Below are 228,426 nucleotides of genomic sequence, written 5' to 3'. Positions count from 1 at the left end.
TCGAACCGGTCGGCGCCGGGTAAGTGGCCGGCGCGGAGCGGGGCTCGGGTTGCCGGGCCCTGCCGACGGTGCTGTGCTGAGCGGCGTCCGGAGGACCACGCAGCCCCTCCGGACGGGACCGGACACGTACCGCACGCCTGACGGGGAGCCCTGATGACCGCGCCGGACGGACCCGCTTCCTCGGCCCGGGAGAGGGCCACCGAGGACCTCCTGGCGCGAGCGGCCGCCTGCCAGGACGAGCAGGAGCACCAGCGCCTCGTCGACGAGGTGGTCGTGCTCAACCTCCCCGTCGCCCGCGCCCTCGCCTCCCGCTTCCGCGACCGCGGCGAGCAGCTCGACGACCTGGTGCAGGTCGCCTCCCTCGCCCTCGTCAAGGCCGCGCAGGGCTACCAGCCCGGCAAGGGCCGCGGCTTCCTGCCCTACGCCGTGCCCACCATCACGGGCGAGCTGCGCCGCCACTTCCGTGACCGCGGCTGGGGCGTGCGCCCGCCGCGGCGGCTGCAGGAGCTGCGCCTGTCCCTCGGCAGCGCGGCGCAGGAGCTGTCCCAGCGCATCGGCCGCTCACCCACGGTGGCGGAGCTCGCGGAGCACCTGAAGGTCGGCCAGGAGGAGGTCATCGAGGCGCTGGCCGCGGCGCAGGACTACAACCTCGCCTCCCTCGACGCCCCGATGGACGGCGAGGCCGACGGCGTGCCGCTCAGCGCCACCCTGGGCAGCGAGGACGGCGCGATCGAGCGCGTCGTCGACCACGTCAGCGTCGCCCCGCTGCTCGCGTCCTTGCCGGAGCGGGACCGGCACATCCTGTCGCTGCGCTTCTACCGCGGCTGGACCCAGAGCCAGATCGCCGAGGACATCGGCGTCACCCAGATGCAGGTCTCGCGCCTGCTCAGCCGCACGCTCTCGCGCCTGCGCACCCAGCTGGAGGACGAGGCGGCCTGAGCCGCCGCGCCGCGGAGGACCCTCAGACGACGCCGTAGAGGCGGTCGCCGGCGTCCCCGAGGCCGGGGACGATGTAGCCGTTCTCGTCGAGGCGCTCGTCGAGGGCCGCGGTGACCACCGTGACGGGGGCGTCCGCCCCGAAGGAGCTCTCGACGGTCCTGATCCCCTCCGGCGCGACGAGCAGGCAGATCGCCGTGACGTCGTCCGCGCCGAGGTCGAACAGGTACCGGATCGCCGCGGCCAGCGTGCCGCCGGTGGCGAGCATCGGGTCGAGCACGTAGCACTGGCGCCCGGAGAGGTCCTCGGGCAGGCGGTGGGCGTAGGTGGTGGCCTGCAGCGTCTGCTCGTCGCGCACGAGGCCCAGGAAGCCGACCTCCGCGGTGGGCAGGAGCCGCTGCATGCCGTCGAGCATCCCCAGCCCCGCGCGCAGGATCGGCACGACGAGGGGGCGCGGGTGGCGCAGCCGCACGCCGGTGGCCGGGGCGACGGGCGTGACGACGTCCACGGGCTCGGTGCGCACCCCGCGGGTGGCCTCGTACGCCAGGAGCGTCACGAGCTCGTCGGCCAGGCGGCGGAACGTCGGGGAGTCCGTCCGCTCGTCCCGCAGGGCGGTCAGCTTGTGGGCGACGAGCGGGTGGTCGACGACGTGCACGCGCATGCTGGGAAACCTACCGACGGTGGGCCACGATGAGCGCATGGCGTACTTCAGCGCGGTCCTGGCCGGCCGCGGCGGCTCCTGGCGCACCCTCGACGTGGACCTCGACGACGCGGTGGACCTGGACGACACGGCCGAGGAGGTCCGCGCCGCCGCCGAGGACGAGGGCCTGGAGGACGCGGCGCTGCTGGTCGTCCTCGAGCACGAGGACGAGTGGTTCGCCCTGGTGCGCGCCGACGGCGGCGCGGAGCCGCGGGTGTTCGTCTCCGACCTCCTCGCCGTGCAGTCCGGCCGCTACGCGGAGCTGCTGGCCGGTGCGGCCGACGCGCCGGCGCCGCAGCCGCCGGCCCCCGAGGACGACGAGGGCAGCGCCTCCCGGGTCGCGGCGCCGACGTGGGCGGGGGACACCGGCCTGCTGGCGGACGCCGGCGTGCCGGACGAGGAGCTGACCGCCACCGCGGAGGCGGCGGACCCGGCGGGCGCGCTGGCGTCCGTGGGCGAGCGGCTGGGCTTCGCGGACCAGCTGGAGGCCCTGCGCTGACGGCGCCCAGCGCCGCGGACCGGCAGCTCGTGCGCCTCGCCCTCGAGCGGGCCGCGACGGCGCCGCGGACGGCGGACGTGCCCGTGGGCGCGGTCGTCGCCGCCGCGGACGGGCGCGTGCTCGCCGCCGCGGTCAACGCCCGCGAGGCGGCCGGCGACCCCACCGCGCACGCGGAGGTCCTCGCGCTGCGGCGGGCGGCGCAGGCGCTCGGCACCTGGCGGCTGGAGGGCGCCACCCTCGCCGTCACGCTGGAGCCGTGCACCATGTGCGCCGGCGCGCTCGTGCTCGCCCGGGTGACGCGGCTGGTCTTCGGCGCGTGGGACCCGAAGGCAGGTGCCGCCGGGTCGGTGTGGGACGTCGTGCGCGACCGGCGGCTGAACCACCGGCCCGAGGTCGTCGGCGGGGTCCTGGAGGAGGAGTGCGGGCAGCTGCTGCGGACCTTCTTCGCGGGGCACCGGGGCCCGGGGGCCGGGGGCCGGTAGGCTGCGGCGCGGTGGCGTGTCCGAGCGGCCTAAGGAGCACGCCTCGAAAGCGTGTGAGGGTGAGAGCTCTCCGTGGGTTCAAATCCCACCGCCACCGCTCCGCGTCGACGGCAGCGCCCCGAGGTCGGGGCGCTGCCGCCGGCCGCGTCAGGGTCTGACCAGCCCGTCGGTCAGCGGTCGATCGCGGTGGCGGTCGGTCAGTAGGTGAATCGGGCGACGGTGGAGCGCAGGTCGGCGGCCATCCGGGACAGCTCGTCCACGGCGGTGCGGGTCTGGGAGAGCGCCTGGGTGGTCGACTCGGCCGCCGCGGAGACGCCGGTGATGTTCGTGGCGATCTCGGAGGAGCCGGTCGCGGCCTCGGCCACCGAGCGCGACATCTCGCTCGTGGTGGCGGTCTGCTCCTCCACGGCGGAGGCGATGGTGGTCTGGTAGTCGCTGATCCGGGCGATGACCTCGGTGATCTGCTCGATCGCGCTCACCGCGCCGGTGGTGTCGGCCTGGATCGTCTCCACCCGGGCGGCGATGTCCTCCGTGGCCCGCGCGGTCTCCTGGGCCAGCTCCTTGACCTCGTTCGCCACCACGGCGAAGCCCTTGCCCGCCTCCCCCGCTCGCGCCGCCTCGATGGTGGCGTTCAGGGCGAGCAGGTTCGTCTGCTCCGCGATCGAGGTGATCACCTTGACGACGTCGCCGATCTCCTTGGAGGACTCCCCGAGCTTGGAGACGGTGGCGTTGGCGGACTCGGCCGCGGCGACCGCCTGGGCCGCGACCTGGGTCGCCTCGGCCGCGGAGGAGGAGATCTCCCGGATCGCGGCGCCCATCTCGTCCGCGCCGGCGGCGACGGTGGCCACGCTGCCCGAGACCTCCGCCGCCGCGGTGGAGACCACCCCGGACTGCGCGGAGGTCTCCTCGGCGCTCGCCGAGATCTGCGCAGCGGAGGCCGAGAGCTCCTCGGAGGAGGCGGCCACCGCGTCCGCGGAGGCGACGACGCTGCCCATCACCGAGCGCAGGGACTCCTGGGCCTCGCCCAGAGCGGCAGCCATGCGCCCGAGCTCGTCACCGGAGCGGACATCAGCGGTGACGGTCAGGTCACCGGTGGCCATCGCCTGCACCGAGCGCTGCACCGAGGTCACGGTGCGCACGATCCCGCGCACGACCAGCACGGCCAGGACGGCGGCGACGGCGACGCCCACGGCCAGGGTCGCCCACAGCGCCACCACCGCCTCGCGCGCGTCGGCCGCGCCGTGCTCGGCCTCGGCGCTCGCGGACTCCACCCTGCCCTCGCTGGCCGCGGTCAGCTCGTCGAGGACGGCGACGGCGGCCTCGCGGACCCCGCCGAGCGCGAGGTCCTGCACGGCGGCGGTGTCACCGCGGTCGGCGGCCGGGACCAGCTGGGTGTTCACGGTCTCGTAGTAGGCGTCCACCAGGTCGCGGAGCTCGGCGTGGGCCTCCGGGCTGGAGGCGTGCTGCTCGTAGGCGTCCAGCTGCTCCTCGATGGTGGCCCGCCGCTCGGCCAGGTCCTCGCGCAGCAGGGCCCGGCCCTCCTCGTCGGCGAACCCGTAGGTCAGGTACCGGGCCCGGTCGCCCTGGAAGGAGCGCTGGATCTCCCCCAGGGCCACCAGCGGGACCACGGACTCCTCGTACAGCGCGGTCTCGCCGTGGGCCAGGGCGGAGATGCGCGAGACGGCCAGCCCGGTCAGACCCACTGCCACCAGGGCCAGCAGCGCCAGCGCGGCGCCGATCTTCACGGCGACCGGCCGGCTGGCGAACCACCCACCCCGGCGGCGCACAGAGGCGGTGATGCTCATGACGTTCCTCCAGTCGGATGCCGGGACGGCGCTCGGCCCGAGGACGTCCTCGGGTCGCACGAGAGCCATCGGCAGGACGGAGGACGGTCCTGAGCGATCCCGGGGCGGAACCTGCGCGGCGCGGCCGTGCCGGCGTGCTCGGAGGATCACGCAGAGCGAGCACTCCGGCCGGGGATCGGGCACGGTGGCACCGTGACCACGACCCCCGGGACCGCCGGCACGCCCATCGCCCACCCCACCGGCATCCACCACGTGCGGCTGTCGGTGACCGACGTCGTGCGCTCCAAGGACTTCTACCGCACGGTGTTCGGCGCCGAGCCCGTCGTGGACGAGACCGGCGCGCTCAGCGACCCCGCGGCCGTGGACGACCCCGAGCGCCTGTACGGCGGGTGCGTGTTCGCCTGCGGCCAGCAGCGGCTGGGGCTGCGCCCGGTCGCCGCGGCACCGGGCGAGACCTTCCAGGCCACTCGCGTCGGCCTGGACCACGTCAGCTTCGCCGTCGGCTCCCGCGAGGAGCTGGTGACCGCCGCCGCGCGACTGGCGGAGGCCGGCATCCCGCACGGGGAGGTCACGGAGCTGCCCGCGCACGCCATCGTGATCCTGTCGCTGCAGGACCCCGACGACATCAACCTCGAGCTCACCGCCCCGCTGGAGCCCTGACGCCCGACGAGCGCCGCGCGGGCTGCGCGCCCGGACGCCGCGCCGCCACCGGAGGGGTCACAGGCGCGCCGGCAGCAGGCCCACCTCGCCGCCGCGGGGCGCGCCGCGCAGGTCGACCAGCTGGTCCAGCGGCGCGGGCAGCGGCCCGCCCGTCTGGGTCACCTCGAGCAGGGCGTCCGGGCGCGGCTCGGTGCGGGTCTGCCCGGGGATGCGGGCCGCGGCGCCGCCGAGCGCGGCGGCTGGGCGGGGCAGCTCCGCGTCGACCCCGCGCCGCGAGCGCTCGCCGGCGGCGAGCAGGCCGCGCCGGCGCGCCTCCTTCACCCACCCGTGCACCTGGGTGATCGGCACGCCGTTGGCCTCGGCGACGACGTTGGCCGGGCGCGTCGTCGTGGTGGCCAGGTGGGCGAACAGCGCCGCCACGTCGCGGTAGAACGCGTCCGGCTTCGGGCGCCCGGGCGGCACGGCGAGGACGAGGTCGGGCGCGGGAACGGGCTCCGGGTGCGCGAACCACCAGCGCGGGGGCGAGCCGTTCGGCCACGGGAAGGGCGTCGTCGGCGCGCCGAGGGCCGCCGAGCGCGCCCGCGCCTCCTCGTAGTGCAGCGGCTGGTTCACGCACGCCTCGACGCGGGCCAGGGGCAGGTCGCGCAGCGCCCGCGCGCTCAGGCCCTGCGGGTCCGAGGACCAGACCTCCCGGACGACGACGGGCGGGGAGGACGTCGCGGTGCCGAGCCCGAACCGCAGGAAGAGCGTCGGGCGCAGGATGCTCACGCCGAAGCGCAGCGAGTGGCAGATGCCCCACCCCCGCGCCTCCGCGAGCGGTCCGAGGGTGACCCACTCCATGCCGCTGGCGTCGAGCGGGACGACCAGGGGCGCGCTCTCAGAGGACATGGCCGTGACGCTACGCGCGATCGTGTGACTGTGAGTGCTGTTTCAGCATCTGAGTGCGACCGGACCGTGTCTGAGGACCGGCCTCCCAGACCCTGAGCGGTCCTGCCCAGACGCCGAGAGCTCCCGCTCGGGGTCTCCGTGCGCGCTCAGTCCTGCAGCACGAGCACGCGCGCGTGCAGCACGCTGCGCTGCTGCAGGGCCGCGCGCAGCGCCCGGTGCAGGCCGTCCTCGAGGTAGAGCGCGCCCCGCCACTGCACCACGTGGGCGAACAGGTCGCCGTAGAAGGTGGAGTCCTCCGACAGCAGCGTCGCGAGGTCGAGCTGGCGCTTCGTCGTGACCAGCTCGTCGAGGCGCACCTGGCGCGGAGGGATGGCGGCCCACTCGCGGGACGCCGTCACGCCGTGGTCGGGGTACGGCCGGCCCTCCCCGACCCGAGCGAAGATCATGACGGGGAGTCTAGGTGCCGCGCCGGGCGGAGCCGGCCGACGGCGGCGCGCAGACGGCGAGCGGCCCCGGACGGGTGGGTCGTCCGGGGCCGCTGCGGCGGAGGATGCGGGATTTGAACCCGCGAGGGCGTTAACCCAACCCGCGTTCCAGGCGAGCGCCATAGGCCACTAGGCGAATCCTCCGCGGGCGAGTCTAGCGGAGGCGCGCACCCGCGGGGCAGGAGGCGCGAGGGCGCCCGCCCCGCCGCGGCGAGGCGGGATGGCCCGCGGGCCCGGGAGGTCTAGACTGGCCGCCGACCCCTCGTGCGGCGTCATCTCGCTGAACCCCCCCAGGGCCGGAAGGCAGCAAGGGCAGGTGGGCTCTGGCGGGTGCGCGAGGGGTCCTCCTCTTCCCCCGTGGACCCACCACGCCTGTCAGCCCCCGTCGTCAGGATCGTCCCGTGGCCACTGCTCTCTACCGCCGGTACCGCCCGGAGACCTTCGCCGAGGTCATCGGCCAGGAGCACGTGACCGACCCGCTGCGCCAGGCGCTGCGGGTCGGCCGGGTCAACCACGCCTACCTGTTCTCCGGCCCGCGCGGGTGCGGCAAGACGACGTCCGCGCGCATCCTCGCGCGCTGCCTGAACTGCGCCCAGGGCCCCACCGACACGCCCTGCGGCGCGTGCGACAGCTGCGTCGAGCTGGCCCGCGGCGGCCCGGGCAGCCTCGACGTCGTCGAGATCGACGCCGCCAGCCACGGCGGCGTGGACGACGCCCGGGAGCTGCGCGAGCGCGCCACCTTCGCGCCCGCGCGCGACCGGTTCAAGGTCTTCATCATCGACGAGGCGCACATGGTCACGCCGCAGGGGTTCAACGCCCTGCTGAAGATCGTGGAGGAGCCGCCCGAGCACGTGAAGTTCGTGTTCGCCACGACCGAGCCCGACAAGGTGCTCGGCACGATCCGCTCGCGCACCCACCACTACCCCTTCCGCCTCGTGCCGCCGGAGCGGCTGCAGGCGTACCTGCAGCAGCTGTGCGAGGCCGAGGGCGTGCCGGTCGGGCGGGGCGTGCTGCCGCTGGTGGTGCGGGCCGGCGCCGGCTCGGTCCGCGACTCCCTGTCGGTGCTCGACCAGCTGGCCGCCGGCTCCGGCGAGCGGGGCCTGGAGTACGAGAGCGCCATCGCCCTGCTCGGCTACACGCACGCGGCGCTGCTGGACGACGTCGTCTCCGCCTTCGCGGCCGGGGACGGCGCCACGGTCTTCCGCGTCGTGGACCGCGTGGTGCAGTCCGGGCAGGACCCGCGCCGCTTCGTCGAGGACCTCCTGCAGCGCCTGCGCGACCTCGTGGTGGTGCAGGCGGTGGGGGAGCGCGCCCGCGAGGTCTTCCCCGGCTGCCCCGAGGACCAGCTGGAGCGCATGCACGTCCAGGCCGCGGCCTTCGGGACCGCGTCGCTGAGCCGGGCGGCCGACCTCGCCAACGCCGCCGCCACCGAGATGACCGGCGCGACCTCCCCGCGGCTGCACCTGGAGCTGCTCTGCGCCCGGATGCTGCTGCCGGGGGCCGAGGACGGCGAGCGCGGCCTCGCCGCCCGCCTCGACCGCGTCGAGCGCCGCCTGGGGGTGCCGTCCGCCGGGCCGGTCAGCGGCGCCCCCGCGCCCACCCCCGCGAGCCCCGCTCCAGCGAGCCCTGCTCCTGCGCCTGCTCCTGCTCCCGCGCCCGCTGCGGCAGCCGCGGACCCCGCTCCTCGGGCGCCCGATCCCGCGCCCGATCCCGCGCCCGATCCCGCGCCCGCTGCACCGGCTCCTGCGGCGCCCGCGGCCCCTGCCGCGCCCGCGGCGGCCGCGGGCCCCGGTGCGGCCCCCGGTGCGGCCCCGGCGGAGTCGGCGACCACCTGCGCGTCGCTGACCGGCACCGGCACGGCCGACGTCGCGCCCGGCGGGCTCGAGGGCACGGGCACCGGCGACAGCACCGAGGCGGTGCGGCGCATGTGGCCCGACGTGCTCGCCCACCTGGCGACGGTCAAGCGCCGCACCTGGACCAGGGTCAGCCACGACGCCCAGGTGCTCTCCGTCGACGACCAGCGGCTCGTGCTGCAGTTCCGCCAGGCCGGCACGCTCGCGGCCTTCACGGCCGGCCCCCACGCCGACTTCGTGCGCGAGTCCCTCGTCGCCGTGCTCGGCCTCGACCGCTCGGTGGTCGCCGTCGCCGAGGGCGCCGCGCCCGCGGCGGGCAGCCACCCCCTGGCCGGCGCCCGTCCCGCGCAGCGCCCCGCGGCGCCGTCCCGCCCCGCTGCCGGGCGCCGGCCCTCGCCCGAGCCGCCGGACGACGGTGCGGGCCTGCCGCCCGAGCCCCCCGACGAGCACGAGCCTCCGGAGGACGACGAGGCGGGCTGGGCCCCGCCGGCGCAGTCGCGCCCGAGCCGCCCGGACGCCGAGCCCCGTCCGGCCGGGAGCGCGCGCCCGGCCGGCGGGGCCGGCGCGGGCGCTCCGGGCCCGCCGTCCCGGGGAGCCGCGATGATGGCCGCCCGCGAGCGCACCGTGACCGCCCCGCCGGTGCCCGCGGACGACGACGCGCCGAGCTACGACGACGCCGACGCGGAGGACTCGGGCCTCGTCGGGGCCGCCGTCGTCGAGCAGCTGCTCGGCGGCCGGGTCATCGCCGTCGACGAGCGCTCCTGAGGCACGCGCTGTCGGTGCCGCGGCGTAGGCTCGCGGGGTGTACGAGGGAGCGGTCCAGGACCTCATCGACGAGCTGGGTCGGCTCCCCGGTGTGGGTCCCAAGAGCGCGCAGCGGCTCGCGTTCCACCTGCTGCAGGCCGACGAGGACGACGTCCGGCGCCTGGTGGGGGCGCTGACCGAGGTCAAGCGCCGGGTGCGGTTCTGCGTGGTGTGCGGCAACGTCGCGCAGGAGGAGATGTGCCGCATCTGCCGCGACCCGCGCCGCGACGCCACCGTGCTGTGCGTGGTGGAGGAGCCCAAGGACGTCATCGCGATCGAGAGGACGCGGGAGTTCCGGGGGCGCTACCACGTGCTCGGCGGCGCGATCAGCCCCATCGAGGGCGTCGGCCCCGACGACCTGCGCGTGCGCGAGCTGCTCGCCCGTCTCTCCTCCGGGGAGGTCACGGAGACCATCATCGCGACCGACCCGAACCTCGAGGGAGAGGCGACCGCCACGTACCTGGCGCGCCTGCTCAAGCCCATGGGCCTGCGGGTCACGCGCCTGGCCTCCGGCCTGCCGGTCGGCGGCGACCTGGAGTACGCCGACGAGATCACCCTCGGCCGGGCGTTCGAGGGCAGGAGGCTCCTGGATGTCTGAGGCGACGGGGGCTCCGGGAGCCGAGCCGGTCGACGAGCTGCGCGTGCTCGCCGACGCGACGGCGCTGAGCGCCACCGGCTACCTGGAGGGCCTCGGCTCCGTGGCGGCCGGCTCCTCGCCGCAGACCGCCCTGCCCGTGCTGCTGCTGGCCGTCTCCGAGGTCCTCGTCGCCGGCGCGCGCCTCGGCGCGCTCGCGGACGTCGTCCCCAGCGCGCGCTTCGAGCCCGACGCGGGGCCCGACCCGGACGTCGACCCCCTGCGCGAGGGCCTGGCCGCTGCGCTGGACGGGCTCGACGAGTACGCGGACCTCGTGGACCCGCTGACCTCGACGGAGGTCGTGCGAGGCTGCCTGTCCGACGACCTGGTCGAGGTCGCCGCGGCGCTGCTGCACGGCCTGCGCCACCACGCCGACGGGCGCGTCGACGAGGCGCTGTGGTGGTGGCAGTTCTCCTACCTGTCCGAGTGGGGCGACCGCGCCGCCAGCGCGCTGCGGGTGCTGCAGTCGATCCTCGCCCACGTGCGCCTCGACGCCGACGCCCAGACGGTCGCGGACGCCGAGTCCGCGGCCCTGGGCTGACGCCACCGGTGCCAGCGGCCGCCCCGCGACCCCGGTAGAGTCTCCAGCCGCGCCGGGACCCTGAACGAGCCGGTCCGGCCCACGCCCGGCGCGCGGCGGACCGGACCCCGGGGGGTGGCCAGCAGGTGGGTCTGGTCGTGCAGAAGTACGGCGGCTCGTCCGTCGCCGACGCCGAGGGCGTCAAGCGCGTCGCCAAGCGCATCACCGAGACCCGCCGAGCCGGCCACGACGTGTGCGTGGTCGTCTCCGCCATGGGCGACACCACCGACGACCTGCTCGACCTCGCCCAGCAGGTCAGCCCGATGCCCCCGGCGCGCGAGCTGGACATGCTGCTGACCAGCGGCGAGCGGATCTCGATGGCGCTGGTCGCGATGGCGATCGAGACCCTCGGGCACCAGGCCCGCTCCTTCACCGGCAGCCAGGCGGGGGTGATCACCGACTCCGCGCACGGGCGGGCGCGGATCATCGACGTCACCCCCGGGCGCATCCGCGACGCCCTCGACGAGGGCGCCGTCGCGATCGTCGCCGGGTTCCAGGGCGTCAGCGTGGACACCAAGGACATCACCACCCTGGGCCGCGGCGGCTCGGACACCACCGCGGTGGCGCTCGCCGCGGCCCTGGGCGCGGACGTGTGCGAGATCTACACCGACGTGGACGGCGTCTACACCGCCGACCCGCGGATCGTGCCGACCGCCCGCAAGATCGACCGGGTCAGCAGCGAGGAGATGCTCGAGCTGGCCGCCAGCGGCGCCAAGGTGCTGCACCTGCGCTGCGTGGAGTACGCGCGCCGGTACGGGGTCCCCGTGCACGTGCGCTCGTCCTTCACGCCGCGCGAGGGCACCTGGGTCGTGGACAGCGCGTCCGCACGCGCAGAGGGAGGACCCGTGGAGCAGCCGATCATCTCCGGCGTCGCGCACGACCGCGGCGAGGCGAAGATCACCGTGGTGGGGGTGCCGGACAAGCCGGGCACGGCCGCGCAGATCTTCGAGGCCGTCGCCGACGCCGGGGTGAACCTGGACATGATCGTCCAGAACGTCTCCGCGGCGGCCACGGGGCGCACCGACGTCTCGTTCACGCTGCCCAAGACCGAGGGCCAGACGGCGGTGCAGGCGCTGAGCAGGGTCCAGCCCGTGGTCGCGTTCGAGTCGCTGCAGTACGACGACCAGATCGGCAAGGTCTCCCTCGTCGGCGCCGGCATGCGCAGCCACCCCGGCGTGTCGGCGACCTTCTTCAAGGCGCTCTCGGACGCCGGCATCAACATCGAGATGATCACCACGTCCGAGATCCGGATCTCGGTGGTCACGCGCGCCGACCACCTGGACGACGCGGTGCGGGCGGTGCACACCGCCTTCGACCTGGACGCGGAGGAGCAGGCCGTGGTGCACGCGGGGACCGGCCGGTGAGCGGCATCGGAGCGGGCTCGGTGGGCCCGCGCACCCCGACCGGACGCCGGCCCACCCTGGCGGTGGTCGGCGCCACCGGCGCCGTGGGCACGGTGATGCTGCAGATCCTCTCCACCCGCCAGGACGTGTGGGGGGAGATCCGCGTCGTCGCCTCCGCGCGCTCGGCCGGCAAGCGCCTGCGCGTGCGCGGCGAGGAGGTCGAGGTGCTCGCCCTGGCCCCGGAGGTCTTCGACGGCGTGGACGTCGCGATGTTCGACGTCCCGGACGAGGTCTCGGCGCGGTGGGCCCCCGTCGCCGCCTCCCGCGGCGCGGTCGTCGTCGACAACTCCGGCGCGTTCCGGATGGACCCCGACGTCCCCCTCGTCGTGCCGGAGGTCAACCCCTCCCAGGTGCGCAACCGCCCGCGCGGCATCATCGCCAACCCCAACTGCACGACGCTGACGATGATGGACGCCCTCGGCGCCCTGCACCGCGGCTGGGGCCTGACCGAGCTCGTCGTCGCCTCCTACCAGGCGGCCTCCGGCGCCGGGCAGCCCGGCGTGGACCGCCTCTACGACGAGCTGGAGGTCGTCGCCGGCCAGCGCGGCCTGGGCCAGCGCGCCGGGGACGTGCGCGCCGCGATCGAGGACAAGCTCGGCACGGACCCCTCCCCGTTCCCCGCTCCGCTCGCGCTCAACGTCATCCCGTGGGCCGGCTCCCCCAAGGACGGCGGCTGGTCCAGCGAGGAGCTGAAGGTGCGCAACGAGTCGCGCAAGATCCTCGGCATCCCCGACCTGAGGGTCTCCGCCACGTGCGTGCGCGTGCCCGTGGTCACCACGCACTCCCTGGCCGTCCACGCGACCTTCCAGCGCCCCGTGGACGTGGACGCCGCCCGCCAGGCGCTCGTCGAGGCGCCCAGCGTCGTCGTCCTCGACGACCCGGCCGAGGGGGAGTTCCCGACGCCCGCGGACGTCGTGGGCTCGGACCCGACGTGGGTGGGCCGGATCCGCCAGGCGCTGGACTTCCCGCACACGCTCGACCTGTTCGTGTGCGGGGACAACCTGCGCAAGGGAGCCGCGCTGAACACCGCGCAGATCGCGGAGCTGGTGGCCGCGGAGCTGTCCGCGGACGGCTGAGCGGCGCACCCTCCCCGGGACCACCGGGACCACCGGGACGCCGGGCGTCCCGGTGGTCCCGGGGGTGACCCCGCCCCCGGCGCGCGGTAGCGTCCTGGACGACGGGCAGCGCCGCCCCGGCGCCGTCCGTGTCGCTCAGACCTGCGCGCACCCGGTGGAGGACGCAACGTGGCGGACACCTTGGACCCCGACGGCTCGACGACCTTCGAGGCGGAGATCGACGCCCTGCTCGAGGTGGAGCGCTTCGAGCCGAGCGAGGAGTTCCGTCGCGCGGCGTCCACCACCGACGAGTCCGTGTACGAGGAGGCCGAGCGCGACTGGCAGGGGTACTGGGCCCGCCGGGCCCGGGAGCTGCACTGGCACGAGCCGTTCCAGACCGTCCTCGACGACGCGAACCCCCCGTTCTACAGGTGGTTCACGGACGGGCGCATCAACGTCTCCTACAACTGCGTCGACCGCCACGTCGAGGCCGGCGACGGCGAGCGCGTGGCCTACCACTGGGTCGGCGAGGAGGGGGAGTCCCGCACCATCACGTACGCGGACCTGCACCGCGACGTGCAGCGCTTCGCGAACGTGCTCAAGGGCCTGGGCGTGGGCACGGGCGACGTGGTGGGGATCTTCCTGCCGATGATCCCCGAGGTCGTCGTCGCGATGCTGGCGTGCGCGCGCATCGGCGCCACCCACAACGTCGTCTTCGGCGGCTTCGCGCCCAGCTCGGTGGCCGAGCGCATGGAGGTCTCCGACGCGAAGGTGCTCGTCACCGTCGACGGCGCGCGGCGCAAGGGCAGGACGGCGCCCGTGAAGGCCGCAGTCGACGAGGTGATCGACCGCGCTCCGTCCGTGCAGCACGTGCTCGTGGTGCGCAACGCCGGCGTCGACTGCCCCATGGCGCAGGGGCGCGACCTGTTCTACGACGAGGTCGCGGGCACCGTGGAGGCCGAGTGCCCCGCGGAGCCGCTGGACCCGGAGACGCCGCTGTTCATCCTGTACTCCTCGGGCTCGACGGCGAAGCCCAAGGGGATCCTGCACACCTCCGGCGGCTACCTGACCGGCGTCGCGGCGACGACGAAGGACGTCTTCGACCTCAAGCCCGAGACCGACGTCTACTGGTGCACCGCCGACGTCGGCTGGGTCACCGGCCACTCCTACATCGTCTACGGGCCGCTGGCCAACGGGGCCACGAGCGTGATGTTCGAGGGCGCCCCCGACTACCCGCACAAGGGCATCTGGTGGGAGCTCGTCGAGCGCTTCGGCGTGACGATCTTCTACACCGCCCCGACCGCCATCCGCGCCTGCATCAAGTGGGGCCCGGAGCACCCGGCGAAGCACGACCTGTCCTCGCTGCGCCTGCTCGGCAGCGTCGGCGAGCCGATCAACCCCAAGGCGTGGGTCTGGTACTACAAGGTCATCGGCGGCGAGCGGTGCCCGGTCGTCGACACCTGGTGGCAGACCGAGACCGGCGCCGTCATGATCAGCCCGCTGCCGGGCGTCACCGCCGCCAAGCCCGGCTCGGCCACGCGCCCGATCCCGGGCATCTCCGCGAAGCTGGTGGACCCGGACACCGGCCAGGAGGTCCTCGAGGGCGAGGGCCTGCTGGCGATCGACCGCCCCTGGCCGTCGATGCTGCGCACCCTGTACCAGGACGACGAGCGCTACGTCTCCACGTACTGGTCGCGCTTCGGCCCGCGCACGTACGTCGCCGGCGACGGCGCCCGGCGCGACGCGGACGGCTACTTCACGATCATCGGCCGCATCGACGACGTCATCAACGTCTCGGGCCACCGGCTGTCCACGGCCGAGGTCGAGTCGGCGATCGTGGCCCACGACGAGGTCGCGGAGGCCGCCGTCGTGCCCGAGCCGCACGACCTGACCGGCCAGGCGATCGTCGCGTTCGTGACCCTGACCGGGCAGCGGCAGGGCGACGACGCGCTGGCGGTGGAGCTGCGCGAGTTCGTCGGCGCCCGGATCGGCAAGCTCGCCCGGCCCGGCCGCGTGGTCTTCACCGACGACCTGCCGAAGACCCGCTCCGGGAAGATCATGCGCCGCCTGCTGCGCGACCTCGCCGAGGGCCGCGAGCTGGGCGACGTCACCACCCTGCGCGATCCCTCCGTCGTCGACGACCTGCGCGCGCGGGTCGCGGCCCAGAAGGCGAGCTCCTGACCGACCCACCTCGACCGACACAGGAGAAGGCCATGCCGAAGTCCGTCATCGTCAGCGGCGCCCGCACGCCCATCGGGAAGATGCTCGGCGCCCTCAAGAGCTTCTCCGCCACGGACCTGGGCGGTTTCGCCATCAAGGCCGCCCTCGAGAGAGCCGGCATCAGCGGCGACCAGGCGCAGTACGTCGTGATGGGCCACGTGCTGCAGGCCGGCGCCGGGCAGATCACCTCCCGCAAGGCGGCGCTCAACGGCGGGATCCCGATGGGGGTGCCGGCGGAGACCGTCAACAAGGTGTGCCTGTCGGGCATGAACGCCATCGCCCACGCCGACCAGCTGATCCGCCTCGGCGAGTTCGACGTGGTGGTCGCCGGCGGCATGGAGTCGATGACGAACGCGCCGTTCCTGCTGCCCGGCGCCCGGGCGGGGTACCGCTACGGCAACCAGACGGTGCTGGACGCCACGCTGCACGACGGCCTGTTCTGCACCATCGACCAGCGGGGCATGGGCGAGTCGACGGAGGAGTACAACCGCAAGCTCGGCATCACCCGCCAGGAGATGGACGAGTACGCCGCGCGCTCGCACGAGCGGGCCACCCGGGCGATGAAGGACGGCATCTTCGACGACGAGGTCGTCCCGGTCGCCGTCCCGCAGCGCAGGGGCGACCCGATCGTGGTCACGGACGACGAGGGCGTGCGCGCGGACACCACCGCCGAGATGCTCGCCAAGCTCAAGCCCGCCTTCGGCGCCGACGGCTCGATCACCGCGGCCTCCTCGTCGCAGATCTCCGACGGCGCGTGCGCGGTGGTGGTGATGAGCGAGGAGAAGGCGGCGGAGCTGGGCGTGCCGGTGCTCGCGGAGATCGTCTCCTACGGCACGGTGGCCGGCCCCGACCCCTCCCTGCAGTCCCAGCCGTCCAACGCGATCCACAACGCGCTGCAGAAGGCGGGCATGAGCGCGCAGGACGTGGACCTGTTCGAGGTCAACGAGGCCTTCGCCTCGGTCGCGATCCAGTCGATCCGCGAGCTGGGCGTCTCCGACGACATCGTCAACACCAACGGGGGCGCCATCTCCATGGGCCACCCGATCGGGATGAGCGGCGCCCGCATCACGCTGCACCTGGCGACCGCGCTGCGCCAGCGCGGCGGCGGCCTCGGCGCAGCCGGCCTGTGCGGCGGCGGCGGCCAGGGCGACGCCCTGGTGCTGCGGGTGCCCGCGGCGGCGTGAACCGGCTGTGAACTCGACGAAGGGGGAGTGAGGGACGTGGCGGACATGGAGGGCCAGGTGGCCCTGGTCACGGGCGGCGTGCGCGGCATCGGGCTGGCGATCAGCGACCGGCTGGCCGCGCGAGGGGTGAAGGTCGCCGCCGGGTACTCGCGGGACGCCGAGTCCGCGAAGCGGTTCTGCGACGCCCATCCCGGCTCGACGATCCACCAGGGCAACATCGGCTCGAACGAGGACTGCGAGCGCGTCGTCGACGAGGTGCTCGAGCAGCACGGGCGCCTCGACATCCTCGTCAACAACGCCGGCATCACCGCCGACAAGACGGTGCGCAAGATGACGGTCGACGACTGGGACCGCGTGGTGCAGGTGAACCTGTCCGGCGCGTTCTACCTCTCCCGGGCGATCCTGCAGCACATGCTCGACCGCGGCAGCGGCCGCATCATCAACATCAGCTCGATCATCGGCGAGTCCGGCAACATCGGGCAGGCCAACTACTCGGCGGCGAAGGCGGGCCTGTTCGGCCTGACGATGAGCCTGGCGCAGGAGACCGCCCGCAAGGGCATCACCGTGAACTCCGTCGCGCCCGGCTACATCAGCACCGAGATGGTCGCCGCGGTGCCCAAGGAGGCGCTGGAGAAGGTGGTCGCCAAGATCCCGGTGGGCCGCCTCGGCGAGCCCACCGAGGTCGCGCGCGTCGTCGAGTTCCTCGCGGACCCGGACTCCGCGTTCATCACGGGCCAGGTCTACTCGGTCAACGGAGGGCAGTACATGTGAGCGAGCGGACCCGGTCCTCGGACGGGCGGCCCGGGGCCGCCCAGCGCGAGCGCGCCGAGGAGGCCGTCGACGCGGCGACCAGGGTGGTGCCCGGCGCCGACCTGGTCGGCCAGTTCGACCCCGGCTCCTTCGGCCCGGCCGTGGTGGGCATGGGGCAGCGGCTCGCCGCCTCCCCGTGGGAGACGAGCGCCGCCCTGTGGCGCTACGCGACCGGGGTGACGCAGGCCACCACCGCGGCGCTGCTGCGCGCCGCCGGCCAGGACGTCGAGGGGCCGGCCGGCACCCCGCCGAAGGACAAGCGCTTCGCCGACCCCACGTGGGAGAGCAACCCCTGGTACTGGTCGCTGCGCCAGCAGCACCTGCTCCTCGAGCGGCTCGTCGGCGACCTGGTCGGGGTCGCCGACCTCGAGCGCGGACGGCGGGAGAAGGCCGAGTTCCTCCTGCGCCAGCTCGTCGACGCGGCCGCGCCGACGAACACGCTGTGGGGCAACCCGGCCGCCCTGAAGCGGGCCTACGAGACCGGCGGGCAGAGCCTGGTCAAGGGCGCGCGCACCTTCGTCGAGGACCTCGCCACGCACGGCGGCCAGCCCCGCCAGACGGTCCCCGGCCAGTTCACCGTGGGCGAGGACCTCGCCGCGACGCCGGGCAAGGTCGTCTTCCGCAACGAGCTCATGGAGCTGATCCAGTACTCGCCGCAGACGGACCAGGTGCGGGAGATCCCGCTGCTGTTCAGCCCGCCGTGGATCAACAAGTACTACATGATGGACCTCGCCCCGGGGCGCAGCCTCGTGGAGTGGGCGGTGCAGCACGAGCTGACGGTCTTCGCGATCAGCTACCGCAACCCCGACGAGTCGATGCGGGGCGTCAGCTTCGACGACTACCTGATCTCCGGCCCGCGGCAGGCGATCGACGTCATCCAGGACATCACGGGCGCGGAGGCGGTCAACGTCATCGGCCTGTGCCTGGGCGGCACCCTGACCATGGCCACGCTGGCGTACCTGGCCTCCACCGGTGACCGCCGGGTGCGCACGGGCACGCTGCTGAACACCCTGGTCGACTTCTCCGAGCCGGGGGCGCTGGGCGTCTTCACGGACCGCTCCACCGTCGAGCGCCTCGAGCGGCGGATGGAGCGGACGGGGTTCCTGGCGGGCAACGACATGCGCGCGACGTTCGACCTGCTGCGCAGCAACGACCTGATCTGGAACTACGTCGTCAACAACTGGCTCATGGGCCAGGACCCGCCGCCGTTCGACCTGCTGGCGTGGAACGACGACTCCACCCGCATGCCCGCGGGCATGCACTCGTTCTACCTGCGCTCGTGCTACCTCGACAACGAGCTCGTGCGCGGGCAGATGGAGCTCGCCGGCCAGCGGATCGACCTCGGCGCGGTGACGGAGGACCTGTACTTCGTCGCGGCGGAGCAGGACCACATCGCCCCGTGGCGCTCGGTCTACAGGGGCGCGCTGGCGCCCAAGGGCGACGTGCGGTTCGTGCTGTCGAACTCCGGGCACATCGCCGGCGTCGTCAACCCGCCCAACCCCAAGTCGAAGCACTGGGTGCTGGAGTCCGGGGAGGTGCCGCCCGACCCGGACGAGTGGCGCGCGCGGGCCACCGAGCACCGGGCCAGCTGGTGGGAGGACTGGACGCCCTGGATCTCCGAGCGGTCGGGCGAGCTGCGCGAGCCCCCGCCGACGGGCAGCGCGCGCTACCCCGCGCAGGAGGACGCCCCCGGCAAGTACGTGCACGACCGCTGAGGGGTCGGGAGGGCCGCCAGGGGCCGGGACGGGTGCCCTGAGCACCCGTCCCGGCCCCTGCCGCTAGGAGCGGGCCACGAAGCTGCGGTAGACGCCGAGCAGGGCCTGCTGCTGCTCGGGGGTCAGGGCCGGGTCCGCGAGGATCGCCGCCTCGGTCGACGGCGGGCGGGTCGTGCCCTGGGTCGTGCCCCGGTCCGTGCGCTCGTCCGTGCGCGCGCCGCCCGCGCCGTCGGTGCCGTCCGCGCCGGGCCCGGGGGCGCCGGCGCGCGGGCGCCCTCCGAAGCCGGCCTCGGCCAGCAGCTCGTGCGCCGGGACGTCGAGCGCCGCGGCGATGGCGCCGAGCACCCGCACCGAGGGCTGGTGCAGCCCCCGCTCGACCTGGCTCAGGTAGGCGTTCGAGACCTGCGTCATCGTCGCGAGCTCGCGCAGGGAGAGGTCGGCCAGCCGCCGCTGCGCGCGGATGAACGACCCCAGCGCGGATGCCTGGGTCCGCCACGGCTCCTCGACGTCCACGCGCCCAGGATATCCCACCGGTTGACGCACCACGCAGCGGTGCGTAGTATTTCAAGCACCGGAGCCCGACGACCAGGAGGAACAGCCGTGTCCACTCCCCAGGAGCAGTACCTGCAGGTCATGCAGCAGAGCCAGGAGGCGATCCTCACCGCGGTCAACTCCTGGACCAAGACCGTCCAGGACGTCGCCAGCGGCCAGCTGGCCACCCCGGGCCAGGTCGACCCGAACCGGGTGGTGGACCAGGTCTTCGACTTCGCCGAGAAGATGCTGGAGATGCAGCGCGAGTTCGCCAAGAGCCTCATGCAGGGCGCTGCCAGCCTCACCGAGACCATGCAGCAGCGCGCCACCGAGGTGACCAGCGCCGGCGCTCGAGCCGCCGCCGAGGCCACCAGCGCGGGCACCCGCGCCGCCACCGGCGCCTGAGCGCCCCCCACCGGCGCCCGAGCGCGCCGTCCGAGCACCGCGACCGTCGCAGCGGCCCGCACCCTCGGGTGCGGGCCGGCGAGGAGGCCCTACCGTGACCGCGATCCAGAACCCCTGGTGGAGCGCGACCAGCGCCGCCAGCACGATGACCGCCCTGCAGGCGGCCTGGACCAGGACGGCGGCCGTGCCCGCCCTGCTGCTCTTCCGGTGGTCGGACGCCGCGACCGCGGTGGGTGCCGCGGTGCTCCGCTCGGCCCTGGCGACCGCTCCCGCGTGGAGCCCGCGCCAGGGTCCGGGCAGCACCGCGGCCCCCGCCGTCCGGCCCGCGCCGCAGGCCCCGCCGCGGGCGCCGGAGCCGGCGCCCGTCGTCCAGCAGGCCCTGGCCCCCATCGCGGCGCCGGCCGGGGAGCAGGCGCTCGAGCCCGCCCCTGCGACGCCCGCGCTGGAGCCCGCACCGGAGCCCGCGGCGGAGCTCACGACCGGGTCTGCGGCCGAGGCCGCCGCGCCGGCCGAGCAGCCGGCGTCCTCCGAGTCCGAGTCGGACCACTCGGACGCCGAGTCGCCGCCTCCGCCCGTCCCGCGCTGGGACGAGCTGAGCCTGGCGAGCATCCGGGCGCGCCTGCGCCGCTTCTCCCTGGAGGAGCTGCAGGACCTGCAGGCCTACGAGCGGGCCCACCCGGCCCGCCCGGCCGTGCTGTCGATGCTCCACAACCGCATCGCGGTCCTGGAGGCGGCTCAGCCGGCGGCCGAGGAGCCCGTGCCCTCCGCCTGACCGGCGGACGACGACCCGCCGCCCGGCGCGTGCCGAGTGCCGCGCCGGGCGGCGTCCCCTCGTGTGAGGATGGAACGCACGAGCGGCCCACCGGCGCCGGTGCCCTCTGCTGCGCCCCGGTGCAGGAGCGGTCGCTCGTCGGCGCAGTGCAGCAGCCGCTGCGAGCAGGGACCGCGCACCGCCGCGCGCGCCGCAGCGCGCTCACGCGAGAGGAACAGGTGAATGGTGCACTACAGCGTGTCGAAGGCCGTCGTCACGGGCGGTGCCCGAGGGCTCGGGGCCGCGATCGCCGAGCGGCTCGCCCGCGAGGGCCTGAGCGTGGCGCTGCTCGACGTCAACGAGGTGGGCGCCAAGGAGACCGCCGCGGCGATCTCCGAGGCCACCGGGTCCGAGGTCGTGGGGTTCGGGTGCGACGTCACCGACCGCGAGGACCTGCGCGACGTCTTCCGCCAGGCCGCCGACGCGCTCGGCGGGATCGACACGCTCATCGGCAACGCCGGCATCACCCGCGACCGCATGTTCCACAAGCTCACGGACGACGACTGGGACCGCGTCATCGCCGTCAACCTCACCGGCGTCTTCGACAGCCTGCGCGCCGCCGCGCCGTGGCTGCGCGCCGAGGGGCCGGGTCGCGTCGTCCTCATCTCCTCCGTCGTCGCCAAGACCGGCAACCTCGGTCAGATGAACTACATCGCCGCGAAGGCCGGTGTCATCGGGCTGGTGCGCAGCGCCGCCGTCGAGCTCGCCCGCTTCGGCACCACGGTCAACGGCATCCGGCCCGGCTTCGTCGAGTCCCCCATGACCGCGGCCATGCCGCAGGACGCCCGCGAAGCCCTGATGACGGACAACCTCCTCGGCCGCGCGGGCCAGCCGGAGGACATCGCGGGCGGCGTCGCCTACCTGTGCAGCGACGACGCCGCCTTCGTGACCGGGCAGGTGCTCGACATCAACGGCGGGTCCGTCTTCTAGTGCTGGCGCCCGGAGAGCGCCGCACGGGCTCCGTCGACGTCGACGGCCACCGCGTCGCCGTCGAGGTGCGCGGGGCAGAGGGTGCAGGGGAGCGGGCGGGCGCCCCCGGCGGGCAGCCGCCGCTGCTCCTCGTCAACGGCGTCGGCGGAGGCCGGTCGCTGTGGGAGCCGCTGCGCGCCCACCTGCCGCCCGGCACCGCGACCATCGCCTACGACGCCCCCGGGTGCGGCGCCAGCGAGCCCGCCCGGGGCCTGCTGTCCGTGCGCGGCCACGCCCGCGTCGCCGCCGCCGCCCTGGCCTGGGCCGGGGCGCGGCGGGCCGACGTGCTCGGCTTCTCCTTCGGGGGCATGGTCGCGCAGCAGCTCGCCCTCGACGCGCCCGGCAGCGTCCGCCGGCTCGTCCTCGTCGCCACGGGCCTCGGCGTCGGGTCGGTGCCCGGCAGCCCGCTGGCCTACGCGCTGCTCGCCGCGCCGCGCATGGCCGACCCCCAGTGGCTGCGCTCCGCGGCGCCCTGGGTCTTCGGGGGCCGCATCGCGCGCGCCGGGCGCGACGCGGCCCGCCACGCCGCCCACTTCGCCGAGCCCGTGCACCCGCCCTCGTACGTGGGGCAGCTGCAGGCGGCGCTGGGGTGGTCGAGCCTGCCCTGGCTCGGTCGGCTGCGGCAGCCGACCCTCGTGGTCGCCGGCGACGAGGACCCGCTGGTGCCGGCGTGCAACGCCCGCCTGCTGGCGGCGCTGATCCCCTCGGCCCGGGCGCACGTCGTGCGCGGCGGGGGCCACCTGGCCCTGGTCGACAGCCCCGAGGAGGTCGCGCCGGTGCTCACCCGCTTCCTCACCGCCGCCGCCCCCGAGCGGGTGGGCGCCGGCCGCGCGTGAAGGGGCGCCGTCCGGGCAAGGAGCGCTCGTGACCACCCGCTCAGAGCCGCTCCCGCAGCTGCCGCCCCTGCACGTGCACCGCGAGGGCACCGGCCCGGCGCTCGTGGCGCTGCCGGGCATCGGGAGCACGTGGGAGGAGTTCCGCTCCCTGCTCCCGCTGCTCGCCCGGCGCTACGACGTCCTCGCTCTCGACCTGCCCGGACAGGGCGACTCACCGCCCCTGCCTCCTGGCCGCACGTCGGACGTCGCGGGGCTGACCGACGCGGTGGAGGCGGAGCTGGACCAGCGCGGCGTGGCGCTGCCGCACGTGCTCGGCGTGTCGCTGGGGGGTCGCGTGGCCCTCGAGCTCGCCCGGCGCGGCCGCGCCCGCTCCGTGGTGGCCATCGGGCCGACGGGGCCCGTCACGCCGCCCGAGCGCGGCTTCCAGGCGGCGCTGCTCGGCCTCTCCCGCCTCGTCTACGGCGCGGCCAGCCCGGTGGCGGACCGGCTGGCGCAGCCGGCGGCGGTGCGGACCCTCGCCCTGTTCCCGCTGCGGGCGCGCGGGTGGCGGGCCTCCCCGGAGGAGGCCGCCGCGCTCGTGCGGGCGATGGGCCGGGGGGACGACTTCTGGCGCCAGCTGCGCTGGGCGATCCTCCCCGAGGGCCAGCTGGACTACCGCGCGGTGCGCTGCCCCGTGCGGATCGCCCAGGGATCCGCCGACGTGCTCTCCCTGGGCCAGGCGCTGCGGCTCGCGGCGCTCGTGCCGGGCGCCCGCTTCTCGTGGCTGCCCTTCGCCGGCCACAGCAGCGTCGGGGACGTGCCCGAGCAGGTGGCGGCGCTCGTCGACGACGCGGCCGCGGCCGCCGACGAGCCGCCCGTGCAGCAGGCGCAGCAGGCGCCGGGCGAGCCGGACGCCGCCGGGGTCAGCGGCGAGCGGCCCTGAGCGCCAGCCCCGCGGCCCCCGCGACCGCCGCCACCGGCAGGGCGCGCCCGAGCGGGCTCAGCCGCGCCCTGGTGTAGAGGCTGCGGCGCAGGGCGGAGTCGCCGAAGCCGTCCTGCGCGGTGGCGAACCCGTCGAGGGGGGCGAAGAGGTTGTCCGGTGCGTCCGCCGGCTTCGGCTGCCCGGTGTCGTGCGCCTCGAAGCCGAAGCGGACCAGGAGCGCGTCGAGCAGGCGGGGGGCCACCTTCTCGCCGACGACCATCGCCTTGGCCGCCGCGCCGACGACGATGTCGCGGGTCGGGTGCTCCACGGCGTGCAGGATCGCCTCCACGACGACGTCCGGCTGGTAGACCGGCGGCGGCGCCACGGGCTTGACGCCCAGCTTGGTGCGGGCCTGGTCGAACAGCGGGGTGTTGATCGTCGCGGGCATGATCTGCGTGACGCTGATCGGGACCCCGGAGCGCTGCACCTCCATGCGCAGCACCTCCAGGAACCCGTCGACGGCGTGCTTGGAGGCGATGTAGGCGCTCTGCAGCGGCACGCCGCGCTTGGCGCCCATCGACGTGACGTGCACCAGGGCGCCGCGGCCCTCCCGGCGCAGGTGCGGCAGCGCGGCGGCGGCGCCGTGCACCTGCCCCATCAGGTTGACGTCGACGACGCGGGCGAACTCCTCCGGCGTCGTGTCCTCGAAGGCCGCGAACAGGGCGACGCCCGCCAGGTGCACCCAGCTGTCGAGGCGGCCGTGCTCGGCGGCCGCGCGGTCCGCGACCGCGCGCACCTGGGCGGGGTCGGTCACGTCGGCGACGACGGCGGTCGCGGTGCCGCCGCCCGCGGTGATCTCCTCGACGAGGGAGCGCAGGGCGCCCTCCCGGCGGGCGGAGACGACGACCGTCGCGCCGCGGCGGGCCAGGGCGAGCGCCGCGGCGCGGCCGATGCCGCTGGAGGCGCCCATGACGACGACGACCTGGTCGGAGACGGGCTTGAGCTCGATGCGCACCGGCGTCCCGTACCCGGCTGGGGCGGCTGGACACCGCACGGGCCGGGTGACCGCCAGGAGGCGCTGCTGACCGGCGCCGTGGTCGGGTGACCGGTGCGAGGCTGCGTCAGCAGCCGACCAACGGGAGTGTCGGGGTGACAGGATTTGAACCTGCGGCCTCTTCGTCCCGAACGAAGCGCGCTACCAAGCTGCGCCACACCCCGTGGAGCGCGACCACTCTAGCCGAGCGGGTCAGGTGCGGGCGACGAGGGTGAGCAGGGTGGCCTCCGGCGGGCACGCGAAGCGCACGCGCGCGTACGGGGAGGTGCCGAGGCCGGCGCTGACGTGCAGCCACGTGCTCGCGCGGCCGCGCTGCCAGCGGTGCAGGCCCTTCGCGTGCGAGCGGGGCAGGTCGCAGTTGGTCACGAGCGCGCCGAAGCCCGGCACGCACAGCTGCCCGCCGTGGGTGTGCCCGGCCAGCAGCAGGTCGCACCCGTCGGCGGTCATCGCGTCCAGCACCCGCCGGTAGGGGGCGTGGGCGACGCCCACGGTGAGGTCGGCGTCCGGGTCGGCGGGGCCGGCGACGTCCAGGTACCGGTCGAGGCCGAGGTGGGGGTCGTCCACGCCGACGAGGTCCACGCGCCGTCCGGCGACCGACAGGCGCGCCCGGGCGTTGGTCAGGTCCGCCCAGCCTGCGGCGCTCAGAGCGGCGACGAGGTCACCGGTGGGCAGCGGCTCGCGCCGGCGGTCCTGGCGCGAGGGGCCGAGCAGGTACTGCGCCGGGTTCGCGGGCCGGGGCCCGAAGTAGTCGTTGGAGCCGAGGACGAACGCGCCGGGGCGCGCCAGCAGCGGCTCCAGGGCCTCCAGGGCCACCGGGACGGCGGCCGCGGAGGCGAGGTTGTCCCCGGTGTCGACGACGAGGTCCGGCTCGAGGTCGGCGAGGGCCCGCACCCAGGCGACCTCGCGACGGCGCGCGGGGGTCAGGTGCAGGTCCGACAGGTGCAGCACCGTCATCGGCGCCTGCCCCGGGCGCAGGACGGGCGCGCTGGCTCGCCGCAGTCGGTAGGAGCCCACCTCCACGCCGGCGCCCCAGGCCAGGCACCCGGCGGCGGCGGCGCCCAGCGCGGCCAGGGACGTCGTGGTGCGGCTGCTCACGCCCCTCATCCTGGCGGGCGCTCCGAGGTCGCGCTCAGAGGCTGCGGGCGGAAGCTGCGTCGGCGGGCCGCGCTGAGAGACTGCGCGGCATGGCGGACGACCGGCTCCAGGACAGGCTGCGCGAGGACCTGACCACCGCGATGCGCGAGAAGGACGACCTGCGCAGGGCGACGCTGCGCATGGCGCTGACGGCCGTCAAGGCCGCCGAGGTGGCGGGGGACTCCCCGCGCGAGCTGTCGCAGGAGGAGGTGCTCGCGGTGCTGCGCACCGAGGCCAAGAAGCGCCGCGAGGCCGCCGACGCGTTCGCCGGCGCCGGGCGCGCGGACCAGGCCGAGCGCGAGCGCGCGGAGGAGGCGGTGCTGACCTCCTACCTGCCCGCGCAGCTGTCCGACGAGCAGCTGCGCGCGCTGGTGGCCGAGGAGGTCGCCGCGGCGGCCTCGGCCGGGAGGACCGGGAGAGCGGCCATGGGCGCCGTCATGGGCGCCGTCCGCCCTCGCGCCGGTGCGCAGGTGGACGGCGCGCGGCTGGCCGCCGAGGTGCGCCGCCAGCTGCAGGGCTGAGGGCGCCGGTCCCGCTGTCGGCCCCGCTGCCGGCTCCGCCGTCAGCCCTGCGCGTCCTCGGCGGGAGGCTCGGCGGGGGGCTCGGCCGGCTGCTCGGGCGCGGGCTCCGGCGCCGGGGCCTGCTCCTCGACCGGAGCGGGCTCGGGCTCGGGCGCGACCGCCTCCTGCACGGGGACCTCCTGCGCCGGCGCCGGCGCCGCCGCCGGGCGGCCACCACCACCGCCGTCGCCGCCGCCGCCGGTGCTGTGGCGCGTCGGGCGCGAGGGCGTCTCGGACCCCGACTCGGGGTCCGACCCGGACGCGGCCTGCCGCTCGGGCGCCGCGGTCGACCGGCCGATCATCGCCGGCGGCGGGTCCGTGAAGGGAAGCGCCGGAGCGCCCGCCAGCGCGCGGTCGGAGTACGCCTTCCACATGGGCGCGGCGATGGTGCCCCCGTACATGGGGCTGCGGCGCTGGCCCGCGATGACCGCGCCGTCGAGGGACGCGCTCTCCCCGGGGTAGCCGATCCACACCGACGTGGCCAGCTGCGGGGTGTAGCCGGTGAACCACGTCGCGACGCTCTGGTTCGTCGTCCCGGTCTTGCCGGCCGCCACCCGGCCCTCCAGGCCGTGGCCGCGGGCCGTGCCGCGCACGAGCGTCTCCTTGAGCGCGTACGTGACGCCGTTGGCGACCTCGGGGCTGATCGCCTGCCGGCACTGCGGGGCCGGGACGGGCAGCTCCGCGCCGTCCGGGTCGCTCACGCGCACGACGGCCGTGGGCGTGCAGTGCGTGCCCTGCGCGGCGAAGGTGGCGTACATGCTCGCCATGGTCAGCGGGGCGACCTCGTAGCCGCCGAGCACGAGGCTGGGGTACGGCGCGAGGGGCTCCCCGCTCTGGGCCTGGTGCACCCCGAGGCTGCTGGCCATCGCCTGCACGTCGCACATCTGGAGCCGGTTCTCCATCGCCGCGTAGGCGGTGTTGATGGAGCGGTACGTCGCCTCGACCACCGGCAGGCGCCCTCCGACGACCCCGCTGTCGCCGGCGTTGCGCACCGTCCAGGTGTCGAGGTAGGGCCCCTGCGCGCAGGCGCCGAGCGTCCAAGAGCTGGGGGGCCAGACCTTCGTGCGCGGCGCCTCGACGCTCTCCATCAGGGTGTTGCCGGCGGCCAGCCACTGCGCGAGGACGATCGGCTTGGCGTTCGAGCCCGGCTGGAAGCCGTGCGAGCCGCCCATGGCGTAGTCGACGTTGTAGTTGATGGAGGTGCCGCCCGTGGTGCTCTCCGAGCGGGGGTCGAAGGCGCGGTTCTGCGCCATCGCGAGGATCTTGCCGGTGCCGGGCTCGACCGAGACGATCGAGGCGCCGACGCCCGCGCCGTCGTCCGGCACGAAGCCGTTGACCTCCTGGACGGCGGCGTCCTGCTTGGCGCGGTCGAGCGTCGTGGTGACCTCGAGCCCGCCGCGGTAGAGCACGCGGGTGCGCTCGGCGCGGTCCTCCCCGAAGGCGGGGTCCTCCAGCAGGGTCTCGACGACGTAGTCGCAGAAGAACCCCGCGCCCCCGGCCTGCACGCAGCCGTTGGGCGTCTCCTGCACGTCCAGCTGCGCCTCCAGCGGCACCGCGACGGCCTCGTCGTGCTGGGCCTGGTCGATGGCGCCCGTCGCCAGCATCCGGCCGAGGACGACGTCGCGACGGGCCCGGGAGTCCTGGGGGTTGTTCACCGGGTCGTAGCCGGTGGGGTTCTGCACGATGCCGGCCAGCAGCGCGGCGTCCGGCAGCGAGAGGTCCTTGGCGGACTTGTTGAACCAGTGCCGGCTGGCGGCCTCGACGCCGTACTGGCCGCCGGCGAAGTTCGCGATGTTGAGGTAGCGCTCGAGGATCTCCTCCTTGCTCAGGCGCTGCTCCGCCGCGATCGCGAGCTTGACCTCGCGCAGCTTGCGCGTGTAGCCCTCGATGCCGCTGCGCTGGGTCGCGTCCGCGAAGGCCGCCTGGCGCTCCTCCAGCGACGCGCCCGGGGGCAGCTGCGAGAGGGCCTGCTCCACCTGCACGTTCTTGATCCACTGCTGGGTGAGGGTCGAGGCGCCCTGGACGTCGTCGCTGTTGAGGTTCTGCACGAACGCCCGGGTCATGCCCTGCGGGTCGACGCCGCCGTGCTGGAAGAAGCGGGAGTCCTCGACGGCGACGACCGCGGACTGCACGAGCGGGGACATCTCGGACAGGGGCACCACGACGCGGTTCTCGTAGTAGAAGGTCGCCATCAGCGAGCCGTCCGCGTAGAGGATGCGCGACTGCTGGGACAGCGGCTGCTCCTCGAGCTCGGCGGGCAGGCTGTCGAACAGCTCGACCGTGCCCTTGGTCGCCGTGCCCGCCACCGCCACCGCCGGCAGGACCAGCCCGGCCGCCATCACGCCCGCGCCCACGCTCGCCGCCAGGAAGCCGGCCAGCAGCTTGGCCGTGCGGTGCGTCGTGCGGTGCGTCGTGCGGCGCCCGGACGCGCCGGGGGCCGTGCGGGGAGCCGGACGGGACCCCGGGGAGCCGCCCGCCGCCGCGGGGCCGGAGGGGTCGGGGGGCGTGCTGGACGTGGGGGCGGGAGGCCGCTGCGCCATGTCACGAGGGTACGGCCGCACGGCCGTGCCGGCTGACATCACGCACCGTAATCGCTTGGTGACTAGTTACAGGTAGTCACAGGATAGTCACAGAATGGTCCGGTCGAGCCGTGGGCGCGGCGAGAGGACCGACCTAGCGTCATCCGCGTCACTTGGTCCGGTTTCCCCCGGATCAGCCGATCCGGGGCCGCGAGCCGGCGCCGGGCCGGGTGACCGGCGGCCCTTCCCCCCGCCGGAGACCGACGAGAGGTACGACATGCTGCTCGAGCCGCCGCAGTGGACGACCCAGGCCGCCTGCCGCCAGAGCGACCCCGACGCCCTGTTCGTCCAGGGTGCGGAGCAGAACAAGGCCAAGATCGTCTGCAAGGCCTGCCCGGTGCGCACCGAGTGCCTGGCCGACGCGCTCGACAACCGCATCGAGTTCGGCGTCTGGGGCGGCATGACCGAGCGCGAGCGCCGCGCGGTGCTCAAGCGCCGTCCCAACGTGACGTCCTGGCGCCGGCTGCTGGAGACCGCCCGCGCCGAGCACGAGCGCGCCGCCGCCGAGGCCGACCGCGCCGCCGCCGAGGCCGACCGCGCCGGCGCGGCCAGCACCGTCCGCACCGCCTGAGCAGCGCCTGAGCAGCACTCGGCCGTGAGGGGCCGGGGACCCCCGCCGCCGGCCGCCGCGCGCTCCCGCCCGCCACTAGGCTCGCGCGCATGGCCAAGTGGGAGTACCTGACGGCGCCGCTGATCGTGCACAGCACCAAGGCGATCCTCGACAACTTCGGCGACGAGGGCTGGGAGCTCGTGCAGGTCGTGCCGGGCCCGAACGGGCAGGGGCTGGTGGCCTACCTCAAGCGCGAGAAGGCGTGAGCACCCCGGCGCATCGCCTCGCCGGGCTCGGGCTGGCGCTGCCGAGCCCGCCGGCGCCCGTCGCGGCGTACGTGCGGGCGGTGCGCACGGGGTCCCTCCTCTTCACCTCCGGGCAGCTGCCCTTCGTGGACGGCGCCCTGGAGGTCACCGGCCAGGTCGCCGAGGGCTCGGACCAGGTGCCTCCCGAGCGCGCCCGCGAGCTCGCCGCCACGGCGGCCCTCAACGCCCTCGCCGTCGTCGCCGCCGAGGTCGGCGGGCTGGAGCGGGTGCGCGCGGTCAAGCTCGTCGGCTACGTCGCCAGCGCGCCCGGGTTCACGGGCCAGCCCGGCGTCGTCGACGGCGCGAGCCGGCTGCTCCTCGACGTCCTCGGCGAGGCCGGGCGCCACGCGCGCAGCGCCGTCGGCGTCGCGTCGCTGCCGCTGGGCGCCCCGGTGGAGGTCGAGCTCGTCGTCGAGGTCGCCGACGGCTCGTGAGCCGCCGGTGACGCAGGCCCGCGCCACCCGCGTCCTCGCCCCGAACCCGGGGCCGATGACGCTGGAGGGCACGAACACCTGGGTGCTGCACGCCCCCGGCGCGCCCGGCGCCGTGGTGGTCGACCCCGGTCCGGACGACGCGGCGCACCGGCGCGCCGTCCTCGACGCCGTCGCGGCCCGCGGCGCGGTGCTCGCGCGGGTGCTGCTGACCCACGGCCACCCCGACCACGCCGACGGCGTCCCGGGCCTGCTCGCGGCCGCGCGCCTGCCCCCGCACCCGCGGGCCCCCGCGCCGGGGGAGGGGGAGGTCCTCACCGGCGGGGCGCTCGGCGGCCTGGACCTGCGGGTGCTCGCCACGCCGGGCCACACGAGCGACTCGCGCTGCTACCTCCTGCTGGGGGCGGGCGGGGAGCCTGACCGGCTGCTCACGGGCGACACCGTGCTGGGCCGCGGCAGCAGCGTCGTCGCCGCCCCCGACGGCCGGCTCGGGCCGCACCTGGCGTCCCTGCGCCGCCTGCTGGACCTCGCGCGCGAGCGCCCGGACCTGGTGCTCCTGCCCGGGCACGGGCCCGTGCGCACCGGCGCCGCCGCCGTGCTCGAGGAGCTGCTGGAGCACCGCGCGCGGCGGCTGGAGCAGGTACGCCGGGCCCTCGCGGCCGGCGCGCGCACGCCGGCCGCCCTCGTCGCGGCGGTCTACCCCGAGCTCGCGGACCAGCCCGTCCTGCGCGCCGCGGCCGAGCGGACGGCGGCCGCGGCGCTGGAGCACCTGGCGGAGCAGGAGCGCTCCGCGCGGCGGGGCGGCGCGGCGCCGCCCGACCCGTGATCGCCGGGAACCGCTCCGGGGAGGTCCGCGGGCGCTCCCTGCGGCACACTGCCGGGGTGGACGAGCGGGTGGTGCGACGCGCGCCCCTGTTCCAGGGGCTCGACGAGGACTCGGCGTCCGCGTTGCTCGGGATGGTCACCGAGGTCTCGCTGCGCCGCGGCGACGTGCTCTTCGGGGTGGGCGACCCGGCCCACGCGCTGTACGTGGTCGACACCGGCAAGATCAAGCTCGGTCGCGCCGCCCCGGACGGCCGCGAGCAGCTGCTCGCCGTCCTGGGGCCGGGGGAGATGTTCGGCGAGCTGTCCTGGTTCGACCCGGGCCCGCGCACGTCGTCCGCGACGGCCGTCTCGGCGACGCGCCTGGCCGCCCTCGACTTCGACGACCTGCGCCGCTGGGTCGCCGGCCGCCCGGAGGTCGCCTCGCACCTGCTGCGCGCGCTCGCGCGGCGGCTGCGCCGCACCAACGAGGTGCTCGCCGACCTGGTCTTCACCGACGTGCCCGGCCGCGTGGCCAAGACGCTGCTCGACCTGGCCCAGCGCTTCGGGCGCCCCACCGAGGCGGGGCTGCGGGTGCAGCACGACCTGACGCAGGAGGAGCTGGCCCAGCTCGTCGGGGCCTCGCGCGAGACGGTCAACAAGGCGCTCGCGGACTTCGCCGCCCGCGGCTGGCTGCGGCTGGAGGCCCGCTCGGTCGTGCTCGTGGAGGTCGAGCGGCTGCGCCGCCGCGCCCACTGACCGCCCGCTGACCCCCGTACCCTGGGGCCCGTGGAGCAGGTGCGGACGCGGCCCGGGACCGCGCCCCCCTCCGCGCCCTGGTCCGCGCCCCCCTCCGCGCCCGAGTCCCCGCTCGCCCTCACCCGCAGGGCCCGGCGCGTGCACCGCGCGCTCGCGCAGCGCTACCCCGACGCCGGCTGCGAGCTGGCGTTCACCTCCCCGTTCGAGCTGCTCGTGGCCACGGTGCTGTCCGCGCAGACCACCGACGTGCGCGTCAACTCCGTCACGCCCGCGCTCTTCGCCCGGTACCCGACCCTGGTGGCGCTCGCGGCGGCCGACCGCGCGGAGCTGGAGGAGCTCCTGCGCCCGGTCGGCTTCTTCCGCGCGAAGGCGGCCTCGGTGCAGGCGCTGGCCGCCCAGCTCGTCGACCGCTGCGGCGGCGAGGTGCCGGCCCGCCTGGAGGACCTCGTCGCCCTGCCCGGCGTGGGGCGCAAGACGGCCAACGTCGTCCTCGGCGACGCGTTCGGGCAGCCGGGCATCACCGTCGACACCCACGTCGGCCGCCTCGCGCGCCGCTTCGGGTGGACGCAGGAGGACGACCCCGTCGCCGTGGAGGCGGACCTGGCCGCGCTCTTCCCCCGCCGGGACTGGACCCCGCTGTCCCACCGGATGATCTTCCACGGCCGCCTGACGTGCCACGCGCGGCGCCCGGCCTGCGGCGCGTGCCCCGTGGCCCGCGACTGCCCCAGCTCCGGCACCGGGGAGAGCGACCCGGCGCGGGCCGCGGCCCTCGTCAAGGACGCGACGGCGGTGCAGGTGGTCCGGCGCGCCGAGGAGGCCGCGCTCGCGGGCGGTGGCTCCGGCGGCGGCCCGGACGGCGGCCCGGACGGCGCCGCGGACGGCGACCCGGGTCGGCTCCCGCGAGCGCGGCGGTGACCGCGGCCGCGGACCGCCCGGCGTTCCTGCGCGTCCTGGCCGCCGCGCTGCCCGACGCCCTCCCCGACGACCTCGCGCAGTTCGCGCCCCCCGCGGGGGCCGCGACGCGCGCGGCGGCCGTCCTGGTGCTCCTCGGGCCCGGCGCGGACGGGCGCGGGGACGTCGTCCTGCTCGAGCGGGCCGCGGGCCTGCGCGCCCACCCCGGCCAGGTCGCCTTCCCCGGCGGGGCGGTGGACGCGGCCGACGGCGGCGACCCGGTGGTGGCGGCGCTGCGCGAGGCGCGCGAGGAGACCGGGCTGTCGCCCGCGGGGGTCGATGTGCTCGGGGTGCTGCCGGCCCTGCACGTGGCGCGCTCGGGCTTCCTCGTCACCCCGGTGCTCGCCTGGCAGGTGCGGCCGCAGCCGCTGGCCGCGGCGGACCCGCGCGAGGTCGCCCGGGTGCTGCGCGTGCCCCTGCCGGCGCTCGTGGACCCGCGGGCCCGCGTGACCGTGCGCCACCCGAGCGGCTGGCGCGGGCCCGCCTTCGACGTGGACGACGTGCTGGTGTGGGGCTTCACGGCGGGCCTGCTCGGGGCCGTGCTGCGCCTGGCGGGCCTGGAGCGGCCCTGGGACGCCGCGCGGGAGCTGGCGCTGCCCGAGCGGTGGGCCGGCGTGCCGGGCACGCCCCCCAGCGGGCCGGTGGTGCCGCGGTGACGGTGCTCGACGGCGTCCTGCTCGTGGTGCTCGTGGCCTACGCGCTGTCCGGGCTGCGCCAGGGCCTGGTCGTGGCGGTGCTGTCCGTCGCGGGCTTCGTCGGCGGCGCGCTGGCCGGCATGGCGCTGCTGCCGGAGCTGGTGGCGCAGTGGTCACCGGGGTGGCGGCGCACGCTCGTGACGGTCGTCGGCGTCCTGCTGCTCGCGTGGGCCGGTCAGGTCCTCGGGTCGCTGCTCGGGCGCCGGGTGCGCTCGGTGGTCACGTGGCGCCCGGCCCGGGCGCTGGACTCCGCCCTGGGCGCCGTGGCCGCCGTGGTGGCGGTCAGCCTCGTCGTGTGGTTCGTGGCCGGGGCGGTGCGCGCCGGCCCGCTGCCGTCCCTGGCGCGGGCGGTGGCCTCCTCGCGGGTGGTGGAGGCCATCGACCGGGTCGTGCCGCCGCAGGCGGCGGACCTGTCGGCCGGGTTCCGCTCCGTGGTCGAGGCCCAGGACTTCCCGCGCGTGTTCAGGGGCACCGGGCGCGAGACGATCCAGCCGGTCGCCCCGCCCGACGCGGCCGTCGTCGCGCCCGCGGCCGCCGCGGCCGCCGGCGGCACCGTGAAGGTCACGGGCCTGGCGCTGGAGTGCTCGGCCGGTCGGGAGGGCAGCGGCTTCGTCGTGGCGCCCCGGCGCGTGGTCACCAACGCCCACGTCGTCGCGGGCGTGCACGCGCCGTCCGTGCAGGTGACGGGGCAGGGGCCGCTGCTGCCGGCGACCGTGGTGGTCTTCGACCCCGCGCGCGACCTGGCGGTGCTCGCGGTGCCGGGGCTGCGCGCGGAGCCCCTCGGCCTGGGGCAGGACCTGGAGCCGAGCGCGGACGCCGTCGTCGTCGGCTTCCCGCAGGACGGCCCGTTCACCTCCGTGCCGGCCCGCGTGCGCGACGTCGTGCGCGCCCGGGGCCACGACATCCACGGGCAGGGGGAGGTCGAGCGCGAGGTGTACTCCCTCGCCGCGAGGGTGGAGCCCGGCAACTCCGGCGGCCCGCTGCTGGACGCCGGCGGCAGCGTCGTCGGCGTCGTCTTCGCCCGCTCCCTCGACGACCCGCAGACCGGGTACGCGCTGACCCTGGCCGAGGCGGCGCCCGTGCTGCAGGGCGCCCAGGAGGCCGCCGCGCCCGTCGACACCGGCACCTGCGCCGCCGCCTGAGCGAGCGCGCTCGGCACCGCCAGTGCCGGTCAGCGCGGGTCAGCGCGGGTCAGCGCGGGTCAGCGCCGGTCAGCGCCGGTCAGCGCCGGTCAGCGCCGGTCAGCGCCGGTCAGCGCCGGTCAGCGCGGCAGGCCGGCGAGCCAGTCCAGGAGCAGCGCCGAGGTCTCCTCCGGCGCCTCCTCGGGGAGGAAGTGCCCCGCACCGGGCACGAGGGCGAAGCGGTAGGCGTCGCCCGCCCAGGAGGCGCTGCCGCGCGCGAGCGCCGCCGGCACCGCGCCGTCCCGCCCGCCGTGCACCTGCAGCACGGGCACCGGCACCGGGCGGGCGACGGCCGCGGCGAAGGCCCGCCCGTCGCGGCGGCCCACCGAGCGCACCGCCCACCGGTAGTACTCCAGGGCGGCGTGGGCGGTGAAGGGCACGCGCATCGCCTCCTGGGAGCGGCGCAGCACCTCCGGCGGCGGCCAGCCCGGAGCGCCCCACTCGGTGAGCACGCGCTCGACGAGGGAGCCGTCGCGCACCGCCCGCTCCGGCAGCACGGGCACCTGGAACGACGCGACCAGCCGCGCCGCCGGGCTCGTCACCACGTCGCGGGCGCCGCGGCGGCGCAGGCCCAGCGGGTGCGGCGCGGACAGCGCCGCGACGGCCGCGGTGCTCGCCGGCTCCAGCGCCGGCATGGACCACGCGATCCACGCGCCCCACCCGCTGCCCGCGACGACCGCGCGGGAGGCGCCCAGGGAGCGGATGGTCCCCGCGACGTCCGCCGCCAGGGTCGGGGTGTCGTAGCCGCGGGGCGGCTTGTCCGAGGCGCCGTAGCCGCGCAGGTCCATCGCCACGGCCCGGTAGCCGGCCACCGCCAGCGCCGGCAGCTGGTGCTCCCAGGCCTGCCAGCACTGCGGGAACCCGTGGAGCAGGACGACGAGGGGGGCGCTGCCGTCGTCCGGGCCGGACTCGGCGACGTGGAACCGGTTGCCGTTGGCGGCCACGAAGCGGTGGCGCCACGGGCCGGGCACGAGCAGCTCGGCCGCGTCGACGGGACCGCCGTCGGCGGCCTCGGTGCGCCCGAGCGGGCTCAGTGGCGGCCCTTGAGGGCCTCGACCGACCGCTTGGAGGTCTCGATCGTGCGCACGGGGGGCCCGACCTGCTTGACCCGCCCGCGCCCGATCAGCGCGAGCACGCCCGCGACAACGAGGAGGAGGACGGCGACGATCAGGAAGGCCAGCCACGTCGGCATCACGAGGGCGAGGGCCCAGGCGATGGTGAGCAGCACGAAGATCAGGCCCAGGAAGCCGAAGACGGCCGCGGCGATGAACAGGCTCGCGCCGATGGCGCCCTGCTTGGCCTCCTTGGCGATCTCGGCCTTGGCCAGCGCGACCTCGGCCCGCAGGAGCTGGGAGAGGTCCCGCGTCGCGTCGACGACCAGCTGGCCGATCGTGCGCTCCTGGCCGCCGCCGTGCCCTGCCGCCCCCTGCGTCGTGCCCAGCGGGTGGCTGGTCGTGCGTCCTGTCGTCCCCTGCGGGTGGCTCACGGTGCCTCCTGTCCACGGCGCGGCCGATCACGCCCCTCGACTCCGTCAGAGGGTAGGGGGCGCGGGTCCGCGGCGCTCGCGGGCGCTGCGCCGTCCGGGGAGGGCCGCTGCCAGGCGTCCGGGACGCCGTCCTGGTCCTCGTCCCGCTCCTCCTGCGCGCTGATCCTGCGGTAGGCCCGGTTGCGGGCGCTGAGCAGCGCGGCCGCCAGCAGGGCGGAGGCGAGGGAGCCGACCAGGACGCCGAGGCGGGCGTGCTCGTCCTCCGGCGTGCCCGCGCCGAACGCCAGCTCCCCGATGAGCAGGGAGACCGTGAACCCGATGCCGCCGAGCAGGCCCAGGCCCACGAGGTCGGCCCAGCGCAGGTCGGGGTCCAGCTCCGCGCGCGTGAACCGGGAGACCAGCCAGGTCGTGCCGACGATGCCGACCGCCTTGCCGGCGACCAGGCCGGCGACGACCCCGAGGGTCACCGGGTCCCGCAGCGCCGCGGAGAGCCCCTCGCCGCCGGAGACGGACACCCCGGCGGCGAGGAGCGCGAAGACGGGGACGGCGACGCCCGCGGAGAACGGGCGCACCGCGTGCTCGACGTCGTGGGCCACCTGCGGGCCCTCGCGCCCGGACAGGTGCACCGGCACGAGCAGGCCCAGGGCGACACCGGCGATCGTCGCGTGCACCCCCGACTCGTGCACCAGGACCCACGCGGCCGCGGCCAGGGGCAGCAGCAGGTACCAGCGCGTGACCCCGCGGGTCATGAGGAGGCGGAAGGCCGTCAGCGGCGCCAGCGCCGCCAGCAGCGGCAGCCAGGCCAGCTCCGCGGTGTAGAAGACGGCGATCACGACGATGGCCAGGAGGTCGTCGACCACGGCCAGGGTCAGCAGGAAGGCCCGCAGGGACCCCGGCAGCGCGGACCCGATCACGGCCAGCACCCCGAGCGCGAACGCGATGTCGGTGGCCGTGGGCACCGCCCAGCCGCGCAGCGGGCCGCCCGCGGCGAGGTTGACGGCGACGTAGAGCAGCGCCGGAACCACCATGCCGCCGACCGCGGCCAGCACGGGCAGCGCCGCCCGCGCGGGCGAGCGCAGGTCGCCCACGACGAACTCGCGCTTGAGCTCGAGGCCGGCGACGAAGAAGAACACCGCCAGCAGCCCGTCGGCCGCCCAGGCGCGCAGCGAGAGGTCCAGGTGCAGCGCCGCGGGGCCGACCCTCAGCTCGCGCAGCGCCTCGTAGGCCCCCGACCAGGGGGAGTTGGCCCACGCCATCGCCACGACGGCGGCGCCCAGCAGCAGCAGGCCGCCGGCCGTCTCGGTGCGCAGCAGCTCGGCGACGTACCACGGCTCGGCCGGGCGGGGCAGCAGGCGTCGGGACGGCGTGCTCGGCATCAGGGCTCCTCGGTCGGGGGCAGGCGGCACCACCCGCCGACCAGGCTTCCCGGCACACCCGCGGCCACGGTAACGACGCCCGGGGGAGCGGGCCACCGGGCCGGGGCTGCGCGCGGGCGCGGACGCTCGGCCGCGACCGCAGGTGCGCGGCCGCGGGCGCTCAGCCGCAGGCCAGGGCGACCTGCCGCGCGACCCAGGGGGCGATCGTCAGCTGGTCCGAGAGCACCTCCGCGCTCGGCGCGCCGTCCTCGGCCGGGACGTCGCGCGGCAGCGCCACGAGGTCCACCTCCTGGGACTGCCCCTCCGCGATCCGCCCGCAGTCCGGCGCCAGGGAGAGCACGACCTCCACCTGCTCCCCGGAGGGCAGGTCGAGCGGCAGCGCGGGGTCGCTGCGCACGCCGAGGCTGAGGGAGCCCTGCACGTCCACGGTGGCCGCCGCGCGCCCGACGTTGGTGACCGCGAAGCGCACCCGCCCGTCGTCCAGGACCCGCCCGGAGGCCAGCACCGCGCTGCTGCCGCCCCAGGGCCGGCACTGCCACGACAGCTGCGCGAGGGCGCCGTCGTAGCCATCGCCGGTGTAGGGCACCTCGAGCTCGCGCACCTGCCCGGCGGCCTCCAGCGACAGGCGGACGAGCTCGTGCCCGCCGTCGTCCGGCGCCTCGTCCGGTGCGTCGTCCGGCGCCTCGCCCGGCACCCCGTCCAGCTCGTCCGGGCCCGGCACGCCCTCGCACCCGCCCTCCAGCAGCAGCAGCGCCACCGCGCTCCGACCCGGCCCGACGGCCGTGGGCTCCGACGCCCGCAGCACGCGGTCCTCCAGGGAGGAGATGCCCAGCACCGAGACCCGCACGGGCTGCGCGCCCCGGTTGGACAGCGGCACGAGCACGCGGACGGCGGAGCCGGGGTCGCCGCCCGCGGCGTCCTCCCCGCTGACGTGCGGCGTGCCGACCTGCAGGGACGCCGCCGCCGCGGTGGCCGCCGCCTCCTGCGCGATCCCGGCGCGCGCGTGCCGCACGCCGAGCGCCCACGTCAGGGACGCCGCGGTGGCGGCGGCCACGAGCACCACCGCGGGCCCGCGCAGCCACGCGGGCGAGCGCTCGGGCCACTCCAGCAGCGAGCGCCGGGCCCGGGACCCGGCGCCCGCGGGCGGGTGGGGAGCGCGTGCCGGCTCCGGGGCGCGGGGAGCGACGGCGTCCGGGCCGGCCGGCGCGTCGGCCGGCGCGTCGGCCGGCGCGTCGAGGTCGGCGTCCAGGTCCGCGTCCGAGTCGCCGTGCCCTGTGCGGTGGTGCTGCGCCACGCCCCGACCCTAGGCGCGGCGCCGGGAGGCCGGTGACCGGGACGACGGCCGGCACGTCGCTCGGCCGCGGGTCAGCGCCACCTCGGGAGCTGCGCGAGGGCGCCCCCGTCGCGGTCGCCGAGGACCGCGACGGGGGCGCCGCCGGGAGGGGAGGTCAGTGGGCGACGGCCTTCTCCGCTCCCGCGCCGGTCAGGGCGCGCACCTCCATCTCCGCGTGCTTGGCGTCGTGCTCCCGCTCCGGCTTGCTCGTCACGGTGCCGAGCCAGCCGAGGAAGAACGCCAGCGGGATCGAGACGATCCCCGGGTTCTCGAGGGGGAACAGCGAGAAGTCCACCGCGGTGTCCTTGATCATCGACAGGCTCGCCCCGGTGGCCGGGTCGACCTTGCCGCTGACCACGGGAGAGAAGGCGATCAGCGTGATGCAGCTGATCAGGCCCCCGTAGATGGCCCACAGCGCGCCGCGGGTGTTGAACCGCTTCCAGAACAGCGAGTAGACGATCGTCGGCAGGTTCGCGCTCGCCGCCACGGCGAAGGCGAGGGCCACGAGGAAGGCGATGTTCTGGCCGATGGCGGCCATGCCGCCCACGATGGCGACGATGCCGATGACGACGACCGTGCGCCGGGCGACCTTCACCTCGGCGTTGGGGTCCACCTGCCCGCGCTTGATGACGCTGGCGTAGATGTCGTGGGCGAAGGACGTCGCGGCCGTGATCGCCAGGCCCGCCACCACGGCGAGGATCGTGGCGAACGCGACGGCGGCGATGAACCCGAGCAGCAGCGTGCCGCCGAGCTCGTACGCGAGCAGGAGCGCGGCGCTGTTCGGGCCGCCCGGAGCGGCCCGGATGGCCTCCGGCCCGACGAGGGCGCCGGCGCCGAAGCCGAGGACGAGGGTGAACAGGTAGAACAGGCCGATCAGCCAGATCGCCCACACCACGCTGCGCCGGGCCTCCTTGGCGTCGGGCACCGTGTAGAAGCGCATCAGCACGTGCGGCAGGCCGGCGGTGCCGAGCACCAGGGCCAGCGCCAGCGAGATGAAGTTGATCTTTGTGAGGGTCGTGGCGCCGTACTGGCGGCCCGGGTCGAGCAGGCCCTGCGCGTTCTCCACGCCCTGCGCCGTCGCCGTCGCCACCGCGTCGCCGAGCAGGCCGGAGATGTTGAACCCGTACAGGGCGAGCACCCACACCGTCATCACGGCGGCGCCGCCGATGAGCAGGACGGCCTTGACGATCTGCACCCACGTGGTGCCCTTCATGCCGCCGACGAGGACGTAGAAGAGCATCAGGGCGCCGACGATGGCCACGACGACGTACTGGCCGGCCGTGCCGCTGATGCCCAGCAGCAGGGCGACGAGGCCGCCGGCGCCGGCCATCTGGGCCAGCAGGTAGAAGAAGCAGACCGCCAGGGTCGCCAGCGCCGCGGCCATGCGCACCGGCCGCTGGCGCAGCCGGAAGCTCAGGACGTCGGCCATCGTGAAGCGGCCCGTGTTGCGCAGCATCTCCGCCACCAGCAGCAGCGCGACCAGCCACGCCACGAGGAAGCCGATGGAGTACAGGAAGCCGTCGTAGCCGTTGAGGGCGATCGCGCCGGCGATGCCGAGGAAGCTCGCCGCGGACAGGTAGTCGCCGGCGATCGCGGTGCCGTTCTGCGGGCCGGTGAAGGAGCGGCCGCCGGCGTAGTAGTCCGCCGCGGTCTGGTTGTTCCGCGACGCCCGCAGGACGATCACCATCGTCACCACGACGAACGCGGCGAAGATGGCGATGTTGACCAGGGGGTTGCCCGGCGCCACGGGCGCGGCGGCCGCCGCGAGCACGGGGCTCACCGGTGGCCCCCGGCGGCGGTGCCGCCCTCGATGCGCTCGCGCAGCGCCGTCGCCGCCGGGTCGTACGTGCGGTCGGCCCAGCGCCGGTACGCCATGGTGATCGCGAACGTGCTGACGAACTGCAGGAGCCCGAAGACCAGGCCCACGTTGATGTTGCCGATCAGGCGCGTGGCCATGAAGTCCTGGGCGAAGGCGGCGAGGAGGACGTAGAGGAAGTACCAGGCCAGGAACACGGCCGTGGCGGGGAAGATCACCCGGCGGAAGCTGCGCTTGAGGGCCTCGAACTCGCAGCTCCCGTGCACCTCCTCGAACGCCGTGGCGCGACCCGGCGGCTCACCCGCCGGCACAGCGCCCACGCGGTTCTCGACGGACATGCGACCTCCTCGTCACGGACCGGCGCCGTCGCCGGTGGCCGGGTCATGACACCCTGCGCCCGGCGCTTCGTCAAGCAGCCGTCTCACCAGGTGAGCAGGCACGGCGCGGCGCCCGCGTCGTCTCCTCGGACACCGGTGCGTCGACCGCGATCGAACGCTCCGTCCCGTCCTGGGTACGGACCGTGACCCGCGAGTTCCGGCGCCGGGTTTCCCCTGCCGGGTGCGGAGCACCGGCCGCGCGCCCACGTCCCGCCCACCTCCTGCCCACAGGCGGCCCCGACGTCCCGCCGTCCACAGGCGCCCCGCGGACGGGCCCGGTCGGGCCCTCGCGCCGCCAGCCTGGCCGCCACGGGTGCCGACTCGGGCGCCGGGGTGTGTCGGGCGGGTCCGCGGGGACCGCGGTGCGGAGGAGGGTCCGGGTGGCGGGGGTGCTGCTGGTGACGCGGCGGTCGGTGCTGGTGGAGGAGGTCGGGCGCCTGGCGGCGGCCGCCTCGGTGCCCGTGGACGTCGTCGTGGACGCCGGGGCGGCGCGCCGGGCGTGGCTGGACGCCGAGCTCGTCCTGCTCGGCGACGACGCCGCGGCGCTCGGGGTGCCGGTGCGGCGCGGCGGGACGGTGCTCCTCGCGCTCCCGGGCGCGGGCGAGCGGGTGTGGCGCTCGGCGGTCGAGGTCGGCGCCCAGGAGGTGCTGGTGCTCCCGGACGGCGAGCAGGCCCTCCTGCACCACCTGGCGCGCGCCGGGGAGCCGCCCGGGGCCGGGGGCCGCGTCGTGGGCGTCGTCGGGGGGCGCGGCGGCGCCGGCGCGTCCGTGCTGGCGGCCGCGCTGGCCGTGACCGCCGCGCGCCGGCGCCGGGCGCTCCTCGTCGACGGCGACCCCCTGGGCGGCGGTCTGGACCTGCTGCTCGGCGCGGAGGACGCCGCCGGCCTGCGGTGGGCGGACCTCGCGGCCGCCCGGGGCACGGTGCGGGCGTCCCTGCTGCGCGAGGCGCTGCCGGTCGCCGAGGGCGTCCCGGTGCTGGCGTGGGGGCGCGAGCCCGGCGGGGGCGCCCCGCTGCCGGCGCCGGCGCCGGCGGTCGAGGCGGTGCTGGACGCCGGTGCGCGCGGCAGCGACCTCGTCGTCGTCGACCTCCCGCGCCGCGACGACCCCGCCACCGTCGCGGCGCTGTGGCGCCTCGACCTCCTGCTGCTCGTGGTCCCCGCCGAGGTGCGGGCCGTGGCCTCCGCGCGCCGGGTGCGCGACCTGGTCGCCCCGCACACCGGCGACCTGCGCGTGGTCGCCGTCGTCCCGCCCCGCGCGGGCGTGGGCGCCGCCGCGCTCGCGGACGCGCTGGAGCTGCCGCTCCTGGCCCGCACCGCGCCCGAGGCCGGGCTGCGCGCGGCGCTCGACCGCGGCGAGCCGCCCGGCAGCCGCCGGCGCGGCGCCCTCGCCGCCTGCTGCCAGGCGGTGCTGGCGGCGGTGGAGGACGAGGCGCCCGCCGTCGGTGCCGCGTGAGCCGCCGCGGCGCGTCCAGCGGTGCTCCCGGCGCGCCGCCGGGAGCCCTCGTCGACCGCGTGCGCACCGGCCTGCCCGGTCCCGCACCGGGCGGCGCGGAGCTGGTCAGCGCCGTGGCGGCCACCTCGGTCCTGGGCGCGGACGGCGTCCTGGACGCCTCCCGGCGGGTGGGCGCGCAGATCCTCGGGGCCGGCCCGCTGCAGCCGCTGCTGGACGCGCCCGGCGTCACCGACGTGCTCGTCAACGGCGCGGGCTCGGTGTGGGTGGACCGCGGCGAGGGACCGCGCCGCGTGGACCTCGACCTCGGCGGCGAGGCGGCGCTGCGGGCCCTGGCGGTGCGCCTGGCCGCGGTCGGAGGGCGCCGCCTGGACGAGTCCAGCCCGTGGGTCGACGCGCGGCTGCCGGACGGCGTGCGGCTGCACGCGGTGCTGCCGCCCCTCTCGCCCGACGGCACCCTGCTGTCGCTGCGCGTGCCGCGGCGGCGCGCCTTCTCCCTCGAGGACCTCGTGGCCGCGGGCGCGGTGCCGCCGTCGTGGGCGCCGGTGCTGCGCGCGCTCGTGCGCCGCCGGCTGTCCTTCCTCGTCAGCGGCGGCACCGGCAGCGGCAAGACCACGGTCCTGTCGTCCCTGCTGGGGCTGGCCGACCCGTTCGAGCGCCTCCTGCTCGTCGAGGACGCCGGGGAGCTGGCGCCGGTGCACCCGCACGTGGTGCGCCTGCAGGCGCGGCACGGCAACGTCGAGGGCGCCGGCGCCGTCGGCCTGGACGACCTCGTGCGCCAGGCCCTGCGCATGCGCCCGGACCGCATCGTCGTCGGGGAGTGCCGCGGCGCGGAGGTCCGTGACCTGCTCGCGGCGCTGAACACCGGGCACGAGGGCGGGTGCGGCACCGTGCACGCGAACGCGGCCGCCGACGTCCCGGCGCGGCTGGAGGCTCTCGGCGCCCTCGCCGGCCTGGACCGCGCGGCCCTCGCCGCTCAGGCCGCGAGCGCGCTGCACGTGGTGCTGCACCTGCGCCGCGACGCGGGCCTGCGCCGCGTCGCGGAGGTCGGCATCGTCGCCCGCGACCGGCACGGGGCCCTGGCCGTGGTCCCCGCGCTGAGCGCCGACCCCGACGACCCGGCCGCGCCGGGTGCGGTGGAACGGGCCTGGCCCGAGCTGGCCCAGCGCCTCGGCCTGGCCGGGGAAGGCCGTGGTGAGGCCCGTGGTGAGCCCGTGGTGAGGCCCGTGGTGAGCCCGTGGTGAGCGCAGGGGCCGTGCTGGCCGCCCTGCTGGTCGGCGCCGCCGTCCTGGCCGGGCCGGTGCGCGGGCCGGTGCGCGGGCCGGTGCGCGTCGCGCCGCCGGTGCGCGCCGGGGCGACCGCGTCCCGGGGCCGGCGGGCGCGGGCGGCGGTCCTCGCCGGGTGGGCCCGCCGCCGGGCCCCGGCCGCGGCGGCGGTCGAGGACGTCGCGCAGGCGGTGGCGGAGGTCGCCGCGCTGCTGCGCGCGGGCGTGGCGCCGGCCAGCGCCTGGGCGCACCCGGCGGCGCAGGCCGCGAGCGGGCCCGTCGGCGCCGTCCTGGCCGCGGCTGCCGCGGCGTCGGCCGCCGGGAGTGACGTGGCCGCCGCCCTCGCGGGCCCGCAGCCCGCCGGCGAGGGCGCGCTGCCCCCGCCGGCGCGGGCGGCGCTGCGGTCGGTGGCGGCGGCCTGGCGGGTGGCGGAGCGCACCGGCGCGGCGCCGGCGGACGTGCTGGACCGGCTCGTGCTCGGGCTGCGCGCCGACGCCGACGCGCAGGGCGCCCGGGACGCCGCGCTGGCCGCGCCGCGCGCCACCGCGGCGCTGCTCGTGGCCCTGCCCGGGCTCGGCCTCGCGCTCGGCGCCGCGGTGGGCGCCGACCCGCTGGGAGTGCTGCTGGGCACCGCCGCCGGGCGGGTGGCCGCCGCGGTGGGGGTGTGCTGCACCGCGGCCGGCTGGTGGTGGACCAGGGCCCTGGTCCGGGCCGCCGAGCGCGCCGGGTGAGCGGCGCGCTCGCGGCCGCGGTCGCCGCCCTGTGCCTGCTGGCGGCGGTGCTGGTCGGATCGCACCCGGGAGCCGAGCACCGGCTGCGGCGCGTCGCCGGGCCGCACCCGAGCGCCGGGGCAGCACCGGGGTCCGGCGGACCCGGGCGTCGCCGTGCTCGTGCGCTCCTCCGGGACCGCCGCGCGGGCAGGCGCGCCGCGGCCCGGTACGAGCCGGTCGACGCCGCCCTCGTGCTGGACCTGCTGGCGGCGGCGGTGCAGGCCGGCGCCCCGCCGGTGCCGGCCCTCGCCGTCGTCGGTCGCGCCGTGGGCGGCTCCGGCGGGGCGGCCCTGGTGCGGGTCGCCGACCTGCTGCGCCTGGGCGCCGCCGAGGAGCTGGCGTGGGCCGGCGCTCCCGGCGGCTGCGCGGCCGTGCGCCGCTGCCTGCACCTGGCGGAGTCCACCGGAGCACCCGTGGCGGCCCTGCTGACCGCGGCCGCGGGCGAGGTGAGGCGGCGGCGGGCGCGCGCGGGCCAGCTCGCCGCCGCCCGCCTGGGCGTGCGCGTCGTCCTGCCGCTGGGCCTGTGCGCGCTGCCCGGCTTCGCCGCCCTCGGGGTGGTGCCCGTCGTGCTGGGCCTGGCCGGGGCGGTGCTGCGCCCGTGAACATCGTCCACAGGGCGCCGCGGGCCGCCCACAGGACGGCGCGGCGTCCCGCCGTCCACCGCCGGTGCGCGGTCGCGCCCACCGCGGCCGGCCACCCCGCAGGCTCGGGCGGGGGCCGCGACCGGTGGCCCCGGGTCGGACCACTCGGAGGAGGAGACGTGGCAGGACGCGCGGCGCAGGACGCGGAGCAGGTGGAGGAGCGGGTCGAGGAGCGCGGGCGCGGGGCGGTGCAGCCGCCGGAGGCGGCGGTGGCCCGGCGCAGCGGGCGCACGGCCCTGGGGGACGCGGGCATGGCCACGGCGGAGTACGCCGTCGCCACCCTGGCGGCGTGCGGCTTCGCCGGCCTGCTCGTGGCGGTCCTGGGCAGCGGCGAGGTGCGCGGCATGCTCCTCTCGATCGTCCGGCGTGCGCTCACGCTGGGCTGAGCGGCCGGCGGCGGCGGTGGCGGGGCCCGGTCAGCGCGGCTCCGTCACCGCCGAGCTCGCCGTCGGCCTGGTCGGCGCGGTCGTCGCCGTGGCCCTGGTGCTCTCGGTCGGCCTGGTCGCCGTGGCGCAGGTGCGCGCCGTCGCGGGAGCCGCGGCCGCGGCGCGGGCGGCCGCGCGCGGTGAGGGGGCCGACGGCGTCGCGGCGGCGGCCCGGGCGGTGGCCGGCCCGGACGCCGCGGTGCGGACGTCGACGGGCAGCGGCGGTGCGGGAGGCGGGCTCGTGCGCGTCGTCGTCCGCCGGGACGTCGCGCTCCTGCTGCCCGGCGCGCCGCGCCTGGCGGTCGCCGGCACGGCGACCGCGCTCGTCGAGACCGGCCCGGCGCCGGGCGCGGCGGCGTGACGGGCGCGGGCGCCGGTGCGGGCGGCGCCGGGCGCGGTCGTCGCAGCGACGGGAGCGATAGGGGCGACGGGGGCCACGGCGACCGGGGCGCCGGGAGCGTGCTGGTGCTGGGGCTGCTGGCCGTGGCGGTGCTGCTCGCCGCGGCGACGGCGGTGCTGGCGCAGGCCGCCGCCGCGGCGGCCACCGCCCGCAGCGCGGCCGACCTCGCCGCGCTCGCCGGCGCGGACGCGCTGCTCGGGCGCGCCGGGGGGACGCCGTGCGGGCGCGCCGAGGCCGCGGCGGCGGCCAACGGCGCCCGGCTGACCGCCTGCGCGGTGGCCGACGGCGCGGTCACCGTGCACGTGGAGGTCCTGCCCGACGGGGCGGCAGCGGCCGCCGGCCCGGCGCTGGGGCGGGCGCGGGCCGGCGCCGCGCCGTCAGGCCGGCGGGCGCGCGGACGCACCCGCGGGCGAACGCTCCTGGTCCGCGCCCGCCAGCCCCTGCCGGGCACCGGTCCCCGCCGGCCCGGCGTCGCCGTCCGCGGCGGCGAGCGTGGCGGCGAGCAGCCGCAGCGCCCCCGCCTTGTCCAGCGGCTCGTTGCCGTTGCCGCACTTGGGCGACTGCACGCAGGACGGGCAGCCGCTCGCGCACTCGCAGGCGGCGACGAGCTCGGCGGTGGCGCGCAGCCAGGTGGCCGCGGCCGTGAAGCCCCGCTCGGCGAAGCCCGCCCCGCCGGCCGCCGCGTCGTGCACGAACACGGTGGGCGCGCCGGTGTCCGGGTGCAGGTCGGTGGAGACCCCGCCGACGTCCCACCGGTCGCACGTGGCCACGAGCGGCAGCAGGCCGATGGCGGCGTGCTCGGCGGCGTGGGCGGCGCCCGGCACGTCGTCCGCCCCGACCCCGTGGGCCTCGAGCAGCTCCGGCGGCAGCGTCCACCACACCGCCGTCGTGCGCAGCGTGCGCGAGGGCAGGTCCAGCGGCTCCTCCCCGAGCACCTCGCCCGTGACGACGCGGCGGCGCAGGTAGGAGGTCACGCGGCTGGTCACCTCCACGGTGCCCGTGCTCAGGCGCACCGGCCCCCAGTCGCGCCACCGCTCCTCGGCCAGCACGCGCACGTCGGTGACCTCGCGCGCCGACGTGGTCCAGTCCACCTCGCCCGGCTGCAGCAGGGCCACGTGCTGCTCCGCGTCGAGCTCCTCGACCAGGTACCCCTCGCCCTGGTGCAGGTAGACGGCGCCGGGGTGCACCGCGTGGTGCGCGGCGCCGGCGTCGACGCTGCCCAGCACCCGCCCGGTGCCGCGCTCGACGAGCCGCACCGGCTCCCCGCCGGTGCCGCGCAGGTCCGCGAGGTCGCTCGCGCGCTCCCGGCGGGTCCAGAACCACCCGCCGGGACGGCGGCGCAGCAGGCCGCCGGCGACCAGGTGGCGCAGCACCGGCTCGGCGGAGGGCCCGAACAGCTCCAGGTCGGACGTCGTCAGCGGCAGCTCGGCCGCCGCGGCGCACAGGTGCGGCCCGAGGACGTAGGGGTTGTCGGGGTCGAGCACCGTGCTCTCGACCGGGGCGCCGAAGACGGCCTCGGGGTGGTGGACGACGAAGGTGTCCAGGGGGTCGTCCTCGGCGACGAAGACGGCCAGCGCGTCCTCGCCCGCGCGCCCGGCCCGCCCCGCCTGCTGCCACAGCGACGCGCGCGTGCCCGGCCAGCCCGCGACCACCACGGCGTCCAGGCCCGAGACGTCCACCCCCAGCTCCAGCGCGTTCGTCGACGCCACCCCCAGCAGGTCCCCGCTGCGCAGGCGGCCCTCCAGGGCGCGCCGCTCCTCGGGCAGGTAGCCCGAGCGGTAGGCGGCCACCCGCCGCGACAGCTCCGGCGAGACCTCCTCCAGCGCGCGGCGGGCGGAGACGGCCACCGCCTCGGCGCCGCGGCGCGAGCGCACGAAGGCGACCGTGCGCACGCCGTCCACCACCAGGTCGGTGAGCAGGTCGGCGGCCTCGGCCGTCGCCGAGCGGCGGGTGGGGGCGCCGTGCTCGCCCGTGCCGGGCTGCAGCGGCGGCTCCCACAGCCAGAACCGCGTGGCGCCGCGGCGGGCGGCGTCCTCGGTGACGGCCGCCACGGGCGCCCCGACCAGGCGGGTCGCCGTCTCGGCGGGGTCGGCGGCGGTCGCGGAGGCGAGGACGAAGACCGGGTCCGCGCCGTAGCGGGCGGCGACCCGGCGCAGGCGGCGCAGCACCGCGGCGACGTGGGAGCCGAACAGGCCCCGGTAGCGGTGGCACTCGTCCACCACCACGTAGCGCAGGGCGCGGAAGAAGGAGGACCACCGGGCGTGCCCGGGCAGCAGCGACCGGTGCAGCATGTCGGGGTTGGTCAGCACGTACCCCGCGTGGTCGCGCACCCAGCGGCGCTCGTCGGCCGGCGTGTCCCCGTCGTAGGTGGCCGCCCGCACCCCCGGGACCGCGAGCGCCCGCACCCCGCTCAGCTGGTCGGCCGCCAGCGCCTTGGTGGGGGCTAGGTACAGCGCCGTCGCGCCGCGCCCGTCGCGCGCGGACGCGCCCCGCGCCACGTCGGTCAGCGCGGGCAGCAGGTAGGCCAGCGACTTGCCGGACGCCGTGCCGGTCGCCACGACGACCGAGCGCCCGCCGTGCGCCAGCTCGGCGGCGCGCGCCTGGTGCTCCCACAGGTCCACGACGCCCGCGCCGGCCAGCGCCGAGCGCAGGGCCGGCTCGGTCCACCCCGGCCACGGCGCGGTGCGTCCCTCGCGGGCGGGGGAGCGGTGCTCGTGCAGCACGCGCTCGCGGCGCCCCGGCGCCGCCAGGAGCCGCTCGACCGCGACGTCCAGGCCGCTCATCGCCCCCATCGTCGCACCGCGGGGCGACCACGGGCCGACCGCGGGGCGACGACGGGCCGAGCGCGGGCCGAGCGCGGGCCGCTGCGGCGCGGCGGCGGCGGCGTGGCCGCCCTGCACGGCGGGTGGTTGAATGCCCCGGTCGCTCGAGCCCCCGCCCCGCGGGACGCCGTCCTGCGACCCCCAGCCGTCCCGAGACCGTCGAGGAGTCCGCGTGGACCTGTCCGTCACCAGTCGCGAGCAGGGCGGCCGCACCGTCGTCGAGGTCGGCGGCGAGATCGACGTCTACACGGCCCCGGTGCTGCGCGAGCGCCTCAACGACCTGGTCGGCGAGGGCCGCCACCACCTCGTGGTGGACATGGAGGGCGTGGACTTCCTCGACTCCACGGGCCTCGGCGTCCTGGTCGGCGGCCTCAAGCGCGTGCGCTCGCACGACGGCTCCCTGCACCTGGTGTGCACGCAGGAGAAGATCCTCAAGGTCTTCCGCATCACCGGCCTGACGAAGGTCTTCCCGATCCACTCCAGCGTCGACGAGGCGGTCGCGGCCTCCGGCGGGGAGGCCGGCGCCTGAGCGTCAGCCCCGACCGGCCCGCCGTCCCCGCGCTCCCGCCCCGCCCGTGACCGCGCCCTCGCCGCCCGGCGCCGGACCGGTCCAGCTGCGCTTCACCGCCCTGCCCGAGCACGTGCGCACGGCGCGGCTGGTCACCACCGCCGTGGCCCGGCGCACGGGGCTCGACGACACCGCCCTGGAGGGCGTGCGCCTGGCCGTCGGCGAGGCGTGCAGCCGGGCCGTGCAGCGCACCGAGGCCTCCACCGCCTCCGGGGGCGGCGCCGACCTCGTCGCGCTCGACCTGCGCCTGGAGGGCGGGGCGCTGGTGGTCGAGGTCCGCGACGGGGCCGGCGCCGAGGACGTCGCGGGCGACGACGTCGGGCTGCTGCTCATGGAGGGGCTGGCCGACGCGGTGGCCGTCACCGACGGCGCGGGCGGCCCCGGCGGGTGCGTCCGGCTCACCTGGCGGCTGCCGCCCTCGAGCTCCTGAGCCGCCGTCGGGGGCCTGGACGCCCGGGGGAGCCTGCGTAGACTCCGCGCGACCACCGCGCTCCCCGCCCGGTGCCACGAGGCCACCCGGGGAGCGTCCCGCCTGACCTCGTCGAGGAGGACGGATGCTCGGGCAGACCAGTGCCGCAGGAGCCCCCCTGGTGCAGGCCGCGTCGACCGCTGACGTCGCGTCCGTGCAGGGCGGCGACCGCGCGCTCGTCCTGGTGATCGCCGCCATCGCCCTCGCCGGCCTGGTGATGGCGTTCGTCTTCCGCCGCCAGGTGCTCGCCGCCGGCGAGGGCACCGAGCGCATGCAGGAGATCGGGCGCGCCGTCCAGGAGGGCGCCAGCGCCTACCTGCGGCGCCAGTTCCGCACCCTCGGCGTCTTCGTCCTGCCGGTCGTGGCCCTGCTGTACCTGCTGCCGGGCGAGGGCGGCGTCAAGCTGGGGCGCAGCATCGCCTTCCTCTTCGGGGCGCTGTTCTCCGCGCTGATCGGCTACCTCGGCATGTCGCTGGCCGTGCGCGCCAACGTGCGCGTCGCCGCCGCCGCCCGCGAGGCCGGCGGCCGGGCCACCGGGATGCGCCTGGCGATCCGCACCGGCGGCACCGTGGGCATGGCCACGGTGGGCCTGGGCCTGCTCGGCGCCGCGCTCGTCGTGCTGGTCTACCGCGACGACGCCCCGGCGGTGCTGGAGGGCTTCGGCTTCGGCGCCGCGCTGCTGGCGATGTTCATGCGCGTCGGCGGCGGCATCTTCACCAAGGCCGCCGACGTCGGCGCCGACCTGGTCGGCAAGGTCGAGCAGGGCATCCCCGAGGACGACCCCCGCAACGCCGCGACCATCGCCGACAACGTCGGCGACAACGTCGGCGACTGCGCGGGCATGGCGGCGGACCTGTTCGAGTCCTACGCCGTCACCCTCGTGGCCGCGCTCATCCTCGGCCGCTCCGTCTTCGGCGCCGAGGGCCTGGTCTTCCCGCTCATCGTGCCCGCGGTCGGCGCCCTGACCGCGGTGCTGGGCGTCTTCCTCATCCGCGCCCGCTCCGGGGAGGGCGGCCTGGCCGCCATCCAGCGCGGCTTCTACGTCTCCGCGGCCGTCGCGGCCCTGGGCTGCGCCGTCGCCGCCTTCGCCTACCTCCCCGACAGCTTCGCCGGCCTGACCGGCGTCGGCCAGGAGTCCGCGGCGCTGACCCAGGACCCGCGGGTCCTGGCCACGGCCGCGGTGTGGGTCGGCATCCTGCTGGCCGTCGTCATCCTGTGGATCACCGGCTACTTCACCGGCACCGACTCGCGGCCCACCCGCGAGGTGGCCCGCACGTCCCTGACCGGCCCGGCCACCGTCGTGCTCTCGGGCATCGGCGTCGGCTTCACCTCGGCCGTCTACACCACGCTGATCATCGCGGGCGCGGTGCTGCTGGCCTTCCTGCTCGCCGACGGCGCCGTCACGCTCGCGCTCTTCCTCGTCGCGCTCGCCGGCTGCGGCCTGCTGACCACCGTCGGCGTGATCGTCGCGATGGACACCTTCGGCCCGGTCAGCGACAACGCCCAGGGCATCGCGGAGATGTCGGGGGACGTCGACGAGGACGGTGCGCGAACGCTGACGGAGCTGGACGCCGTGGGCAACACCACGAAGGCCATCACCAAGGGCATCGCGATCGCGACGGCCGTGCTGGCCGCCACGGCGCTGTTCGGCTCCTTCACCAACACGGTCAACGAGGCCGTGCAGGCGGCGATCCCGACCCTGACCGAGCAGCCCTCCGAGCGCCTCGCGAACTCGCTGCTCAACTACTTCGTCACGTCGCCGTCGGTGCTGGTGGGCCTCCTGCTCGGCGCCGCGGTGGTCTTCCTCTTCTCCGGCCTCGCCATCGACGCCGTCACCCGCGCGGCCGGCGCGATCGTCTTCGAGGTGCGCCGCCAGTTCCGCACCAAGCCGGGGATCATGGACCGCACGGAGCGGCCCGACTACGGCCGCGTCGTCGACATCTGCACCCGCGACTCCCTGCGCGAGCTGGCCACCCCCGGCCTGCTGGCGATCCTCGCGCCCGTGGCCGTCGGCTTCGGCCTCGGCGTCAGCGCCCTCGCCGGCTTCCTCGCCGGCGCGATCGGCACCGGGTGCCTGATGGCCGTCTTCCTCGCCAACTCCGGCGGCGCCTGGGACAACGCGAAGAAGATCGTGGAGGACGGCCACTTCGGCGGGAAGGGCTCCGAGGCGCACGCGGCCACGGTGATCGGCGACACCGTCGGCGACCCGTTCAAGGACACCGCGGGCCCGGCCATCAACCCGCTGCTGAAGGTCATGAACCTCGTGGCGATCCTCATCCTGCCTGCGGTCGTCTACTTCAGCCTCGGCGCCGGCGACAGCCGCGTCGTGCGGCTCGGCATCGCCGCCGCGGCCGTGCTCGTCATCGTCGCCGCGGTCTTCGTCTCCAAGCAGCGCTCGACCGCCATCGGCGACGACGAGGACCCGGACGCCCTCGCGGTCGACGGCGCCGGCCCGGACGGCGCGGACGACCTCGACGCCGGGGACGCGCGCGACGGCGCGGGTCGGGACGGCGCGGGCCGGGACGGCGCTGGTGCACCCGGCGCGGGCCGGGAGCGCACGGGCGCCGTCCCCGCCGGGGCCGCCGAGCCCCGGGCGAGGGCCGGCGAGCGCGCGGTCGACTGAGGGGGCCGGCTGACCCCGCCCCCGCCGCCGCGCGCGGAGCCGGGCCCGCTCGCGGCGCTGCGCGCGGACCTGCACGCCGCCGGGTGGACGGTCGACGCCGTCACCGGGCTGCTCGGCCCGGTGGCGGCCGGCGCCCTGCTGCGCGACCAGCCCGTTCCGGCGCGCCGGGCGCTCGCCCGCGCCCGCGGCGGCCCGGCGGGCGACGTCGCGGCGCTGACCTCGCTGTTCGTGCTGGGGGATCCGGTGCCCCGCGCGGTGCTCGACCGCGCCCTGCCCACCGCGGGCGCGGCGGGCGCGCAGCGCCTGGGCCTGGTCGAGGCCGCCGGCGCCGGCGAGGGGGACGAGGTGCGCGCCCTGGTCGACCTGCGCCCGTACGCGGCCGTCGACGCGGCGGGGCAGGCGCACTGGTGGCTCGCCTCCGACCTCGGCGAGCTCGCCACCGGCGGCCCGCTGGGCACGGACCACGTGCTGGGCGTGGGCGGCGCCTCGACGTCCCTCGCCCGCCTGGCGGTGCGCACCCCCGTCGCCCGCGTCCTCGACGTCGGCACGGGCAGCGGCGTGCAGGCGCTGCACGCCGCGCGCCACGCGGCGTCCGTGACGGCGACCGACACCTCCTCGCGCGCGCTCGCCTTCGCCGCCTTCAACGCCGCGCTGGCCGGCGCGGAGCTCGACCTGCGCCGCGGGGACCTGCTCGACCCGGTCGCGGGCGAGGAGTTCGACCTCGTCGTCTCCAACCCCCCGTTCGTGGTCACCCCTCGCGACGCCGCGGTGCCGCAGTGGTCGTACCGGGACGCCGGGCGGCGCGGCGACGACGTCGTGCGGGCCCTGGTCACCGGCGCCGGCGCCGTGCTCGCTCCCGGCGGCAGCGCGCAGCTGCTCGGCAACTGGGAGCACCGCGACGGCGAGGGCTGGCGCGAGCGCGTCGGCGGCTGGCTGGAGGAGTCCGGCCTCGACGGCTGGGTGGTCCAGCGCGAGGTGCAGGACCCGGCCGAGTACGCCGAGACGTGGATCCGCGACGGCGGCCAGCTCCCGGGCCCCGCCTTCAACGCGCTGATCGAGGCGTGGCTGGACGACTTCGCCGCGCGGGGGGTGGAGGCCGTCGGCCTCGGCGTCGTCGTGCTGCACCGCCCGCGCGACCAGCGCCCCCGCTGGCGGCGCGTGGAGGAGCTGACCGGGCCCTCGCCGGGGCCGCTCGGCGCGCACGTCGCCGCCGTCCTCGCCGCCCGGGACGCGCTGGCGGCGACGTCGGACGCCGACCTGCTGCGCGAGCGGCTGCGCGTCGCGGAGGACGTCACGGAGGAGCGCCACCTGCGCCCGGGCGCCGAGCACCCGCAGGTGCTCCTGCTGCGCCAGGGCGGCGGGTTCGGGCGGGTCGTGGCGGCGTCCACGGCGCTCGCGGGCCTGGTGGGCGCCTGCGACGGCGAGCTGGCCGTGGGGCAGGTCGTCGCGGCCCTGGCCGCCCTCCTCGACGTCGACGCCGCCGCGCTGGGCGCGCAGCTGCTGCCGCAGGTGCGCGAGCTCCTCGCCGACGGCCTCCTGCTGCGCGGGGTCGCGCCGTGAGCACGCCCGCAGGGCCCGCGCCCGCTGCCGGACCGGCTCCGGGAGGGCGCGCTGGCGCGACGGGCCGGCCCGGCGCGGGGGAGCCGCGCTGGGGGCTGGTGGCCTCGGCGCTGCTGGTGGCCGCGGCCTGCGCGGCGGGCGTGCTCGGCCTGCACCGCGTCTTCGTGCTCTCCGCGCGAGGGCAGCTGGTCGACGAGGCCACCCGCGCGGGGGCCCGCGCCGGCGAGGACCGCCTGGCCGCCTCCGTGCAGGCGGTGCTGGACGCCGCGCTCGGGGTCGTCTCCGCGCTCGCGCTGCTGCTCGTGCTCGTCGTGGTCGCCGGCGTGGGGCTGGTGCGGCGCCGCGCCGGGGTGGCCGCCGCCGCCGTCGTGCTCGTCCTGGGCGCGACGGCGACCACTCAGGCGCTCAAGCGGTGGGTCCTGCCGCGCCCCGAGCTCGTCGACGTCGGGTCCACCGCGAACACCCTGCCCAGCGGCCACACCGCGTTCGCGGCCGCGGCGGCCGCGGCGCTGCTGCTCGTCCTCCCGCCGCGCTCGAGGCCGACCGCGGCCGTGGCGGGGGCGGTCTACACCGCCGTCACCGGCGGAGCGACGCTCGTGGCCGCCTGGCACCGGGCCAGCGACGTCGTCGCGGCCGTGCTCGTGGTCGGGGCCTGGGCCGGTCTCGTCTGCGCGGCCCTGGCCGCCGCCCCGCGCGAGGACGGCGGCACCGGCGGGACCGGGAGGAGCGGCGGCACCGGCGGGACCGGGAGGAGCGGCGGCACCGGCGGCACCAGGAGGAGCGGCGCCGGCGGTGGGCACGGGGCCGCGACCGGGCTGCTCGCCCTCGGGGCCGCGGGGGGCGCGCTGGGCGCCGCGCTGCTGCTGGGGCGGGCCTGGGCGGTGCTCGCGCCGGGCTCCGGCCGCTGGGAGCTGGCGCTGGCGGCGCTCGGGGGCGCGCTGGCCGTCGGGGCGGCCAGCTGCGCGGTGCAGGCGGCCGTGCTGGCGCTGCGGCGCCGGCGCCCTCCGAGCGCCGCCCGCCCTCCGAGCGCCGCCGGGCCTCCGAGCGCCGTCCGCCCCGGCGCAGCCGCCCGCCGCGCCGGGCCCGGCCCCACAGGCCCGGCCCGGCCTGTGCGGTGACGGGCGCGTTTCGGGTTACCGTTCGTCGCTGCTGCGCTGCGCAGCCGTCCCGCCCCCGTCCCGGAAGGCGCTCCCCGTGGCCCGTTCGTCCTCGCCCGCCGGCGGTCGCCGCCTGGTGATCGTCGAGTCGCCCGCCAAGGCGCGCACGATCGCCGGCTACCTCGGCGACGGCTACGACGTCGAGGCCAGCGTCGGGCACATCCGCGACCTGCCCCAGCCCTCCGAGCTGCCGGCGGAGATGAAGAAGGGCCCCTTCGGCAGGTTCGCGGTCGACGTCGAGCACGGCTTCGAGCCGTACTACGTCGTCGACGCCGACAAGAGGAAGAAGGTCACCGAGCTCAAGCGGGCGCTGAAGGACGCGGACGAGCTGTACCTCGCCACGGACGAGGACCGCGAGGGCGAGGCCATCGCCTGGCACCTGCTGCAGACGCTGCAGCCGAAGGTGCCGGTCAGGCGCATGGTCTTCCACGAGATCACGCCCGAGGCGATCCGGCGGGCCCTGGAGGCCACGCGCGACATCGACGCGCGCCTGGTCGACGCGCAGGAGACCCGCCGCATCCTCGACCGCCTCTACGGCTACGAGGTCTCCCCGGTGCTGTGGCGCAAGGTGCGGGCCGGGCTGTCCGCCGGGCGCGTGCAGTCGGTGGCCACGCGCCTGGTGGTCGAGCGCGAGCGCGAGCGGATGGCGTTCCGCGCGGCGTCCTACTGGGACGTGCGCGCCCAGGTCGCGCCGCAGGAGCAGGGCGGCGCGTTCGGCACCCGGCTGGCGGCCGTGGACGGCCGGCGCGTGGCGACCGGGCGCGACTTCGACGACACCGGGCAGCTGCGGGCGCGCGCCGCGGCGGAGGTCGTGCGCCTGGACGAGGCGCTGGCCACCGAGGTGGCGCAGGGGCTGCGCACCAGCACCGCGACGGTGCTCGGCGTCGAGGAGAAGCCCTACACGCGCCGTCCGGCCGCGCCGTTCACCACGTCCACGCTGCAGCAGGAGGCCTCGCGCAAGCTGCGCTGGTTGGCGCGGCAGACGATGCGCACGGCGCAGACGCTGTACGAGAACGGCTTCATCACGTACATGCGCACCGACTCCACCGTGCTCTCCGAGCAGGCGCTGCGCGCGGCGCGCGCCCAGGCGACGCAGCTGTACGGGCCCGAGCACGTGCCGGCGCGCCCGCGCGCGTACGCCTCGAAGTCGAAGAACGCGCAGGAGGCGCACGAGGCGATCCGGCCCGCCGGCGACGCCTTCCGCACCCCCGCCCAGGTGGCCGGCCAGCTGCGCGGGGACGAGTTCCGCCTCTACGAGCTGGTCTGGCAGCGCACCGTGGCCAGCCAGATGGAGGACGCCCGCGGCTCGACCGCCAGCGTGCGCCTGGGGGCGCGGGTGCCGGCGCCCTCCGCCGAGGCCGGCGCGCGGGACGTCGAGCTCGCGGCGTCCGGCACGGTGATCACCTTCCGGGGCTTCCTCGCCGCCTACGAGGAGGGCCGCGACGAGGACCGCCACGCGCGCGCCGGGGAGGACGACGAGCGGCGCCTGCCGGAGCTGGTGCGCGGGCAGGTGCTCGACGTCCTGGAGGCCGACGCCGAGGGGCACGAGACGTCCCCGCCGCCGCGCTACACCGAGGCCAGCCTCGTCAAGGCCCTCGAGGAGCGCGGCATCGGCCGCCCCTCCACGTACGCGGCGACCATCGCCACCATCACCGAGCGCGGGTACGTGTGGCGGCGCGGGAACCAGCTGGTGCCGAGCTGGCTGGCGTTCGCGGTGGTGCGCCTGCTGGAGGAGCACTTCGGCTACCTCGTCGACTACGACTTCACCGCCGCCATGGAGGACGACCTCGACCGCATCGCCGGCGGCTCCGAGGACCGCTCGGCGTGGCTGGGCCGCTTCTACTTCGGCCCTGGCGACGAGTCGCCGGGGCGGGGCCTCAAGCCGCTGGTGGACGACCTCGGCGAGATCGACGCGCGGGGCATCAACTCCCTCGACGTCGGCGAGGGCATCACGCTGCGGGTGGGCCGCTACGGCCCGTACCTCGAGGCGCCGCCGGAGGTCCCGGGCGGGGAGCCCCAGCGGGCCTCCGTGCCCGACGACGTCGCCCCCGACGAGCTGACGGTCGAGCGGGCCCGCGAGCTGCTGGCCACCTCCGGGGACGGCGACCGCGAGCTGGGCGCGGACCCGGCGACCGGGCGCACCGTGGTCGCCCGCGCGGGCCGCTACGGCCCGTACGTGACCGAGGTGCTGCCCGAGGACGCGCCGAAGTCGGCGAAGCCGCGCACCGGCTCGCTGTTCAAGGGCATGCAGCTGCAGACGGTCACCCTCGACGACGCCCTGCGCCTGCTGTCGCTGCCGCGGCTCGTGGGCACCGACCCGGCCACGGGCGAGGAGATCACCGCCCAGAACGGCCGCTACGGGCCCTACCTGAAGCGGGGCACCGACTCGCGCTCGCTGGAGTCGGAGGACCAGATCTTCGACATCACCCTCGAGCAGGCGCTGGCGGTCTACGCCCAGCCCAAGCGCGGCCGGGGGGCGCGCGCGGCGACCGCGCCCCTGCGCGAGCTGGGCGCGGACCCGGTCAGCGGCGCCCCGGTGGTGGTCAAGGAGGGCCGCTTCGGCCCCTACGTGACCGACGGCACCGTCAACGCGACCCTGCGCAAGGAGGACGCGGTGGAGTCCGTGACCCTGGAGCGGGCCGCGGAGCTGCTGGCGGAGAAGCGCGCCAAGGGGCCCGCCGCGAAGCCGGCGCGCCGCGCCCCGGCGAAGGCCCCGGCCAAGGGCGGCAAGGCAGCGGCGAAGGGCGGCGCGAAGGGCGCGGCCCGCGGCGGCGGGACGGGAGCCGGCGCGGGCGGCGGCCGCCGGGCCGCGACCCGCTGACCGCCGCCCCGTCCGGGCGCCGGCGCCCGCGCGGCACCCGTCCGCAGGAGGGCCGGTGACGAACCACGTCGACGGGGGCGGCGGACCGGCCGCGCCCGCGGGCGGGAGGAGGGGACCGATCCGTGGTGCCGGCAGAGCGGGCGACCCCCTCGCGGGCGCCGTGGCCCGCGTGGCCGCGGGCGACCGCGACGCCTTCGCGGACGTCTACGACGCCCTCGCGCCGAAGGTCCTCGGCCTCGCCCGCGCCGTGGTGCGCAACCCCGCCCTGGCCGAGGAGGTCGCGCAGGAGGTCCTGCTCGAGGTGTGGCGCCAGGCCCCCCGCTACGACCCCGCGGCGGGCAGCGTGACCACGTGGGCGATGACCATCGCCCACCGCCGGGCGGTGGACCGGGTGCGCTCGGTGCGCGCGGCGGAGGACCGCGAGGACCGGGTGGCCTCCTCCCACGTGCAGCGCGAGTACGACGACGTCGCCGAGCGGGCCGAGCAGCGCGAGGACGAGGACAGGGTGCGCGCGGCCCTGGCGTGTCTGACCGACCTGCAGCGGGAGGCCGTCGTCCTCGCCTACTGGGGCGGCTGCACGTCGGCGGAGATCAGCGACCGCCTGGGCGTGCCGGTGCCCACGGTGAAGACGCGCCTGAGGGACGGGCTGATCCGCCTGCGCGGAGGGCTGGAGGGCAGGACGTGAACCCCGTCGACGACGCGCGCGACCGCCCGCCCGTGCCGGAGGACGGGCACGGGCTGGTCGCCGCCCACGCCGTGGGCGCCCTGGACGCCGCCGAGGCGCGGGCGGCGGAGGAGCACCTGGCCCGCTGCGCGCCCTGCCGCGCCGAGCTCGCCGACCTGCGAGCGGCCCTGGCGGACCTGGGCTCGGTGGACGCCGTGGCGCCGCCGCCGTCCCTGAAGGAGGCGGTGATGGCCCGGCTCGACGACGTCGAGCAGCTGCCGCCGCTGCCGGCGCGCGACGCGGTGCCGCCGGCCCGCGACGAGCTCGCCGCCCGCCGCGAGCGGGGCCGGCCTGGCCGCGAGGGACGGTGGTGGGCGCCGGCGCTGGCGGCGGCCGCGGTCGCCGTGCTCGTCGTCGGCGGGCTCGGCCTCGGGTGGACAGCGCTGGAGCTGCGCGAGGACCGCGACCGGGCGCGCTCGCTGGCCGCGGCCCTGGGCGAGGTCGCCGCGGCGCCCGACGCGGTCGTCGTCGAGGCGGCCGCCGGCAGCGGGCGGGGCTGGCGCGGCACCCGGCTGGTGCTCTCCGCCGAGCAGGGCCGGGCGGTGCTGCTCGACGGCGGCACCGCGCCCGCGCCGGAGGACCGCACGTACCAGCTGTGGTACGTCGCGAGCGGCGGCGCCGTCCCCGCCGGCACGTTCGAGGGCGGCGGCGATCCGGGGGCGGTGCTGACCGGCTCGCCGCAGGACGCCGCCGCCGTGGCGGTCACGCTCGAGCCCGAGGGCGGCAGCGACCAGCCGACCACCGAGCCGGTGGCCACCTACCCCCTGGCGACGGCGGCCTGAGCCGCGCGGGCGCGGAGCCTGAGCCGCGCGGCGCGGAGCCTGGGACTGGTCGGGGCGCGCGGCTACCCTGGCGGCGTGAGCGCGGGAGGCAGCACCCCGGTGGCTGCGGCCCCCGACCACAGCGTGCGGGCGGTCCTGGCCGTCAGGCCGTTCCGCGCGCTGTGGCTGAGCCTGGTGCTGTCCAGCCTGGGCGACTGGCTCGGGCTGCTGGCCGTCACCGCGATGGCGCGCGACCTGGGGGCGCAGTCCTCCTACGAGGCCGCCAACCTCGCCGTCGCGGGGGTGCTGGTGCTGCGCCTGGCGCCCGCGGTGCTCGTCGGGCCGCTGGCCGGCGCCGTCGCCGACCGGTGGGACCGCAAGACCACCATGGTCGTCGGCGACGTGGTCCGCTGCGCCTTGTTCGTCTCCATCCCGCTCGTCGGCACGCTGTGGTGGCTGCTCGTCGCCACGCTGCTCATCGAGGTCGTCGGCCTGTTCTGGATCCCGGCCAAGGACGCCACGGTCCCCAACCTCGTGCCCCGATCCCGGCTGGAGGCCGCGAACCAGCTGAGCCTGGTCGCCGCCTACGGCACCGCGCCCGTCGCGGCCGTGCTCTTCACCGGGCTGACCCTCGTCTCCGGCGCGCTCGACGCCGGCTCGAGCGGCAGCGTCGGCATCGCCCTGTACGCCAACGCCCTGACCTACCTCGTCGCCGCGCTCGTCATCGCCCGCCTGGCGGTGCCGCGGCGCTCCCCGGCGCCCGAGGGCTCCGAGCAGCCGGGCCTGGCCCGCAGCATCCTCGACGGCTGGCGCTTCGTCGCGTCCACGCCGCTGGTGCGCGGCCTGGTGATCGGCATGCTCGGCGCCTTCGCCGCCGGCGGCTTCGTCATCGGCGTGGCGCCGACCTTCGTGGCCGACCTCGGCGCGGGCGACCCGGGCTACGGCCTGCTGTTCGGGTGCGTGTTCACGGGCCTGGCGCTGGGCATGTGGACCGGCCCGCGGGTGCTGGCGGCGCTGGCGCGCTGGCGGCTGTTCGCCCTGTCCATCACGGCCGCCGGCGTGCTGCTGCTGCCGCTGGCGCTGATCCCCAACATCGTCATCGTCGCGGCGCTGTCCCTGCTCGTCGGCGCCTGCGGGGGCGTGGCGTGGGTGACCGGCTACACCCTGCTCGGCCTGGAGGTCAGCGACGACCTGCGCGGGCGCACGTTCGCGTTCGTGCAGTCCGCCGCCCGGGTCGTGCTCGTCGCGGTCATGGCGCTGGCCCCGGCGCTGGCGGCCGCGTTCGGCCAGCACCGGATCCAGCCCACCGAGAGCACCGTCCTGAACTACAACGGCGCGGCCCTGACCCTGCTGGTCGCCGCCGTGATCGCCGTCGGCATCGGCGTGCTGGCGCACCGCCAGATGGACGACGGCAGCGGCGTGCGCCTGCACACCGCCGTCGCCGAGGCGTGGCGCCGGCGCCACCTGGCGCACCCGGACCCGGGACCGCGCCGCCCGGCGAGCGGGTTCCTCATCGCCCTCGAGGGCGGGGACGGCGTGGGCAAGACCACGCAGGGGCGCCGGCTGCGCGAGTGGCTGACGGGGCTCGGGCACGAGGTGGTGCTCACCCGCGAGCCGGGCGCCACCGCCGTCGGGCAGCAGGTGCGCGAGCTGCTCCTGCACGGCGGTGACCTCGCGCCGCGCGCCGAGGCCCTGCTCTACGCGGCCGACCGCGCCCAGCACGTGGCGGAGGTGGTGCGCCCCGCGCTCGACCGCGGCGCCGTTGTGGTCACCGACCGCTACCTCGACTCGTCGATCGCCTACCAGGGCGCCGGGCGCGCGCTGGACGGCGACGAGGTCGCCGCGCTGTCCCGCTGGGGCACCGAGGGGCTGGTGCCCGACCTGACGGTGCTGCTCGACGCGCCGCCGGAGCTCTCCCGCACCCGCCTCGGCGAGCAGCTGGACCGCCTCGAGCGCGAGCCGGTGGCGTTCCACACCGCGGTGCGCGAGCGGTTCCTGGCCCTGGCCCGCCGCAACCCGCGCCGCTACCTCGTCGTGGACGCCGCGGGCACTCCGGAGGAGGTGGCGAGCCGGGTGCGCGAGCGCCTCGAGCCGCTGCTGCCCCTCTCGCCGCGCCAGCTCGCCGAGGCCGAGGCGGCCCGCCTGGAGGCGGAGCGCGCCCGCCAGGAGGCCGAGCGCGCGCTCGCGGAGGCGGAGGCCGCCCGCCAGGCCGCCGAGGCCGCGGCGGTGCAGGCGCGCCGGGCCGAGGAGGAGGCCGAGCGCGAGGCCGAGCGCGAGCGGCGGGCCGTCCTGGCCGAGGAGCGCCGCCGCGAGCGCGACGCCGCCGCCACCCAGGTGCTGCCGCTGGGGGAGCTGCGGCCGACCGAGCAGGCCAGCGAGCGCGCCGTCGAGCGCACCCGCCGCCTGCGCCCCGTGGAGCACGGGGACGACGTGCCGCTCGTCGTGCGCGAGCGGCGCCTCGGGGAGCCGGTGCACGTGGAGCGGGTCGTGGACGACGCCTGGCTGCCGGACGGCTGGTCCGGGCCCTCTGCCGACGTCGACCACGACGGCCAGCCGGGCGACCGCGGTGACGGCCGCCCCGGGCCGGACGGCGAGGAGGAGCGCTGAGCGTCTGGAACGAGGTCGTCGGCCAGCCGGAGGCCGTCGCGGCGCTGCAGGGCGCCGTCCGCGACCCGGCGGAGATGACCCACGCGTGGCTGTTCACCGGGCCGCCCGGCTCGGGGCGCTCGGTGGCGGCGGGCGCCTTCGCCGCGGCCCTGCAGTGCGAGCGGGGCGGGTGCGGGCGCTGCCACGCCTGCACCACCGCGCTGGCCGGCACGCACGCCGACGTGCAGGTGGTCACCACCGAGAAGCTCGGCATCGACATCGACGTCGTGCGCGGCCTGGTGCAGTCCGCGCAGCGGCGCCCCGCGTCGGGCCGCTGGCGCGTGCTGCTCGTCGAGGACGCCGACCGGATGAGCGAGCGCGGCGCGAACGTGCTGCTCAAGGCCGTCGAGGAGCCCCCGGCGCGCACCGTGTGGCTGCTGTGCGCGCCCAGCCCCGAGGACCTCGTGGCGACCATCCGCTCGCGCTGCCGGGCCGTGCGGCTGCGGGTGCCGGCGGTCGAGGCGGTGGCGCAGCTGCTGGTGCGCCGCGACGGGGTGGACCCGGCGATGGCCGCGCACGCCGCGCGCGCGGCGCAGAGCCACATCGGCCTGGCGCGCCGGCTCGCGCGCGACGAGGGCGCGCGCATCCGGCGGCGCGAGGTGCTGAGGATCGCGCTGGAGGTGCGCGGCGTCGGCGACGCCGTCCTGCGCGCCGCCGACCTCGTCGACGTGGCCGCCGAGGAGGCCACCGCGGCCACCGCCGAGCGCGACGCCGCCGAGCGGGCGGCGCTGCTGCGCTCCCTCGGCGCCGAGGGGGCCGCGACGCTGCCGCCGGCGGTGCGCGCCCAGGTCGGCCAGCTGGAGAAGGACCAGAAGGCCCGCGCCACGCGCTCGCGCCGCGACGTCCTCGACCGCGCGCTGGTCGACCTGGCCTCCCTCTACCGCGACGTCCTCGTCGTCCAGCTGGGCGCCGACGTGGAGCTGGTCAACGCCGAGGCGCGCCGCGACGTCGAGCGGCTGGCCGCGGACACCACCCCCGAGCGCACCCTGCGCCGCCTGGACGCCGTCCGGCAGGCCCGCGAGCGCATCGGTGCCAACGTCAACCCCCTGCTGGCCGTGGAGGCGATGGCGCTGGAGCTGCGCCCGTGACGGCCGGCCGGCGGGGAGCCGGCCGGAGCGGGGCGGCGGCGCTGCTGGCCGCCGCTGCCCTGGCGCTGGGCGGCTGCTCGTCGGGGCCGCCGCAGCCGAGCGGGGGCCCGCCGACCACGCTGGCCGCGCCCTCCGGCCCCGTGGACGCCGGCGCGGAGCAGAGCGGCGACCCCGCCGCGGCGCGCTACTACGCGCAGGCGCCGCAGTGGGTGCCGTGCGAGCAGGGCCTGGAGTGCGCCACGGTGCGCGTGCCCGTGGACTGGGCGGACCCGGCGGGGCAGGACCTGGGCCTGGCCGTGGCGCGCTGGCCGGCCACCGAGCCCGAGGAGCGCGCCGGCGCGCTGCTCGTCAACCCCGGCGGGCCCGGCGCCTCCGGGGTGGCGTGGGTGCGCCGCGCAGGGCGCGGCGTCGTCTCCCCGGCCGTGGCGGCCCGCTACGACGTCGTCGGGTTCGACCCCCGCGGCGTCGGCTCCTCCTCGCCGGTGGACTGCGTCTCCGACGCCGAGCTCGACGCGCAGCTGGCCGGGGGCGCGGCCGCCGGGTCCGGGGGCGCGCCGAGCCCGGACCTGCAGGAGCTGCGCCGCGACGCCGAGGCCTTCGCGGCCGGGTGCGCCGAGCGCACGGGCCCCCTGCTGGCGCACGTCGACACCGCCAGCGCGGCCCGCGACCTCGACGTGCTGCGCGCCGTCCTCGGCTCGCAGCGCCTGCACTACCTGGGCAAGTCCTACGGCGCCCAGCTCGGCGCGACCTACGCCGACCTGTTCCCGCAGCGGGTGGGCCGCCTCGTCCTCGACGGCGCGCTGGACCCCGCGGCGTCCTACGTCGACGTCGCCGTGGAGCAGGCCGAGGGCCTGGAGGGGGCGCTGCGCGCGTACGCCGAGGACTGCCCGCAGCGCAGCGGCTGCCCGCTGGCGCAGGACCCCGAGGCCGCGGTGGAGCAGGTGCGCGACGTGCTCGAGGCCGCCCGCACCGCCCCGCTGCCGACCGGCACCGACCGGCCGCTGACGGCCGCGCTGGCGACCACGGGCGTCGTCGCCGCGCTGTACGACGACGCCTCGTGGCCCGCGCTCGACGAGGGCCTGGCGCGCGCGCAGCGAGACGACGGGTCGGTGCTGCTGCGGATGGCGGACGCCTACGCCGACCGGCGCCCGGACGGCACGTACGCCTCCAACATCATGGAGGCCTTCCACGCGGTCACCTGCCTGGACCACCCGGTGGACGCCTCCGCCGGGGCCGTCGAGGCCGCCGCGCGGCGCGTGGAGGCGGCCTCGCCCACGTTCGGCGCGTCCCTGGCGCGCGGGGAGGTGCTGTGCGGGGTGTGGCCCGCGGCGCCCGTCGGCGCGCCGGGGCCGGTCACCGCCGAGGGCGCTGCGCCCGTCCTCGTCGTCGGCACCACGGGCGACCCGGCCACGCCGTACGCGTGGTCGCAGGCCCTCGCCGACCAGCTGTCCTCGGGGCGGCTGCTGACGTGGGACGGCGAGGGGCACACCGCCTACCGCCGGGGGTCGGCGTGCGTGGACGCCGCCGTCGACGGCTACCTGCTGGACGGCGTGCTGCCGGGCGAGGGCGCCACCTGCGGCTAATGGGTGAGCCAGGTAATGCGCTCAGCGTCTACCGCGAGGCTGCATGCTGCCAAGACATGAAACCGAGCGCGTCGTCGAGCAGCACGGCGGACGGCGCGCCGGCCTAGCCGTCGCTGCCTAGGAGTTGTCCTTGATGCGGTTGCCACTCACAGGTGATGCCGAGGCGTGAGGGCCCGTCGTGGAACGGTTCTCCGTCTAGGCTGGTTGCGACAGGAGGGATGGGGTGTCATGACAAAGGTCGGAGCTCGCGTCGAGCTTGATGCAGCGGTCCTGCGTTCGGTCGATGAAGTGGCTGAGCAGTTGGGCACGAGCAGGGATCAGGTCATCGAAGACTCGATCCGCCGCAGCCTCGCTACACGACTCCTGACTGATGTGCTGGCCGCGGTGCGCGCGAACAGTGATCTCAGTGAGGAGCAAGCCAGCGAGTTGGCACGGGACGAGGTGAAGGCTGTCCGCGCTGCTCGCAAGGCTCGCGGTCGTGCAGTGCTGAGGGACGACGGCCTGGCTCCATGAGGGGAGAGCACCCGGAGCGCCCTGGTATCCCACGCTTGGTGGTGGACCCCGGTGTGTACGTCTCCGCGGCCATCACCGGTAAGGGAGCACCGGCCGAGGTGCTCGACCTGGCGGTCGAGGGCCAGGCCGTGCTCCTGGTCTCCCCATTGCTGCTCTCGGAGCTCCAGGGGGTCCTTGAGCGGAAAAAGTTCTACCGGTACCTCGCTTTGAGGGTGGTCAACAGTTCATACGAGCGCTGACGCTGCTGGCTGACCATGTCGAGGACCCGCCAGAGGAGACCTGGACGCGGGTGTGTCGCGATCCGGATGACGACTACCTCCTTGCTCTCGCTGAGTCGACGCAGGCGAGTCTCCTCGTCAGCGGAGATCGAGACCTCCTTGCCCTCGAACGGCCAGGCCTCGACGTCCGTGCACCGCGAGCTGCCGTTGATGCCGTGCGTTACCGACACCCATGGGGCCCGGCTTTGCTACCGACTGACGAGGCCGCAGCCTGGCGACAGGCAGAAGCTGAAGGCCACCTGCACGTGCTTCGGACGGCCCGTCGGTTCTGCAACATCTTGGAAGGGCCGCGCGCACGTCATGAGTTGCGCTCCATCGTCACCCCGCAGTCGTTGACCTCGTGGCGGCGGACTCTCCGCCAGGCGCGCAAAGTCGTCCGCAATCGTGGTATGGCGACCCGCCCTGAGTATCCCTCGCCAGACATCGCCTACGTAAAGCTTACGCCCGATCCGGGAGCCACCGTCAGGGCGACAGGTGAGTTTTTGGTAGATGACCTCGTGATTCTTACGCTTCAGCGGCGGCTCGACCTCGATGATGTTCTCAAGTCGCACAGCTGGCGTGTACACAGTTTGGGAGACTACTGTCCTGTTGAAGACCTGCCAAAGATTAGTACTGTATGAAGTAGTCGCCGGACTTTCATTAGTGACTGTCGCACTTGCAAAATGCGCGGCAAGGCGTGCTGCTGCGCGGCAAGGTGCGCCCCCTGGTGGCCGAGCACAACCACCTGCGACGCACGGGCACGGCGCCGGCCGCGCCGCCCGCGCGCTCGTCCCGGTAGCCGTGTTGATGCTCCTCGTGCTCCTGCCGTGGGTCATCCTCGAGGTGCCGGGGCTGCTGCCCGGGGGCGCGAACAGCCCCGGCTCCATGCAGCTGCTGGCCCTGTGCTTCGTCTTCGGGGGCCTCGCGCTGTCCTACGACGTGCTGTTCGGGCGCACCGGGCTGCTCTCCTTCGGCCACGCCCTCTTCGTCGCCTCCGGCTCGTACGTGACGGCGCTCGCGCTCGCCGAGCTCGACCTCGCCCTGGCTGCCCGCCGTCGGGCTCGTGCTGGCTGCCGGCGTTGCGCTGCCGCTGGTCGTGGGTGTGGTGGCCCTGCGGGTGAGCGGCATCGCCTTCGCCATGGTGACGCTCGCCGTCGCGCAGGCGGGCTCCATCCTCGTGCTGCGCAACCCCAGCGGGCTCACCGGCGGCGAGGAGGGCCTGCCACTGGTGCGCCACGCCGTCCCGGCGCTGCTGACCGGCGTGCTCAATGCGCCCTGCTGGTACTGGCTGGCGCTGGCGTACCTGCTGCTGTGCTGGCCGGCCGTTGAGTGGCTCATGCGCTCGCGCGCCGGCCGCGCATGGGCCGCGGTGCGCGAGAACGAGGAGCGCCTGGCGGTGCTGGGCGTCTCCACGTTCCGCGCCAAGCTGCTGGCCTTCGTCATCGTCGGGGGGCTCGGCACGCTCGGCGGGCTCGTGCACCTGCTCGTCGTCGGCGGCGCGATGCCGCACCTGACCACGAGCGAGCTGACGCTGCCGCTGCTGGTCATGGTCGTCCTCGGCGGGCCGGGCACGCGCTACGGCGCGGTGCTCGGCGGGGTGGTGTACGCCTACCTCGACAACCGGCTCCTGCAGCTGGCAGGGTCCGACGTCGTGGAGGGGCTGTCCGCAGTGCTGCGCGTGCCGGCGTCCGAGCCGCTGTTCGTCCTGGGCGTACTCTTCATCGTTGTGGCCTTCTTCGCCCCCGGCGGTTTGGTCGGGCTCGTGCGCGGTCGGCCCGAGCCGGAGGCGCCGGTCGCCGGCGAGGCGCAGCACACCACCGCCGCGCCCGCTGGCGCGGGGAGCTGAGCCGGCCGTGACCGAGCCGCGGGACGCCGCCGGCGTGCTGCTGCGCGTGCCGGTGCGCGGTGGCGGGCTGGCGGTGCACCGGCTCGGGGCGGGGCCGGCGGGCGCGCAGCCCGTGCTCGCCGTGCACGGCATCACCTCCAACGGGCTGGCGTGGGGCCCCGTGGCGCGCCAGCTGGCCGGGCGGGCCGCGCTGCTGGCGCCGGACCTGCGCGGGCGCGCGGAGAGCCGGCACCTGCCCGGCCCGCACGGGCTCGCCGCGCACGCCGACGACGTCGTCGCGGTGCTCGACGCCGCCGGGGTCGAGGCCGGCGTGCTGGTCGGGCACTCGATGGGCGCGTTCGTGGCGGCCCTGGCCGCCGCCCGGCACCCGGGGCGCGTGCGCCGCCTGGTCCTCGTCGACGGCGGCCTCGGCTTCCCCGCCCCTGCGGGCGCGGACCCCGACGCCGTGCTCGAGGCCGTCCTCGGCCCGGCCCTGCGCCGCCTCGGCGCCCGCTTCCCCGGCCCGGAGGAGTACCTGGGGTTCTGGCGCGAGCACCCGGCCGTGGGGCCCGTCCTCGCCGACGACGCCACCGGCGCGGTCGCCGGGCACCTGCTGCACGACCTCGTCGAGGACGGCGAGGGCGGGCACCGCTCCTCGTGCTCCTCCGAGGCGGTGCGCACCGACGGCCGCGACGTCCTCGCCGACGCCGCCGCGCTCTCGGCGGCGGCCCGCGCCGGGGTGCCGGCGCAGCTGCTGTGGGCGGCCCGCGGCCTGCTCGACGAGCCCCAGGGCCTCTACGACGAGGAGCGCCTGGCGGCCCTGCGCCTGCCGGCGCACGTGGCCGCGCGGCAGGTGCCCGGCACCAACCACTACTCGGTGCTGCTGGGCTCCGACGGCGCGCGAGCGGTGGCGGACGCGGTCGCCGCGGCCGCGAGCAGCTCCTGAGGGCGTGACCAGCGGCGCTGCCGTCGCGCGGTAGCGTCCGGGCACGACGAGCCGGTCCCAGGAGGCCCCGTGAGAGCGAACAGCGTCCTCGACACCATCGGGAACACCCCGCACATCCACCTGGCGCGCCTGTTCCCCGACGCCGAGGTGTGGCTGAAGTCCGAGCGGGCCAACCCCGGCGGGAGCATCAAGGACCGCATCGCCCTGGCGATGGTCGAGGACGCCGAGCAGCGCGGGGTCCTGCAGCCGGACAGCACCATCGTGGAGCCGACGTCGGGGAACACCGGCGTGGGCCTGGCGATGGTCGCCGCCGTCAAGGGCTACCGGATCGTGCTCGTCATGCCCGAGTCGATGTCGGTCGAGCGCCGGCGCCTCATGGCCGCCTACGGCGCGCGCCTGGAGCTGACTCCGCGCGAGAAGGGCGTGCGCGGGGCGATCGAGCGCGCGCAGGAGGTCGTCGCCGCCACCCCGGGGGCGTGGATGCCGCAGCAGTTCGAGAACCCGGCCAACGTCGAGGTGCACCGGCGCACCTCCGCGCAGGAGGTGCTGCGCGACTTCCCCGACGGCCTCGACGCGCTCATCACCGGCGTGGGCACCGGCGGTCACCTGACCGGCGTCAGCGAGGTGCTCAAGGAGCGCTTCCCGCAGCTGCGCACGTACGCCGTCGAGCCGGCGAACTCGCCCGTCATCAGCGGCGGGCAGCACAGCCCCCACCGGCTGCAGGGCATCGGCGCCGGGTTCCTCCCCGCGAACCTGCACACCGGCACCCTCGACGGCACCGTCCAGGTCACCGAGGAGGACGCCTTCGCGTACGCCGTGCGCGCGGCGCGCGAGGAGGGGCTGTTCGTCGGCGCGTCCTCGGGCGCGGCTCTGGCCGCGGTGGCCCAGACGCTGCCGCAGCTGCCGGACGGCGCCCGCGTGCTGACGTACTGCTACGACACGGGGGAGCGGTACCTCTCCGTCGAGGGCCTCTTCGAGAGCCCGGACGGCGCCCCCTGAGCCCGCCGTCCCAGGAGCACGGCGCCCGCTGACCCCGGGCAGCACGACGGTCGGCGGGTGGCAGCCAGCAGCGGCCTGGAGGGCGCCGCCCCGGGTGAGGCCGACCTCCCCTCCTCGCGGTGGGCGTGCACCCCCCGTCCGCTCCACCCGCGCGGCAGCGCCGCTCAAGTCTCCCGCCGCCGTGCCGAAGCACCCCTGAGCGACGGCAGGCGTCGCGTCCCGACGTCGCTGGAGCCAGTCGTGTCCTTCCTGAAGATCGGCCGGCGCATGGCGCTCTGCCTGGCCCTGATCGCCGGCATCCTCGTCGTGGTCGTCGTCAACGGCGTGACCAGCCTCGCGGAGAGCCGGCGCGCCACGGCGGCCCTGGCCGGCCAGGTCGACCTGACCGGGGACGCGCTGGAGGCGAAGTTCCGCACCGCGGACTTCGCCGGCTGGCAGACCGGGTACGCGTTCGACACCGTGCGGGGCGTGCCCGGCGCCACCCAGGACGACGTCGGGCAGCGCGCGCAGTTCCTGGCCTCCACGGCCGCCTTCGCCGAGGACCTCGCCCGCGTCGCCGCCTACGACCTCACCGCCGAGCAGCGGGCGAGCCTGACGGCGGCCCAGGAGGCCTTCGACAGCTTCCTCGCCACCGACGAGCGCATCGTCGCCGCCTACCGGGCCGGGGACCCGCGCAGCGTCGCGGCGGCCAACGACCTGGCGTCCGGGGAGTCGCTGGAGCACTTCGCCACGATCGCCGCCAGCGTCGAGGGAGTCGTCGAGGCGGCCCGGAGCGGCAGCGACGAGGCGGCCGCCCGCGCCGTGGTGGCCGCCGAGCGCGCCGAGCGGGTGATGCTCGTCGCGGGCGTCGCCGGCCTGGTGCTCGTGGTGGTCATCGGCGTGGCCCTGACCCGATCGCTGACGCGACCGCTCGCCGCCCTGACCGCCCGCCTCGCCGAGATCGCCGACGGGGACGGCGACCTGACCCAGCGCGCCGACGAGGACCGCCGGGACGAGCTGGGCGCGCTCGCCGCGGCCTTCAACCGCTTCGCCTCCCAGGTCGCCGACACCGTGCGGGAGATCGCGCGCAGCACCGCCAGCCTGGACAGCACCAGCGAGCAGCTGGGCGCCACCTCGCACGTGATCGCGGCCAGCGCGGAGGAGGCCGCCGCGCAGGCCGGCGTCGTCGCCGCTGCCGCCTCGCAGGTGTCCTCCAACGTCGGGACCGTGGCCGCCGGGAGCGAGGAGATGGGCGCCTCCATCCGCGAGATCGCCACCAACGCCTCCGAGGCGGCCCGGGTGGCCAGCGACGCCGTGGCCGCGGCGGGGCAGGCGACCAGCACCGTGACCAAGCTGGGGAGCTCCTCCAGGGAGATCGGCGACGTCGTGAAGGTGATCACCTCGATCGCGGAGCAGACGAACCTGCTCGCCCTGAACGCCACCATCGAGGCGGCGCGGGCCGGTGAGGCGGGCAAGGGCTTCGCCGTGGTCGCCAACGAGGTCAAGGAGCTGGCGCAGGAGACGGCCAAGGCCACCGAGGACATCGCCGCCCGGGTGGAGACGATCCAGGCCGACACCACCGGGGCGGTGGAGGCGATCGAGGAGATCTCCTCGATCATCACCTCCATCAGCGACTTCCAGACCACCATCGCCTCGGCGGTGGAGGAGCAGACCGCCACCACCGGGGAGATGTCCCGCTCGGTGGCCGAGGCCGCCGAGAGCTCCGTGCAGATCGCGCAGAACATCTCCGGGGTGGCGGAGGCCGCGGCCTCCACCACCCGGGGCGTCGCCGAGTCCCAGGAGGCCGCGGTCGAGCTGCGGCGCGTCAGCGCGCAGCTGCAGGCCCTGGTCGGCCGCTTCACCGTCTGAGCCGGCGCTGAGCCGGCGCTGAGCCCGCGTCCGGACTCGCGTCGGGGCCCGCGCTGGGCCTCCGCCCGGGGCCTCAGCGCGGGTCGAGGGCGACGCGCACCGGCGGCTCGGACCTGTCCTGGACCTCCTGCGCGGTGACGCCGGGCGCCAGCTCGCGCAGCACGAGCCCGCCGTCGGTGACGTCGAGCACGCACAGGTCGGTGATGATCCGCTGCACCACCCCCCGCCCGGTCAGGGGCAGGGAGCACTCCTGGACCACCTTCGCCGACCCGTCCCTGGCCACGTGTTCCATGAGCGCGACGACCCGGCGGGCGCCGTGGACGAGGTCCATCGCCCCGCCCATGCCCTTGACGAGCTTGCCGGGCACCATCCAGTTCGCGATGTCCCCGCGCGCGGAGACCTGCATCGCCCCGAGGATCGCGGCGTCGACCTTGCCGCCGCGGATCATGCCGAAGCTGGTCGCGGAGTCGAAGTACGACGCGCCCCGGCGCACGGTGACGGTCTCCTTGCCGGCGTTGACGAGGTCGGCGTCGGCCTCGTCCTCGCTCGGGTAGGGGCCGACGCCGAGGATCCCGTTCTCCGACTGCAGGACGATCTCGACGTCGTCCGGGACGTGGTCGGGCACCAGGGTGGGAAGCCCGATGCCGAGGTTGACGTAGGAGCCGTCGCTCAGCTCCGCGGCGGCGCGCGCCGCCATCTGCTCGCGCGTCCAGGCCATCAGGACCCCGCCTCCTCTCCGCCGCCGGCTGCCGCGCCCGCCGGGGCGGTGCGGGGCCGGGTGGTCAGCCGCTCGATCCGCTTGTCCGCCGCCTGCTCGGGCGTCAGCGGCACCACCCGGTGCACGTACACGCCCGGCAGGTGGACGGCGTCCGGATCGATCTCGCCCGGCTCGACGAGCTGCTCGACCTCCGCGACCGCCACCCGCCCGGCCATCGCGCACAGCGGGTTGAAGTTGCGCGCCGAGGAGCGGAAGACGAGGTTCCCGTGCCGGTCGCCCTTCCACGCCCGCACCAGCGCCACGTCGGCGACGATGGCGCGCTCGAGGACGAACTCGCGCTCCTCCCCGTCGACGGGGAAGGTGCGGGTCTCCTTGGGCGGGGAGGCCACCGCGACCGACCCGTCGGGCGCGTAGCGCCACGGCAGCCCGCCCTCGGCCACCTGCGTGCCCACCCCGGTGGCGGTGTAGAACCCGGGGATGCCGCACCCGCCGGCGCGCAGCCGCTCGGCCAGGGTGCCCTGCGGGGTCAGCTCCACCTCCAGCTCCCCGGACAGGTACTGGCGGGCGAACTCCTTGTTCTCGCCGACGTAGGAGCCGACCACCCGGCGGATGCGCCCGGCGCGCAGCAGCAGCCCCAGGCCCCAGTCGTCGACCCCGCAGTTGTTCGAGACCACCTCCAGGCCGGAGGCGCCCTGCTCCAGCAGCGCGCCGATCAGCGCGCTGGGGATCCCGCACAGGCCGAAGCCCCCGACGGCCAGCGTCGCGCCGTCGGGCACGTCCGCGACAGCCTCCGCCACCGAGCCCACCACCTTGTCCACCGCTGCCTCCGTTCCTCGTCGTGCCGCAGGGCGCGCTCAGCGCGCCGTCCACCCGCCGTCCAGCACCAGCGAGGTGCCGGTCACGGACGCCGAGGCCGGCCCGCACAGGAACAGCGCCGCCGCGGCGACCTCCTCCGGCTCCACGAGGCGCTTGACGGGGGAGCGCTCCAGCATCACCCTCGCCACGACCTCGGACTCGGCGATGCCGTGCACCCGCGCCTGGTCCGCGACCTGCCCCTCGACGAGCGGGGTGCGCACGTAGCCGGGGCTGATGCAGTTGCTCGTCACCCCGTGCGGCGCGCCCTCCAGGGCGATCACCTTCGACAGGCCCTCCAGGCCGTGCTTGGCGGCGACGTAGGCGGCCTTGTACTCGCTCGCCCGGTGCCCGTGCACGCTGCTGATGCTGACCACGCGGCCCCAGCCCTGGGCGTACATGCCGGGCAGCGCGGCGCGCACCGTGCGGAACGGCGCCTCGAGCATCAGGGTGAGGATCGTCGAGAACCGCTCGGGCGGGAACTCGTGCAGCGGGGCGACGTGCTGGACCCCCGCGTTGTTGACGACGACGTCGGCGCCCTCGCCGATCTGCCCGGCGGCGTCGAGGTCGAGCAGGTCCACCACCGCGGTGCGGGCACCCGTCTGCGCCGCGAGCGCCGACAGGCCCTCGCCGTCGCGGTCGACGGCCAGGACGTCGGCGCCCGCGGCGGCGAGGGCGCGGGCGCAGGCGAGCCCGATGCCGCTGGCGGCGCCGGTGACGACGGCGCGGCGGCCGGCCAGGTCCGCGTGCGGGCCGGTGCGCGGGCCGGTGCGCGGGTCTGGGGGCGGGTCCGTGTCCACGAGCGGCACGGTAGGTCCCGCCGGGGCCGCGTGTCGCGGGGCGGAGCGCGAGCGCCCGGCCGGAGGGCATGACGGGGACCACCGGCGCGGACCCGGGTGACCGCCCGTCCGCGAGGGTTCCGGTCCTGGCCGCTCCCGCTGCCGGGTACGCTTCTGACCGGCGCCGGTCCTCCGGCCGGCGTCTCGCCGCCTTAGCTCAGTCGGCCAGAGCGACGCACTCGTAATGCGTAGGTCGTGGGTTCGATTCCCACAGGCGGCTCCCCGCAGCCCTGCAGGCCGTGCGGTGCGCGGCGCTCCTGCGCCCTCGGGCTGGCCGCCCGTCCTGAGTGGCATGAACCTGCCCCCTGGGGTGACAGGCGCGCACCCCGAAAGAGAGGCTCCGGGAGCGGCAGCGCAGCCGGACGCGGGGGCGCCCGGGCGCGGGCCGCGGCTGGGGGAGCTCATGCCCGGGAACATCATGGTCGTCGTCGAGCGCCAGTTCGACCACCCTCGCCCCGAGGTCTTCCGGGCCTGGACGGCGCCGGAGGAGATGGCGCGCTGGCGCGGCAGCCCCGGCTGGCACGTCGAACCCGACACCGTCGCCTCCGACCTGCGCCCGGGCGGGCGCCACCACCACGTGAAGGTCCGGGACGACGACCCGACGGTGCGCGTGACGACCGACGCGGTCTTCACCGAGCTCTTCGAGCCGGACGTCTTCGTGGCGCGCCAGCGGATCGCGGGGGACCCCGGCATCGACCCGGACTCGCTCCTGGAGCTGCGCGTGGAGTTCACGAGGACGGGGCGCGACGGGACGCTGGTGCGCATCGTGCAGGGCCCGTTCGAGCAGGACGTCGCCGGCTACCACAGCCGCGGCTGGGAGCAGGAGCTCGAGCGCCTCCAGGCGCACCTGAGCAGCCGCAGCGCGCCGGGGGTGGCGCGGTGACCGCCACGGCCGCACCCGCCGCGCACACCACGGTGGTGCGCGAGAAGCCGCTGATGACCATGCGGCAGATCCTGCTCATGAACTTCGGGTTCTTCGGGATCCAGTACAGCTTCGGCATGCAGCAGAACGCGGTGAACCCCATCTACAACTACCTGGGGGCCGACCCGCACGACCTGCCGATCCTCAACCTCGCCGGCCCGATCACCGGCCTGTTCATCCAGCCCCTGATCGGGGCCCTGTCGGACCGCACCTGGAGCCCGCGGTGGGGGCGGCGCAAGCCGTTCTTCCTCATCGGCGCGATCGGCTGCAGCATCTGCCTGTTCCTCTTCCCGTTCGTCACGGCGATCTGGATGGCGGTGCTGCTGCTCTGGCTGCTCGACGCCAGCAACAACACGGCGATGGAGCCGTACCGGGCGTTCATCTCCGACCGGCTGCCGCCGTCGCAGCTCGGCAACGGGTTCCTCGCGCAGAGCTTCTTCACCGGCTTCGGCATCACCCTGGCGACCATCTCCCTGTTCGTCTTCCAGCAGTTCATCACCGGCGCCACCGACGCCGGCATCCCCTACTGGGTCGTCGGCTCCTTCCTGCTCGGCGCGGTCTGCTCCATCGCCACCGTCCTGATCTCGGTGCTGAGCACCCCCGAGCTCCCGCCGAGCCCGGAGGAGCTGGCGGCCCTGCGGGCGAAGAAGGGGGGCCTGGGCGTCGCGCTCGTCGAGATCAAGGACGCGATCGTCGAGATGCCCGTCGAGCTGCGCAAGCTGGCCCTGGTGTACCTGTTCCAGTGGTACGCCATGGCCACCTACTGGCAGTTCATCTCCCTGTCCATCGCGCAGTCGGTCTACGGCGCGACGGCGGCGGACCCCGAGTACGACCAGGCGCTGGCGACGACCTCGCTGGTGAACGGCTGGTACAGCGTCGTCACCTTCCTCGTCGCCTTCCCGCTCGTCGGGTTCGCGCGCCGGCGGGGCGCGAAGTGGGTGCACATCGTCTGCCTGCTGTGCGCCGCGGTCGGGCTGGCGATCGTCCCCTCCATCGGCAACCGGTACCTGCTGCTCGTCCCGATCACCGGGCTGGGCATCGCGTGGGCCTCGATCATGGGCGTGCCCTACATCATGGCCACGCGGATGATCCCCTCCACCCGCTTCGGGGTGTACATGGGCATCATCAACATGATGATCGTCATCCCGATGCTCATCCAGTCGCTGACCTTCGGGTTCGTCTTCGAGGCCGTCCTGGGCGGCGAGCCGACCAGCGCGATCCTGTTCGCCGGGATCCTGCTGGCGTGCGCGGCGGCCGCCATGACGTGGATCAAGGAGCCGCCCATCGTCCGGCACGTCGACGACGTCCTGCAGGTCCCTGCGGGCGCCCACTGAGGGCGGCGGCGATGACGTCCCTGTACGACTACCGCACCATCGTCGTCGGCACCGACGGCTCCACGCTGGCGGCGCCCACGGTCGCGCGGGCCGCGTGGCTGGCGACCCACGACGACGCCGACCTGGTCATCGTCTGCGCCTTCGGCGGGGTCTCCTCCCGCCAGGACGCGCGCAGCGTCGCGGCGCTGGGCGCCGACCCGCGCCTGGGGCAGCTGCCCGGCCGGGCGGCGGCCAGCGCCGCCATCGCCGCGGCCGTGGCCGTGGCGCAGGAGCAGTCCGCGACGATCTCGGCGGCGCTGCTCGTGGAGGCCGAGCCGGCGGCCGCGCTGCTGACCACGGCGGAGGAGCGCGGCGCGGACCTCGTCGTCGTCGGCGCGGTGCGCGATACCAGCATCGCCGACCGCCTCCTCGGCACGGTCGCCAGCGACGTGGTGCGCCGCGCGCCGTGCGAGGTGCTGGTCGTGAGGCCCCGGCCGCCCGAGCAGCTGCCGGCGCCGCCGAGCCCCACCTGAACCGGCTCAGGAGCGCGGGTCCACCAACCCGGTGCGGTGGGCGTGGACGACGGCCTGGACGCGGTCGCGCAGCCCTAGTTCGGTGAGGATGCGCGAGACGTGGGTCTTGACCGCCTCGGTCCTCACGACGGGGTCGGCGGCGATCTCCGCGTTCGAGCGGCCCTCGGCGACCAGGCGCAGCACCTCGACCTCGCGCGGGGTCAGCGCGCCGACCGGGCCGGCGCTACCCGGGGGGTCGTGCAGGCGGTCGGCGTGGCGGCCGATGAGGGCGCGGGTGACCGCGGGGGAGATCAGGGCGTCACCGTGGGCGACGGTGCGCATCGCGGCGGGGCCCTGCTCGCGGCGGCCTGCGCCGCCACCCGCACCCTGTGACTGCCCATCGGCGTCCACCTGGGGTGGAACTGGTCCCAGAGCGCCCTGTACGGCACCGCTCCCGCCTGCGGGTCCGACGGCGTCCTGCGCTCGGTCGTGGACGGCCCCGCGCTCCTCACCGGCGGCGGCTCCGGGCTCGAGGCGGGCCTGCCCGCGATCCTCGTCTGCCTCGTGGTCACGGGGCTCCTGCTGCGTCTCGCCGTGCGGCGCGGGCACGTCGTCCCGCGCCGGGGCCAGGCCCGTCGAGCGCTGCGGAGGCCGGCCGGGCTCACGGCTGGGCGGTGATCCGGTCCAGCCACTCCAGGAGCAGGGCGTGCTCGGCCGCGGTGAGGCCGCCGGGCGCTCGACCCAGGGCGGCCCGCAGGGCGACGGCGCGGGTGCTGGTGCGCTCGCGCTCCTCCTCGGGGCCCTCCGGCGCGCCGGCCCCGGGGGCGGTCGTGACGGCGGCCAGGACCGCCTCGCGGGTGGCGCGGGAGAGCGCGAGGTCGCGGTGCCGCTCCGGGGCGGCCAGCAGGGTGAGCACGACCCCGACGCCGGCGGCGCCGATCATGCGGGCGGCGGGCTCGACGCCGACGCGCAGCCGCCCGGCCTCGGCCGCCCGCTGGACCAGCTGGTGCAGGACGGCTCGGGCCTCCTCGGCCGCCTGCCCGCCCCCGCCGGGGCGCGGGTCGCCGTACATCAGCGCGTACAGCGCGGGGTTGGCCAGCCCGAAGTCCACGTGCAGGTCCCAGCCGGCGCGCAGGTCCTCCACGGGGTCGGCCAGCCGCTCGCGGTCGGCCTTGGAGCGCAGGTAGGCGGCGAAGCCCCGGCTCGCCACGGCGTCCAGCAGGCCCCGCATGTCGCCGAACTGCCGGTAGATGGTGGGGGCCTGCACGTCGGCGGCGGCGCTGACCGCCCGCGTGGTGACCGCCTCGCGCCCGCCCGCGGCGAGCAGGTGCGCCGCAGCGGCGAGGATCCGCTCCCGCGGACTCGCCGCGGCCGCTGCGGGGCCGCCGGCCGCGGCCGAGGCGAGTGCCATGCGAAGACGGTAACACCCAAGTGTTAGCGGCAATTGTGTTACCGGTGATCATGTGCTTTTATTATCAATGCTAACGCGCCGAGGGTCGGCGCGGGCACTGGAGGGAACCACCGTGAAGCTCCTCGTCACCGGCGCCACGGGCACCGTCGGCGGCCACGTCGTGCGCCAGCTGGTCAGCACGCGTCCCGAGCACGGCCACGACGTCGTGGTGCTGGTCCGCGGCGCCGCCCGCGCCCGCGCCACCGGGGCCGTTCCGGAGGGCGTGCAGGTCGTTCAGGGCGACCTGACCGACCCCGAGGACCTGCGCCGCGCCCTGGAGGGCGTGGACCGCGCCCACCTGACCATGGCCGACGACGACGGCGCGGCCTTCGCCGGCGCGGCGGCCGAGGCGGACCTGCAGCACGTGGTGCTGCTGTCCTCCTTCACCGCCGCCACCGACCTGCCCAGCGGGGAGGCGAACGCCATCACCGCCCGGCACCGGGCCGGTGAGGCGGCGCTGACCGGCGCGGGCGTCCCGGCGACGTTCCTGCGGGCGGCCGGGTTCGACTCCAACGTCCTCCTCTGGGCCGCGGGGGCGCGTCCCGGCGGGAACGGCGCCGTGCGCACCCCCCACCCCGACGTCGCCCTGCCCGTGGTCGACCCGGCCGACGTCGCCGCTGCCGCGGTCGCCGTCCTGCTCGCGCAGACCCCGCCCACCGGGGCGTTCTCCATCACCGGCCCGGAGAGGATCTCCGTGCGCCAGCAGGCCCGGGTCCTGGCCGAGGTGCTGAGCCGGCCGCTGGAGGTGGAGGCGATCAGCGAGGCCGAGGCGGCCCGGGACGTCTTCCCTCCCGGCACCCCGCACTCCGTGACCACCTCGGTGCTGGAGACCGTGGGCCCGGCCGCTGCCGTCCTGGAGCCGTCCGGGGACGTGCGGGCCCTCACCGGCCGCGCTCCGCGCACCTTCGCCCAGTGGGCCCGCGACAGCGCCGGGGCCCTGTCCTGAGCGGCGCCGGGAGCGCGGACGACGGACCGCGCGGCACGGCTACCGCCTGGTCGCGCCCGGCGGGAGCCCGACGGGAGACCCGGTCGCGCCAGCGGCGCACCACCCGCCCGAACTCCGCCGCCACGCCCGCCAGTGTCCACCGCCACCGCCGGGTCTTCCTGGTACCCGTGGTCCCAGGAAGACCGGACGCCTGGCTGAGCGCACCGCCCCCGCCGAACCTGGCGCCATGACGACGATCCTGATCACCGGCGCCACCAAGGGCCTCGGCTTCGAGACCGCCCGCCGGCTCGTCGCCGCGGGTCACACCGTCTGCGCGGGCAGCCGGGACGCCGAGCGCGGGCGGCGGGCCGCCGAGCAGCTGGGCGCCCGGCTGGTCCTCCTGGACGTCACCGACGAGGCGTCCGTCGCCGCGGCGGCGAGGGCCGTCGAGGCGGACGGCGGACTGGACGTGCTGGTCAACAACGCCGGCGTCGAGGGGCGCAGGCCGGACGGGAGCGTGGTCGGCGCCGCGGAGGCGACCGCCGAGCAGGCGCGGCCGCTGTTCGAGACCAACGTCCTCGGCGTGGTGCGGGTCACGCCCGCGTTCCTGCCGCTGCTGCAGCGCTCGAGCGCCCCGGTCGTGGTCAACGTCAGCAGCGGCCTGGCGTCGCTGACCCGGGTCACCGTGAGGGCGGCCGCGGCGCGCTACCCCCTCCGGGTCCCGCCGGCCCCCGTGAGTGCGCACGCCGCCTGCCAGGCCCCCGTGTCGACGGGGCGCTGCGGCGCGGCCGCGGCGGCCGTCCAGGAGCGGCAGGCGTCGACCGCCTCCGCGAGCACCTCGCGCATGAGCGCGTCCGGGTCCGGCACGCAGGCCAGCGCCAGCGCGTGCACGGAGTAGCCCACGACGTGGGGGGCCGTCCTGCGCCGGAACGCCTTGGTAGTCGGCGGGGTCTCGGCCGCGAAGCGGTCCGCCCACCGGGCCGCCAGCGGCACCCGCGCCAGGACCGCCCGCGTGGCCTCCTCGAGCTGACCGGCGGGCCGCCCGTCGAGGTCGGCGAGGAACCGGTCGCACGTGAGCGCGGCGACGGCGAGGACCCGCTGGCGCTCCTCGGCCGCGACCGGCAGCGCCCGGCTCGCGCACAGCAGCGCCAGGCGGGCGTCGACGTGCGGGTCGTCGCTCGTCAGCCCGATCACCGAGGGGATCAGCGCCGCCAGGCGCGGTCGGCCCGCGTCGGAGGTGTGGTCGTTGACGTACCGGGCGGTGTGCGCCAGCAGCGGGTGGGTGCACGCGGGGTGGTCGCTCCACCGCTCGCCGGCGAGGTAGGAGGCGAGCTCCATGAAGCAGGCGCCCTGCCTCGGGTTGCGGTGCTTGCCGCGCGACAGCACGGGCAGCACGTCGGGCGGCGGCGCGACCAGGGCGTCTCGCAGGTCCTCTGCACGACCGGACACGGACCCTCCTGCGGCGGTGGGGGTGGGTCCGGCCATTCTCGTCGCCCGCGACGCTCCTGCCAACAGGGAGGCACGGGCAGGCACGGGCAGGCGCAGGCAGGCACGGGCAGATGCGGCCGGCGGGGCCGTCCCGCCCGCCGCGCGGGTGCGGGCTCGGACCGCGCGGGCGCGGGCTCAGACCGCGTGGGCGCGGCCCGCCCGCCAGTAGCCCATGAACGCCACGGACGAGCGCGGCACCCCGACGTCGCGCACCAGGTGCCGGCGCAGCTCCTTGACCACGCCCGCCTCCCCGGCCAGCCAGGCGTAGAGCCCGCCGGCGGCCGCCGCCGGCGCCGAGGGCACCTCCCACAGCAGCGCGCCGTCGACGTCGACGTCCTCGGGCTCGGCGAGGGCCCGCGCCAGGCCGGCCGGGCGGGCGCCCACCGGCGCCGTCGCGCCGCGCACGGCCTCGCGGACGGCGGCGGTCAGCAGCTGCCCGTGCGGGCGCGTGCCGGAGGCCGTGCGGCGCGGCAGCCACCGCACCTCGGCCCCCGCCGGGGCCGGGACGTCGAGGACGTCGCCCTGCTCCGGCACCTCCAGGAGCACGACGGTGCGCGGCCCGGAGGGCAGCTGCTCCAGCACGGCGCACACGGCGGGGACGGCGGTCTCGTCGCCGGCCAGCAGCAGCGTGCCGGCGTCGGCCGGCGGCGCCCACTCGCACCCCCAGGCGCGGCCGGCGCCGCTGCTGTCCGGGCCGACGAGCAGCACGCGGTCCCCGGCGCGCGCGGCCGCGGCCCACCGCGACGCGGGCCCCGCGGCGTCCGCGGCGCCGGGCCCGACGCCGTGCAGGACGAAGTCGACGTCCACCTCCGCCAGCCGCGGGCGGGCCGAGCGCACGGTGTAGGTGCGCAGCACGGGGCGGGCGGCCTCGGGCAGGGCGCGCCACCGCTCGTACCAGTCGGCGCCGGCGGGGCGCACCGGGTCGAGCGTGCCGCCGTCCGGGGCCAGCAGCAGCTTGATGCGCTGGTCGGCGCCGCCGAGGCCGAAGGAGTGCAGCTCCTCCCCGGTGAACGTGACGCGCAGGAAGCTCGGGCAGAGCCGCTCGGTGCGGCTGACGCGGGCCTCGAAGCTGCGGTAGGTCGGCAGGGCGCGCGGGCTGCTGGCGCCCGGGGCGCTCGTCTCCGCTACCGTCACGAAGGGCAGCCTACCCTTGCTCCGCGCGATCCGGGCGAGGGCGCGCGGGTAGCGTCGACGGGTGGACGCAGGAGCGCACGAACAGCGCCGGCAGCGCGAGCGCGCGGCGATGGCCCGGGCGGTGCAGCTGTCCGCGCTCGGGCTGGGGACCACCTCGCCAAACCCCGTGGTCGGCTGCGTGGTGCTGGACGCCGCGGGCGCGGTGGCGGGGGAGGGCTGGCACCGGCGCGCCGGCGGCCCGCACGCGGAGGTCGAGGCCCTGGCCGCCGCGGGCGGGCGCGCCCGCGGCGGCACGGCCGTCGTCACCCTCGAGCCGTGCCGGCACACCGGCCGCACCGGGCCGTGCACGCAGGCCCTGTTGCGCGCCGGGGTCGCGCGGGTCGTGCACGCCGTCGCCGACCCCGACCCGGTCGCCGGCGGCGGCGCGGCGGTGCTGGCGGCCGCCGGCGTGGACGTCGAGGGCGGCCTGCTCGCGGAGGAGGCCGCAGAGGTCAACGCCGCGTGGCTGCACGCGGTGCGCACCGGCAGGCCGCTCGTGACGTGGAAGGTCGCCGCGACGCTGGACGGCCGCAGCGCCGCCGCCGACGGCACGAGCCGCTGGATCACCTCGCAGGAGGCGCGCGCCGACGTCCACGCGCTGCGCTCGCGCGCGGACGCCGTCGTGGTGGGGGTCGGCACGGTCCTCGCCGACGACCCCGCGCTGACGGCGCGCACCGACCCGCCGCCGGCCCGCCAGCCGCTGCGCGTCGTCCTCGACGCCCGCGGCCGCACGCCGGCCGGCGCCCGCGTGCGCGACGGCGCCGCGCCGACCCTGGTGCTGACGGCCGCGGACGTCGGTGCCGGCCCGGGCGGGCGCGGCGTCGACCTCGCGGCCGCGCTGGGGGTGCTGCACGCGCGCGGGGTGCGCTCGGTGCTGCTGGAGGGCGGCCCCACCCTGGCGGGCGCCTTCGTCGACGCCGACCTGGTCGACCGCGTCGTCGCCTACCTGGCGCCCGCGCTGCTGGGGCAGGGGCCCGCGGCGCTGGCGACCACCGCGACCGGCTCGACCATCGCCGCCGCCCGCCGCCTGCGGGTGCGGGAGGTGGTCGCCGTGGGCCCCGACGTGCGGATCACCGCGGCACCGCTGCGGGCCTGACATGATCTGCCCGTGGTCAGCGACGCCCCGGTCGACCGGCTCGAGCGCGAGCTCGCCGTGCTGCTGCGCCGCGCCCGCGCGATCTCCGGGCAGCTGGCGCGCGACCTGCACCCCGACCTGGAGCCGGGGGCGTACGGGCTGCTGCTGAGGCTGTCCGCCGGGGACGGCGCGCGCGCCACCGACCTGGCGGCCTACCTCGGCATCGGCAAGCCCACCATCTCGCGCCAGCTCGCGACGCTCGAGCGCCTCGGCCTCGTCGGCCGCTCCCCGGACCCGGAGGACGCCCGCGCCCAGGTGGTCGTGCTCACCCCCCTGGGCCAGGAGCGGCTGGACCGCGTGCGCCGCGCCCGGCGCGAGCACATGCAGGAGCGCCTGGAGTCCTGGAGCGACGAGGACCTGGACCAGCTGGCCGCCCTGCTGCGCCGCTTCAACGAGCTCGACGACGAGCGCTCCGTGCGCTGAGCGCGGCGCCTGCGCGCGCTGAGCGGGGGCTGGCCGTCCGGGCGGAGGGTCAAGGCGGCCGCGGCCGGTGCCGATGCACGGGCCGTGGAACGAGCCCGGCCGACCGCACCGCGCCCCGGCGGCGCCGCGCGCCGCCCGCTGCCGCGCGCCCCGTGGACCGCCCCGTGGACCGTCGCGGCGGCCGCCGCGCTGGTGCTGGCCTCCGGGCTGCCCGCGAGCGCCGCTCCCGAGGCGCCCAGCCAGCAGCAGGTGGACGACGCCCGCCGCGACGCCGACGCGGCCGCCACGTCCGTGGCCTCCGCGGAGGCCCAGCTCGCCCTGGCCTCGGCCCGGCTGGAGGACGCCCAGGTGCGCGCCGCGACCGCGACGGAGGAGTACGGCGCCGCCCAGGCGGAGCTGGAGCAGCGCACGGGCGCGGCCGACGCCGCGCGCACCGCCGCCGGCGACGCCCGCGCCGGCGTCGCGGACGCCCGCCGCGCGATCGGCCGGCTGGCGGCGGGCTCCTACCGCTCGGGCGGTGACCTGGCCGGGGTCTCGGCCTTCCTCGACGGGGGCGGCCCGCAGGACCTGCTCGACCGCGCGGCGCTGCTCGACGCCGTGGGGGAGGTGCGCGAGCGCGCCCACCAGCGCATGCGGGCCGCCGAGGTCGTCGCCGGCCTGATGGACGAGCAGGCCCAGCGGGCGCTGGCGGACCAGCGCGCGGCGGCCGGCGCGGCCGACGCCGCTCGCCGGGCCGCCGCGGCCTCCGCCGCCGACGCGCAGGCCCTCGTCGGCAGAACCGAGGCCACCCGCGCCCGGCTGGTGGCCCGCCTCGCCGAGCTGCGGGGCACCAGCGTGGCCCTGGAGCAGCGGCGGCAGGCGGCGCTGGAGCGCCAGCGGCGCGAGCGCGAGGAGGCCGCGGCCGCCGAGGACAGGCTCCGGCGCCAGGAGGCCGACCGCCAGCGGCGCTCGGCCTCCGGCCCCGTCGCCCCGACCGCGGCCCCGTCGGCGGCCCCGTCGGCGGCCCCGTCGGCGGCCCCGTCGGCGGCCCCGTCGGCGGCCACCGGCGCGTCGTCGTCCGGCCGCTCGTCCTCGAGCGGCGCGTCGTCGGGCAGCACGCCCTCGAGCAGCGCCTCGCCGGGCACCGCGCGGAGGACCCGCTCGACGGCGTCCCCGAGCCCCGCGGCCGACGGCTCCGCGACCTCCACGGCGACGTCCTCGGGAACGGCCTCGGACGCCGGCGCGCCGAGCGCCCCCGACACCCCCGTCGTCCCGACCGGCAGCTCCAGCGGGTCGGCCGCCGGCGGGCGGGCCGCCGTGGAGTGGGCCCGGGGGGAGATCGGCACGCCGTACCTGTGGGGCGCCTCCGGACCGGACGCCTACGACTGCTCCGGGCTGACCTCGCAGGCGTGGAAGCGCGGCGGGGTCGGCCTGCCGCGCACCTCGCGCGACCAGTACCGCCGCGCGGAGAAGATCCCGTACTCGCAGCTGCGGCCCGGGGACCTCGTCTTCTACGGCACGGACCCGGACGACCCGGCCACGGTCTACCACGTGGCGGTGTACGCCGGCTCCGGTCGCGTCGTCGAGGCCCCGCGCGCCGGGGTGCCGGTGCGCGAGGCGCCGCTGCGGATGGCCCGGTCGATGACCTGGGCCGGCCGCCCCTAGGCCGCTGCCGAACGGGGCCCGTTCGAGGCTCAGGCCTCGGTCAGGGGCTCGGGGTGGTGGTCGTCGGGCAGGTGGCCGCCGTGGTCGGCGAGCCGCTTGACGGAGTTCCTGATCTCCTCCTCCGCCTCGTCGCGGCCGACCCAGTGCGCGCCCTCGACGGACTTGCCGGGCTCGAGGTCCTTGTAGGTCTCGAAGAAGTGCTGGATCTCCAGGCGGTGGAACTCGCCGAGGTCCGGGAGGTCCTGCAGGTGCTCCATGCGCGGGTCGATCGGGATGCACATCACCTTGTCGTCGCCACCGGCCTCGTCGCGCATGTGGAACATGCCGATCGCCCGGCAGCGGATGACGCAGCCGGGGAACGTCGGCTCCTCCAGCAGCACCAGCGCGTCCAGCGGGTCGCCGTCCTCACCGAGGGTGCCGTCGATGAAGCCGTAGTCGGCGGGGTAGCGGGTGGCGGTGAACAGCATCCGGTCCAGCCGGATGCGTCCCGTGGCGTGGTCCACCTCGTACTTGTTGCGCGAGCCGCGCGGGATCTCGATGGTGACGTCGAACTCCACAGCCTCTCCTCCATCCGCCTCCGGCAGCGCCGCCGTCGGGGCCGCACGGTCTCGCGCGGGCTCCCGGGAGCCCCGCGTGCGCGGGTAGTCTCGCGCACGGGTCCGCGCGACGACGACCCGCACCGTCCCGGTCGAGGCGAGGAGTGCCGTGGCAGGACGCCGTGCAGCGCGCCGGCCGGGAGCCCGCCGGGTCGGCGCGGTGACCGCCGCCGCGGGCCTGCTCCTGGCCGCCGGCGCCGGCTACGCGGTGGCGGACGCCGCCGACGTCGTCCCCGGCGTGCTGACCACCGACCCCGTGCCGGTCGCGCCGCAGCTGCCGCCCGCACCGGGCGCCCTGCTGGCCCCGCGGGCCCCGGACGCGTTGCCCGACCTCGCGGCGGCGGCCCCCGAGCCGGACCCCGCGGTGCTGGCCACCTCGCTGGGGCCCCTGCTCCGCGCCCCCGCCCTCGGCGGCGCCGTGGGCGGGTCCGTGGTGGACGCCACCACCGGCCGGGTGCTGCTCGACGACGGCGCGGCGACCGCCCGCGAGCCCGCGTCCGTCGCCAAGCTGCTGACCGCCGCGGCGGTCCTGGAGCGCCTGGGCCCCGACGCCACCCTGCCGACGCGGGTCGTCGCGGGCGCCGCTCCCGGCCAGGTCGTCCTCGTCGGCGGCGGCGACGTGCTGCTGGCGGCCGGCGCGGGGGACCCGGCGGCCGCCGCCGGGCGCGCCGGGCTGGCGGACCTCGCCGACGCGACCGCGCAGGCGCTGCGCGAGCGCGGGACGGGCGCCGTCGTCCTCGCCGTCGACGACTCCCTCACCGGCGGCGCGCCCGCGGTGCCCCCCGGCTGGCACCCCGGTGACCTCAGCTCCGGGTACGCCGCTCCCGTGACCTCCCTCGGGGTGGACGCCGGCCGCCTCTCCCCCGGACGCCCTCCCGGGCGCTACGGCCCCCGCTCCGCCGACCCCGCCCTGTCCGCCGCCTCCGCCTTCGCCGCCCTGCTCGCCGAGCGCGGCGTCGCCGTGCAGGGCGCCCCCGCGCGCACGTCCGGCCCCGTGGCGGCCGACGCCGAGGAGCTGGCCGAGGTGCGCTCGGCGCCGCTGCGCGAGGTCGTCGAGCACGTGCTCGCGGAGAGCGACAACACCGCCGCCGAGGCCCTCGCCTCCGTGGTGGCCGCCGACGCCGGGCGGCCCTCGGGCCCGGGGGAGTCCGCCGCCGCCGTCCTGGCCGAGGTCGCCGCCCTCGGCGTCGACACCTCCGCGACCGCGCTCGCCGACGGCAGCGGCCTCGGGGACGGCTCGCGCGTGCCGCCCGCCGTCCTCTCCGGCGTCCTCGCCGCCGCCGCGGGCCCGGACCACCCGCGGGTGCGGCCGCTGCTGGCGGCCCTGCCGGTGGCGGGGCTGACCGGCACGCTCGCGGAGCGCTTCACCGGCGCGGACGGCGCGCCGCCGCCGGTCGGGGCGGGCGCCGTGCGGGCGAAGACGGGGTCCCTGACGGGCGTGACGAGCCTGGCCGGGACCGTGGTGGACGCCGACGGGCGGCTGCTGGCCTTCGCCGTCCTCGCCGACGCGACGGGCCCGACGGGGCCCGCGCGCGCCGCCGTCGACGCGGTCGCCGACGCCCTCGCCCGCTGCGGCTGCCGCTGAGGGGCCGGACGGGCGACGTCCCCGCCGCCCGTCGCCCGCGGCCCGTCCGGGAGGCGCGCGGGCGGGGTCGACGACCCGCACGCGTCCAGCAGGCGGCGCGGGGGTCGCCGCCGGCGCCGCCACCTCGCAGCACCCGCCCGGTGCGGGGCCTACGGTGGGTCGGTGGACCTCTCGGCGCCGCCGCCGCCCTCCCCGCGCCGCGGGCCGCGCACCGGCCCGCGCACCGGCCCGCGCACCGGGCCGGTCGACTGGGACCTCGCCGCCCGCACCGCCGTCCGGCTCAGCCGGCCCGGTCCCCGCGTCAGCCCCGAGCGGGCCGCCGACGTCGTGCAGCTGCTGCGCGCCGCGGCCGCCGAGGCCCCGGCGCACGTCGCGCGGGTGACGGGCCTCGACGTCCCGGCCGGCCCCGGCGCCGTGGTCGTCGAGCGCGGCGCGTGGGCGCGCGCGAACGTGACGGCCTTCCGGGCGCTGCTCGAGCCCCTCCTGGAGGACGTGCTCGCGCGGCGCGAGCGCGAGCGGCGCTCCTCGCGCCGCCGCTCCCGGGGCGGCCTCGGCGACGGGCGCGCCGCGACGGCCGTGACCCGCAGCGTCACCGGCGCCGAGCTGGGCTCCCTGCTGGCGCTGCTCTCCCCGCGCGTGCTCGGCCAGTACGACGCCTTCGGCCCGGACGGCGGGCGGCTGATGCTCGTGGCGCCGAACGTCCTGGAGGTCGCGCAGCAGCTCGACGTCGACCTCGACGACTTCGCCCTGTGGGTGGCCCTGCACGAGGAGACCCACCGGGTGCAGTTCGCCGCGGCGCCGTGGCTGGCCGACCACCTGCGCGAGCGCGTGCGCGCCCTCGCGGACGACCTCGTCGGCGACCCCGGCGCCGGCCTGGAGCGGGCCGCCGCCGCCGTCCGGTCGCTGCCGGAGCTCGTGCGCCGCGGCGGCGGGGCGTCCGGCGGGGCGGCAGGGGCGCCCGTCGGCCTGCTCGACCTGCTGCAGACGCCCGCGCAGCGCCGCGCCCTGGCCGAGGCGACGGCGGTGATGTCCCTGCTGGAGGGGCACGCCGACGTGGTGATGGACGAGGTGGGGCCGCAGGTGGTGCCGAGCGTGGCGCTGATCCGCGCCCGCTTCGCCGCCCGCCGCGCCCGCTCGCGCGGCCTGGTCGACCAGGTGCTGCGCTCGGTGCTGGGCCTGGAGGCCAAGCTGCGCCAGTACGCCGACGGCGCCCGGTTCGTGCGCGGCGTCACCCGCCGCGTGGGCACGGCCGGCCTGAACGCCGTCTGGAGCGGGCCGGCCGCGCTGCCCGCGCCCGAGGAGGTCGCCGACCCGGCCGCCTGGGTGCGCCGGGTGCACGGCTGAGGCGGGCGGCGCGAGCCGGTGGCGCACGGCCCGCACGGCGCGCGCGGGCGGCGCGGCCGGCCGGACCCGGCCGTGGCCTCCCTGCGCTCGGCGGTGCGCGGCGCCTGCGCCGACCTCCCCGGCGGCGCGCTCGTGCTGGTCGCGTGCAGCGGCGGCCCGGACTCCCTGGCGCTGGCCGCCACCGCGGCGTGGCTCGCGCCGCGGTGCGGCTGGCGCGCGGGAGCCGTCGTGGTCGACCACGCCCTGCAGGCGGGCTCCGCGCACGCCGCCGAGCGCGCCGGCGCGGCGTGCTCCCGGCTCGGCCTGGACCCGGTCGAGGTGGTGCGCGCCCCCGCGGCGCCCGACCCCGCTGCGCCCGCCCGCGCGGGCGGGCCGGAGGCGGCGGCGCGCGCCGTGCGGTACGCCGCCCTGGAGGAGGCTGCGCAGCGCCTGGGCGCCGCCGCGGTGCTGCTGGGGCACACGCGCGACGACCAGGCGGAGCAGGTGCTGCTGGGCCTGGCCCGCGGCTCCGGCGCCCGCTCGCTGGCCGGCATGCCCGCGCGGCGCGGCCCCCACCGCCGCCCCCTCCTGGGGCTGCCGCGCGCGGTGGTCGCCCGCGCGGGCGACGCCCTGGGCCTGCAGCCGTGGTCCGACCCCGCCAACGCGGACCCGCACCCGCTGCGCAACCGCGTGCGCGCGCGGGTGCTGCCGGTGCTCGAGGCCGAGCTCGGCCCGGGCGTCGCGGCCGCCCTGGCGCGCACGGCCGAGCAGCTGCGCGAGGACGCCGACGTCCTCGACGCCCTGGCGGCGGACCTGCTCGCGCGGGCCCGGGTGCCGGGCCACGAGCGGCCGGACGACGTCGTGGTGCTGGACGTCGCGGTGCTGGCCGCCGCCGCGCCCGCGCTGCGCCGCCGCGCGCTGCGCGCCGCGCTGCTCGCCGCGGGGAGCCCCGCGAGCGACCTGCACCGCGACCACGTGCTGCCGCTGGACGCCCTCGTGACCGCCTGGCGCGGGCAGGGGCCGCTGCACCTGCCCGGCCGGGTCAGCGCCTCCCGGGCCTGTGGCAGGCTGGCGCTGCGCCGCCCGGGGGCCCAGGGGCGGGCTCCCGAGCACGACACCTCCTGAGGAGGCCCCGCGTGGACGCCGAGGACATGGGTGAGGACCTGGCGGAGGTGCTCCTCAGCGCCGAGCAGATCCGCGCGCGGCTGCAGGAGATGGCCGCCGAGGTCGACCGCGACTTCGCCGGGCGCGACCTGCTGCTCGTGGGCGTGCTCAAGGGCGCCGTGATGGTCATGGCGGACTTCGCGCGCGCCCTGCACGGGAACGCGGAGATGGACTGGATGGCCGTCTCCAGCTACGGCTCGGGCACGAAGTCCTCCGGCGTCGTGCGCATCCTCAAGGACCTCGACCGCGACGTGCTCGGGCGCGACGTGCTCATCGTCGAGGACATCATCGACTCCGGCCTGACCCTGTCGTGGCTGGTGGCGAACCTGCGCTCGCGCGGCGCCGGGTCCGTCTCGGTGCTCACCCTGCTGCGCAAGCCGGACGCCGCCAAGGTGGCCGTCGACGTCCGCTACGTCGGCTTCGAGATCCCGGACGCGTTCGTCGTCGGCTACGGGCTCGACCACGCCGAGCGCTACCGCGGCCTGCCGTTCGTCGGCACGCTGGCGCCGCACGTCTACGCCGGCGCCTCGGGCTGACCCGCCGGCCTGATCGCCCTGAGCGAACGGGGCCCCGCGGGGGAACGCTCCTCGCGCCCGCGCCCGTTGGAGGAGAGGAGCACCGCTGGCACGCGGTGACGCCCGGCCTGCGGTGTACGGTCGGCGGCGACTCGGCGAGCAGGAGGGACCGGGCTCCGAGCCCACCACCCCATGAACCCCAGAAGGATCTTCCGCGGCCCGACGGTCTGGATCGTCGTGGCCCTGCTCGCGCTGCTCATCGGCAGCCAGGCGCTCGGCGGCAGCCGGGCCGAGACCGTCGACACCCAGGACGGCCTGCGCTACCTCGCCGAGGGCCAGGTGCAGCAGGCGCGCCTCGTCGACGGCGACCAGCGGGTCGACCTGACGCTCACCGAGGGCTCCGAGGCGTTCGAGGAGCACGGCGCCGACGTCCAGTTCTACTACGTCGCGCCGCGCGGGGACGAGGTCGTCCAGGCCGTCAACGCCGCCGACCTGCCGCAGGGCTACACCGACGAGGTCCCGCAGAGCTCGTTCCTCGGCACGCTGCTCATCACGCTGCTCCCGCTGGTCATCATCCTGGCGCTGTTCTGGTTCTTCTTCTCGAACATGCAGGGCGGCGGCTCGCGCGTCATGCAGTTCGGCAAGTCCCGGGCCAAGCTCGTCTCCAAGGAGGCCCCCAAGGTCACCTTCGCCGACGTCGCCGGCGCGCAGGAGGCCGTCGAGGAGCTGCACGAGATCAAGGAGTTCCTCGCCGAGCCCGCCAAGTTCCAGGCCGTCGGCGCCAAGATCCCCAAGGGCGTGCTGCTCTACGGCCAGCCCGGCACCGGCAAGACGCTGCTGGCCCGCGCGGTGGCCGGCGAGGCCGGCGTCCCGTTCTACTCCATCTCCGGCTCGGACTTCGTGGAGATGTTCGTCGGCGTCGGCGCCTCCCGCGTGCGCGACCTGTTCGAGCAGGCCAAGAACAACGCCCCGGCGATCATCTTCGTCGACGAGATCGACGCCGTCGGCCGCCACCGCGGCGCCGGCATGGGCGGCGGCCACGACGAGCGCGAGCAGACGCTGAACCAGCTGCTCGTCGAGATGGACGGCTTCGACGTCAAGACCAACGTCATCCTCATCGCCGCGACGAACCGCCCCGACATCCTCGACCCGGCGCTGCTGCGCCCCGGCCGCTTCGACCGCCAGATCGCCGTAGACGCCCCCGACATGCAGGGCCGCCACCAGATCCTGCAGGTGCACGCCAAGGGCAAGCCCATGGCGCCGGACGTCGACCTGCTCGCCGTGGCCCGGCGCACCCCGGGCTTCAGCGGCGCGGACCTGGCCAACGTGCTCAACGAGGCCGCGCTGCTGACCGCCCGCACGAACGGCCAGGTGATCGGCAACCGCGAGCTGGACGAGGCGATCGACCGCGTCATCGCCGGCCCGCAGAAGCGCACCCGGCTGATGGGCGACAAGGAGAAGAAGATCACGGCCTACCACGAGGGCGGCCACGCCCTGGTGGCGGCGGCGCTGCGGCACACCGACCCGGTGACCAAGGTGACGATCCTCCCGCGCGGGCGGGCCCTCGGCTACACGATGGTGATGCCCACGGACGACAAGTACTCGACCACGCGCAACGAGATCCTCGACCAGCTGGCGTACGCCCTGGGCGGGCGCGTGGCCGAGGAGCTCGTCTTCCACGACCCGACGACGGGCGCGGCCAACGACATCGAGAAGGCCACCGGCCTGGCCCGCAAGATGGTCACCCAGTACGGCATGAGCGAGCGCGTGGGCGCGATCAAGCTCGGCTCCGGCAGCGGCGAGGTCTTCCTCGGCCGCGACATGGGCCACGAGCGCGACTACTCCGAGGGCATCGCCGAGGTCGTCGACGAGGAGGTGCGCCGCCTCATCGAGTCCGCGCACGACGAGGCGTGGGAGATCCTCGTCGAGCACCGCAAGGTCCTCGACGACCTCGTCCTCGAGCTGCTCGAGAAGGAGACGCTCGACCAGGCCCAGCTGGCGCGCGTGTTCGCGCCCGTGCAGAAGCGGCCGCTGCGCCCGGTGTGGCTCTCCAGCGACCGGCGCTACGTCTCCGACAAGCCGCCGGTGCTCACGCCCGCGGAGCGGGCCGCGATGCGGGGCGGCAGCGGCAGCCACGCGCTCGGCAACGGCAACGGCAACGGGCGCCCCGCGCCGCAGGACGAGGCCGCGGCGGCCGGCGAGGTGCACCCGCCGCACCTGATCGCCGAGGTCCCCAACGACGGCCGCGATCCCGGCGCCCAGGCCTGACCGGATGGCGGGGACGCCGCCGCCCGGGTACGACGCGGAGCGGGTGCGCCGCGCGGTGCGGGAGATCCTCCTGGCGATCGGGGAGGACCCGGACCGGGAGGGGCTGGTCGGCACCCCCGAGCGCGTCGCCCGCGCCTACGAGGAGATCTTCGCGGGCCTGCACCAGGACCCGGCGCAGGTGCTCGCCACGACCTTCGACCTGGGGCACGACGAGATGGTGCTCGTGCGCGACATCACGGTCTCGTCCGTGTGCGAGCACCACCTGCTGCCCTTCACGGGCGTCGCGCACGTGGCGTACATCCCCTCCGCGGACGGGCGGATCACGGGCCTGTCGAAGCTGGCCCGCCTCGTCGACGTCTACGCGCGCCGCCCCCAGGTGCAGGAGCGCCTGACGGCGCAGGTCGCGGACGCGCTCGTGCAGCACCTGTCCCCGCGCGGGGTGATGGTCGTGCTCGACTGCGAGCACCTGTGCATGTCGATGCGCGGCGTGCAGCGCGGGGGCGCACGCACCACGACGTCCGCGGTGCGCGGCGGCATGCGCGAGCCGGCCACGCGCGCCGAGGCGCTCAGCCTCGTGCTGGGCCGGTGAGGGCGCCGGTGAGCGGGCCGGTGGGGGAGCGGTGAGCCGCACCCTGGTCCTGGGGGTCGTCAACACCACCCCGGACAGCTTCAGCGACGGCGGCCGGTACCTGGCCGCCGAGGACGCCGTCGCGCGCGGGCGGGCCCTGCTCGCCGAGGGCGCCGACGCCGTGGACGTCGGCGGCGAGTCCACCCGCCCCGGCGCCGTGCGCGTGGACGTGGAGGAGGAGCTGGCCCGGGTCGTGCCCGTCGTCGCCGCGCTCGCCCGCGACGGCGCGCTCGTCAGCGTCGACACGATGCGCGCGGAGGTCGCCGACGCCGCGGTCGGGGCCGGGGCCCGCGTCGTCAACGACGTCAGCGGGGGCCTGGCGGACCCGGCCCTGCTGGACGTCGTCGCCCGCACCGGCGCCCGCTGCGTGCTGTCCCACTGGCGGGGGCACTCGGCGGGCATGGACGCCCTGGCCGACTACGACGACGTGGTCGCCGACGTGCGCGCCGCCCTGCGCGGGCGCCGCGCCGCCGCCGAGGCGGCCGGCGTGGCCCCCGACCGCGTCGTCGTCGACCCGGGCCTGGGGTTCGCCAAGACCGCCGAGCACAACTGGGCGCTGCTCGCCGCGCTGCCGCTGCTCGTCGCCGACGGCGCGCCCGTGCTCGTGGGCGCCTCCCGCAAGCGCTTCCTCGGCGCCCTCCTGCCCGAGCGGGGCGGCGACCCGAGCGCCCGCGACGACGCCACCGCCGCGGTCTCCGCCCTGGCCGCGGCGGCCGGGGCGTGGGGGGTGCGGGTGCACGAGGTGCGGGCCAGCGCGGACGCCGTCCGGGTCGCCCACCGCTGGGCGCAGGGGTGAGGCGGCGGTGGTCGGGCGGTGGTCGGGCGGTGAGCGGGACGTGAGCGGCACGGGGGACGCGGTCGAGCTGCGCGGGCTGCGGGCGCGCGGGCGGCACGGGGTGCTGCCCGCCGAGCGGGAGCTGGGCCAGGAGTTCGCCGCCGACGTCGTGCTGCACCTGCACGAGCGCCGCGGCGTGCGGGCCGCGGCCGCCTCGGACGACCTCGCCGACGCCGTGGACTACTCGCGCGTCGCGGCCGACGTGCACGCCGTGCTGGCCGGGGAGCCCGTCGACCTGCTCGAGACCCTCGCCTCCCGCGTGGCGGAGGCGTGCCTGCGCCACGACGGCGTGGCGCGCGTGGAGGTGGCCGTGCACAAGCCGCAGGCCCCCGTCGGCGTGCCGTTCGACGACGTCGTCGTGCGCACCGCGCGCACCGCGGCCACCGAGCGGCCCGCGGGACCGGCGGCCGCGGCCGGCGGCGCTCTGGGCACCGCCCTCGGCGCCGCCCTCGACGCCGTGCCGGCGGAGCCCGTGCCGGTCGTCCTCGCGCTCGGGGCCAACGCCGGCGACCCGGCGGCGGCGCTGCGCTCGGCGGTGGCGGCGCTGGCCGCCCAGCCCGGCGTCACCGGCGTGCGGGCCTCGTCCGTGCTCGAGACCGACCCCGTCGGCGGGCCGGTGCAGCCGCGCTACCTCAACGCCGTCGTGCGGGCGAGCACGACGCTGTCGGCGCGGGCGGTGCTGGCCGCGTGCCGGCGGGTCGAGGCCGCGCACGGGCGCGACCGCTCCCGCGAGCAGCGCTGGGGCCCGCGCACCCTCGACGTCGACCTGGTCGCGCACGGCGACCTCGCCGCCGCCGACGAGGAGCTGGCCGTGCCGCACCCGCGCGCCGCGCAGCGCGCGTTCGTGCTGGTGCCGTGGGCCGAGCTGGCCCCGGACGACGTCCTGCCGGGCGCCGGGCGCGTGGGAGACCTGGCCGCCGCCGCGAGCGCCTCGCCGGGGCAGCGGGCGGCGCTGCGCCCCCGCCCCGACGTCGTGCTGGCGTGGCCCGGGGCGGCCGGGCCCGTCGAGGGAGCCCGGTGACGCCGCTGCGGGTGCGCCCCCTGCTGCTCGTGGCGCTGTCCGCGGGCGTGGTCGCGTGGGTGGTGCTGGGGCTGGTCGAGCAGGACGGGCGCCCCTCCCTGCCCCTGCCGTGGACGGCGCCCGCGGGCCTGCTCGTGCTCGCCGGTGCGCTGCTCGGCTTCGGCTGGCCGGTGCGGGCGTGGAACCGCGGGCGCCGCGACCGGCCGCTGGACCCGCTGCGCGCGGCGCGCACGGTGGTCCTGGCCCGCGCCTGCGCGGTCGCCGGGGCTGTGCTCACCGGCGGCTACGCGGGCCTGGTCGTGCTCGTGGCGCCCGCGGCCGGCGTCGAGCCGCAGCGCGAGCGCCTCCTCGTGGCCGTGGCCGCCGTCCTGGCCGCGCTCGGGCTCGCCGTCGCGGGCCTCGTCGTGGAGCGGTGGTGCCGCCTGCCCCCGGACGACGACGAGGACGACCGGCGTCCCGGGCTCGCCGCCTGACCCCCGCGACCCGCGCGAGCCGGCTCAGGCCGGTGCGGAGACCCGGTGCGGCGCCGGGGCGGTGCGGCGCAGGGCCGCGTGCACCGCGTCGGGGGTCAGGACGCCGACGTAGCGGTCGCCGTCCAGCACCGGCAGCCAGCCGGCGTCGTGTTGGACGATCTCTGCGAGGCCCCGGCGCAGCGACTCGCCGACCTCGACGGTCCGCTCGAAGCGGCGCGCGCGGTCCCCGACCACCGCGCCGCCGTCCCCGTGCGCGTCCCCGTGCAGGTGCCGCTCGGCCACCCAGCCGCGCAGCGCGCCCGAGCGGTCGAGGACGACGGCGTAGGGCTCGGCGGCGCCCGCCAGCGCCGCGCGCGCGGCCTCGACGGGGTCGGTGACGAGCACGGTGGGCGGGTGCGCGAGGTCCTGCGCCTCGATCGGGGTGACCGCGAGGCGCCGCAGGCCGCGGTCGGCCCCGACGAAGTCGGCGACGAACTCGCTGGCGGGGGCGCCGAGCACGGTGGCGGGGTCGGCCAGCTGCTCCAGGCGCCCGCCCTGGCTGAAGACGGCGATCCGGTCCGCCAGGCGCACGGCCTCGTCGATGTCGTGGGTGACGAACAGCACCGTGGTGCCGAGCTCGCGCTGGAGGCGGCGGAACTCGGTCTGCAGCCGGTCGCGCGCCACCGGGTCGACCGCGCCGAACGGCTCGTCCATGAGCAGCACGGGCGGGTCGGCCGCCAGGGCGCGCGCCACGCCGACGCGCTGCTGCTGGCCGCCGGACAGCTCGTGCGGGTACCGGCCGCCGTGGACGGCCGGGTCCAGGCCCACCAGCGCCAGCACCTCCTCGGTGCGGGCGGCGGTGCGGGCGCGGTCCCACCCGAGCAGCCCCGGCACGGTGGCGACGTTCTGCGCGACCGTGCGGTGCGGGAAGAGGCCTACCTGCTGGATCACGTACCCGATCCGGCGGCGCAGCCGGACGGGGTCCGCGGCGGTCACGTCCTCCCCGTCCAGCCAGATGCGCCCCGACGTCGGCTCCACGAGCCGGTTGACCATCCGCAGCGTCGTGGACTTCCCGCACCCGGAGGGGCCGACGAGCGCCACCAGGTCCCCGCGCCCGACCTCCAGGTCGAGGTCGCCGACCGCCACGGTGCCGTCGGGGTAGCGCTTGGCCACGCCCTGCAGACGGATGGCCGGGGCGCCGGTAGCGTCCCCGCCGTGGCCGGAGCCGGGTTCCTCGCGCACGCCGCCGCTCACGCCGCCACTCACGCCGCCACTGTCGCCGACGACTGCCTCGTGAGCAACGACTGGGTGTGCCCGCGCTACGTCGCCACCCGGTGGCAGCAGCTGCTGGACGCCGCGCTCGACCACGTCGGCATCGCCGCCGCCGCCGTCGCCCTCGGCGTGCTGCTCGCGGTGCCCCTGGCGCTGCTGGCCCGGGCGCTCCCGCACGGGCGCGGCGCGGTCCTCGGGCTCGCGACGCTCGTCTACACCGTGCCCTCCCTGGCTCTGTTCTCCCTGCTGCTGCCCTTCTTCGGCATCACCCGGGCCGTGGTGGTCGTCGTCGTGGGCCTGGCGCTGTACTCCCTCGTCGTCCTCGTGCGGGCCGTCGTCGTGGGGCTGGACGGCGTCGACCCGCGGGTCGTCGAGGCCGCCCGCGGCATGGGGTACGGGCCCGCGCGGCTGCTGTGGTCGGTGCAGGCGCCCCTGGCGCTGCCGGCGGTGCTCGCCGGCCTGCGGGTCGCGGTCGTCTCCACCGTCGCGCTGACCACCGTGGGGGCGCTGCTGGGGGAGGGCGGCCTCGGGCAGCTGGTCCTGGAGGGCCTGCGCTCGAACTTCCGCGCCCAGGTGCTCACCGCCAGCGCCCTCACCGTCGTCCTGGCGCTCGTCGCGGACGCGCTGGTGCTGCTCCTGCAGCGGGCGGCGCTGCCCTGGCGGCGGGCGGCGCGCTGATGCCGGTGCTGGTGGGCGGCGCGCCGACGGGCCGGTGCTGATGGGCTGGGTGGGCGCCACGGCCGCGTGGCTGGCGGACGGCGCGAACTGGGCCGGCCCGGACGGCGTCTGGGCGCGCCTCGGCGAGCACGTGGCCGTCTCGGCGGCCGCGGTGGGCCTCGCCTGCCTGCTCGGGCTGCCGCTCGCGCTGTGGCTCGGGCACGCGCACCGCGGCCGGGTCCTCGCGCTCGGCCTGACCAACCTCGGCCGGGCCGTGCCCGTGCTCGCCGTCCTCGTCGTGCTGTTCCTGCTGCCGCCGCCCTTCGGGTACTCCACCACGACCGTGCTGACCGCCCTGGTCCTGTTCGCGCTGCCCGCCGTCGTCACCAGCGCCTACACCGGCGTCGCGGAGGCGGACCCGGGCGCCGTGGCGGCCGCGCGCGGCGCCGGCATGAGCGAGCGGCAGGTGCTGACGCAGGTGGAGCTGCCGCTCGCGGTGCCGCTGCTCATGAGCGGCGTGCGCCTGGCGGCGGTCGAGGTCGTCGCCACCGCGACGGTCGCCGCCTTCATCGCCGGGCCGGGCCTGGGCCGGATCATCAACGCGGGCCTGGGCCGCCGGGACATCGGGCAGCTGATCGCCGGAGCCCTGCTCGTGACCGTGCTGGCGCTGCTCGTCGAGGGCGCCCTGGCGCTGCTCACCCGCCGCCTGGACCCGGCGGTGCGCGCGCGGCGCGCCGCCCGGCGCCGGGCCGCGGGGCCGCGCGGCCCGGCCGCCGAGGGGTCCGTCGCGCGCGGGTGATCCGTTGCCGGATCGTGATCCGCTCCCGGTGGTCACCGACCGTGGCCGGTGTGTTCACTGGCCGGGCGGGCCGCGCGGTGCTGCTCGCCGGACACGCGCGGTCGCTCCTGGCCGCGGGACACAGAAGGCGGTGCAGCCATGCCCTCGACCCGTGCGCGCCTGCGGGCGCTCCCCCTGATCGCCGCCGGGACGCTGCTCCTGGCCGGCTGCGGCGGCGGCGGTGACCCCCTCGACCCCTCGGCGGGCGGCTCGGCGTCCAGCTCCAGCGCGGCCGGCGGGGGCGGGGGGACCGTCGTCGTCGGCGGCGCCGGCTTCACGGAGAGCCAGGTGCTGCAGGAGATGTACACGGCGCTGCTGGAGGACGCCGGCTACACCGTCGAGACCGTCACGGCCGACAACCGCGAGTTGTACTACCCGGCGCTGCAGTCCGGGGAGATCGACGTCATCCCCGAGTACGCCGCCACCCTCGCCGAGTTCGTCAACCGCTCCCTGAACGGGCCCGACGCCCCGCAGGTGGCGTCCGCGGACGTCACCGCGACCGTCGAGGCGCTGCAGGCGCAGCTGGAGGCGGCCGGCGGGCGGGTCAGCGTGCTCGAGCCCGCCGAGGCCGCCTCCCAGAACGCCTTCGCCGTGGCCCGCGCGACCGCCGAGGCGGACGGCCTCGCCACGCTCTCGGACCTCGCGGCCCTCGGCCGGCCGATCCGCCTGGCCGCGACGGAGGAGTGCCCGACCCGGCCGCTGTGCGAGCCGGGGCTCGAGCAGACCTACGGCCTGGACATCACCCAGGTGCTGCCGCTGGGGTACTCCAGCATCCCGGCCAAGCAGGCCGTGCAGCAGGGCCAGGCCGACCTCGCGCTCGTCGGCAGCACCGACGCCACCGTCGAGCAGTTCGACCTCGTCGTGCTCGAGGACGACCGCGGTGTGCAGCTGGCGGACAACGTCATCCCGGCCGTCTCCAGCGAGCTCGCGGACGACGAGCAGCTGGCCGGGGCGCTGGACAGCCTCTCGGCCGTGCTCACCACCGACGACCTCGCGCAGCTGAACGCACAGGTGGACGCCGAGCGCCAGCTGCCCGCGGACGTCGCCCGCGCCTACCTGGAGGAGCAGGGCCTGGTCGGCGGCTGACGCGCGCAGCCGTCCCGGCGGTCCCGGCGCTGGGACGGCTGTGACTCGTGTGACTGGAGTGGTGGAAGACGCACACGGCGTGTTGTGGTGCTGCTGGTGCCCTCGGGGCCCTAGTGTCCTCCGCATGACCTCCTCCTGCGCCCGTCACCGCGCCGAGACCCCCTCCCCCCGGGCGTTCGTCACCGCCGCCGCCGCCCGCGCCCTCGTCTCCGTCGCCGCCGTCCCGGTCGGCGCCCTGGCCGGCTGCGCCACCGCCGCCCTGTCCTCCTCCGCTGACCGGCCCGAGCTCGGCCTGCTCGGGCTCGCCGTCGCGGGCCTGCCGCTCGCGGTGCGCACGTGGCGGGCGCGGCTGGCGGCCCCGGGGCACGGGCGCCGCTCCGCCCGCGGGGGCGCCGCGCCCCTGGAGCCGGCGCCGGTGCTCCTGGTGCCCGCGCCGCCCGCGGCTGCGGCTCCGGCTCCGGCTCCGGCTCCGGCTCCGGTGACCGTGGTGGCGAGCGCCGCGGCGACCGCGGTGGTCGTGGCGTCGCCGGCCGCCCCGCGCCAGGCCGACGCGCGCCAGGCCTCCCGCCGCGAGGCCGAGATCGCCGAGCTCACCCGGATCTGGAACTCCGGGGCCGGCCCCGACACCGGCCCCATGGCCGCCCTGCGCGGGCTGTCCGCGCTGCCCGCGGCGCGGGTGCCGCTGGACGACGCGCCAGCGCCGGTCATCCGCGCGGTCGCCGCCGAGGCCGCGAGCGAGGCCGCGAGCGAGGCCGTGACCGAGGCCGTGACCGAGGCCGTGACCGAGGCGCCTCCCGCCTGAGCCGCGTGGGCGCAGCCGCTGGCGCGCCGGGCCGAGCAGCGGCAGGCTGGAGCGACATGAGATCCGATCCGAGGTCCGGCCCCGAGCCGTTCGACCTCCCGGACGTGGAGTGGACGCCGGTGTCCCCACGGCTGGTGACCGCGCGGCGGATCGGGCTCGTGCTGCCGGGCCTGGTGCCGCTCGCCGCGCTCGTCGTCGGCACCCTCCTGGCGCCCTCGCCGCTGTGGGTGGTCGGCTACGCCGCGTGGGCGGCGATCGGCGCCTGGCTGTGGGTGCTGCAGGGCCGCCAGGTGCGGGCGCTGGGCTACGCCGAGCGGGAGGAGGACCTGCTGCTGCGGCGCGGCCTGCTCTTCCGCAGCCTCGTGGTGGTGCCGTACGGGCGGATGCAGTACGTGGACGTCTCCGCCGGGCCCGTCGACCGGTGGCTCGGGATCGCCACGGTGCAGCTGCACACGGCGTCCGCCAGCAGCGACGCGTCGATCCCGGGGCTGGTGCCGGAGGAGGCCGCGCGGCTGCGGGACCGGCTGGCGCGCCGCGGTGAGGCGCGGCTGGCCGGGCTGTGAGCGAGCCCGTCCCGGCTCCCGCGCCGCCGGAGCAGGCGCCCGTCCCGGCTCCCGCGCCGCCGCGGGAGCCCGGCTGGCGCCGGCTGCACCCCGTCACGCCGGTGCTGCGCAGCTGGCGGGTGCTCGTCGTCCTGCTCGTGCTGTACGCCCAGCAGCGGGGCCAGGGCGCCGTCGGCGGCGTCGAGCGGCTGCCGGGCGGCCTGGAGGTGCTCGTCGCGCTCGGGGTCCTGGCGCTGGCGGCGCTCGTCGCGGTGGCGGTCTCGGCGGTCTCGTGGCGCACGACGCGCTACGCGGTGGACGCGGAGGCGGTGCGCCTGCACAGCGGGGTGCTCGTGCGCCAGCAGCGCTCCGCGCGCCTGGACCGCCTGCAGGCCGTGGACGTCGTCCAGCCGCTGCTGGCGCGCCTGCTCGGCTTCGCCGAGCTGCGCCTGGAGGTGGCGGGCGGGTCCGGCTCGGACATCCGGCTCGCGTACCTGCGCGAGCCGGAGGCGCAGCGCCTGCGCAACCTGCTGCTGGCGCGCTCGGCCGGCCTGGCGACCGCGGGGGAGGAGGCGCCCGAGGCCGTCGACCGGCAGGTCCTGGTCGTGCCGGTGCCGCGGCTGGCGGCCTCCCTCGCGCTCAGCAGCACCACCGCCGTGCTCGTCGTCGGCGCCGTCCTCATGGCGGTGGTCGGCGTGGCGACGCGCTCGCCGGAGGTGCTCCTGGCGGCGGCCCCGGCCGTGCTCGGCCTGGGGGCGACGCTGTGGACGTCGTTCACGCGCACCGCGTCCTGGCGCGTGGCGATCGCCGCGGACGGGTTGCGGCTGCGCTCCGGGCTGCTGGAGAGCCGCTCCCAGACGCTGCCGCCGGGCCGCGTGCAGGCGGTGCGCCTGGCGCAGCCGCTGCTGTGGCGGCGGCCGGACTGGTGGCGCCTGCAGGTCAACGTCGCCGGCTACGGCACCACCGCCGGCGCGGACGCCGGCCAGACCAACCTGCTCGTGCCCGTGGCCACGCGCGCCGAGGCCGAGGAGGTCCTGGGCCTGCTGGTGCCCGACCTGCCCGTCGACGCGCTCGAGCGCGGCCTGGACGGCGCGAGCGAGGACGGCGGCTGGACCAGCGCGCCCCGCCGGGCCCGGCGCGTGGACCCGGTGGCCTGGCGGCGCTCCGGCGTGCGCGTGGTCGCCCCGGCGCTCCTCGTGCGGCGGGGGCGGCTGCGTCGCGAGCTGGACGTCGTCCCGCACGCCAAGCCGCAGTCCCTCGGGCTGCAGCAGGGCCCGCTGCAGCGCCGGCTGGGGCTGGCCACCGTCGCCGTGCACTCCACCCCGGGGCCGGTGCGCCCCACCGCCGCCCACCTGGACACCGCCGTCGCCGTGCGCCTGATCGGCGAGCAGGCCGAGCGCTCGCGCCGCGCCCGCGCGGGGGCGGGCCCGGAGCGCTGGATGGAGCGGCCCCCGGACGCCGCTACGCGCGGCGCAGCACCACTGCCACGTCCGTGACGGTGAAGAGGAACTGGCCGGCGGCCGCGAGCGCCCGCAGCTCCTCGAGCCAGCCGGCCGCGCGCGCGGCCAGGCGCGGGTCGTCCTGCGCCGTCGAGAGCACCCCGGTGGCGACCTTCCAGGCCAGCGACCCGTCGTCGAAGCGCCGGTGCGGATCGGCCCACGAGGTCGCGTCGACGACCTCGTAGGAGGCGCCGCGGGCGCCGCTGGCGGCGGCCAGCGCGAGGAGCTTGCGGCCCATGAACCCGTCCCCGCGCCCCGGCACGGCGGGCGCCGCGGCCGTGAAGCGGTCGACGAGCGCGCGCGTGAGGGCGTCGTCGGCGCTCGTGAACAGCGCGGTGTCCCAGTCCGAGTGGGCCAGCACCAGCAGCCCGCCCGGCGCCAGCGCCCGGTGGACCTCGACGAGGTGGGCGACCGGGTCGGCCAGGTGCTCGGCGCAGTTCAGCGACACGGCGCGGTCCAGCGCGGCGTCCGGCAGCGGCAGCGGGGCGTCGAGGTCGATGATGCGGCTGCGCACGCGGGCGTCGGCCAGCAGGTCGTCCTCGAGGGCGGAGACCTGGTCGAGCGCGTGCACCACCCGCGGCGGCCGCCCGGCGGCCAGGAGCGCGCGCACGGTGCGCCCCGTGCCGCAGCCGAGGTCGGCCACGACCAGGTCGTCGGCGTCGAGGCGGGCGAGCTCGGCGACCCGCTCGTGGCGTCCCACCCCGCGACCCTACCGGCGCGCCCGCCCGTCACGACGTAGCCTCGCGGGGTGCTGGAGCACCCCGCGCGCCGTCCCGGCCGCCTCGGGGTCGGCGTGGTCGGGGCCGGCCGCGTCGGCGCCGTGCTGGGCAGCGCCCTGCGCGCCGCCGGCCACGCCGTGGTGGGTGCGTCCGCCGTCTCGCAGGCCAGCCGCGACCGCGTCGAGGCCCTGCTGCCCGGCGTGCCCGTCCTCGACGTCCCGGACGTCGTCGAGCGCGCCGAGCTGGTGCTGCTCGCCGTTCCGGACGACGCGCTCGGCGACCTCGTGGCCGGCCTGGCCGCCACGGGCTCGTGGCAGGCGGGCCAGCTCGTCGTGCACACCAGCGGCCGCCACGGCGTCGGCGTCCTGGTGCCGGCGCGCGCGGCGGGGGCGATCCCGCTGGCGCTGCACCCGGTGATGACGTTCACCGGCACCAGCATCGACCTCGGCCGCCTCGCCGACTGCTGCGTCGGGGTGACGGCGCCGGCGCCGGTGCTGCCCGTCGCGCAGGCCCTCGTGGTCGAGATGGGCGCCGAGCCCGTGGTCGTGCCGGAGCAGGCCCGCCCGCTGTACCACGCGGCGCTCGCGCACGGCGCGAACCACCTCGTCACGCTCGTCGCGCAGGCCGCGGAGCTGCTGCGCGCCGCGGGCGTCGAGCGCACCGACCGCCTGCTCGGGCCGCTGCTGCACGCGGCGCTCGACGGGGCGCTGGCCTCCGGCGACGACGCGCTGACCGGCCCGGTCGCGCGCGGGGACGCCGGCACGGTGGCCGCGCACCGCGAGCAGGTGGCGGCCGCGGTCGCCGACGGGCGCGCCGGCGCCGACGTCCTCGCCGCCTACGGCGCGCTGGCGCGCGCCACCGCGCAGCGGGCGCTGGCGTCCGGGCGGCTGCGGCCCGAGCGCGCGGGCGCCGTCCTCGACGCGCTGGACGGCGAGGACCCGGCGGGCCCGCGGGGTCCGGACGGCGACGGCGCTGACGGCACCGACGGCACCGGCGGCACCGCCGGCGGCGCGTACGGTGCTGCGCCGTGATCCGACCCCCCGCGCACCCCGCCGACGCCGCTGCCGACGCCGCTGCTGCCGGCGCGCGGCCGGTGCTGGCCCGCACCCGGGCGGAGCTGGCCGCCGCGCGCGCGGCGCTGCCCGGCCCGGTGGCCGTCGTCCTGACCATGGGCGCCCTGCACGCCGGCCACGCCGCGCTGGTCCGCGAGGCGCGGCGCCGGGCCGCGAGCGTGGTGGTCACCGTCTTCGTCAACCCGCTGCAGTTCGGCTCCGCGAGCGACCTGCAGCGCTACCCGCGCACGCTCCAGGCCGACCTCGACACCCTCGCCGCCGAGGGCGCCGACCTGGTGTTCGCGCCGTCCGCCGAGGTGGTCTACCCGGACGGCGACCCGCTGGTGCGCGTCAGCGCCGGCCCGCTCGCCGAGGTGCTCGAGGGCGCCGCGAGGCCGGGCCACTTCGACGGCGTCCTGACCGTCGTCACCAAGCTGCTGCACCTCGTCGACCCCGACGTGGCCCTGTTCGGGCAGAAGGACGCCCAGCAGCTGCTGCTCGTGCGCCGGATGGTGCGCGACCTCGACCTGCCCGTCGAGGTCGTGGGGGTGCCCACGGTGCGCGACCCCGACGGACTGGCCCTCTCCAGCCGCAACGCCCACCTGAGCGCCGACGACCGGCGAGCGGCCCTGGCCCTCTCCCGCGCGCTGCGGGCGGGGGAGGCCGCGGCGCCGCGGGGCGCGGACGCCGTCCGCCGGGCCGCGCGGGAGGTGCTGGACGCCGAACCGGCCCTGCGCGTGGACTACCTCGCCCTCGTCGACCCCGGCTCCCTCGCCGACCTGCCCGAGGGCGCCACCGGCCCGGCGCTGCTCGCCGTGGCCGCGGGCGCGGGCGGCACCCGCCTCATCGACAACACCCCCCTGGCGGTGGGCGAGGCCTCCTGAGCCCGCCCTGCCCCTCTGGCGGCGCACGTCGAGCGCATCCGTGCGCCTCGGAACGCATTCGTGCGCCCAGTTGCGCTCCAGCGGCCCCTCGGAACGCATTCGTGCGCCCAGTTGCGCTCCAGCGGCCCCTCGGAGCGCATCTGTGCGCCCGATCGCGGTCCGCTCCGGTCCGGTGGCCGGTGGGGGCCGCCCGTGCAGGGGCGTGCGCCCGCGCAGCGCCGTGGCGGGCGCGGACCTCAGGGGCGGCGGTAGCGGGAGCAGCGGCACACGAGGGGCAGGACGACGGACCCGTCGGGCTCCGCCGCCGCGGCCGCCAGCGAGCGCACGAGCGCCAGGACGGCGTCGCGGTCCTCCCGGATCGCGATGCCGGCGTAGGTGGAGGCGACGTCCGCGACGGCGTCCGGGGAGGGCAGCCGCAGCGGCGCCGGCAGCACTGCGCGCTCGCACCCGCCCAGGGGCTCCGGCACGCGGGGCCACCACTCCTCGTCCGACCGCGCGCCGCCACCACCGGCACCGTCGTCGGCGACGTCGCCGTAGCCGCTGGGAACCAGGCGCTCGAACGCCGCCCCGAGCGGGACGGCGGGGTCGCCGCTGTTCCACGCCAGGCCCAGGACGCCGCCCGGGCGCAGCACGCGGGTGAGCGTGCCCGTGCCCGCGGCGAGGTCGAGCACGGTCAGGGGGCGCGCCGGCCCGCCGAGGAGCCAGTCGACAGCCTCCGCCCGGTAGCCGGGCCGCAGGCCGTCGTAGCGCAGCGGGTCCACCGCCGTGCCGAACGCGGTGCGCCGCCGCTCGTCGTCCACCAGTGCCGCGGGGAGGAGGACGCCCCGCCCCCGCCCCTCGTTCCCGCCCTCCCCGACCGGACGGCGGGCCGATCGGCGGGCCGGACGGTGGGCGGGACGGCGCGGGGGCGGGGCGCCGCCCGGCCGTTAGCCTCCCGGGCGTGAGCGAGCAGAGCACCGCGACGCCGTCCGACCTGCCCGAGCAGATGCGGGTGCGGCGGGAGAAGCGGGCCCGCCTGCTCACCGAGGGCCGCGACCCCTACCCGGTCTCCGTGCCGCGCACCACCACGCTGCGCGCCGTCCACGAGGCCCACCCGGACCTGGCGGCGGGACAGGAGACCGACGAGGTCGTCTCCGTCGCCGGGCGGGTGGTGTTCGTGCGCACCACCGGCAAGCTGGCGTTCGCGACGCTGCAGGAGGGCGACGGCACGCGCCTGCAGGTCATGCTCAGCCTCGCCGAGGTGGGCGAGGAGGCCCTCGAGCGCTGGAAGTCGGACGTCGACCTCGGCGACCACGTCAGCGCGACCGGCCGCGTGGTGGCCAGCCGCCGCGGGGAGCTGTCGGTGATGGCGCGCGAGTGGCAGCTGGCGGCGAAGGCGCTGCGGCCGCTGCCCGTGCTGCACAGGGAGACCAGCGAGGAGACGCGGGTGCGCCAGCGCTACGCCGACCTCATCGTGCGCCCGGAGGCCCGCCGCGTGCTGCGCACCCGGGCCGCCGTCGTGCGCTCCCTGCGCGAGACGTTCCACGCCCGCGGCTACCTCGAGCTGGAGACGCCGATCCTGCAGACCCTGCACGGCGGTGCCAGCGCCCGGCCGTTCGTCACTCGCTCGAACGCCCTCGGCACGGACCTGTACCTGCGCATCGCCACCGAGCTGCACCTCAAGCGCGCCGTCGTCGGAGGCGTGGAGAAGGCCTTCGAGATCGGGCGGATCTTCCGCAACGAGGGCGTGGACTCCACCCACTCCCCGGAGTTCTCCACCGTCGAGTTCTACGAGGCCTACGCCGACTACGACACGATGGCCGACCTCACGCGCGAGCTGGTGCAGACGGCCGCGCGCGACGCGCTGGGCTCCACCACCGTCGTCCTGGCCGACGGCAGCGAGTACGACCTGGGCGGGCGGTGGGAGCAGCTGGGCCTGTACGACTCCCTCTCCGGCGCGCTGGGGGAGGAGGTCACCCCGGACACCCCCCTGCCGGTCCTGCGCGCGCACGCGCAGCGGCTGGCGGTGGACCTGCCGCCCTCCGCCGGCCACGGCAAGCACGTGGAGGAGCTGTGGGAGCACCTGGTCAGCCCCGGGCTGCACGCTCCCGCGTTCGTGCGCGGCTTCCCGGTCGAGACCTCCCCGCTGACCAAGTCCGACCCGTCCTCCCCGCGCGTGGTGGAGAAGTGGGACCTGTACGTGCGGGGGCTGGAGCTGGGGACCGGCTACTCCGAGCTGAACGACCCCGTCGTGCAGCGGGAGCGCCTGGAGGCGCAGGCGCGGCTGGCGGGCGCGGGGGACGACGAGGCGATGCCGCTGGACGAGGACTTCCTGCGCGCCCTGGAGTACGGGATGCCGCCCACCGGCGGGGTGGGGTTCGGCATCGACCGGCTGCTCATGGTGCTGACCGGCCTCGGCATCCGCGAGACGATCCTCTTCCCCCTGGTGCGTCCGGAGCGCTGAGGCACCACCGGCGGGCCCGGCGGGCGCGGGTAGCCTCGAGGGGTGGACGTGCTCGCGGCCCTCTTCCCCTCGGTCGCCGTCGCGCTGCTCTTCTGGTTCGTGGTCCGCGCCATGGTGCAGGGAGACCGCCGCGAGCGCGCCGCCATGGCCGAGCTCGACCGCCAGGAGCGGGAGCGGGCCGCGCGCGAGGCCTCGCGGGGGACGCCGCGCGAGGCGCCCGATCTCCCGCCCCAGTAGCGGAAAACGCGCGGCGACATTCCGGAGCGATCCGTGCGGGTGAATGCGGGGTCGCATTCTCGTGCATTCCTGTGCGAGGATCCGCGGTGTTACCGGGAGAGCGCGGGGGCGCTCCCCGGACCCACCGACTCCGAACAGCAGAGGAAGAAGGACCATGGCCCAGAAGATGCAGGTGCTGCTCATCGACGACCTCGATGGCGGTGACGCGGCGGAGACCGTCTCCTTCTCCCTCGACGGCGTCGCCTACGAGGTCGACCTGAACGAGGAGAACGCCGCGAAGCTGCGCGACGCGCTCGCCCCGTGGGTCGGGCACGCGCGCAAGGTCGGCGGCGCCGGCCGCGGCGGCTCGCGGCGCGGCGGCGGCTCGGGGGGCTCCGGCGGCTCGGGCCGCTCGGGCCGGTCGGGGTCCGGCTCCGGCGGCGACACGGCCGAGATCCGCGCCTGGGCGCGGGAGAACGGCCACACCGTCAGCGAGCGCGGGCGCATCCCCACCAGCGTGATCGAGGCCTACCGGGCCGCGAACTCCTGACCGACCGCTCCAGGCGCTCCCGACGGGCGCCCGGGCGGGTGCTGCGGCACCTGCCCGGGCGCCCGTCGCCGTCCGCCCCGTCCGCCGTGGGCGAACGGACGGGGCGGAACAGGGGGCCCGCGGTCCCCGTTGGACTCCTCGACGGGTCACCGACCCGCCGAAGACCCCCGGGTGACCGCGGCCGATGCTTCGCGAGCGGCGTGGCCGACGGCTCCCGGCGCTAGCATCGACGGGTCAGTGAGGACGGCGCGCGGCTCCCGCCGTCGTCGCCCCCACCGCCCACCGCTCGCGAGGAGCGACTGCATGTTCGAGAGGTTCACCGACCGCGCCCGCCGTGTTGTCGTCCTGGCCCAGGAAGAGGCCCGGATGCTCAACCACAACTACATCGGCACCGAGCACATCCTGCTCGGCCTCATCCACGAGGGCGAGGGCGTCGCCGCCAAGGCGCTGGAGTCCCTCGGGATCTCCCTGGACTCCGTCCGCGAGCAGGTGCAGGAGATCATCGGCCAGGGCCAGCAGGCCCCGTCCGGGCACATCCCCTTCACGCCGCGGGCCAAGAAGGTCCTCGAGCTGAGCCTGCGCGAGGCGCTGCAGCTCGGCCACAACTACATCGGCACGGAGCACATCCTGCTCGGCCTCATCCGCGAGGGCGAGGGCGTCGCGGCGCAGGTGCTGGTCAAGCTCGGCGCCGACCTCAACCGCGTGCGCCAGCAGGTGCTGCAGCTGCTGAGCGGCTACCAGGGCAAGGAGCCGGCGACCTCCGGCGGCCCGACCGAGGGCACGCCGTCCGGCTCGCTGGTGCTCGACCAGTTCGGCCGCAACCTGACCCAGGCCGCCCGCGAGGGCAAGCTCGACCCCGTCATCGGTCGCCCCAAGGAGATCGAGCGGGTCATGCAGGTGCTCTCGCGCCGCACCAAGAACAACCCGGTGCTGATCGGTGAGCCCGGCGTCGGCAAGACCGCCGTCGTCGAGGGCCTGGCGCAGGCCGTCGTCAAGGGCGAGGTGCCCGAGACGCTGAAGGACAAGCAGCTGTACACCCTCGACCTGGGCGCCCTGGTGGCCGGCTCGCGCTACCGCGGCGACTTCGAGGAGCGGCTGAAGAAGGTCCTCAAGGAGATCCGCACCCGCGGCGACATCATCCTGTTCATCGACGAGATCCACACCCTCGTCGGGGCCGGTGCCGCCGAGGGCGCGATCGACGCCGCGTCCATCCTCAAGCCGATGCTCGCCCGCGGCGAGCTGCAGACCATCGGCGCGACGACGCTGGACGAGTACCGCAAGCACATCGAGAAGGACCCGGCGCTGGAGCGCCGCTTCCAGCCGATCCTGGTCTCCGAGCCCTCGCTGGCGCACGCCATCGAGATCCTCAAGGGCCTGCGCGACCGGTACGAGGCGCACCACCGCGTCTCCATCACGGACAGCGCCCTGGTGGCGGCGGCGACGCTGGCGGACCGCTACGTCAACGACCGCTACCTGCCGGACAAGGCGATCGACCTGATCGACGAGGCCGGTGCGCGCCTGCGCATCCGTCGCATGACGGCTCCGCCGGACCTGCGCGAGTTCGACGAGAAGATCGCCGACGTGCGCCGGGAGAAGGAGTCCGCGATCGACGCGCAGGACTTCGAGAAGGCCGCCAACCTGCGCGACTCCGAGAAGAAGCTGCTCGGCGCGAAGGCCGAGCGGGAGAAGCAGTGGAAGGCCGGCGACATGGACGTGGTCGCCGAGGTCGACGAGGAGCTGATCGCCGAGGTCCTCGCGACCGCCACGGGCATCCCGCTGGTGCGCCTGACCGAGGAGGAGTCCAGCCGCCTGCTCAACATGGAGGCCGAGCTCCACAAGCGCGTCATCGGCCAGAACGACGCGATCCGGGCCCTGTCCCAGGCCATCCGGCGCACCCGCGCCGGCCTGAAGGACCCGAAGCGCCCCGGCGGCTCCTTCATCTTCGCCGGCCCCACCGGCGTCGGGAAGACCGAGCTGGCCAAGGCCCTCGCGGAGTTCCTCTTCGGCGAGGAGGACGCGCTCATCCAGCTCGACATGAGCGAGTTCTCCGAGAAGCACACCGTCTCGCGGCTGTTCGGCTCCCCGCCCGGCTACGTCGGGTACGAGGAGGGCGGCCAGCTGACGGAGAAGGTGCGCCGCCGCCCGTTCTCGGTGGTCCTGTTCGACGAGGTGGAGAAGGCCCACGCCGACATCTTCAACTCGCTGCTGCAGATCCTCGAGGACGGCCGCCTGACCGACTCGCAGGGCCGCACGGTGGACTTCAAGAACACCGTGATCATCATGACGACGAACCTGGGCACCCGGGACATCGCCAAGGGCCTGCAGCTGGGCTTCCAGGCGGGTGGCGACCTGTCGACGTCCTACGACCGGATGAAGACGAAGGTCAACGAGGAGCTGAAGACGCACTTCCGTCCCGAGTTCCTCAACCGCGTCGACGACGTGGTGGTCTTCCCCCAGCTCACGCAGGAGGAGATCATCCAGATCGTCGACCTGATGATCGCCAAGGTGGACGACCGGCTCAAGGACCGCGACATGGGCCTGGAGCTGACCCCGGCGGCCAAGATGCTGCTGGCCACCCGCGGCTACGACCCCGTCCTGGGCGCGCGCCCGCTGCGGCGCACGATCCAGCGCGAGATCGAGGACGCCCTGAGCGAGAAGATCCTCTACGGCGAGCTGTCGGCCGGCGAGATCGTGCTCGTGGACGTCGAGGGCGAGGGGCCGAGCGCCCGCTTCACCTTCCAGGGCACGCCGAAGGCCGCGCTGCCGGACACCCCGCCGGTGGAGACCGCCGGCACGGAGTGAGCCGCCACCGCCACGAGCGGTGGGCGACGGCGCAGGACGACGGCGCACGATGACGGAGGGCCCCGGACCAGCTGGTCCGGGGCCCTCCGCGCGTCCCGGCCCGGGCGGGGCGGGCAGGATGGGCCCATGACGATCGCGTCCCCGGCGTCGGTGCGGGTGCGGCGGGCCCGCACGAGGGACGTGAGAGCGATCCGCGCGCTGACCGCGCCGCTGGCGGACCAGCGGGTGCTCGTCGCGAAGGAGGCCGTCTCCTACTACGAGGGCGTGCCGGAGTTCCGGGTCGCCGAGGTCGACGACGGGCGCGGCCCCCAGCTGGCCGGCTGCGGCGCCCTGCACGTGATGTGGGAGGACCTCGCCGAGGTGCGCACCCTCGCCGTCGCCGCCGGGCACCGCGGCCGCGGCGTCGGCTCGGCGGTGCTGCGCGCGCTCCTGGACGACGCGCGCGAGCTCGGCGTCCGGCGGGTCTTCTGCCTGACGTTCGAGGTGCCCTTCTTCGCGGCGCACGGCTTCGAGGTCATCGACGGGGCGCCGGTGGAGCCGGACGTCTACGCCGAGCTGCTGCGCTCCCACGACGACGGCGTCGCGGAGTTCCTCGACCTCGCGCGCGTGAAGCCGAACACCCTGGGCAACACCCGGATGCTGATGCGCCTGGACGGCTGACCCGCCGCCCTGGCCCGCCGCCCTCGGCCCGCCGCCCTGGCCCGCCGCGCAGGCCCGTCCCCTCGGCCCGCCGCCCCTACCCGACTGGGCGGCGCTGTGCCCGTTCCTGATGAGCACGGGGGCGCCCAGTGCCCGTAGGACGAGCACGGGGGCGCCCCGTGCCCCACAGGAGTGGCACGGGGGCGCCCCGTGCGCACAGGAGTGGCACGCGGGCGCCCCCGTGCTGGGCCCGGACGGGCGCGGTGCCGCTCGCGGGCGCTCAGGCCGGCAGGCGGTAGCCCTCGGGCACCTCCTCGGCGAGGCCGTCCTCGACCAGCGAGGCCAGGCAGCGCGAGCGCTGCGCGTCGTCGTCCTCCACCGCCTCCAGCGCCGCGGCCGGCACCGCGCCGTCGGCCTCGCGCAGCACCGCGAGCAGCCGCCCGCGCACCTGCCGGTCGGTGCCGGCCCAGGCCTGGCCGCGCCGCGCCGGGCCCTGCTCCGGCGGGGCGCCGGCGCGCTGCCAGGCGCACAGGTCGAGCACGGGGCACGACCCGCAGCGCGGCGCGCGCGCCGTGCACACCAGCGCGCCGAGCTCCATCGCGGCCACCGACCACGGGGCCGCGGTCGCGGCGTCCTCGGGCAGCAGGGCGACGGCGAGCGCGGTCTCGGCCGCCGTCAGCGCCGGAGCGGGCGAGGCCGCGCCGGTGACCGCCCGCGCGTGCACCCGCCGCACGTTGGTGTCGACGACGGCGCACCGGCGCCCGAAGGCGAACGCCGCCACGGCCGCCGCCGTGTAGGCGCCGACGCCCGGCAGGGCGCGCAGCTGCTCGACGTCGTCCGGCACCACCCCGCCGTGCCGCTGCGCGACGGCCACCGCCGCCGCGTGCAGGCGCAGCGCCCGCCGCGGGTAGCCCAGGCGGCCCCAGGCCCGCACGGCGTCCCCCGGTGCGGCGGCGGCGAGCGAGGCCGGTGTCGGCCAGCGCGCCACCCACTCGCGCCAGACGGGCTCCACGCGCGCGACGGGCGTCTGCTGCAGCATCACCTCGCTGACGAGCACCGCCCACGGGTCGGTGCCCGGACGCCGCCACGGCAGGTCCCTCGCGCTGGTCCCGTACCAGTCGAGCACCGCTCGGTGCAGGGCGGCGGCGTCCACCCCTCCAGTGTCCGCGCGCCGCGCCCCGCGCCCGCAGCGCCCCCGCCCGCGCCCCGCCAGCCTCCCGCCCGCCTCCCGCGCGCGCCGCGTCTGCGGCGCCCGGTCCGTCCGGTCCTGGCGCCCGGAGGCGGTGATCCCGCACGATGGGTCCGTGCCGGACGAAGCCGACCCCGCGGACGACCGCGTTCCTGCGGTGGTGACCCTCGGCGCGGCCGCGGGCCGCGGCCGGCTCCCGGCGCCGGCCCCGCGCCCGGACGCGCGCGACGTCGTCCTGGCGGCCCTGAGCCGGCGCGGCGCCGTCTCGCGCGCGGAGCTGGTGCGGGAGACGGGGCTGGCGGCGTCCACGGTCTCGACCGTCGTGGGCGAGCTCCTCGCCGCCGGGCTGGCCGTGGACATGCCCGGGCGCACCGTGCCCGCCACCGGCGCGCGCGGCGGGCGGCCGGCCACGCTGCTGGCCCTGCACCGCTCCGCCGGCGTCGCCGTCGGCGTGGACCTGGGCAAGCGGCACGTGCGCGTGGCGGTGGCGGACCTCGCGCACGTGCTGCTGGCCGAGGGCAGCCGCCCCCTGCCCGCCGACTGGCCCGCCGCCGAGGGCATCGCCGTCGTCGCCGACCTCGTCGAGGTGCTGCTGCGGCGGGCGGGGGTGCCGCGCGACCAGGTGATCGGCGTCGGCATGGGCATCCCCGGGCCGGTGCGCGCCACCGGCGAGCTCGGGGACTCCACGATCCTGCCCGGCTGGGTGGGGGTGCAGGCCGCCGCGGCCGTCGCCGCCGCGCTCGACCTGCCGGTGCACGTGGACAACGACGCCAACCTCGGCGCCCTCGGGGAGTGGACGTGGGGCGCGGCGCGGGGGAGCGGGGAGGTCGCCTACCTGAAGATCGCCACCGGCATCGGGGCGGGCCTGCTCCTGGACGGGCGCCCGTACACCGGCATCGGCGGCACGGCGGGGGAGATCGGGCACATCGTCGTCGACCCGTCCGGGCCGGTGTGCCGCTGCGGCAACCGCGGGTGCCTCGAGGTCGTCGCCGGGGGCGACGCCGTGCTGGCCGCGCTGCGGCTCACGCACGGGGAGCTGGGGCTGCGGGAGGTCGTGGCGCTGGCGCGCCGGGGCGACCACGGCTGCCGCAGGGTCCTGGCCGACTCCGGCCGCAGCATCGGCGAGGCCGTGGCGGTGCTGTGCAACCTGCTCAACCCCGGGCTGGTGGTCGTGGGCGGGGAGCTGGGGGCGGCGGACGACCTGCTCCTGCCGTCCCTGCGCGAGTCCCTGGCGCGCAGCGCCGTCCGCTCGGCGGCGCAGGACGTCGCGGTCGTGCCCGCCGCCCTCGGCGAGCGCGCGGAGGTCCTCGGGGCCCTGGCCCTGGCCGTGCGCTGCGGCGCGCCGCTCACCGCCGACGGCGCCCGGGCGGGTGCCCCGTCGGCCTGAGCCTTGACACCGTTCGAGCGCCGTAAGTACGGTTCCGAAGGAACTGCTGGAGGCTGAACGCCGCCGGCGTGGTCCGCGCGCCCCCGCCGCGGCCGGGCTCCGGTGCAGGTCTCAGTCGTTACAGAGTCGTGACGCTCCTTCGGGTGCACGCGCTTGACGCGGACTGCGTGTGAACGTTCACACTGACTGTCGCCCGCCGCCCAGCGGGCGCGGGTGGGCCGGGTCGAGCCAGTTCCACCAGCGGTCCTCCACCGTCGCGGAGGAGGACCCGACACCTGACCGAGCACCGTGCCGGGAGGGTTCGGAGAGCCGGCGAGCGCCGGTGCTCCGCGGACGTTCTCGAGGAGGAGAGCATGGTGAGCAAGAAGCTCGGCGTGGTGGCCCTGGGGTCCGCCCTGGCCTTCAGCCTGACCGCCTGCGGCGGCGAGGGTGCCGGCGGCAGCACGCAGGACACCGCGAACGCCGACCCCAGCGAGCTGACGATCGGCGTCGCGATGCCGACCCAGACGTCGGAGCGGTGGATCGCCGACGGCGCGTCCGTCGAGGAGGGCCTGGAGGCCGCCGGCTACGAGGTCAACCTCCAGTACGCCAACGACGACATCCCCACGCAGCAGCAGCAGATCGACCAGATGATCACGCAGGGCGCCGACGCCCTCGTCGTCGCCGCCATCGACGGCACGGCGCTGAGCGGGCAGCTGCAGGCCGCCGCCGACGCGGGCATCCCCGTCATCTCCTACGACCGCCTGATCCGCGACAGCGAGAACGTCGACTTCTACGTGACCTTCGACAACGAGGAGGTCGGGCGCCAGCAGGCCACCGCCCTGCTCGCCGGCCTCGGGGTCCTCAACCGCGACGGCACGCCGGGGCAGGCCACCGGCCCGTTCAACGTCGAGCTGTTCGCCGGGTCCCTCGACGACAACAACGCCCACTTCTTCTGGGGCGGCGCGATGGAGGTCCTCCAGCCCTTCATCGACAACGGCACCGTGGTCGTGAAGTCGGGCCAGACGTCCATCGAGCAGGCCGCGACGCTGCGCTGGCAGCAGGAGACGGCGCAGCGCCGCATGGAGGACCTGCTGACCTCCACGTACAGCGACGGCAGCCGCGTGGACGGCGTCCTCTCGCCCTACGACGGCCTCTCCCGCGGCATCATCACCGCGCTGCAGAACGCCGGCTACGGCAGCGGCAGCAACCCCATCCCGGTCGTCACGGGCCAGGACGCGGAGATCGCCTCGGTCAAGCTCATCGCCGACGGCGTGCAGAGCTCCACGATCTTCAAGGACACGCGGAACCTGGCCGAGCAGGCCATCACCTCCACGCAGGCGTTCCTGGAGGGCGGGGAGCCGGAGGCCAACGACACCGAGACGTACGACAACGGCGTCAAGGTCGTCCCCGCCTACCTGCTGCCCATCGAGACCGTCTACCAGGACACGATCCAGCAGCAGCTGATCGACACCGGCTACTACACCGCCGAGGAGGTGGCGTCCGGCCAGTCCGCCGGCTGAGCCACCGCGGCACCACGGCGAGCAGGGCCCGCCCCGGCAGCGGTTCTCCAGCCGCTGCCGGGGCGGGCCCCTGCTAGCACCCGGCGACCCGAGCGCGCATCATCTGTGCACCACTGGACGAGGACGGCAGAGGCGGCATGAGCGACCACATCCTGGAGATGCGCTCCATCACCAAGACCTTCCCGGGCGTCAAGGCGCTGCAGGACGTCTCCCTGGCGGTGCGCCGCGGGGAGATCCACGCCATCTGCGGCGAGAACGGCGCGGGGAAGTCGACCCTCATGAAGGTGCTCTCCGGGGTCTACCCCGCGGGCTCCTACGAGGGCGAGATCTGGTTCGACGGCGAGCGCGTGGAGTTCTCGGGCATCAACGACAGCGAGCACAAGGGCATCGTCATCATCCACCAGGAGCTCGCCCTGGTGCCCCACCTGTCGGTGGCCGAGAACATCTTCCTCGGCAACGAGCAGCGCGGCCGGGGCGGCCTGATCGACTGGCACCGCACCAACGCCGAGGCGGCCAAGCTGCTCGCCCGCGTGGGGCTGGACGAGAACCCCACCACGCCGATCGGCCAGCTCGGCGTCGGCAAGCAGCAGCTCGTGGAGATCGCGAAGGCGCTGTCGAAGAACGTGCGCCTGCTGATCCTCGACGAGCCCACCGCCGCGCTCAACGACACCGACTCCGAGCACCTGCTGGGGCTGCTGCGTCACCTGCAGGGCCAGGGCATCACCTCGATCATGATCTCGCACAAGCTCAACGAGATCGAGGCGGTCTCCGACTCGGTGACGATCATCCGCGACGGCCGGACCATCGAGACCCTGGACATGAAGGCCGACGGGGTCACCCAGGACCGCATCATCCGCGGCATGGTCGGGCGCGACCTGGAGCACCGCTACCCCGAGCGCGAGTCGCACCCGGGCGAGGAGGTCCTGCGGATCGAGGACTGGACGGTGTGGCACCCCACCCAGGACCGCAAGGTCGTCGACGGCGCGAACCTGTCCGTGCGCGCCGGCGAGGTCGTCGGCATCGCGGGCCTCATGGGCGCCGGGCGCACCGAGCTCGCGATGAGCGTCTTCGGGCACTCCTACGGGCGCAACACCACCGGGCGCCTGTACAAGCGCGGCCGGGAGATCAAGGCGCGCACGGTGCAGGAGGCGATCCGCCATGGCATCGCCTACGCCACCGAGGATCGCAAGAAGTACGGCCTGAACCTCATCGAGGACATCAAGCGCAACGTCTCCGCGGCGGCGCTCGGCAAGCTGTCCCGCGGCGGCTGGGTCAACGGCAACGAGGAGATCAAGGTCGCCGAGGACAGCCGGCGGAGCATGAACATCAAGGCCCCGACCGTGATGTCCGTCGTGGGCAAGCTCTCCGGGGGCAACCAGCAGAAGGTCGTGCTGTCGAAGTGGATCTACGCCGACCCCGACGTGCTGATCCTCGACGAGCCCACCCGCGGCATCGACGTCGGCGCCAAGTACGAGATCTACACGATTATCAACCGCCTCGTCGCCGAGGGCAAGGCCGTCGTCGTCATCTCGTCCGAGCTGCCGGAGCTGCTCGGGATCTGCGACCGCATCTACACGCTGTCGGCCGGGAGGATCACCGGCGAGGTGCCCATCGAGCGGGCCACGCAGGAGAGCCTCATGGAGCTCATGACCAAGGAGAAGGACGCCGTCCGATGACCAGCACCGCCACCCGGCCCTCGGGCTCGACGCCCAGCGGCCCCGAGGGGAGCGCGTCGGCCGCCCTGCACAGCGGCACGAGCGACCTCAAGGGCCTGTTCACGCGCAACCTGCGCACGAGCGGCATCTACATCGCCTTCGTGGCGATCGTGGCGCTGTTCACCGTCCTCACGGACGGCGTGCTGCTGAGCCCCATCAACATCACCAACATCGTCCTGCAGTACTCCTACATCCTCGTGCTGGCGATCGGCATGGTGATCGTCATCATCGCCGGCCACATCGACCTGTCGGTCGGGTCGGTGGCCGGCCTCGCGGGAGCCGCCTCCGCCGTCCTGGTGATCCAGCAGGGCGTGCCGTGGTGGCTCGGCGTCGTCGCCGCGATCGTCGTCGGCCTGGTCGTCGGCGCGTGGCAGGGCTTCTGGGTGGCCTACGTCGGCATCCCGGCGTTCATCGTCACCCTCGCCGGCATGCTGCTCTTCCGCGGCATGACGCAGCAGGTGCTCGGCAACGTCTCCCTCTCGCCGTTCCCGGCCGAGTACCAGCAGGTCGCGAGCGGCTTCCTCAACGGCCTGCTCGGCGGCAGCGGCTACGACGCCTTCACGCTGCTCGTCGCTGCCCTCGCGGTGGCGGCGTACGCGGTCATGAGCTTCCGCACCCGGCAGGCGAAGGTGCGCTACCAGCAGGTGGTGGAGTCCTTCCCGCTGTTCGCCCTGAAGATCGTGCTCGTCGGCGCGGTCGTCATGGCCTTCGCGTGGCAGCTGGCGCACAGCCGCGGCCTGCCGATCGTGCTGATCATCCTCGCGGTCCTGATCATCGCCTACTCCCTCGTCACCCGCGGCACGGTCTTCGGGCGCCAGGTGTACGCGATCGGCGGCAACCTGTCGGCGGCGCAGCTGTCCGGCGTCAACGTCCGGAAGGTCAACTTCTGGATCTTCGTCAACATGGGCTTCCTCGCCGCCGTGGCCGGCGTGATCTTCTCCTCGCGCTCCAACGGGGCCCAGCCGAACGCCGGCAACATGTTCGAGCTCGACGCCATCGCGGCCGCCTTCATCGGCGGTGCGGCGGTCACGGGCGGCGTCGGCACGGTCGTCGGCGCGATGGTCGGCGGCCTGATCATGGCCGTGATGAGCAACGGCATGCAGCTGCTGAACGTGGAGCAGCCCACGCAGTCGATCATCCGCGGCCTCGTCCTGCTGCTGGCCGTCGCCTTCGACGTCTACACCAAGCGCCGGGCGGGCAGCTCGCGCTGACCCCTCCCCTCGCGGCGACCGCGCGGGCCCGCCACCTCCTCGGAGGTGGCGGGCCCGCGCGCGTCGGGCGCGGAGCCCGCGCCCTCAGACGTACCGCTCGAGGATGCTGGACTCCGCCAGCCGCGACAGGCCCTCGCGGATCGCCCGAGCCCGCTGCTCGCCCACGCCGCCGACCGTCATCAGGTCCTCCGTGCTGGCGGCGAGGAGCTTCTGCAGGCCGTCGTAGTGGTCCACCAGGCGGTCCACGACGACCGGGGGCAGCCGCGGCACCTTCGACAGCAGCCGGTAGCCGCGCGGGCTCGCCGCGCCGTCGAGGGACTCCCCGTCGACGACGAGGCCCATCACCGCGGCCAGGGCCTCGAGGTCGACGAGCTGGCTGGACCCGAGCGCGGCCAGGTCGGCCAGGACGTCGGCGACCGTGCGGTCCGAGCGCCCGGGGGGCAGGTAGTCGCGGATGACGAGCTCGCGGTCCGGGCCGATCCCGCCGACGAGCTCCTCGAGCTGCAGGGACAGCAGCCTGCCGTCGATGCCGAGCTCGACGACGTAGCCGGCGATCTCCTCGGAGATGCGCCGCACCATCTCCAGGCGCTGCACGACGCTCGCGACGTCGCGCAGGGTCACGAGATCCTCGATCTCCAGGGCCGAGAGGGTGCCGGTGACCTCGTCGAGGCGCGCGCGGTAGCGCTCCAGGGTCGCCAGGGCCTGGTTGGCGCGGGCGAGGATCGCCTCGGAGCCCTCCAGCACGTGCCGCCGTCCGCCCACGTAGAGGGCGACGATGTTCATCGAGGCGCTGACGGAGACCACCGGCAGGCCCGTCTGCTTGGCCACGCGCTCGGCCGTGCGGTGCCGCGTGCCGGACTCGCTCGTCTCGATGCTCGGGTCGGGCACCAGCTGGACCGCCGCGCGCACGATCTTGGTGACGGCGCCGTCGCAGACGATGGCGCCGTCCATCTTCGCGAGCTCGCGCAGGCGGGTGGCGGCGAAGTCGACGTCGAGGGCGAAGCCGCCGGTGCACAGCGACTCCACCGTCGGGTCGTGGCCGAGGACGATCAGCGCGCCGGTGCGCCCGCGCAGGATGCGCTCCAGGCCGTCGCGCAGCGGGGTGCCCGGGGCCACCGCCGCCAGCGTGGTGCGCAGCAGGCCCTCTTCGGTGCGGTCCTCGGGCACCCGTCCAGTCTAGGGGCGCGCGGAGGCGCCGGCGGAGTCCGCGAGCACCGTGGTGACCGCCTGCGACACGGCCGTGACCGGCACCACCGTGATGCCGTCGGGGGCCTCCTGGACGGCGCCCGCGGGCACCACCGCCGTCGTGAAGCCCAGGCGCGCGGCCTCCGACAGCCGGCGCTGCAGGCCCGGCACCGGCCGCACCTCGCCCGCCAGGCCGATCTCGCCGAACGCCACGGTGCCCGCGGGCACGGCGACGTCGGTGGTCGCGCTGACCAGCGCCAGGGCGGTGGCGAGGTCGGCCGCCGGCTCGCCCAGGCGCACGCCCCCGACGGTGGCGACGTAGACGTCCTGGCCGGCGAGGGGCAGGCGGCAGCGGCGGGTGAGGACGGCGACGACCATCGCGACGCGGCTGGAGTCCAGGCCGCTGACGGTGCGCCGCGGGTTGGCCGCGCTCGTGGCGGCGACGAGGGCCTGCACCTCCGTCACCAGCGGGCGGCGCCCCTCGACGGTGACGGTGACGCAGGTGCCCGGCACGGGCGCGGCCGCGCCGTCCTCGCCGGGGAAGCGGGAGAGGAACAGGCCGCTGGGGTCGGTCAGCCCGGTGATGCCGGTGTCGGACAGGTCGAAGCAGCCGACCTCGTCGGTGGGGCCGAACCGGTTCTTCACCGCCCGCACGACGCGCAGCCGCGAGTGGCGGTCGCCCTCGAAGGAGCAGACGACGTCCACCAGGTGCTCGAGCACCCGCGGGCCGGCCAGCGAGCCGTCCTTGGTGACGTGGCCGACGAGCAGCGTGGCCATCGCGCGCTCCTTGGCCGCGCGCACGAGCGCGGCCGCGACCTCGCGCACCTGCGCGACCCCGCCGGCGGCGCCCTCGACGTCCGCGGAGGCGACCGTCTGCACGGAGTCGACGACCAGCAGGTCGGGGCGCACCGCCTCCACCTGCCCGAGGACGCTGCCGAGGTCGCCCTCGGCGGCGAGGAAGAGGCGGGGGCGCAGCGCGCCGATGCGCTCCGCGCGCAGGCGCACCTGGCCCGCGGACTCCTCGCCCGTGACGTACAGCACCGTGCGCCCGGAGGCCGCCGCGCGGGAGGCGACGTCGAGCAGCAGGGTGGACTTGCCCACGCCCGGCTCGCCCGACAGCAGCACCACCGCCCCCGGCACCAGCCCGCCGCCGAGCACGCGGTCGAGCTCCTCCATCCCCGTCGGGCGCGCGCGCACCGGCTCGACGTCGATCTCGGCGATGGGCCGCGCCGGGGTGCTCACGGCCACCGGCGCGGTGCGCCCGGGCGCCGCCGCGGCCTCCTCCACCGTGCCCCACGCCTGGCACTCGCCGCAGCGGCCCACCCACTTCGCCGACGTCCAGCCGCACTCGGCGCAGCGGTAGGTGGGGCGGGCGCGGCCTGCTCGGGAGCTCACGGGACGACGCTAGGCGGCGGCACCGACAGTCCGGCGCCGCCGCGCCCGCCCCCTCGACGCCGCCCGCCGTCAGACCGGCGTGACGGGGAAGAGCTTGCTGCCGACCATCGCCAGGCCGCCGATGAGCAGGGCGATCGACGGGGTGACGGCGGCGACGAGCACCCCGGCGTGGCCCTCGCGCCGGGCCCCGGCGACGCCCGCCACGCACATGAGCACCACGCCGAGGGCGGTGAAGCCGAAGGCCGCCGCCAGCGCGCCGCCGGGCGCGCTCAGCGCCTGCGGCGGCACGATGAGCGAGGGCACGAGGACCCCGACGACGCCGCCGAGGACCCAGAGCAGGACCAGCGCGACGGCCGCCGCCGACGGGCGGGGCCAGCGGATCGGGGCGACGGAGCGCTGGCCCGTCGGGTGCGCCTGCGCGGCGTCCGGGATGGTCATGGGGTCACTGTGCTCCGCGGCGCGGCGCGACGCCACACCGGCGCGCCGCCGCACCCGGGGCCGCACCCGAGGTCGCACCCGGGGCCGCCCCGAGCACGTCCCGGGCGCCTGCCGAGGACGCGCCCGGGACGTGCTCGGGCGCCCGCTCAGGAGCGGCGCCACCGCAGCACGAGCGCGTGGTCCAGCTCGGTGCCCGGGTGCTCGGCGAGCGCGGCGTCGGCCGCGGCGGGGGGCGGCTCGATGCGGACGACGGCCTCGAAGGCGGCGCGGTCCGGCGCCGCCCACCGCACGAGCAGCTGCTCGCGCCGCCAGCCCTGGCGGCGCCAGAAGCGCTCGACCGCCACGGGGTCGTGCCGGGGGACGGCGCGCCGGAACCAGGCGCCGAACGTGGAGCGGGTGGCGTCGGTGTCGACGACCACGGACAGCCCGCCGGGGCGCACCACCCGGGCGAGCTCGGCCAGGCCCGGCTCGCAGCCCGGGCCGAAGAAGTACGCCCAGCGCGCGTGGGCGAGGTCGACCGAGGCGTCCGGCAGGGGCAGCCGCTGGGCGGTGCCGGCCACCGCGCCGGCCCCGGGCAGGCCGGCCGCGCGGCGCCGCGCGGCCTCCAGCAGCGGCGGGTGCGGCTCGACGCCGACCACCCGGGCCGCCGCGCCCGGCCCGGTCGCGAACCGCGCCAGGCCGGCGCCCGCGCCGCACCCGACGTCGAGGACCCGCAGGCCCTCCCAGCCGCGCGGCCCGAGCAGGGACCGCACGGCGGCGCCGACCGCGCCGTCCGGGTCGACGACGCGGTCCTCCAGCTCGTAGACCTCGGGGTGGTACCAGGCGTTGGGGCTGGGCAGCACGCCCCCGAGCTCCTGCGGCACGCGGCGAGGGTAGGCCGGGCGGGGGTCGAGGGCGGCGGGCGACCAGCCGGGGCGGGTCGCGGCGGCGGTCGCGTGAGCGCTCACATCCGGCCGCGCGGCCAGTACCCTCCGTGCAGGAGGCCGCTGCGGAGGAGGGGACGGTGCTGCCCGACGCTGGCCCGCGCACCCCCTCGCCGGCTCGCACGCCCGTGATGGCCGACGTGGCGGCCCGGGCGGGGGTGTCCCACCAGACGGTCTCCCGCGTGATCAACGGGCACCCCAGCGTGCGGCCGGCCACGCGCGACCGGGTGGAGCGCGCCATCGCCGACCTCGGGTACCGCCCCAACACCGCGGCGCGCGCCCTGGTCACGCGCCAGTCGCACGCCATCGGCGTCGTCAGCGCCGCCACCGCCCACTACGGCCCCACCAGCACCCTGCTGGGGCTGGAGGAGGCCGCCCGCGCGGCCGGGTACGTCGTCAGCGTCACCGTGCTGGCGGACGTCGGCGCGGCGGCGATGCGGGCCGCCGTGGAGCACCTGATGGTCCAGTCGGTCGACGCCCTGGTGGTCATCGCGCCCCAGGACGCCGCGGTCGACGCCGCGCGCGCCGTGGAGGCCGCCGTCCCGCTCGTGACGGTCGAGGTCTCGGCCGCAGGGGGCGTCCACGGCGTCTCGGTCGACCAGGAGACCGGGGCGCGCCTGGCCGTGCGGCACCTGCTCGCCCTGGGCCACGCCACCGTCCACCACGTCACGGGCCCGCTCGACTGGCTGGAGGCCCGCGCCCGCGCCTCCGGCTGGCGCGCCGCGCTCGCCGAGGCCGGCGCCGCCGTCCCGCAGCCGCTGGGAGGGGACTGGTCGCCGCTGTCCGGCTACCGCGCCGGGCAGCGGCTGGCGGCCGCGGCGGAGCCGGTGACGGCGGTCTTCGCCGGCAACGACCAGATGGCCGTGGGCCTCGTGCGGGCCCTGGCCGAGGCCGGGCTCGACGTGCCCCGGGACGTGAGCGTGGTGGGCTTCGACGACGTCCCGGAGGCCGCGTTCTTCGCGCCCCCGCTGACCACCGTGCGCCAGGACTTCGCCGAGCTCGGGCGCCGCTGCCTGCAGGCCGTCCTCGCCCGCCTGGCCGGCGCGGCGCCGGCCGCGCGCCCCGTCGCGCCCACCCTCGTGGTGCGCGACAGCACGGCGCCGCCGCGCCGCGCGCCCGGCGCCCGCTGAGCCGCGGCAGCAGCCGCGCAAGAGCGCCGGACGAGCGCCGCAGGGCCGGCGCCCGAGCGCCGCAGGGCCGGCGGGCCGCTCGGCGGAGCCTTGACCCGAGACGATGTGAACGCTCACAATCGCTGTCGGCCGCCGGTGTCCCCGCGGGCGGCACGCCCGGCGGAGGAGACCACGCGATGACGGCCAGCGCCCCCACGACCCGCCCCGACCCCGCCCGCGCGGTGGTGGTCGGCGTCGACTACGGCACGCTGTCCGGGCGCGCCGTGGTCGTCCGGGTGACCGACGGCGCGGAGCTGGGCAGCGCCGTCCACCCCTACCGGCACGCGGTGCTCGAGCGGTCCCTGGACGTCGACGGGCGCCCGGGCCCGGCGCTGCCGCCGGACTGGGCGCTGCAGGTGCCGCGGGACTACGTCGAGGTGCTCCAGCAGGCGGTGCCCGCGGCGCTCGCCGCCAGCGGCGTCGACGCCGCCGACGTCGTCGGCGTCGGCACCGACTTCACCGCCTGCACCATGGTCCCGACCCTGGCCGACGGCACCCCGCTGTGCGAGCTGGAGCGGTTCGCGGACAGGCCCCACGCCTACGTGAAGCTGTGGAAGCACCACGCCGCCCAGTCCCACGCCGACCGGATCAACGCCCTGGCCGCCGAGCGCGGGGAGCCGTGGCTGGCCCGCTACGGCGGCCGCATCTCCAGCGAGTGGGAGTTCGCCAAGGGCCTGCAGCTGCTCGAGGAGGACCCGGAGGTCTACGCCGCCACCGAGCGGTGGGTGGAGGCCGCCGACTGGATCGTGTGGCAGCTGTGCGGCGCGTACGTGCGCAACGCGTGCACCACCGGCTACAAGGCCATCCACCAGGACGGGCAGTACCCCTCGCGCGAGTTCCTCGCGGCGCTCGACCCCGGCTTCGCCGGCTTCGTGGCCGACAAGGTCGAGCAGCCCATCGCCGACCTCGGCGCGCGGGCCGGCGGGCTCACGGCGCAGGCGGCGGCGTGGACCGGCCTGCCGGAGGGCATCGCCGTCGCGGTCGGCAACATCGACGCGCACGTGACCGCGCCGGCCGCCCAGGCCACCGGGGCCGGCCAGATGCTCGCGGTGATGGGCACCTCCACCTGCCACGTGATGAGCTCGGACCGGCTCGGCGAGGTCCCCGGCATGTGCGGCGTCGTCGACGGAGGCATCGTGCCGGGCCTGTGGGGCTACGAGGCCGGCCAGAGCGGCGTGGGCGACGTCTTCGGCTGGTTCGTGGACACCTCCGTCCCGGCCCCGTACGCCGAGGAGGCCGCCCGGCGCGGGCTCGACCTGCACGCGCACCTGACGGAGCTGGCCGCGGCCCAGGAGGTCGGCGAGCACGGGCTCGTGGCCCTGGACTGGCACAGCGGCAACCGGTCGGTGCTGGTGGACCACGAGCTGTCCGGCGTCGTCGTCGGCCAGACCCTCGCCACGCGCCCGGAGGACACCTACCGGGCGCTGCTGGAGGCCACCGCGTTCGGCACCCGCGTGATCGTCGAGGCGTTCGAGGAGGCCGGCGTGCCGGTCACCGAGCTCGTCGTCGCCGGCGGGCTGCTGAAGAACCAGCTGCTGATGCAGATCTACGCCGACGTCACCCGCCGCCCGCTCAGCACGATCGTCTCGCAGCAGGGCCCGGCGCTCGGCGCGGCGATCCACGCCGCCGTCGCCGCGGGCGCCCACCCCGACGTCCACGCGGCGGCGGCCGCCATGGGGCGGGTGCGCCGCGCCGTCCACACGCCCGACGAGGAGCGCGCGCGGGCCTACGACGCCCTGTACGCCGAGTACCGCCGGCTGCACGACCTGTTCGGCCGCGCCGAGCGCGGCAGCGAGCTGGACGTCCTGCACCGGCTGCGCGACGTGCGCCGCACGGCGGTGCGGCGCGCCGGGCGGGGCCCGGGCGCGGCGAGCGACCACGAGGAGTACGAGACGTCCGGTGCCGCCGAGGGCACCCGCGAGGAGGCCACCGCATGACCAGCACGAGCACGGCGACCGAGCGGGGCACCCACCGCGACCTGCGGCAGGCCGTGGCCGACCTGCACGAGGAGCTGACCCGCTACCAGCTCGTGACGTGGACGTCGGGCAACGTCTCCGCCCGCGTGCCGGGCGAGGACCTGTTCGTCATCAAGGCCAGCGGCGTGTCGTACGCGGAGCTGACGTGGGAGGGCGTCGTGGTCTGCGACCTCGACGGCGCCCTCGTCGACGGCCTCCTCGCGCCCTCCAGCGACACGGCCGCGCACGCGTTCGTCTACCGGGCCAGGCCCGAGGTCGGCGGGGTGGTGCACACCCACAGCCCCTACGCCACGGCGTGGGCCGCGCGCGGGGAGGAGGTCCCGTGCGTGCTCACCGCGATGGCGGACGAGTTCGGCGGCCCGATCCCGGTCGGCCCGTTCGCGCTCATCGGCGACGACTCGATCGGCCGCGGCATCGTCGAGACCCTCGCCGGGTCGCGCTCGCCGGCCGTGTTGATGCGCAACCACGGCGTGTTCGCCATCGGCCCGAGCGCGCGCGCCGCCGTCAAGGCCGCCGTGATGACCGAGGACGTCGCCCGCACCGTGCACCTCTCCCGCCAGCTCGGCGAGCCCCTGCCCATCGACCCGGCGGACGTCGACCGCCTCTACGAGCGCTACCAGAACGCCTACGGCCAGCCCCTGGCGACGGACTGAGCCCGCACCGGGGCGAGCAGCACCGAGCAAGCACCGAGCAGCACCGAGCCAGCACCGAGCCAGCACCCGAGGACGAGGAGCGAGATGAAGGACCCGTACGCACCACTGGAGATCTGGTTCCTCACGGGCAGCCAGGGGCTGTACGGCGACGACGTGCTGGAGCAGGTGGCGGAGCAGTCGCGCCGCATCCACGAGCAGCTCGACGCCCGGCCCGAGGTGCCGGTGCGCGTGGTGTGGAAGCCGGTCCTGACGGACTCCGACGCCATCCGCCGCCTGGTGCTCGAGGCCGGCGCCTCCGACGCGTGCATCGGCGTCGTCGCCTGGATGCACACGTTCTCCCCGGCGCGGATGTGGATCGCCGGCCTGTCGGTGCTGACCGTGCCGCTGCTGCACCTGCACACGCAGCTGAACACCGAGCTGCCGTGGGCGAGCATCGACATGGACTTCATGAACCTGAACCAGGCCGCCCACGGCGACCGGGAGTTCGGGTACGTGCTCACCCGCCTCGGCGCCGCCCGCACCACGGTCGCCGGCCACGTCAGCGACCCGGGGGTCGGCGAGCGCGTCGGCGCCTGGGCCCGCGCCGCGGCCGGTCGGGCGCAGGCCCGCTCGCTGCGCCTGGCCCGCTTCGGGGACACGATGCGCCAGGTCGCCGTGACCGAGGGCGACAAGGTCGACGCCCAGATCCGGTTCGGGGTCGACGTGGAGGCCTACGGCGTCAACGCGCTCGTCGCCGCCGTCGCCGCCGTCGCCGACGCCGAGGCCGACGAGGTCGTCGCCGAGTACGAGGACCGCTACGACGTCGCGCCCGAGCTGCGCCGCGGCGGCGAGCGGCACGAGTCCCTGCGCTACGGCGCGAGGCAGGAGGTGGCGCTGCGCCGGCTCATGGCGGAGACCGGCGCCACCGCGTTCACGACGAACTTCGAGGACCTCGGCGGCCTGCGCCAGCTGCCCGGCCTCGCCGTGCAGCGCCTCATGGCCGACGGGTACGGCTTCGCCGGCGAGGGGGACTGGAAGACCTCCGCGCTGCTGCGGATCCTCAAGGTCGCCGGGCACGGCCTCCCCGGCGGCACCTCCTTCATGGAGGACTACACCTACCACCTGGTGCCGGGGCGCGAGCTCATCCTCGGCGCGCACATGCTCGAGGTGTGCCCGACCATCACCAGCGAGCGCCCCCGCATCGAGATCCACCCGCTCGGCATCGGGAACCGCGAGGACCCGGTGCGGATGGTGTTCACGGCCGACGCCGCGCGCGCCGTCGTCGTCGGCTGGTCCGACCTCGGCGACCGCTTCCGCCTCGTGGCCAACGAGGTGGACGTCGTCGCCCCCGAGCAGGACCTGCCGCGGCTGCCCGTGGCCCGCGCGGTGTGGCGGCCGCTGCCCGACTGGCGCACCTCCACCGAGTGCTGGCTGGAGGCCGGCGGCCCGCACCACACCGTGCTGAGCACCCAGGTCGGCGCCGAGGCGCTGCTCGACCTCGCCGACATGGTCGGCACGGAGCTGGCGCTGGTCGACGCCGGCACGAGCACCCGGCGCTTCCGCCAGGAGCTGCGCTGGAACGCCGCCTACCACCGGCTCGGCCAGGGGTTCTGAGCCCCGGCCCGACCGTGGGCGCCGCACCATCCTGAGACCATCCCGCGGGATGGTGGTACGCTGGTCCCAGCACCACGGACGGGAGGACGCGGCGTGGCGGAGGTCGACAAGACCGAGAAGATCACGGTCAACCTCGGCCTGGTCGACCTCGGGCAGATCGACCTGCTGGTCGACGAGGGCTTCTACGCCAACCGCACGGACTTCATCCGGACGGCGGTCCGCCGCCAGCTCGAGACCCGGGCCGGCGCGGTGGACCAGAGCGTCGCCCGGCGCACCCTCGCGCTCGGCACGCGCCACGTCACCCGCCGCGAGCTCGAGGAGCTGCGGGACGCCGGTCGCACGGTCGACCTGCGCGTCCTGGGGCTCGCGAGCATCGCCGACGACGTCCCGCCCGAGCTCGCGCTCGCGACGATCGCGTCGGTCGAGGTGCTGGGGGCCCTGCGGGCCCCGCGGGCGGTCAAGGCCGCCCTGGCGGCCCGGACGCGATGACCGGGGCCGCACGAGCAGGGCGGCGCCGAGGGCGCCGCTCCCGACGGAGGGACCCGAGCGTGGAGGACCAGCGGAGCACCCTGGTGGAGGCGCTGCACCTGACCCGCAGCGGGCGGGTGGCCGAGGCCACCGCCCTGCTGCAGCGGGGCCTCGGCGGTGCGGGAGCGCGCCCCGCGGCGCACGCCCCGACGGCGCACCCGACGGCGCACCCGACGGCGCACGCCGCGGCGCAGGCCCCAGGAGGCGCGGCGCGCGGCTCCCGCGGCGTGCGCGGGCTGCTCGAGGACCTGTCGTCGCGCCTGCCGACGCGGCTGCCTCCGGTCCGCCGCGGGACGGCGCCCGGGCGCGACGGGCGCGGTGGCGCCTCCGCCCGCGCCGACCTGCCCGGCGAGGTCCTCCACCGCACGCACACCGGGCCGGCGGGGTCGCGCACCTACGACCTGTACGTCCCGAGCGGCTACGACGGGCGGCCCGTGCCCCTCGTGGTGATGCTCCACGGCGGCACCCAGGACGCCGCCGACTTCGTGGCCGGCACGCGCATGGACCACCTCGCCGAGCAGCGCACCTTCCTCGTCGCCTACCCGGAGCAGTCCCGCGCGGCCAACCACGGCCGCTACTGGAACTGGTTCCGCCCGGGCGACCAGGGGCGCGACGCCGGCGAGCCCGCGCTGCTCGCCGCGATCGTCCGCGAGGTGGCGGGCAGCCACGCCGTCGACCCCGAGCGGGTCTTCGTCGCGGGCCTGTCCGCCGGAGGGGCCATGGCCGCCGTGCTGGGCACCACGCACCCGGACCTCTTCGCCGCCGTCGGGGTCCACAGCGGCCTGGCGGCCGGCAGCGCCACCGACGCGCCGTCCGCGTTCGCCGCCATGCGCGGCGGCGGCGCGCCCGGCCCCGCGCTGGCGGTGCCCCTGGTGGTCTTCCACGGCGACCAGGACCCCACCGTCGCCCCCGTCAACGCCGAGCGCCTGGTGGCCTCCCGCCTCGCGGCGCCCGGCCCGGACGGCGCGCCGCTCGGCGAGCGGGGCTCGGCCGTGGTCGAGGACGGCGAGAGCGGCGGGCGCCGCTACCGGCGCACCGTGCACCGCGACGCCCGCGACCGCGTCGTCGCCGAGCAGTGGGCCGTGCGCGGCGCCGGGCACGCGTGGTCCGGGGGCAGCGCGGCCGGCTCCTACGCGGACCCGTCGGGCCCCGACGCCTCGGCGCAGATGGTGCGGTTCTTCCTCGAGCACGGCGCGAGGAGCCCGCGGACCGGGGCCTAGGCTGGCGGCATGGTGGTGCCGGTCGCCCTCTCCACGGCCTCGGCCTACCCGCAGGGCTGCGCCGACGCCTTCGAGATGGCGGCGCGGCTCGGCTACGACGGCGTCGAGGTCATGGTCTGGTCCGACCCGGTCAGCCAGGACGTCGACGCGGTCGCGGAGCTGGTGCAGCACTACGGCGTGCCCGTCCTGTCGGTGCACGCGCCGACGCTGCTGCTCACCCAGCGCGTGTGGGGGCGCGAGCCGTGGCCGAAGGTCACCCGCGCGGCTCAGATGGCGCACCGCCTCGGGGCGGACACCGTGGTCGTGCACCCGCCCTTCCGCTGGCAGCGCGAGTACGCCGCGGGGTTCGTGCCCGGCGTGCGCGAGCTCGCCGACCGCGAGGGCGTCGTCATCGCCGTGGAGAACATGTACCCCTGGCGGGCGCGCTCGCGGGAGTTCGCCGCGTACGCGCCGGGCTGGGACCCGTGCCTGCTCGACTACGACGCGATGACGCTCGACGTCTCGCACGCCTCCACCGCCGGCGTCGACAGCCTGGAGCTGGCGCGCCGGATGGGCGACCGGCTCGCCCACCTGCACCTGACGGACGGCACGGGCTCGCCCAAGGACGAGCACCTGCTGCCCGGTCGCGGCGACCAGCCGGTGGAGGCGCTGCTGGACCACCTGGTGGACAGCGCGTGGGAGGGCACGGTCGTGGTGGAGGTGAGCACGCGCACCAGCCGCAGCCCCGGTGAGCGCGAGGCCGACCTGGCCGAGGCGCTCGCCTTCACCCGCCGCTCCCTCGCGGCGCCCGGGCTGGCGCGGCGCGCACCCGCGAGGGCTCCCGCCGGGGTGCCGGACGGCGCGCAGGACGTGATGGGGTGACGACGGGGTGAGCCTGACCCGCGTGGTCTGGGACGACGTCCTGACCGCCCACGACTTCGGTCCCGGCCACCCCATGGACCCGGTGCGCCTGGACCTGACCGCCCGCCTGGCCCGCGAGCTCGGCCTGCTCGACGCGCCGGGCGTCGTGGTCGCCGGCGCCGGCGTCGCCCCCGACGCGCTGCTCGAGACCGTGCACGACCGCGAGTACGTCACCGCGGTGCGGCGCGTGTCCGCCGACCCGCGCCTCGTGGACCTGCAGCGCGGCCTCGGCACGGAGGACGACCCCGTCTTCGCCGGCATGCACGAGACCGCCGCGCGCGTGGTGGCCGCCACGGTCGACTCCGCCGACGCCGTCTGGAGCGGCGAGTGCACCCACGCCGTCAACGTCGCCGGCGGCCTGCACCACGCGATGCGCGACCGGGCGAGCGGGTTCTGCGTCTACAACGACGTGTCCGCGGCGATCCAGCGCCTCCTGGACGCCGGCGCCCGCCGGGTGGCCTACGTCGACGTCGACGTCCACCACGGGGACGGCGTGGAGGCGGCCTTCTGGAACGACCCGCGCGTGCTCACCGTCTCCGTGCACGAGTCCGGGCGCACGCTCTTCCCCGGCACGGGGTGGCCGGCGGACGTCGGCGGGCCCGACGCCCAGGGCGGCGCGGCGAACGTGGCGCTGCCGGCCGGCACGGGGGACGCCGGGTGGCTGCGCGCCGTCCACGCCGTCGCCGTGCCGCTGGTGCGGGCCTTCGAGCCGCAGGTGCTGGTGACCCAGCACGGCTGCGACAGCCACTTCCTCGACCCGCTGGCGCACCTGGCGGTCAGCGTCGACGCCCAGCGGGCGGTCGCCGCCACCCTGCACGACCTGGCGCACGAGGTGTGCGACGGGCGGTGGGTGGCCACCGGCGGCGGCGGGTACGAGCTGGTGGACGTCGTCCCGCGCTCCTGGGCGCACCTGCTCGGCGTGGCCGCGCACGCGCCCGTGGCGCCGGTCGTGCCCGTGCCGCCCGACTGGACGGCGCACGTGGCGGCGCTGCTGGGGCGGCCCGGGCCGGCGCGGATGACCGACGGCGCGGACGCCCGGTGGCAGCCGTGGGAGGCCGGGTGCGACCCGGCGTCCGTCGTGGACCAGGCGGTGCTGGCCACGCGCAGGGCGGTCTTCCCCCTCCACGGCCTCGACCCCTGGTTCGACTGACGCGGTCCACCGGCGTGCTCCGGCGCGCTCCGATGCGGTCCGGTGCGGCCCGGCGGGTGGGCGAGATGAGCGGTGAGTCCTGGTCTGAGCACTCTCCGTGCACATGGGATGACGCAACGCCTTCCCCAAGAGTCACAACAGCCCCTACAGTGGTCGTGCGACCGCAGAGCTCCGGACCCCCGGGGCCAGCAGCCTGACCAGGAGGGCAGATGGCGACGGACCGCGACCTCAGCGGTGTCCGCTTCCTGACGGTGGCCGAGGTGGCCACGATGATGCGGGTCTCGAAGATGACGGTGTACCGCCTGGTGCACTCGGGGGAGATGCCGGCCGTGCGCGTCGGCCGCTCCTTCCGGGTGCCCGAGACCGCGGTGGACCAGTACCTCCAGCACTCCTACATCCAGACCGAGACCGCCTGACGCGGCGGCTCCCGCACCGGAGGGCCCCGGGTGCTCCCAGGAGCGCTCGGGGCCTCGCGCTGCCCGGCGAGGGAGCGGGGCCGGGCGCGGCTGCGGCTACCCTGTGCGCCGGGGTGGGCCGCTGCCAGGACCGCCTGGCAGCACCGACCACCAGCACCGACCGACTGCGAGGGACCCGTGGGCTCCGTCATCAAGAAGCGCCGCAAGCGCATGGCCAAGAAGAAGCACCGCAAGCTGCTGCGCAGGACGCGCCACCAGCGCCGCAACAAGAAGTAGCCGCGGCCGCTCCGCGGCACCGCGCGCAGGCCCACCCGGCACCGCCGGTGCGGGCCTGCGGCGCGCCGGGGGCCGGCGCGGACCCGTCGGCGGCGCCGGTGCGGCGCCGTCCTACGGTGGGCCCGTGAGCGCGCCGTCCGAGACCGCCCCGCGGGTGGTGCTGTACGGGCGCGCCGGCTGCCACCTGTGCGACGTCGCCCGCGAGACCGTGCGGCGGGTGTGCGCCCAGACGGGCGCCGGGTGGTCCGAGGTCGACGTCGACACCGACCCGGAGCTGCGCGCGCGCTACACCGACCTCGTCCCGGTGGTCGTGGTCGACGGGCACCACCACGACCACTGGCGCATCGAGGAGCAGCGCCTGCGGGCGGCCCTCGGCGGCTGAGCCGACCCGGCGGACCCCGCCCGGCGGCCCCGCCGGAGGGCGTCCGGGGAACGTCCGGGTGACGTCCGTCACCGCCGGGCCCGCAGGGCCCCGGCGCACTTTGTGCCGCCGTTCACAAGTGCCTACCCTTGTCGGGCCGCACCACCCGAATCCTGTCCCAGGAGCCCGGCCACCCCGTGAGCACCCCGCCTCCGCCCCTGTCCGCGCGTCCGCTGCGCGAGGCCGACCGGGGCATCCCCGACGCCACCGTGGCGCGGCTGCCGGTGTACCTGCGCGGGCTGACGGTGCTGCTCGAGCGGGGCGTGACGACGACGTCCAGCGAGGACCTGGCCCTGGAGACGGGCGTGAACTCCGCGACCCTGCGCAAGGACCTCTCGCACCTGGGCTCCTACGGCACGCGCGGCGTCGGCTACGAGGTCGAGCACCTCGTGCACCAGATCGGCCGGCGCCTCGGGCTGAGCCAGCAGTGGCGGGTGGCGATCGTCGGGATCGGCAGCCTGGGCCACGCCCTGGCCGGCTACAGCGGCTTCGCCGCGCGCGGCACGAGCGTCGTGGCGCTGCTGGACGCCGACCCGGCCGTGGTCGGCTCCCGCGTCGGCGGCCTCGTGGTGCGCCCCGTCGACGAGCTGGAGCGGGTCGTGGGCGAGCTCGGCGTGCGCATCGGCGTCCTGGCCGTGCCCGCCGGCCCGGCGCAGGGCCTGTGCGAGCGCATGGTCTCCGCCGGCGTCACGAGCGTGCTCAGCTTCGCGCCCACCGAGCTGCACGTGCCGGACGGCGTGGACGTGCGCCGCGTGGACCTGTCCACCGAGCTGCAGATCCTGGCCTTCCGCGAGCAGCGCCGCGCCGCAGCGGCCGCCGTGGCCGAGCGCGAGTCCGAGCGCGAGTCCCAGCGCGCGGCCCGCTTCGTGATCGGGGGCGCCCGGTGAGCCTGCTGGTCGTGGGCATGTCCCACCGCACCTCCCCGATCTCCGTGCTCGAGCGCGCCGCGCTCGACGGCACGGGCGCGCGGCAGCTGGCCGCCGCCGCGTGCTCGAGCGGCTCGGCCGCCGAGGCCGTCGTGCTCGCCACGTGCAACCGGCTCGAGGTCTACGCCGAGGTCGACGCCTTCCACGCCGGCGTGCGCGACCTGGCGGCGGCGATCTCGGGGAGCACCGGCCTGCCGGTCGAGGAGCTGGGCGAGCACCTGTACTTCCACCACGGCGAGCGCGCCGTGGACCACCTGTTCACCGTCGCCGGCGGCCTGGACTCCATGGCCGTCGGCGAGTCGCAGGTCCTCGGCCAGGTGCGCGCCGCCCTGCGCCGCGGGCAGGAGGACGGCACGGTCGGGCGCACCCTGGACCACCTGCTGCAGCAGGCGCTGCGCGTGGGCAAGCGCGTGCAGACCGAGACGGGCCTGGACCGCGCCGGCCACTCCCTCGTCGAGGCCGCCCTGGACGGCGCCGAGGCCGTCGTCGGCGACCTCGCCGCGGCCCGCGCGCTCGTCGTCGGCGCCGGCTCGATGAGCGCGCTCGCCGCGACCACCCTGCACCGGCGCGGCGTCGCGCGCGTGACGGTCGCCAACCGCACGCCCGCCCGCGCCCGGCGCCTGGCCGAGGCCGTCGGCGGCGACGCGGTGCCCCTGACGGACGAGGCGGCCCTGCGCGCCGCGCTGGCCGCAGCCGACGTCGTCGTCTCGTGCACCGGCGCCGTCGGGCACGTGCTCGACGCCCGCGCGGTGGCCGCGGCCCGCGCCGAGCGCCCCGGGCGCGGCGGGGCAGGCCCGGCGCCGCAGCTGGTGGTCGACCTCGCGCTGCCGCGCGACGTCGACCCGGCCGTCGCCGCCCTCGAGGGCGTCGTCGTGGTCGGCCTCGCCGAGCTGCGCGAGCGGCTCGCGCGCACCCCCTCCGCCCCCGGCGCCGGCCTCGGCGCCGGCCTCGCCCTGGCGCGGGCGATCGTGGAGGAGGAGGTGCTCGCCCACCAGGCCGAGCAGCGCGCCGCCGCGGTCGCCCCCACGGTCACGGCGCTGCGCTCCCTGGCCCGCGACGTCGTCGACGCCGAGGTCGGGCGCCTGCGCTCGCGCCTGGGCGCGGACGCCGACCCGCGCACCGTCGCCGAGGCCGAGCGCGCGGTGCACCGGGTCGTCGACAAGCTCCTGCACACCCCCACCGTGCGCGTGAAGGCCCTGGCCGCGGACGGCGAGCACGGCGCCTCCTACGCGGCGGCCCTGCGCGAGCTGTTCGGCCTCGAGGGCGAGAGCTCCCTGGACAGCCGGGCCGGCGCCGTGGGCGCGCTGGCCTCCGCCGACGTCAGCTCCTCCGCGAGCGTGGCGCAGGTGCTGGCGGCCGTGCCGGCGCCGGTGCCCACCGCGCCGCCCGCCCCGCCCGCCGATGGCGGTGCCGCGTGAGCGCCGTCCAGACGCCGGCGCAGACGCCCGGGCAGGCGCCGGCGCAGCTGCCCGCGCTGCGCCTGGGCACCCGCCGCAGCGCCCTGGCCCGCACCCAGTCCGAGCACGTGGCCCGCGCGCTGCGCGAGCGCACCGGCCGCGCGGTGGAGCTGGTGGAGGTCACCACGCCCGGGGACGTCTCGCGCGCCTCGCTGTTGGTCATCGGCGGCACGGGCGTGTTCGTCTCGGCCCTGCGCGACGCGCTGCTGGAGGGCCGCGTGGACCTCGCCGTCCACTCGCTCAAGGACCTGCCCACCGGCCCCGCCGACGGCCTGGCGGTGGCCGCCGTGCCCGAGCGGGAGGACCCCCGCGACGTCCTCGTCGCCCGCGGCGGCGCCGGCCTGGCCGACCTGCCGCGCGGGGCCCGCGTCGGCACCGGCTCCCCGCGGCGGGCGGCGCAGCTGCGCGCGCACCGCCCGGACCTGCGCGTGGTGGACGTGCGCGGCAACGTCGACACGCGCCTGCGCATGGTCTCGGGCGGCGGGCTCGACGCCGTCGTCCTCGCCCGCGCCGGTCTGCTGCGCCTCGGGCGCGCCGACGAGGCGAGCGAGGTCCTCGAGCCCGACGTGCTGCTGCCGGCTCCCGGCCAGGGCGCGCTGGCCGTGGAGTGCCGCGCCGACGACGAGCAGGTCCTGGCCGCGTGCGCCCAGCTGGAGCACCCCGCCAGCCGCGCGGAGGTGACCGCCGAGCGCGCCCTGCTCGCCGCCCTGGAGGCCGGCTGCACCGCGCCGGTGGGGGCGCTGGCGCGCACCGGGCCCGACGGGTCGCTGCAGCTGCGCGCCCTCGTGGCCTCGCCCGACGGCGCCGCGCGGCTGGAGCGCTCCGGCCGCGCGAGCAGCCCCGCGCCGGCGGACGCCCGGCACCTCGGCCAGCGGCTGGCCGGCGACCTCCTCGCCGCGGGGGCGGCCGACCTGGCCGCCCTGCCGGCACCGACCCCCACCCACCAGGACGACGCGGTGGCCGCAGGGCCGCCGGAGAGGGTGCACCCGTGACCCCCCCGAGCTCCACCTCTTCCCCCTCGACCGCGGCCCCCGCCCGCACCGCCGGCGGCGCCGCCTTCGTCGGGGTGGGCCCCGGCGACCCCGGGCTGCTGACCCTGCGGGCCGCCGAGCTGATCGCCGCCGCCGACGTCGTCGTCCTCGACGGCGCCCGCCCCGGCGCCGCGCGCGCGGCCGCGCAGCGGCACGCCGGCCCCGACGCCGAGGTCGTCGAGACCACCGCCGCGGACGGCGGCGCGCCGCTGCCGCTGGCCGGGCGCGCCAAGCTCGTCACCGCTCCCGCGAAGGCGGGCCGGCGCGTGGTGCGCCTGTTCGAGGGCGACGCCGCGAGCACGCCGGCGCTGGCCGAGGAGCTGGCCGCCTGCCGCAGGGCCGGCGTCCGCTTCGAGGTCGTGCCCGGCGTGTCGGTGGCCACCGCCGTCCCGCTGTACGCCGGGGTGCCGACGACGACCTCGCGGGCCGCCGACGTCCACGCCGTGGACGCCGCGCTCGGCGAGGGACCCGTCGACGCCGTCTCCGGGGTGCCCGGCACCGTCGTGCTGACCGGCACCGCCGACGAGCTCGTCGGCGCGGCCAAGGCGCTCGTGGTGTCCGGGCGCTCCGGGGACCAGGACGTCGCCGTCACCTCCCGCGGCACCACGACCGCCCAGCGCACCGCGGTCGCCACGCTGGCGAGCCTGGCCGACGTCCTGGCCGCCGAGGGCGACGCCCTGCCCGAGCCCCTCGTCGCCGTCGTCGGCCCCGGCACCGCCAAGCGCGAGAAGCTGGCGTGGTTCGAGAACCGCCCGCTGTTCGGCTGGCGGGTGCTCGTGCCGCGCACGCAGCAGCAGTCCGGCACCGCCGTGGAGCTGCTCGCCGCGGCCGGCGCGGTCAGCGAGGTCGTGCCCACCATCGCCGTGGAGCCGCCGCGCACGCCGCACCAGATGGAGAAGGCCGTGCGCGGCCTCGTCACCGGCCGCTACGAGTGGGTCGGCTTCACGTCCGCCAACGCCGTCACCGCGGTGCGGGAGAAGTTCCGCGAGTACGGGCTCGACGCGCGGGCGTTCTCCGGGTTGAAGGTCGCCGCCGTGGGCGGGGTGACCGCCCAGGCCCTGCGCGACTGGGGCATCGAGCCCGACCTCGTGCCCTCCGGGGAGCAGTCGGCCTCCGGCCTGCTCGCCGAGTGGCCGCCGTACGACGAGGTGCTCGACCCGATCGACCGGGTCTTCCTGCCGCGCGCGGACATCGCCACGGAGAGCCTCGTGGAGGGCCTGCAGGCGATCGGCTGGGAGGTCGATGACGTCACGGCCTACCGCACCGTGCGCGCGGCCCCGCCGCCCGCGCCGGTGCGCGACGCGATCAAGGCCGGCGCCTTCGACGCGGTGCTGTTCACCTCCTCCTCGACGGTGCGCAACCTCGTCGGCATCGCCGGCAAGCCGCACCCGGCGACCGTGGTCGCCTGCATCGGCCCGGCCACGTGCGCGACCGCGGAGGAGCTGGGGCTGCGCGTCGACGTGCGGGCGGAGGAGCCGAGCATCGCCGCGCTCGTCGACGCCCTCGCCGCGCACGGCGCGCAGCTGCGCGCCGCCGCGGAGGAGGCGGGGGAGCCGGTGCTGCGGCCCAGCGAGCGCCGCACGGGCGCGCGCCGGCGCTCGCGCTGAGCGGGGCGCCGTGGGCTTCCCGCTCGAGCGGCCGCGGCGCCTGCGGGCCACGCCGGCGCTGCGGTCGCTGACCGCCCAGACGCGCCTGGACCCGGCGCGCCTGGTGCTGCCGCTGTTCGTCAAGGAGGGGTTGCGCTCGCCCGCGCCGGTCGCCTCCATGCCGGGCGTCGTCCAGCACACCGTGCCCTCGCTCGTGGAGGCGGCCGAGGAGGCCGTCGCCGCCGGCGTCGGGGGGCTGATGCTCTTCGGCGTGCCCGCCGTGCGCGACGCGCGCGGCTCGGGCGCGGACGACCCCGAGGGCGTCCTCAACACCGGGCTGCGCGCGGTGGCGCAGGCGGTCGGGGACGCCGCGGTGGTCATGGCCGACCTGTGCCTGGACGAGTTCACCGACCACGGGCACTGCGGCGTCCTCGACGCCGCCGGGCGGGTCGACAACGACGCCACGCTGGAGCGGTACCGCTCCACGGCGCTCGCCCAGGCGGCGGCGGGCGCGTCGCTGCTGGGCCTGTCCGGGATGATGGACGGGCAGGTCGGCGCGGTGCGCGCGGTGCTGGACGCCGAGGGCCGCTCCGACGTCGTCCTCCTCGCCTACGCCGCCAAGTACGCCTCGGCGTTCTACGGGCCGTTCCGCGACGCGGTCGACTCGGCGCTGACGGGGGACCGGCGCTCGTACCAGATGGAGCCCGGCAACCGCCGCGAGGGCCTGCGCGAGGTGCGCCTGGACGTCGCGGAGGGCGCGGACGTCGTGATGGTCAAGCCCGCCCTGCCGTACCTGGACGTGCTCTCGGACGTCGCGGCGGCCGTCGACGTGCCCGTGTGGGCGTACCAGGTGTCGGGGGAGTACGCGATGGTCGAGGCCGCGGCGGCCAACGGGTGGATCGACCGGGAGCGGGCGGTGCTGGAGTCGCTGCTGTCGATCCAGCGAGCGGGCGCGAGCGCGACCCTGACGTACTGGGCGGCGGAGGTGGCCACCCTCCTGCGCCGCGGCTGAGGCCGCCCTCCGTCCGCTCGCCGCGCCGCTGTTGTGCGCACAACAGCGCGTCCCTGGGCCCCTTGACCGCAATTGGGCGCACAACAGCGCGTCCTGGGTCTCCTCGACCGCAACAGGGCGCACAACAGCGCGTCAGCGGACGGCGCGGGCGCGGGCGATGGCGGCGCGCACGGCTTCGACCACGGCCCGCGGGTCCTTGAGCATCGCTGCGGTGACGTGGACGACGGTCCACCCTGCGGCCTGCAGAGCGTTCGACCGCCTCCGGTCGCGCTCGAGCTGCTCGCGCAGGGCGTGCCAGGCGCCGTCGTACTCGACGGCGACCTGTAGCTCTGGAACGGCCAGGTCCACGCGCGCGACGAACCTGCCGCCGTGGACGACGTCGTGCTGGACCGCGACCCGGATCCCCGCCTGGGCGAGGATCACCCTCACCCGTGACTCGGGCACGGAGGCGGCCCTCGGGTCGACGAGCGAGCAGGCGAGGCGCACTCCTCGCACGTCCGCCTCGTACCGCTCCGCGAGCCACGCGGACAGAGGCGCGACGTCCACGAGACCGGCCCTGACGACCGCGTCCAGGTAGGCCGTCGCCGTCGGGGTGTCACGACGGGCCGCGAGGTCGAAGGCCATCCGGAGGGGGTGCGCTACGGCCACCCCTCGCCAGCTGCCGTCACCCAGGGGACCGGCGACGGCCCGGCGGACCGCGATGCCGCCGGAGCGGAACACCTCGGCGTGGGGCAGGACCATCTCCACGGGGTCCGTCGGGCGGGCGAGCTCGACGCCGAGCACCGTGGCGAGGGAGCGTCCGGTCAGCCGAGCCGTCCCTGGAGCCACGAGCCCCGCGGCGCGGCACGCGAGCGGGTGCGTCAGCTCCACCCACGCCGGTCGGTACACGCCGCGCAGCACCCGTCGCACGTGCGGCCCTCGCAGCTGCGACGCCGTCAGCAGGCCGGCCGCGACGGCGTCCGCGCCTCTGAAGACCTCGGGGAGCGCCTCCGGCGTCCGTCGTCTCGCCATGGTCTGCAGCGTCGCGCCCGGACGCGCGTCCGTGGGCGACCGTGCCTCGGCCTGTGGACAGCAGGGGTGGCGCCGGAGCGGGCGGGCAGGTCCTCAGCGCCGCGGGGCACCGCTGTCGTGCACCCTCCTGCGGTCGAGCACCGCGTAGGAGCGCAGGAGGGCGCACAACAGCGGTCCGGGGGCAGGGGCGAAGGGGGCGTCCGCCGAGTCGACGGTGCGGGCCAGCTGCCCGAACAGCTCGCAGGAGACCAGGCCGTGCAGCGCCGTCCACACCCGCACCGCCCGCACCAGCACCTCGGGGCCGACCGCCTCTCCCAGGTGCTCCGCCACCTGCGCCACCTGCGCGGCCTGCTCGGCCAGGGCCGGCGCGAGGGGCCGGGACGGCGCGGCCTCCGGTCCTCGGCCGCCGCCGGGCGAGCCGTGCAGCAGCGCGTACTGGTGCGGGTGCTCGTGCGCCCACGCGCGCAGCGCCCGGCACGCGGCGACGAAGCGCGCGCGCACCGTGCGCCCCCGGGCCGGTGCTGCGCCCTCCTCGACCGCGGCGCCCACGCCGTCGTAGGCCTCGACGACGAGGGCGGTGAGCAGCTCGTCGCGCGTGCTCGCCGCGGTGCGCACCGCCCGGAACGCGCGAGGGCGCGGTGCCGCCGCCGCGGCACCGCGCCCTCGCGACGCGGGAGGTCTCAGGCCTGCTTGATGGCCGAGATGTCCAGGGAGACCTTGACCTTCTCGCTGACCAGCACGCCGCCGGTCTCCAGCGCGGCGTTCCACACCAGGCCGAAGTCCTTGCGGTTGATCTCCGTCTCGGCGGAGAAGCCGGCGCGGGCGTTGCCGAACGGGTCGGTCGCGACGCCGGTCGCCTCGACGTCCAGCTGCACCTGCTGCGTGACGCCGTGCAGGGTCAGGTCGCCGGTGACGACGAACCCGTCGCCGCCGAGCTCGACGCGCGTGGAGCGGAACTCCAGGGTCGGGAACTGCTCGGCGTCGAAGAAGTCGGCGCCGCGCAGGTGGGCGTCGCGGTCGGCGTTGCGGGTGTCGATGGAGGCGATCTGCACGGTCGCGCGCACCGAGATGAGGTTGGCGTCCTCGTCCAGGACGACGGTGCCCTCGACGTCCGAGAAGCTGCCGCGCACCTTGGTCACCATGGCGTGGCGGGCGGTGAAGCCGACCTCGCTGTGCGAGGGGTCGACGGCGTAGGTGCCGGCGGTCAGGCCCGCGGGCAGGGTCGTGGTGCTCATGCGTCCTCCAGGGTGGGGCGGGGTGATCGCCGACCATGGTGCCCCACAGCGATTCAAGTTTCAACTACCTTCCGGGTAGACTGGCGGCGTGTCGCAGACCCGGTGGCTGAGCGAGGCCGAGCAGCGCGTCTGGCGCGACTACCTCGAGGCGACGCAGCTGCTGTGGGAGCGGCTGGGCCGCGAGCTCGACGAGTCCGACCACGGCCTGGCCCTGACCGAGTACGAGGTGCTCGTGCGCCTCTCCGAGGCCTCGGACTGGGCGCTGCGCATGTCCGAGCTCGCGGAGCACCTCGTGCACTCGCGCAGCCGGCTCACGCACAGCATCAGCCGCATGGAGGCCCGCGGCCTGGTGCGCCGCCAGGCGTGCCCGGACGACCGCCGCGGTGTGCTGGCCGTGATGACGGACGCCGGGTACGCGGCGCTGGAGGCCGCGGCGCCCCTGCACGTGCGCGGCGTGCGCGAGCACCTGTTCGACCCCCTGGAGCCCGCGGAGGTCGCCGCCCTCGGCCGCGCCCTGGCCAAGGTGGCCCACCACCTGCGCGAGGGCTGAGCGGCGCAGCGGAGGATGGGGGGGTGACCCACCCGTACGAGGCCCCCGCCTCCCAGGCCCTGTTCGAGCGCGCCCAGGCGGTGCTCCCCGGCGGCGTCAACTCACCCGTGCGGGCCTTCCGCGCCGTCGGCGGCACGCCCCGCTTCACCGCCCGCGCGCAGGGCCCCTACCTGCAGGACGCCGACGGGCGCCGCTACGTCGACCTCATCTGCTCGTGGGGCCCGATGATCCTCGGGCACACCCACCCCGACGTCCTCGCCGCCGTCACGGACGCCGCCTCGCGCGGCTTCTCCTACGGCACCCCCAGCGAGGGCGAGGTCGCCCTCGCCGAGGAGATCGTCGCTCGCGTGGAGCCGGTGCAGGAGGTGCGCCTGGTCAACTCCGGCACCGAGGCGACCATGAGCGCGATCCGGCTGGCGCGCGGCTCCACCCGCCGCTCCGTCGTCGTGAAGTTCGCCGGCTGCTACCACGGGCACGTCGACGCCCTGCTCGCCTCGGCCGGCTCCGGCCTGGCCACCTTCGCGCTGCCCGACACCCCCGGGGTGACGGGCGCGAGCGCCGCGGACACCCTCGTGCTGCCCTACAACGACCCGCAGGCGCTGCGCGCGGCCTTCGCCGAGCACGGCGAGCGCATCGCGTGCGTGATCACCGAGGCGGCCGCGGGCAACATGGGCGTCGTCCCGCCGGCGCCCGGCTTCACGCAGGAGCTGCTGCGCACCACCCGCGAGCACGGCGCGCTGCTGATCTCCGACGAGGTGATGACCGGCTTCCGCCTCTCGCGCAGCGGCTGGTACGGCCTCGAGGGCCCGTACGAGGTGGACGGCGAGCCCGCCGCCCCGGACCTGTTCACCTTCGGCAAGGTCATGGGCGGCGGCTTCCCCGCCGCGGCGTTCGGCGGCCGCGCCGACGTCATGGCCTCCCTCGCACCGGCGGGCCCCGTCTACCAGGCCGGCACGCTGTCCGGGAACCCCGTCGCCACCGCCGCCGGCCTGGCCACGCTGCGCGGCTGCACCCCCGAGGTCTACGAGCGGGTGGACGCCGTCGCCGCCACGGTCCGGGACGCCGCCTCCGCGGCCCTCGCCGAGGCGGGCGTGCCGCACACCGTCGGCCGCGCGGGCAGCATGTTCAGCATCTTCTTCACGGACGGCCCGGTCACGGACTTCGACTCCGCGCGCCGCCAGGACACGGGCGCCTTCGCCGCGTTCTTCCACGAGATGCTCTCGCGCGGCGTGCACCTGCCGCCGAGCGCGTTCGAGTCCTGGTTCGTCTCCGCCGCGCACGACGACGAGGCCGTGGGAACCGTGCTCGACGCCCTGCCGCACGCCGCGCGCGCCGCCGCGGCCGCGCAGACCCCGCCCTCCTCGTGATCACGCACGTCCGGTCGGGTGGACCGACCGGGCGCGCACGATCACGAGGAGGGCGGGGGAGTGGGGGGCACGTCACACCCCCGCGGCCCCGCGGGCGGGCGGGGCGGTCGGTCGCGCGCGCGATACTGGGGGCATGCCGCTGACCGCCGTCCACCTGCTGCGCCACGGCGAGGTGCGCAACCCGGCCGGCGTCCTCTACGGCCGCCTGGCCGGCTACGGCCTGTCCGACCTCGGGGTGCAGATGGCGCAGCGGGTCGCGGACGTCCTGGTCGAGCGGGGCTGCGACGTCGCGGAGGTCATCGCCTCGCCGCTGCAGCGGGCGCAGGAGACCGCGCGCCCCGTCGCGGCGGCGTTCGGCCTGCCCGTCGGCTGCGACGAGCGGCTGATCGAGGCGGCCAACCACTTCGAGGGCCTCACCTTCGGCGTCGGGGACGGCGCCCTGCACCACCCGCGGCACTGGTGGGTGCTGCGCAACCCCTTCCGGCCCTCCTGGGGCGAGCCGTACGCCGTCCAGGCCGAGCGGGTGCTGGCCGCGGCCCGCGAGTCCGCGGCCCGCGCGGCCGGCCGCGAGTCGGTGCTCGTCGCCCACCAGCTGCCGATCTGGGTGGCGCGCCGGCGCGCCGAGGGCAGGCGGCTGTGGCACGACCCGCGCCGCCGCGAGTGCACCCTCGCCAGCCTCACCACCCTGCGCTTCGACGGCACCGCCCTCGTCGGGGTCGAGTACAGCGAGCCGGCGCGCGCCCTGCTGCCGGGCGCCGACCAGGTCGCGGGCGCCTGATGCCGCGCCCCGCCGCGTCCCGGACGCCGCGCCCCGCCCGCGCCGCGAGCCTCGCGCTCGCCGCTGCGCTGGTGCTGGCGGGGTGCTCCGGCGGCGGCCTCGGCCAGGAGGCGGGGGAGCAGGCGCGCGAGGGCGACTCGCGGTCCTACGTCGCCGGCGACGGGTCCGTGGCCACGGTGGCGGTCGAGGAGCGCGGGGAGCCCGTGGAGCTGGCGGGGGAGACCACCGACGGCAGCACGGTCGACGTGGCCGACTGGCGCGGCGACGTCGTCGTCCTCAACGTCTGGTACGCCGCGTGCCCGCCGTGCCGCAAGGAGGCGCCCGACCTCGCGGCGATCGCGCAGGAGACCGCCACCGACGGCGTGCGCTTCCTCGGCATCAACACCGAGGATGACGCGGCGACCGCCCAGGCCTTCGAGCGCACCTTCGCCACCCCCTACCCCAGCCTGCTCGACGCCGGGGACGGCTCGGCGCTGCTGGCGCTGCGCGGCACGGTGCCGCCGCAGGCGGTGCCCTCCACCGTCGTCCTCGACGCCCAGGGGCGCCCCGCCGCGCGGGTGCTCGGCATCGCGGACCCCTCGGTGCTGAGCGCCCTGGTCCAGGACGTGCGGGCGGAGAGCGGCCCGGCCGAGGACGACCAGGCCGCCGAGGGCGCCGCGGTGCCGGCGGAGGCCGGCTGAGCGTGGGCGGCTTCGCCGAGACGGCCCTGTCCGGCCCCGTGGTCCTCGCGGTCGCGGTGGCCGCGCTCGCGGGGCTCGTCAGCTTCGCCTCCCCGTGCGTGCTGCCGCTCGTGCCCGGCTACCTCGGTTACGTCACCGGCCTGACCGGCGTGGACCTGCAGCGCCAGCGCCGCAGCCGGGTCGTCGCCGGCGCCGTGCTGTTCGTCCTCGGCTTCTCGGCCGTCTTCGTCGCCGTCGGCGCGGCGTTCGGCGGCCTCGGGGGGCTGCTGCAGCGCCACGACGCGGAGCTGGCGCGCTGGCTCGGCGTGCTCGTCGTCGCGATGGGCCTGGTCTTCCTCGGCGTCGCCCCCGGCGGGCGCACCGAGCGGCGCGTGCGCTGGCGCCCCGCGGCGGGCCTGGCCGGCGCGCCCCTGCTCGGCGCGGTCTTCGGCCTGGGCTGGACGCCGTGCATGGGCCCGACGCTCTCGGCCGTGCTGGCGCTGGCCACGGACGCCGGCTCCGCCTGGCGCGGCGCGCTGCTGAGCCTGGCGTACTGCCTCGGCCTGGGCGCCCCGTTCGTCCTCGTCGCCCTCGGTCTGCGGCGCAGCGCCCGCGTGCTGGACGTCGTCCGGCGCCACCGGGTGGGCATCACCCGCGCCGGCGGGCTCGCCCTGGTGGCGCTGGGGCTCCTGCTGGTCACCGGCCTGTGGTCGGCGTGGACGAGCGACCTCGGCGTCCTCGTCAGCGGCTTCTGGGTGGCGGTGTGAGCCTCGACGAGCGCTCGGGCCGGCCCGGTGGCGCGGGCGGGTCCGCGCGGCTGCCGGAGGGCCACCGCGACGCGCCGGGCGACGGCGCCGAGGGCGCGCCCGTCGGCCTGGGCCCGCTCGGGTGGGCGCGGTGGACGTGGCGGCAGCTGACGAGCATGCGCACGGCGCTGTTCCTGCTGCTGCTGCTCGCGGTGGCCGCCGTGCCGGGCTCGCTGGTGCCGCAGCGCGACGCCGACCCGGTCGCCGCCGCCGAGCACCGGCGCGAGCACCCGGCCCTCGGCCCGTGGCTGGAGCGCCTCGGCGTCTACGACGTCTACTCCTCGCCCTGGTTCTCCGCGATCTACCTGCTGCTGTTCATCAGCCTCGTCGGGTGCGTGCTGCCGCGCACCCGACACCACGCGCGCGCCCTGCGCGCCGCGCCCCCGCGCACCCCCGCGCGCTTCGAGCGCCTGCCCGAGCACCGCCGCGCCGAGGTCGCCGCCGAGCCGGAGGCCGTGCTCGCCGCTGCCCGGTCGGTGCTGCGCGCGCGCCGCTACCGCCTCGCGGACCACCCCGGCTCGCTCGCCGCCCAGCGCGGGGAGCTGCGCGAGAGCGGCAACCTGCTCTTCCACCTCTCCCTCGTCGGCGTGCTCGTGGCCGTGGCCGCGGGGGGCCTGTACGGCTACCGCGGGCAGGCGGTCGTGCCCGAGGGCCGGGCGTTCGCCAACTCCCTGGCCGCCTACGACAGCTTCGACCCCGGCACCTGGTACGACCCGGACGACCTGCCGCCGTTCCGCTTCGTCCTCGACGGCCTGCGGGTGCGCTTCGAGGAGTCCGCCGGCGGCAACCAGTTCGGGGCGCCGCGCGACTTCAGCGCCACCGTGCGGATCACCGACGAGCCGGGTGCCGCGCCGCGCACCGAGCAGCTGCGCGTCAACGAGCCGCTGCGCGTCGGCGGGGCCTCGGTCTACCTCGCGGGCAACGGCTACGCGCCGCGGATCACCGTGCGCGACGCCACGGGCGAGGTCGCCTTCTCCGGGCAGGTGCCCTTCCTGCCGCAGGACGCGAACTACAGCTCCACGGGCGTGGTCAAGGTCGCCGACGCCGTTCCGGAGCAGATCGGCGTGCAGGCGCAGCTGCTGCCCACGGCCGTCTTCGACCCTGAGCGGGGGCCGGTCTCCACCTTCCCCGACGCCCGCAACCCCGTCCTCGTCCTCACCGCCTACGCCGGCGACCTCGGCGTGGACGCCGGGGTGGCGCAGAACGTCTACACGCTCGACACCTCCCGGATGACGCAGCTGAGCACCGCGGACGGCGCGCCGTTCAGCGCGGCGCTGGCGCCGGGGGAGGGCGTGCAGCTGCCCGACGGGCGCGGCAGCATCACCTTCGACGCCCTGGACCGCTACGCGGGCGTGACGATCCGCTCCGACCCGGCGCGCGGGGCGGCGCTGGTCTTCTCCCTCCTGGCGATCGCCGGGCTGACGGCCTCCCTGTTCGTCCCGCGCCGGCGGGTGTGGGTGCGCGCCGGCGCACCCGCACCCGGCGCGCAGGGCACGCTCCTGGAGGTGGGGGCGCTGGCGCGCAGCGAGGACCCGGGCCTGGCCGCCGAGGCGGACGCCGTCCTCGAGGCCGTCCTCGAGGGCGTCCGGCGGGCGGTCGACCAGCAGCAGGTGCACGACGACGCAGGCAGGAGCCGCACGTGACCGTCGACGAGACGCTGGCCCAGGTCAGCAACAACCTCGTGTACTCCGCGATGGCGGTCTACACCATCGCGCTCGGCGCGTACGCGATCGACCTCGCCGGCCTCGGCGAGGCCGTGCGCGCCCGCAACACCGCCCGGCGGGCGCCGTCCGCCGCCGTCCGCGAGGGGCGCGGCGCCGTCGCGGTGGCCGCCGCGCCGCCGTCCGCGGGTGAGCCGGTCCCGGCGCGGCGCAAGGCGGCGAACATCGCCGTGTCCCTGACCTGGCTGGCCCTGCTGCTGCACACCGGCGCCGTCGCGGCCCGCGGCGTCTCCGCCTCGCGGGCGCCGTGGGGCAACATGTACGAGTTCGCGCTCACCGGCTCCGCCGTCGTCACGGCCGTCTTCGCGGCGGTGCTGCTGCGCCGCGACCTGCGCTTCCTCGGCGCCTTCGTCGTCGGTCCGGTGCTGCTGACCCTCGGGCTCGCGGTCGCCGTCCTCTACACCGAGTCCGCCGAGCTGGTGCCGGCGCTGCAGAGCTACTGGCTCGTCATCCACGTCTCGGTGGCGTTCGTCTCCTCCGCGCTGTTCACCATCGCGTTCTCCTCCACGGTGCTGCAGCTGGTGCAGGAGCGCCGCGAGCGCCGCCGCGCCGCGGGCCGGCGCGTGGAGGGCGCGCGCTTCCTGGACGCGCTGCCCCCGGCGGAGCAGCTGGAGCGCACGAGCTACCGGCTGATCGCCGTCTCGTTCCCGCTGTGGACCTTCACGCTCGTCGCCGGCGCGATCTGGGCCGAGGTCGCCTGGGGCCGGTACTGGGGCTGGGACCCCAAGGAGGTGTGGACGTTCGTGATCTGGACCGTCTACGCCGCCTACCTGCACGCCCGCGCCACCGGCGGCTGGGGCGGCACCCGCGCGGCGTGGATCGCCCTCGCCGGCTACGCCTGCATCCTGGTCAACTTCGGGGTGGTCAACGTCCTCTTCCCCGGCAACCACTCCTACGCCGGCATCGGCTGAGCCCGCCGCCCGAGGGGCCACCCCGCAGGGGCCCGCGCGGGCCTCAGCCCTCCTGGCCCTCGCGGTCCTCGCGCCCCTGGCGGCGGCGCTCCTGCTCCAGGCGCCAGAGGAACTCCGGGTCGTCGTCCGGGGCGACGGGGCGCTGCGGTGGGCGGGAGCCGCCGGGGCCGCGACCGCGCCCGCGCCCGGCCAGCAGCCACGCGACCGCGCCGACCACCGGGAGCAGCACGATGACCGCCAGCCACAGCGCCTTGGGCAGCCCGCGCACCTGGTCGCCGGGACGGCGCAGGCAGTCGAGCAGGGCGTAGACCACCAGCACCAGGGCGAGCAGGGCCAGCAGTGGTCGCACGCCGTCATGCTAGGCGCCGCCCGCGGGCGCTCCACAGGCCCCGGCGAGCCGTCCTACCCTGGGGGCGTGGGTCCGTTCGTCCGCTACACCATGCTGCGCCTGCTGCTCCTGGCGGGCGTGATCGGCGTCCTCCTGCTGGCCGGGGTGCAGGGCCCCCTGCTGCTCCTGCTGGCCGTCCTGATCTCGGCCGGCCTGTCGTACGTGCTGCTGGCCGGGCCCCGCCAGGCCGTCGTCGCCCGCCTCGAGCAGCGCGCCGCGACCCGCCGCACCGCGGAGGACCCGGACGCCGCCGCGGAGGACGCCGAGGACGAGGCGCTGCGCCAGGGCCGCCCGCACCAGCGCTGACGCCGCGCGAGCGGGGTCAGCGCGGTGGGGCCAGCGCGGTGGGGCCAGGACGGCGGGGTCAGGACGGCGCGCCGGCGGCCAGGCCGGCGCCGAGCAGGAGCGCGTACGCCAGCTGCAGCGCCCCGGTGCGCCCGAGCACCGGCACGAGCGCGCGCCCACCGGCGCCCCCCAGCACCGCGCGCACCGGCCGCACCGCCAGCGGCGCGGCCAGCAGGGCCGCGAGCGCACCGGGCGCGAACGACGCCGTCGCGAGCGCCAGCAGGAAGGGCAGCCCCACGAGCATCGCGTACAGCCACCGCGTCGCCGGCGCCCCGAGGCGCACGGCGAGGGTGTGCTTGCCGGCCGCGGCGTCGGTCGGCACGTCGCGCAGGTTGTTCGCCACGAGGATCGCGCAGGCCAGCGCCCCGACCGCCACGGCGCCGACCACCGCCGGCCACGGCACCGCGCCCGCCTGCGTGTACGCCGTCCCCAGCGTGGCGACCAGGCCGAAGAAGACGAAGACGGAGACCTCGCCGAGCCCGGCGTACCCGTAGGGGCGCGGACCGCCGGTGTAGGTCCAGGCCGCGACCACGGCCAGGGCGCCGACGAGCAGCAGCCACCACGCCCCGGACGCCGCCACGAGCACGAGGCCGGCGACGGCCGCGACGGCGAGGGCGACCAGGGCGGCGCGGCGCACCTCCTCCGGGCGCGCCAGCCCGGAACCGGTCAGGCGCAGCGGCCCGACCCGCTCGGCGTCGGTGCCGCGCACGCCGTCGGAGTAGTCGTTGGCGTAGTTGACGCCCACCTGCAGCGCGAGCGCGACGACGCCCGCCAGCAGCGCCCGCGGCAGGGAGCCGGCACCGGCGCCGAACGCGGCGCCGGTGCCCACGAGCACGGGTGAGACGGCCGCGGGCAGGGTGCGCGGGCGCGCTCCCTCGACCCACTCCTCCGCCGACGCCACGGACTCGACGCTAACCGCCCGCCTCCAGCAGCCGGACGGCGAGGGCGGCGGCGGCCGCGCGGTCCGGCTTGCCGACGCCCCGCTCGGGCAGCGCGTCGACGACGAGCAGCTCCCGCGGCGCGGACGGCGCGCCGAGCCGCGCGGTGACGGCGGCGCGCACCGCGGCCAGGTCCGGCGGCCCTGGGGCGCCGCGCGCGGGCACGAGCAGGGCCACCACGCGCTGCCCCCACTCCGGGTCGGGCACGGCGACGGCGAGCGCCTGCGCGACGCCCGGCAGGCCGCCCAGCACCGCCTCGACCGCGGCCGGGGCGACCTTGGCGCCGCCGGTGACGAGGACGTCGTCCAGCCGCCCGAGCACCCGCAGGGCGCCGTCGGGGCCCACCCGCCCGAGGTCGCTCGTGGCGAACCACCGGCGGCCCTCGCGCCGCACGAACGCGCGGGCCGTTCCCGCCGGGTCCCCGCGGTACCCGCGGGCCAGCACCGGCCCGCCGAGCAGGACCCGCCCGTCCGGCTCCACCGCGACCGCGACGCCGTCCAGCGGGATGCCGTCGTAGACGCAGCCGCCGCTGGTCTCGGTGCCGCCGTAGGTCGTCACCACCCGCACCCCGGCGGCGCGGGCCCGCTCGAGCAGCGCCGGCGCGCTCGCCGCGCCGCCGAGGAGCACCGCGTCGAGCCCGGCCAGCGCCGCGGCGGCGCCGGGGTGCTCGAGCAGGCGCACCAGCTGCGTGGGCACCAGGGCGGTGCAGCGGCGCTCGCCGCTCATGCGGGCGATCGCCGCCGCGACGGCCCGCGGGTCGGAGCGCTCGCGCTCGCCGACCGCCACGGGCTCGGTGCCGGCCGCGGCGCTGCGCACGAGCACCTGCCAGCCGGCCACGTGCAGCAGCGGCAGCGCGAGCAGCCACTGGGCGTGCCCGCCCAGCCGCTGCGCCGACGCCCGGGCCGAGGCGAGCAGCGCCGCCGCGCCCAGCTCGACGAGCTTGGGAGCGCCCGTCGAGCCCGAGGTGGCCAGCAGCAGCGCGACCCCGCCATCGCCGTCCGCATCGCCGTCCGCGCCCGCGCCGGGGGGCGCCGCGCCGAGGGAGGCCGCGTCCAGGAGCGCGCGCCCGGGCGCGCCGTCCGGCACCGGCAGCAGCGCCGGCCCGGTGCCCGCCAGCGCGCGGCCCAGCGCCTCGAGGAGGAGGGGCGCGTCGTCCGGCGCGGGGGAGGGGAGGACCCGCACGCCGCGCACCGCCCGACGCTAGTGCACGCGGCGGCGGGGCCGGTCGGCGCGCTCAGGCGCCGGAGGTCAGGTCCCACAGCAGCCGGTAGTAGCGGGTGCGATCGGGGTCGGGCTCGACGCCGTACGCCTCGAGGAGGCGCTCCTCCCACCCGGGCCCGTGGGTCCACCGGCTGCTCCACGTGGCCACCGCCAGGTCGGCCCAGCGGTCCGCCGTCCCGAGCAGCCCGAGGTCGACGTGCCCGGTCCACCGGCCGTGCTCGTCCAGGAGCGTGTTCGGCACGGCCGCGTCGCCGTGGCAGACGACGAGGCGGTCGACGTCCGGGACGTCCGCGGCGAGCGCGAGCGCCGCCGGCACCGTCAGCGACCGGTGCTCGGCCTGCCACTGAGCGGGGTCGACGAGGCGGAGGCTGGAGCGCCGGCGCGCGTCGGCCATCCGGTCGGCCACGGACCACGAGAACGGGCACCCGGGCACCGGCAGCGCGTCGTGCAGGGCGCGCAGCGCCGCCCCGACGGCGGGCACGGCCACGGCGGGGTCGCCCGCCCAGCGCGGGTCGGCGGCGCTGCGGCCGGGCAGGCCGGCGGTCAGCAGCCAGGACCCGTGCGCGTCGGCGCCGGAGCCGAGCACCCGCGGCACCGGGGTCCACGCCACGGCCCACGCCAGGCGCACGGCCTCGCGGGCGAGGTCCACGGGACCGCCGGCCGGCGCCCACTTGGCGAAGCGGCGCCGCGGGCCGGTGCCGACCTGCCAGGTGCGGCCCCCCGCGTGGTGCAGCCACACCAGCCGCAGCGGCTGCCCGCCGGCCAGGGCGCGGACGGCGCCCGGCACCGGCGCGTCCTCGCCGTCCCGGGGGTGCACCCGCCCACCGTGCCACGACCGGACCGGGGAACCGGCGCGAGCGACCCCGCGCCCGCACGGCGCGCGGCGGCCCGGGCACCGGGGCCCTGGACCAGGCGAGCACGACGCGGACGCGAGGAGGAGGGACCGTGAGCGACGGCCCAGGGCGCGGACCCGGACGCCAGCATCGAGCCGAACGACCATGGGCTCGTCTGAGCCCGGCCTGACCGGCCGGGCTCAGACGAGCCAGCCCCTGGGGCCGAGACCGCGACCTCGAGACCGCGCTCTCGGGGTCGCGGTCTTGTGCTGAGCCGTGTGGTTACCTACGGTGAGCGCAAGTCGCTCACCGTCGAGGAGACTTCATGCGCAGAGCCGCGCCGCCCCCCGCCCGCCCGGCGGCCCGCCGCACGCTCGCGGGCCTGGCCACCACCGCCGTCGCCCTGGGGCTGGTGCAGACCGCCCCCGCCGCAGCCGACCACACCGGCGTCCCGTCGCGGGTGACCCTGATGGGCAGCCTGCAGTCCGAGCTCGGCTGCGCCGCCGACTGGGACGAGGCGTGCACCGCCACCGACCTGACCGCGCTCGCCGGGTCGCCGGGCGTCTTCGAGACGGTCGAGGACGTGCCGGCCGGCGCCTACGAGTACAAGGTGCGCCTGGACGGCTCGTGGGAGGAGAGCTACGGGCGCGGCCAGGAGAACGCCCCGCTCGTCCTCGAGGCCCCCGCCCGCCTGCGCTTCACGTACGACCACGCCGCCCACGCGGTCTCCGTCGCGCCCGCGCAGGGCCAGCCCGGCCTGCAGCCGGGCGACGCGGCGCTCGCCGGGGACTCGCTGCGCGAGGACCTCACGCGCGAGCGCTTCTACTTCGTCATGGCCGACCGGTTCGAGAACGGGGACCCCGCCAACGACACCGGCGGCTACGGGGACGACCGGCTGACCAGCGGGTACGACCCGACCCACAAGGGCTTCTACCACGGCGGTGACCTGAAGGGGATCATCGACCGCCTCGACTACATCGAGGGCCTGGGGACGACGGCGATCTGGCTGACGCCGTCCTTCAAGAACAAGCCGGTGCAGGGCGAGGGCGCGAACACCTCCGCGGGCTACCACGGCTACTGGATCACCGACTTCACCCAGATCGACCCGCACCTGGGCACGAACGAGGAGCTCGAGCAGCTCGTCGACCAGGCCCACGCCCGCGGCATCAAGGTCTTCTTCGACATCATCACCAACCACACCGCGGACGTGATCTCGTACGCGGAGGGCAGCTCGGACTACATCACCAGGCAGGCCGAGCCCTACCGCGACGCGGACGGGAACCCCTTCGACGACCGCGACTTCGCCGGCACCGAGGTCTTCCCCGCGCTGGACCCGCTGGTCTCCTTCCCGTACACGCCGGTCGTGGCGCCCGCGGAGGCGCAGGTGAAGGTCCCGGCCTGGCTGAACGACCCGACGCTGTACCACAACCGCGGGAACGCGCTGTTCAACGGCGGGGAGTCGGACCAGTACGGCGACTTCGTCGGCCTGGACGACCTGTTCACCGAGCACCCGCAGGTCGTCGACGGGATGACGGACGTCTACCGGGCCTGGGTCGACTTCGGCATCGACGGCTTCCGCATCGACACCGTCAAGCACGTGAACACCGAGTTCTGGCAGGAGTTCGCGCCCGCGATCCAGGAGCAGGCGGAGGCCGCCGGCAACGAGGACTTCTTCGCCTTCGGCGAGGTCTACGACGCCGACCCGGAGTTCCTCTCCCAGTACACCACCGAGGCGCAGCTGCAGGCGACGCTGGACTTCGGCTTCCAGGCGCGGGCGCAGGCCTTCGGCAACGGCGCGGCCACGCGGCAGCTGCAGGACTTCTACGCGCTCGACGACCACTACACCGACGCCGACTCCAACGCGTACTCGCTGCCGACCTTCCTCGGCAACCACGACATGGGCCGCATCGGCATGTTCCTGCGCGAGGGCGGCGCCGAGGGCGAGGAGCTGCTGCAGCGCGACCGGCTGGCGCACGCCCTGATGTACCTCACCCGCGGCCAGCCGGTCGTCTACTACGGCGACGAGCAGGGCTTCACCGGGGACGGCGGCGACCAGGACGCGCGCCAGGACGTGTTCCCCTCCCAGGTCGCGACCTACAACGACGACGACCTGATCGGCACCGACGCCACGACCGCGCAGTCGAACTTCGACCCCGAGCACCCGATGTACCGGTGGCTGGCGGAGCTGTCGGCCCTGCGCGAGGCGCACCCGACCCTCGCCGACGGCGCCCAGGTGCACCGGTACGCCAGCGACGGCGCCGGCGTGTACGCCTTCAGCCGCATCGACGACGCGGACGACCGCGAGTACCTCGTCGCCGTCAACAACGCGGAGCAGGCGCAGACGGTCACCTTCGACACGTTCAACGAGCGCCGGGTGTTCAAGGGGCTGTGGCCCGCGGGCACGGCTCGGGTGCGCTCGACCGCGACCGGCGAGGTCACCGTGACCGTGCCGCCGCTGTCCGCGGTGGTCTGGCGCGCGGCGGCCCCGCTGGCGAAGACCGAGGCGGCCCCCCAGCCGGTGTTCACCAGCGGCGGGACCGCGGGCGGGCGCGCCGAGGTCGGCGTGGACGTGCCCGGCGGCGGGTTCGACGAGGTCACCTTCGCCTACCGCCCCGCCGGCACCGAGGACTGGACGGTGCTCGGCACGGACGACAACGCCCCCTACCGGGTCTTCCACGACGTGCGCGACCTGCCGCAGGGCAGCGTGCTGGAGTACCGGGCCGTGCTGCAGACCCACTCCGGGGACCTCGCCGCGGCCGGCACCTCGGCCGTCGTCGGCCCCGAGCCCGCCGCGGCGCCCGAGCCCGCCGTCCAGCCCGGCGCCGTCTCGGTGCCCGGGAGCCTCGGCACCGAGATGGGCTGCGCCGCCGACTGGGACCCGCAGTGCCCGCAGGCGCAGATGACCCTCGACCCCGCCTCGGGGCTGTGGACCCTGACCACGGACCTGCCGGCGGGCTCCTACGAGTACAAGGTGGCGATCGACGGGGCGTGGGAGGAGAACTACGGCGCCGGCGGGGCGCGGAACGGGGCGAACATCGCGCTGCAGCACGGCGGCGGCCCGATCACCTTCGCCTACGACCACGCCACGCACCTGGTCACCACGAGCCCGTAGGACCCGTTCCCGCGCGCTCGCGCACCGGCCCGCTGGCGGCCGACCTCTCGGGGTCGGTCGCCAGCGGGCCGTTGTCACGTCTGGCCACCGCGATGGCATCACTTTGCGATGATGAAGACGCACAGCCAGTGAGGGAGGGTGCGTGGACGAGCTCGGTGGGGCGCGGAGCGACGCGGGCGGCGGGGCGGGCGCCGCGGAGCTCCTGGAGCTGGCGGCCATGGCGGCGCGGCTGGGCCGCCAGGACCTGCACGAGGCGCTGCGCAGCGTCACCGACGCCGGCGTGCGCCTGACCGGCGCCCAGTACGGCGCGTTCTTCCACAGCGGCGAGGACGAGCTGGGCGACCGCCTCGACGTCTTCATGCTCTCCGGGGAGCCCTCCACCGCCTTCCCGGACGAGGTGCCGGTGCGGCACACCGCCCTGTTCGCGCAGACCTTCTCCGGGCGGGGGGCCGTGCGGGTCGCCGACGTCCTGACCGACCCGCGCTACGGCGGCAACGCCTCCGGCGGCGTCCCCGACGGGCACGTGCCGGTGCGCAGCTACCTCGCCGTCCCCGTCGTCACCCCCGAGGGCAGGGTCATCGGGGCGCTGCTGTTCGGGCACCGCGAGCCGGGCCGCTTCGACGAGCGCTCGGAGGTGGCGGCCCTCGCGGTCGCCTCCCACGCCGCCACGGCCGCGGAGAACGCCCGCCTGCTCGGCTCCGCCCACCGCGCCCTCGAGGAGGCCGAGGCCAGCGCCCGCCGCCTGGAGCTGCTGCAGCGGATCACGGCGCTGCTGTCCACGGCCGTGTCCACCGCCCAGATCACCCGGCGGGTGCCGGCGGCGCTCACGCGCGCCCTCGGGTGCACCCGCGCCCACGTGCTCCTGCTCGACCCGCTGCCGGACGGCGCGCGCACCCCCGCGCTCGTCGAGGCCGCGGCCCGCTCCTTCGCCGCGGCCCCGGCGGCCGTGCGCGATCCCGCCACCCGCGCCGCGGCGACGGGGGTCCCGGTGCTGGAGGGCCCGGTGCTCGCCGTGCCGCTGACGGACCGCCTGCGCCGCCCCCTCGGCGTCCTCAGCACCACCTGGGCCGGCGCCGCGGGCGCGGCCGGCGCCGGCGGCGACGTCTCCGACCTCCTCCTCGCCGTGGCCGGGCAGGTCGCCCAGGCCCTCGAGCGCACGCGCCTGTTCGACGCCGAGCGGCGCGCCCGCGACGAGCTCGCGGCGTCCGTCACGGCCCTGACCGACCTCTCGCGCACGCTGCAGCGCAGCCTGCTGCCGCGCCGGCTGCCCCGCCTCGAGCGGGTGCAGGTCGCGGTGCGCTACCAGCCCGCGGTCTCCGGCGCCGAGGTCGGCGGCGACTGGTACGACGTCATCGAGGCCGAGGACGGGCTGGCCACCTTCGTCATCGGGGACGTGCAGGGCCACAGCACCACCGCCGCCGCCCTCATGGGCCAGCTGCGCACCGCCGTGCGCGCCTACGTCACCGAGGGCCACGACCCGGCGACGGCGCTGGCGCGCACCAGCGCCGTGCTCCTGGCCATGGACGCCGAGCTGTTCGCCACGTGCTGCCTGGCGCAGCTGGACCAGGTGACGGGGGAGCTGCACCTGGCCACCGCCGGCCACCCGGTGCCGCTGGCGCTGGTCGCGGACGGCCGCGTGGCGGAGGTGCAGGTGCCGGCCGGGCCGCCGCTCGGCATCGTCGAGGGCGCCGCGTACTCCACGCGGCGCCTGCGGCTGGACGAGCGCACGCGGCTGCTGCTCTACACCGACGGGGTCGTCGAGTCACCGGCGCACCCCCTCGAGGAGGGCGTCGCCGCCGTCCGCGAGGCCGCCCTCGCCCACCGGGACGGCACGTGCGACGAGCTCGCCGACAGCATGATGGCGGGCATCCCGCACCGGCTGGCGGACGACGCGGCCCTGCTCGTGCTCGACTACGCCGGGCCGCGGGCGCGCCGCGAGGAGCTCGTCACCGCCCTGCCGCCGCACCTGGGCGCGGTCGGGGACGCCCGCCGGTTCCTGCGCCGGGCCCTCGCCGACTGGGGCGTCGACGGGCGCACGCGGGACGACGCCGAGCTGATCACCAGCGAGCTGGTCACCAACGCCGTCACCCACACGGGCGACCCGGCCCAGCTGTCGCTGGTGCGCGAGCCGGACGCCGGGTGGCTGCGCATCTGCGTGGTCGACGGCTCCACGCGCCACCCTCGGCGCCGGGAGGCCGGGCCGGAGGCGCTGGGCGGGCGGGGGCTGGCGATCGTCGACGTCCTCGCTGAGTCGTGGGGGGTGGCGCCGCAGGGCGAGGGCAAGGCGGTCTGGGCCCAGCTGACCCTGTCCTGACCCGGTCAGCCGCGGTGGCTGCCGGCGCGGGCCTGCTTGTCGGCGTACATCGCGTCGTCGGCGACCCGCCAGGCGGCGCGCACCGTCCCGGCGCCCTCGCGGGCGGCGGCGCCGATGGAGGCGGCCACGCCCGCCGCGTGCAGGGTGCGCTGCAGGCGCGCCGTCCACGCGGCGGTGTCGTCCGCCGCCGCCTCGGTGGCGATGAGCGCGAACTCGTCCCCGCCGATGCGCGCCACGTGGTCCGGGGGCCGGCTGGCGGTCTCGAGCAGCTTCGCCGTCAGCAGGAGCAGCTCGTCGCCGGCCTCGTGGCCGCGGGCGTCGTTGACGGCCTTGAGGTCGTCCAGGTCGAGGACGGCGACCGCGCAGGAGGTGCCGTGGCGCGCGCAGCGCTGCTCCTCCGCCTCCACGGCGCGGTCCCAGCCGCGGCGGTTGAGCAGGCCGGTGAGCCCGTCGCGCTCGGCCAGGGCGTACGCCGCCGCGGCCGCGGCCGACCGCTCGGCGGCCAGCCGCTCCTTGGACAGCAGCGTGCTCAGCTGGCGGGCCAGCAGCTCCACCAGCGGCAGCTCCGCCGCCAGGGTCGCGGGCTGCTCGTGCGAGGACAGCGCGCACAGGGTGCCGAACAGCCGGCCGTCCTCGTCCAGGAGCGGCACGCCCACGTACGCCCCGACCTTGAAGCGGGCGTTGAACTCCGCCGCCGCGTACGCCGGCTCGCGCCGGGCCCGCGGAGCGACCCTCGGGCCCGCGCCGGCGACCATGCGGGCGCAGTACGACTCCGCCCAGGGCAGCACCGCCCCGGCGGGGATGGGGAAGCCCGTCGAGCGCGCGACGAGCACCTCCTGGTGGTCCTCGCGCACGCGCGTGACCGCCCACAGCTCCATGCCGAGGCGGGCCTGCAGCAGGGCGAGGACGCCGTCCGCCGCCTCGGCGAAGCCGTTCCACGGGCCCACCGGCGCGAGGTCCGCGCCGCGGACGCCCGCGTCGTCGGCGACGGCGAGCACCGGGGGCTGCTCGGGGGACTGGGAAGTGGGCTCCATCGACCTGCTCCGTCCTGTGCTCCGTCCTGCTCGCGTCGAGCGGCTGGAGGCCTCGACCGCGACGGGCGACCGGCGCAGCCAGTGAGCAGCACCGGGCGCGGCGGTGTCAAGGACCATCCGGCCCCCGATCGCCCTCACCCTCCGGTCAGGCGCACACCCGCGCAGGCGGTGGCCGCCACGAGCGCCCACGAGCCCAGGCCGAGCGCCAGCGCCCGGCCGCCCGTGCGGCGCAGCACCGCCCAGCGCACGCCCGTGCCGAGCCCCACGAGCGCCGCGACCAGCAGCACCTGCTGCACCCGCTCGGCCGCGGCCAGCGGGGCGGCGGGCAGCGCACCGGTGCTGGCCACCGCGACCGCGAGGAGGAAGCCCGCCACGAACAGCGGGACGACGGGCGGGCGCCGGACGCCGCCCGCGCCGGTGGCCGCCGCGACGCGGCGGCGGGCCGAGAGCGCGACCAGCGCGACCAGCGGCGCGAGCAGCACCACGCGCGCCAGCTTGACCACCACGGCCGCCTCCAGGGCGCCGTCCACGCGGCTCGCGGTGGCCACCACCTGCCCGACGTCGTGCACGCTGGCGCCCACCCAGGCGCCGAAGGCCGCCGGGTCCAGGCCGAGCGGCGCGCGCAGCGCGGGCAGCAGGAGGATCGCCAGGCTGCCGCACAGGACGACGAGCGCCACGGCCACCGCGGCGTCCTCGTCGTCGGCGTCGGTCACCGGCCGCACCGCCGCCACGGCCGACGCCCCGCAGATCGCGAAGCCCGCGGCCACCAGCACCGACCGCCCGCGCGGCACCCCGAGCGCCCGCCCGAGCAGCTGCGTGCCCGTGAAGGTGACCGCGACCGTGACCAGCACGACGGCGAGGCCCGCCGCCCCCAGGTCCGCCAGCTGGGGCAGCGCCACCTGCAGCCCGAGCAGCACCACGGCGGTGCGCAGCAGCCGGGAGGCGGCGAAGCGGGTGCCCGCGCGCAGCACCGGCCGGTGCAGCCCGGTGTTCGCCACCACGGCCCCCAGCAGCACCGCGGCGGTCGGGGCGCCCAGGCCCGGCACGGAGCCCGCGACGGCGAGCGCGAGCGCCGTCGCGACCGCGACGAGCACGAGCCCGGGCAGCACCGCCATCCGCCCTCCCGCCTCCCGGGCGCGCTGCGTCCGGCGACCGTACGGTAGACGCGTCAACCGCCGGACGAGCTGACGAGGGGGCCCGCACGTGGCGAGCATGGACGACGCAGGGGTGCGCAGGCTGTTCGAGCAGAGGAACCACGCGGTCATCTCGACGCTCGAGGAGGACGGGGCGGTCCACAGCACCGTGGTGTGGGTGGACCTGCGGGACGGCCGCCCCGCCGTCAACAGCGCGGTGGGGCGGCGGTGGCCGGACAACCTCGAGCGCGACCCCCGCGCCACGCTCGTCGTCTACGACGAGTCCAACCCCTACGAGTACGTCGAGGTCAGGGGCCGGGCGCGGGGCACCACCGAGGGCGCCGACGCCCACATCGACCGGCTGGCGAAGAAGTACCTCGACGCCGACGCCTACCCCTTCCGCCAGGAGGGGGAGCAGCGCATCACCTACCTGATCGAGCCGTCGAAGGTGCGGCACCAGAAGCAGTGACCGCCCCGGCCGGGGCGGGCTCCCCGCCCCGGCCGGCGCCCGGCCCGGTGGTCGCGCCGTCCTCGGGGGTCGCGCCGTCCTCGGGGGTCGCCGACGGCTCGACGTCGATCGTCGTGCGCAGCGGCACCTCGCGGATGAGGAGCACCGAGGCCAGCGTGACGAGCGCGACGGCGGCGGCGATGGCGAACACGGTGCCAGTCGCGTCGCCGTACGCCGTCCGCACGACCTCCTGCACCGGCGCCGGCAGGGCGGAGAGGTCCAGCGTGGCGCCGTCCCCGGAGCCCGTCACCACGCCGAGGTCCGCGAGGCCCTGCGAGGACAGGTCGGCCACCCGGTTCGCCAGCACCGCGCCGAGGACGGCGACGCCGACCGCGCCGCCGAAGGTGCGGAAGAACGCGATCGACGCGCTGGCGGCCCCGACGTCCTGCGCGCGCACGGTGTTCTGGACGGCGAGGACGAGGTTCTGCATGAGCATGCCGGTGCCCAGGCCGACGAGGGCGATCTCCAGGCCCACCACCCACATCGGGGTCAGGTGGTCGAGGGAGCCGAGCAGGCCCAGGCCCGCGACCAGCAGCACCGAGCCGAGCACGAGGAACCGCTTCCACCGCCCGTAGCGGGTGATCAGCCGCCCGGAGACCACGGTGGCCACGAGGGAGCCGAGCACCTGCGGCAGGGAGAGCAGGCCCGCCGCGGTGGGGCTGTACCCGCGGGCGGTCTGGAAGTACTGGCCCAGGAAGACGCTCGAGCCGAACAGGGCGACGCCGACCGCGACGGAGCCGACGATGGCCAGGGCCGTGGTGCGCTCGGTGACGATCGCGGGCGGGATCACCGGCTCCCTCGCCGCGCGCTCGACGGCCGCGGTGGCGAGCAGGAGCACGACGCCGCCGCCGGCGAGGGCGGCGCTGCGCCACGACAGCCAGGGGAACCCGCCGTCCTGCCCGGCGAAGGAGACCCACAGCAGCAGGGCGCTGACGCCGGCGGTCAGGAGCAGGGCGCCGAGCCAGTCGATCGAGACGTCCTCGCGCCGCGCGGTGGTCACCTGCAGGCGCGCCTGCAGCACGCCCAGCGCGACGACGGCAAGGGGGACGCAGACGTAGAAGGTCCACCGCCACCCCAGCCACGGCGTGTCGACGATGACGCCGCCGAGCAGCGGGCCGCCGGACATCGCCACGGCCATCACGGCGCCCGTGTAGCCGGCGTACCGGCCGCGCTGGCGCGGCGGGATGACCGTGCCGATGATCGCCACGACCAGCGCCATCAGCCCCCCCATCCCGATGCCCTGGACGACGCGCGCGCCGATGAGGAACGGCACGTCCTGGGAGAGGCCGGCCGCGGCGGACCCGACGACGAAGACGACGAGGGAGAGCTGGACCAGCAGCTTCTTGTCGTACAGGTCCGCGAGCTTGCCCCACAGCGGCGTGGACGCCGCGTTGGCCAGCAGGGCCGCGGTGATCACCCACGCGTACTGGGTCTGCGTGCCCTGCAGGTCCGCGATGATCTGCGGAAGGGCGTTGGCGACGATCGTGGTGCTGAGCAGGGCGGTGAACAGCGCGGCGAGCAGGCCGGTGAGCGCCGCCAGGATCTCGCGGTGGCTCGTCTCGCCGTCGGGGACGGCCGTGGCGGGGTCGGTGGTCGCAGCGGTGGTCGCAGCGGTGGTCGCAGCGGTGGTCGCAGCGGTGGTCGCAGCGGTGGTCGTCTCGCGCGCGGGCACGGCACTCACCTCCTCTTGGTTCGTGAAAGCAACCTACCTGCCAACGCGCCGGTGCGCGCGCCTGTTCCGGCGCGGCGCCGGCGCGTCCTACGCTCGGCCGGTGCCCGAGCCCACGCCCGAGCCCTCGCCCGAGCCCGTCGACGGTACGGCCGCTCCTGCCGCCCCGGGGCTGCAGGTGGCGGTGCTGGGCACCGGCGTCATGGGCGAGGCCGTCCTCGCGGGCGTCCTGCGCGCCGGCACGCCGCCGTCCCGGGTGGCGGCCACGGCGCGGCGCGAGCAGCGCGCCCGCGAGCTCGCCGACCGCTACGGCGTGCCGGTGCTGCCCGTGGCGCAGGCGGCGTCCGCGCCGGTGCTCGTGGTCGGCGTCAAGCCCCAGCAGCTCGACGCGCTGCTGGCCGAGGCGTCCCCCCGCGTGCGGCCCGGGGCCCTCGTCGTCTCCCTCGTCGCCGGCGCGCCGACCGCGCGCCTCGAGGCGGCCCTGCCGCCCGGCACCGCCGTCGTGCGGACCATGCCGAACACCCCCGCCCTCGTCGGCGCCGGCACCACGCTGGTCGCGCCCGGCGCGAGCGCCGGCCAGGAGCACCTGGCCGCCGTCGAGCAGCTGCTCGCCGGCACCGGCCGCGTCATCCGCCTCCCCGAGGAGCAGCTGGACGCCGCCACGGGCGTCTCCGGCTCCGGCCCCGCCTACGCCTTCGCCTTCGTCGACGCCCTGGCCGAGGGCGGCGTGCACGCCGGGCTTCCGCGCGCGCTCGCGCTGCAGCTCGCCGTCTCCACCCTGGCCGGCGCCGCCCGCCTGCTGGAGGAGACGGGCGAGCACCCGGCGCTGCTGCGCGAGCGGGTGACCTCGCCGGCCGGCACGACCGCGGCGGCCCTGCGCGTGCTCGACGAGCGGGGGCTGCGCGCCGCGGTCGTCGACGCCGTCCTCGCCGCCGCGGCGCGCTCGCGGGAGCTGTCCGGGCCGCCGGCGCCCTGAGCCCGGGTCGCGCGCCGCGCGCGCAGCGGCCAGGCTCGCAGGGGCGCGCTCGCGACCGCGCGCCCCGACCGTGACGCCACACCGAGGAGCAGACGACGGTGACCGCAGTCCCGAGCATCCCCCTCAACAACGGCAGGACCATCCCGCAGCTCGGTTTCGGGACCTACCAGGTCGACCCGAGCGAGACGGTCGAGGCCGTCACCCGCGCCCTGGAGATCGGCTACCGGCACATCGACACCGCGCAGATGTACGGCAACGAGAAGGAGGTCGGCGAGGCCGTGCGGGCCTCCGGCCTGCCCCGCGACGACGTCTACCTCACCAGCAAGCTCAACAACGGGTTCCACCGCCCGGACGACGCGCGGCGGGCCTTCGACGGCACGCTCGCGGCGCTCGGCGTGGACCAGATCGACCTCTTCCTCATCCACTGGCCGCTGCCGACCCTCTACGACGGCGACTACGTCTCCACGTGGAAGGTGCTGGAGGAGTTCGCCGCCGACGGCCGGGCCCGCTCGGTCGGCGTGTCCAACTTCCAGGTCGCCCACCTCGAGCGGCTCGCCGCCGAGTGCGACGTCGTGCCCGCGGTCAACCAGATCGAGGTGCACCCGTACTTCACCAACGAGACCGTGCGGGCGTACGACCGGGAGCACGGCATCGCCACCGAGGCGTGGTCGCCGATCGCGCAGGGCGCCGTGCTCGACGACCCCGCCGTCACGCGCATCGCCGAGCGGGTCGGGCGCACCCCGGCCCAGGTGGTGCTGCGCTGGCACGTGCAGCGCGGCGACATCGTCTTCCCCAAGTCGGTGACGCCCTCGCGCATGCAGGAGAACTTCGCGATCTTCGACGTCGAGCTCTCCGACGACGACGTTCGCGCGCTCGCGGCGCTGGACAAGGGCGAGGAGGGCCGCACGGGCCCGAACCCGGACGTCTTCGACCACGTGCCGCGCTGACGACCTCCGGGTGCTGGGTCCGCGCGCGACCCGCCGGGCGGGTCGCGCGCGGACCCAGCACCCGACGCACGGGGTGCTCGCCGTGGCGGCGCGGGGCGGGGCGCAGTAGCGCTAGCACCACCGCGCACCGGCCAGCCAGCAGGATCGTCGCGCGCACCCCGCGGTGAGCACGATCGACGGGTCAGCAGGTCCCGTCGTCCGAGGAGCGATCCCCGTGTCCGTCCGCGCAGAGCAGTCGTCCCGTCCCCGCTACCCGTCGCCCTCCTCGCGCCGCAGGAGGGGCGCCCTGACCACCGGCGCGGCGGCGCTGTGCGGCAGCCTCGCGGTGGGCCTGCTGGCCCCCGCGGCCGCCAGCGCCGAGGCCCCTCCCCGCGCGAGGGGAGGCGTCGTCCAGCAGGAGCTCGACGCCCTGGTGCGCGCAGACGGCTTCCCCGGTGCCCTGGCCGCGGTGCGCACCCAGAACGGGAGGGTGCGCCACTACACCGCCGGGGTCGGGGACCTGGAGACCGGCAGGAAGGTCCCCGTGGACGGTCGGGTGCGCATCGCCAGCAACACCAAGACCTTCACCGCCACCGTGCTCCTGCAGCTGGTGCAGGAGGGGAGGGTCGACCTCGACGCCCCGGTCGAGGCCCACCTGCCGGGCCTGGTGCGCGGTGAGGGCATCGACGGCCACCGGATCACGGTGCGCCAGGTGCTGCAGCACACCAGCGGCCTGCCCGACTACGCCCGCGTCATCTACACCGACCCCACGGACCCGACCGAGGACCTGCACACCTACTTCGAGCCGCGCGCGCTGCTCGACATGGGGCTGAGCCAGCCGGCCCTGTTCGCCCCGGGCACCTCCTGGGCGTACAGCAACACCAACTACGCCGTCGCCGGCCTGATCGTCCAGGCGGTCACCGGCCGCCCGGTGGGGGAGGAGATCACCCGCCGGATCATCGAGCCCCTGCACCTGGAGGACACCTACTGGCCCGGGGAGGGCGAGCAGACCATCCGCGGCGAGCACCCCCGCGGGTACGCCTTCCCCCGCGCCGCGGACGGGACGGTGGTGCAGGGCCCGCTGGTCGACGTCACCGACCAGGACCCCTCCGCTCCCTGGGCCGCCGGGGCCCTGGTGTCCACCCCCGGCGACCTGCTCGCGTTCTTCACCGCCCTGGTCGAGGGCGAGCTGCTCTCGCCCGAGATGCTCGAGCAGATGCAGACCACCGTCCCGGTGCCGGCCGACCAGAGCCTGCGCGCCACCGGCGAGGAGTACGGGCTGGGCCTGCAGACCTTCCCCCTCAGCTGCGGCGGGATCGGGTGGACCCACGGCGGCGACATCAGCGGGACCGAGACCCGCGGTGCGGTCACCGAGGACGGGCGAGGGGTGATGATCGCCGTCACCGCCACGCCTCCCACCGTGGAGGCCTACGTCCACGTCGAGGAGGCGGTCGACGCCGCGATCTGCCGGTAGCACGGGAGCGGCGGTCGCGGTGGAGTCCACCGCGACCGCCGCTCGTGCGCCCCGAGCGGCCCGGAGCGGCCCGGAGCCGGCGCCGGTCAGCCCTCGAGCAGCCAGCCCGCGGCCTCGCGGGTGACCGGCCCGACCACGCCGTCCGCGGGGACGTTCGCCGCCCGCTGCAGGGCGGTCGTGGCGCTGCGGGTCCTCGGTCCGAAGGAGCCGTCCTGCGCGATGCGCGGGTGGTCGACCCGGCCGAGGTCGATCCCGGTGTTGACGATCCGCTGCCACTCGCGCACGTCGTCGCCGCGCGCACCCTGCTGCAGGCGCCGGCCCTCGCTCGCCTCGCCGCCGCTCGCCCCGATCCCGCCGATCCCGCTGGCGGCCGCCACCTCGGAGACGGCGGTGCGGGTCCTCGGGCCGACGACGCCGTCCTGCACGAGGTTCACCCGCGCCTGGGCCCGCTTCGTGGCCGACTGCGTGCCCGGCCCGAAGACGCCGTCCTCGGCCAGGGCGGGACCCTGGAGCTGGCCGGCGGCGACGAGGCGGTTGAGCAGGGCCTGCCACTCGCGCACCTGCGGGCCGCGGCTCCCGGCCTCCAGCAGCGGGGCCTGCGACGCGGCGGCCGCGGCGGCGGCCGTGACGGTCGCCGTGGCGGTCCCGCTGCGGGCGGCCGGTCCCGCGGCGACGGCGGCGGGGGAGGAGATGAGGACCAGGCCCGCGCAGGCGGCGAGGGCGGTGGTGGTCTTCCACGAGGTGGTGCGCACGATGGCCTCCGTCGGTCGATGTGCTCTGACGCGCTCCAGACGCGCCTGCGCACCCGTCCTGCTGCATCCAGGACGCGGTTCCTGGGACCGAGGTTCGCCCGGGCAGGGCGCGGGCGCGTCAGTAGTACCAGGGGAACGGCGACCAGTCGGGGGAGCGCCTGGCCAGGAAGGCGTCGCGCCCCTCCACCGCCTCGTCCGTCATGTACGCCAGGCGCGTGGCCTCCCCGGCGAAGACCTGCTGGCCCATCAGGCCGTCGTCCACGAGGTTGAAGGCGAACTTCAGCATCCGCTGCGCCGTGGGGCTCTTGCCGTTGACCTCCGCGGCCACCCCCAGCGCCACCCGCTCCAGGTCGGCGTGGTCGGCGACGAGGTTGACGGCGCCCATGTCGGCCATCTCCTGCGCCGAGTACGCCCGCCCGAGGAAGAAGACCTCCCGCGCCCGCTTCTGCCCGACCATGCGGGCCAGGTAGGCCGACCCGTACCCGGCGTCGAAGCTGCCGACGTCGGCGTCGGTCTGCTTGAAGCGGGCGTGCTCGCGGCTGGCGATGGTCAGGTCGCACACCACGTGCAGGCTGTGCCCGCCGCCGGCCGCCCAGCCGGGCACGACGGCGACGACGACCTTCGGCATGGTGCGGATCAGCCGCTGCACCTCCAGCACGTGCAGCCGCCCGCCCTCGGCGGCCGCCCGCGCGGCGTCCACGCTCTCGGCGGTCTCCCCGGTGGCGTACTGGTAGCCCGAGCGGCCGCGGACGCGCTGGTCGCCGCCGGAGCAGAACGCCCAGCCGCCGTCCTTCGCGCTCGGCCCGTTGCCCGTGAGCAGCACGCAGCCGACGTCGGGCGTGCGGCGGGCGTGGTCCAGGGCGCGGAACAGCTCGTCGACGGTGTGCGGCCGGAACGCGTTGCGCACCTGCGGCCGGTCGAAGGCGATGCGCACGGTGCCGCGGGCGCGGCCCTCGACCGTGCTGCGGTGGTAGGTGAGGTCGCTGAGGTCCTCGAAGCCGGGCACCACCGCCCACGCGGAGGGGTCGAACAGCTCGGAGACGTCGGGGCGCGCGCTCACCGGGGCACTCTAGGACCGGCGCCGTCGGAGCCGGCTCACGGCAGGTCGAGGAGGAGGCCCAGCACCGACGTCACGCGCAGGAGCAGCGGGGGATCGAGGGCGCCGAGCCGTTGCGCGCCTCGAGCGGTGGCGATGGCGCGCAGGTGGTCGGTCTGCACGCGCGAGGTGCTCGACAGCCCGTCGTCGGGCGTCGGCTCGACCTCGGTGCGCCACGGGTGGGCGCGGCGCGTGCTCGTCAGGGGCGGACGAGGCGCAGGGGGCCGGTGGACCGGGGCGCCGGTCCCGGGTGCTGCGGCGGACCCTGACCGTCGTGGTGTCGCTCACCCGTGCGGTGTGCGCTCCGGTAGACGCGATGGTCCGCGTCCGCCGTCACGGTGCTCCGACGTCGACCTGGTCCAGGTGCGCCACCACCTGCGTCGCGCCCGCGTCGCGCAGCAGGTCGGCGCTGGTCGTGGTCTCCACCCCGACCACGCGCCCGACGCCGGCGGCCACCGCCGAGCGGACGCCGGACGCGGAGTCCTCCACGGCCACCGCCTCGGCCGGGGGCACGCCCAGCAGCGAGCACGCGAGGGCGAACGGCGCGGGGTGCGGCTTGCCCTGCGCCACGGACTCGGCCGTGACCTCGGCGTCGAAGGCGCCGGCGTCCACGCCGAGCACCTGGCGCAGCGCGGGATCGACCCACGCGCGCGTCGCGGAGGTGACCAGCGCCAGCGCCACCCCGGCGGCGCGGGCGCGGCGCAGCAGCTCGCCCGCGCCGGGGGCGGCGCGCGCCAGCCGCGCGGTCTCGCGCAGGTGCGAGAGCACCTCCTCCACCAGCGCCCGCGGGTCCTCACCCGCCCACGGGCCCGGCTCGGTGGCCAGGACGTCGGCGCCCCGGCGCCCGACGAAGGTGCGCCGGTAGGTGTCCTCGTCGACGTGCCAGCCGCGGCTGGCGAAGAACGCCCGCCACGCCGCCCGGTGCGCCGGCTCGCTGTCGACGAGGGTGCCGTCGAGGTCGAGCAGGAGCGCCCTCACCGCTGCCAGGCCAGCAGCGCGTCACCCGGCTGCACGTCCCCGGACGCGAGGACGGTGACGGCGTCCGCGGGCGCGTCCAGGACCACCACGGGGCACACCGGCGAGCGCCCGCCCGCCTCGAGGGCCGCGGCGTCGAAGCTGACGACGGGCTGCCCGGCCGCCAGCTGCTCTCCCTCGGCCGCGTGCAGGGCGAAGCCGTCCCCGCGCAGCTGTACGGTGTCGATGCCGCAGTGCACGAGCACGCCCGCGCCGTCGTCGGTGAGGACGACGAAGGCGTGCGGGTGCGCCTTGACGAGCCTGCCCGCGACCGGGGAGACCGCCGTGACCGGCCCGCGCGGCGGGTCGAGCGCCGCGCCCGGCCCGACGATCGCCTGCGCGAATACCGGGTCGGGCACCTGCGCCAGCGCCAGCACGCGCCCCGGCAGCGGCGCGAGCACGCGCAGGCCCGCCGCCGCGGCGGCGCCCGTCACAGCAGGTCGTCGATGTCGCTGGCGACGACGTCCGCGGTGGGGCCGAGCACCACCTGGACGACGTCGCCGGAGGTGAGCACGCCGTGGGCGCCGGCGGCGCGCAGCGCCCTCTCGTCGACGAGGGAGGGGTCGCGCACCTCGGTGCGCAGCCGGGTGATGCACGGCTCGATCTCGACGACGTTCTGCGCGCCGCCGAGGGCGGCGAGGATGTCGGCTGCCTGGCTCACGGGACCTCCAGCGGGACGGGACGGGACGGGACGGGGTCGGGACTCGGTGCGGTGGCCGGCTCAGGCGCCCGGGTCGGTCTGGGTGACCTTGGACAGGCCGCGGGGCGCGTCGGGGTCGAGGCCCAGGCGCCGGGCGAGCGCCTCGACCGCGAGCTGGGCGGGGACGACGAGGGCGAGCGGCGCCACGGCCTCGGGCAGGTCGGGGCCGGGCAGGTGCAGCGAGCAGGCGGCGGCGAGGGCGTCGCCCCCGCCGAGGCCGACCGTGCGGGCGCCGCGCGCGGCGAGGTCGCGGGCCACCTGCGCCATGCCCTCGACGAGCGGGCCGTCCTGGGCGGCGACGAGCACCGCGACGAGACCCTCCCCGACGACCGCGATGGGGCCGTGGCGCAGGTCGGCGTACGACAGGCCCCGCACCGAGCGCAGGCACGTCTCCTCGATCTTCAGCGCCACCTCCAGGGCGGTGCCCATGACGAGCCCGCGCCCGCTGACCAGCACGTCGCGCGCGCCGGCCAGCTCCTCCACGGCCGCCTCGACGCCCTCGCGCCGCTCCAGCAGGCGGGCGACCTCGCCCGGCGCGCGCTCCAGGTGCGCGTCCAGGGCGGTGGGCTCCGGGGCCAGTGCGGTGCCGAGCACGGCCATCGCCGCCAGCTGCGTCGTGTACGTCTTCGTCGCGGGCACGGCGCGCTCGGGCCCGGCGCGCGTGACCAGCGCCAGGTCGGCGCCCGCGGCCAGCGGCGAGCCCTCCGCGTTGGTGACGGCCACCGTGCGCGCCCCGCAGGCGCGCGCCCACTCCTGGGTGGCGACGATCTCCCCGGTGCTGCCGGACTGGCTCACCGAGACCACCAGGGTCCGCGTGAGGTCCAGCGGTGCCCGGTAGTGGGTGGCGACGCTGGGCGCGGCCAGCGCCGCGCGGCGCCCGGCGTGCACCTCGAGCAGGTAGCGGGCGTAGACGGCGGCGTCGTCGGAGGACCCGCGCGCCACGAGCAGGACGTCGCGGGCGCCGTCGGCGAGGTCGCGCAGCCGCTCGCGCAGCGGCAGCAGCGCCTCCAGGGTGGCGGCGAGGGCCTGCGGCTGCTCGGCGACCTCGCGCGCCATGAGGGACGGCGGCGAGCTGCTCACGGCGCTCACCGCGCGCTCACCGCCGTTCCGACAGCTCGGGCGCGGCGGACCACGCCAGGCGCCCGCGCACCCAGGTCGCCCGCGCGCGCAGGGAGGACTCCCCGTCCGGGCCCAGGTGCACCAGGTCGGCGGCCGAGCCGGGCTCCAGGCGGCCGAGGTCGGTGCGCCCGAGGGCGTCGGCGGGCACGCGCGTCGCCGCCGCCAGGGCGGTGCCGAGGTCGACGCCGCACGCGACGGCGCCGGCCACCGCGTCGTCCATGCGCAGCGAGGAGCCGGCCATCGTGCCGTCGGCGCGCACCGGCGGCCCGTCGGCCGGGACCTCCACCTCCACCCCGCCCAGGGAGTAGCGGCCCGGGCGCATGCCGAGGGCGGCGGTGGCGTCGGTGACGAGCATGACCCGCCCCGGCGCGGCGGCGAAGGCGATCGCGACCGCGGACGGCGCCACGTGGTGGCCGTCGGCGATCAGGCCCACGGTGAAGCGCGGGTCGGCCAGCGCCGCGCCCACGACGCCGGGGTCGCGGTGGTGCAGCGGGCGCTGCGCGTTGAACAGGTGCGTGACCAGCGTCGCGCCGGCGTCGGCCGCGGCGCGCGCCTGCGCCTCGCTGGCGTCGGAGTGGCCCACCGCCACCCGCACGCCCGCGGCCGCGAGCCGGCGGACGGCGTCGAGGGCGCCGGAGCGCTCGGGCGCCAGCGTCAGGTACACCAGGTGCCCGCCGGCGGCGTCGACCAGCGCGTCGACGGCCTCGGGCGCGGGGTCGACCAGCAGGTGCTCGCGGTGGGCCCCGCGCCGGCGCGAGGAGAGGAAGGGCCCTTCCAGGTGCACCCCGACCGCGCGCGCGGCGCCGGGCAGCTCCTCCAGCCCCGGGTGCAGCGCGGCCCGGCGCCGCAGGGCGCCGGCCAGCTCCTCCACCGGCGCGGTGATGAAGGTGGGCACGGCGGCGGTGGTGCCGGTGGAGGGCAGCAGGCTGAGCACCTCGGACCAGCCGGCCGCGTCGGCGTCCACGAGGTCGTGGCCGAAGGCGCCGTTCAGCTGCGCGTCGACCAGCCCGGGGGCCAGGACGCCGTCCGCGAGCTCCGCGCTCGGGCGCGACGGCGGCTGCCCGGACCCGACGTCGACGACGCGCTCGCCCTCCCAGCGCACCCAGCCCGGCTCCAGCCAGGCGCTGCCGGTGTGCACGCGGGGGGCGGCGACGACCTCGACCACGGCACCTCCTCGTGCGGCGAGCCCTCGCGGGATCGGACGGGTCGAGCGGGGACCGAGCGGGGATTGACACGCCCCGGCGGGGCCTCCATGATCACGCGTCACTGGACCGTACCAGTCCGTACCAGCCCGGGGAAGCCTCCACCGGTGGCGGGAGAGGAGCATCGGCGTGCTGCTCGACGGCCCCGTTCCCAAGCACCAGCAGCTGCGCGACATCCTCACCGAGGCCGCGCGCACGACGCTGGGACCGGACGCGCCCATCCCCTCCGAGCGGGAGCTGACCGCGCGCTACGGCGTCAGCCGCGCCACGGTGCGCGAGGCGATCGGGCAGCTGGTCGGGGACGGCGTGCTGTACCGCATCCACGGCAAGGGCACCTTCGTCGCCCGCCCGCGCGTGCAGACCCACCTGCACCTGGCGTCCTTCACGCAGGACATGCGCCGGCGCGGGCACGAGCCGTCCACGCGGGTGCGCTCGGTGCGGCGCGAGGAGCCCCCGCGCGTCGCGGCGCACGCCCTGCGCCTGCCGCCGGGCGCCCCGGCCTGGCGCCTGGAGCGCCTGCGGCTCGCCGACGGCGAGCCCATGGCCCTCGAGCGCGGCTGGTACCCCGCGCAGCGGCTGCCGGACCTCGACGGGCAGGACCTCACGGGATCCCTCTACGAGCTGCTGGCCACCCGCTACGGGGCGGCCGTCGACAGCGGCGAGCAGGTGGTGTGGTCGGAGGTCGCCGACCCGGCCACGGCCCGGGCGCTCGCGGGCCCGAGCGGCCTGCCGGTGCTCGTCTTCCGCCGCACCTCCGCGGCCGGCGGCGCACCGGTCGAGCACGTCACCTCCTGGTACCGCGGCGACCGCTACCAGGTGCAGATGTCCCTCGGGCGCACCCCCGCGCCCTGAGGACCCACCCGCAAGCACCGCAGGAGGAACCATGGCCAGCGTCAGCGCCGACGCCACTGCGGGCGCGGGGCCCGGCGGCCGCCGGATCCCGGGCCTCGCCCAGCTGCAGCGCGTCGGCCGCAGCCTCATGCTGCCGATCGCCGTCCTGCCCGCCGCCGCCCTGCTGCTGCGCCTGGGGCAGGACGACCTGCTCGGCAGGGTCGGCGCGCTCGAGGAGGTCGCCGCCGTCATCGGCGCCGCCGGCGAGGCCCTGTTCGCCGACCTGCCGATGCTCTTCGCCGTCGGCGTCGCCATCGGCTTCGCGCGCAAGGCCGACGGGTCCACGGCCCTCGCGGCCGTGGTCGGGTACCTCGTCTTCACGGGCGTCACCGACGCGATGTCGCCGTTCGTGCTCGGCGCCGCGGCCGAGGGCGAGGAGCAGGAGCTCGTGGACTACGGCGTCCTCGGCGGCTTCGTGATCGGGCTCACCGCCGCGCTGCTGTGGCAGCGCTTCTACCGCACCGCGCTGCCGGACTACCTGGCCTTCTTCGGCGGCCGGCGCCTGGTGCCGATCGTCACCGCCGGGGTCGCGGTCGTCCTCGGCGTGCTCGCGAGCTTCCTCTACCCCGCCTTCGACGCCGTCCTGACGGTCTTCAGCGACGTCGTGACGTCGTCCACGGTCCTGGGCGGCTTCCTCTACGGCACCGTCAACCGGCTGCTCATCCCGCTCGGCCTGCACCACATCGTCAACTCCGTCGTGTGGTTCCAGGTCGGGGAGCACGAGGGCGCCCAGGGCGACATCGCCCGGTTCTTCGCCGGGGACCCCACCGCGGGCACCTTCATGACCGGCTTCTTCCCGATCATGATGTTCGCGCTGCCGGCCGCCGCCATCGCCATCTGGCACGAGGCCAGGCCCGCCCAGAGGAAGGTCGTCGGCGGCCTCATGCTCTCCGCGGCGCTCGTCAGCTTCGTCACCGGCGTCACCGAGCCGCTCGAGTTCTCCTTCATGTTCGTCGCGTTCCCGCTCTACGTCGTGCACGCGGTGCTCACCGGCACGTCGCTGGCGCTCGTCAACGCCCTCGGCATCCGCGACGGCTTCGGCTTCAGCGCCGGCGCCATCGACTACGTGCTGAACCTCGGCATCGCCGAGAGACCGCTGTGGATCATCCCCATCGGCCTGGGCTACGCCGTCGTCTACTACGTGCTGTTCCGCGTCATCATCCGCAGGTGGCGCCTGCGCACGCCGGGCCGCGAGGACGACGTCGTGGAGGACGCGACGTCCGACCGCGCCGGCCGCACGGCAGGGGCGGCGGAGCCGGGCGCGGCGTCCTGAGCGGGGCGCTGGTGCTCAGCCGCCGGCGCCCCCGGAGCGGGGGTGCCAGCGGCTGAGCACCAGCGCCAGCACCGGCGCGAGCAGCAGCATGACCACCAGGCGCAGCACCTGGACGGCGAGCACGAGCGTGGTGTCGGCGCCGACGTCGGCCGCGGTCGCCACCACGGCGTACAGCCCGCCCGGCGTCGTGGCCAGGTAGGCGTCGAGGGTGCTGGCGCCCGCCTGGCGCAGCAGCGGGACGCCGACAGCGGCCGTGGCGGCGGTGATCGCGACGACCAGGCCGAGGGCGGTCGGCAGGAGGCGGCCGACGAGCCGCAGGCTGCGGCGCGTGAAGCTCAGGCCCACCTCCAGGCCGATGACGGCGTAGGCCACCTGCACCACCGGGTCGGGGACGCCGGCCCCGGCCGTCCAGCCCGCCGCCGAGACGGCGAGGGCCAGCAGCATCGGCCCCAGCAGCGACCCGGCCGGCAGGCGCAGCCACCGGGCCAGCGCCGTGCCCGCCACCGCGCAGCCGACCGTGAGCGCGAGGTCGGCGGCCAGCGGGGCGTCGCGGACGAGCAGCCCCGCGCTGCCGGGAGCACCACCCGCGCCGCCGTCCTCGCCCGCGGCGACGAGCAGAGTCGTCACGCCCGGCATCAGCGCGACGACGAAGAGCACCCGCAGGTGCTGCACGACGGCGACGACGCGCTGGTCGGCGCCGAGCTGCTCGCTCATCGCCGTCAGGCCCGAGGCTCCGCCGGCCACCAGGGCGAAGGAGGCCGTCACCCGATCCACGCCCGGGTGCAGCCCGAACGCCAGGCCCGCCAGGAGGCTGAGCGCCAGGGTGGCCAGCACCGCCGCCAGGACGGCGGGCCAGTCGCCCGCCAGCCCGGACAGCGTCTGCGGCTGCACCAGGGCGCCGGACAGGACGCCGACGACGGCCTGGCCCGCCGTGCGCACGACGCCGGGCAGCCGCAGCCGGACCTCGCGCCGCCGCAGCCCCGGCACGCGCACCACCGCGGCCGCCAGGCCCATGAGCAGCCCGGCGAACAGGGGCGCCGCGGGCAGCCCGAGGACCGCCAGCCCCGCGGCCAGGGCCGCCGTCGCGGCGACGAGGACGACCCAGGGCACCGTCAGGGGCCGGCGGCGCGCGCCGCCGGCCTCACCGGCCGGGGAACTCCAGCTTCACGTCGTCCCCGGGAGGGGTCTGGGCGCCGCTGGCCAGGGTGCGGGCGAAGGCGACGGCCCGTCCGACCGCCGAGGAGGGCCCGTCCCAGACCTCGCCCTTGGTCGGGGTCACCCGCAGCAGGGCGACCTCGGGGTCCTCGGGGCCGTCGGGGAAGAAGGCCTTCAGCGGCGCGCTCCACAGCTCCTGCACCTTCGCGCGGTCGCGCACGAGCTCGGCGGTGCCCGTCACGCTCACCCACAGGTTGTCGCCCGGGTCGGCGTAGCCCAGGCCGACGTTCGGGTTCGCCGCGACGTCGCGGGCCTTCTGGCTGTCCGTGGAGGTGAAGAACCACAGCACGCCGTCCGGGCCGACGTCCGTGGTCGCCATGGGCCTGCAGTGCGGCTCCCCGTCCGCGCCGATCGTCGTCATCATCGCGAACCGCACGTCCTTGGTCTTCTCGGTCAGCAGGCCCACCGACTCCGACGGGTCGTCCACGGTGCTCGCCTCGGGCATGGGGTCTCCTCCTCGGTCGTGCTCGGACCCTCCCCGTACCCGGCGCCGTCGCCTCGACACGCGATGCTGGGGCACGGCCCCCACCGGCCCCTCGCCCGCCCCGCCCGTCCCCGACCGGAAGGCCCGCCCGTGCGCACCCCTGCCGACCCCAGCACCGACGCCCTGCCCCGCCTCAGCGGCCGCACCGCGGTCGTCACCGGCGCCAGCGCCGGCATCGGCGCCGCCGCGGCCCGGCGGCTGGCGGCGGCCGGCGCGGACGTCGTCCCCGTCGGCCGCTCGCCGGAGCGGACGGCGGCGATCGCGCGGGAGCTGGGCGTGGAGCCGCTCGTGGCGGACTTCGCGCGCCTGGACGACGTGCGGCGCCTGGCCGACCGGCTGCTGCAGCGCTGCGCGCGCATCGACGTCCTGGCCAACAACGCCGGCGGCCTCTTCCCGCGCCGGGAGGCGACCGCGGACGGCCACGAGAAGACGCTGCAGGTCAACCACCTGGCCCCGTTCCTGCTCACGGCCCTGCTGCGCGAGCGCCTGGAGGCGACGCCGGGCGCGCGGGTGATCACGACGAGCAGCGCCGGCAACCTGGCGGGGCGCATCGACGTGGACGACCTCGACGGCGCCCGCCGCCGGTACTCCTCCTTCCGCGCCTACGGCACCTCCAAGCTGCTCAACATCGTCTTCACGCGCGAGCTGTCGCGGCGCCTGGCGGGCACGGGGGTGAGCGCCACGGCCTTCCACCCCGGGCCCGTGGCCACCGACTTCGGCCGCGACTCGCGGGCCGCGGGGCTGGTCTACCGCACGCCGCTGCGCCGGCTGCTGCTCGTCCCCGCCGAGGCCGGCGCCGCGCCGCTGCTGTCGCTGGCGACGCGGCCGGACCCGCAGGAGGTCGACGGCGCCTACCTCGAGCGGTTCCGCCCCGGGCGGGCGCACCGGCAGGCGGACGACGCCGACCTGGCCCGGGCGGTGTGGGAGCGCTCGGCGCGGATGGTGGGCCTGCCGGCCTGAGCGCCCGCCGCGCCGGTCGGGGTCAGGAGTCGGTCGGGGTGAGGAGTCGGTCGGGGTGAGGAGTCGGTCGGGGTCAGGAGTCGGTCGGGGTCAGGAGTCGCGGGGGATGCCCACGAACAGGGCGCCGACGACCTCGCCGTCCGGGCCGGTGAGCGGGGCGTACGCCGTGGTGCACTCGCGGCCGACCACGACGGCCTCCCCGACGTAGGTCTCGCCGCGCAGCACGTGCTCGACGACGGCGCTGCGCTGCCCGTCCGCCGTGGTGCGGGGGATGTACGTGCCGACGGCGCGGCGCCCGTCGGCGGCGGGCACGGTGGTCGCCACCCGCAGCAGGTGGCCCTCGGGGCCCATGCGCTGGAAGACGGTGCACAGGCCGCCGACCTCGCGGACGACGTCGTCGACGACGGGCGCCGGCTGGGCCGGGTCGAGCACGCGGCCGAGCCAGGTGCCGCCGACGAGGAGCTGGGGGAGGACGGCCTCGTGGGGCTCGCCGGTGCTCTGGTCCACCGCCCGCCACGTGACCGTCTCGGCGCCCAGGGCGGCCCCGCCCAGGTCGTCGAGGTGGGCCTGGGCGGTGCTCAGCGCGGCGGCGACGAACGCGCGCCGCTGGACGTCGGCCAGCCGGACGACCGACGCCGAGATCGCCCCGGACCCGCGGGAGGCCTGCGTGCAGCTGTCGACGATCGCCGCGGCCTGGGCGCCCTGCTGCTCCACCGCCGCCGCCATGGACTGCCCGATCTCGTGCACCCGGGTGATGCTGACGCGCACCTCCTCCAGCGCGGCCGCGGCCTGCCCGGTCTCGCCCTGCACCGCGGCGATGCGCGCGGCGATCTGCCGCGCCGCCGTGGCGGTCTGCTCCGCCAGGCTGCGCACCTCGTCGGCGACGACGGCGAAGCCGCGGCCGGCCTCCCCGGCGCGCGCGGCCTCGATCGTGGCGTTCAGCGCCAGCGTCCGGCTCTGCTGGGTGATCGCGGTGATGAGGCGCACCGTGTCGCCGATCTGGGCCGCTGCCTCGCGCAGCCCGCCCACGCGCTCACCGGCGGCGTCGGCGTGCTGCACGGCGGAGGCGGCGACCTCAGCGGCGCTGCTCGTGCCGCGGGTGAGGTCGTCGATGGAGCTGCGCACGTCCTCCACCGCGCGCACGACGTCCTCGAAGCTGCGGCTGACCTGCTCGCTGGCCTGGGCCAGCGCCACCGTCTCGACCACCGCCTGCTCCCCGGCGTGCTCCTGCGCCGGCGAGGGACGGCGCCGGGCGGGAGGGCGGACGGGGCCGGTGACCGCCTGCGCCACCCGCGCGGTGACGGCCTCGGCGGTCTCCGGGGAGCCGCTCAGCTCCACCCGGCGCCGCACCAGCGCGGCGATCCGGGCGTCGACGGCGGCGAGGTCGAGCAGCTGCTCGTCCCCCGACCTCGACCAGGACCTCGACCTCGACCTCGTGCGCAGCAGTGCCATGCAGTCCTCCTCGGCACCGGCGGCGCCCGGCTTGACGCCCGCGGCGCCCTCCGGCGTCGGTCGTCCGGCGCCGGCCCCGGCAGCGGGGAGCGGACCGCCAGGATGGGGCCGTGCACACCGCCGCGAGCGCGCCGCCCCCGCCGCCGCCGCTGGACGACGTCCTGGCCTCCGCCGCCGTCGTGGCGCTGCCGCTGCGGGTGCCCTTCCGCGGCCTGGACGTGCGCGAGGCGGTGCTGGTGCGCGGCCCCGCCGGGTGGGGGGAGTTCGCGCCCTTCGCGGAGTACGACGACGCGGAGTCGGCGCCGTGGCTGGCCGCGGCGCTCGAGGCGGCCTGGAGCGGGTGGCCCGCCCCGCGCCGTCCGCGCGTGCCCGTCAACGCCACCGTGCCCGCGGTCGCGCCGCAGCAGGTGGCGGGCGTCCTCGCCGCCTTCCCCGGCTGCACGACGGCGAAGGTGAAGGTGGCGCAGCGGGGGCAGGACCTGGCCGACGACCTCGCCCGCGTCGCCCGGGTGCGCGAGCTGCTCGGGGACGGCGGGCGCGTGCGCGTCGACGCCAACGGCGCCTGGTCGGTCGAGCGGGCCGTGCGGGCGTTGACGGCCCTGGCCGCCGGCGGGCCGGTGGAGTACGCCGAGCAGCCGTGCGCGAGCGTGCCGGAGCTCGCCGAGCTGCGCGCCCGCCTGGCCGCGGCGGGCGTCGCCGTGCCGGTCGCCGCCGACGAGAGCGTCCGCCGGGCCGCCGACCCCCTCGCCGTCGCGCGCGCGGGCGCCGCCGACGTCGCCGTCCTCAAGGTCGCCCCGCTCGGCGGGGTGCGCCCGCTGCTGGCCCTCGCCGAGCGGCTGCGCGGAGAGCACGGGATGCCGGTGGTCGTCTCCAGCGCCCTGGACACGGCGGTCGGCGTCGCCGCCGGCCTGGCCGCGGCCGCCGCGCTGCCCGAGCCGCCGCCGGCGTGCGGGCTGGGCACGGGCGGGCTGCTCGCCGCTGACGTCGCCGCTCCCGCGCCGCTCGCGGCCGGGACGCTGCCCGCCGGACCCGTCGCCGCCGACCCGGCGCTGCTCGCCGCGCGCGCCGCGGCCCCCGCCCGCCGCGCCTGGTGGCTGCAGCGGCTGCGCCGCTGCCACGCCCTGCTCGCGCCCTCCCCGCCGTGATCATGCAGTTCCCGCCCGTTCCCCCCGCCGTGGTCGTGCAGTTCCCGCCCGATCCTCCCGCCGTGATCTTGCGATTCCCGCCCGCACCCCCCGCCGTGATCTTGCGATTCCCGACCGGGGGGAGGATGGCCCGGTGAACCCCTCCACCCTGCTGGCGCGCGCGGTGGTCGACGTGCTGGTCGCGGCGGGGGTGCGCGAGGTCGTCCTGTCGCCCGGCTCCCGCTCGGCGCCGCTGGCCTACGCCCTGCACGCCGCGGACGCCGCCGGCCGCCTGCGGCTGCACGTGCGCCACGACGAGCGGGCCGCCGCCTTCACGGCGCTCGGCGCCGGGCGCGCGGGGGTGCCGGCGGCGGTCGTGACGACGTCCGGCACCGCCGTGGCGAACCTGCACCCGGCGGTGCTCGAGGCGTCGGAGGCGGGCGTGCCGCTCCTCGTCCTGTCCGCCGACCGCCCCCACGCGGCGCGCGGCACCTGGGCGAACCAGACCACGGCGCTGCAGGCGGGCCTGTTCGGGGCCGCGGTGCGCACCGCCGCCGACCTGCCGGTGCCCGCGCCGGGCAGCGACCTCGCCGCCGCGGTGCGCGCCTGGCAGGAGGCGGTCGCCGGCGCCGTCCGGGCCGCCGCCGGCAGCGCGGACGGCACCCGCCCGGGCCCGGCGCACCTCGATCTCGCCTTCGACGACCCCCTCGTGCCGGACGACGACCCTCCCCGGTCCGGGGCCTCCGCGGCGACCTCCCCCGAGCGTTCGCGCGAGGGCGCGCCCGGGGCCGCCGACGTGCTGACAGGGCTCGGCAGCGACCCCGGGCGCACGGTGGTCGTCGCCGGCGACGGCGCCGGTCCGCTCGCGCGCGACCTCGCCGAGGCGGCGGGCTGGCCGCTGCTGGCCGAGCCGACGTCCGGGGCCCGCAGCGGGGCGAACGCCGTCCCCGCCTACCGCCTGCTCCTGGCCCGGCCGGACCTCGGGGGCGCCGTGGAGCGGGCGGTCGTGCTGGGCCGGCCCACGCTCTCCCGGCCGGTGGCGCGCCTGCTCGCGCGCGACGACGTCGAGGTGGTGCAGCTCGTGCGGCACCGCCACGACCCGGCTCCGCCGCGCACCGTGCGCCGCGTCGTCCTCCCCCAGCTGGCCGCGGGTCGAGGACCGCACGACCACGACGGGAGTGGTGGTCGGGAAGGGCATGATCGCGGGGGGAGTGCGGGGTGGCTCGCGCGGTGGCGGGCGGCCGGGGCCGCCGCGGGCGCCGCCGTGGACGCCGTCCTCGACGCGGAGGCCGCCGCCGGGCGCCTGAGCGGCCCGTGCGTCGCCCGCGAGCTCGCCGCCGCGCTCGCCCCCGGCGACCAGCTCGTCGCCGCGGCCTCCAACCCCGCGCGCGACCTCGACCTGGCCGCCCGCCCCTGGGCCGGTGCCGCGCCGCGGGCGGTGGCCAACCGCGGCCTGTCGGGCATCGACGGCACGCTCTCCACGGCGTCCGGGCTGGCCCTGGCCACCGGCGCGCCGGTGCGGGTGCTCGTGGGGGACCTCGCGCTCCTGCACGACGCCAACGGCCTGCTGCTGCCGCCCGGCGAGCCGGAGCCGGACCTGCAGGTCGTCGTCGTCAACGACGACGGCGGCGGCATCTTCACGGGCCTCGAGCACGGCGAGCCGGCGCGCTCCGCCACGTTCGAGCGGCTCTTCGGCACACCGCACGGCGCCGACCTCGCAGCGCTCGCCGCCGCCCTCGGCGTCCCGCACGAGCGCGCCGAGGACCTGGCCGGGCTGCGGGAGGCGCTGGCCGCGCCCGTGCGCGGCCGCTCGGTGGTCGAGGTCCGCGTCGACCGGTCGCGGCTGCGCGACCTGCACGCCCGGTTCGCGGACGCCGTCCGGGCGGCGCTCGCGATCCGGCAGCCGCCTCAGGACTCCGCCTCCAGCCGGGCCAGCAGCGTCCCGGCGTCCCAGGTCGGCAGCGGCATGATCCGGCGGATCGTCAGCAGCGGGGAGGTCGGGTCCGAGGGCTCGTCGAGCTGGAAGGCCGCGCGGTAGCCGGCGCTGGTCACGTGCGGCAGGGTCTCCGGCGACCAGGCGCCGAAGGGGTAGGCCAGCAGGTCGACGGGACGGCCGAGGACCTCCGCCAGCTCGGCGGCGGGCTCGTCGAGCTGGCGCTGCCACTCCTCGCCGGAGAGCCGGTCCATGCGCTGGTGGTCCCAGCTGTGGGCCCCGACCGCCATGCCGGCGCGGTCCAGGTCGCGCACCTGGTCGGGGCCGAGCCAGTCCGGCTCGCCCAGCACGACGGTCATCGGGAAGAACGCCCCGGGGAAGCCCAGCCGCTCCAGCACCGGCAGGGCCACCGAGTGGTGGGTGGCGGACCCGTCGTCGAACGTCAGCAGCACGGGCCGCTCCGGGAGGGGAGCGCCCAGCTCGAGGTGGTCCACCACGGCGGCGGCGTCCACCGGCGTGCGCCCGCCGTCGCGCAGGGCCTCCATCTGCGCGGTGAACGCCCTCGGCGGGGTGGTGAGGCTGCGGGTGGCGTCGCTGTCGCCGTCCCGCCACTCACGCAGCTGGTGGTAGCAGAGCACCGGGACGGTGGAGTGGGCCAGCACCTCCTGCGGCGTCCCGGGGGTCGGCGGTGGCGCGGAGGGCGTCGAGCTGGCGCCAGGGCTCTCGACAGGGGTCGAGCCGGCGGGGGTCGAGCCGGCGGGGGTCGAGCCGGCGGGGGTCGAGCCGGGCGCGCCGGCGGGCGCCGAGGGTTCGCCGGCTCCGGCGTCCGGCCCGTCGGTGCACCCGGCCAGCAGGAGGGCGCCGGCGGCGGCCAGGAGGTCGCGCCTGCGCGCCGCAGGGCGCTCCCCGCGTCCGGGCCTGTCGCACGAGCTCACGGTCGGTCCGTCCGGGCTCAGCCGCCGGAGAGCGCGTCGCGCACGGGCACGAGCTTGGCGTCGGACTCGGCCAGCTCCGCCATCGGGTCGGACCCGGCGACCACTCCGCACCCGGCGAACAGCCGCACCCGCCGCGGGTCGGCCGCGTCGACCCGGGCGCAGCGCAGCGCGAGGCCGACCTCCCCGTCCCCGGCCGCGTCCACCCAGCCCACCGGGCCGGCGTAGCGGTCGCGGTCCGTCCCCTCCAGCTCGGCGATGAGCGCGGACGCCGCGGGCGTCGGCGTCCCGCACACCGCGGCCGTGGGGTGCAGCGCCTCGGCGAGCGCCAGCACGGACGGCGCGCCGCCGCCGAGCCCGTCGCCGTCGGGGGCCAGGACGCCGGTGACGTCGCTGGCCAGGTGCATGACGTTGGGCAGGTGCAGCACGTAGGGGGCGTCCGGAGCGGTCGTCGTCGCGCAGTACGGCGCCAGGGCCTGCACGACGGAGCGCACGGCGTACTCGTGCTCCTCCAGGTCCTTGCCGGAGCGCGACAGGGACCCGGCCAGCGCGGCGTCGCGCGCGTCGTCCCCCGTGCGCTGGATCGTGCCGGCCAGGACGCGCGAGTGCACCAGCCCCCGCTCGCGGCGCACGAGCAGCTCGGGCGTGGCCCCGACGAGGCCGTCGACGGCGAAGGACCAGCAGGAGGGGTAGGCCGCGGCCAGGCGTCGCAGGAGCCACCGGACGTCGACCGGGCGCTCCGCGCGCGCCTCCAGGTCGCGGGCGAGCACGACCTTCTCCAGCGCCCCGGCCTGGATGCGGCGGACCGCGGCGGTGACCACCGCGGCGAAGCGCGGGCCGGACAGCGCGCCGTCCGCGAAGGCGATCTGGCCGGGGCTCGGCGGGTCGGCGACGTCCGGCAGCGCTCGTGGAGGCGCCGGAGCGGTGCCGGTCGTCGTCAGCCACCACGTGCCGGCGCGGTGCCCGAGGACCACCGCGGGGACCACGAGGACGCCCCCGGCGGGGGAGTCGTCGGCGAAGGACAGGGAGGTGAACGCCACCGGCCCGGAGCCGGGCAGCCCGACCTCGTCGTGCACGACCGCGTCGGCGACCAGCGCGCGCCAGGCGGCGTCGGCGTCGGCGAAGCGGCCCGCCCCGCCGACCCGCACCCGCGCGGCCTCGCCCCAGCCGACGAGGCCCTCGCCGCGGCGCACCCACGCCAGCGGGGCGCCGGGGGTCGCGGCGTCCCCGGGCAGGTGGTCCAGCAGCGCCCCGGCGTCCGGCACCGGCACCGTGGTGGCGCGCAGGGCGGTGCTGACGCCACCGCCGTCGGCAGGACCGACCCCGGGGCGGACCTGCGGCTGGGCTGCGGCGGTCGTCATCGCTGGTCAGCGTAGGTCGTCCCGCGTCCTCGGCGGCGGGGCGGTGGGCCGTCAGGACGACGGCGGCCCCCGGGTCGTCGCGGTGCTGACACATCGACGCGCCGCCAGCGCTGTGCCGGGCCGGTGCGAGGATGAGGGCCGTGACCCGCGCCGACCTCGCCAAGGCCCCGTCCGAGGTGGCGGCGATGTTCGACGGCGTGGCGCGCCGCTACGACCGCACCAACACCGCGCTGTCCCTGGGGCGCGACCGGGCCTGGCGGCGCGCCACCGCCCGCGCTCTCGACCTGCGCCCCGGGGAGCGGGTGCTGGATCTGGCCGCGGGCACCGGCACGAGCACCGAGCCGCTCGCCCGCTCCGGAGCGCGGGCGGTGGCGTGCGACTTCTCCCTCGGCATGCTCGCCGTCGGCGCCCGGCGCCGTCCGGACCTGCCCTTCGTGGCCGGGGACGGCACCCGCCTGCCCTTTGCCGACGCCTCCTTCGACGCGGTGACGACCTCCTTCGGGCTGCGCAACGTCGTCGACCCGCGCGCGGCGCTCGCCGAGCTGCGGCGCGTGACGCGCCCGGGCGGGCGCCTGGTGGTGTGCGAGTTCTCCCGCCCCGCGCGGGCGCCGTTCCGCACCGCCTACACCGAGTACCTCGTGCGGGCGCTGCCGGCCGTCGCCCGGCGGGTCTCGAGCAACCCCGACGCCTACGCCTACCTGGCCGAGTCGATCCGGGCCTGGCCCGACCAGCGGACCCTCGCCGGGTGGCTCGCGGACGCCGGGTGGGGCGACGTCGCGTGGCGCGACCTGACCGGCGGGATCGTCGCGCTGCACCGCGCGGTGCGCCCCGCGTGAGCGCGCGGGACGGCGCAGGGGACGGCGCGGCGCGCGAGGGCGAGCGCGTCGACGCGATCGTCGTCGGCGCGGGCCCGGCCGGCTCCTCCGCCGCCCGCCACCTGGCGCGCGCGGGCCTGGACGTGCTGCTGCTGGAGAAGGGCGGCTTCCCGCGCGACAAGGTCTGCGGCGACGGGCTGACCCCCCGGGCGGTGCGGGAGCTGGCCGCCCTCGGCGTGCCCACCGACGGCGAGGGCTGGCAGCGCACGCGCGGCCTGCGCCTGGTCGGCGGCGGGCGCGCGCACGAGATCCCCTGGCCGGAGCTGTCGAGCTTCCCCTCCTACGGCCTCGTGCGCTCCCGCTCCGACTTCGACGCCCTCCTCGCCCGCCACGCGGTCGCCGGCGGCGCGCGCCTGCTCGAGCGCACGGCGGCGAGCGCGCCGGTGCTCGACGACGCCACCGGCCGCGTCGTCGGCGTGCGCGCCCGCGCCGTCGACGACGCGGGGCGGCGCGCCGGGCCGGACGTCGTCCACCGGGCCCCGGTGGTGCTCGCCGCGGACGGCGTCTCCGCGCGCCTGGCGACGGCCCTCGGCATCGCGCGGCGCACCGACCGGCCCCTGGGCACCGGGGTGCGCGCCTACTTCGCCACGCCGCGCTCGGGCGACCCGTGGATGGAGAGCTGGCTGGAGCTGTGGGACGGCGAGCCGCGCCGCTCGCGCCTGCTGCCCGGGTACGGGTGGATCTTCGGCCTGGGGAACGGGACGGCGAACGCGGGCCTCGGGGTGGTCGACACCTCGCGCGGGCCGGGCCCGGGCGGGCTGCGGGCGCTGCTGCGCGCCTGGCTGGCGACGCTGCCGCCGCAGTGGCAGCTCGACGAGGCCCACCAGGTGGGCGAGGTGCGCAGCGCGGCCCTGCCCATGGGCTTCAACCGCACCCCCCACGCCAGCCGCGGGATGCTGCTGCTCGGGGACGCCGGCGGCATGGTCAACCCCTTCAACGGCGAGGGGATCGAGTACGCCATGCACTCCGGGCGCCTGGCCGCGGAGGTCACCGCCGCCGCCCTGCGCGCCCCGGGCGCCGACGCGCGCGAGCGGGCGCTGCAGGCCTACCCGCAGGCCCTGCGCGCCGAGCTCGGCGGGTACTTCACCCTCGGCCGCGCGTTCGCGCGCCTGATCTCCCAGCCGCCGGTGATGGCCGCCGCCGTCCGGTACGGCCTGCCGCGCCCGGTGGTGATGCGCGTGGTCGTCAAGCTGCTCGCCAACCTCGCCGAGCCGGTCGGCGGCGACGCCGCCGACCGGCTCGTCACCGCCCTCAGCCGCCTCGCTCCGGCGCGCTGAGCGGCGCCGACGCGCGCGGCCGCACGGAGCCTCCGCTCGCGCGACCCGCACCATCCCGGCCCCCCGGCCGCCGGGGGCTGGCCTACGCTGGCGGTGTGGTGGCAGGAGCGGCGGTGTCCCCGGCGCCGTCGTCGGTCCCCGGCGGACCCGCGCGCGGGTCCGCGGGTCTGCCCGCCGTCGACCCGGCGCTGACCGAGACCATCAGCCGCGACCTCGACGACGTCGAGGAGCGCCTGCTCGCCGCCGTCGCGCACGCGGACGAGCTCGCCGACGCCACCTCGAGGCACCTGGTGGTGGCGGGCGGCAAGCGCGTGCGGCCCATGCTCACCCTGCTCTGCGCGCAGCTGGGCGACGGCACCGGCCCGCAGGTGCTCACGGCCGCCGTCGCGGTGGAGCTGACCCACCTGGCGAGCCTGTACCACGACGACGTCATGGACTCCGCCGCCGTGCGCCGCGGCGCGCCGTCCGCCCACGCCCTGTGGGGCAACGACATCGCGATCCTCACCGGCGACCTGCTCTTCGCGCGCGCCTCCCGGCTCGTCGCCGACCTCGGGCCCGACGCCGTCCGGCTGCAGGCGGAGACGTTCGAGCGGCTGTGCCTGGGCCAGATGCACGAGACCACCGGGCCGCGCCCGGGCGAGGACGCGGTGGCCCACCACCTGCAGGTCCTCGCGGACAAGACCGGCTCCCTCATCGCGACCTCCGCGCGCTACGGGGCCGGGCTGGCCGGCTGCGGGCGCGACGTCGTCGACGTGGTCGCGGCCTACGGCGAGCGGGTGGGCGTGGCCTTCCAGCTCGCCGACGACGTGCTCGACCTCGCCGAGACCACGCAGCAGACCGGCAAGACCCCGGGCACGGACCTGCGCGAGGGCGTGGCCACCCTGCCGGTGCTCCTGGCGCGCCAGCGCGCCGCGGGCGGGGACGCGCAGGCCCGCGACCTCGTCGAGGTCCTCGACGGCGACCTGAGCGGCGACGACGCCCTGGCCGCCGCCGTGCAGGCGCTGCGCGCGTCGTCCGTGACGGAGCAGGCGCAGGCGCAGGCGCGCCAGTGGGGCGAGGACGCCGTCGCCGCCCTGGACCCCCTGCCCGCGGGCGCGGTCAAGGACGCGCTCGTCGCGTTCGCGCGCGGCGTCACCGACCGCAGCAGCTGAGGCGAGAGGCGAGGACACCCACGCATGAGCCCGACGCAGGAGACCGCCGGCCCGTCCGCACCCGCCCTGGCCTTCCCGGCCGGGTTCGTGTGGGGCACGGCGACCGCCTCGTACCAGATCGAGGGCGCGGTGGCCGAGGACGGCCGCACGCCGTCCATCTGGGACGTCTTCAGCCACACCCCCGGCAGGGTGGCGGGCGGAGACACGGGGGACGTCGCCGACGACCACTACCACCGCTACCGCGAGGACGTCGCGATCATGCGGGAGCTGGGCGTCGGCTCCTACCGCTTCTCGGTCGCCTGGCCGCGGATCACCCCGCAGGTGGGCCCGAGCGCGCTGGGCCCGGTCAACGAGGCCGGCGTCGACTTCTACTCCCGCCTGGTCGACGAGCTGCTCGCCGCCGGCATCACCCCCGCCGCCACGCTGTACCACTGGGACCTGCCGCAGGCCCTCGAGGACGCCGGAGGCTGGACGGACCGCGCCACCGCCGAGCGCTTCGCCGAGTACGCCGAGGTCGTCGCGAGCCGGCTGGGCGACCGGATCGGCACGTTCATCACGCTCAACGAGCCCTGGTGCTCCGCCTACCTCGGCTACGCCAGCGGCGTCCACGCGCCCGGGCGCACCGAGCCGGCGTCCGCCCTGGCCGCCGTGCACCACCTCAACCTCGCCCACGGGCTGGCCACCGCGGCGGTGCGCCGCGCGGCGCCGCAGGCCCGGGTGGCCCTGACGCTGAACCTGGCGTGGGTGCGCCCGGCCAGCGGCTCGGAGGCGGACGCCGCGGCCGCCCGCCGCGTCGACGGCCTGCAGAACCGCGTCTTCCTCGACCCGACGACGCGCGGGTCCTACCCGGCCGACGTGCTGGAGGACACCGCCTCCGTCACCGACTGGTCCTTCGTCCAGGACGGCGACCTGGAGCTGGTCCACCAGCCGGTCGACGCGCTCGGGCTGAACTACTACAGCCCCACGCTGGTGCGGGCGTGGGACGGCACCTCCCCGCGGGACGAGTCCGACGGGCACGGGGACGGCGCGGCGAGCGCCTGGCCGGCGTGCGAGGACGTCGAGTTCCCCCGGCAGCCGGGCCCGTACACCGACATGGGCTGGAGCATCGACCCCCGCGGTCTGCACCAGCTCCTCGTGCGCCTGGCGCGCGAGCTCCCCGAGGTCGACCTGTACGTGACGGAGAACGGCGCGGCCTGTCCCGACGTCGTCTCCGAGGACGGCGCGGTGCACGACGACGACCGGATCGCCTACCTGCAGCAGCACCTGGCCGCGGTGCACCAGGCGATCGAGGACGGCGCTCGGGTGCGCGGCTACTACCTGTGGTCGCTGCTGGACAACTTCGAGTGGGCGTACGGGTACTCCAAGCGCTTCGGCATCGTGCACGTGGACTACGCCACCCAGCGGCGCACCGTCAAGGACAGCGGGCGCTGGTACGCCGGGGTCGTCGCCCGCGGCGGGCTCGACGCGTCGCAGCCCTGAGCCGGCGGCCCGGGCCGAGCGCTGCGGGTCGGTCGGCGCCGCCCGCCCGCTCAGGCGACCACCGCGGAGCGCCCGGCCCGCAGCCCCGCGGCGGCGTTGACCACCGCCACGGCCACCAGCACCAGCAGCGGCGCCGTCCAGCCGCCCGTGGCCTCGCCCAGGGCCCCGGCCAGCAGCGGCCCGGCGGCCGCGACGAGGTAGCCGGCCGTCTGCGCCATGGCCGACAGGGACGCCGCGCCCGGGGCGTCGGCGCTGCGCAGCGCCACGAGCGTCAGCGCCAGCGTGAAGGACAGGCCCGCGCCCGCACCGGCGCAGCAGACCCACACCGGCGCCAAGGAGGGCAGCAGCGCGAGCCCGCCGAACCCGGTCGCGCTGAGCAGGGCGGCACCCGCCGCGACCGCTCGCTGGTCCGGTGAGCGCCGCACGAGCAGGGGCACGAGCAGCCCGGCGACGAGGCCGACGAGCTGGTAGAGCAGCAGCAGCAGGCCTGCACCGCGAGCGCTGGTGCCGGCGTCCGCGGCGATCGTCGGCAGCCAGGCGACCATCGTGTAGAAGCCGAGGGACTGCAGGGCCAGGTAGGTCGTGACGGCCCAGGCCAGCGGCGACCCCCACGGCAGGCGGCGGGCCGCGGGAGCCGCCGCGCCCGCGGCCCGGCGGGCGCGGCGCTCGCGGCGGGCGCGCAGCGCGGTCGGCAGCCACAGCGCCGCTCCCAGCACCGCGAGCGCGGACCAGCAGCCCAGGGCGGTGCGCCAGCCGCTGCGCGAGGCCTCGGCCACGGGCACGGCCAGCCCGGAGGCCAGCGCGGCGACGAGGGTCATCGTGGCGACGTACCAGGACGTCACGGCGCTGACCCGCTGCGGCAGCGCGCCCACCACGACCACCGGCAGCAGCACGTTGGCCGCGGCGATGCCGCCGGCCAGCACCACCGTGCCGGCGAACAGGGCCGTGCTCCCTCCGCCCGAGCGCAGCAGGGTGCCGGCCAGCAGCACCGCCAGCGCCACCAGCACCGTGCGCTCGGCCCCGAGCCCGCGCGCGATCCGGGGCACCAGCGGGGACGTCGCGGCGAAGGCGAGCAGCGGCAGGGCCGACAGCCAGCCCGCGGCCGTGGCCGACAGCCCCAGGTCCGCGCGCAGCGCGGGCAGCACCGGGCCCACGCTCGTCAGCGCGGGGCGCAGGTTGGCCGCGACGAGCAGCACGCCGACGACGACGAGGGCCGCGCTGCGGCGGTCGGGGGCGCCGGTGCGGTGCACGCCCCATCGTCGCAGGGGACGGCGGCGCGGACGCCTCCACCAGGTGCCGGTCCTCGGAGCGTCGCCGAGGGGCGCTCCGGAGGCGTTCGGACACGATCACCGCGTGCCCGACGGGAGCCGCGCCGGCCCCGGCGCGGCGGGCGCGGCGCGCCGGCCGGCGCCGAGGAGGTCGGCGGTGAGCACGGCCAGGGCGGCCCACACGAACGCGAACCCGACCCAGCGCGAGGGCGGCACGTGCTCGCCGAGCACGAGCACCCCCAGGGCCAGCTGGAGCACCGGGGTGACGTACTGCAGCAGGCCCGTGGTCGTCAGCGGCACGCGCCGCGCGGCGGCGGCGAACAGCAGCAGCGGCACGGCGGTGACGACACCGGCGCTGGCCAGCAGCAGCGGGTGCGCGGGCGCGTCGAGCGCGAAGGTGCCGCGTCCGCTGCCCTCCAGCCACGCCAGGAAGGCCAGGGCCGCCGGTGCGAGCAGCAGGGTCTCCGCGGTCAGCGAGGTCAGCGCTCCCAGCCCCGCCCCGAGCCGCGTCTTCGCCAGGCCGTAGCCGCCGAAGCTCAGCGCGAGCACGACCGCGATCCACGGGGGGCGCCCGTGGTCGACCGTCAGGACGACGACGCCCGCGGCGCCGATCGCGACGGCGACCCGCTGCAGGCGGCGCAGCCGCTCGCCGAGCACGAGGACGGCCAGCGCCACCGTCACCAGCGGGTTGACGAAGTACCCCAGGGACGCCTCGACCACGTGGCCGGAGGTGGTGGCGTAGATGTAGACGCCCCAGTTGACGGCGATCAGCCCCGCCGCCACCGCGAGCAGGCCGACCTGGCGGGGGGAGCGGGCCAGCGCCAGCACCGGCCGCCACCCGCCGGCCCGCCACGCCGGCACCGCCGAGGCGGCGGTGAGCGCGAGGGCGCACACCGCCAGGGACCACACCACCCGGTGGGCCAGAACCTCCAGCGAGCCCGCCGGCGCCAGCAGGGGGAAGTACAGCGGGAAGGCGCCCCACAGGACGTAGGCGCCCAGGCCGAACGCGACGCCGGCGCGCGAGCTCACCGGCGCCGGCCCGGCCTCACCCGACCGTCCAGGTGTCGGCCCCCGAGAGCAGGGCCGCGAGGTCGTCGTCGGTGGCGCGGCCGCCGACGGCCTCGCGCGCCGCGGCCAGCTGCTCGCGGGCCAGGTCGTCGTACGCCGGCCGCGCCACCGAGCGGAAGACGCCGACGGGCACGTGCGCCATCGTCACGTCGTCCAGGCGCGAGAGGGCGAAGGCGAGCGAGGGGTCGGGCGCGTGCGCGTCGTGGACGACGACCTCGCGGCCGTCGGCGCTGGAGTCGACCTCGCCGGCGTCGACGACCTCGACGCCGAAGCCGGACGCCGAGCGCACCACGACCTTCTCCGCGCCCTCGGCGCCGAAGCGCACGGGCTGCCCGTGCTCCAGGCGCACCAGGCGGGCCTGGGACTCGTCCCGGTCCTTGAGCACGTCGAACGCGCCGTCGTTGAAGATCGGGCAGTTCTGGTAGATCTCCACCAGCGAGGTGCCGCGGTGCTCCGCCGCCGCGCGCAGCACCGACGTCAGGTGCTTGCGGTCGGAGTCCAGGGTGCGGGCCACGAACGTCGCCTCGGCGCCCAGCGCCAGGGAGACCGGGTTGAACGGCGCGTCGAGGGAGCCGGCCGGGGTCGACTTGGTGACCTTGCCGACCTCGGAGGTGGGGGAGTACTGGCCCTTGGTCAGCCCGTAGATCCGGTTGTTGAACAGCAGGATCGTCAGGTTCACGTTGCGCCGCATCGCGTGGACGAGGTGGTTGCCGCCGATGGACAGCGCGTCGCCGTCCCCGGTGACCACCCACACCGACAGGTCCTCGCGGGAGGTCGCCAGGCCGGTGGCGATGGCCGGCGCGCGCCCGTGGATCGAGTGCATGCCGTACGTGTCGAGGTAGTACGGGAAGCGCGAGGAGCACCCGATGCCGGAGATGAAGACGATGTTCTCCCGGCGCAGGCCCAGGTCGGGCAGGAAGCCCTGCACGGCGGCGAGGATCGCGTAGTCCCCGCAGCCGGGGCACCAGCGCACCTCCGAGCCGGAGGTGAAGTCCTTCTTGCCGAGCGCCTCGCCGTCGGGCAGGGCGGGCACGCCGTCCGTGCCGGTGCGCAGCGAGGGCAGGCCGAGGTTCAGGGCGGTCACGAGAGCAGCTCCTGCGGGACGTCGGTGCGGGACGGCGCCGACTGCTCGACCAGGGCGGTGATCGCCTCGGCCAGCTCGGCGGCGGGGAAGGGCAGGCCGCGCACGCGGCTGTGGGAGACGACGTCCACGAGGTAGCGCGCGCGCAGCAGCATCGCGAGCTGGCCGAGGTTCATCTCCGGCACCAGCACGCGGTCGTAGCGGCGCAGGACGTCGCCGAGGTTCCCGGGGAAGGGGTTGAGGTGGCGCAGGTGCGCCGAGGCGACCCGCAGGCCGGCGCGGCGCACCTGGCGGACGGCGGCCGCGATCGGCCCGTGGGTCGAGCCCCAGCCGAGCACGAGCACGCGCGCGCCCTCGCCGTCGTCGCCGAGCGGGTCGTCGACCTCGACGTCGGGCACGGCGACGCCGTCCACCTTCGCCTGGCGCAGCGCGACCATGCGCTCGTGGTTGTCGGGGTCGTAGGAGATCTCGCCCGTGACGTCGGCCTTCTCGACGCCGCCGACGCGGTGCTCCAGGCCGGGCGTGCCGGGCACGGCCCACGGGCGGGCCAGGGTCTCCGGGTCGCGCCGGTAGGGCTGGAACGCCCCGGCGCCGCCCTCGGCGGGCCCCTCCCCGGCGCCCCCGGTGTCGGCGGGGGAGGCGAAGTCGGGGTCGACCGCCGGCAGGTCCGCGACCGCCGGCACCTTCCACGGCTCGGAGCCGTTGGCGAGGTAGCCGTCGGAGAGCAGCAGCACCGGGGTGCGGTAGGTGACGGCGACGCGGACGGCGTCCATCGCCACGGCGAAGCAGTCGGCGGGCGTGGCGGGCGCCAGCACGGGCACGGGCGACTCCCCGTTGCGCCCGTGCAGGGCCTGCAGCAGGTCGGCCTGCTCGGTCTTGGTCGGCAGGCCCGTCGACGGGCCGCCGCGCTGGACGTCGACGACGACGAGCGGCAGCTCCAGGGAGACGGCGAGGCCGATCGTCTCCTGCTTCAGGGCCAGGCCCGGCCCGGACGTCGTCGTCACCCCCAGCGCGCCGCCGAAGGAGGCGCCGAGCGCGGCCCCCACGCCGGCGATCTCGTCCTCGGCCTGGATCGTCGTCACGCCGAAGCGCTTCAGGCCCGAGAGTGTGTGCAGGATGTCGCTGGCCGGGGTGATCGGGTACGAGCCCAGCACCAGCGGCAGGCCCGAGCGGTGTGCCGCGGCGACGAGGCCGTGCGCGAGCGCGGTGTTGCCCGTGATGTTGCGGTAGGTGCCGCGCTCGGCCGGGGCCGCCGGGACGGTGTAGCGCACGGCGAAGGCCTCGGTGGTCTCCCCGTAGGCCCACCCGGCGCGGAAGGCGCGCAGGTTCGCCTCGAGCACCTGGGCGCGGCGGGCGAACTTCGCCGTCAGGAAGCGCTCGGTCGCCTCGGTGGGGCGGTCGTAGAGCCACGAGAGCAGGCCGAGGGCGAACATGTTCTTCGCCCGCTCGGCCTCCTTGCGCGACAGCTGCAGGTCCGAGAGCGCCTGCACGGTCATCGAGGTCATGGGCAGCGCGTGCACCTGGTGGGAGTCCAGGCTGCCGTCGTCCAGCGGGCTGGTGCCGTAGCCGACCTTGGCGAGGTTGCGCTTGGTGAACTCGTCGGTGTCGATGATCACCGTGCCGCCGCGGGGCACCTCGCCCAGGTTCGCCCTCAGGGCCGCCGGGTTCATCGCCACGAGCACGTCGGGTGCGTCGCCGGGGGTGGTGATGTCGTGGTCGGCGAAGTGCAGCTGGAAGCTGGAGACGCCCGGCAGCGTGCCGGCGGGGGCGCGGATCTCGGCCGGGAAGTTAGGCAGCGTGGCGAGGTCGTTGCCGAGGGTCGCGGTCTCGGCGGTGAAGCGGTCACCGGTCAGCTGCATGCCGTCGCCGGAGTCGCCGGCGAACCGGATGACGACGCGCGCCAGCTGCTGGACCTGCTTGCTGCTCATGCTGCGGTCAACGTCCTGTCCGCGAGGGGGATGCCCGTCCGGGCGCTCCGATCGTAGGTGACCCTCACCACGCCGCCCTGGTCGCGCGAGGTCCCGTCGGGAACGTGACAGCCCGCGGGGCGGGAGCGTGACACCCCCCGGGGCGGGAACGTGACAGCCGCCCGCGGCGAGGGCGTGACAGCCGCTCGCGGCGGGAACGTGGGGCACCGCCTCGGCGTTGGGGTCAAGGAACGGTCAAGAAGGGACCTCGATGCACCGCCACTACAACGGCGCCAAGACCGCGATGCTCTTCGCCCTGCTCGGGGCAGTCGTGCTCGGCGCCAGCTACCTCCTCTTCGGGCAGAGCACGGGAGCGCTGACCATCGGCCTGGTCCTCTCGCTGCTCATCACCGGCATCTCGTACTGGAACAGCGACAAGCTCGCCATCCGCGCCATGCGCGCGCGGCCGGTGACCGAGTACGAGCAGCCGGTGATGCACCGCATCGTGCGGGAGCTGTCGGAGCGCGCCGGCCAGCCGATGCCGCGCCTGTACGTCTCGCCGACCGCGGCCCCCAACGCGTTCGCCACCGGCCGCAACCCCGCCAACGCCGCGGTGTGCTGCACCGAGGGGATCCTGCAGATCCTCGACGAGCGCGAGCTGCGGGGCGTGCTCGGGCACGAGCTCATGCACGTGTACAACCGCGACATCCTCACGTCCTCGATCGCGGCGGCGCTGGCCAGCGCCATCACCTACCTCGCCTACATGGCGATGTTCTTCGGCGGCGACCGCGAGAACCGCAACCCGTTCGCGGGGATGCTCGTGCTGGTCCTCGGCCCGATCGCGGCCGGCGTGGTGCAGATGGCCATCTCCCGCACGCGCGAGTACGACGCCGACGAGGACGGGGCCCGGCTGACCGGCGACCCGCTCGCCCTCGCCTCGGCGCTGCGCAAGCTGGAGATGGGGGTGCGGGCCCGCCCGCTGGCTCCCGAGCGCCAGCTGGTCTCCGCCAGCCACATGATGATCGCCAACCCGTTCCGGTCCGGCGACGTGCAGCGGTTCTTCTCCACGCACCCGCCGATGCCGGAGCGCATCGCCCGCCTCGAGGCGATGGCCACCGGCTACCGCGGCTACTGACCGGCCCACCGCGGCTGCTGACGGGCCTCGCCCCGGCGAGCGGTCCGGCGACCGAGCGCCCCCGTGCTCACCTCGGCTGAGCACGGGGGCGCCCGGTGCTCGTAGGACGGGCACGGGGGCGCCCCGTGCTCAGCAGGCCGCGCCGCAGCACGTCGGGTCAGGACGCCGGGCGAGCGGGGCGCGCCGGGCGAGCGGGGCGCGCCGGGCGAGCGGGGCGCCTCAGGTCGGGGGCAGGACGGCGTCCAGCCAGGCGCGGGTCAGCGCCCAGCAGCGCGAGGCCGGGTCCAGGTGCGCGAAGTGGTCCTCGCCGGGGACGACCTCGAGCACCGCGTCGTCCCCGGCGGCGCGGGCGGCCGCGGCGAGGCGCTGCGACATCGACGGCGGCACGAGGTCGTCGTCCTCGCCCGTGACCACGAGCAGCGGCACGCCCAGGGGCAGCAGCCGGGAGGGGTCGGCCGCGGCGTAGCGCTCGGGCACCTGCTGCGGGCCGCCGCCCAGCAGGGACGCGACCGCGCCGTCACCGAGCCCCAGCCGGTGCGCGGCGACCAGGTCGGCCACGGCGGCCTGCGCCACCACGGCCGCCGGGCGCACCTGCGGCGAGCCGGTCGCCGCCGCGCCGGGCGCTCCCTGCGGCAGCCGGTCGCGCGCGGCGGCCCACAGCGCCAGCTGGCCGCCCGCGGAGTGCCCGGCGGAGGCCACCCGGTCCAGCGGCAGGCCGTGCTCGCGCGCGGCGGGACCGAGCGCGTCGACCGCGGCGGCGACGTCCGCCAGCGTCGCCGGCCACCCGCCGCCGTCCCCGACGGCGCGGTAGTCCGCGTTCCACACCGCCCAGCCGCCGGCGACGAGGTCGACGGCCAGCTGCTCCTGCAGGTCGCGGTCGTACCCGGCCTGCCAGTAGCCGCCGTGCACGAGCACCGCGACCCGCGAGGCCTCGCCGGAGGGCAGCCACAGGTCCGCCACCTGCGCCGGCGCGTCGCCGTAGGGCGTGCTGCGCCGGCTGGCGCGGCGGGCCGCCACGGCTCAGCGGTAGTTGACGAACTGCAGGGCGACGTCGAGGTCGGAGCCCTTGAGCAGCGCGATGACGGCCTGCAGGTCGTCGCGGCTCTTGGCGCTCACGCGCATCTCGTCCCCGGTGACCTGGGTCTTGACGCCCTTCGGCCCCGAGTCGCGGATGATCTTGCCGATCTTCTTCGCGTCCTCCTGCGAGAGGCCCTCCTTGAGCGAGGCCTCCAGGCGGTACTCCCGCCCGGACGGGCGCGGCTCGCCGGTGTCGAGGGCCTTCAGGGAGACGCCGCGGCGGATGAGCTTGGTCTGCAGGACGTCGAGCACCGCGTTGACGCGGTCCTCGCTGTCGGCGGTCATCACGATGCCCTGCCCGCTCCAGGCGACCGAGGCGCCCGTGCCCTTGAAGTCGTAGCGCTGGGAGATCTCCTTGGCGGCCTGGTTGACGGCGTTGTCGACCTCCTGGCGGTCGACCTTGCTGACGACGTCGAACGACGACTCGCTGGCCACGCTGGTCCTCCGGTTCGTGCGGCTCGTCGGGCGGCCCGGTCCGCCCGTCGCCCGGCGGTTGCTATCCTCGCTCCCGCGGCAGGTTGCCCGAGCGGCCAAAGGGAGCTGACTGTAAATCAGCCGGCACAGCCTACGCAGGTTCGAATCCTGCACCTGCCACAGCGCGGCGGTCCTGCACGGCCCCTTCCGGGCCGTGTAGGCTGCCCCGCGCCGCCCCGATAGCTCAGTCGGCAGAGCGTCTCCATGGTAAGGAGAAGGTCTAGGGTTCGATTCCCTATCGGGGCTCTGGATCCGGTGCGGCCGCTCCGGCGGCCGCACCGGCACCCGGCGGGGTAGCTCAGGTGGTTAGAGCAAACGGCTCATAATCGTTGTGTCGCGGGTTCGAGTCCCGCCCCCGCTACCGGGCCACCGGGCCGGCGCCGTGCGTGCCCGCCCCGTCCTGCGCGAGCGCGTAGGATGGCGCGCCGGCGCCCGGCGCGCCGCAGCGGCCCTCCACCGGTCCGCGCACCCCCGTCGACGCACCAGAGCACGAGAGAAGGCACCGCCGTGGCCAGCAAGACCGCCGACGTCCGGCCGAAGATCACCCTGGCCTGCACGGAGTGCAAGGAGCGCAACTACATCACCCGGAAGAACCGGCGCAACGACCCGGACCGCCTGGAGATGAAGAAGTTCTGCCCGCGCGACCAGCGCCACACCGTGCACCGCGAGACCCGCTGAGGCGAGGTCCGCGGCGCTCCCGGCGCGCGTCCCGCAGCGGCCGTCCCCCACGGGGCGGCCGCTGCGCCGTCCCAGCCCACCCCGCAGGAGGCACCGTGGCCGTCGACCCCGCGATCCTCGGGCGCACCTACCCGCCGGACGACGTGTACGAGGTCGGGCGGGAGGTGCTGCGCGCCTTCGCGGAGGCCACGGCCGCCGGCCGCCCGGTGCACCCGGCGCACGTCGACCCCCGCGCCGCCCGCGAGCTGGGCCACCCGGACGTCGTCGCCCCGCCGACGTTCGCCGTCGTCGTCGCCCAGCGCAGCGAGGCGCGCCTCGTGCGCGACCCCGCCGCCGGCATCGACCTCAGCCGCGTCGTGCACGGCGAGCAGCGCTTCACCCACCACCGGCCGATCGTCGCCGGCGACCGCCTCGTGGCGGCGCTGCACGTGGACGGCGTGCGGAGCATGGGAGGCAACGACCTGGTGACCATGCGCAGCGAGATCACCGCCGAGGACGGCGAGCCCGTGTGCACGGCCACCTCGATGCTCGTCGTGCGGGGCGCCGCGTGAGCGCGGCCTCGCCCGTCCCCGAGGACCGGCCGCGCCTGGCCGACCTCGCCGTCGGGCAGCAGGTCGGCACCCTCAGCATCGCCCTCGTGCGCGCGGACCTCGTGCGCTACGCCGGTGCCAGCGGCGACCTCAACCCCATCCACTGGGACGAGCGGACGGCGGCCGCGGCCGGCCTGCCGGACGTGATCGCCCACGGCATGCTCACGATGGCCGGCGCCGTGCGGCTCGTCGTCGACTGGTGCGGCGACCCGGCCGCGGTGCTCGACTACGGGGTGCGCTTCACCGGCCTGGTGCCCGTGCCCGCCGAGGGCGCCGCGGTCGTGGACGTCACGGGCACCGTGGCAGCGCTGGACCCCGAGGCGGGCACGGCGCGCATCGACCTCGCGGCGCGCTGCGGGGGCTCGGCGGTCCTCGGCCGCGCCCGAGCGGTGGTCCGCCTGCCCTGACGCGGCTGCTGCCGGCCCAGGCCGGCTCGCGCCGGTTCAGAGCGGGGGCGGCCCGGTGGTCGTGCCGCGCCGCAGCCGCACCGGCAGGTCCACGTCCGGCGGGGACTCCCCGCGCAGCAGCGCGGCCACCATCCGCCCGGCGGCCCGGCCCTTCTCCGCCGCCGGCTGCTCGACCGTGGTGAGCACCGCGCCGCCCAGCCAGGGCGTCTCGATGCCGTCGTAGCCGGCGACCGAGACGTCCTGCGGCACGCGCAGCCCCAGCTCCTGCGCGGCGAGCACCGCGCCCACCGCCAGCAGGTCCGACTGCGCGACCAGCGCGGTGGGGCGGCGGCCGGGGGGCAGGGGGCGCCCGGCGCCGTCGGCGAGCAGGGCCCGCGCCGCCAGCGCGCCCTCCTCGCGCTGGTTGCCGGCGCACTCCCACACGCCGCTCGGGGCGAGCACGTCCTCGACGCCCAGCAGCCGCAGGCGCGCGTCGTCGTAGCCGGGCGCCGCGCACCGGCGAGCGGCGTCCAGCGGCCCCCGCCGCCCGTCCAGGCGCCACGGGAGGGTGGCCACCGCGACGCGCCGGTGGCCCAGGCGCACGAGCTCGCGCGCGAGATCCGCGCTGGAGCCGCGGTTGTCGACGTCGACGAGGTGCACCCCGGGCGCGCGCGGGCCCTCGATGCCCACCACGGGCACGCCGCGGCGCAGCAGCAGGTCCACGGCCGGGTCCGCCGGCCCGCCGCAGGTGGCGTAGACGACGGCGTCCACGGGCACGTGCGCCACCCGCGCCAGGCGCCGATCGTCGTCCTCGCCGCCCGAGAGCAGGAGCAGCGCGGAGCCCAGCGCCCCGACCTCCTCGGCGAGCCCGTCGAGGGTGGCGACCGCGAACGGGTCGGCGAAGGCGTAGCCGAGCCGCTCCCCGACCACCGCGCCGACGACGCCCGAGCGCCCCTGGCGCAGCGAGCGCGCCAGGGGGTCCGGGCCCGGGTACCCGAGCTCGGCGGCCGCGGCCAGCACCCGCTCGCGCGTGGGGGGCGCCACGCGGGCGTCGCCGGCGAAGGCCAGCGACGCCGTGGACGCCGAGACCTCCGCGCGCGCGGCGACGTCCCGCAGCGTCGGCCGGCGCGGCGGCGCGCCGCTGGCTTGACCGGTGGCTGGCACGGGGTCGACGATAGGTGTCGAATCGATTCGATCTGCAGCGGGCCCTCGTCCCGCCGGCCTCCTGGGAGCACCGTGCCCTCGTCCTCCGCGCCGTCCTCCGGGTCCTCGGCCGCGCCCGCGCCGTCCCGCCGCGCCGTCCTGGCGGCCCGCACCGCGGTCTTCGCCGCCTTCGCCCTCAACGGCTTCGGGTTCGCCTCCTGGGTCTCGCGCCTGCCCGAGACCCAGGAGGCGCTTGCGCTGAGCCCGGGCCGGCTCGGGCTGCTGCTCCTCGTGGGCGCGGTCGGGTCGGTGGCGGCCCTGCCGCTCGCCGGGGGCATCGCGGCGCGCGTGGGCCCGGCCGCGACCGTCGCGGCCTCCGCGGTGCTCACCACCGCGGGGCTCGCCTGGGCCGGCGTCGCCGCCCACCTGCTGCACTCGCCGCTGCTCACCGGGGCGGGGCTGCTGGCCCTCGGCGTCGGGATGGGCCTGTGGGACGTCGCGATGAACCTCGAGGGCGCCGCCGTCGAGCGCCACCTGGGCCGCAGCATCATGCCGGCCTTCCACGCCGGGTTCAGCTCCGGCACGGTGGCCGGTGCGGCCGGCGGCGCGCTGGCCGCGTGGCTGCGGGTCCCGGTGCAGGTGCACCTGGCCGTCGTGGCGGTGCTGGCCGCGACCGTCGTCGTCGTCCAGGCGCGCTCGTTCCTGCCGCGCGCCGTGGGCGGGGCGCCCTCGGGCGGTGGCGCGGCGCACGGCGGGCGCGGCTCGGCGCTGTCGGCCTGGACCGAGGGGCGCACGCTGCTCGTCGGCGTCCTGGTGCTCTCGGCCGCCTTCACCGAGGGCACCGCGAACGACTGGCTGAGCATCGCCCTGGTCGACGGGTACGGCGCCTCGCCCGCGCTCGGCGCCCTCGGCTTCGCGGCCTTCGTCACGGCCATGACGATCGCGCGCCTGGCGGGCACGAGGGCGCTGGACCGCTGGGGCCGCGTGCCCGTGCTGCGCGCGACGATGCTGCTGTCCCTGGCCGGCGTGCTGGTCTTCGTCCTCGGCGGCTCCTACGCCGTCGCCGTGGTCGGGGCCCTGGTGTGGGGCGCCGGCGCCTCGCTCGGCTTCCCCGTGGGCATCAGCGCCGCCGCCGACGACCCGGTGCGCGCGGCGCAGCGGGTCAGCGCGGTCTCCACCATCGGGTACACGGCCTTCCTCGCCGGCCCCCCGCTGCTGGGCTTCCTCGGCGACCGCGTCGGCGTGCTCTCCGCCCTGCTCGTCGTCGCGGCCGTCGCCGTGCCGTCCCTGCTCGTCAGCCGCGTGGCGGCCTCGCCGCCGGCCGCGGAGCGCCGGGAGCGCGCCGCGGCGCCGGCCGACGCCTAGCCTGGTCGCTCGTGAGCACCCCCGCGACCACCGCCGCGAGCACCGCCGCGAGCACCGCCGCGAGCACCCCCGTCGGCGCTCCTGCGGGCGCTCCCACCGCGGGCGCCGTCGTGCGCCTGGCAGACCTGACCACGCTGCGCGTCGGCGGGCCGGCCCGGCGCCTCGTGGGAGCGCGCACCGAGGACGAGCTCGTGGACGCCGTCCGCTCCGCCGACGCGGCGGGGCAGCCGGTGCTCGTGGTCGGCGGCGGGTCGAACCTGCTCGTCGGGGACGGCGGGTTCGACGGCACCGTCGTGCTCGTGCGCACCGGCGGCGTGCGGGTGGAGTCCGCCGACGCCTGCGGCGGGGCGCTGGTGCGGGTCGCGGCGGGGGAGGACTGGGACGCCCTGGTCGCCCGCACCGTGGCGGACGGCCTCGCGGGGATGGAGGCCATGTCCGGCATCCCGGGGTCGACCGGCGCCACGCCCGTGCAGAACGTCGGCGCCTACGGCCAGGAGGTCGCGGACACCCTCGCTCGCGTCACCACCTGGGACCGGCGCGAGGGCCGGCGGCGCACCTTCGCCGCCGCCGAGTGCGGCTTCGGCTACCGCTGGTCGCGCTTCAAGGCCGAGCCGGGCCGCTTCGTCGTCCTCGACGTCGTCTTCCAGCTGGCCCTCTCCGAGCTGTCGACGCCCGTGCGCTACCCCGCGCTCGCGGGAGAGCTCGGCGTCGCGGTCGGGCAGCGGGTGCCGCTGGCGGACGTGCGCGAGGCCGTCCTGCGCCTGCGCCGCCGGCGCGGGATGGTCGTGGACGCGCACGACCCCGACACCTGGAGCGCCGGCTCGTTCTTCACCAACCCGGTGCTCGACGCCGCGGCGGCGGCCGCGCTGCCGCAGGGCGCGCCCCGCTTCGACGCCGGCGGCGGGCGCGTGAAGACCAGCGCGGCGTGGCTGATCGAGCACGCCGGCTTCGCCCGCGGCCACGGGCTGCCCGGCCCGGCGGCCATCTCGACCAAGCACACCCTCGCCCTGACCAACCGGGGCGGCGCGAGCGCGGCCGACGTCCTGGCGCTGGCGCGCGAGGTGCGCGACGGGGTGCGCGAGCGGTTCGGCCTCGAGCTCGTCCCCGAGCCCGACCTCGTCGGCTGCTCCCTCTGACCCGCGCGCAGGACGCGGTGGCGCCGGGTCAGCGGGCCTCGGCGAGCAGGGCCTGGATCCGGCCGACGCCCTCGACGAGGTCGTCGTCCCCGAGCGCGTACGACAGGCGCAGGTAGCCGGAGGGCCCGAACGCCTCGCCGGGCACGACGGCGACCTCGGCCTCCTCCAGCACCAGCTCCGCCAGATCCGCGGACGTCGTCGGCGTGCGCCCGCGGATGCTGCGCCCGAGCACCCCGTGCACGCTCGGGTAGGCGTAGAACGCCCCCTGCGGCATCGGGCACTCGACCCCGTCGACGTCCGAGAGCATCGAGACCATCGTGCGGCGGCGCCGGTCGAACGCCTCGCGCATCGCCGCCACCGCGCTCAGGTCGCCGCTGACCGCCGCGAGCGCCGCGCGCTGGGAGACGTTGGCGACGTTCGACGTCAGGTGCGACTGCAGGTTCGTCGCCGCCCGCACGACGTCGGTCGGGCCGATCATCCAGCCCACGCGCCAGCCGGTCATCGCGTACGTCTTGGCCACCCCGTTGAGCACGACGCAGCGCTCGGCGAGCTCCGGCACCTGCACCGGCGCCGAGGCGGCCACGGCGCCGTCGTAGACGAGGTGCTCGTAGATCTCGTCGGCGACCACCCAGATCCCGGCCTCGGCCGCCCAGCGCCCGATCTCGCGCACCAGCTCGGGCGGGTGGACCGCGCCGGTCGGGTTGGACGGCGAGCACAGCAGGAGCACCTTCGTCGCGCTGGTGCGCGCGGCCTCCAGCTGCTCGACGGTGACCAGGTAGCCCTGGTCCTCGCCGGCGAAGACCTCCACCGGCACCCCGCCGGCCAGGCGGACGGCCTCGGGGTACGTCGTCCAGTACGGCGCGGGCAGCAGCACCTCGTCGCCGGGGTCGAGCAGCGTCGCGAAGGCCGTGTAGACGGCCTGCTTGCCGCCGTTGGTGACGAGCACCTGCTCGGGGGCCACCTCGTACCCGGAGTCGCGGGCGGTCTTGGCCGCGATCGCGGCGCGCAGCTCGGGCAGCCCGGCGGCGGGGGTGTAGCGGTGGTCGCGCGGGTCGCGGCACGCCGCGACGGCGGCCTGCACGATCGCCTCCGGGGTGGGGAAGTCCGGCTCGCCCGCGCCGAAGCCGATCACCGGCCGGCCGGCCGCCTTCAGCGCCTTCGCCCGCGCGTCCACGGCGAGCGTGGCCGACTCGGCGATGCCGCCGACGCGGGCGGAGACGCGCCGCCCGGCGGCGCGGGCGGGGGCGGGTGCGGGGGAGGGGGCTGCGGCGGGCGGCTGGCTCACGTCGCAGGATCCTCCCACCGCGCGCCCGCGGCCTCGACCGGGACGTGCGGTGCGGGGCCGGCGGTGCGGCGGTTCGACCCGGGACGCCGCCGCCGCGTATGCTGGGCGCCCGGTGGCTCCGTGCTGCCCGCTGGCCGCACCACGGGTGCCGGTGCGGCGGGGGCGGTCGCTGCCGAAGGGCAGTGGCGCAACTGGCAGCGCACCGGTCTCCAAAACCGGCGGTTGTGGGTTCGAGTCCCACCTGCCCTGCGCGAGCGCCCCGCCGGTCCGCCGGCGGGGCCCGCACAGGACGTCGGACGCCGCGCGGCGACCGCCAGCACGCAGTCGACAGGAGAGGCGCAGGAGCCACGTGACCGAGACCCGAGCGGGTGGCGCCCACGGCGCCCCGTCGCGCCCGCAGCGCCGCCCGGGCCTCCTCGCCCGCCTCTCGCTGTTCCTGCGCCAGGTCGTCGCCGAGCTGAAGAAGGTCGTGCGCCCCACGCGCGACGAGCTGGTGACCTACACGTCGGTCGTGCTCGTGTTCGTGGTCGTGGTGATGGTCTACGTCTCCCTCCTCGACCTCGGGTTCGGGCGGCTGGTGCTGTGGGTCCTCGGCGGGGGCGGCTGACCCGCCGCCGTCCGCGCCAGCCCGAGCTCCCACCCGGCACCACCGCAGGAAGCAGGTCCCACCGTGTCCGAGAACACCCCCGAGAGCGGGAGCACCGGCGGCTACCTGGACGTCGACCTCGACGTCCGGCTCGGCGTCGACGACGCCCCGGAGGACGAGCAGCACGCCGCTGCGGCCGCGGCGACCGCTCCCTCCGCGGCGCCCGCTGCGGACACCGCTCCGGCCACCGCGGGCGGCGAGGACGACGACGTCGACCCCGTCGAGGAGTTCAAGGCGCAGCTGCGCCGGGCGCCGGGCGACTGGTACGTCGTGCACTCCTACGCCGGCTACGAGAACCGGGTGAAGGGCAACCTGGAGAACCGCATCTCCAGCCTCAACATGGAGGACTACATCTTCCAGGTCGAGGTGCCCATGGAGGAGGTCCGGGAGATCAAGAACGGGCAGCCGAAGACGGTGCGCCGCGTGCGCATCCCGGGCTACGTGCTCGTGCGCATGGACCTCACGGACGAGTCCTGGGGCGCCGTGCGGCACACCCCCGGCGTGACCGGCTTCGTCGGGCACACCCACCAGCCGGTGCCGCTGAGCCTGGAGGAGGTCTTCTCCATGCTCGCCCCGACGCTCGCCCCCAAGGAGACCAGGGCGGCCAGCCGGCCGGCCCCGGTCACCGAGGTCGACTTCGAGGTCGGCGAGTCCGTCACGGTCATGGAGGGCCCCTTCGAGACCATGCCGGCGACGATCTCGGAGATCAACGTGGACCGCCGCACCGTGCAGGTCCTGGTCTCCATCTTCGGCCGCGAGACGCCGGTCGAGCTCTCCTTCGGCCAGGTCGCCAAGATCTGACGCCGCGCACCACAGCACCCACGCACCGACTCCCGCACCGACCCCGCACCGCGCCGGGCAGCGACCCGGCGACCGACACGAGGACCGCCATGCCCCCCAAGAAGCGAGTCTCCGGGCTCATCAAGCTGCAGATCAACGCCGGTGCGGCCACGCCGGCCCCGCCGATCGGCCCCGCCCTGGGCCAGCACGGCGTGAACATCATGGAGTTCTGCAAGGCCTACAACGCCGCGACCGAGGCCCAGCGCGGCAACGTGATCCCGGTCGAGATCACGGTCTACGAGGACCGCTCCTTCACCTTCGTCCTCAAGACCCCGCCCGCGGCGGAGCTGATCAAGAAGGCCGCCGGCGTCGCCAAGGGCTCCGGCACCCCGCACACCACCAAGGTGGCCTCCCTGAGCACCGCCCAGGTGCGCGAGATCGCCGAGCAGAAGATGGCCGACCTCAACGCCAACGACGTCGACGCCGCCAGCAAGATCATCGCGGGCACCGCCCGCTCGATGGGCATCACCGTCCAGGACTGACCCGGGAAGCAGCGCGCCCTCCCGCGCGCTGCACCCGGTGCGTCCCCCGGGGCGCCGCACGACGCACGGCGCGGGCACCCCGCGCCGGTGGGAGGGCCGCCCGGCCCGCCGACCACGACCCAGGAGAAGACCCGTGAAGCGCAGCAAGGCCTACCGCGCCGCCGCCGAGAAGATCGACCGCGAGCGCTCCTACGCACCCCTCGAGGCCGTCCGCCTCGCCAAGGACACCTCGGTCACCGCCTACGACGCCACCGTGGAGGTGGCGCTGCGCCTCGGCGTGGACCCGCGCAAGGCCGACCAGATGGTCCGCGGCACCGTGAACCTGCCGCACGGCACCGGCAAGACCGCCCGCGTGCTGGTCTTCGCCACCGGCGAGCGTGCCGCGCAGGCCGAGGCCGCGGGCGCGGACGTCGTCGGCGGCGACGAGCTGATCGAGCGCGTCGCCGGCGGCTTCCTCGACTTCGACGCCGCCGTCGCCACGCCGGACCTCATGGGCAAGGTCGGCCGCCTCGGCCGCGTGCTCGGCCCGCGCGGCCTGATGCCGAACCCGAAGACCGGCACGGTGACCATGGACGTCGCCCGGGCCGTCACCGAGATCAAGGGCGGCAAGATCGAGTTCCGCGTCGACAAGCACGCGAACCTGCACTTCGTGATCGGCAAGGTCTCCTTCGGCGAGCAGCAGCTCGTGGAGAACTACGCCGCCGCCCTCGAGGAGGTGCTGCGCCTGAAGCCCGCGGCGTCCAAGGGCCGGTACGTGGAGAAGGCGACCATCGCCACCACCATGGGCCCGGGCGTGCCGGTGGACCCGAGCCGCACCCGCGACCTGCTGGAGGCGGACGCTCCCGCCTGAGCCCTGGCTCGACGCGCGCCCGAGGGCCGCCGCCCCGCTGCTGCAGCGGGACGGCGGCCCTCGCCATGTGGTGAGCGCGCCCGCGCGGGCGTGTATCCTGGTCGATGCCGAAGACCGCCGGTCGCCGCCCGCCAGGGAGGCCGAAGGTCCCGCTCCGCGGGCGTCCAGCGCAGGTGTGACGAGATCCCCGGCCGCGCTGCGCGCGGCCCTGCGAGCCCCGTGCGCCCTGCGCCGGGGCTCTCCGCGCGTCCGGGCCCTTCCCGCACGTCCCGTGCACCGGCAACCACCCCGGGAAGGAGGGTCCATGGCCAGGCCTGACAAGGCGGCAGCAGTCGCCGAGCTCACGGACCGGTTCCGCACGTCCAGCGCGGGGGTTCTGACCGAGTACCGCGGGCTGACCGTCGCCCAGCTCAAGGAGCTGCGCCGCTCGCTCGGCGAGCACGGCAGCTACGCGGTCGTGAAGAACACCCTCACCGCCATCGCGGCCAAGCAGGCGGGCCTCGACGCGTTCGACGGCCAGCTGTCCGGCCCCACCGCGATCGCGTTCATCACCGGCGACCCCGTGGAGGCCGCCAAGGGCCTGCGCGCGTTCGCCCGCACCAACCCCCAGCTGGTGATCAAGAGCGGGTACCTCGAGGGCCGCGCCCTCACGGCCGCCGACGTCTCCAGCCTCGCGGACCTGGAGTCCCGCGAGGTCCTGCTGGCCAAGCTGGCCGGCGCGCTGAAGGCGTCGCTCACGCGCGCCGCGTACCTGTTCAACGCGCCGCTGTCGCAGGCCGTCCGCACCGTGGACGCGCTGCGCGCCAAGGTCGAGGAGGCCGGCGGCGCGCCGGCCCCGGCCGCGCCCGCCGACGACGCCCCCGCGGCGGAGCAGGCGGCGTCCGAGGCCTGAGCCGCCTCACCGCACCACCCCGATCCACCGCCCAGACCGTGCACCACCCAGCGAGGAGGACGCCACCATGGCGAAGCTGTCCACCGACGAGCTGCTCGACGCGTTCAAGGACATGACGCTGATCGAGCTGTCGGAGTTCGTGAAGAAGTTCGAGGAGACCTTCGAGGTCACCGCCGCGGCCCCCATCGCCGTCGCGGGCGCCGCCCCGGCCGCCGGTGGCGGTGGCGCCGAGGCCGAGGCCGCCGAGGAGCAGACGGAGTTCGACGTCGTCCTCGAGGCCGCCGGCGACAAGAAGATCCAGGTCATCAAGGAGGTGCGCGCCCTGACCAGCCTCGGCCTGAAGGAGGCCAAGGACCTCGTGGACGGCGCCCCCAAGCCCGTCCTGGAGAAGGTCGCCAAGGACGCCGCCGACAAGGCCCGGGCGCAGCTCGAGGGCGCCGGCGCGACCGTCTCCGTCAAGTGAGGCGCGCTGCCTGAGGCAGCAGCACCACGAGCACGGCCAGCACCACGGCACCACCAGCACCACGGCACCGCCGGCGGCGCCGGTCCCCGCGCAGGGGGCCGGCGCCGCCGGCGCGTGCGGGGCGGGAATGCGCAGGGGGCGTGCGGCGCTGAGGTGGGTGCGGTACCGACAGCGTGCTCCGGCGCGCCGCTGCTTGACGTGCCCGAGGACGGCGTGCATGCTCGACGCCGCCACGGGAGCACCAGCGGTCGACGGAGACCGCGCCCCCCGGACGCGCCGTTGGACTTGTGCGCTCGGGCGGGCTAGGCTACCGGTTTGCGCACACCCATGCTCACCTGAGGCCGGTACCGGTCGAGGGTCGATCGGCGCGCGCACGCATCGCCTGCAGGCCCGTGGAAGGACTCCTCTTGGTCGCCTCGCGCACCTCGCTCCGCTCCAGCTCCACCTCCGCGGCCACCCGCCGCGTCTCCTTCGCCAAGATCCGCGAACCGCTCGACGTCCCCGACCTGCTCGCCCTCCAGACGGAGAGCTTCGACTGGCTGCTCGGCAACGAGCGCTGGCGCGAGCGCGTCGCCCAGGCCAAGACCACCGGCGAGGTCCCCGAGACCTCCGGCCTCGAGGACATCTTCGAGGAGATCTCCCCGATCGAGGACTTCTCGGGCTCCATGTCGCTGTCCTTCCGCGACCACCGCTTCGAGCCGCCCAAGTACTCCCTGGAGGAGTGCAAGGAGCGGGACATGACCTACGCCGCGCCGCTGTTCGTCACGGCCGAGTTCATGAACGCCACCACCGGCGAGATCAAGAGCCAGACGGTCTTCATGGGCGACTTCCCGCTCATGACCCCGCGCGGCACGTTCGTCATCAACGGCACCGAGCGCGTCGTCGTCTCCCAGCTCGTGCGCTCCCCGGGCGCCTACTTCGAGCGCGCCATCGACAAGACCTCCGACAAGGACGTCTTCACCGCAAAGATCATCCCGTCGCGCGGCGCGTGGCTGGAGTTCGAGGTCGACAAGCGCGACATGGTCGGTGTGCGCATCGACCGCAAGCGCAAGCAGTCGGTCACGGTGCTGCTCAAGGCGCTGGGCTGGACCGACGCCCAGATCCTCGAGGAGTTCGGGCAGTTCGAGTCGGTGCGGGCGACGCTGGAGAAGGACAGCACCGCTGGCCAGGACGAGGCGCTGCTCGACATCTACCGCAAGCTGCGCCCGGGCGAGCCCCCGACGCGCGAGGCGGCCCAGACGCTGCTCGAGAACCTGTACTTCAACCCCAAGCGCTACGACCTGGCGAAGGTCGGCCGCTACAAGCTCAACCGCAAGCTGGGGCTGGAGGAGCCGCTGAGCGCGGGCACCCTCTCGGTCGAGGACATCGTCGCCACGATCCGGCTGCTGGTCACCCTGCACGCCGGGGGCTCGACGATGAAGGGTCGCCGCGGCGGCCAGGACGCCGAGATCCGCGTCGAGGTCGACGACATCGACCACTTCGGCAACCGGCGCCTGCGCGCGGTCGGCGAGCTGATCCAGAACCAGGTGCGCACCGGCCTCTCGCGCATGGAGCGCGTCGTCCGCGAGCGGATGACGACCCAGGACGTCGAGGCGATCACACCGCAGACGCTGATCAACATCCGCCCCGTCGTGGCCTCCATCAAGGAGTTCTTCGGGACGAGCCAGCTCAGCCAGTTCATGGACCAGACCAACCCGCTGGCCGGTCTGACCCACAAGCGCCGCCTGTCCGCGCTCGGCCCCGGCGGCCTCTCGCGCGACCGCGCCGGCATGGACGTGCGCGACGTGCACCCCTCGCACTACGGGCGCATGTGCCCGATCGAGACCCCGGAGGGCCCGAACATCGGCCTGATCGGGTCGCTGTCCAGCTACGGGCGGATCAACCCGTTCGGCTTCGTGGAGACCCCGTACCGCCGGGTGGTCGCCGGCCGCGTCTCCGACGAGGTGCACTACCTGACCGCGGACGAGGAGGACGAGCACGTCATCGCGCAGGCCAACGCGCCGCTGACGGGCGACGGCTCCTTCGCCGAGGCGCGCGTCCTGGTGCGCGCGAAGGGCGGCGAGGCCGAGTTCGTGCCGGCCGACGAGGTCGACTACATGGACGTCTCCCCGCGCCAGATGGTGTCGGTGGCGACGGCGATGATCCCCTTCCTCGAGCACGACGACGCCAACCGCGCGCTCATGGGCTCGAACATGCAGCGCCAGGCGGTGCCGCTGGTGCGCGCCGAGGCGCCCCTGGTGGGCACGGGCATGGAGCTGCACGCGGCCGTGGACGCCGGCGACGTGCTCGTGGCCGAGAAGCCGGGCGCGGTGACGCAGGTCTCCGCCGACGCGGTGACCGTGGCCAACGACGACGGCACGACCAGCACCTACCGGCTGGCGAAGTTCCGCCGCTCCAACCAGGGCACCTCGTACAACCAGCGCGTCCTCGCGGTGGAGGGCACCCACGTCGAGGCCGGCACGGTCCTCGCCGACGGCCCCTCGACCGACCAGGGGGAGCTGGCGCTGGGCCGCAACCTGCTCGTGGCGTTCATGCCGTGGGAGGGCCACAACTACGAGGACGCGATCATCCTCTCCCAGCGGGTCGTGCAGGACGACGTCCTGTCCTCGATCCACATCGAGGAGCACGAGGTCGACGCCCGCGACACCAAGCTGGGCCCGGAGGAGATCACCCGGGACATCCCCAACGTCGCCGAGGAGGTCCTGGCCGACCTCGACGAGCGCGGCATCATCCGCATCGGCGCCGAGGTCGTCCCCGGCGACATCCTCGTCGGCAAGGTCACGCCCAAGGGCGAGACCGAGCTGACCCCGGAGGAGCGGCTGCTGCGCGCGATCTTCGGCGAGAAGGCGCGCGAGGTGCGCGACACCTCCCTGAAGGTGCCCCACGGGGAGTCCGGCACGGTCATCGGCGTGAAAGTCTTCGACCGCGAGGACGGCGACGAGCTGCCCCCGGGCGTGAACCAGCTGGTGCGCGTGTACGTCGCCCAGAAGCGCAAGATCACCGACGGCGACAAGCTCGCCGGCCGCCACGGCAACAAGGGCGTGATCTCCAAGATCCTCCCGGTCGAGGACATGCCGTTCCTCGAGGACGGCACGCCGGTCGACATCGTGCTCAACCCGCTCGGCGTGCCGGGCCGCATGAACGTCGGCCAGGTCCTCGAGCTGCACCTGGGCTGGATCGCCAAGCAGGGCTGGGCGATCGAGGGCGCCCCGGAGTGGGCCGTGCGCATCCCCGAGCAGGTGCGCGAGGTCGCCCCGGACACCCCGGTCGCCTCCCCGGTCTTCGACGGCGTCTCCGAGGACGAGATCACCGGGCTGCTGGAGTCGACGACCCCGACGCGCGACGGCGTCCGCCTGGTCGACGGCACCGGCAAGGCGCGGCTGTTCGACGGCCGCTCCGGCGAGCCGTTCCCGGAGCCGGTGTCGGTGGGCTACATGTACATCCTGAAGCTGCACCACCTCGTGGACGACAAGATCCACGCCCGCTCCACCGGCCCCTACTCGATGATCACGCAGCAGCCCCTGGGCGGGAAGGCCCAGTTCGGCGGCCAGCGGTTCGGCGAGATGGAGGTCTGGGCGCTGGAGGCGTACGGCGCCGCCTACGCCCTGCAGGAGCTGCTGACGATCAAGTCGGACGACGTCCTGGGCCGCGTGAAGGTCTACGAGGCCGTCGTCAAGGGCGAGAACATCCCCGAGCCCGGGATCCCCGAGTCCTTCAAGGTGCTCATCAAGGAGATGCAGTCCCTGTGCCTGAACGTGGAGGTCCTCTCCAGCGACGGCACGTCGATCGAGATGCGGGAGACGGACGACGACGTCTTCCGGGCCGCCGAGGAGCTGGGCATCGACCTGTCGCGTCGCGAGCCCAGCAGCGTCGAGGAGGTCTGATCGCCGCCGGCGGCCGGCCCACCGGGCCGGCCGCCGGGAGCGGCGCGACCTCACCCCACAGCACCACCTGAGCACCACCTGAGCGAGAGGAACCTCGTGCTCGACGTCAACTTCTTCGACGAGCTGCGCATCGGCCTCGCCACCGCCGACGACATCCGTCAGTGGTCCCACGGCGAGGTGAAGAAGCCCGAGACCATCAACTACCGCACCCTCAAGCCGGAGAAGGACGGGCTCTTCTGCGAGAAGATCTTCGGTCCCACCCGGGACTGGGAGTGCTACTGCGGCAAGTACAAGCGCGTCCGCTTCAAGGGCATCATCTGCGAGCGCTGCGGGGTGGAGGTCACCCGCGCCAAGGTGCGCCGCGAGCGGATGGGCCACATCGAGCTGGCCGCCCCCGTCACCCACATCTGGTACTTCAAGGGCGTCCCGAGCCGCCTGGGCTACCTGCTGGACCTGGCGCCCAAGGACCTCGAGAAGATCATCTACTTCGCGGCGTACATGATCACGTCCGTGGACGAGGAGTCGCGCCACCGCGACCTGCCCTCGCTGCAGGCGCAGATGGACGTGGAGAAGAAGCAGGTCGCCGACCGCCGCGACGCCGACGTGGAGGCCCGGGCCCAGAAGCTCGAGGCCGACCTCGCCGAGCTCGAGGCCGAGGGCGCCAAGGGCGACGCGCGCCGCCGCGTGCGCGAGTCCGCCGAGCGGGAGATGAACGCGATCCGCCGCCGGGCGGACGCCGAGATCGACCGCCTCACCCAGGTGTGGGACCGCTTCGCCAAGCTGAAGGTCGCCGACCTCGAGGGCGACGAGATGCTCTACCGGGAGCTGCGCGACCGGTACGGCCTCTACTTCGAGGGCGGCATGGGCGCCGCGGCCATCCAGAAGCGCCTGGAGTCCTTCGACCTGCAGGCCGAGGCCGAGTCGCTGCGCGAGACCATCCGCACGGGCAAGGGCCAGCGCAAGACGCGCGCGCTCAAGCGCCTGAAGGTCGTCTCCGCGTTCCTCACCACGTCCAACTCCCCGCTGGGGATGGTCCTGGACGCCGTCCCGGTGATCCCGCCGGACCTGCGCCCGATGGTGCAGCTGGACGGCGGCCGGTTCGCGACGTCCGACCTCAACGACCTGTACCGCCGCGTGATCAACCGGAACAACCGGCTCAAGCGGCTGCTGGACCTCGGCGCGCCCGAGATCATCGTCAACAACGAGAAGCGGATGCTGCAGGAGGCCGTCGACGCGCTGTTCGACAACGGCCGCCGCGGCCGGCCGGTGACCGGCCCGGGCAACCGCCCGCTGAAGTCGCTGTCCGACATGCTCAAGGGCAAGCAGGGCCGCTTCCGCCAGAACCTGCTCGGCAAGCGCGTCGACTACTCCGGCCGCTCGGTCATCGTCGTCGGCCCGCAGCTGAAGCTGCACCAGTGCGGCCTGCCCAAGCCGATGGCGCTGGAGCTGTTCAAGCCGTTCGTCATGAAGCGCCTGGTCGACCTCAACCACGCGCAGAACATCAAGTCGGCCAAGCGCATGGTCGAGCGCGCCCGCCCGGTGGTGTGGGACGTGCTCGAGGAGGTCATCACCGAGCACCCGGTGCTGCTCAACCGCGCGCCCACGCTGCACCGCCTGGGCATCCAGGCGTTCGAGCCGCAGCTGGTCGAGGGCAAGGCCATCCAGATCCACCCGCTCGTCTGCACGGCGTTCAACGCCGACTTCGACGGCGACCAGATGGCCGTGCACCTGCCCCTGAGCGCGGAGGCGCAGGCCGAGGCCCGCGTCCTGATGCTCTCGAGCAACAACATCCTCAAGCCCGCCGACGGCCGCCCCGTCACCATGCCCACCCAGGACATGGTCATCGGGCTCTTCCACCTCACCTCGCAGGCGGAGGGCGCGGTCGGCGAGGGCCGGGTGTTCGGCTCGGTGGCCGAGGCGATCATGGCCTTCGACGCCGGCTCGCTCGACCTGGGCGCGCAGGTGCGCATCCGCCTGGAGGGCGTCGTCCCGCCGGCGGGCGCGGCGGTGCCCGAGGGGCACCAGGACGGCGAGCCGCTCGTGGTCGAGACCACGCTCGGGCGCGCCCTGTTCAACGAGACGCTGCCGACGGACTACCGCTTCGTCAACGCCACGGTGGACAAGAAGCGCCTGTCTGCGATCGTCAACGACCTGGCCGAGCGCTACCCGAAGGTCCAGGTCGCCGCGACGCTCGACGCCCTGAAGGAGGCCGGCTTCCACTGGGCCACCCGCTCGGGCACGACCATCGCGATCTCCGACCTGGTCTCGCCCGACCACAAGCAGGCGATCCTCGAGGAGCACGAGGCGCGCGCGGAGAAGGTGCAGCGCCAGTACGAGCAGGGCCTGATCACCGACGACGAGCGCCGCCAGGAGCTCATCGAGATCTGGACCCTCGGCACCAACAAGGTCGCCGAGGACCTCGAGGCCTCGATCGACCCGAAGAACACCATCTACCGGATGGTGACCTCGGGCGCGCGCGGCAACTGGATGCAGATGCGCCAGATCGGCGGCATGAAGGGCCTCGTGGCGAACCCGCGCGGCGAGATCATCCCGCGGCCGGTGAAGTCCAGCTTCCGTGAGGGCCTGTCCGTGCTGGAGTTCTTCATCTCCACGCACGGCGCCCGCAAGGGCCTGGCCGACACCGCCCTGCGCACCGCCGACTCCGGGTACCTGACCCGGCGTCTGGTGGACGTCTCCCAGGACGTCATCGTGCGCGAGGACGACTGCGGCACCGAGCGCGGCCTCACGCTGCCGATCGCGGCGCAGGACGCCAGCGGCGCCCTGCGCAAGCTCGACACCGTGGAGACCAGCGTCTACGCCCGCACCCTGGCGGCCGACGTCGCGGTGGACGGCGAGGTCGTGGCCGAGGCGGGCACCGACGTCGGGGACGTGCTCATCGACGCCCTGGTGGCCCGCGGGGTGCGCGAGGTGAAGATCCGCTCGGTCCTCACCTGCGAGTCCCGCGTCGGCACCTGCGCCCTGTGCTACGGCCGGTCGCTGGCCAGCGGCAAGCTCGTGGACATCGGCGAGGCGGTCGGCATCATCGCCGCCCAGTCGATCGGCGAGCCGGGCACGCAGCTGACGATGCGCACCTTCCACGTCGGCGGGGTCGCCTCCGAGGGCGGCGACATCACGCACGGCCTGCCGCGCGTGCAGGAGCTGTTCGAGGCCCGCACCCCCAAGGGGCAGGCCCCGATCGCCGAGGTCGCCGGCCGCGTGGAGGTCGAGGACGCCGACCGCACCCGCCGCCTGGTCATCACGCCGGACGACGGGTCGGAGGAGATCGCCTACTCGGTGAGCAAGCGCGCGCGCCTGCTCGTGAGCGACGGCGAGCACGTCGAGGTCGGGCGCCAGCTCGTGATGGGGTCGGTCGACCCCAAGCAGGTGCTGCGCATCCTCGGCCCGCGCGCGGTGCAGAAGCACCTGGTGGACGAGGTCCAGCGGGTCTACCGCAGCCAGGGCGTGGGCATCCACGACAAGCACATCGAGGTCATCGTCCGGCAGATGCTGCGCCGGGTGACGATCATCGACTCCGGGGACGCCGAGCTGCTGCCCGGCGAGCTGGCCGAGCGCTCGCGCTTCGAGGCGGAGAACCGCCGCGTCGTCGCCGAGGGCGGCACGCCGGCGGCCGGCCGCCCCGAGCTGATGGGCATCACCAAGGCCTCGCTGGCCACGGAGTCCTGGCTGTCGGCGGCCTCCTTCCAGGAGACCACCCGGGTGCTGACCGAGGCGGCCCTCAACGGCCGCAGCGACCCGCTGCTCGGGCTGAAGGAGAACGTCATCCTCGGCAAGCTCATCCCCGCCGGCACCGGGCTGTCCCGGTACCGCGACGTGCGGGTGGAGCCCACCGAGGAGGCCAAGGCCGCGATGTACGCGGTCCCGGGCTACGACGAGACCGACTACGACAGCTACTTCGGCAGCGGGTCCGGCCAGGCCGTGCCGCTGGAGGAGTACGACACCGGCGGCTACGGCCGCTGATCCCCGCCGCGGGCGGCGCCGGTCCCCGCGACCGGCACCGCCTGCGGCGCGGCCCGCGGGGGCGTGCCGGGCGCTTTGACTGCCCGCGCACCGCTCACGTACCCTTGTTCCGAGCCCGGGCCTGCCCGGGCCTCCGTGCGCTCGGGCCCGGCGGGCCCGGGCGAGGCGCGACACGCCCGAGCACGGGGGCCGGAGCCCGGCCGGCTGGGAGGTGCTCCCGGCCACCACCACGCACCCACGCAGAACACGTTCGGAGACCCGGTGCCCACGATCCAGCAACTGGTCCGCAAGGGCCGCCAGGACAAGGCCGTCAAGACCAAGACGCCGGCCCTCAAGGGGAGCCCGCAGCGTCGCGGCGTGTGCACCCGCGTCTACACCACCACCCCCAAGAAGCCGAACTCGGCGCTGCGCAAGGTCGCCCGCGTCCGGCTGTCCAGCCAGGTCGAGGTCACCGCCTACATCCCGGGCGAGGGCCACAACCTGCAGGAGCACTCGATCGTCCTCGTGCGCGGCGGCCGCGTGAAGGACCTCCCGGGCGTCCGCTACAAGATCGTCCGCGGTGCGCTGGACACCCAGGCGGTCAAGAACCGCAAGCAGGCACGCAGCCGCTACGGCGCGAAGAAGGGGAACAGCTGATGCCTCGCAAGGGACCGGCCCCGAAGCGGCCGCTCGTCGTCGACCCGGTCTACGGCTCGCCGCTCGTCACGCAGCTCGTCAACAAGATCCTCGTCGACGGCAAGAAGTCCGTCGCCGAGCGGATCGTGTACGGCGCGCTCGAGGGCGCCCGCGAGAGGAGCGGCCAGGACCCGACGGTCGCGCTGAAGAAGGCGATGGACAACGTCCGCCCCGCCCTCGAGGTGCGCTCCCGCCGCGTCGGCGGCGCCACCTACCAGGTGCCGATCGAGGTCCGCGCGTCCCGCTCGACCACCCTCGCCCTGCGCTGGCTCGTCGGCTACGCCCGCGCCCGCCGCGAGAAGACGATGACCGAGCGGCTGATGAACGAGATCCTCGACGCCAGCAACGGCCTGGGCGCTGCGGTCAAGCGCCGCGAGGACACGCACAAGATGGCCGAGTCGAACAAGGCCTTCGCGCACTACCGCTGGTGAGGCCGGCGGGCCGCCGTCCGGCCAGGACGGCGGCCCGGCGCCGCCCACCGCCCCCGCGTCCCGGCGCGAGCCGGGCCCGCGGGGGACCCACGGCACCACCACTCCCATGGCCCCCGGGCCGGACAGGCAGGACCACAGCGTGGCACTGGACGTGCTGACGGACCTCACCAAGGTCCGCAACATCGGCATCATGGCGCACATCGACGCCGGCAAGACCACGACGACGGAGCGGATCCTCTTCTACACGGGGATCAACTACAAGATCGGCGAGGTCCACGACGGCGCGGCCACGATGGACTGGATGGAGCAGGAGCAGGAGCGGGGGATCACCATCACCTCCGCGGCCACCACCTGCTTCTGGGAGGGCACCCAGATCAACATCATCGACACGCCCGGCCACGTCGACTTCACGGTCGAGGTCGAGCGGTCGCTGCGGGTGCTCGACGGCGCCGTCGCCGTCTTCGACGGCAAGGAGGGCGTCGAGCCGCAGTCGGAGACGGTCTGGCGGCAGGCGGACAAGTACGACGTCCCGCGCATCTGCTTCGTCAACAAGATGGACAAGCTCGGTGCGGACTTCTTCTTCACCGTGCGCACCATCAAGGAGCGCCTGGGCGCGACCCCGCTGGTGGTCCAGCTGCCGATCGGCTCGGAGAGCAGCTTCGTCGGCGTCGTCGACCTGGTGTACATGCGCGCCCTGACCTGGCGCGGGGACACCGGCAAGGGCGAGGCGTACACGATCGAGGAGATCCCCGCCGAGCTCGCCGAGCAGGCCGCCGAGTACCGCCAGCAGCTGGTGGAGACGGTCGCGGAGTCCGACGAGGAGCTGCTGGAGAAGTACCTCGGCGGTGAGGACCTCACGCCTGAGGAGATCAAGGGCGCCATCCGCCAGCTCACGGTCTCCAGCCAGCTCTACCCCGTCCTGTGCGGCTCGGCGTTCAAGAACAAGGGCGTGCAGCCCATGCTCGACGCCGTCCTGGACTACCTGCCCTCCCCGCTGGACGTGCCGCCGGTCGAGGGCCACAAGGTCGGGGACGAGGACGAGGTCGTCGTCCGCCACGCGGACGCCACCGAGCCGTTCTCGGCGCTGGCGTTCAAGGTCGCCTCGCACCCGTTCTTCGGCAAGCTCACCTACGTGCGGGTCTACTCGGGCCGGGTCTCCTCCGGCGCCCAGGTGGTCAACTCCACCAAGGGCAAGAAGGAGCGCATCGGCAAGCTGTTCCAGATGCACTCCAACAAGGAGAACCCGGTCGACGAGGCCACCGCCGGCCACATCTACGCGATGATCGGCCTGAAGGACACCACGACGGGCGACACGCTGTGCGACCCGGCGAACCAGGTCGTCCTGGAGTCGATGACGTTCCCGGAGCCCGTGATCTCCGTGGCCATCGAGCCCAAGACCAAGGGCGACCAGGAGAAGCTGTCCACGGCCATCCAGAAGCTCGCCGAGGAGGACCCGACCTTCCAGGTCCAGCTCGACGAGGAGACCGGCCAGACCATCATCAAGGGGATGGGCGAGCTCCACCTCGACATCCTCGTGGACCGGATGCGCCGCGAGTTCAAGGTCGACGCCAGCGTCGGCAAGCCGCAGGTGGCCTACCGCGAGACGATCCGCCGCACCGTGGACAAGATCGACTACACCCACAAGAAGCAGACCGGCGGGTCGGGCCAGTACGCGAAGGTCCAGGTGCGGTTCGAGCCGCTGGACACCTCCGAGGGCGCGCTGTACGAGTTCGAGAACAAGGTCACCGGCGGTCGCGTCCCGCGCGAGTACATCCCCAGCGTGGACGCCGGCATCCAGGACGCCATGCAGCTCGGCGTCGTCGCCGGCTACCCGCTGGTCGGGATCAGGGCCACCCTGCTCGACGGCGCCTACCACGAGGTCGACTCCTCGGAGATGGCGTTCAAGGTGGCCGGGTCCATGGTCCTCAAGGAGGGCGTCCGCAAGGCCGACCCGGTGCTGCTCGAGCCGGTCATGGCCGTCGAGGTGCGCACGCCCGAGGACTACATGGGCGACGTGATCGGCGACCTCAACGCCCGCCGCGGCCAGATCCAGGCCATGGAGGACATCAGCGGGGCCAAGATCGTGCGCGCCCTGGTCCCGCTGTCGGAGATGTTCGGGTACGTCGGCGACCTGCGGTCCAAGACCCAGGGCCGCGCGGTGTACACGATGACCTTCGACAGCTACGCCGAGGTGCCGCGCAACGTCGCCGACGAGATCGTCAAGAAGACCCGCGGCGAGTGAGCGGCGCCCTGCGGGGCGCGCGAGAGCACGACTACCATCGCGACAGAACAGCAACGACCAGGAGGACTTCGTGGCCAAGGCCAAGTTCGAGCGGAACAAGCCGCACGTCAACATCGGGACGATCGGTCACATCGACCACGGCAAGACCACGCTGACCGCCGCGATCAGCAAGGTCCTGCACGACAAGTACCCGGACCTGAACCCCTTCACGCCGTTCGACCAGATCGACAAGGCGCCGGAGGAGAAGCAGCGCGGCATCACGATCTCCATCGCGCACGTCGAGTACCAGACCGAGTCGCGGCACTACGCGCACGTCGACTGCCCGGGCCACGCCGACTACATCAAGAACATGATCACCGGTGCGGCGCAGATGGACGGCGCGATCCTCGTGGTCGCCGCCACCGACGGCCCGATGCCGCAGACCAAGGAGCACGTCCTCCTGGCCCGCCAGGTCGGCGTCCCCTACATCGTGGTGGCGCTGAACAAGGCCGACATGGTCGACGACGAGGAGATCCTCGAGCTCGTCGAGATGGAGGTCCGCGAGCTGCTGTCCAGCTACGAGTTCCCGGGCGACGACCTGCCGGTCGTGCGGGTCTCGGCGCTGAAGGCGCTCGAGGGCGACGCCGAGTGGGGCGGGCGCCTGATGGAGCTCATGGACGCGGTCGACACCGCCATCCCGCAGCCGGAGCGCGAGGTCGACAAGCCGTTCCTCATGCCCGTCGAGGACGTCTTCACGATCACCGGTCGCGGCACCGTGGTCACCGGCCGCATCGAGCGCGGCGTGCTGAAGGTCAACGAGAGCGTCGAGATCGTCGGCATCCGCAACAAGTCGCAGACCACGACGGTCACGGGCATCGAGATGTTCCGCAAGCTGCTCGACGAGGGCCAGGCGGGCGAGAACGTCGGCCTGCTGCTGCGCGGCCTCAAGCGCGAGGACGTCGAGCGCGGCCAGGTCGTCTGCAAGCCCGGCTCGATCACGCCGCACACGGAGTTCGAGGCCCGCGTCTACATCCTGTCCAAGGACGAGGGCGGCCGGCACAACCCGTTCTACTCGAACTACCGCCCGCAGTTCTACTTCCGCACCACCGACGTCACCGGTGTCATCACGCTGCCCGAGGGCACCGAGATGGTCATGCCCGGCGACAACACGGAGATGTCGGTCCAGCTCATCCAGCCGATCGCCATGGAGGAGGGCCTGCGCTTCGCGATCCGCGAGGGCGGCCGCACCGTCGGCGCCGGCCAGGTGACCAAGATCCTCAAGTGATCTCCGGCCCCGCGAGGGGCAGCCGCCGCAGGGCCCGGACGCTCCCCGCGTCCGGGCCCTGCGCCGTGCCGGGGCCACCCTCGGCGCGTCCTGGCGATCCGGCCCGGGCGTGCAGCGGTCCGGCCTCGGCGCGCAGCGATTTGGTGCCGGCCTGCCGCGTCTGGCACTATTGCGGGGTTGTTCGACGCGTGCGCCCACCGGGCGCCGGGGGCCGGCGGTCCCCGCAGCGGCGACGCCCGGGGGACCGGGACGGGACAGCCACCGCTCGGAGGGCGCGAGAGCGCCGGTCGGCGGCGTGCGCGGCGAGCGCGACACGCCCGACCTCGGGGGTCGGTCGGTCCGGTCCGCCCCGAGAACCAGCGGGACGACGAGGGAGATCCGACGCCATGGCGGGACAGAAGATCCGCATCCGGCTCAAGTCCTACGACCACGAGGTCATCGACAGCTCGGCGCGCAAGATCGTCGACACGGTGACGAACGCCGGGGCGACGGTCGTGGGCCCGGTGCCGCTGCCGACCGAGAAGAACGTGTACGTGGTGATCCGCTCGCCGCACAAGTACAAGGACAGCCGCGAGCACTTCGAGATGCGCACGCACAAGCGCCTCATCGACATCATCGACCCCACGCCGAAGGCCGTCGACTCGCTGATGCGCCTCGACCTGCCCGCGGACGTGAACATCGAGATCAAGCTCTGAGCCGGCTGCGAGGGAACGACACACCATGAGCACCGCCACCACCCGCCGGGTCGCCGGCCTGCTGGGTGCCAAGCTCGGCATGACGCAGGTCTGGGACGACGCCGGCCGCCTCGTGCCCGTCACGGTCGTGCAGGCCGGCCCGTGCGTGGTCACCCAGGTCCGCACGGAGGAGTCCGACGGCTACGCCGGCGTCCAGCTCGCCTTCGGCGCCATCGACCCGCGCAAGGTCACCAAGCCCCTGGCCGGCCACTTCGCCAAGGCCGGGACCACCCCGCGCCGCCACGTCGTCGAGCTGCGCACCTCCGACGCCGGCCAGTACACCCCCGGCCAGGAGCTGACCGCCGACCTGTTCACCGCGGGCCAGGTGGTCGACGTCGTCGGCACCACCCGCGGCAAGGGCACCGCCGGCGTCATGAAGCGCCACGGCTTCGCCGGCGTCTCCGCCAGCCACGGCGCGCACCGCAACCACCGCAAGCCCGGCTCGATCGGCGGCGCCTCGACGCCCGGCCGCGTGTTCAAGGGCCTGAAGATGGCCGGCCGCATGGGCGCGGTGCGCCAGACCACGCAGAACCTCACCGTCCACGCCGTCGACGCCGAGCGCGGCCTGGTGCTCGTCAAGGGCGCCGTCCCTGGCCCGAAGGGCGCCGTGGTGCTGCTCAAGACCGCGGCCAAGGCCGCTCCGCAGGAGGCCTGAGATGTCCGTGACCACCCAGGACGCCGTGACCGCCCAGGACGCCGCGACCGCCCGCACCGTGCCGGTGCTCGCCGCCGACGGCTCCGCCGCCGGCACCGTCGAGCTGCCCGCCGAGGTCTTCGACGCCGTGACCAACGTGCCCCTGATCCACCAGGTGGTCGTGGCCCAGCTGGCCGCGGCGCGCCAGGGCACGCACGACACGAAGACGCGCGGCGAGGTGCGCGGTGGCGGCAAGAAGCCGTACAAGCAGAAGGGCACCGGCCGCGCCCGCCAGGGCTCGATCCGCGCGCCGCAGTTCGCGGGCGGCGGCACCGTGCACGGCCCGACGCCGCGCGACTACGCCCAGCGCACGCCCAAGAAGATGAAGGCCGCCGCCCTGCGCGGGGCGCTGTCCGACCGGGCGCGCCACGGCCGCATCCACGTCCTCGACGCCGTCGTGGCCGGGGACGCGCCGTCCACGAGCGCCGGCGTGGCCGCCCTCGCCCGCCTCTCGGAGCGGCGCACCCGCCTCGTGGTGCTGGCGCGCGGCGACGAGACCGGCTGGAGGAGCCTGCGCAACGCGTCCGACGTGCACCTGCTGTTCGCGGACCAGCTGAACACCTACGACGTCCTGTGCGCCGACGACGTCGTCTTCACCCGCGGTGCCCTCGAGGCCTTCCTGGCCCGCCCGGCGACGGGCGAGGGCGCCACCGCGCTCGCACGCGAGGAGGAGGCCCGATGAGCGAGCTCGCCAGCGGCCAGCCGCAGACCACGGACGCCCCGGCTGACCCGGGCGCCGGCGTCGGCTCGGGGGTCGGCTCGGGGGTCGGCAAGGACCCGCGCGACGTCCTGCGCGCGCCCGTCGTCTCGGAGAAGAGCTACGCGCTCCTGGACCAGGGCAAGTACACGTTCCTGGTCGACCCCCGGGCCAACAAGACGGAGATCAAGGTCGCCGTCGAGCGGGTCTTCGGCGTCAAGGTGGAGTCGGTCAACACCATCAACCGCCAGGGCAAGAGCCGCCGCACCCGCACCGGCACCGGCCGCCGCAAGGACACCAAGCGTGCCGTCGTGACGCTGCGCGAGGGCAGCATCGACATCTTCGGGGGAGGGGCCTGAGATGGGGATCCGCAACTACAAGCCCACCACGCCGGGCCGGCGCGGCTCGTCCGTCGCCGACTTCGTCGAGGTCACCCGCAGCGAGCCGGAGAAGTCCCTCGTGCGCCCGCTGCCCAAGAAGGGCGGCCGCAACAGCTCCGGGCGCATCACCACCCGCCACCAGGGCGGCGGCCACAAGCGCGCCTACCGCGTGGTCGACTTCCGCCGCCACGACAAGGACGGCGTGCCGGCCACGGTCGCGCACATCGAGTACGACCCCAACCGCACGGCCCGCCTGGCGCTGCTGCACTACGTCGACGGCACGAAGCGCTACATCCTCGCGCCGACGCGCCTGCGCCAGGGCGACCGCGTGGAGAACGGGCCCGAGGCCGACATCAAGCCCGGCAACAACCTGCCGCTGCGCAACATCCCCGTCGGCACCGTCGTGCACGCCATCGAGCTGCGCCCGGGCGGCGGCGCCAAGCTGGCCCGCTCCGCCGGCACGTCCGTGCAGCTGGTCGCCCGCGAGGGCACCCAGGCGCAGCTGCGCCTGCCCTCCGGGGAGGTCCGCATCGTCGACGTGCGCTGCCGCGCGACCGTCGGCGAGGTCGGCAACGCCGAGCAGTCCAACATCAACTGGGGCAAGGCTGGGCGCATGCGCTGGAAGGGCAAGCGCCCGACCGTGCGCGGCGTCGCGATGAACCCCGTCGACCACCCGCACGGCGGTGGCGAGGGCAAGACCTCCGGCGGCCGCCACCCGGTCAACCCGGCGGGCAAGCCGGAGGGCCGCACCCGCCGTCCGGGCAAGGCCAGCGACCGCCTGATCGTCCGCCGCCGCCGCACCGGCAAGAAGCGCTGAGGAGCCTGACCCATGCCGCGCAGCCTGAAGAAGGGCCCCTTCGTCGACGACCACCTGATCAAGAAGGTGGACGTGCAGAACGAGCGGGGCACCAAGAACGTGATCCGGACGTGGTCGCGCCGCTCCATGATCGTGCCGGACATGCTCGGGCACACCATCGCGGTGCACGACGGCCGCAAGCACGTCCCGGTCTTCGTCACCGAGTCGATGGTCGGGCACAAGCTGGGGGAGTTCGCCCCGACGCGGACGTTCCGCGGCCACGAGAAGGACGACCGCCGGGGCCGCCGCCGCTGACGCGGCGGGGTCCGGTGCAGCACGCCCAGCGACGACGAGCGACGAGGTAGGACAGCGATGGAAGCCAAGGCGCAGGCGCGGTACGTCCGCGTCACGCCCCAGAAGGCCCGCCGGGTGGTGGACCTGATCCGGGGCCGCCACGCCAGCGAGGCGGTGGCCGTGCTGCGCTTCGCCCCCCAGGCGGCGAGCGAGCCGGTCCTGAAGGTGGTCGAGAGCGCGATCGCCAACGCCCGGGTCAAGGCGGACCGGGCCAGCGAGGCCTTCGACGAGCGCTCGCTCGTGGTCGAGGCCGCGTACGTGGACGAGGGGCCGACCCTGAAGCGCTTCCGCCCCCGGGCGCAGGGCCGGGCCGGGCGCATCCTCAAGCGCACCAGTCACATCACCGTCGTCGTCGCGCCCTCCCCGGAGCGCGCCGGCGCGCAGCAGCAGACGAGCACCCCGAGGAGGGGCCAGTAGTGGGACAGAAGGTCAACCCGCACGGGTTCCGCCTCGGCGTCACCACCGACCACAAGTCGCGGTGGTTCGCCGACAGCACCCGGTCCGGGCAGCGGTACCGCGACTACGTGAAGGAGGACGTCGCGATCCGGCGGCTCATGTCCAAGGGCATGGACCGCGCCGGCATCGCGCGCGTCGAGATCGAGCGCACCCGCGACCGCGTGCGCGTGGACATCCACACCGCGCGCCCGGGCATCGTCATCGGCCGCCGCGGCGCGGAGGCGGACCGCCTGCGCGGAGAGCTGGAGAAGCTCACCGGCAAGCAGGTGCAGCTGAACATCCTCGAGGTGAAGAACCCCGACGTCGAGGCGCAGCTGGTCGCCCAGGGCATCGCCGAGCAGCTGTCCAGCCGCGTCTCCTTCCGCCGCGCCATGCGCAAGGGCATGCAGTCCGCGCAGCGCGCCGGCGCGCAGGGCATCCGCGTGCAGTGCTCCGGCCGCCTCGGCGGCGCGGAGATGAGCCGCTCGGAGTTCTACCGCGAGGGGCGCGTGCCGCTGCACACCCTGCGCGCGAACATCGATTACGGCTTCTACGAGGCGCGCACCACCTTCGGCCGCATCGGCGTGAAGGTTTGGATCTACAAGGGCGACCTCACCCAGCGCGAGCTGGCCGCCCAGCAGGCCGCCGCCCCGCGCGGCGGCGGCGGGCGCCCGCCCCGCGGCGACCGCCCGCAGCGCGGCCGTGACGGCGACCGCCCGCAGCGCGGCCGCGGCGACGGCGAGGCCCGCTCCGGCGCCGCTGCGACCGCTACCCCCACCGCGCCGGCCGAGCAGGCCGCCGCGACCGACTCCGCGACGGAGGGCTGAGACGTGCTGATCCCCCGGCGGCTCAAGCACCGCAAGCAGCACCACCCCACCCGCAGGGGCGCCGCGACCGGCGGCACCGAGGTGACGTTCGGCGACTACGGCATCCAGGCCGTGGAGCACGGGTACGTCACCAACCGCCAGATCGAGTCCGCCCGCATCGCCATGACCCGCCACATCCGGCGCGGCGGCAAGGTGTGGATCAACATCTACCCCGACCGGCCGCTGACGAAGAAGCCCGCCGAGACCCGGATGGGCTCCGGCAAGGGCTCGCCCGAGTGGTGGATCGCCAACGTCAAGCCCGGTCGCGTGATGTTCGAGCTGTCCGGCGTGCCGGAGCCGATCGCCCGCGAGGCCATGCGCCGCGCGATCCACAAGCTCCCGATGAAGGCCCGGTTCGTGACCCGCGAGGGGAGTGACGCCTGATGGCCGTGGGCTCGAAGGACCTCACGCCGGCCGCCCTGCGCGGCCTCGAGGACGAGCGCCTCGTCGAGGAGCTGCGCAAGGCCAAGGAGGAGCTGTTCAACCTCCGCTTCCAGTCGGCCACCGGGCAGCTGGAGAACAACGCGCGGCTGCGCGCCGTGCGCCGGGACATCGCCCGGATCTACACGACCATGCGCGAGCGCGAGCTCGGCATCGGGGAGGTCGAGACCCAGTGAGCGAGCAGAGCTCCGCTCCCGAGCCCACCGGCGCTGCGGCCCCGGCCCGCGGCTACCGCAAGTCCCGCCGCGGCTACGTGGTCAGCGACAAGATGACCAAGACCGTGGTCGTGGCCGTCGAGGACCGCGTCAAGCACGCGCTGTACGGCAAGGTCGTGCGGCGCACCAGCAAGGTCAAGGCCCACGACGAGGCCGGCGTCGCCGGCATCGGCGACCTGGTCTCCATCGTCGAGACCCGGCCGCTGTCGGCGACGAAGCGCTGGCGCGTCGTCGAGGTCCTCGAGAAGGCCAAGTAGCCACCAGCACCACCGGTTCCGCCAGGCTCGCCGGGCGCTCGGGGTTCCCCCGGCGCCCAACGAGGACCGGCGCGACGACAGGAGAGAAGCAGTGATCCAGCAGGAGTCGCGGCTGAGGGTCGCCGACAACACGGGTGCCAAGGAGATCCTCTGCATCCGCGTGCTCGGCGGTTCCGGGCGCCGCTACGCCGGCATCGGCGACGTCATCGTCGCCACCGTCAAGGACGCGATCCCGGGCGGCAACGTCAAGAAGGGCGACGTGGTCAAGGCCGTCGTCGTCCGCACCTCCAAGGAGCGCCGCCGTCCGGACGGCTCATACATCCGCTTCGACGAGAACGCGGCCGTGATCCTGCGCGCCGACGGCGACCCCCGCGGCACGCGCATCTTCGGCCCCGTCGGTCGCGAGCTGCGCGACAAGCGCTTCATGAAGATCATCTCGCTGGCGCCGGAGGTGCTGTGAGCATGGCGAAGATCCGCATCAAGAAGGGCGACCTCGTCCAGGTCGTCTCAGGAGCCACGCAGGCCCGCGGCGGCGACCGCGGCAAGCAGGGCCGCGTCATCGAGGTCTTCCCCGAGCGCCAGCGCGTGCTGGTCGAGGGCGTCAACCGGATCACCAAGCACGTGAAGGCCGGGACGTCGGCGCGCGGCAGCCGCACCGGCGGCATCGAGACGCACGAGGCCCCGATCCACATCAGCAACGTGATGCTGGTCGACCCGCAGACGAAGCGGCCCACCCGCGTGGGCATCCGCACCGAGACGGTCGAGCGCGACGGCCGGGAGCGCACCGTGCGCGTCCGGGTCGCCAAGCGCTCGGGTGAGGACATCGCATGAGCACCCCCGCTGACGCCCCCGCCCGGGCCGAGCGCGTCGCGCCGCGGCTGCAGGCGCGCTACCGCACCGAGGTCGTCCCCGCGCTGCGCGAGCAGTTCGGCTACGCCAACCCCATGCAGGTGCCCGGCCTGGTCAAGGTCGTCGTGAACATGGGCGTGGGTGACGCCGCGCGCGACTCCAAGCTCATCGACGGCGCGGTGCGCGACCTGTCGGCCATCACCGGCCAGCGCCCCGCCGTGACCCGGGCCCGCAAGTCCATCGCGCAGTTCAAGCTGCGCGAGGGCATGCCGATCGGCGCGCACACCACCCTGCGCGGCGACCGGATGTGGGAGTTCCTGGACCGCCTGCTGTCGCTGGCGCTGCCGCGCATCCGCGACTTCCGCGGGCTCTCGCCGCGGCAGTTCGACGGCCGGGGCAACTACACCTTCGGCCTCGACGAGCAGTCGATGTTCCACGAGATCGACCAGGACAGGATCGACCGGGTGCGCGGGATGGACATCACCGTCGTCACCACGGCCACCTCCGACGACGAGGGCCGGGCGCTGCTGCGGCTCCTCGGATTCCCCTTCAAGGAGAGCTGACGTGGCGAAGACCGCGCTGATCGTCAAGGCGTCCCGCAAGCCGAAGTTCGGCGTGCGCGCCTACACCCGCTGCCAGCGCTGCGGGCGCCCTCACTCGGTGTACCGCAAGTTCGGCATCTGCCGGATCTGCCTGCGCGACATGGCTCACCGCGGTGAGCTGCCGGGCATCACCAAGAGCTCCTGGTAACGACCACGAACGACTGCGCCGCAGGTCCCGCGCTGAGCGCGGCGGAAACCACGGCGAGGAAGGGCGGACGAGCCCGATGACCATGACCGACCCGATCGCGGACATGCTGACGCGCCTGCGGAACGCCAACACGGCGTACCACGACGAGGTCACCATGCCGTACAGCAAGATCAAGTCCCGCGTCGCGGAGATCCTGCGCACCGAGGGCTACATCGCCGCCTGGCGCGTCGAGGACGCCGAGGTGGGCAAGAAGCTCGTGCTGGACCTGAAGTTCGGTCCCAACCGCGAGCGCTCCATCGCCGGCCTGCGCCGGGTGAGCAAGCCAGGGCTGCGCGTGTACGCGAAGTCGACGAACCTGCCGCGCGTCCTGGGCGGCCTCGGCGTGGCGATCCTGTCCACGTCCTCGGGGCTGCTCACCGACCGCCAGGCGGCCAAGCAGGGCGTGGGCGGGGAAGTCCTCGCCTACGTCTGGTGAGGAGGAGGACCCATGTCGCGCATCGGCAAGCTGCCCATCCCGGTGCCCAGCGGCGTCGACGTGACCGTCGACGGCGACGCCGTCACGGTCACGGGACCCCGCGGCACGCTGCGGCACACCGTTCCCGCCCCCATCGCGGTCACCCGCGGTGAGGACGGCGTCCTCGCGGTGACCCGTCCGGACGACGAGCGGTTGTCCAAGTCGCTGCACGGCCTGACGCGCACGCTGCTGGCCAACATGGTCGTCGGCGTCACCGAGGGCTACACCAAGCGCCTGGAGATCGTCGGCACCGGGTACCGGGTGCAGGCCCGCGGCGCGGACCTGGAGTTCGCGCTCGGCTTCAGCCACCCGGTGCTCGTCGGGGCCCCCGACGGCATCACCTTCGCGGTCGAGGCCCCCAACCGCTTCTCGGTGCAGGGCATCGACAAGCAGCAGGTGGGCGAGGTCGCCGCGAAGATCCGCAAGCTGCGCCGGCCCGACCCGTACAAGGGCAAGGGCGTGCGCTACGCCGGCGAGCAGGTCCGGCGCAAGGTCGGGAAGGCTGGTAAGTGATGGCTCTGGCCAGCAGGAGCACCCTGCTCCGCAGGGGCAGCGGCAAGTCGCAGGGCGCTGCCCGCAAGCGCCGGCACGTGCGGGTGCGCAAGAAGGTCACCGGCACCGCGGTCCGGCCGCGGCTGGTGGTCACCCGGTCCAGCCGCCACCTGTTCGTGCAGGTCGTCGACGACACCGTCGGCCGCACCGTGGCGTCGGCCTCCACCATGGAGGCGGACCTGCGCGCCGCCGAGGGCGACAAGACCGCCAAGGCCCGCCGCGTCGGCGAGCTGGTGGCCGAGCGCGCCCGCGCCGCCGGGATCGAGGCCGTGGTCTTCGACCGGGGCGGCAACCGCTACCACGGCCGGGTCGCCGCCGTCGCCGAGGGCGCCCGCGAGGGCGGGCTGGCCCTGTGAGCGCACGAGCGACGGCTCGACCCACGACGAGCACGCACCAGGACGAGAGGACCATCTGATGCCCGGACAGCAGCGCAGGGGCAGCGGCCCCGCTGCCGGCGGGTCCGCGGGCGGGGGCGGCGACCGCCGCGACCGCCGTGACCGCAACGACCGCAGCGGCGGCGGCGCCCAGGAGCGCAGCCAGTTCATCGAGCGCGTCGTGACCATCAACCGCGTCGCCAAGGTCGTCAAGGGCGGTCGCCGCTTCAGCTTCACCGCGCTGGTCGTGGTGGGCGACGGCGACGGCACCCTCGGCGTCGGCTACGGCAAGGCCAAGGAGGTGCCCGCGGCGATCGCCAAGGGCGTCGAGGAGGCGAAGAAGAGCTTCTTCCGCGTCCCGCGGATCCAGGGCACCATCCCGCACCCGGTGCAGGGCGAGGACGCCGCGGGCGTCGTGCTCCTGCGCCCGGCGTCCCCCGGCACCGGCGTCATCGCCGGCGGCCCGGTGCGCGCCGTCCTCGAGTGCGCCGGCATCCACGACGTGCTGAGCAAGTCCCTGGGCTCCTCCAACGCCATCAACATCGTCAAGGCGACGGTGACGGCGCTCAAGGGCCTGGAGCAGCCGGAGGCCGTGGCGGCGCGCCGGGGCCTGGGCATCGACGAGGTGGCGCCGGCGGCGCTGCTGCGGGCCCGGGCGGAGGCGAGCGCCTGATGGCACGCCTGAAGGTCACCCAGACCCGGTCGGAGATCGGCGGCAAGCAGAACCAGCGCGACACCCTGCGCTCGCTGGGGCTGAAGCGGATCGGCGACGTCGTCGTGAAGGAGGACCGTCCCGAGATCCGCGGGATGGTCGTGACGGTGAGCCACCTGGTCGCCGTCGAGGAGGTCGACTGACATGAGCGAGAGCACCGACAGCACCGCCCCGGCCACCGTCGGGGGCACCGCCCGGGGCGCGGCCGGGGGCGGCAGCGCCCTGAAGGTGCACCACCTGCGCCCGGCGCCGGGCGCGCGCACCGCGAAGACCCGCGTCGGCCGCGGCGAGGGCAGCAAGGGCAAGACCGCGGGCCGCGGCACCAAGGGCAGCCGGGCCCGCTACGCGGTGCCCGAGGCCTTCGAGGGCGGGCAGATGCCGCTGCACATGCGGCTGCCGAAGCTGCGCGGCTTCACCAACCCGTTCAAGACCGAGTACCAGGTCGTGAACCTCGACCGCCTCTCGGAGCTGTTCCCCGCCGGGGGGCCCGTCTCCGTCGAGGACCTCGTCGCCAAGGGGGCCGTGCGCCGCAAGCAGCGCGTGAAGGTCCTCGGCACGGGGGAGGTCTCGGTGGCGCTGCGGGTGAGCGCGCACGCCTTCTCCGCCTCCGCGGCCGAGAAGATCGCGGCCGCCGGCGGGAGCACCACCACGCTGTGACAGGTCCCGGGACGCCGTCCGCGACCAGCGGAGGCGGCGTCCCGCGCACTCCGGACGCGCCCGGGCGGTAACCTCGCCCGGGCGCGTCCGCGCGTCCGGCGCGCCCCGGCTGCGCGACGCGGCCGCCCGGCCCGGCCGGTGCGGGGGACAGGAGCGCCCTGCGGGGCGGACGATGGAGGACTGGTGCTCAGCGCATTCGTGCGGGCGTTCAAGACGCCCGACCTGCGGCGCAAGCTGCTCTTCACGCTGGCCATCATGGCCGTCTTCCGGCTGGGGTCGTTCATCCCGACGCCGGGCGTGAGCTACCGCAACGTGCAGGAGTGCCTGGGGGGGATCTCCACCACGGGCGACCTGCTGGGGCTGGTCAACCTCTTCAGCGGCGGCGCGCTGCTGCAGCTGTCCGTGTTCGCGCTCGGGATCATGCCCTACATCACCGCGAGCATCATCATCCAGCTGCTGCGCGTGGTGATCCCCCGCTTCGAGGCCCTGCACCAGGAGGGCCAGTCCGGCACCGCCAAGCTGACCCAGTACACGCGCTACCTGACGATCGCGCTGGCGGTGCTGCAGTCCACGACGTACATCGCGGTCGCCCGCTCGGGCAACCTGTTCGGGGGCGGCGCCGGCGCCCCGGCGGCGTGCGGCGACGTCATCCCCGACGGCTCGGTGCCCGTGGTGCTGCTCATGGTGCTGACCATGACGGCCGGCACCGGCCTGGTGATGTGGATGGGCGAGCTGGTCACCGAGCGCGGGATCGGCAACGGGATGTCCCTGCTGATCTTCACCTCGATCGCCGCGACCTTCCCGTCCTCCATCTGGGCCATCGGGCGCGAGCGCGGCTACGACGTCATGGCGCTCGTCATCGCCGTCGGCCTGGTCGTCGTCGCGCTCGTGGTCTTCGTCGAGCAGTCCCAGCGCCGCGTGCCGGTGCAGTACGCCAAGCGCATGGTCGGGCGGCG

At 76.5% G+C, this 228,426-nt stretch carries 222 protein-coding genes, 8 tRNA genes, 1 other RNA gene and 5 pseudogenes (1 of these 236 running past the window's edge); 173 read left to right on the top strand and 63 right to left on the bottom strand.

Features of this window, described 5'->3' with window-relative positions; genetic code table 11:
• Positions 1-153: 153 nt before the first annotated feature.
• Positions 154-939: a SigB/SigF/SigG family RNA polymerase sigma factor gene (locus BLS82_RS04895; protein ID WP_092861997.1), complete on the top strand. Its 786-nt coding sequence runs from the start codon at positions 154-156 to the stop codon at positions 937-939.
• Between the two features lie 22 nt (positions 940-961).
• Here the strand turns inward: BLS82_RS04895 and upp are convergent, their stop codons facing one another.
• Entirely contained in the window at positions 962-1,597 is a 636-nt protein-coding gene (gene upp, locus BLS82_RS04890) for a uracil phosphoribosyltransferase (protein ID WP_092861995.1), read from the bottom strand.
• Positions 1,598-1,634: 37 nt separating this feature from the next.
• Here upp and BLS82_RS04885 point away from each other — a divergent pair, with 37 nt between their 5' ends.
• The 3 genes from BLS82_RS04885 to BLS82_RS04875 all read left to right on the top strand — a co-directional run bounded on the left by BLS82_RS04885 (position 1,635) and on the right by BLS82_RS04875 (position 2,714).
• Positions 1,635-2,135 (top strand): tRNA adenosine deaminase-associated protein, encoded by a 501-nt coding sequence (locus BLS82_RS04885; RefSeq protein WP_176818927.1) that lies wholly within the window; start codon positions 1,635-1,637, stop codon positions 2,133-2,135.
• Positions 2,132-2,617, top strand: coding sequence for a tRNA adenosine(34) deaminase TadA (tadA, locus tag BLS82_RS04880; RefSeq protein ID WP_092862796.1), 486 nt, complete (start codon positions 2,132-2,134; stop codon positions 2,615-2,617). Before BLS82_RS04885 ends, tadA begins: the two co-directional genes overlap by 4 nt.
• A gap of 10 nt (positions 2,618-2,627) precedes the next feature.
• Positions 2,628-2,714 (top strand) — tRNA-Ser (locus BLS82_RS04875).
• A gap of 100 nt (positions 2,715-2,814) precedes the next feature.
• Here the strand turns inward: BLS82_RS04875 and BLS82_RS04870 are convergent.
• Positions 2,815-4,422, bottom strand: a complete 1,608-nt coding sequence (locus tag BLS82_RS04870) for a methyl-accepting chemotaxis protein (protein ID WP_092861991.1) — start codon at positions 4,420-4,422, stop codon at positions 2,815-2,817.
• Positions 4,423-4,614: 192 nt separating this feature from the next.
• On the opposite strand from BLS82_RS04870, the gene BLS82_RS04865 reads away from it, so the two are divergent.
• Positions 4,615-5,082: a VOC family protein gene (locus BLS82_RS04865; RefSeq protein ID WP_218123562.1), complete on the top strand. Its 468-nt coding sequence runs from the start codon at positions 4,615-4,617 to the stop codon at positions 5,080-5,082.
• A gap of 57 nt (positions 5,083-5,139) precedes the next feature.
• On the opposite strand, the gene BLS82_RS04860 is transcribed toward BLS82_RS04865, so the two are convergent.
• The 3 genes from BLS82_RS04860 to BLS82_RS04850 form a co-directional block, all read right to left on the bottom strand.
• Positions 5,140-5,970 (bottom strand): hypothetical protein, encoded by an 831-nt coding sequence (locus tag BLS82_RS04860; RefSeq protein ID WP_092861990.1) that lies wholly within the window; start codon positions 5,968-5,970, stop codon positions 5,140-5,142.
• Positions 5,971-6,116: 146 nt separating this feature from the next.
• Complete coding sequence (locus BLS82_RS04855; RefSeq protein WP_092861988.1) at positions 6,117-6,416, bottom strand: type II toxin-antitoxin system VapB family antitoxin; 300 nt, start codon at positions 6,414-6,416, stop codon at positions 6,117-6,119.
• A gap of 98 nt (positions 6,417-6,514) precedes the next feature.
• A tRNA-Ser gene (locus BLS82_RS04850) sits at positions 6,515-6,599 on the bottom strand.
• A gap of 109 nt (positions 6,600-6,708) precedes the next feature.
• Here BLS82_RS04850 and ffs point away from each other — a divergent pair.
• The 10 genes from ffs to BLS82_RS04800 all read left to right on the top strand — a co-directional run bounded on the left by ffs (position 6,709) and on the right by BLS82_RS04800 (position 18,713).
• Positions 6,709-6,805: signal recognition particle sRNA small type (ffs, locus tag BLS82_RS04845), an RNA gene on the top strand.
• A gap of 51 nt (positions 6,806-6,856) precedes the next feature.
• Complete coding sequence (locus BLS82_RS04840) at positions 6,857-9,073, top strand: DNA polymerase III subunit gamma and tau (protein ID WP_092861986.1); 2,217 nt, start codon at positions 6,857-6,859, stop codon at positions 9,071-9,073.
• A 37-nt stretch (positions 9,074-9,110) separates the two neighbouring features.
• Complete coding sequence (recR, locus tag BLS82_RS04835) at positions 9,111-9,710, top strand: recombination mediator RecR (RefSeq protein WP_092861984.1); 600 nt, start codon at positions 9,111-9,113, stop codon at positions 9,708-9,710.
• A complete protein-coding gene (locus tag BLS82_RS04830) occupies positions 9,703-10,287 on the top strand; it encodes a DUF5063 domain-containing protein (RefSeq protein ID WP_092861982.1) in 585 nt (194 codons plus the stop codon). The genes recR and BLS82_RS04830 overlap by 8 nt, the downstream gene beginning before the upstream one ends.
• A gap of 125 nt (positions 10,288-10,412) precedes the next feature.
• Positions 10,413-11,690 (top strand): aspartate kinase, encoded by a 1,278-nt coding sequence (locus BLS82_RS04825; protein WP_092861980.1) that lies wholly within the window; start codon positions 10,413-10,415, stop codon positions 11,688-11,690.
• Positions 11,687-12,805, top strand: coding sequence for an aspartate-semialdehyde dehydrogenase (locus tag BLS82_RS04820; RefSeq protein WP_255378112.1), 1,119 nt, complete (start codon positions 11,687-11,689; stop codon positions 12,803-12,805). Before BLS82_RS04825 ends, BLS82_RS04820 begins: the two co-directional genes overlap by 4 nt.
• 168 nt (positions 12,806-12,973) lie before the next feature.
• A complete protein-coding gene (acs, locus tag BLS82_RS04815) occupies positions 12,974-14,965 on the top strand; it encodes an acetate--CoA ligase (protein WP_092861978.1) in 1,992 nt (663 codons plus the stop codon).
• A gap of 32 nt (positions 14,966-14,997) precedes the next feature.
• Positions 14,998-16,188 carry an acetyl-CoA C-acetyltransferase gene (locus tag BLS82_RS04810; RefSeq protein ID WP_092861976.1) on the top strand — a complete coding sequence of 397 codons (1,191 nt, stop codon included), beginning with the start codon at positions 14,998-15,000 and terminating at the stop codon, positions 16,186-16,188.
• A 45-nt stretch (positions 16,189-16,233) separates the two neighbouring features.
• On the top strand, positions 16,234-16,959 hold the full coding sequence (locus BLS82_RS04805; protein ID WP_092862793.1) for a beta-ketoacyl-ACP reductase: 726 nt from the start codon (positions 16,234-16,236) through the stop codon (positions 16,957-16,959).
• Positions 16,956-18,713, top strand: coding sequence for a PHA/PHB synthase family protein (locus tag BLS82_RS04800; RefSeq protein WP_218123559.1), 1,758 nt, complete (start codon positions 16,956-16,958; stop codon positions 18,711-18,713). The genes BLS82_RS04805 and BLS82_RS04800 overlap by 4 nt, the downstream gene beginning before the upstream one ends.
• Positions 18,714-18,776: 63 nt before the next feature.
• Here the strand turns inward: BLS82_RS04800 and BLS82_RS04795 are convergent, their stop codons facing one another.
• Positions 18,777-19,226: a helix-turn-helix domain-containing protein gene (locus BLS82_RS04795; protein ID WP_218123557.1), complete on the bottom strand. Its 450-nt coding sequence runs from the start codon at positions 19,224-19,226 to the stop codon at positions 18,777-18,779.
• Between the two features lie 87 nt (positions 19,227-19,313).
• Between BLS82_RS04795 and BLS82_RS04790 the strand changes: the two genes are divergently transcribed.
• The 5 genes from BLS82_RS04790 to BLS82_RS04770 all read left to right on the top strand — a co-directional run bounded on the left by BLS82_RS04790 (position 19,314) and on the right by BLS82_RS04770 (position 23,187).
• Positions 19,314-19,649, top strand: coding sequence for a hypothetical protein (locus BLS82_RS04790; RefSeq protein ID WP_092861972.1), 336 nt, complete (start codon positions 19,314-19,316; stop codon positions 19,647-19,649).
• Between the two features lie 94 nt (positions 19,650-19,743).
• On the top strand, positions 19,744-20,421 hold the full coding sequence (locus BLS82_RS04785; RefSeq protein ID WP_092861970.1) for a DUF8129 domain-containing protein: 678 nt from the start codon (positions 19,744-19,746) through the stop codon (positions 20,419-20,421).
• A gap of 222 nt (positions 20,422-20,643) precedes the next feature.
• Positions 20,644-21,390, top strand: coding sequence for a 3-oxoacyl-ACP reductase FabG (gene fabG, locus BLS82_RS04780; protein WP_092861968.1), 747 nt, complete (start codon positions 20,644-20,646; stop codon positions 21,388-21,390).
• Positions 21,390-22,265: an alpha/beta fold hydrolase gene (locus tag BLS82_RS04775; RefSeq protein ID WP_176818926.1), complete on the top strand. Its 876-nt coding sequence runs from the start codon at positions 21,390-21,392 to the stop codon at positions 22,263-22,265. Before fabG ends, BLS82_RS04775 begins: the two co-directional genes overlap by 1 nt.
• A gap of 28 nt (positions 22,266-22,293) precedes the next feature.
• Positions 22,294-23,187, top strand: coding sequence for an alpha/beta fold hydrolase (locus tag BLS82_RS04770; protein WP_092861964.1), 894 nt, complete (start codon positions 22,294-22,296; stop codon positions 23,185-23,187).
• Here BLS82_RS04770 and BLS82_RS04765 read toward each other — a convergent pair.
• From BLS82_RS04765 to BLS82_RS04755, 3 genes are all read right to left on the bottom strand, one after another.
• Positions 23,168-24,175 (bottom strand): SDR family oxidoreductase, encoded by a 1,008-nt coding sequence (locus BLS82_RS04765; RefSeq protein WP_369811042.1) that lies wholly within the window; start codon positions 24,173-24,175, stop codon positions 23,168-23,170. The genes BLS82_RS04770 and BLS82_RS04765 overlap by 20 nt on opposite strands.
• Positions 24,176-24,310: 135 nt before the next feature.
• Positions 24,311-24,384 (bottom strand) — tRNA-Pro (locus tag BLS82_RS04760).
• Between the two features lie 28 nt (positions 24,385-24,412).
• A complete protein-coding gene (locus BLS82_RS04755; protein WP_092861960.1) occupies positions 24,413-25,324 on the bottom strand; it encodes a metallophosphoesterase in 912 nt (303 codons plus the stop codon).
• 80 nt (positions 25,325-25,404) lie between these two features.
• Here BLS82_RS04755 and BLS82_RS04750 point away from each other — a divergent pair, with 80 nt between their 5' ends.
• A complete protein-coding gene (locus BLS82_RS04750; RefSeq protein WP_092861958.1) occupies positions 25,405-25,875 on the top strand; it encodes a GatB/YqeY domain-containing protein in 471 nt (156 codons plus the stop codon).
• 41 nt (positions 25,876-25,916) lie between these two features.
• Here BLS82_RS04750 and BLS82_RS04745 read toward each other — a convergent pair whose 3' ends face one another.
• Complete coding sequence (locus BLS82_RS04745) at positions 25,917-28,454, bottom strand: transglycosylase domain-containing protein (RefSeq protein WP_143028740.1); 2,538 nt, start codon at positions 28,452-28,454, stop codon at positions 25,917-25,919.
• 256 nt (positions 28,455-28,710) lie between these two features.
• On the opposite strand from BLS82_RS04745, the gene BLS82_RS16580 reads away from it, so the two are divergent.
• The 8 genes from BLS82_RS16580 to BLS82_RS04705 all read left to right on the top strand — a co-directional run bounded on the left by BLS82_RS16580 (position 28,711) and on the right by BLS82_RS04705 (position 34,127).
• Positions 28,711-29,064, top strand: coding sequence for a WhiB family transcriptional regulator (locus BLS82_RS16580; protein WP_092861954.1), 354 nt, complete (start codon positions 28,711-28,713; stop codon positions 29,062-29,064).
• Positions 29,065-29,153: 89 nt separating this feature from the next.
• Positions 29,154-29,309, top strand: coding sequence for a DUF4177 domain-containing protein (locus BLS82_RS15585; RefSeq protein WP_092861952.1), 156 nt, complete (start codon positions 29,154-29,156; stop codon positions 29,307-29,309).
• The gene (locus BLS82_RS04730; RefSeq protein ID WP_092861950.1) at positions 29,306-29,782 is read left to right on the top strand and encodes a RidA family protein; all 477 of its coding nucleotides are present in this window, start codon (positions 29,306-29,308) and stop codon (positions 29,780-29,782) included. Before BLS82_RS15585 ends, BLS82_RS04730 begins: the two co-directional genes overlap by 4 nt.
• A gap of 7 nt (positions 29,783-29,789) precedes the next feature.
• Positions 29,790-30,605 (top strand): MBL fold metallo-hydrolase, encoded by an 816-nt coding sequence (locus BLS82_RS04725; RefSeq protein ID WP_218123556.1) that lies wholly within the window; start codon positions 29,790-29,792, stop codon positions 30,603-30,605.
• 56 nt (positions 30,606-30,661) lie between these two features.
• A complete protein-coding gene (locus tag BLS82_RS04720; protein WP_176818925.1) occupies positions 30,662-31,339 on the top strand; it encodes a Crp/Fnr family transcriptional regulator in 678 nt (225 codons plus the stop codon).
• A 21-nt stretch (positions 31,340-31,360) separates the two neighbouring features.
• Positions 31,361-32,254 (top strand): endonuclease III, encoded by an 894-nt coding sequence (gene nth, locus BLS82_RS04715; protein WP_092861948.1) that lies wholly within the window; start codon positions 31,361-31,363, stop codon positions 32,252-32,254.
• Positions 32,251-32,946 carry an NUDIX hydrolase gene (locus BLS82_RS04710; RefSeq protein WP_092861946.1) on the top strand — a complete coding sequence of 232 codons (696 nt, stop codon included), beginning with the start codon at positions 32,251-32,253 and terminating at the stop codon, positions 32,944-32,946. The genes nth and BLS82_RS04710 overlap by 4 nt, the downstream gene beginning before the upstream one ends.
• Positions 32,943-34,127, top strand: a complete 1,185-nt coding sequence (locus tag BLS82_RS04705; RefSeq protein WP_092862789.1) for a MarP family serine protease — start codon at positions 32,943-32,945, stop codon at positions 34,125-34,127. Before BLS82_RS04710 ends, BLS82_RS04705 begins: the two co-directional genes overlap by 4 nt.
• A gap of 119 nt (positions 34,128-34,246) precedes the next feature.
• On the opposite strand, the gene BLS82_RS04700 is transcribed toward BLS82_RS04705, so the two are convergent.
• From BLS82_RS04700 to BLS82_RS04675, 6 genes are all read right to left on the bottom strand, one after another.
• On the bottom strand, positions 34,247-35,137 hold the full coding sequence (locus BLS82_RS04700; RefSeq protein ID WP_255378109.1) for an alpha/beta fold hydrolase: 891 nt from the start codon (positions 35,135-35,137) through the stop codon (positions 34,247-34,249).
• Between the two features lie 59 nt (positions 35,138-35,196).
• Positions 35,197-35,652: a phage holin family protein gene (locus BLS82_RS04695; RefSeq protein ID WP_092861944.1), complete on the bottom strand. Its 456-nt coding sequence runs from the start codon at positions 35,650-35,652 to the stop codon at positions 35,197-35,199.
• Complete coding sequence (nhaA, locus tag BLS82_RS04690; RefSeq protein ID WP_092861942.1) at positions 35,649-37,028, bottom strand: Na+/H+ antiporter NhaA; 1,380 nt, start codon at positions 37,026-37,028, stop codon at positions 35,649-35,651. The genes BLS82_RS04695 and nhaA overlap by 4 nt, the downstream gene beginning before the upstream one ends.
• A gap of 160 nt (positions 37,029-37,188) precedes the next feature.
• The gene (locus BLS82_RS04685; RefSeq protein WP_092861940.1) at positions 37,189-38,322 is read right to left on the bottom strand and encodes a hypothetical protein; all 1,134 of its coding nucleotides are present in this window, start codon (positions 38,320-38,322) and stop codon (positions 37,189-37,191) included.
• Between the two features lie 154 nt (positions 38,323-38,476).
• On the bottom strand, positions 38,477-40,141 hold the full coding sequence (locus tag BLS82_RS04680; RefSeq protein WP_092861938.1) for a solute symporter family protein: 1,665 nt from the start codon (positions 40,139-40,141) through the stop codon (positions 38,477-38,479).
• Positions 40,138-40,515, bottom strand: coding sequence for a DUF485 domain-containing protein (locus BLS82_RS04675; protein WP_092861936.1), 378 nt, complete (start codon positions 40,513-40,515; stop codon positions 40,138-40,140). The genes BLS82_RS04680 and BLS82_RS04675 overlap by 4 nt, the downstream gene beginning before the upstream one ends.
• A gap of 419 nt (positions 40,516-40,934) precedes the next feature.
• Between BLS82_RS04675 and ssd the strand changes: the two genes are divergently transcribed.
• The 7 genes and pseudogenes from ssd to BLS82_RS16720 all read left to right on the top strand — a co-directional run.
• Positions 40,935-42,005 (top strand): septum site-determining protein Ssd, encoded by a 1,071-nt coding sequence (ssd, locus tag BLS82_RS04670; protein WP_176818924.1) that lies wholly within the window; start codon positions 40,935-40,937, stop codon positions 42,003-42,005.
• Positions 42,002-43,246, top strand: a complete 1,245-nt coding sequence (locus tag BLS82_RS04665; protein ID WP_092861932.1) for a TadA family conjugal transfer-associated ATPase — start codon at positions 42,002-42,004, stop codon at positions 43,244-43,246. The genes ssd and BLS82_RS04665 overlap by 4 nt, the downstream gene beginning before the upstream one ends.
• Positions 43,243-43,998, top strand: a complete 756-nt coding sequence (locus BLS82_RS04660) for a type II secretion system F family protein (protein ID WP_176818923.1) — start codon at positions 43,243-43,245, stop codon at positions 43,996-43,998. Before BLS82_RS04665 ends, BLS82_RS04660 begins: the two co-directional genes overlap by 4 nt.
• Positions 43,995-44,639 carry a type II secretion system F family protein gene (locus BLS82_RS04655; RefSeq protein ID WP_176818922.1) on the top strand — a complete coding sequence of 215 codons (645 nt, stop codon included), beginning with the start codon at positions 43,995-43,997 and terminating at the stop codon, positions 44,637-44,639. Before BLS82_RS04660 ends, BLS82_RS04655 begins: the two co-directional genes overlap by 4 nt.
• 158 nt (positions 44,640-44,797) lie before the next feature.
• Positions 44,798-45,064, top strand: a complete 267-nt coding sequence (locus tag BLS82_RS16295) for a DUF4244 domain-containing protein (protein ID WP_092861926.1) — start codon at positions 44,798-44,800, stop codon at positions 45,062-45,064.
• Positions 45,045-45,464 (top strand): hypothetical protein, encoded by a 420-nt coding sequence (locus BLS82_RS04645; protein WP_218123555.1) that lies wholly within the window; start codon positions 45,045-45,047, stop codon positions 45,462-45,464. Before BLS82_RS16295 ends, BLS82_RS04645 begins: the two co-directional genes overlap by 20 nt.
• Positions 45,461-45,814, top strand: a pseudogene (locus tag BLS82_RS16720) (Rv3654c family TadE-like protein); the annotation flags it as partial. The gene BLS82_RS04645 and the pseudogene BLS82_RS16720, both read left to right, overlap by 4 nt.
• Before the next feature lie 66 nt (positions 45,815-45,880).
• Here BLS82_RS16720 and BLS82_RS04635 read toward each other — a convergent pair.
• Positions 45,881-48,295, bottom strand: coding sequence for a DEAD/DEAH box helicase (locus tag BLS82_RS04635; protein WP_092862786.1), 2,415 nt, complete (start codon positions 48,293-48,295; stop codon positions 45,881-45,883).
• Positions 48,296-48,497: 202 nt separating this feature from the next.
• Between BLS82_RS04635 and BLS82_RS04630 the strand changes: the two genes are divergently transcribed.
• From BLS82_RS04630 to BLS82_RS04550, 19 genes and pseudogenes are all read left to right on the top strand, one after another.
• On the top strand, positions 48,498-48,854 hold the full coding sequence (locus BLS82_RS04630) for an STAS domain-containing protein (RefSeq protein WP_092861924.1): 357 nt from the start codon (positions 48,498-48,500) through the stop codon (positions 48,852-48,854).
• 46 nt (positions 48,855-48,900) lie between these two features.
• Positions 48,901-49,323, top strand: a complete 423-nt coding sequence (locus tag BLS82_RS04625) for an ATP-binding protein (RefSeq protein ID WP_092861922.1) — start codon at positions 48,901-48,903, stop codon at positions 49,321-49,323.
• A gap of 124 nt (positions 49,324-49,447) precedes the next feature.
• Positions 49,448-51,985, top strand: a complete 2,538-nt coding sequence (locus tag BLS82_RS04620; RefSeq protein ID WP_092861920.1) for a sodium-translocating pyrophosphatase — start codon at positions 49,448-49,450, stop codon at positions 51,983-51,985.
• Between the two features lie 9 nt (positions 51,986-51,994).
• Positions 51,995-53,545 (top strand): DUF7059 domain-containing protein, encoded by a 1,551-nt coding sequence (locus BLS82_RS04615; protein WP_092861918.1) that lies wholly within the window; start codon positions 51,995-51,997, stop codon positions 53,543-53,545.
• Entirely contained in the window at positions 53,542-54,663 is a 1,122-nt protein-coding gene (locus BLS82_RS04610; protein ID WP_092861916.1) for a phosphatase PAP2 family protein, read from the top strand. Before BLS82_RS04615 ends, BLS82_RS04610 begins: the two co-directional genes overlap by 4 nt.
• Positions 54,664-54,739: 76 nt before the next feature.
• Positions 54,740-57,523 carry a type I DNA topoisomerase gene (gene topA, locus BLS82_RS04605; protein WP_092861914.1) on the top strand — a complete coding sequence of 928 codons (2,784 nt, stop codon included), beginning with the start codon at positions 54,740-54,742 and terminating at the stop codon, positions 57,521-57,523.
• Between the two features lie 169 nt (positions 57,524-57,692).
• Positions 57,693-58,208, top strand: a complete 516-nt coding sequence (gene sigK, locus BLS82_RS04600) for an ECF RNA polymerase sigma factor SigK (RefSeq protein ID WP_218123554.1) — start codon at positions 57,693-57,695, stop codon at positions 58,206-58,208.
• Positions 58,205-59,029 (top strand): anti-sigma factor, encoded by an 825-nt coding sequence (locus BLS82_RS04595; RefSeq protein ID WP_092861912.1) that lies wholly within the window; start codon positions 58,205-58,207, stop codon positions 59,027-59,029. The genes sigK and BLS82_RS04595 overlap by 4 nt, the downstream gene beginning before the upstream one ends.
• 75 nt (positions 59,030-59,104) lie before the next feature.
• A complete protein-coding gene (gene tmk / locus BLS82_RS04590) occupies positions 59,105-61,615 on the top strand; it encodes a dTMP kinase (RefSeq protein WP_255378105.1) in 2,511 nt (836 codons plus the stop codon).
• Positions 61,612-62,742 carry a DNA polymerase III subunit delta' gene (locus tag BLS82_RS04585; RefSeq protein WP_092861910.1) on the top strand — a complete coding sequence of 377 codons (1,131 nt, stop codon included), beginning with the start codon at positions 61,612-61,614 and terminating at the stop codon, positions 62,740-62,742. Before tmk ends, BLS82_RS04585 begins: the two co-directional genes overlap by 4 nt.
• Positions 62,739-64,325: an alpha/beta hydrolase gene (locus BLS82_RS04580; protein WP_092861908.1), complete on the top strand. Its 1,587-nt coding sequence runs from the start codon at positions 62,739-62,741 to the stop codon at positions 64,323-64,325. The genes BLS82_RS04585 and BLS82_RS04580 overlap by 4 nt, the downstream gene beginning before the upstream one ends.
• 228 nt (positions 64,326-64,553) lie before the next feature.
• A complete protein-coding gene (locus BLS82_RS15210) occupies positions 64,554-64,838 on the top strand; it encodes a hypothetical protein (RefSeq protein WP_143028739.1) in 285 nt (94 codons plus the stop codon).
• Positions 64,839-64,876: 38 nt separating this feature from the next.
• Positions 64,877-65,077, top strand: a complete 201-nt coding sequence (locus BLS82_RS04570; RefSeq protein ID WP_176818921.1) for a hypothetical protein — start codon at positions 64,877-64,879, stop codon at positions 65,075-65,077.
• A gap of 50 nt (positions 65,078-65,127) precedes the next feature.
• Positions 65,128-65,736 carry a hypothetical protein gene (locus BLS82_RS16715; protein WP_369811020.1) on the top strand — a complete coding sequence of 203 codons (609 nt, stop codon included), beginning with the start codon at positions 65,128-65,130 and terminating at the stop codon, positions 65,734-65,736.
• Positions 65,648-66,076: pseudogene (locus tag BLS82_RS16710) on the top strand (hypothetical protein); the annotation flags it as partial. The gene BLS82_RS16715 and the pseudogene BLS82_RS16710, both read left to right, overlap by 89 nt.
• A gap of 82 nt (positions 66,077-66,158) precedes the next feature.
• Positions 66,159-66,941, top strand: coding sequence for a branched-chain amino acid ABC transporter permease (locus BLS82_RS16000; RefSeq protein ID WP_218123552.1), 783 nt, complete (start codon positions 66,159-66,161; stop codon positions 66,939-66,941).
• 7 nt (positions 66,942-66,948) lie between these two features.
• Entirely contained in the window at positions 66,949-67,866 is a 918-nt protein-coding gene (locus BLS82_RS04560) for an alpha/beta fold hydrolase (protein WP_218123551.1), read from the top strand.
• A 69-nt stretch (positions 67,867-67,935) separates the two neighbouring features.
• Positions 67,936-68,865: a cysteine synthase A gene (cysK, locus tag BLS82_RS04555; protein WP_092861902.1), complete on the top strand. Its 930-nt coding sequence runs from the start codon at positions 67,936-67,938 to the stop codon at positions 68,863-68,865.
• A 240-nt stretch (positions 68,866-69,105) separates the two neighbouring features.
• A complete protein-coding gene (locus BLS82_RS04550; RefSeq protein ID WP_218123549.1) occupies positions 69,106-70,713 on the top strand; it encodes a methyl-accepting chemotaxis protein in 1,608 nt (535 codons plus the stop codon).
• Between the two features lie 73 nt (positions 70,714-70,786).
• On the opposite strand, the gene BLS82_RS04545 is transcribed toward BLS82_RS04550, so the two are convergent.
• Genes BLS82_RS04545 through BLS82_RS04535 form a run of 3 tightly spaced genes read right to left on the bottom strand, consistent with a single transcriptional unit; the run spans position 70,787 to position 73,083 of the window.
• Positions 70,787-71,431, bottom strand: a complete 645-nt coding sequence (locus BLS82_RS04545; protein ID WP_092861900.1) for a CoA transferase subunit B — start codon at positions 71,429-71,431, stop codon at positions 70,787-70,789.
• The gene (locus tag BLS82_RS04540) at positions 71,431-72,249 is read right to left on the bottom strand and encodes a CoA transferase subunit A (protein ID WP_092861898.1); all 819 of its coding nucleotides are present in this window, start codon (positions 72,247-72,249) and stop codon (positions 71,431-71,433) included. Before BLS82_RS04540 ends, BLS82_RS04545 begins: the two co-directional genes overlap by 1 nt.
• A 36-nt stretch (positions 72,250-72,285) precedes the next feature.
• Complete coding sequence (locus tag BLS82_RS04535; protein WP_176818920.1) at positions 72,286-73,083, bottom strand: 3-hydroxybutyrate dehydrogenase; 798 nt, start codon at positions 73,081-73,083, stop codon at positions 72,286-72,288.
• Positions 73,084-73,268: 185 nt separating this feature from the next.
• On the opposite strand from BLS82_RS04535, the gene BLS82_RS04530 reads away from it, so the two are divergent.
• The 4 genes from BLS82_RS04530 to BLS82_RS04515 all read left to right on the top strand — a co-directional run bounded on the left by BLS82_RS04530 (position 73,269) and on the right by BLS82_RS04515 (position 75,890).
• Positions 73,269-73,342: transfer RNA gene (locus tag BLS82_RS04530), tRNA-Thr, on the top strand.
• Between the two features lie 183 nt (positions 73,343-73,525).
• Positions 73,526-74,005, top strand: coding sequence for an SRPBCC family protein (locus BLS82_RS04525; RefSeq protein WP_092861894.1), 480 nt, complete (start codon positions 73,526-73,528; stop codon positions 74,003-74,005).
• Positions 74,006-74,058: 53 nt separating this feature from the next.
• On the top strand, positions 74,059-75,378 hold the full coding sequence (locus tag BLS82_RS04520; protein WP_092862782.1) for an MFS transporter: 1,320 nt from the start codon (positions 74,059-74,061) through the stop codon (positions 75,376-75,378).
• 11 nt (positions 75,379-75,389) lie between these two features.
• Positions 75,390-75,890, top strand: a complete 501-nt coding sequence (locus BLS82_RS04515; RefSeq protein WP_092861892.1) for a universal stress protein — start codon at positions 75,390-75,392, stop codon at positions 75,888-75,890.
• A gap of 6 nt (positions 75,891-75,896) precedes the next feature.
• Here BLS82_RS04515 and BLS82_RS04510 read toward each other — a convergent pair.
• Both BLS82_RS04510 and BLS82_RS04500 read right to left on the bottom strand, forming a co-directional pair.
• Positions 75,897-76,211 (bottom strand): annotated as a pseudogene (locus tag BLS82_RS04510) (response regulator transcription factor); the annotation flags it as partial.
• A 319-nt stretch (positions 76,212-76,530) separates the two neighbouring features.
• Positions 76,531-77,280, bottom strand: coding sequence for a TetR/AcrR family transcriptional regulator (locus BLS82_RS04500; protein WP_092861886.1), 750 nt, complete (start codon positions 77,278-77,280; stop codon positions 76,531-76,533).
• Between the two features lie 112 nt (positions 77,281-77,392).
• Here BLS82_RS04500 and BLS82_RS04495 point away from each other — a divergent pair, with 112 nt between their 5' ends.
• Complete coding sequence (locus tag BLS82_RS04495) at positions 77,393-78,265, top strand: NmrA family NAD(P)-binding protein (RefSeq protein ID WP_176818919.1); 873 nt, start codon at positions 77,393-77,395, stop codon at positions 78,263-78,265.
• A gap of 226 nt (positions 78,266-78,491) precedes the next feature.
• Complete coding sequence (locus BLS82_RS04490; protein ID WP_218123545.1) at positions 78,492-79,142, top strand: SDR family NAD(P)-dependent oxidoreductase; 651 nt, start codon at positions 78,492-78,494, stop codon at positions 79,140-79,142.
• A 725-nt stretch (positions 79,143-79,867) separates the two neighbouring features.
• On the opposite strand, the gene BLS82_RS04480 is transcribed toward BLS82_RS04490, so the two are convergent.
• The gene (locus BLS82_RS04480; protein WP_176818917.1) at positions 79,868-80,866 is read right to left on the bottom strand and encodes a siderophore-interacting protein; all 999 of its coding nucleotides are present in this window, start codon (positions 80,864-80,866) and stop codon (positions 79,868-79,870) included.
• A gap of 109 nt (positions 80,867-80,975) precedes the next feature.
• Between BLS82_RS04480 and ribD the strand changes: the two genes are divergently transcribed.
• The 3 genes from ribD (at position 80,976) to BLS82_RS04465 (ending at position 84,107) form a co-directional block, all read left to right on the top strand.
• Entirely contained in the window at positions 80,976-82,001 is a 1,026-nt protein-coding gene (gene ribD, locus BLS82_RS04475) for a bifunctional diaminohydroxyphosphoribosylaminopyrimidine deaminase/5-amino-6-(5-phosphoribosylamino)uracil reductase RibD (RefSeq protein ID WP_092861882.1), read from the top strand.
• A gap of 12 nt (positions 82,002-82,013) precedes the next feature.
• Positions 82,014-82,463, top strand: coding sequence for a MarR family winged helix-turn-helix transcriptional regulator (locus BLS82_RS04470; protein ID WP_218123544.1), 450 nt, complete (start codon positions 82,014-82,016; stop codon positions 82,461-82,463).
• Between the two features lie 84 nt (positions 82,464-82,547).
• Positions 82,548-84,107 carry a C40 family peptidase gene (locus BLS82_RS04465; protein WP_092861878.1) on the top strand — a complete coding sequence of 520 codons (1,560 nt, stop codon included), beginning with the start codon at positions 82,548-82,550 and terminating at the stop codon, positions 84,105-84,107.
• A 29-nt stretch (positions 84,108-84,136) separates the two neighbouring features.
• Here the strand turns inward: BLS82_RS04465 and BLS82_RS04460 are convergent, their stop codons facing one another.
• Complete coding sequence (locus BLS82_RS04460) at positions 84,137-84,664, bottom strand: inorganic diphosphatase (protein WP_092861876.1); 528 nt, start codon at positions 84,662-84,664, stop codon at positions 84,137-84,139.
• 148 nt (positions 84,665-84,812) lie between these two features.
• Between BLS82_RS04460 and dacB the strand changes: the two genes are divergently transcribed.
• The 9 genes from dacB to BLS82_RS04415 all read left to right on the top strand — a co-directional run bounded on the left by dacB (position 84,813) and on the right by BLS82_RS04415 (position 94,515).
• Positions 84,813-86,288: a D-alanyl-D-alanine carboxypeptidase/D-alanyl-D-alanine endopeptidase gene (gene dacB, locus BLS82_RS04455; protein ID WP_218123543.1), complete on the top strand. Its 1,476-nt coding sequence runs from the start codon at positions 84,813-84,815 to the stop codon at positions 86,286-86,288.
• A 162-nt stretch (positions 86,289-86,450) separates the two neighbouring features.
• A complete protein-coding gene (locus tag BLS82_RS04450) occupies positions 86,451-87,632 on the top strand; it encodes a zinc-dependent metalloprotease (protein WP_092861872.1) in 1,182 nt (393 codons plus the stop codon).
• A gap of 18 nt (positions 87,633-87,650) precedes the next feature.
• A complete protein-coding gene (tilS, locus tag BLS82_RS04445; protein WP_092861870.1) occupies positions 87,651-88,736 on the top strand; it encodes a tRNA lysidine(34) synthetase TilS in 1,086 nt (361 codons plus the stop codon).
• Between the two features lie 11 nt (positions 88,737-88,747).
• Positions 88,748-89,311, top strand: coding sequence for a hypoxanthine phosphoribosyltransferase (gene hpt / locus BLS82_RS04440; RefSeq protein WP_092861868.1), 564 nt, complete (start codon positions 88,748-88,750; stop codon positions 89,309-89,311).
• A 171-nt stretch (positions 89,312-89,482) separates the two neighbouring features.
• The gene (gene ftsH / locus BLS82_RS04435; protein ID WP_092861866.1) at positions 89,483-91,558 is read left to right on the top strand and encodes an ATP-dependent zinc metalloprotease FtsH; all 2,076 of its coding nucleotides are present in this window, start codon (positions 89,483-89,485) and stop codon (positions 91,556-91,558) included.
• Positions 91,559-91,562: 4 nt separating this feature from the next.
• The gene (folE, locus tag BLS82_RS04430) at positions 91,563-92,147 is read left to right on the top strand and encodes a GTP cyclohydrolase I FolE (RefSeq protein ID WP_092861864.1); all 585 of its coding nucleotides are present in this window, start codon (positions 91,563-91,565) and stop codon (positions 92,145-92,147) included.
• A 31-nt stretch (positions 92,148-92,178) separates the two neighbouring features.
• Entirely contained in the window at positions 92,179-92,982 is an 804-nt protein-coding gene (gene folP, locus BLS82_RS04425) for a dihydropteroate synthase (RefSeq protein ID WP_092861862.1), read from the top strand.
• A gap of 40 nt (positions 92,983-93,022) precedes the next feature.
• A complete protein-coding gene (folK, locus tag BLS82_RS04420; protein WP_092862780.1) occupies positions 93,023-94,042 on the top strand; it encodes a 2-amino-4-hydroxy-6-hydroxymethyldihydropteridine diphosphokinase in 1,020 nt (339 codons plus the stop codon).
• A complete protein-coding gene (locus tag BLS82_RS04415) occupies positions 94,039-94,515 on the top strand; it encodes a DUF3180 domain-containing protein (RefSeq protein WP_176818916.1) in 477 nt (158 codons plus the stop codon). The genes folK and BLS82_RS04415 overlap by 4 nt, the downstream gene beginning before the upstream one ends.
• Positions 94,516-94,539: 24 nt before the next feature.
• On the opposite strand, the gene BLS82_RS04410 is transcribed toward BLS82_RS04415, so the two are convergent.
• Positions 94,540-95,682, bottom strand: coding sequence for an ABC transporter ATP-binding protein (locus BLS82_RS04410; protein ID WP_092862779.1), 1,143 nt, complete (start codon positions 95,680-95,682; stop codon positions 94,540-94,542).
• Positions 95,683-95,787: 105 nt separating this feature from the next.
• On the opposite strand from BLS82_RS04410, the gene BLS82_RS04405 reads away from it, so the two are divergent.
• The 6 genes from BLS82_RS04405 to BLS82_RS04380 all read left to right on the top strand — a co-directional run bounded on the left by BLS82_RS04405 (position 95,788) and on the right by BLS82_RS04380 (position 101,187).
• Positions 95,788-96,444 (top strand): ABC transporter permease subunit, encoded by a 657-nt coding sequence (locus BLS82_RS04405; RefSeq protein ID WP_218123536.1) that lies wholly within the window; start codon positions 95,788-95,790, stop codon positions 96,442-96,444.
• 40 nt (positions 96,445-96,484) lie between these two features.
• On the top strand, positions 96,485-97,222 hold the full coding sequence (locus BLS82_RS04400; protein WP_092862778.1) for an ABC transporter permease: 738 nt from the start codon (positions 96,485-96,487) through the stop codon (positions 97,220-97,222).
• A 138-nt stretch (positions 97,223-97,360) separates the two neighbouring features.
• Positions 97,361-98,347, top strand: coding sequence for an ABC transporter substrate-binding protein (locus BLS82_RS04395; RefSeq protein ID WP_218123532.1), 987 nt, complete (start codon positions 97,361-97,363; stop codon positions 98,345-98,347).
• A 124-nt stretch (positions 98,348-98,471) separates the two neighbouring features.
• Entirely contained in the window at positions 98,472-99,149 is a 678-nt protein-coding gene (locus BLS82_RS04390) for a hypothetical protein (protein ID WP_092861856.1), read from the top strand.
• A 56-nt stretch (positions 99,150-99,205) separates the two neighbouring features.
• Positions 99,206-99,712, top strand: coding sequence for a PH domain-containing protein (locus BLS82_RS04385; RefSeq protein ID WP_092861854.1), 507 nt, complete (start codon positions 99,206-99,208; stop codon positions 99,710-99,712).
• Complete coding sequence (locus BLS82_RS04380) at positions 99,709-101,187, top strand: PH domain-containing protein (protein WP_092861852.1); 1,479 nt, start codon at positions 99,709-99,711, stop codon at positions 101,185-101,187. Before BLS82_RS04385 ends, BLS82_RS04380 begins: the two co-directional genes overlap by 4 nt.
• On the opposite strand, the gene BLS82_RS04375 is transcribed toward BLS82_RS04380, so the two are convergent.
• Positions 101,153-101,890 carry a methyltransferase domain-containing protein gene (locus tag BLS82_RS04375; protein WP_092861850.1) on the bottom strand — a complete coding sequence of 246 codons (738 nt, stop codon included), beginning with the start codon at positions 101,888-101,890 and terminating at the stop codon, positions 101,153-101,155. The genes BLS82_RS04380 and BLS82_RS04375 overlap by 35 nt on opposite strands.
• Before the next feature lie 48 nt (positions 101,891-101,938).
• On the opposite strand from BLS82_RS04375, the gene BLS82_RS04370 reads away from it, so the two are divergent.
• Complete coding sequence (locus BLS82_RS04370; RefSeq protein ID WP_255378100.1) at positions 101,939-102,940, top strand: Rossmann-like and DUF2520 domain-containing protein; 1,002 nt, start codon at positions 101,939-101,941, stop codon at positions 102,938-102,940.
• Positions 102,940-103,845: a pantoate--beta-alanine ligase gene (gene panC / locus BLS82_RS04365; RefSeq protein WP_092862775.1), complete on the top strand. Its 906-nt coding sequence runs from the start codon at positions 102,940-102,942 to the stop codon at positions 103,843-103,845. Before BLS82_RS04370 ends, panC begins: the two co-directional genes overlap by 1 nt.
• Positions 103,846-104,081: 236 nt before the next feature.
• Here the strand turns inward: panC and BLS82_RS04360 are convergent, their stop codons facing one another.
• Positions 104,082-104,645 carry a hypothetical protein gene (locus BLS82_RS04360; RefSeq protein ID WP_092861848.1) on the bottom strand — a complete coding sequence of 188 codons (564 nt, stop codon included), beginning with the start codon at positions 104,643-104,645 and terminating at the stop codon, positions 104,082-104,084.
• Between the two features lie 185 nt (positions 104,646-104,830).
• On the opposite strand from BLS82_RS04360, the gene lysS reads away from it, so the two are divergent.
• The 5 genes from lysS to BLS82_RS04335 all read left to right on the top strand — a co-directional run bounded on the left by lysS (position 104,831) and on the right by BLS82_RS04335 (position 110,516).
• Complete coding sequence (gene lysS, locus BLS82_RS04355; protein WP_092862774.1) at positions 104,831-106,288, top strand: lysine--tRNA ligase; 1,458 nt, start codon at positions 104,831-104,833, stop codon at positions 106,286-106,288.
• Positions 106,289-106,330: 42 nt separating this feature from the next.
• A complete protein-coding gene (locus tag BLS82_RS04350) occupies positions 106,331-106,525 on the top strand; it encodes a hypothetical protein (RefSeq protein WP_092861846.1) in 195 nt (64 codons plus the stop codon).
• 154 nt (positions 106,526-106,679) lie between these two features.
• Positions 106,680-107,054 (top strand): histone-like nucleoid-structuring protein Lsr2, encoded by a 375-nt coding sequence (locus BLS82_RS04345; protein WP_092861844.1) that lies wholly within the window; start codon positions 106,680-106,682, stop codon positions 107,052-107,054.
• Positions 107,055-107,357: 303 nt separating this feature from the next.
• On the top strand, positions 107,358-109,856 hold the full coding sequence (locus BLS82_RS04340; protein WP_092861842.1) for an ATP-dependent Clp protease ATP-binding subunit: 2,499 nt from the start codon (positions 107,358-107,360) through the stop codon (positions 109,854-109,856).
• 126 nt (positions 109,857-109,982) lie between these two features.
• Positions 109,983-110,516, top strand: coding sequence for an amino-acid N-acetyltransferase (locus BLS82_RS04335; protein ID WP_092861840.1), 534 nt, complete (start codon positions 109,983-109,985; stop codon positions 110,514-110,516).
• A 259-nt stretch (positions 110,517-110,775) separates the two neighbouring features.
• On the opposite strand, the gene BLS82_RS04330 is transcribed toward BLS82_RS04335, so the two are convergent.
• Positions 110,776-111,648, bottom strand: coding sequence for an HhH-GPD family protein (locus BLS82_RS04330; protein WP_255378097.1), 873 nt, complete (start codon positions 111,646-111,648; stop codon positions 110,776-110,778).
• A 151-nt stretch (positions 111,649-111,799) separates the two neighbouring features.
• Between BLS82_RS04330 and BLS82_RS04325 the strand changes: the two genes are divergently transcribed.
• The 4 genes from BLS82_RS04325 (at position 111,800) to mmsB (ending at position 117,499) form a co-directional block, all read left to right on the top strand.
• Positions 111,800-113,071 (top strand): ROK family transcriptional regulator, encoded by a 1,272-nt coding sequence (locus BLS82_RS04325; protein ID WP_218123530.1) that lies wholly within the window; start codon positions 111,800-111,802, stop codon positions 113,069-113,071.
• 353 nt (positions 113,072-113,424) lie between these two features.
• Entirely contained in the window at positions 113,425-114,573 is a 1,149-nt protein-coding gene (gene chvE / locus BLS82_RS04320) for a multiple monosaccharide ABC transporter substrate-binding protein (protein ID WP_092861836.1), read from the top strand.
• A gap of 137 nt (positions 114,574-114,710) precedes the next feature.
• Positions 114,711-116,249, top strand: a complete 1,539-nt coding sequence (gene mmsA, locus BLS82_RS04315; protein WP_092861834.1) for a multiple monosaccharide ABC transporter ATP-binding protein — start codon at positions 114,711-114,713, stop codon at positions 116,247-116,249.
• Positions 116,246-117,499 (top strand): multiple monosaccharide ABC transporter permease, encoded by a 1,254-nt coding sequence (mmsB, locus tag BLS82_RS04310; RefSeq protein WP_092861832.1) that lies wholly within the window; start codon positions 116,246-116,248, stop codon positions 117,497-117,499. The genes mmsA and mmsB overlap by 4 nt, the downstream gene beginning before the upstream one ends.
• Before the next feature lie 84 nt (positions 117,500-117,583).
• Here mmsB and disA read toward each other — a convergent pair whose 3' ends face one another.
• The 4 genes from disA to BLS82_RS04290 form a co-directional block, all read right to left on the bottom strand.
• Positions 117,584-118,666: a DNA integrity scanning diadenylate cyclase DisA gene (gene disA, locus BLS82_RS04305; protein ID WP_092861830.1), complete on the bottom strand. Its 1,083-nt coding sequence runs from the start codon at positions 118,664-118,666 to the stop codon at positions 117,584-117,586.
• A 9-nt stretch (positions 118,667-118,675) separates the two neighbouring features.
• Positions 118,676-120,079 carry a DNA repair protein RadA gene (radA, locus tag BLS82_RS04300; protein ID WP_092861828.1) on the bottom strand — a complete coding sequence of 468 codons (1,404 nt, stop codon included), beginning with the start codon at positions 120,077-120,079 and terminating at the stop codon, positions 118,676-118,678.
• A 69-nt stretch (positions 120,080-120,148) separates the two neighbouring features.
• On the bottom strand, positions 120,149-120,517 hold the full coding sequence (locus BLS82_RS04295; protein WP_092861826.1) for a hypothetical protein: 369 nt from the start codon (positions 120,515-120,517) through the stop codon (positions 120,149-120,151).
• Between the two features lie 146 nt (positions 120,518-120,663).
• The gene (locus tag BLS82_RS04290) at positions 120,664-121,380 is read right to left on the bottom strand and encodes a class I SAM-dependent methyltransferase (protein ID WP_092862772.1); all 717 of its coding nucleotides are present in this window, start codon (positions 121,378-121,380) and stop codon (positions 120,664-120,666) included.
• Positions 121,381-121,571: 191 nt separating this feature from the next.
• Between BLS82_RS04290 and BLS82_RS04285 the strand changes: the two genes are divergently transcribed.
• The 16 genes from BLS82_RS04285 to hemB all read left to right on the top strand — a co-directional run bounded on the left by BLS82_RS04285 (position 121,572) and on the right by hemB (position 137,754).
• Entirely contained in the window at positions 121,572-122,570 is a 999-nt protein-coding gene (locus BLS82_RS04285; protein WP_092862771.1) for a LacI family DNA-binding transcriptional regulator, read from the top strand.
• Positions 122,571-122,746: 176 nt separating this feature from the next.
• A complete protein-coding gene (araB, locus tag BLS82_RS04280) occupies positions 122,747-124,546 on the top strand; it encodes a ribulokinase (protein WP_092861824.1) in 1,800 nt (599 codons plus the stop codon).
• Positions 124,543-125,238 (top strand): L-ribulose-5-phosphate 4-epimerase, encoded by a 696-nt coding sequence (locus tag BLS82_RS04275; RefSeq protein WP_092861822.1) that lies wholly within the window; start codon positions 124,543-124,545, stop codon positions 125,236-125,238. The genes araB and BLS82_RS04275 overlap by 4 nt, the downstream gene beginning before the upstream one ends.
• A gap of 84 nt (positions 125,239-125,322) precedes the next feature.
• Positions 125,323-126,831, top strand: coding sequence for an L-arabinose isomerase (gene araA / locus BLS82_RS04270; RefSeq protein ID WP_092861820.1), 1,509 nt, complete (start codon positions 125,323-125,325; stop codon positions 126,829-126,831).
• Positions 126,832-126,924: 93 nt separating this feature from the next.
• Positions 126,925-127,320, top strand: a complete 396-nt coding sequence (locus BLS82_RS04265) for a CopG family transcriptional regulator (RefSeq protein ID WP_092861818.1) — start codon at positions 126,925-126,927, stop codon at positions 127,318-127,320.
• Between the two features lie 59 nt (positions 127,321-127,379).
• The gene (locus BLS82_RS04260; RefSeq protein ID WP_218123527.1) at positions 127,380-128,579 is read left to right on the top strand and encodes an extracellular catalytic domain type 1 short-chain-length polyhydroxyalkanoate depolymerase; all 1,200 of its coding nucleotides are present in this window, start codon (positions 127,380-127,382) and stop codon (positions 128,577-128,579) included.
• A 9-nt stretch (positions 128,580-128,588) separates the two neighbouring features.
• On the top strand, positions 128,589-129,440 hold the full coding sequence (locus BLS82_RS04255) for a sugar phosphate isomerase/epimerase family protein (RefSeq protein ID WP_092861814.1): 852 nt from the start codon (positions 128,589-128,591) through the stop codon (positions 129,438-129,440).
• 73 nt (positions 129,441-129,513) lie between these two features.
• Entirely contained in the window at positions 129,514-130,629 is a 1,116-nt protein-coding gene (locus tag BLS82_RS04250) for an acetoin utilization protein AcuC (protein WP_092862770.1), read from the top strand.
• A 209-nt stretch (positions 130,630-130,838) separates the two neighbouring features.
• Positions 130,839-131,045: a helix-turn-helix domain-containing protein gene (locus tag BLS82_RS04245; RefSeq protein WP_092861812.1), complete on the top strand. Its 207-nt coding sequence runs from the start codon at positions 130,839-130,841 to the stop codon at positions 131,043-131,045.
• A 177-nt stretch (positions 131,046-131,222) separates the two neighbouring features.
• Positions 131,223-131,321 carry a 30S ribosomal protein bS22 gene (locus BLS82_RS04240; protein WP_012085056.1) on the top strand — a complete coding sequence of 33 codons (99 nt, stop codon included), beginning with the start codon at positions 131,223-131,225 and terminating at the stop codon, positions 131,319-131,321.
• 124 nt (positions 131,322-131,445) lie between these two features.
• Entirely contained in the window at positions 131,446-131,703 is a 258-nt protein-coding gene (locus BLS82_RS04235) for a glutaredoxin family protein (RefSeq protein ID WP_092861810.1), read from the top strand.
• 176 nt (positions 131,704-131,879) lie between these two features.
• Positions 131,880-132,629, top strand: coding sequence for a redox-sensing transcriptional repressor Rex (locus BLS82_RS04230; protein ID WP_255378089.1), 750 nt, complete (start codon positions 131,880-131,882; stop codon positions 132,627-132,629).
• Positions 132,626-134,086 (top strand): glutamyl-tRNA reductase, encoded by a 1,461-nt coding sequence (locus BLS82_RS04225; RefSeq protein ID WP_092861808.1) that lies wholly within the window; start codon positions 132,626-132,628, stop codon positions 134,084-134,086. The genes BLS82_RS04230 and BLS82_RS04225 overlap by 4 nt, the downstream gene beginning before the upstream one ends.
• Positions 134,083-135,117: a hydroxymethylbilane synthase gene (gene hemC / locus BLS82_RS04220; protein ID WP_218123525.1), complete on the top strand. Its 1,035-nt coding sequence runs from the start codon at positions 134,083-134,085 to the stop codon at positions 135,115-135,117. Before BLS82_RS04225 ends, hemC begins: the two co-directional genes overlap by 4 nt.
• The gene (locus BLS82_RS15995; protein ID WP_092861806.1) at positions 135,114-136,763 is read left to right on the top strand and encodes a bifunctional uroporphyrinogen-III C-methyltransferase/uroporphyrinogen-III synthase; all 1,650 of its coding nucleotides are present in this window, start codon (positions 135,114-135,116) and stop codon (positions 136,761-136,763) included. Before hemC ends, BLS82_RS15995 begins: the two co-directional genes overlap by 4 nt.
• 10 nt (positions 136,764-136,773) lie before the next feature.
• A complete protein-coding gene (gene hemB, locus BLS82_RS04210) occupies positions 136,774-137,754 on the top strand; it encodes a porphobilinogen synthase (RefSeq protein ID WP_218123523.1) in 981 nt (326 codons plus the stop codon).
• 132 nt (positions 137,755-137,886) lie between these two features.
• On the opposite strand, the gene BLS82_RS04205 is transcribed toward hemB, so the two are convergent.
• The 3 genes from BLS82_RS04205 to BLS82_RS04195 all read right to left on the bottom strand — a co-directional run bounded on the left by BLS82_RS04205 (position 137,887) and on the right by BLS82_RS04195 (position 140,000).
• The gene (locus tag BLS82_RS04205; RefSeq protein WP_092861802.1) at positions 137,887-138,765 is read right to left on the bottom strand and encodes an endonuclease domain-containing protein; all 879 of its coding nucleotides are present in this window, start codon (positions 138,763-138,765) and stop codon (positions 137,887-137,889) included.
• Positions 138,766-138,858: 93 nt separating this feature from the next.
• Entirely contained in the window at positions 138,859-139,380 is a 522-nt protein-coding gene (locus tag BLS82_RS04200; RefSeq protein ID WP_092861800.1) for a TetR-like C-terminal domain-containing protein, read from the bottom strand.
• A 65-nt stretch (positions 139,381-139,445) separates the two neighbouring features.
• Positions 139,446-140,000, bottom strand: a complete 555-nt coding sequence (locus BLS82_RS04195) for a YceI family protein (protein ID WP_092861798.1) — start codon at positions 139,998-140,000, stop codon at positions 139,446-139,448.
• Between the two features lie 88 nt (positions 140,001-140,088).
• On the opposite strand from BLS82_RS04195, the gene BLS82_RS04190 reads away from it, so the two are divergent.
• From BLS82_RS04190 to ccsB, 7 genes are all read left to right on the top strand, one after another.
• Positions 140,089-140,550, top strand: coding sequence for a MarR family winged helix-turn-helix transcriptional regulator (locus BLS82_RS04190; RefSeq protein WP_092861796.1), 462 nt, complete (start codon positions 140,089-140,091; stop codon positions 140,548-140,550).
• Positions 140,551-140,573: 23 nt separating this feature from the next.
• Positions 140,574-141,917 (top strand): glutamate-1-semialdehyde 2,1-aminomutase, encoded by a 1,344-nt coding sequence (gene hemL / locus BLS82_RS04185; protein WP_092861794.1) that lies wholly within the window; start codon positions 140,574-140,576, stop codon positions 141,915-141,917.
• 133 nt (positions 141,918-142,050) lie between these two features.
• Entirely contained in the window at positions 142,051-142,695 is a 645-nt protein-coding gene (locus BLS82_RS04180) for a histidine phosphatase family protein (RefSeq protein ID WP_092861792.1), read from the top strand.
• Positions 142,695-143,375: a TlpA family protein disulfide reductase gene (locus tag BLS82_RS04175; protein ID WP_092861790.1), complete on the top strand. Its 681-nt coding sequence runs from the start codon at positions 142,695-142,697 to the stop codon at positions 143,373-143,375. The genes BLS82_RS04180 and BLS82_RS04175 overlap by 1 nt, the downstream gene beginning before the upstream one ends.
• Positions 143,376-143,377: 2 nt before the next feature.
• The gene (locus BLS82_RS04170; RefSeq protein WP_092861788.1) at positions 143,378-144,121 is read left to right on the top strand and encodes a cytochrome c biogenesis CcdA family protein; all 744 of its coding nucleotides are present in this window, start codon (positions 143,378-143,380) and stop codon (positions 144,119-144,121) included.
• Positions 144,118-145,803 (top strand): cytochrome c biogenesis protein ResB, encoded by a 1,686-nt coding sequence (locus BLS82_RS04165; protein ID WP_092861786.1) that lies wholly within the window; start codon positions 144,118-144,120, stop codon positions 145,801-145,803. Before BLS82_RS04170 ends, BLS82_RS04165 begins: the two co-directional genes overlap by 4 nt.
• Positions 145,800-146,792 (top strand): c-type cytochrome biogenesis protein CcsB, encoded by a 993-nt coding sequence (ccsB, locus tag BLS82_RS04160; protein WP_218123520.1) that lies wholly within the window; start codon positions 145,800-145,802, stop codon positions 146,790-146,792. The genes BLS82_RS04165 and ccsB overlap by 4 nt, the downstream gene beginning before the upstream one ends.
• A 43-nt stretch (positions 146,793-146,835) precedes the next feature.
• Here ccsB and BLS82_RS04155 read toward each other — a convergent pair whose 3' ends face one another.
• Positions 146,836-147,141 (bottom strand): PLD nuclease N-terminal domain-containing protein, encoded by a 306-nt coding sequence (locus tag BLS82_RS04155; protein ID WP_092861784.1) that lies wholly within the window; start codon positions 147,139-147,141, stop codon positions 146,836-146,838.
• Positions 147,142-147,207: 66 nt separating this feature from the next.
• Here BLS82_RS04155 and BLS82_RS04150 point away from each other — a divergent pair, with 66 nt between their 5' ends.
• Entirely contained in the window at positions 147,208-147,486 is a 279-nt protein-coding gene (locus BLS82_RS04150; RefSeq protein ID WP_218123519.1) for a DUF4229 domain-containing protein, read from the top strand.
• A gap of 58 nt (positions 147,487-147,544) precedes the next feature.
• Here BLS82_RS04150 and BLS82_RS04145 read toward each other — a convergent pair whose 3' ends face one another.
• The 3 genes from BLS82_RS04145 to BLS82_RS04135 are packed head-to-tail and all read right to left on the bottom strand — an operon-like array spanning position 147,545 to position 150,501.
• On the bottom strand, positions 147,545-148,426 hold the full coding sequence (locus BLS82_RS04145) for a 1,4-dihydroxy-2-naphthoate polyprenyltransferase (RefSeq protein WP_092861782.1): 882 nt from the start codon (positions 148,424-148,426) through the stop codon (positions 147,545-147,547).
• 10 nt (positions 148,427-148,436) lie between these two features.
• A complete protein-coding gene (gene menE / locus BLS82_RS04140) occupies positions 148,437-149,654 on the bottom strand; it encodes an o-succinylbenzoate--CoA ligase (protein ID WP_092861780.1) in 1,218 nt (405 codons plus the stop codon).
• A gap of 43 nt (positions 149,655-149,697) precedes the next feature.
• Entirely contained in the window at positions 149,698-150,501 is an 804-nt protein-coding gene (locus BLS82_RS04135; protein ID WP_218123518.1) for an aminoglycoside 3'-phosphotransferase, read from the bottom strand.
• Between the two features lie 341 nt (positions 150,502-150,842).
• Between BLS82_RS04135 and BLS82_RS16575 the strand changes: the two genes are divergently transcribed.
• Positions 150,843-153,629 (top strand): alpha-amylase family glycosyl hydrolase, encoded by a 2,787-nt coding sequence (locus tag BLS82_RS16575; protein ID WP_092861776.1) that lies wholly within the window; start codon positions 150,843-150,845, stop codon positions 153,627-153,629.
• Between the two features lie 142 nt (positions 153,630-153,771).
• Positions 153,772-155,943, top strand: a complete 2,172-nt coding sequence (locus BLS82_RS04125; RefSeq protein ID WP_092861774.1) for a SpoIIE family protein phosphatase — start codon at positions 153,772-153,774, stop codon at positions 155,941-155,943.
• 5 nt (positions 155,944-155,948) lie between these two features.
• Here BLS82_RS04125 and BLS82_RS16280 read toward each other — a convergent pair whose 3' ends face one another.
• Entirely contained in the window at positions 155,949-156,977 is a 1,029-nt protein-coding gene (locus BLS82_RS16280; protein WP_176818915.1) for a sensor domain-containing diguanylate cyclase, read from the bottom strand.
• A 134-nt stretch (positions 156,978-157,111) separates the two neighbouring features.
• Positions 157,112-158,092 carry a YeiH family protein gene (locus tag BLS82_RS04115; RefSeq protein WP_092861770.1) on the bottom strand — a complete coding sequence of 327 codons (981 nt, stop codon included), beginning with the start codon at positions 158,090-158,092 and terminating at the stop codon, positions 157,112-157,114.
• A 97-nt stretch (positions 158,093-158,189) separates the two neighbouring features.
• On the opposite strand from BLS82_RS04115, the gene BLS82_RS04110 reads away from it, so the two are divergent.
• The gene (locus BLS82_RS04110; RefSeq protein WP_218123517.1) at positions 158,190-158,579 is read left to right on the top strand and encodes a TIGR03618 family F420-dependent PPOX class oxidoreductase; all 390 of its coding nucleotides are present in this window, start codon (positions 158,190-158,192) and stop codon (positions 158,577-158,579) included.
• Here the strand turns inward: BLS82_RS04110 and BLS82_RS16275 are convergent.
• Positions 158,533-160,161 (bottom strand): MFS transporter, encoded by a 1,629-nt coding sequence (locus BLS82_RS16275; RefSeq protein ID WP_369811041.1) that lies wholly within the window; start codon positions 160,159-160,161, stop codon positions 158,533-158,535. The genes BLS82_RS04110 and BLS82_RS16275 overlap by 47 nt on opposite strands.
• Before the next feature lie 229 nt (positions 160,162-160,390).
• On the opposite strand from BLS82_RS16275, the gene proC reads away from it, so the two are divergent.
• From proC to BLS82_RS04090, 3 genes are all read left to right on the top strand, one after another.
• A complete protein-coding gene (gene proC, locus BLS82_RS04100; protein WP_255378088.1) occupies positions 160,391-161,263 on the top strand; it encodes a pyrroline-5-carboxylate reductase in 873 nt (290 codons plus the stop codon).
• A 98-nt stretch (positions 161,264-161,361) separates the two neighbouring features.
• Entirely contained in the window at positions 161,362-162,210 is an 849-nt protein-coding gene (locus tag BLS82_RS04095; protein WP_092861764.1) for an aldo/keto reductase, read from the top strand.
• 214 nt (positions 162,211-162,424) lie between these two features.
• Positions 162,425-163,663, top strand: a complete 1,239-nt coding sequence (locus BLS82_RS04090) for a serine hydrolase domain-containing protein (RefSeq protein ID WP_092861762.1) — start codon at positions 162,425-162,427, stop codon at positions 163,661-163,663.
• 86 nt (positions 163,664-163,749) lie between these two features.
• On the opposite strand, the gene BLS82_RS04085 is transcribed toward BLS82_RS04090, so the two are convergent.
• From BLS82_RS04085 to nagA, 8 genes are all read right to left on the bottom strand, one after another.
• Entirely contained in the window at positions 163,750-164,415 is a 666-nt protein-coding gene (locus BLS82_RS04085) for a peptidoglycan-binding domain-containing protein (RefSeq protein WP_092861760.1), read from the bottom strand.
• A gap of 118 nt (positions 164,416-164,533) precedes the next feature.
• Positions 164,534-165,475: a 1,4-dihydroxy-2-naphthoyl-CoA synthase gene (locus BLS82_RS04080; RefSeq protein WP_092861758.1), complete on the bottom strand. Its 942-nt coding sequence runs from the start codon at positions 165,473-165,475 to the stop codon at positions 164,534-164,536.
• A 35-nt stretch (positions 165,476-165,510) separates the two neighbouring features.
• Positions 165,511-165,714, bottom strand: a complete 204-nt coding sequence (locus BLS82_RS15200; RefSeq protein WP_143028737.1) for a type II toxin-antitoxin system PemK/MazF family toxin — start codon at positions 165,712-165,714, stop codon at positions 165,511-165,513.
• A gap of 130 nt (positions 165,715-165,844) precedes the next feature.
• On the bottom strand, positions 165,845-166,489 hold the full coding sequence (locus BLS82_RS04075) for an HAD family hydrolase (RefSeq protein WP_176818913.1): 645 nt from the start codon (positions 166,487-166,489) through the stop codon (positions 165,845-165,847).
• On the bottom strand, positions 166,486-166,959 hold the full coding sequence (locus BLS82_RS04070; protein ID WP_218123515.1) for a PTS sugar transporter subunit IIA: 474 nt from the start codon (positions 166,957-166,959) through the stop codon (positions 166,486-166,488). Before BLS82_RS04070 ends, BLS82_RS04075 begins: the two co-directional genes overlap by 4 nt.
• Positions 166,956-167,186 (bottom strand): PTS sugar transporter subunit IIB, encoded by a 231-nt coding sequence (locus tag BLS82_RS04065; RefSeq protein WP_092861754.1) that lies wholly within the window; start codon positions 167,184-167,186, stop codon positions 166,956-166,958. The genes BLS82_RS04070 and BLS82_RS04065 overlap by 4 nt, the downstream gene beginning before the upstream one ends.
• Positions 167,187-167,246: 60 nt before the next feature.
• A complete protein-coding gene (locus tag BLS82_RS04060; RefSeq protein ID WP_092861752.1) occupies positions 167,247-168,281 on the bottom strand; it encodes an SIS domain-containing protein in 1,035 nt (344 codons plus the stop codon).
• A 40-nt stretch (positions 168,282-168,321) separates the two neighbouring features.
• Positions 168,322-169,509, bottom strand: coding sequence for an N-acetylglucosamine-6-phosphate deacetylase (gene nagA / locus BLS82_RS04055; protein WP_218123513.1), 1,188 nt, complete (start codon positions 169,507-169,509; stop codon positions 168,322-168,324).
• A gap of 166 nt (positions 169,510-169,675) precedes the next feature.
• Here nagA and BLS82_RS04050 point away from each other — a divergent pair, with 166 nt between their 5' ends.
• Positions 169,676-170,398, top strand: a complete 723-nt coding sequence (locus BLS82_RS04050; RefSeq protein ID WP_218123512.1) for a GntR family transcriptional regulator — start codon at positions 169,676-169,678, stop codon at positions 170,396-170,398.
• A gap of 31 nt (positions 170,399-170,429) precedes the next feature.
• Positions 170,430-171,710: a PTS transporter subunit EIIC gene (locus BLS82_RS04045; protein ID WP_092861746.1), complete on the top strand. Its 1,281-nt coding sequence runs from the start codon at positions 170,430-170,432 to the stop codon at positions 171,708-171,710.
• 15 nt (positions 171,711-171,725) lie between these two features.
• Here the strand turns inward: BLS82_RS04045 and BLS82_RS04040 are convergent, their stop codons facing one another.
• Entirely contained in the window at positions 171,726-172,820 is a 1,095-nt protein-coding gene (locus tag BLS82_RS04040; protein WP_255378087.1) for an AbrB family transcriptional regulator, read from the bottom strand.
• Between the two features lie 31 nt (positions 172,821-172,851).
• Complete coding sequence (locus tag BLS82_RS04035) at positions 172,852-173,370, bottom strand: pyridoxamine 5'-phosphate oxidase family protein (protein ID WP_092861742.1); 519 nt, start codon at positions 173,368-173,370, stop codon at positions 172,852-172,854.
• 129 nt (positions 173,371-173,499) lie between these two features.
• Here BLS82_RS04035 and BLS82_RS04030 point away from each other — a divergent pair, with 129 nt between their 5' ends.
• Positions 173,500-174,369 carry an SDR family NAD(P)-dependent oxidoreductase gene (locus tag BLS82_RS04030; RefSeq protein WP_218123511.1) on the top strand — a complete coding sequence of 290 codons (870 nt, stop codon included), beginning with the start codon at positions 173,500-173,502 and terminating at the stop codon, positions 174,367-174,369.
• 90 nt (positions 174,370-174,459) lie between these two features.
• On the opposite strand, the gene BLS82_RS04025 is transcribed toward BLS82_RS04030, so the two are convergent.
• Positions 174,460-175,821 carry a Cache 3/Cache 2 fusion domain-containing protein gene (locus tag BLS82_RS04025; RefSeq protein ID WP_092861739.1) on the bottom strand — a complete coding sequence of 454 codons (1,362 nt, stop codon included), beginning with the start codon at positions 175,819-175,821 and terminating at the stop codon, positions 174,460-174,462.
• Between the two features lie 110 nt (positions 175,822-175,931).
• Between BLS82_RS04025 and BLS82_RS04020 the strand changes: the two genes are divergently transcribed.
• Positions 175,932-176,966, top strand: a complete 1,035-nt coding sequence (locus BLS82_RS04020) for an o-succinylbenzoate synthase (protein ID WP_092861737.1) — start codon at positions 175,932-175,934, stop codon at positions 176,964-176,966.
• Positions 176,967-177,099: 133 nt separating this feature from the next.
• Positions 177,100-178,983 carry a 2-succinyl-5-enolpyruvyl-6-hydroxy-3-cyclohexene-1-carboxylic-acid synthase gene (gene menD, locus BLS82_RS04015; protein WP_092861735.1) on the top strand — a complete coding sequence of 628 codons (1,884 nt, stop codon included), beginning with the start codon at positions 177,100-177,102 and terminating at the stop codon, positions 178,981-178,983.
• Between the two features lie 50 nt (positions 178,984-179,033).
• Here the strand turns inward: menD and BLS82_RS16270 are convergent.
• Both BLS82_RS16270 and BLS82_RS04005 read right to left on the bottom strand, forming a co-directional pair.
• Positions 179,034-179,423, bottom strand: a pseudogene (locus BLS82_RS16270) (polysaccharide deacetylase family protein); the annotation flags it as partial.
• A 407-nt stretch (positions 179,424-179,830) separates the two neighbouring features.
• Complete coding sequence (locus BLS82_RS04005) at positions 179,831-181,171, bottom strand: isochorismate synthase (protein ID WP_092861732.1); 1,341 nt, start codon at positions 181,169-181,171, stop codon at positions 179,831-179,833.
• Positions 181,172-181,311: 140 nt separating this feature from the next.
• Here BLS82_RS04005 and BLS82_RS04000 point away from each other — a divergent pair, with 140 nt between their 5' ends.
• The 4 genes from BLS82_RS04000 (at position 181,312) to BLS82_RS03985 (ending at position 185,953) form a co-directional block, all read left to right on the top strand.
• Complete coding sequence (locus BLS82_RS04000; protein ID WP_092861731.1) at positions 181,312-182,007, top strand: demethylmenaquinone methyltransferase; 696 nt, start codon at positions 181,312-181,314, stop codon at positions 182,005-182,007.
• The gene (locus tag BLS82_RS03995; RefSeq protein ID WP_092861730.1) at positions 182,004-183,323 is read left to right on the top strand and encodes a geranylgeranyl reductase family protein; all 1,320 of its coding nucleotides are present in this window, start codon (positions 182,004-182,006) and stop codon (positions 183,321-183,323) included. The genes BLS82_RS04000 and BLS82_RS03995 overlap by 4 nt, the downstream gene beginning before the upstream one ends.
• Before the next feature lie 113 nt (positions 183,324-183,436).
• Entirely contained in the window at positions 183,437-184,474 is a 1,038-nt protein-coding gene (locus BLS82_RS03990; RefSeq protein WP_218123642.1) for a polyprenyl synthetase family protein, read from the top strand.
• A gap of 24 nt (positions 184,475-184,498) precedes the next feature.
• Positions 184,499-185,953, top strand: a complete 1,455-nt coding sequence (locus BLS82_RS03985) for a GH1 family beta-glucosidase (protein ID WP_092861728.1) — start codon at positions 184,499-184,501, stop codon at positions 185,951-185,953.
• A gap of 50 nt (positions 185,954-186,003) precedes the next feature.
• Here BLS82_RS03985 and BLS82_RS03980 read toward each other — a convergent pair whose 3' ends face one another.
• The 4 genes from BLS82_RS03980 to BLS82_RS03965 form a co-directional block, all read right to left on the bottom strand.
• Positions 186,004-187,203, bottom strand: a complete 1,200-nt coding sequence (locus BLS82_RS03980; RefSeq protein ID WP_092861726.1) for an MFS transporter — start codon at positions 187,201-187,203, stop codon at positions 186,004-186,006.
• Positions 187,204-187,299: 96 nt separating this feature from the next.
• Positions 187,300-188,250, bottom strand: coding sequence for an EamA family transporter RarD (gene rarD / locus BLS82_RS03975; protein ID WP_092861724.1), 951 nt, complete (start codon positions 188,248-188,250; stop codon positions 187,300-187,302).
• 16 nt (positions 188,251-188,266) lie between these two features.
• Positions 188,267-189,373: a 2-oxoacid:ferredoxin oxidoreductase subunit beta gene (locus BLS82_RS03970; RefSeq protein WP_092861722.1), complete on the bottom strand. Its 1,107-nt coding sequence runs from the start codon at positions 189,371-189,373 to the stop codon at positions 188,267-188,269.
• Positions 189,370-191,298 (bottom strand): 2-oxoacid:acceptor oxidoreductase subunit alpha, encoded by a 1,929-nt coding sequence (locus tag BLS82_RS03965; protein ID WP_092861720.1) that lies wholly within the window; start codon positions 191,296-191,298, stop codon positions 189,370-189,372. The genes BLS82_RS03970 and BLS82_RS03965 overlap by 4 nt, the downstream gene beginning before the upstream one ends.
• Before the next feature lie 250 nt (positions 191,299-191,548).
• On the opposite strand from BLS82_RS03965, the gene htpX reads away from it, so the two are divergent.
• Positions 191,549-192,412 carry a zinc metalloprotease HtpX gene (gene htpX / locus BLS82_RS03960; RefSeq protein ID WP_092861718.1) on the top strand — a complete coding sequence of 288 codons (864 nt, stop codon included), beginning with the start codon at positions 191,549-191,551 and terminating at the stop codon, positions 192,410-192,412.
• Positions 192,413-192,631: 219 nt separating this feature from the next.
• Here the strand turns inward: htpX and BLS82_RS03955 are convergent, their stop codons facing one another.
• Both BLS82_RS03955 and BLS82_RS03950 read right to left on the bottom strand, forming a co-directional pair.
• A complete protein-coding gene (locus tag BLS82_RS03955; protein WP_092861716.1) occupies positions 192,632-193,429 on the bottom strand; it encodes an alpha/beta hydrolase family protein in 798 nt (265 codons plus the stop codon).
• Between the two features lie 3 nt (positions 193,430-193,432).
• Positions 193,433-193,924: a YajQ family cyclic di-GMP-binding protein gene (locus tag BLS82_RS03950; protein WP_176818912.1), complete on the bottom strand. Its 492-nt coding sequence runs from the start codon at positions 193,922-193,924 to the stop codon at positions 193,433-193,435.
• 77 nt (positions 193,925-194,001) lie between these two features.
• Between BLS82_RS03950 and BLS82_RS03945 the strand changes: the two genes are divergently transcribed.
• The 6 genes from BLS82_RS03945 to BLS82_RS03920 all read left to right on the top strand — a co-directional run bounded on the left by BLS82_RS03945 (position 194,002) and on the right by BLS82_RS03920 (position 195,638).
• Positions 194,002-194,083 (top strand) — tRNA-Tyr (locus tag BLS82_RS03945).
• A 53-nt stretch (positions 194,084-194,136) separates the two neighbouring features.
• Positions 194,137-194,209: transfer RNA gene (locus BLS82_RS03940), tRNA-Thr, on the top strand.
• A gap of 41 nt (positions 194,210-194,250) precedes the next feature.
• Positions 194,251-194,324 (top strand) — tRNA-Met (locus tag BLS82_RS03935).
• A 146-nt stretch (positions 194,325-194,470) separates the two neighbouring features.
• Entirely contained in the window at positions 194,471-194,641 is a 171-nt protein-coding gene (rpmG, locus tag BLS82_RS03930) for a 50S ribosomal protein L33 (protein ID WP_092861712.1), read from the top strand.
• 95 nt (positions 194,642-194,736) lie between these two features.
• Positions 194,737-195,192 (top strand): FAS1-like dehydratase domain-containing protein, encoded by a 456-nt coding sequence (locus BLS82_RS03925; protein WP_092861710.1) that lies wholly within the window; start codon positions 194,737-194,739, stop codon positions 195,190-195,192.
• Complete coding sequence (locus BLS82_RS03920) at positions 195,189-195,638, top strand: MaoC/PaaZ C-terminal domain-containing protein (protein WP_176818911.1); 450 nt, start codon at positions 195,189-195,191, stop codon at positions 195,636-195,638. The genes BLS82_RS03925 and BLS82_RS03920 overlap by 4 nt, the downstream gene beginning before the upstream one ends.
• A 36-nt stretch (positions 195,639-195,674) precedes the next feature.
• On the opposite strand, the gene BLS82_RS03915 is transcribed toward BLS82_RS03920, so the two are convergent.
• Positions 195,675-196,781 (bottom strand): LacI family DNA-binding transcriptional regulator, encoded by a 1,107-nt coding sequence (locus tag BLS82_RS03915; RefSeq protein ID WP_092861708.1) that lies wholly within the window; start codon positions 196,779-196,781, stop codon positions 195,675-195,677.
• Positions 196,782-196,853: 72 nt separating this feature from the next.
• Here BLS82_RS03915 and BLS82_RS03910 point away from each other — a divergent pair, with 72 nt between their 5' ends.
• Both BLS82_RS03910 and BLS82_RS03905 read left to right on the top strand, forming a co-directional pair.
• Positions 196,854-198,125: an MFS transporter gene (locus BLS82_RS03910; protein ID WP_092861706.1), complete on the top strand. Its 1,272-nt coding sequence runs from the start codon at positions 196,854-196,856 to the stop codon at positions 198,123-198,125.
• 11 nt (positions 198,126-198,136) lie between these two features.
• Entirely contained in the window at positions 198,137-199,261 is a 1,125-nt protein-coding gene (locus BLS82_RS03905) for a UDP-N-acetylmuramate dehydrogenase (protein WP_255378084.1), read from the top strand.
• A 28-nt stretch (positions 199,262-199,289) separates the two neighbouring features.
• Here BLS82_RS03905 and BLS82_RS03900 read toward each other — a convergent pair whose 3' ends face one another.
• Positions 199,290-200,546: a pyridoxal phosphate-dependent aminotransferase gene (locus BLS82_RS03900; RefSeq protein WP_176818910.1), complete on the bottom strand. Its 1,257-nt coding sequence runs from the start codon at positions 200,544-200,546 to the stop codon at positions 199,290-199,292.
• A 176-nt stretch (positions 200,547-200,722) separates the two neighbouring features.
• Here BLS82_RS03900 and BLS82_RS03895 point away from each other — a divergent pair.
• From BLS82_RS03895 to secY, 35 genes and pseudogenes are all read left to right on the top strand, one after another.
• Positions 200,723-200,795, top strand: a tRNA-Trp gene (locus BLS82_RS03895).
• A 100-nt stretch (positions 200,796-200,895) separates the two neighbouring features.
• Entirely contained in the window at positions 200,896-201,153 is a 258-nt protein-coding gene (secE, locus tag BLS82_RS03890; RefSeq protein ID WP_176818909.1) for a preprotein translocase subunit SecE, read from the top strand.
• A 63-nt stretch (positions 201,154-201,216) separates the two neighbouring features.
• Positions 201,217-201,993, top strand: a complete 777-nt coding sequence (gene nusG / locus BLS82_RS03885) for a transcription termination/antitermination protein NusG (protein WP_255378083.1) — start codon at positions 201,217-201,219, stop codon at positions 201,991-201,993.
• 89 nt (positions 201,994-202,082) lie between these two features.
• Positions 202,083-202,514 (top strand): 50S ribosomal protein L11, encoded by a 432-nt coding sequence (rplK, locus tag BLS82_RS03880; RefSeq protein ID WP_092861700.1) that lies wholly within the window; start codon positions 202,083-202,085, stop codon positions 202,512-202,514.
• 133 nt (positions 202,515-202,647) lie between these two features.
• Complete coding sequence (gene rplA, locus BLS82_RS03875; RefSeq protein WP_092861698.1) at positions 202,648-203,364, top strand: 50S ribosomal protein L1; 717 nt, start codon at positions 202,648-202,650, stop codon at positions 203,362-203,364.
• 304 nt (positions 203,365-203,668) lie between these two features.
• Positions 203,669-204,256, top strand: coding sequence for a 50S ribosomal protein L10 (gene rplJ / locus BLS82_RS03870; RefSeq protein ID WP_092861696.1), 588 nt, complete (start codon positions 203,669-203,671; stop codon positions 204,254-204,256).
• A gap of 67 nt (positions 204,257-204,323) precedes the next feature.
• Positions 204,324-204,719 carry a 50S ribosomal protein L7/L12 gene (rplL, locus tag BLS82_RS03865; protein ID WP_092861694.1) on the top strand — a complete coding sequence of 132 codons (396 nt, stop codon included), beginning with the start codon at positions 204,324-204,326 and terminating at the stop codon, positions 204,717-204,719.
• A gap of 407 nt (positions 204,720-205,126) precedes the next feature.
• A complete protein-coding gene (rpoB, locus tag BLS82_RS03860) occupies positions 205,127-208,603 on the top strand; it encodes a DNA-directed RNA polymerase subunit beta (RefSeq protein ID WP_092861692.1) in 3,477 nt (1,158 codons plus the stop codon).
• A 96-nt stretch (positions 208,604-208,699) separates the two neighbouring features.
• Positions 208,700-212,581: a DNA-directed RNA polymerase subunit beta' gene (locus BLS82_RS03855; RefSeq protein ID WP_092861690.1), complete on the top strand. Its 3,882-nt coding sequence runs from the start codon at positions 208,700-208,702 to the stop codon at positions 212,579-212,581.
• A 261-nt stretch (positions 212,582-212,842) separates the two neighbouring features.
• Entirely contained in the window at positions 212,843-213,217 is a 375-nt protein-coding gene (gene rpsL / locus BLS82_RS03850) for a 30S ribosomal protein S12 (RefSeq protein ID WP_092861688.1), read from the top strand.
• Complete coding sequence (rpsG, locus tag BLS82_RS03845; protein ID WP_092861686.1) at positions 213,217-213,687, top strand: 30S ribosomal protein S7; 471 nt, start codon at positions 213,217-213,219, stop codon at positions 213,685-213,687. The genes rpsL and rpsG overlap by 1 nt, the downstream gene beginning before the upstream one ends.
• A gap of 139 nt (positions 213,688-213,826) precedes the next feature.
• Positions 213,827-215,929, top strand: coding sequence for an elongation factor G (fusA, locus tag BLS82_RS03840; protein ID WP_092861684.1), 2,103 nt, complete (start codon positions 213,827-213,829; stop codon positions 215,927-215,929).
• Positions 215,930-215,999: 70 nt separating this feature from the next.
• A complete protein-coding gene (gene tuf, locus BLS82_RS03835) occupies positions 216,000-217,193 on the top strand; it encodes an elongation factor Tu (RefSeq protein WP_092861682.1) in 1,194 nt (397 codons plus the stop codon).
• A 386-nt stretch (positions 217,194-217,579) separates the two neighbouring features.
• On the top strand, positions 217,580-217,888 hold the full coding sequence (gene rpsJ / locus BLS82_RS03830) for a 30S ribosomal protein S10 (protein ID WP_092861680.1): 309 nt from the start codon (positions 217,580-217,582) through the stop codon (positions 217,886-217,888).
• A gap of 25 nt (positions 217,889-217,913) precedes the next feature.
• Positions 217,914-218,582 (top strand): 50S ribosomal protein L3, encoded by a 669-nt coding sequence (gene rplC / locus BLS82_RS03825; protein ID WP_092861678.1) that lies wholly within the window; start codon positions 217,914-217,916, stop codon positions 218,580-218,582.
• Between the two features lies 1 nt (position 218,583).
• Positions 218,584-219,303, top strand: coding sequence for a 50S ribosomal protein L4 (gene rplD / locus BLS82_RS03820; RefSeq protein WP_092861676.1), 720 nt, complete (start codon positions 218,584-218,586; stop codon positions 219,301-219,303).
• Positions 219,300-219,677, top strand: coding sequence for a 50S ribosomal protein L23 (gene rplW, locus BLS82_RS03815; RefSeq protein ID WP_092861674.1), 378 nt, complete (start codon positions 219,300-219,302; stop codon positions 219,675-219,677). Before rplD ends, rplW begins: the two co-directional genes overlap by 4 nt.
• A 1-nt stretch (position 219,678) precedes the next feature.
• Positions 219,679-220,515 carry a 50S ribosomal protein L2 gene (rplB, locus tag BLS82_RS03810; RefSeq protein WP_092861672.1) on the top strand — a complete coding sequence of 279 codons (837 nt, stop codon included), beginning with the start codon at positions 219,679-219,681 and terminating at the stop codon, positions 220,513-220,515.
• A 12-nt stretch (positions 220,516-220,527) separates the two neighbouring features.
• Positions 220,528-220,809 carry a 30S ribosomal protein S19 gene (gene rpsS / locus BLS82_RS03805; RefSeq protein WP_092861670.1) on the top strand — a complete coding sequence of 94 codons (282 nt, stop codon included), beginning with the start codon at positions 220,528-220,530 and terminating at the stop codon, positions 220,807-220,809.
• 57 nt (positions 220,810-220,866) lie between these two features.
• Entirely contained in the window at positions 220,867-221,265 is a 399-nt protein-coding gene (rplV, locus tag BLS82_RS03800; RefSeq protein WP_092861668.1) for a 50S ribosomal protein L22, read from the top strand.
• Positions 221,265-222,110: a 30S ribosomal protein S3 gene (rpsC, locus tag BLS82_RS03795; RefSeq protein ID WP_092861666.1), complete on the top strand. Its 846-nt coding sequence runs from the start codon at positions 221,265-221,267 to the stop codon at positions 222,108-222,110. The genes rplV and rpsC overlap by 1 nt, the downstream gene beginning before the upstream one ends.
• A 3-nt stretch (positions 222,111-222,113) precedes the next feature.
• A complete protein-coding gene (rplP, locus tag BLS82_RS03790) occupies positions 222,114-222,533 on the top strand; it encodes a 50S ribosomal protein L16 (RefSeq protein ID WP_092861664.1) in 420 nt (139 codons plus the stop codon).
• A pseudogene (gene rpmC, locus BLS82_RS03785) lies at positions 222,533-222,745 on the top strand (50S ribosomal protein L29); the annotation flags it as partial. The gene rplP and the pseudogene rpmC, both read left to right, overlap by 1 nt.
• A gap of 17 nt (positions 222,746-222,762) precedes the next feature.
• Positions 222,763-223,062: a 30S ribosomal protein S17 gene (gene rpsQ, locus BLS82_RS03780; protein WP_092861660.1), complete on the top strand. Its 300-nt coding sequence runs from the start codon at positions 222,763-222,765 to the stop codon at positions 223,060-223,062.
• Between the two features lie 91 nt (positions 223,063-223,153).
• Positions 223,154-223,522: a 50S ribosomal protein L14 gene (gene rplN / locus BLS82_RS03775; protein WP_092861658.1), complete on the top strand. Its 369-nt coding sequence runs from the start codon at positions 223,154-223,156 to the stop codon at positions 223,520-223,522.
• 2 nt (positions 223,523-223,524) lie between these two features.
• Entirely contained in the window at positions 223,525-223,893 is a 369-nt protein-coding gene (rplX, locus tag BLS82_RS03770) for a 50S ribosomal protein L24 (RefSeq protein ID WP_092861656.1), read from the top strand.
• On the top strand, positions 223,890-224,474 hold the full coding sequence (rplE, locus tag BLS82_RS03765; protein ID WP_092861654.1) for a 50S ribosomal protein L5: 585 nt from the start codon (positions 223,890-223,892) through the stop codon (positions 224,472-224,474). The genes rplX and rplE overlap by 4 nt, the downstream gene beginning before the upstream one ends.
• A gap of 1 nt (position 224,475) precedes the next feature.
• Entirely contained in the window at positions 224,476-224,661 is a 186-nt protein-coding gene (locus BLS82_RS03760; protein WP_092861652.1) for a type Z 30S ribosomal protein S14, read from the top strand.
• A 76-nt stretch (positions 224,662-224,737) separates the two neighbouring features.
• Positions 224,738-225,136 (top strand): 30S ribosomal protein S8, encoded by a 399-nt coding sequence (gene rpsH, locus BLS82_RS03755; protein ID WP_092861650.1) that lies wholly within the window; start codon positions 224,738-224,740, stop codon positions 225,134-225,136.
• A gap of 12 nt (positions 225,137-225,148) precedes the next feature.
• A complete protein-coding gene (rplF, locus tag BLS82_RS03750; RefSeq protein ID WP_092861648.1) occupies positions 225,149-225,688 on the top strand; it encodes a 50S ribosomal protein L6 in 540 nt (179 codons plus the stop codon).
• Entirely contained in the window at positions 225,688-226,083 is a 396-nt protein-coding gene (gene rplR / locus BLS82_RS03745; RefSeq protein WP_092862759.1) for a 50S ribosomal protein L18, read from the top strand. The genes rplF and rplR overlap by 1 nt, the downstream gene beginning before the upstream one ends.
• Before the next feature lie 58 nt (positions 226,084-226,141).
• On the top strand, positions 226,142-226,774 hold the full coding sequence (rpsE, locus tag BLS82_RS03740) for a 30S ribosomal protein S5 (protein ID WP_092861646.1): 633 nt from the start codon (positions 226,142-226,144) through the stop codon (positions 226,772-226,774).
• Positions 226,774-226,956 (top strand): 50S ribosomal protein L30, encoded by a 183-nt coding sequence (rpmD, locus tag BLS82_RS03735; protein WP_092861644.1) that lies wholly within the window; start codon positions 226,774-226,776, stop codon positions 226,954-226,956. The genes rpsE and rpmD overlap by 1 nt, the downstream gene beginning before the upstream one ends.
• Before the next feature lies 1 nt (position 226,957).
• Positions 226,958-227,470, top strand: coding sequence for a 50S ribosomal protein L15 (rplO, locus tag BLS82_RS03730; RefSeq protein WP_092861642.1), 513 nt, complete (start codon positions 226,958-226,960; stop codon positions 227,468-227,470).
• A 183-nt stretch (positions 227,471-227,653) separates the two neighbouring features.
• A protein-coding gene (gene secY, locus BLS82_RS03725) for a preprotein translocase subunit SecY (protein ID WP_092861640.1) crosses the window boundary here: on the top strand, positions 227,654-228,426 show its 5' portion. 541 nt of this gene lie beyond the right edge of the window; the window shows 773 of its 1,314 coding nt (coding positions 1-773); it begins with the start codon at positions 227,654-227,656; its stop codon lies off the right edge, out of view.

The sequence above is a fragment of the Quadrisphaera sp. DSM 44207 genome, assembly GCF_900101335.1.
Classification (GTDB): domain Bacteria; phylum Actinomycetota; class Actinomycetes; order Actinomycetales; family Quadrisphaeraceae; genus DSM-44207.
The sequence above is the reverse complement of the archived record's forward strand: the minus strand, read 5'-3'. Positions and strand labels throughout refer to the sequence as shown.

Bases quoted from the DNA above. Each gene is read 5' to 3' on its own strand.
- BLS82_RS04250 (WP_092862770.1), top strand. From the start codon at position 129,514: ATGGACCCGGTGCGCCTGGACCTGACCGCCCGCCTGGCCCGCGAGCTC.
- BLS82_RS04395 (WP_218123532.1), top strand. From the start codon at position 97,361: ATGCCCTCGACCCGTGCGCGCCTGCGGGCGCTCCCCCTGATCGCCGCC.
- folE (WP_092861864.1), top strand. From the start codon at position 91,563: ATGGCGGGGACGCCGCCGCCCGGGTACGACGCGGAGCGGGTGCGCCGC.
- rplK (WP_092861700.1), top strand. From the start codon at position 202,083: ATGCCCCCCAAGAAGCGAGTCTCCGGGCTCATCAAGCTGCAGATCAAC.
- BLS82_RS04175 (WP_092861790.1), top strand. From the start codon at position 142,695: ATGCCGCGCCCCGCCGCGTCCCGGACGCCGCGCCCCGCCCGCGCCGCG.
- BLS82_RS04275 (WP_092861822.1), top strand. From the start codon at position 124,543: ATGACCAGCACGAGCACGGCGACCGAGCGGGGCACCCACCGCGACCTG.
- BLS82_RS15585 (WP_092861952.1), top strand. From the start codon at position 29,154: ATGGCCAAGTGGGAGTACCTGACGGCGCCGCTGATCGTGCACAGCACC.
- rplR (WP_092862759.1), top strand. From the start codon at position 225,688: ATGGCTCTGGCCAGCAGGAGCACCCTGCTCCGCAGGGGCAGCGGCAAG.
- BLS82_RS04400 (WP_092862778.1), top strand. From the start codon at position 96,485: ATGGGCTGGGTGGGCGCCACGGCCGCGTGGCTGGCGGACGGCGCGAAC.
- BLS82_RS04755 (WP_092861960.1), bottom strand. From the start codon at position 25,324: ATGAGGGGCGTGAGCAGCCGCACCACGACGTCCCTGGCCGCGCTGGGC.
- BLS82_RS03985 (WP_092861728.1), top strand. From the start codon at position 184,499: ATGAGCCCGACGCAGGAGACCGCCGGCCCGTCCGCACCCGCCCTGGCC.
- BLS82_RS04060 (WP_092861752.1), bottom strand. From the start codon at position 168,281: ATGGCGCGCGAGGTCGCCGAGCAGCCGCAGGCCCTCGCCGCCACCCTG.
- rplO (WP_092861642.1), top strand. From the start codon at position 226,958: ATGAGCGAGAGCACCGACAGCACCGCCCCGGCCACCGTCGGGGGCACC.
- BLS82_RS04545 (WP_092861900.1), bottom strand. From the start codon at position 71,431: ATGGCCTGGACGCGCGAGCAGATGGCGGCGCGCGCCGCCGCGGAGCTG.
- BLS82_RS04385 (WP_092861854.1), top strand. From the start codon at position 99,206: ATGAGATCCGATCCGAGGTCCGGCCCCGAGCCGTTCGACCTCCCGGAC.
- rpsS (WP_092861670.1), top strand. From the start codon at position 220,528: ATGCCGCGCAGCCTGAAGAAGGGCCCCTTCGTCGACGACCACCTGATC.
- BLS82_RS04500 (WP_092861886.1), bottom strand. From the start codon at position 77,280: ATGGCACTCGCCTCGGCCGCGGCCGGCGGCCCCGCAGCGGCCGCGGCG.
- BLS82_RS04110 (WP_218123517.1), top strand. From the start codon at position 158,190: ATGGACGACGCAGGGGTGCGCAGGCTGTTCGAGCAGAGGAACCACGCG.
- BLS82_RS04335 (WP_092861840.1), top strand. From the start codon at position 109,983: ATGACGATCGCGTCCCCGGCGTCGGTGCGGGTGCGGCGGGCCCGCACG.
- BLS82_RS04870 (WP_092861991.1), bottom strand. From the start codon at position 4,422: ATGAGCATCACCGCCTCTGTGCGCCGCCGGGGTGGGTGGTTCGCCAGC.
- BLS82_RS04115 (WP_092861770.1), bottom strand. From the start codon at position 158,092: ATGGCGGTGCTGCCCGGGCTCGTGCTCGTCGCGGTCGCGACGGCGCTC.
- nhaA (WP_092861942.1), bottom strand. From the start codon at position 37,028: ATGCCGAGCACGCCGTCCCGACGCCTGCTGCCCCGCCCGGCCGAGCCG.
- rplD (WP_092861676.1), top strand. From the start codon at position 218,584: ATGTCCGTGACCACCCAGGACGCCGTGACCGCCCAGGACGCCGCGACC.
- BLS82_RS04855 (WP_092861988.1), bottom strand. From the start codon at position 6,416: ATGATCTTCGCTCGGGTCGGGGAGGGCCGGCCGTACCCCGACCACGGC.
- upp (WP_092861995.1), bottom strand. From the start codon at position 1,597: ATGCGCGTGCACGTCGTCGACCACCCGCTCGTCGCCCACAAGCTGACC.
- BLS82_RS04860 (WP_092861990.1), bottom strand. From the start codon at position 5,970: ATGTCCTCTGAGAGCGCGCCCCTGGTCGTCCCGCTCGACGCCAGCGGC.
- mmsB (WP_092861832.1), top strand. From the start codon at position 116,246: ATGACCAGCACCGCCACCCGGCCCTCGGGCTCGACGCCCAGCGGCCCC.
- rpsJ (WP_092861680.1), top strand. From the start codon at position 217,580: ATGGCGGGACAGAAGATCCGCATCCGGCTCAAGTCCTACGACCACGAG.
- BLS82_RS04885 (WP_176818927.1), top strand. From the start codon at position 1,635: ATGGCGTACTTCAGCGCGGTCCTGGCCGGCCGCGGCGGCTCCTGGCGC.
- rplW (WP_092861674.1), top strand. From the start codon at position 219,300: ATGAGCGAGCTCGCCAGCGGCCAGCCGCAGACCACGGACGCCCCGGCT.
- BLS82_RS04035 (WP_092861742.1), bottom strand. From the start codon at position 173,370: ATGCCCGAGGCGAGCACCGTGGACGACCCGTCGGAGTCGGTGGGCCTG.
- BLS82_RS04675 (WP_092861936.1), bottom strand. From the start codon at position 40,515: ATGTCCGTCGAGAACCGCGTGGGCGCTGTGCCGGCGGGTGAGCCGCCG.
- BLS82_RS04805 (WP_092862793.1), top strand. From the start codon at position 16,234: ATGGAGGGCCAGGTGGCCCTGGTCACGGGCGGCGTGCGCGGCATCGGG.
- BLS82_RS04390 (WP_092861856.1), top strand. From the start codon at position 98,472: ATGACCTCCTCCTGCGCCCGTCACCGCGCCGAGACCCCCTCCCCCCGG.
- rpsE (WP_092861646.1), top strand. From the start codon at position 226,142: ATGCCCGGACAGCAGCGCAGGGGCAGCGGCCCCGCTGCCGGCGGGTCC.
- araB (WP_092861824.1), top strand. From the start codon at position 122,747: ATGACGGCCAGCGCCCCCACGACCCGCCCCGACCCCGCCCGCGCGGTG.
- rpsH (WP_092861650.1), top strand. From the start codon at position 224,738: ATGACCATGACCGACCCGATCGCGGACATGCTGACGCGCCTGCGGAAC.
- BLS82_RS04895 (WP_092861997.1), top strand. From the start codon at position 154: ATGACCGCGCCGGACGGACCCGCTTCCTCGGCCCGGGAGAGGGCCACC.
- fabG (WP_092861968.1), top strand. From the start codon at position 20,644: ATGGTGCACTACAGCGTGTCGAAGGCCGTCGTCACGGGCGGTGCCCGA.
- BLS82_RS04830 (WP_092861982.1), top strand. From the start codon at position 9,703: ATGTCTGAGGCGACGGGGGCTCCGGGAGCCGAGCCGGTCGACGAGCTG.
- BLS82_RS16280 (WP_176818915.1), bottom strand. From the start codon at position 156,977: ATGGAGCCCACTTCCCAGTCCCCCGAGCAGCCCCCGGTGCTCGCCGTC.
- BLS82_RS04255 (WP_092861814.1), top strand. From the start codon at position 128,589: ATGGTGGTGCCGGTCGCCCTCTCCACGGCCTCGGCCTACCCGCAGGGC.
- BLS82_RS04285 (WP_092862771.1), top strand. From the start codon at position 121,572: ATGGCCGACGTGGCGGCCCGGGCGGGGGTGTCCCACCAGACGGTCTCC.
- BLS82_RS04745 (WP_143028740.1), bottom strand. From the start codon at position 28,454: ATGGCGCAGCGGCCTCCCGCCCCCACGTCCAGCACGCCCCCCGACCCC.
- rplL (WP_092861694.1), top strand. From the start codon at position 204,324: ATGGCGAAGCTGTCCACCGACGAGCTGCTCGACGCGTTCAAGGACATG.
- BLS82_RS16580 (WP_092861954.1), top strand. From the start codon at position 28,711: ATGCTGCTCGAGCCGCCGCAGTGGACGACCCAGGCCGCCTGCCGCCAG.
- BLS82_RS15210 (WP_143028739.1), top strand. From the start codon at position 64,554: ATGACAAAGGTCGGAGCTCGCGTCGAGCTTGATGCAGCGGTCCTGCGT.
- BLS82_RS04340 (WP_092861842.1), top strand. From the start codon at position 107,358: ATGTTCGAGAGGTTCACCGACCGCGCCCGCCGTGTTGTCGTCCTGGCC.
- lysS (WP_092862774.1), top strand. From the start codon at position 104,831: ATGCGGGTGCGGCGGGAGAAGCGGGCCCGCCTGCTCACCGAGGGCCGC.
- BLS82_RS04245 (WP_092861812.1), top strand. From the start codon at position 130,839: ATGGCGACGGACCGCGACCTCAGCGGTGTCCGCTTCCTGACGGTGGCC.
- BLS82_RS04045 (WP_092861746.1), top strand. From the start codon at position 170,430: ATGGCCAGCGTCAGCGCCGACGCCACTGCGGGCGCGGGGCCCGGCGGC.
- rplV (WP_092861668.1), top strand. From the start codon at position 220,867: ATGGAAGCCAAGGCGCAGGCGCGGTACGTCCGCGTCACGCCCCAGAAG.
- ribD (WP_092861882.1), top strand. From the start codon at position 80,976: ATGGCCCGGGCGGTGCAGCTGTCCGCGCTCGGGCTGGGGACCACCTCG.
- mmsA (WP_092861834.1), top strand. From the start codon at position 114,711: ATGAGCGACCACATCCTGGAGATGCGCTCCATCACCAAGACCTTCCCG.
- rplE (WP_092861654.1), top strand. From the start codon at position 223,890: ATGAGCACCCCCGCTGACGCCCCCGCCCGGGCCGAGCGCGTCGCGCCG.
- BLS82_RS04205 (WP_092861802.1), bottom strand. From the start codon at position 138,765: ATGGCGAGACGACGGACGCCGGAGGCGCTCCCCGAGGTCTTCAGAGGC.
- rplB (WP_092861672.1), top strand. From the start codon at position 219,679: ATGGGGATCCGCAACTACAAGCCCACCACGCCGGGCCGGCGCGGCTCG.
- chvE (WP_092861836.1), top strand. From the start codon at position 113,425: ATGGTGAGCAAGAAGCTCGGCGTGGTGGCCCTGGGGTCCGCCCTGGCC.
- rplF (WP_092861648.1), top strand. From the start codon at position 225,149: ATGTCGCGCATCGGCAAGCTGCCCATCCCGGTGCCCAGCGGCGTCGAC.
- araA (WP_092861820.1), top strand. From the start codon at position 125,323: ATGAAGGACCCGTACGCACCACTGGAGATCTGGTTCCTCACGGGCAGC.
- htpX (WP_092861718.1), top strand. From the start codon at position 191,549: ATGCACCGCCACTACAACGGCGCCAAGACCGCGATGCTCTTCGCCCTG.
- BLS82_RS04525 (WP_092861894.1), top strand. From the start codon at position 73,526: ATGCCCGGGAACATCATGGTCGTCGTCGAGCGCCAGTTCGACCACCCT.
- ftsH (WP_092861866.1), top strand. From the start codon at position 89,483: ATGAACCCCAGAAGGATCTTCCGCGGCCCGACGGTCTGGATCGTCGTG.
- BLS82_RS04025 (WP_092861739.1), bottom strand. From the start codon at position 175,821: ATGGCACTGCTGCGCACGAGGTCGAGGTCGAGGTCCTGGTCGAGGTCG.
- rpsG (WP_092861686.1), top strand. From the start codon at position 213,217: ATGCCTCGCAAGGGACCGGCCCCGAAGCGGCCGCTCGTCGTCGACCCG.
- rpmD (WP_092861644.1), top strand. From the start codon at position 226,774: ATGGCACGCCTGAAGGTCACCCAGACCCGGTCGGAGATCGGCGGCAAG.
- BLS82_RS04005 (WP_092861732.1), bottom strand. From the start codon at position 181,171: ATGACGACCGCCGCAGCCCAGCCGCAGGTCCGCCCCGGGGTCGGTCCT.
- BLS82_RS04515 (WP_092861892.1), top strand. From the start codon at position 75,390: ATGACGTCCCTGTACGACTACCGCACCATCGTCGTCGGCACCGACGGC.
- rplX (WP_092861656.1), top strand. From the start codon at position 223,525: ATGGCGAAGATCCGCATCAAGAAGGGCGACCTCGTCCAGGTCGTCTCA.
- BLS82_RS16575 (WP_092861776.1), top strand. From the start codon at position 150,843: ATGCGCAGAGCCGCGCCGCCCCCCGCCCGCCCGGCGGCCCGCCGCACG.
- rplJ (WP_092861696.1), top strand. From the start codon at position 203,669: ATGGCCAGGCCTGACAAGGCGGCAGCAGTCGCCGAGCTCACGGACCGG.
- BLS82_RS04620 (WP_092861920.1), top strand. From the start codon at position 49,448: ATGCTCGGGCAGACCAGTGCCGCAGGAGCCCCCCTGGTGCAGGCCGCG.
- BLS82_RS04750 (WP_092861958.1), top strand. From the start codon at position 25,405: ATGGCGGACGACCGGCTCCAGGACAGGCTGCGCGAGGACCTGACCACC.
- BLS82_RS04635 (WP_092862786.1), bottom strand. From the start codon at position 48,295: ATGGGGGCGATGAGCGGCCTGGACGTCGCGGTCGAGCGGCTCCTGGCG.
- BLS82_RS04180 (WP_092861792.1), top strand. From the start codon at position 142,051: ATGCCGCTGACCGCCGTCCACCTGCTGCGCCACGGCGAGGTGCGCAAC.
- BLS82_RS04195 (WP_092861798.1), bottom strand. From the start codon at position 140,000: ATGAGCACCACGACCCTGCCCGCGGGCCTGACCGCCGGCACCTACGCC.
- BLS82_RS04490 (WP_218123545.1), top strand. From the start codon at position 78,492: ATGACGACGATCCTGATCACCGGCGCCACCAAGGGCCTCGGCTTCGAG.
- BLS82_RS04810 (WP_092861976.1), top strand. From the start codon at position 14,998: ATGCCGAAGTCCGTCATCGTCAGCGGCGCCCGCACGCCCATCGGGAAG.
- BLS82_RS04295 (WP_092861826.1), bottom strand. From the start codon at position 120,517: ATGACCATCCCGGACGCCGCGCAGGCGCACCCGACGGGCCAGCGCTCC.
- rplC (WP_092861678.1), top strand. From the start codon at position 217,914: ATGAGCACCGCCACCACCCGCCGGGTCGCCGGCCTGCTGGGTGCCAAG.
- BLS82_RS03965 (WP_092861720.1), bottom strand. From the start codon at position 191,298: ATGAGCAGCAAGCAGGTCCAGCAGCTGGCGCGCGTCGTCATCCGGTTC.
- BLS82_RS04345 (WP_092861844.1), top strand. From the start codon at position 106,680: ATGGCCCAGAAGATGCAGGTGCTGCTCATCGACGACCTCGATGGCGGT.
- BLS82_RS04520 (WP_092862782.1), top strand. From the start codon at position 74,059: ATGACCATGCGGCAGATCCTGCTCATGAACTTCGGGTTCTTCGGGATC.